Raw genomic sequence first — 230,686 nt, 5'->3', positions numbered from 1 at the left:
CAGGGTGTATGCTTAATGCAGACTTTCGCAGGGAGACTCCACTGACGTTATGGATATCAATGGTTTGATAGAACAATATGGTTATGCTGCGCTGGTGATAGGCAGCGTGGCTGAAGGCGAAACCATCACCCTTCTTGGCGGTGTGGCGGCGCATCAGGGATTGCTGCGTTTTCCACTGGTTGTAGCCGCCGTTGCCCTGGGCGGCATGATTGGCGATCAGCTGCTCTACCTCCTGGGCTTGCGTTTTGGGCCAACCCTTTTGAAACGTTTTGCGAAACATCAAAAGAAAATTAACCGCGCCCAACGTCTCATCCAGCGCCACCCTTACCTGTTCGTGATAGGAACGCGGTTTATGTACGGCTTTCGCATTATCGGCCCGCTGCTGATTGGGGCGAGCCGACTTTCGCCGAAAATTTTCCTGCCGCTTAATATTGTCGGTGCCATTGCCTGGGCACTGATCTTCACCTCGTTAGGCTATGTTGGCGGCGAGGTGATTGGTCCGTGGCTGCATCATCTCGATCAACATCTTAAGCACTGGGCGTGGCTGATTGTGGTGGTCGTGGCCGTGATTGCGGTGCGACTGTGGCTGAAGCACCGCGAAAAAAATCGGGAGTGACGGGTTATCCTCATGCCGGCTTAAACTGCGGATTTGCCAGCATAAACCCACCGTCGACGATAAACGATTGCCCGGTGGTGTAGCTGGCGTCCGTATCGCATAACCACGCCACGAGGCTGGCAATCTCTTTGGTATGCCCCGGCCTCGCCAGCGGGATTTCTGGCATTGAACCGTCCTCCACTTCGTCGTCGTCCATGTCATTCATTGGCGTGGCGATGGCGCCGGGCGCAACGGCGTTGACCAGGATTTTGTGCTGTACCAGCTCCAGCGCCATGGACTTGGTGAGCCCGCCCAGCGCATGTTTCGCCGCCGTGTAGGCGCTGGCGTCAGGCAGCGGAGTATGTTCATGCACCGACGTAATATTCACTATTCGCCCCCCTTGCCCTTGCTTCACCATCTGCCGGGCGGCAATTTGCGAGCAGAGAAAAGCGCCATCCACATCGACGGTGAAAATTGAACGCCAGTCGTCAAAGTTCATGTCAAGAAACGGCGCTTTTGCCATTGCCCCGGCATTGTTAACCAGCACGTCGAGTCGACCAAAGCGATCAATAAGCGTCGCAATGGCTTTTGCCCCATCAGGAAGATGGCTTAAATCCAGTTGGATAGCTTCAGCGCGACGGCCACGGCGCTCAACTTCGCGACATGTTTCCTGCGCGCCTTGTTCATCAGAATGCCAGGTGACGCCAATATCAAAGCCGCGTTCAGCCAGCATTAACGCCGTGGTTTTGCCAATTCCTGAATCCGATGCGGTGACAATCGCAACACGATGATTCGATTCCATACTCACCTCCTGAAAACCTGCAAAGAGGTAAGTATAGATAACCCTCACGTTTTACCCGTGATGATAGCCGCCACCCAGTGCCGAGGTCAGTTGAAGCGTCGCATCGACATATTGCCCCTTGAGCATTAGCCCGGCAATTTGCTCCTGCAGAGCCGGAATTTTGGCCTCGCTCACGCGCGATCCGGCAATAATTCCGGCGCTTAACCGTGCCTGCGCCAGTCCAACAACCCGTGCCGCATCGGCTTCTACCCGCTGCTGGTGCTGGTTTTTCGCCATCAGCGTTTCCACTTCGCTGGCGGTACGTGCGACTTGATTCACTGCATCAACAACGGCCTTGTTGTAATTTGCGACGCTCAGGTTGCTTTGGGCCTGGGCAATATCAAGATTTGCATTGAGCCGACCGCTGTCAAATATCGGCAAGGTAAACCCTGCGGTCACCCCCATTTGCTGCGCCGAGGAGCGGAACAAATCGCTTAAATGCAGCGCATCCTGTTGCAGGAAGGCCATCAGGTTAACATCGGGATAAAATGCCGCTTTTGCCGCGTCAATCTGGCTGAGCGAGGCCTCGATATACCAGTGTGCTTCCTGAAGATCCGGACGACGGGCCAACAGTTCGTAACCCAAAGTAGAAGGCAGAGAAGCTTCAACCTTAGGCAGCGCATGCGGGGTCAGTTTTATAGATGTGTCATTGGTGAGGGCCTGTAAACGCGCCTCAATGGTCTTCATTTTCCCGCTGACTTCTGCCAGGCGCTCATCGGTTTTGCTGGAATTAATATCCGTTTCAACCCCTTCTACAGAGGAGGTAATACCGTGCTGGTACAGCTCACGATCGGCAGCGATAATATTGTCCTGCTCCTGTTTAATCGCCGTCAGCACGTTGCCAATCGCAGACTGCGTTTGCCACTCCCAATAGAGACGCGCCACGCTGCTCGCGAGCAGTTGACGTGTTTGTTCCATCTCTGCCTTTTGCGCGTTGACCTTACCAATGCGTGCTTCAACCTGCGCGCGGTTTTTACCCCACAGGTCTAAATCCCAACCCGCAGTCAGGCCGAATGTCCCGTTGGTATACCAGGGCCCGGTTGTCCCTGCCGCAGGATCGGTTAACGCAAACGGCCCCATCAGGCCTTCAGCCGACATTTTTTGTCGTTCGGCATCGGCTGAAAAATCAACCTGTGGCCCATCAGCGGCCGCCGCCATTTTCGCCTGCGCCTCGGCCAGGGCAATGCGCTGCCGGGCAATTTGCATATCCGGCGCGTCTGCCTGTGCTTTAGCAATTAACGCATCAAGCCTGGGATCGTGGAAATCTTTCCACCACTCATTTTTCGGCCACTGACCCGTGGTTAACTGAGTGTCTATTTTTGCTAAAGGAGCGTGCTGTTGAAGCGACGCCGTATCGTGGCTGGGCGCGCAGGCAACAAGAAGTAACGACAGAGGCAAACTGCAAGAATAAATAATTGAACGTTTCATGACGCATTCACATAAAAATAAAGTGGCAAATTACGCCTGCTGTTTTTCTTTTTTTTAGTAACCCGTGGCAATCCGTAAAATGTCATACATTCACATATTTGGAAAAATATTCCCCTTGAGAATTAGATAATTGCAATCATTCACGGTGCTTATGATTTTATGCTTCCGTCTGGCTGCTACACTTATTAACTTACGCTCGTTTAGCAAGGGAGAAGGGAATGAAAATATTACTTTGGGCTATCTTAATCATATTCATTATTGGCCTGCTGGTGGTCACTGGCGTATTTAAGATGATTTTCTGATGATGTTGCCCGTCAGGTATTGCACCTGACGGGCACGTCCTACGCTTACTCCGCTTTCAGCGACGCCCCGTTGGTGGCAATCACTTCCTGATACCAGTAGAAACTTTTCTTACGGCTGCGCGCCAGCGTACCGTTACCGCTATCATCGCGATCGACATAGATAAAGCCATAACGCTTAGATAGCTCAGCTTTGGACGCGCTCACCAGATCGATCGGTCCCCAACTGGTGTAGCCCATTACTTCCACGCCGTCGTCGATCGCCTCGCGCACCTGCACCAGATGGTCGTTGAGATAGCTAATGCGATAGTCGTCCTGCACCACGCCGTTAGCGTCTGGCTTATCCTTCGCACCCAAACCATTCTCAACGATAAACAGCGGCTTCTGATAACGATCCCACAGCACGTTCAGCAGCGTACGCAGGCCAATGGGGTCGATTTGCCAGCCCCACTCGGAACTCGCCAGGTGCGGGTTGGGTACCATGCTCAAAATATTGCCGCGCGCCTGCTGGTTTAGCTCCTCGTCGGTGGTCACGCAGCCGGTCATGTAGTAGCTGAAGGAGATAAAATCGACGGTGGCTTTCAGCGCTTCGCGGTCGGCATCGGTGATTTCAAGCGTAATACCATTATCGCGGAAGAATCGCAGCATATAGCCCGGGTACGCCCCGCGACACTGGACGTCGCCAAAGAACTGCCACGCGCGGTTTTCCTGTAAGGCTTCCAGCACGTCTTCTGGCTTACAGGTTAGAGGATAAACCAGGCCGCCGAGCAGCATGTTGCCGATTTTAGCGTCCGGGATAATCTCGTGGCAGGCCTTCACCGCCAGCGCACTCGCCACCAGCTGATGGTGAATCGCCTGATATACTTCCGCTTTGCTGCTGGTTTCCGGCAGGCCGACGCCCGTCATCGGCGCATGCAGGGACATATTGATTTCATTAAACGTGAGCCACAGCTTCACTTTCTCTTTGTATCGGGCAAATACGGTACGCGCATAGCGCTCGAAGAAGCCGATGGTCTGCCGACTGCCCCAACCGCCGTATTGCTTCACCAGCCCCCACGGCATTTCATAATGCGACAGCGTCACCAGCGGCGTGATGTTGTGTGCCGCCAGTTCGTCAAACAGCTTGTCGTAAAATGCCAGTCCAGCTTCGTTCGGCTGCTGCTCGTCGCCATTCGGGAAGATACGCGTCCAGGCAATCGACACGCGCAAGCAGCTAAAGCCCATTTCGGCAAACAGTTTGATATCGTCCGGGTAGCGATGGTAGAAATCGATCGCCACATCTTTAATGCCGCTGTCGCCCTCAACGCGCTCTACCACCTTGCCAAATACCCCCTGCGGCTGTACGTCTGAGGTCGACAGGCCTTTACCCTCCTCCAGATAAGCGCCTTCTACCTGGTTTGCGGCAACCGCGCCGCCCCACAGAAATGTTTCCGGGAAAGTTTTCATCACGTTCTCCTGTTATTGATGGCTTACGTTTAATAGCGGTGCTCCGGCACTGACGGACGTTGCCGCCACGGTCACCACATCACGGTAATCGTCACTATTGCTGATAATAATGGGGGTCGCCAGATCGTATCCGGCGTCGATAATGGCCTGACGATCGAACTCCAACAGCAGGTCGCCGGGCTGAACTTTGTCTCCCACGGTAACATGCGCGGTGAAGGGCTTACCGTCGAGCTTCACGGTGTCGATGCCGACATGGATCAGTACCTCAATACCGCTCTCGCTCAGCAGACCGATGGCATGTTTGGTCTGGAACAACGACGCCACTTCGCCTGCAAACGGGGCTATGACTTTATTGTCGGAAGGAATAATCGCCACGCCTTGTCCCAGCAAGCCGCTGGCAAAGGTGGTGTCGGGCACCTGATCAAGCGCCAGCACGGTTCCGCTCATTGGGGCTAAAACTTCGCCCTCACCCACCGTTATAACCTGCTCATCCTGCGCGGCGCTTTTAGGCATTCCGGCGACCAGCGTCATGACGCAGCTCAAGACCAGCGCCACCAGCGTGCCGATAATGCCGCCCCACAGCGTGGCATTGACGCCACCCGGCGGGATCATCTGCGCCACGGTAAAGATATTGGCAAAGCCAAAGGAGTAAACGTGCGTGTTGCTAAAGCCTACAATCGCGCCGCCCACCGCACCCGCCACGCAGCCGAAGATAAACGGGCGGCGCAGCGGCAGGTTGACGCCATACACAGCCGGTTCGGTGATACCGAAAATCCCCGCGGTAACGGAGGAACCCGCGATCATCTTCTGGCGCGCGTCTCGGGTACGCAGGAAGACACCCAGCGCGGCCCCCACCTGCCCCATCACCGCAGGCAGCAACATTGGCAGCATAGAGTCGTGGCCCAGTACGGCCAGGTTATTGATCATCAACGGCACCAGCCCCCAGTGCAGCCCGAAGATCACGCAGACCTGCCAGAGTGCCCCCATCGCCGCCCCTGCCAGCCACGGTGCCAGAACATAAATCCACTGATAGCCGTTCGCCAGTAGCTGGCTCAGCCAGGTTGCGATGGGACCAATAATCAGGAACGTCAGCGGGACGGTCACCACTAAACAGATGAGCGGCGCGAAGAAGTTTTTCATCGACGACGGTAACAACCTGCTGCTCTGCTTTTCCAGCCAGCAGCTCACCCACGCGGCAAGAATGATGGGAATAACCGAAGAACTGTAGTTAAACCAGGTCACGGGAATACCCATAAATGCCTCTGACACCGCCCCCACCTGCTGGCTGGCTTCAAACGCCTGAATCATCATCGGATGAGTGAGCGCCCCGCCGATGACCATGGTGATAAACGGATTGCCGCCAAACTTTTTACCGGCGGTGTAGCCCAGCACCAGCGGAAAGAAGAAGAACAGCGCATCGCTTGCTGCGAACCAGATTTTGTATGTTCCGCTGTCGGTCGTGAGCCAACCGCAGACCACCGCCAGCGCCAGTAACCCTTTCAGAATACCGGAGGCCGCCAGAATGCCGAGAAACGGTGTAAAAATACCGGAAACGATATCAATCAGACGACCCAGCAGATTGCCTTTATCACCTTTGTCATCAGCCGCAACGGGGGTATCGTCCGTCAGGCCTGCTTCTGCCCGCACCGCCTGCCAGACGTCGTGAACGTGATTACCGATAACCACCTGAAATTGACCGCCGCTTTCGACAACCATAATCACGCCCGGATTTTGCTTCAGCCCTTGCGCATCGGCCTTTTGATTCTCTTTTAATTTGAAACGAAGTCGGGTGGCACAATGAACCAGACTGCCGATATTCTCTTTGCCCCCAACGTGGGCAAGAATATCCTTCGCCAAAGCTTGGTATTCCATCTCGATTTCCTTACATCCAATGCCCGCAGGCACCCGTTGACTGAGTATAAAAATAAAAAAACCCGAGAACGTCTTCCTCTCAGAAGCCGCGCTCAGGTTTTGCCTGCGTTATGCAGTAACAATCCAGTTTTGGGCTTAACGCCCTTCTTTTCTCACCCGTTCAATATGAATGGCGAGGAACATAATTTCTTCGGTCGTCAGCTCACGCTGATAACTCTTCTGCAAATGTTGCCCTATCTTTTCAGCGCACTTCCACGCTTTGGCGTAGTTGTCCTTCACCGCTGTATGCAGCGACACATCGTCGTCCTGCACCACGGTGCGGGTCAGCATGCGTTGGGCAAAGAACTTCAAATGCGTCACAAACCGTTGATAGCTGAGTGACTCTTCGTCGTACTCAAGCTTCAGCTGATACTTCACCAGGTGCAAAATCTCCTGCATCACCCGGGTCACGTGCATCACTTCCGGCATTTCGCTATTGAGTTGCGCGGTCACCAGATGCAGAGCGATAAAACCAGCTTCATCTTCGGCAAGTTCCACACCCAACCGTTTAGCGATAATGGCTCGAGCCTCCTGTCCCAATGCGAATTCTTTCGGATACAGACGTCGAATTTCCCACAACAGCACGTTCTTGATGGCGACCCCTTTCTTTTGCCGCTCGATAGCAAAGTTACAGTGGTCCGTTAATGTGATGTAGAGGCTATCCTGCAATTTCCCGAGTCTCTGCGCCGCCAGCCCAATAATGCGATCGCAGGTGGTCATCACTTCAAGGGGGATTTGACTGAGTAACTCCCCAAGCCGCCCGACCAGTTCATCGCTTTGCAGCGCAAACACTTTCTCTATTTTATCTGTGTCCAGATCTTCACCGACGCGTTTCTGGAAGGCCAGCCCACGGCCCATCACGACCTGCTCACGTCCGTGCTCATCCAGAACAACCACCACATTATTATTAAGAATTTTGGCGATTTTCATTGGAACCCCAGAAACAAAAAAACCTGACTTCCGACAAATGCCAGAAAATCAGGTTTTGCCTGCCGCAGCAGTAACAATCCAGTTTTGCCACTCTACCACTTTGATTCGTGGCCTCAATGCATCACGGGTAAAAACGTGATGCAGATCGTGATTAGTACCGCCGGAAAGAAAGGTTTATCGGTTTTATTTGGACTGGATGACGCGCGCAATATCGGCTGACGTTTGCAGCGTGCGGACTTCCTGGAATAACCCCAACGCTTCGCTGTACTCTTTGCGTAAATAGCTTAGCCACTGCTTAATGCGCGCAACATGATAAAGGCCGGTATCGCCCTGTTTTTCCAGACGTGTGTATTTTTGCAATAGTGTGACAACGTCAACCCAGGCCATACGCGGTTCGTTATACTTCACCATTCGGCTCAGATTCGGCACGTTGAGCGCGCCGCGACCAATCATCACTGCATCGCAGCCCGTCTCTTTGAGACAAGCCTGCGCGCTGTCGTAGTCCCAGATTTCGCCATTAGCGATAACGGGAATAGACAAACGTTGACGAATTTCACCTATCGCCTGCCAGTTGATGCGTTCTGCCTTGTAGCCGTCTTCTTTTGTGCGGCCATGGACAACCAACTCGGTCGCTCCGGCCTGTTGCACCGCATCGGCAATTTCAAACTGCCGGTCGCCGCTGTCCCACCCCAGGCGAATCTTAACCGTCACGGGCAGATGGGCTGGCACCGCTTCACGCATCGCTTTTGCGCCGCGATAAATCAGCTCGGGATCTTTAAGCAACGTCGCACCGCCACCGCTGCCGTTGACCATTTTCGACGGGCAGCCGCAGTTTAGATCGACGCCGTAAGAGCCGAGTTCCACGGCGCGAGCAGCGTTTTCCGCCAGCCATTCAGGGTATTGCCCCAAAAGCTGAACGCGAACTAGCGTGCCGGAAGTCGTGCGGCTCTGGCGATGTAGCTCAGGGCAAAGGCGATAAAACGACTTTACCGGCAACAACATATCGACCACCCGCAAAAATTCGGTGACGCAGAGATCGTAGTCGTTAACCTCGGTCAGCAGCTCGCGCACTAATGAGTCGAGCACGCCTTCCATCGGGGCCAGTAAAACACGCATTATCAGTACCTGTGAAAAAAGACCCGCTATAGTAGCGGGTCTCCCGATAGGTGAAAAGGCCTCTTTCTGCGCCGTTTTTAGCCTGGTACGCTTTCTCCAGGGCGTAGCGTCAGCACCTCGTAGCCGTCTGCCGTTACGGCAATCGTATGTTCCCACTGCGCCGACAGTTTTTTGTCCCGCGTGACCACGGTCCAGCCGTCTTTCTTCGTTTTTATCCGGCTGCCGCCCTGGTTAACCATCGGTTCGATAGTAAAGACCATGCCCTCCTGCAACACCGCGCCCTCGCCCGGCTTACCGTAATGCAGCACCGAGGGTTCTTCATGCATCTCCTTCCCGATGCCATGCCCGCAATATTCCCTCACCACGCTGTAGCCGTTGCTTTCAACGTATGACTGAATCGCATGACCAATGTCGCCAAGCGTCGCGCCAGGCTTGACGGCTTTAATGCCTTTCCACATCGCTTCGTAGGTTTTCTTTACCAGCTGACGGGCGAGCGGCGAGACGTCACCAATCAGGTACATCTTGCTGGAGTCGGCGATCATGCCGTCCTTTTCCAGAGTGATATCCACATTCACGATTGCGCCAGACTTCAAATGTTCTGATTCCTTAGGGATCCCGTGACAAACCACGTCGTTCACGGACGTATTTAACACGTAAGGAAAGTCATACTGCCCTTTGCTGGCAGGGCGGGAATGCAGTTGATTAACAATAAAATCTTCCACGCGATCGTTAATCGCCATGGTCGTAACGCCTGGTACGATAAATCCGTCTAACATAGTAAAGACAGAAGCCAACAGTTCACCGGCGTGGCGCTGTCTGGCTAGTTCGTCTGCGGTTTTAATGATTATTGACGGCATCGTAAATCTCCTGCGGCGTTATACTTAATCGATTGATTCCTATATAAAACAAATACTGGCATGTAAACAGAGCCCTGTCTATTTGTGGAAATGCCCGACGTTCCAAAAAGGAATGTCTGGTATGCTCAAAAATCATGATGTGATCCGTAGCACGTTTTGAGGTTTAATTGTATGATGAATGCGTTTTATTAAGGACTTTAACCATGACCAAATCATTGATTGTTGTCTGGCAGTACCTGCGCGCATTCGTCCTGATTTATGCTTGTCTGTATGCGGGAATATTCATCTCTTCCCTGCTGCCGATTACCATCCCCGGCAGTATCATTGGCATGCTCATTATGTTCCTGTTGCTGGCGCTACAGATCCTGCCTGCTAAATGGGTCAACCCTGGCTGCTTTGTGCTGATCCGCTATATGGCGCTACTGTTTGTGCCGATCGGCGTAGGGGTGATGCAATATTATGATGTGCTCAAAGCCCAGTTTGGTCCGATTGTGGTCTCTTGCGCAATCAGCACGCTGGTTGTGTTCCTGGTCGTCAGCTGGAGTTCACATCTGGTACACGGTGAGCGCAAAGTGGTCGGGCAGAAAGGAGCCAAAAAATGATGGCGAATATCTGGTGGTCGTTGCCCTTAACGCTGATGGTTTTCTTTGCCGCGCGTAAGCTCGCTGCTCGTTTTAAAATGGCCTTGCTGAACCCCTTACTGGTCGCGATGGTGGTGATTATCCCTTTTCTGCTGTTGACCGGCATCTCGTACGATCGTTATTTCGCAGGCAGCAAAGTCCTGAACGATCTGCTGCAACCTGCCGTCGTCGCGCTGGCGTTTCCTCTTTATGAGCAACTTCATCAAATCCGCGCGCGCTGGAAATCCATTATTACGATCTGCCTGGTAGGCAGCGTGGTCGCTATGGTGACCGGTACAAGCGTCGCTCTGTTAATGGGCGCATCGCCGCAAATCGCCGCCTCTATATTGCCAAAATCTGTCACCACGCCGATTGCAATGGCGGTCGGCGGCAGCCTGGGTGGTATCCCGGCCATCAGTGCGATGTGCGTTATCTTTGTGGGTATTCTGGGTGCCGTGTTTGGCCATACTTTGCTGAATTTGATGCGTATTCGGACCAAAGCAGCGCGTGGCCTGGCCATGGGTACGGCTTCGCATGCCCTCGGCACCGCCCGTTGTGCAGAACTGGACTATCAGGAAGGCGCGTTTAGTTCACTGGCGCTGGTGATCTGCGGGATCATGACCTCGCTCATTGCCCCCTTCCTGTTCCCGATTATTTTGGCTGTAGTGGGCTAAAATTTGCGATGCGTCGCGCAATTTTCATTTTGTTTTCATAAGTTGCATAAATAATGAGATTTGGATCACATATAAAGCCCTTTTGGCTCCGTACACTACCGATCCATTAACCTTTATGAGGCATTGCCATGCACCCACGTTTTCAAACTGCATACGCCCAGTTCGCCGAGAATTTGCAATCAGCCCTGGCCCCGGTTCTGGCGGATGCGCATTTCCCCGCCCTGCTGACGGCTGAGCAGGTCGCGACGCTGAAACAGGCTACGGGACTGGACGAAGACGCGCTGGCTTTCGCACTGCTGCCGCTGGCTGCCGCCTGCGCCCGAGCCGATCTGTCCCACTTTAACGTTGGCGCGATTGCTCGCGGCATCAGTGGTATCTGGTACTTTGGCGGGAACATGGAGTTCCTTGGTGCCACCATGCAGCAAACTGTCCATGCGGAACAGAGCGCCATCAGCCACGCCTGGTTGCGCGGTGAAAAAGCGCTGGCCGCCATCACCGTTAACTACACCCCTTGCGGTCATTGCCGCCAGTTTATGAATGAGCTGAATAGCGGTCTGCAACTGCGCATCAACCTGCCAGGACGCGAACCACACACGCTCGGCGACTATCTGCCAGACGCCTTTGGTCCAAAAGATCTTGAGATTGAAACACTGCTGATGGATGAACAGGATCATGGCTACGCGTTAAGCGGCGATGCGCTGGCTCAGGCGGCCATCACTGCTGCGAATAAAAGCCATACGCCGTACAGTAAATCCCCAAGCGGTGTCGCGCTGGAATGCCGTGACGGGCGCATCTTCACCGGCAGCTATGCCGAAAACGCGGCGTTTAACCCAACGCTGCCACCGCTGCAGGGCGCACTGAATTTGCTGAGCCTGAACGGGTATGATTACCCGGATATCCAGCGTGCAATTCTGGCCGAAAGAGCCGATGCGCCATTAATCCAGTGGGACGCTACCGCCGCCACGCTGAAAGCGCTGGGTTGCTCAAATATCGACCGCGTTTTACTTGGGTAATATCTCCTCGCGGGCAGAAATGCCCGCGTATCTGATGAAAATCCCCCCAATCAAACCGCTGTTTCTTGCGATTAGCAGGCGGGTAAAGTAGCCTGAATGAAATTCCACCGTCGGTACGAGTCATCTTCATGTTAAAGCGTGTGTTTTACAGCCTGTCTGTCCTGTTCGGCATACTGCTGTTGACGGCACTCGGCCTCGACCGCTGGATGAGCTGGAAAACCGCACCGTATATCTTTGACGATTTGCAGGATCTGCCCTATCGACAGGTTGGCGTGGTTCTGGGGACAGCCAAATATTATCGTACCGGCGTCATTAACCAGTATTACCGCTACCGCATTCAGGGAGCGTTAAACGCCTACAACAGCGGCAAGGTGAATTATCTGCTGCTCAGTGGTGATAACGCTCAGCAAAGCTATAACGAACCGATGACGATGCGTAAGGATTTGATTGCTGCAGGCGTTGATCCGGCGGATATCGTCCTCGACTACGCGGGATTCCGCACGCTGGACTCTATCGTACGTACGCGTAAAGTTTTTGATACCAACGATTTCATCATCATCACCCAGCGCTTCCACTGTGAACGCGCGCTGTTTATCGCGCTGCATATGGGCATTCAGGCCCAGTGTTATGCCGTTCCTTCTCCAAAAGATATGCTCAGCGTTCGGGTGCGGGAGTTTGGTGCGCGCTTTGGTGCGCTGGCCGACCTGTACCTCTTCAAACGTGAACCACGCTTTTTAGGCCCGCTGGTGCCCATTCCTGAACTGTATGAAGTGCCTGAAGGCGCGCAGGATTACCCGGCGGTGACGCCGGAACAGCTGCTGGAATTAGAGAAGAAAATGAAAAAATAAAAAGCCCGCTCGTAAATGAGCGGGCTTTTTTATCAACAGAAGTATTATTTCTTACGAGCGTACTTCAGTGAATCCAGGGCAACCGCGAAGATAATAATCGCGCCCTTGATAATGTACTGCCAGTAAGGGTTCACGCCGATATAGGTCAGGCCATAGTTGATGACGGTGAAGATGATTACACCGGTCACTACACCCACTACGGTACCCACACCACCGCTGAAGGAAACACCGCCTACGACGCAGGCCGCGATGGCATCCAGTTCGTACATGAAGCCGAGGTTGTTGGTCGCAGAGCCGATACGTCCTGCTTCCAGCAGACCACCGAACGCGTAGAACACACCGGACAATGCGTAGATCATCAGCAGGTTCAGCGCGACGTTAACGCCAGATACTTTCGCGGCTTCTGGGTTGCCCCCGATAGCGAAGATATTTTTACCAAAGCGAGTTTTATTCCACAGGATCCAGACAAACGCCACTGCGATTAATGCATAGAAAGTGATGTAAGAGAGTCTGAAGCTACCCAGCGCAACAAATCCTTGGGCAAACGTCGAGAATCCGCTGTCAAATCCAGAGATTGGCGATGCACCAACAAAGTCGTAATAAAGGGAGTTGATACCGTAAACGATAATCATCGTACCCAGGGTAGTGATGAACGGTGTGACGTTCAGATAAGCGATAATAATACCGTTAATCAGACCAATCACTGCACCAATGACGCAAACAATCAGCACCACCAGGATAATGGGCATGGTCGCCATTTCCGGGAAGACCTTGTTGGCGTTTTCCATTGACTGCAACAGCGTTGCGGCGACAACCGCCGCCAGACCAACCTGACGCCCTGCTGACAGGTCAGTACCTTGAGTAACGATCAGACCCGCAACGCCCAGGGCGATAATAATACGCACTGAGGACTGGGTCAGAATGTTACTCAAGTTCAGTAAACTTAAGAACGTAGGGTCCTGGAAAATAATAATGGCCAGTAATACTAAAAGAACGACGTAAATACCGCCCTCTTTCAGATAAGTGAGAAAGCTTTTTTTATTTAACGCACTCATGAGGAGCCCCTGATCTTAAAGGTGCAAAGACGCAAGACGGAGAATTTCGTTTTGCGTTGTCGTTTTGGTGTCAACAATTCCGGCAACGAGACCATTGCTCATAACCAGAATACGATCTGTGATCCCTAACAATTCCGGCATTTCGGAAGAAATAATAATAATCCCTTTATTCTTTTTGGCTAGCTCAGCTATAAGCTGATAGATTTCAAATTTTGCACCTACATCGATACCGCGCGTGGGTTCATCGAGCATTAAAATTTCTGGCTGTGTTAATAACCAGCGACCAATAATCACTTTCTGCTGATTTCCGCCGGAAAGTGAACCAATTTGCGTCTGGTGGCCTGGTGTTTTAACGCGCATGGAGTCGATTACCCATTGGGTATCGCTTTTCATACGAGACGTATCCAGTAAACCGACCTTATTTTTGTAATTACGAATATTGGAGATCAGCGAGTTAAAACCAATGTCCAGATAAGCATAAATACCGGTTGAGCGGCGCTCTTCCGTCACCAGCGCAAAACCATGATTAATGGCTTCGTTCGCGTTGTGATTATTAATTTTTTTGCCATGCAGCGTAATCGTACCGCCCGATTTCTCACGGATACCAAACAAGGTTTCCACGATATCGGTACGCTTCGCACCGACCAGACCAGCAATACCCAGAATTTCGCCTTTATGCAGGTCGAAAGAGATATCGCGGATAGAAGGCTGACGCAGCGACGTAAGGTTACGCACTTCCAGAATCACTTCGCCAGGTTGGTTTTCTTTATCCGGGAAACGCTGGTTCAGGGAACGGCCCACCATCATGGCAATGATCTTGTCCATGTCCAGCCCTTCAAGAGGCTGAGTGGTGATCCACTGACCGTCACGCAGAATGGTGATTTCATCGCACAGCTGGAAGATCTCTTCCATCTTATGCGAGATATAAACGATGCCGCAGCCACGATCCTTCAACTTACGAATGATGGTGAAAAGGTGATTAACCTCTTTTTCCGTCAATGATGAAGTCGGCTCATCCATAATAACGATTTTGGCGTTATAGGAGAATGCCTTGGCAATTTCGATCATCTGCATTTGTGAAACGGATAAGGTGCCTACGCGCGCGCGCGGGTCAATATCAATATCCAGTTCATCGAATATCGCTTTGGTGTCGCGATACATTTTATCCTGATCGACAAATACGCCTTTGGTTGGATAACGACCCAACCACATATTGTCCATAACAGAACGTTGAAGTACCAGGTTAAGCTCCTGGTGAACCATCGAAATCCCATTTTCCAGCGCTTCTTTGGCTGAATGGAAGTCGATCTCTTTCCCCTGAAATAGAATGCTACCAGTATCTTTTTGATAGATCCCAAAAAGGCATTTTAATAATGTCGATTTACCCGCACCGTTCTCCCCCATCAACGCATGAATAGAGTGAGGACGAACTTTTAAATTAACATTATCGAGAGCCTTAACGCCGGGGAAAGACTTGTCAATACTGCTCATTTCCAACAAGAATTCGCCTGACGACTGACTATTTGTGCTGACCATAATTATACCTTTCGGTCTCGCATATCGCGTTGTAAAAGGGCGCAACGAATTGCGCCCATTGGGAACGTGCTCTATCTAAACTTATTTACCGATAAACTCAGACAGGTTTGCCTGGTCTACGCCCACGTAAGGGATGCGAACGATTTTGTTTTCGATTTTCCAGTTGGTGCCATCAGCAGCACCTTTACCGTCGGCCAGGTTTTTAGCCAGATCGAAGGTCGCTTTCGCCTGGTTGTTGGCATCGTTCAGCACGGTACCGGCCATTGCGCCCGATTTCACCAGAGACAGCGCTTCTGGCAGTGCATCGACGCCGAAGACAGGAATAGAGGATTTGTTGTGCGCTTTCAGCGCTTCAACGGCACCCATCGCCATCGCATCGTTGTTCGCGATAACCACTTCGATTTTGTTCGCGTTAGGACCAGACAGCCATGCGTCCATCTTATCTTTCGCCATCGCGGTGTCCCACATCGCGGTATCTAATGCCAGCTGCTGAGTTTTCAGGCCCTTCTCATTCAGCTCTTTGATAACGTAAGCGGTACGTGCTTCAGCATCCGGGTGGCCCGGTTCGCCTTTCAGCAGAACGAACTGCACCTGGCCGTCTTTGTTCAGATCCCAGTTCGGGTTCGCAGCCCAATGCTTAGCAATCAGGTCGCCCTGAATAATACCGGACTCTTTAGAGTCAGTACCCACGTAGAAGGCTTTGTCGTAGCTATCCAGCGCCTTGCGTGAAGGTTCTTTGTTAAAGAATACGATTGGCACATTCTGGCCACGCGCTTTCTCGATAACAGTACCTGCCGCAGCCGGGTCAACCAGGTTGATGGCCAGTGCTTTCACGCCTTTCGCCAGCAGAACGTCGATCTGGTCGTTCTGTTTGGATTGGTCGTTTTGGGAGTCGTTCATCAGCAGCTGAACGTCTGGCGCTGATTTAGCATCTTTTTCGATTGCTTTACGCACAACAGACATAAAGTTGTCGTCGTATTTATAGATAGTCACGCCAATACGGGTATCCGCAGCGTGCGCTGCTGCGCCAAAAAGCATGCTTGCCATAACAGCAGACAGAGTCAAAACCTTCTTATTCATGGTATCTCCGGTTTTTTTTATGCAGGGTAGTTCTCGTTGTGAATAACGGTCGGCGGGCAAATGTTAAAAAAAAGATAATGACCGCCGAAGTTCACTTATAAAATTCTATCTTCCGTGTTCGGTAACGCTCCAGAATGCGTTTTTTTGGTCGTTTGCGGCACTTTGGCTATAGTGAAAGTGATTAATCACCGTTACATAGCGTTTCAGCTCCTAAAACGCTGACATCATAGTCAGCGCCTTGTTAAGATACTGTGAATTTACTCACAGATTGAAAACGGTTACATCACTCCATGTAATCAGTTAGTGATCGGAGCCACAATTTGCCTTGGGGCGACAGAATGGCGTCGAACTAACGTCGGCATAAAACAGTGTGTTGCACTCGGATCCAGCTGTCCTGCGGCCCCCAGTAACGCCAGCTCAGTGGCCAGCTTAGCCATTGAGGCAATGGGATATCGCACCGTGGTCAACTGCGGATCGGTGTAACGGGCAATGGGAATATCATCGAAGCCAATCAATGAAAGATGCTGTGGCACCGCAATGCCGTTATCTTTGAGCGCCGTCAGCGCTCCGGCAGCCATGCTGTCGTTATAGGCAAACACCGCAGTGAGCTGCAGATTGCGCCCCAGCAGCTCGACCATCGCGGCCTCCCCGCCCTGCATATCTGGCGAACCGGTTCCTATCCAGCTGTCCATAGGCATGATGCCCGCATCTTTCAGCGCGTTTTGCCAACCTTCGCGCCGCATATCATCATCTTCAATGTGATGACTGGACGCCAGATACCCTACGCGCTGATGACCGTTGTTCAGCAGCATACGCGTCGCCATCGTTGCACCGCTGACGTTATCCAATGCCACACAGCGATGGGCATACCCAGGCACAACGCGGTTAACCAACACCATGCCAGGAATATGGTCCATAAACCCGGCGAGTTCTTCATCGCTTAATGCTTTTGAGTGAACAATCAGCGCGTTACAGCGCTGACGTATTAGCACCTCAATGGCATGACGTTCTTTTTCAGCTTCGTGATAGCTGTTGCCGATCAGGACATATTTGTGATGCTGTTGAGCAACGACATCCACCGCTTTGACCAGCGCGCCAAAGAACGCATCTGATACGTCCATCACCACTACGCCAATGGTATCGCTGACCTGCGTGGCGAGCGCCTGGGCGTTCGCGTTGGGTCGATAGTCAAGCTGCGCCACCGCTTTCATCACGGTTTCACGGGTGTCAGGGCTAACCAGTGCGCTGTTATTGAGCACACGCGAAACGGTAGCAACAGATACACCCGCGAGGCGGGCTACGTCACGAATGGTGATCATGTTCACCATCCTTCAAAGGATTGCAGCAACTCACAGACACCCCCTGTGTTTAGCAAGGAGGCTATTTTGGCAGCGACAGCGAGGGGACTACGTGAAGGAGGTCACACTGATGAAAACGGTTACATCCGTTTTGTTAATGATTGTGATCCAGATCGTTATCTGGATGTATTAGTCAATGAGTGACCTGACGCATACGCGGTTAATTGACGCCATAACCATTCCACCGGTCCCTGACGGAAATAACGCAGCCAGATGACCGAAAACAGCAGGTTGAACATCCAGACCGGAATGACAAACGCCAACAGTTGCAGCCGATCGAATTTCATAAACAGATCTAATCGATAGAAAAGCGTCGTACAAATCAGCGTTTGTAGCAGGTAGTTGCTGAGCGCCATTCTGCCCACGCACGCCACGGCCCCCACCAGCTTATAGCGGGATAACTGTGGCCAGAAGCCGTAGATAAGCGCAGCGTAACCGATAGTTTGAAACGGGGCGCTGAGTTCACGGGGAGCCTGTAACAAGAAAGCACACCAGCGATAGTCCCAGCCAAGCATCCACTGGGTAATGATGGCCGGAAGATTGATGGCCATACCGAGGACGATCAGTATCATCCCTGTGCGGCGATAATGCCTGAGGCTAAACTCCCCTTTCAACCAGCCGGTACGCATTAGCGCCGCGCCCATCAGCATCATTCCCGCCAGCTGCCAGCCGTACTGAGCGCCCAGAGCAATCAGATTATCACCGAGCATATCGGAACGATTGCTGATGGCCTCTACACCACCTTTAAGCTTCCAGTATTGTTCATACTGGAGGCTTGCGGCACCCGGGATCCACGAGCGATTTGTCGAGCCGCCCGAAATCAACCCCAGCAGTAACAGCACGCCGATACCGATGATGTACAGCATAACGCCCGTGTTAAAGAGGCTTTTCACGTCTTGCGCATCGCGGATCATCCGCCAGCAGATAAGCCCGACCAGACCATAGGCCAGCAGAATGTCACCATCCCAGAAAAACAGTCCGTGAATAAACCCGAGGATAACCAACAGCGTCAGCCGACACTGAATCCAGCGTTTGCCGCGTTTGAGCAACAGCTGCAATCCTGCGCCGAAAAGCAGTGCAAAGAGGGTGAGGAATTTAACCTGCGCAAAGAGATCTAAGATTGCCCAGGTCCAGGCATCGCTGCGGGTAATGTCGCCATACCAGGCAGGATTAAGATATGCAGCCTTCGGTAAACCAAAGGCGCTGATATTGAGCAGCAGGATCCCCAGAATGGCCACGCCACGAACAAAATCCAGCGTGACATTACGCTCCATTGATCCTGCCTTCTGATTAGTTGTGGTGACGCACGGCGCGCAGGAATTCCTGGCGGGTGTTCTGGCTGGATTTAAACAAACCACCCAGCGACGTGGTGGTGGTTGCGCTGGTAGCATCGCGAACGCCGCGCGCCTTCACGCAATAATGCACTGCATCAATGGATACCGCTACGTTGTTGGTGCCCAGCAGCGTTTGCAACGCGGTCAGAATTTGCTGCGTCAAACGTTCCTGAACCTGCGGACGCTGCGCGAAGAACTGCACGATGCGGTTGATTTTCGACAAGCCAATCACGGTATCTTTTGGGATATACGCGACGGTCGCTTTGCCGTCGATGGTAACAAAATGATGTTCGCAGGTGCTGGTCAGCGTAATGTCACGTACGGTCACCATCTCATCGACTTTCATTTTATTTTCGATGACGGTGATTTTCGGGAAATTGGCATAATCCAGGCCGGAGAAAATCTCGTCGACATACATTTTGGCAATGCGTTGCGGCGTCTCCATCAGGCTGTCATCGCTCAGGTCGAGATTCAGCAACTGCATGATTTCGGTCATGTGTCCGGCAATAAGGCGCTTGCGCGTTTCATTGTCCAGTTCATTCACTGGCGGACGCAATGGAGTTTCAAGACCGCGCGCAACCAGCGCTTCATGGACGAGAGCGGCTTCTTTACTGAGTGATGGCATTATTTTTCTCCTGCAGGTGTGGCTGCCTTTTGCCCTCGTTGAGGCAAAAGTGTGCGCTTATTGTGCGTGAGGTGGCGCACATAATCCAGTATTCACGGTGATAATTATTGCAATTGCTATTGCCTTTCAGCCTGACGATTCCAGACCAGCGCCCCGCCGATAAACAGTGCAAGACCCGCCAGACCTAATGCAGGCTCCAGCCGGTGCGTGAACCATGTCGATATGGCAGAGGTGACGGGGCCTACTAGCTGCCCGATCGCGTAGCCGGTGGTAAGCAGTCCCGCCATGTAACGGGTATGATTAGGTGCCAGTTCACGCCCATAAAGCAGCGAGAGCTGAACGGCGCAGAGAAATCCGCCGCCGACCAATAACGCCCCGGTAATAAGACCGCTAATCCCCGGCATGAGCCAGGCAGCAAAAACGCCTACGCCTTGTAATGCCAGCACAACAGCCAACCGACGATTCGCCGTGGCGATATGACGCAAGGCAATGCTCAGCGCAATCCCAACGACGGCTGCGGCACCAAATACCGGCCAGACAAACTGCGCAAATAAACTGCCGGGAAAACGCAGCGCGGCCATCTGCGATAAAAACGTCGCGGGGAGAATGTAGCCGAACCCCGCCAGGCTGTAGCTCCAGACAAGACGGCGCAAATCTGGCGTCAAAATTAACGGTGCCGGTGCTGTTTCAGGCCGATGGAGCTGACCAACTCGCGGTAGATAGCGCGCAACCAGCGCAATTAACACCAGCGCCAGCACGCCATAAATCTGCCATGCTGCGCCTGCGGATAACCCATGAGCCTGAATATAGACGGCCAGTAATCCGCTTATCGCGATACCCGCGCCCGGCCCCGCAAAGACGGCGGCGCTGAGCCTCGGTTTGCCATAATGCGCCAGTCGTTCGTTGGTCCACGCGGCGATAAGCACCATCGACCAGCCGCTCATGCAACCGATGATAAAACGCAGGACGCCATGCACGATGGCGTTATCCGCAACGGCGGACAACAGCGTTAACACCACCGCACCGGTAATGCCAAGATACAAGCGCCCTTCGACAAAACGGTGCGCGCGCATGGCATCCCATGCCCCGACTAAGTAGCCCAGATAGTTCATGGCGGCCACCAGCCCGGCGCTGGTTAGCGTCAGTTGTCCCGCCGCGATCATCAGCGGAACCTGCGGGGTAAAGGCAAACCGCCCTATTCCCATCACAACGACCAAAACCACAAATCCGCTAAGCGCGATGCGCAGCGCCATGACCGCTCCAATTGTTAAAATTAAGTTAATTCATGATGCAACATATGACCAGTGAGCGGAAGTGAAAGTTGCTCACAGGTGAATGAATAATCTGTATTATGGCTTTAATGAATAACATGACACATCAGGAGCCTTGCATGGAACTGCTCGAAGAGCACCGTTGTTTTGAAGGTCGGCAGCAGCGCTGGCGGCACGACTCCGCCACGCTGAACTGCGCCATGACGTTCAGCATTTTTCTGCCTGACGCTGCGAACGGCGCAAAACCGCCGGTGCTGTATTGGCTTTCCGGTCTCACCTGTAACGACGAGAACTTCACAACCAAAGCAGGCGCTCAGCGCGTGGCAGCAGAACTCGGGATTGTGCTGGTCATGCCGGACACCAGCCCGCGCGGTGATGATGTAGCAGACGATGCGGGATACGATTTAGGCAAAGGCGCCGGGTTCTATCTGAACGCCACGCAGCAGCCGTGGGCAAGTCATTACCGTATGTATGACTACCTTCGTGACGAATTACCGTCACTGATTGCGGCTGAGTTTGCGGTCAGCGATCGCTGCGCGATCAGTGGCCATTCGATGGGCGGCCATGGCGCACTCATTATGGCACTCAAGAATCCTGGCAAATTCACCAGCGTGTCGGCATTTGCGCCCATTGTGAACGCGACTCAGGTCCCGTGGGGGCAAAAAGCGTTTAGCCATTATCTGGGTGACGATGCTGATCAATGGCAGGAGTGGGATAGCTGCGCACTGTTGCAGGCAAGCTTGACCGAGCAGGCCATTCCAATGCTTATCGATCAGGGTGATGCCGATCAGTTCCTGGCAGAACAGTTGCAGCCTGCGGTATTCGCGGAAGTGGCGCGTCAAAAAGACTGGCCTCTGACCCTGCGTATCCAGCCGGGGCATGATCACAGCTACTATTTCATCGCGTCGTTTATTGAAGACCATCTCCGCTTCCATGCGGAGCATCTGTTCAGATAACAGCTCGCCGGGGCTATCTCTTTCTCTGAGAGATAGCCCCGTTAACATCATCAGAACTTGTAATCTACGCCCATAAAGTAACGACGACCGTCTTCAGAGTAGCTGTAATCATCACGGCTGAGATCTTTATCCAACAGGTTCTGTACGCCAGCACGAAGCTTAACGTTTTTGGTTGCCTGCCACGCACCGCCGGTATTCCAGACCACGTAGCCGCCAGGTGTTGCTGCCCCATCGGTGATAGCGCGTTTTTCACCCGTATAATTGCCCTGCACATAGAATGACCATGCCTGAGACGCCTGCCAGTCAACCGTGCCGTTCGCGGTATGGAACGGGAGTTCGGACAGGGGTTTATCGCCGCCGTTGCTGATATCACGACCATCGTTATAGGTGTAATTCAGCGTCATTTTCCAGTCTTCTGCCAGCGGGAACTTGAGCTCCGTTTCAACCCCACGGATGCGCGCCTTGTTGACGTTGTAATAGCGGAAAATAGGTTCGCCATCGGCGTTGAGACCGACATAGTTCGGATAGCTCTGCGCCTGATCGACGTTAGCTGTGCGGCTGATGCTGATGCGGTCATCAACATCATTCTGGAAGGTGGTAATGCTGGCCTGCACGCCCTCTAGCCATCCCTCTTCCCCCGCATAGTAAAGTCCGAGTTCGAAGCTTTCGCTGGTTTCAGGTTTTAAATCCGGGCTACCGACTATTTCGCAAGCTCCACGGCATGAGCCGGTGGTCCAGTCCGGGCTTAGCTGCAGCAGCGAAGGCGCTTTAAAGGCTGTCGCCCAGCCGCCTTTAACGGTGACGGTATCGGTCGCGTTATAGACCAGATAAGCACGCGGGCTCCAGTGATCGCCGTAGGTTTCGTGGTCATCCATACGCACGCCGGTGGTCAGCGCCAGCGGCTCGAAGATGCGCCACTCGTCTTCGATGAACAACGCATACTGGCTCGCGGATGTACTGCTGCTGGAGCCGCCCGTCAGGTTAATCGGATCCTTCAGCTTGTCATGACGCCACTCGCCGCCTAAGGTCAGGAACTGGTTGATGTCACTCAGCGGCAGAACGTATTTGCCGTCTACAGCGTTGCTTTCCGAGGTGATTGGGCTGCTGTTACCCGGATTTTTATTATCGACTTTTTCGCCGTAGAACTTCAGCTCACTGTTGCCGAGATCCCAGCGGCCATTGTGGCTCAGGGAGTAGTTCTGACGCTCAAGGCGGTTTTGATCGAGGGAATCCGAGTCACGATCCTGACGGTCAAAGCCGTAACCTGCGGTGAAGTCATGATTTTCATCCGGCGTCCAGGCAAACTCCACGTTAGCATCACGGCTGGTGAAGCCTTCAATTCCCGGTGTTTCACCGGTTGTGGTGGTTGAGGATTTCTGCTGGTCGTCTTTTTCGCGTTTAGACAGACTTCCGTAGGCTTTCAGGCCCAGCACGCCGTCTACCAGCGGGCCGCTGGTATAGAACTGACTGTTGTAAGTATCACCGCGATCGCGATGTTCCTGAATAGTAGTATCCGCCGACAGCGTACCGGTCCATTTTTGGCCGATCTTTTTGGTAATAATGTTGATTACGCCGCCCAGCGCGTCTGAACCGTAAAGTGACGACATCGGGCCACGCACGACTTCAATACGTTCGATGGCATCAACCGGAACCCAGTTAAGGTCAAAATCGTTATGGCGGAAGACGGCATTGCGGGAACTTACGCGTTTGCCATCAATCAGGATCAGCGTATAGCTACTATCCAGACCACGGATGCTCACGCCTTTGCGATTATCCCCTTCGTTCGTCAACTGCACACCTGGCACGTCCTGTAACACATCTTTCAGGTTCTGCACCGGTTTACGTTTCAGATCTTCCTGAGTGATGACGCTAATACTGGCGGGCGCATCTTTGAGGTTTTGTTCTGTGGCAGACGCCGTGACAACCATTGTATCGCCAGATTCGACCGCGATAGCAGGCAGGGCCAAGGACAGAGCAGACGCACACAGTCCTCCCCTGACGAAGGGATTCAACCTAAACATTCCATATCTCCATGAGGTAAACACAACAATATCAAATAATTATTGCTCACAGCGTAGTGCATTCCGCCCGCGTCTTAGACGGGCTGGTATTTTCCGTAACGATAAAGCAAACGATAACTATTATCAATTTTATTGTTAATAATTATGTCTTTTCTCCATACTATGGACATAAAAAAACCCGCTCGATTGAGCGGGCTTTGAAAGAGGAGTTGCAATTAGTTCTTAAATCGTCCGGGGAAATCCATCTCGCTATAGCTGACGAAGCGTGTGCCTCGGGACAGCTTATAACCAAACCAGATAATCAAGAACAGTGGAATACCGATATACGTCGCCATCACGCCGCCCCAGTCAATGGTGTCAGACAGGAAGGCTTCGTAGTTCTGACCGAGGGTAATAATCAGACACAGAACGAACGCGAAGATTGGTCCCAGCGGGAAGAAACCTGAACGATACGGCAGATCGTTAATATCGTGACCCTGCATAACGTACCCGCGACGGAAGCGATAGTGGCTAATCGCAATCCCTAACCAGGCAATAAAGCCCGTCATACCGGAGGTGTTAAGCAGCCACAGATAAACCGTCTGGTTGCCAAACATTGAGGTCAGGAAGCACAGACCCGCAACAATCGTCGTCGCATACAGCGCGTTACGCGGTACGCCACCGCGAGACAGTTTGGCGAAGATGCGCGGCGCTTTGCCATCGCACGCCAGGGTGTACAGCATACGCGTGGAGGCGTACATGCCGGAGTTACCCGCCGACAGCACAGCCGTCAGAATAACGGCATTCATTACCGCCGCGGCTGACAACAGTCCCGCGTGCTGGAACACCAGCGTGAACGGGCTGACGCTAATGTCTTTTACATCGTTACGCAGCAGGCTCGGATCGGTATACGGAATGATCAGACTGATAATCAGGATAGCAAACACGTAGAACAGCAGGATTCGCCAAAAGACCTGACGCACCGCGCGTGGAATGTTCTTCTCTGGATCTTCAGATTCACCGGCTGCAATACCAATCAGCTCGGTCCCCTGGAAGGAGAAACCAACGATCATCGCCACGCCAATCATCGCGGCAAAACCACCGGCAAACGGCGCGTCGCCTATTTCCCAGTTGCTCCACCCCGCAGGTTCAGCTCCTTTAAAGATACCGAAAATCATCGCCACACCGACGATGATAAAGATAATCACGGTGGTCACTTTGATCAGGGAGAACCAGTACTCCGCTTCACCGAAGCCGCGTACAGAAATATAGTTAAGCAGGAAGATGACCGCGAGGAACATCGCACTCCAGATCCAGCCTGGTGTATCCGGGAACCACCAGGTCATCACCAGCTGTGCCGCCACGAGATCAACGGCGATAGTCACCGCCCAGTTGTACCAGTAGTTCCAGCCCAGCGCGAAGCCAAAGCCTTCTTCAACGTACTTTTGCCCATAGGTAGAAAAGGAACCGGACACCGGCATGTAAGCCGCCAGTTCACCCAGGCTGGTCATCAGGAAGTACACCATCAGGCCAATCAGGATATAGGAAAACAGCGCGCCGCCAGGGCCTGCCGCTGAAATGGTCGCACCGGATGCGACGAAAAGACCTGTACCGATTGAACCGCCAATGGCAATCATCGTCAGGTGACGCGCCTTAAGTGAGCGACGTAGCCCGGGCGCTTCTGTTGTTTTAGTTTCGGAAACCATATGAAAATGCTGTCCATTTTAAAAATGAGGCGCGATTGTAGCAGACGATAAGCCATCCTTCTGGCAGAAATGCGCAGTTATAAGAGACCTTCATGACGTGCGCCAAATTATAAGTAAAGCAGAATCTCGGCTAGAGTTCGCAGTAGCGTAAAAAGCGCTGCAGCGAGTTCGAAAGATGTTTTTGGCGGTGATGAATGCACCATAGCGTGCGCACCAGCTTAGGCAGCGGGACCACAATTTCGACTAAGGATCCACTCTCAAGCTGTTCGGCAATCACCCGGCGAGACAAGCAACTGATCCCCAGCCCATGACGCACCGCATGCTTGATAGCTTCTGAGTTACCCAGCTCCATCCCCAGATGAAACTGCGGTAAATGCGAGAGCAGCAGGTAGTCGACAATTTCGCGCGTGCCGGAACCGTGTTCACGTAAAATCCACGGTGCCTGCGCCAAACGTTCTAGCGTCACCTCGCCCTGCAACAGCGATGAGGCCGGAGAGGCAAACACCACCAGTTCGTCTTCCAGCCACGGCTCGGCGACAATATCCACGTTATGACACGGGCCTTCGATAAGGCCGATATCCACGCGAAAATCAATAATGGCGTTTATCACATCCTGGCTATTGCCAACGCTCATTTCCAGCGGCAGCGTCGGGAAATCGCGGCGATAGCGGGCAATCACTTCCGGCAGGATATAGTTGCCGATAGTGCTGCTGGCGAATACGCGGATTGCACCGTTATCTTCGCGGAACAACTGCTCAATTTCGACAGCTTGTTCCAGCAGCGCCAGCGCGCGCGGATACAGCAAGCGGCCATGCTCATTCACCACCAGACGCTTCCCTACTCGGTCGAAAAGCTGAACGCCAAGCTGACCTTCCAGATCGGTGAGGGCAGCGCTCACCGCAGACTGCGATAAAGCCAGTCGCTGAGAGGCCTGGGTTGTTGACCCACTTTTCAGCACTTCGGCAAAAACTTCCAGCTGACGCAATGTTATGTGCATGGTTGCTTACCACTTATAGAGATTAATTATAAATATATAATCAATTTTATTTTTAAGCCAGAGCGCCGTAATCTTTTAGCCAGACAAAGGAGAAGGTTATGACAGCACTCACCCTACAACATCATCGAACAGTCTGGCATTTCGTGCCGGGCCTTGCGCTCAGCGCAGTCATCACCGGCGTAGCATTATGGGCAGGTAGCTTTCCGACGGTTGCGGGAGCGGGTTTTAGCGCATTAACGCTCGCGATTCTGCTCGGGATGGTGGTTGGGAATACGGTCTACCCGCAGATCACGAAATCCTGCGACGGTGGCGTCATTTTTGCCAAGCAGCACCTGCTACGTCTCGGGATTATTCTTTATGGTTTCCGCCTCACTTTTTCGCAGATTGCGGACGTAGGCGTTAGCGGGATTGCCATCGATGCCCTCACGCTGACCAGCACCTTTTTACTGGCCTGCTTTATCGGACAGAAAGTCTTCGGTCTGGACAAGCAAACCAGCTGGTTGATTGGCGCGGGGAGTAGCATTTGCGGCGCGGCGGCGGTGCTTGCTTCCGAGCCTGTGGTCAAAGCGGAATCCAGTAAAGTCACCGTAGCCGTTGCCACTGTGGTGATATTCGGTACGCTGGCGATTTTCCTGTACCCCGCCATGTATCCGCTGGTGTCACACTGGTTTACCCCTGAAACCTACGGCATCTATATTGGCTCGACGATGCACGAAGTGGCGCAGGTAGTAGCGGCGGGTCATGCCATCAGTCCGGATGCTGAAAACGCGGCGGTGATTGCTAAAATGCTGCGCGTCATGATGCTGGCACCGTTCCTGATTATTCTGGCAGCCCGTGTTAAACAGCTCGCCCCTGCCGGAAAAGGCGAGAAAAGCAAAATTACTATTCCGTGGTTTGCGATTTTGTTTATCGTGGTGGCAGCGTTTAACTCCTTCCACCTGCTGCCAAAAGCAGTGGTTGATATGCTGGTCACGCTGGACACCGTTCTGCTGGCGATGGCGATGGCGGCACTGGGCCTGACAACCCACGTCAGCGCCCTGAAAAAAGCCGGCGCGAAACCGCTGCTGATGGCACTGGTATTGTTCATTTGGCTTATCGTCGGTGGCGGCGCAATTAACCTGGCGGTTCACAGCCTGATGGCATAAACCACTACATCCTTCTCCTGTTAACCCGCTATCATAGGCGTTTCGGGTTAACAGGAGTCCCTTTATGAAATATGTTGGAGCGCACGTTAGCGCTGCAGGTGGCCTTGCGAATGCCGCCATTCGCGCCGCCGAAATCGAGGCGACCGCTTTCGCCCTGTTTACCAAAAACCAGCGTCAGTGGCGCGCCGCGCCGCTCACCCCTGAAATCATCAATGACTTCAAAGCCGCCTGCGAAAAGTATCATTTCGGGCCGGGGCAAATTCTTCCGCACGACAGCTACCTCATTAATCTGGGCCATCCGGTGCAGGAAGCGCTGGATAAATCTCGCGACGCGTTTCTCGATGAACTGCAACGCTGCGAACAGCTTGGCCTGACGCTGCTTAACTTTCATCCGGGCAGCCATCTGATGCAAATCGACGAAGATGCTTGTCTGGCGCGCATCGCAGAATCCATCAACATCGCGCTGGCACAGACCGACGGCGTTACGGCGGTGATTGAAAATACTGCGGGTCAGGGCAGCAACCTTGGATTCAAATTCGAGCACCTGGCCGCGATTATCGACGGCGTGGAGGATAAATCCCGCGTCGGCGTCTGTATTGACACCTGTCATGCCTTTGCTGCCGGTTACGATCTGCGCAGCCAGGAAGAGTGTGAGAAAACGTTTGCTGAGTTTGAACGCATCGTCGGCTTTAAATATCTGCGCGGGATGCACTTAAACGATGCGAAAAGCGCCTTTGGTAGCCGCGTCGATCGCCACCATAGCCTGGGTGAAGGCAATATCGGTCATGACGCCTTCCGCTTTATCATGCAGGACTCCCGCTTTGACGGGATCCCGATGGTGCTTGAGACCGTTAATCCGGATATCTGGGCAGAGGAAATTGCCTGGTTGAAGGCACAGCAAACCGCTGAACAGGCGGCATAAAAAAAGCCGGGTTGCATAAGCACCCGGCTTTTTACTTGGTTCAACTGACTTATGCGACTTTAGCGACCGCCGCCGCGTCTGCTTCCGGGCGCTTCAGCACCGCGTAAGACAGACCTGCAATCAGCGTACCGGCAATAATCGCGAACAGATAACCCAGCACCGGGGTAATCGCCCCAGGGATCAGCAGAACGAACAAGCCACCGTGTGGTGCCATCAGTTTCGCGCCGATTGCCATGGAGATAGCTCCTGTTACCGCACCGCCAACGATACAGCAAGGCAGGACGCGCATCGGGTCACGAGCGGCGAATGGAATCGCACCCTCAGTGATGAAGCACAAACCCAGTACCAGAGCCGCTTTACCGCCTTCCTGCTGCGCTTTATCAAACTTACGACGGGCAATGATAGTGGCCAGACCGAGCGCCAGAGGTGGCACCATACCTGCCGCCATAATCGCTGCCATCGGCGCATACGTCTGAGTACTCAGCAAGCCAACACCAAAGGCGTAAGCCGCTTTGTTCACCGGCCCCCCCATATCGGTACACATCATGCCACCGAGGATTGCACCCAGCAGTACCGCATTCGCGGTGCCCATGGTTTGCAGCCAGTGAGTCAGACCTTCAAGAATCCCCGCAACCGGTTTACCGATCAGGTAGATCATACCCAGGCCAACCACCAGGCTGGAAATCAGTGGGATGATCAGAATCGGTTTCAGCGCTTCCATACTTTGCGGCAGCTTCAGCTTAGAGCTGATGGCTTTCGCCACGTAACCTGCCAGGAAACCGGCGATGATTCCGCCGATAAAGCCAGAACCGGTACTTACCGCCAGCATACCGCCGATAAGACCCGGGGTCAGACCCGGACGGTCAGCGATGGAGAACGCAATGTAACCTGCCAGCACCGGGACCATCAGCGCAAATGCCGAACCGCCACCGATCTGCATTAATGCAGCAGCCAGCGTACCCGGCTCCTTAAACGCCTCAATACCGAATGCAAAAGAAAGCGCGATACACAGACCACCCGCGACCACCATCGGCAGCATGAAGGACACACCGGTCAACAGGTGACGATACGCCCCTGCGGACTGTTTCTTGCCTTCGGTTGCAGACTGGGATTTCGCAGACGCCTGATACGGCTTGGCTTCTGCCAGCGCCTTGTCAAATTCCTGCGACGTTTTCTTCAGCGCCAGACCGGTAGAGGTACGGTACATCGGTTTACCGGCAAATTTCGCCAGATCCACTTCGATATCCGCCGCCACAATCACCAGATCCGCTTCAGCCACTTCTTCTGGAGTGATCGCATTGCCCGCACCCACCGAGCCGCGTGTTTCAACCTTCACCCACCAGCCGCGTTTTTTCGCTTCGGTTTCGATGGCTTCAGCCGCCATGAAGGTATGTGCAACCCCCGTAGGACATGCGGTGATCGCCACGACGCGTTTTGGACCATTCGCCGTCACCGCAGCAGTCGCAACTGGAGCCGTATAAATAGCGGCGTGGCCTTTCGCTTCGCTCAGGAATAATTCTGGATGTGCCACGGCGCGATTAATATCACCCAGCCACACTTTTTTACCGTTCAGCGCACTGTCAGCAGGAATGCTATCGCCCAGAACTATGGCCATTTCAGCGTCGTTCGGGTTATCGACAATCTCGACATGCGCTTTGTGTGCCGCCGCGCTTAGCAGAGTCTTCGCCATATAGGCACGAGCCTGTCCAAGACCGGAATCAATGATCAGCAGCGTTTTCATTATGCCTCTCCTGCTGTTAGTTAAAAGGTTGTAAGTCAACGCGCGCCATCATCGCGGCCAACTGGGTACGTTCGGTAATACCAACATTGCTCTGGCTAACGGCCAGGGCGGCAACAGCGGTAGCAAGACGTAACGTATGCTCACTGGATTCGCGCATCAGCAGGCCATAAATCAGACCGCCAACCATTGAATCTCCTGCACCTACAGTGCTGACAACTTCCACCGACGGTGGTTTGGCAATCCATTCGCCAGACGCGTTAACCCACAGCGCGCCCTCCGCACCCAGAGAAATCACCACATGAGCGATACCCTGCTCACGCAGCGCATGGGCTGCTTCAATCACATCTTTTAATTCTGGCAGCTTACGGCCAGCCCAGATTTCCAGCTCGCGGCGATTTGGCTTAACCAGCCACGGCGCGGCTTTCAGACCGGCAACCAGTGCTTCACGGCTGCTGTCGAAGATAATGCACGGACATTGACTGCGCAGACGCAGCATCCAGTCGGTAAACGCTTCTGGGCTGACGCCGGACGGCAGGCTGCCGCTCACGCAGACCATGTCAAACTGGCCGAGCCAGGTCAGAGAATCGTTAACAAAACGTTCCCAGTCGGCAGGCGTGACTTCAAATCCGGAAAAGTTAAGATCGGTCACTTCACCGTCTTTTTCGGTCAGCTTCACGTTGATGCGGGTACGGCCCTGCACCACCTGGAAACGGTTAGCAATGCCCAGTTCGCTGAACAACTGCTGGAAACCGTCCTGGTTGTCTTTACCGAGGAAACCGCCCACGGTCACATCAATGCCTAAATCTTTAAGCACCTTAGCAACGTTGATCCCTTTACCCGCAGCATGCAGGCCGGTGGTCCGCACCAGGTTCACTTCACCGCGTTCCACTTCAGGTGTAAAGCCGACCAGGTCATAGGCCGGGTTGAGGGTTATCGTAGCAACACGTCTGCTCATTATGCGCCCTCCCCAAGACCTGCCGCGATGGCATCGCCAATCGCTTTCAGCGCCTGTTCAGCATCAGGACCTTGTGCGGAGAAACGCAGGCGATGGCCTTTCTTCACGCCCAATGCAACAACCTTCATCAGGCTGCGACCGTTCGCCGGTTTGCCGGAACCATCAAGGTTAGTCACGGTAATATCGCTTTCGAACTGCTTGATGGTATTCACCAGCATCGTGCCCGGACGGGCATGCAGACCGTGTTCATTACGGACCACATATTCAGCGCTCAGCACGTCGTCAGTTGGCGCGTCATCGCTGGTCAGCAACGCCAGCAGCGTAGCGGCGTCGGCGTTCAGCAAGTGGTCAGCTTTATTGTTCAGCAGCAGGTCACTCAGGCGCTTGAGCACCGCAACCGGCTGATCGTCAGCCATCGCCACGGTCACCAGCAGCGCTGCGTTTTCGCCTTCTGCGTCAAATGCAGTGGCAGCACGGCTTACCGCGATGGCACTGCGCACGTTGCCTTCGGCGCTGTCGTTCAGCCAGATACCCTGGCCTAAATTCAATGGTTTATCGTTGATGGCGCGAACCACAAATGCGGTATCAACCGCGCCTACGGCTTTCAGGCGTCCCGCGTTCAGCGCCTGCAACGTCACCAGGTCGGAGGCGACAACGTCCAGGGCCAGCGTATCGTTATCCAGTTTCAGCGCTTCGCTTTGCTTCTCACCCATCAGCAATGCGCGGAGTTCTTCTGCTGTGGCGGCTGATTTCAGCTGCTCAGCAACAGAATCATCGCTCAGCACGTGCGTCAGCTGACGCAGCAAACCTAAGTGTTCATCGCTGCTGGCGGCAATCCCGATAGCCACATAAGCCACCTGACCTTCACCCCAGAGAATGCCCTGCGGGAACTGATAAACCTGAACGCCGGTTTTCAGCACCTGATCGCGGGTGTCGGTGGTGCCATGCGGAATAGCGATGCCATTACCCAGGAAGGTAGAGGTCTGCTGTTCACGCGCCAGCATGCCGTTAACATAGCCGTCTGCCACATTGCCTGCCTGCACAAGGGCGGCTGCAATCTGGCGGATGGCCTCTTCTTTATTACCGGCCTGCTCGCCCGGATGAATGTCTTGCACTGATAACTGGAACATGGCTCTCCTCTCGTGCTGAAATTGAATCGTTTCAGCTTCTATGAGAAAAAATGCGCTAACTTACTTCGTTAGATAAGGCAAGATAGCGCTGAAACGTTTCAAGAAGTCTTGCGCTTTCTGCTGAACCTTGCAAGAAAAGTTACATTTCTCGTTTCAGAACTTAGATATACAGCACATTTTTCATCCACCCTTCTCTTTTTGCTGATGCTAAAACCATGCAAAACCGCTCACTTCAGCAATGTTCAGCTTGAACATCTAACCTGAAATGCCATTTTGATTTTTCGTGGCGAAATTGACCGCAACATCTGTTTATTTTCTGACAGGCGGCGTAAACTCCGCCCTTCTTCAAATCACTGATACAGAAACATGCACAACTCCCCCGCTGCCGCCTCACCAAAGCCATTTGATTTGACGTCATCGGCGTTTTTGATTGTTGCCTTCCTCACGGGTATTGCCGGTGCGTTACAGACACCAACGCTCAGTTTATTCCTGACTAACGAAGTCCACGCTCGCCCGGCGATGGTTGGCTTCTTTTTCACGGGTAGCGCCATCATCGGCATCCTGGTCAGCCAGTTTCTGGCCGGCCGCTCCGATAGAAAAGGCGATCGTAAAAGTCTGATCGTTTTTTGCTGTCTGCTTGGCGTCTTTGCGTGCCTGCTATTCGCCTGGAACCGTAACTATTTCGTTCTCCTGTTTGTCGGCGTGTTCCTCAGCAGTTTTGGTTCGACCGCTAACCCGCAGATGTTTGCCCTTGCGCGCGAACATGCAGACCATACTGGCCGCGAAGCGGTGATGTTCAGCTCTATTCTGCGCGCCCAGGTTTCTCTGGCGTGGGTCATTGGCCCGCCGCTGGCGTATGCGCTGGCGATGGGTTTCGGCTTTACGGCGATGTATCTCAGCGCTGCTGTTGCCTTTGTGGTGTGCGGCGTGATGGTGTGGTTTTTCCTGCCGACGATGCGTAAAGAACCGAAACTGGCAACGGGGACGCTGGAAGCTCCGCGCCGTAATCGTCGCGATGCCTTGCTTCTGTTTACCATCTGTACGCTGATGTGGGGAACCAACAGCCTCTATATCATCAATATGCCTCTGTTTATTATAGATGAGCTTCATCTACCGGAAAAATTAGCGGGCATAATGATGGGCACGGCGGCTGGTCTGGAAATCCCGACCATGCTGATTGCAGGTTATTACGCTAAACGCTTCGGTAAACGTTTCCTGATGCGCATTGCGGTCGTGGCGGGTCTGCTGTTTTACGTGGGGATGCTAACGGTTCATACGCCAGCCTTGTTGCTTGCTTTACAACTGCTGAACGCCATTTATATCGGCATTCTTGCAGGCATCGGTATGCTCTACTTTCAGGATTTGATGCCGGGTCAGGCAGGAGCAGCAACCACTCTTTATACCAATACTACGCGCGTCGGCTGGATTATTGCGGGGTCGCTTGCGGGTATCGTGGCGGAAATCTGGAGCTATCACACGGTGTTCTGGATTGCGCTGGTCATGTGCATCATTACGGTCGGCTGCCTGACACGCATCAAAGATGTTTAGGGCGCGGTAAGCGCCTCTAATTCAAGAAGATACGTTATCGCCTGTTCACGCGAGTTGCCGCACATATCCTTTGCAGGCTGAAGCCCAGCGCACACTTGCGGACGCAGCGGCGAACCAAAAATATGACACAGGTTATGTTCGGAAAGTTGGATACAACGCGTGTTGGCAGGCTTGCCATCCGGCATCCCCGGAATGGGGCTTGAAATGGACGGCGCAGTACAGCACGCGCCACAGTCTGGACGGCAATCCATAAGCACTCTCTGTCATTAGCTGAAGCCCGTGTAGTCGGGCATCGGGCGCACAGTAACACCTTTTGTGTATTGATAGCAAAAGCCACGAATTCCTCTTGCCTGAAAGGCCGCGCACGAGTAATTTGGCGCGATATTTTTTACCTCTCCGTAAACAGGATTATTGCAATGCCAAGAGCGAACGAAATTAAGAAAGGTATGGTACTGAACTACAACGGCAAACTGCTGATTGTGAAAGATATCGATGTTCAGTCCCCGAGCGCCCGTGGCGCAGCAACGCTGTACAAAATGCGTTTTGCCGATGTCCGTAGCGGGCTGAAGGTTGAAGAGCGTTTTAAAGGCGATGATATTGTTGATACCGTGACCCTGACCCGTCGCTTCGTTGATTTCTCCTACATTGACGGCAACGAATACGTGTTCATGGATAAAGAAGATTACACCCCTTACATCTTCACCAAAGATCAGATTGAAGATGAGTTGCTGTTTATTCCTGAAGGTGGAATGCCGGATATGCAGGTTCTGACCTGGGACGGCCAGCTGCTGGCGCTGGAACTGCCACAGACGGTCGATCTGGAAATCGTCGAAACATCCCCTGGCATTAAAGGGGCATCAGCAAGCGCACGTAACAAACCTGCGACGCTGACCACAGGTCTGGTGGTACAGGTTCCTGAATACCTGTCCGCTGGCGAGAAGATCCGCATCCATATCGAAGAAAAACGTTACATGGGTCGCGCAGACTAAACAAAAAACCCGGCTTACGCCGGGTTTCTTTTTACAACCATTCTGGTTACAACAGTTCTGGATATTTCGTCATCTTCAGCGCCAGTTCAACACCGCGCACTTCCGCCATCCCTTTTAGTCGACCAATCGCCGAATAACCTGGATTCGTTTTCTTGCGAAGATCGTCCAGCATCTGGTGCCCGTGGTCCGGACGGAATGGGATCGGACGCAAATCACCTGCCTGCTTACGACGTTGCTCTTCCCCAAGAATCGCATCAACTACTGCCACCATATTCACATCGCCGCCCAGGTGAGCCGCTTCGTGGAAGGTTTTTGGGTTATCTTCACGACAGGTCGCACGCAGATGGGTGAAGTGAATACGATCGCCAAAGGCTTCGATCATGCGCACCAGATCGTTATCTTCACGCACACCGTACGAACCGGTACACATGGTGAAGCCATTGTTGATGCTATCAACGGTCTCTTTCAGCCACTGCATATCTTCAATCGTTGAAACAATACGCGGCAGGCCCAGGATAGGACGCGGTGGATCGTCCGGGTGGACGGCCAGGCGTAAACCGCAGGCTTCAGCTACCGGAACAATCGCCCGCAGGAAGTAAGCCATATTTTCGCGCAGCTGATTCTTGTCGATGTCGCCATATTCCGCCAGACGCGCGCGGAACTGATCCAGGGTATAACCCTCTTCCGCACCGGGTAAACCGGCAATGATGTTGCGGGTCAGCTTTTCGATATCCGCATCGCTTGCGTCGTTGAACCACTGCTGCGCTTGTTGCTGCTCTTGCGCAGAGTAATCCGCTTCGGCACCCGGACGCTTGAGGATATGCAGTTCGAATGCCGCAAAGGCAATCTGGTCGAAACGCAGCGCTTTTGAACCGTCCGGCATTTGGTACTCAAGATCGGTACGCGTCCAGTCAAGAATCGGCATAAAGTTGTAGCACACCGTATCAATACCACAGGTTCCGAGGTTACGAATGCTCTGCTGATAGTTAGCAATCCAGGTCTCGTACTCACCGGAATGCGTTTTGATATCTTCATGGACGGGAATACTTTCTACGACTGACCAGGTTAAGCCCTTTTCCGCCAGAATAGCCTGACGCTTTTTGATCTCTTCCACCGGCCACATCTGACCGTTTGGAATATGGTGCAATGCTGTCACAACGCCCGTTGCGCCAGCCTGACGCACATCATCAAGAGAAACCGGATCGTTCGGTCCGTACCAACGCCAGGTTTGTTCCATTGCCACACCCTCTCAAGTTGTTATACCAAAATATGTTAACGCAATGACGACTACCATACATGCTTGGTGATGATGGTCAATCCACCGCGCAACATTGATTGTTCGAACTCACAGAATCCGGATATTTACGGCATACCAATTTAATTTGCTGTCATATAACTTTACACTGGCGTTGTTAATTAATGGTTAATCAGGTGTGTATTTCATGAAGACAATCGCTTCCGCCTCACTCCCTTCCCACGTTCAACAGCCGCGTTACGATCGCCAGCAGCTGCGCTCTCGTATTGTCCATCTTGGCTTCGGGGCTTTTCATCGCGCGCATCAGGCGCTGTTAACAAATCGCGTGTTGAACGCTAAAGGCGGCGACTGGGGTATCTGCGAGATCAGTCTGTTCAGCGGTGACGTGCTCATGAGTCAGCTCCGCGCCCAGAACCACCTGTATACGGTGCTGGAAAAAGGAGCAGAAGGTCATCAGCCGATTATCGTCGGGGCGGTGCACGAATGTCTGAATGTAAAACTCGATTCGTTGGCGGCCATCATAGAGAAATTCTGTGAACCGCAGGTGGCGATTGTCTCTTTGACGATTACCGAAAAAGGCTACTGCATTGATCCGGCAACCGGAGCATTGGATACGCAAAATACGCGCATTGTTCACGACCTGGAACATCCGACAGAGCCGCACTCCGCGCCTGGTATTCTTGTTGAGGCCTTGTACCGTCGACGTGAGCGTGGCTTGCCCCCCTTCACGGTGTTGTCGTGCGATAACATTCCGGACAACGGACATGTCGTGAAAAATGCCGTGCTCGGCATGGCTGAAAAGCGCGATCCGCAGTTAGCGGAGTGGATTGCCTCTCACGTGAGCTTCCCCGGTACGATGGTGGACCGGATTGTGCCCGCCGCAACCGAGGCGTCTTTGGCAGAAATCGCCCAGGAGCTGAACGGAATCGACGACCCCTGCGCCATCAGCTGTGAGCCGTTTATCCAGTGGGTCATTGAAGACAATTTTGTTGCTGGTCGCCCGGAGTGGGAAATCGCAGGCGTGCAAATGGTGCAGGACGTCCTGCCGTGGGAGCAGATGAAACTACGGATGCTTAACGGCAGTCACTCGTTTCTGGCCTATCTGGGTTATCTTGCCGGTTACGCCCATATAAATGAATGTATGGAAGATGACGCCTTTCGCGATGCGGCCCGCCGTTTAATGCTCGACGAGCAAGCGCCGACGCTGCGTATCACCGACGTTGATTTGACAGCTTATGCCGATAGCCTGATCGCCCGTTTTGCCAACCCGGCGTTGCAGCATCGCACCTGGCAGATCGCAATGGACGGCAGTCAAAAACTGCCCCAGCGGATGCTGGAAGGCGTACGGGTGCATTTACAGCGTGAAAGTGCCTGGCCGCTTCTGGCGCTCGGCGTTGCGGGATGGATGCGCTACGTGAACGGCGTGGATGATAAGGGCAATGCCATTGATATTCGCGATCCGCTTAGCGATAAAATTCGTGCCAGCGTGGAAACCAGCCACGATAATGAGCGAGTCAATGCGCTGCTGATGCTGTCGGAAATATTCGGCACCGATTTACCTGCCAATCCGCAGTTTGTCGAAGCCGTAAATCATGCTTACCAGCTGATTGCCCAGCGCGGTGCGCGTCAGGCCATTATTGACACTCTGGCGATTTAACGATTTTTGCGTTTAAAGGCGAACAACGTAGCTCCGCGTTCGCCCTCCCCCTTCCCATTGCTGTTCTTTTTCGCCAGGATTACGGATAATTGTCATCGCATTATCCTTTTTCCTGGAGCTCACGTGACCAAAACCAACCTGGTAACCGGATTTCTCGGTAGCGGTAAAACCACCTCAATCCTGCACCTACTCGCAAATAAAGACCCGTCCGAAAAATGGGCTGTGCTGGTGAATGAATTTGGCGAAATCGGTATTGATGGCGCATTGCTTGCCGACAGTGGCGCGCTGGTTAAGGAAATCCCGGGCGGATGTATGTGCTGCGTCAATGGATTACCGATGCAGGTCGGGTTGAATACACTGCTGCGTCAGGGAAAGCCCGACCGTTTGATCATTGAACCCACTGGATTAGGTCACCCTAAGCAGATCCTCGATCTGCTTACCGCACCGGTTTATGAACCGTGGATCGATCTGCGCGCCACGCTGTGTATCCTTGATCCTCGCCAGCTGCTTGATGAAAAAGCGGTGCAGAATGACAATTTCCGCGACCAGCTGGCCTCGGCCGATATTATCGTGGCGAATAAAGCCGACCGTGCCACCCAGGAGAGCCGCGAAGCGTTTGAGCGCTGGTGGCAGCACGCTGGCAACGACCGCCAGTTTGTTCAGACCACGCAGGGTTGCATCGATAATGCTCTGCTTGATCTGCCTCGACTAAATTCTGCGGAACTCCCCGCGAGCGCGGCACATTCCCATCATCATGCTAACAAAAAAGGACTGGCGGCCTTGAGCCTGCCGGAGCATCAGCGATGGCGTCGCAGCCTGAATAGCGGCCAGGGCCATCAGGCCTGCGGCTGGATCTTTGATGCCGATACTCGCTTTGACACAATCGGTATTCTGGAGTGGGCAAGGCTTGCGCCCGTCGAGCGCGTTAAAGGCATCATGCGCACGCCAGATGGACTGGTGCGGATCAACCGTCAAGGGCAGGATTTCTTCATAGAAACGCAAAATGTTGCCCCACCGGACAGTCGAATAGAGTTAATTAGTGCGGTTAACACCGACTGGAACGCACTTCAGGCCAGCTTGTTGACGCTTCGTTTAAGTTCGGGCGATTAACGTTGCCCTCGACTAAACTGCCTTATTTAGATGATGATGATTAAACGAATTCCGCTGATTTTATTGCTTAATGCTGCCGGCCTGGCGCTGTTTTTGTCCTGGTTTTTGCCCGCCAACCATGGCTTCTGGTTGCCACTGGACACCGGCATCTTTCACTTCTTCAACCAACAGTTGGTAAAGAGCCAGGCATTCTTGTGGCTGGTGGCAATCACCAACAATCGTGCCTTTGACGGCTGCTCTCTGCTGGCAATGGGCGGCCTGATGCTCTCGTTCTGGCTCAAAGAAGATGCCACAGGTCGTCGCAGGATAATCATCATCGGCCTGGTGATGCTGCTGACCGCCGTGGTGATTAATCAGCTGGCGCAGGGGCTGATGCCGGTTAAGCGTTCCAGCCCAACGCTCTCTTTCCCCGATGTTTACCGCGTCAGTGAATTACTGCACATCTCCACCAAGGATGCATCGAAAGACAGTTTCCCTGGCGATCATGGAATGATGCTGCTTATTTTTTCAGCATTCATGCTGCGTTATTTCGGCAAAAAAGCCTTCTTTATTGGTCTGATGATTGTTGTAGTTTTCGCCTTCCCGCGCGTAATGATTGGCGCGCACTGGCTGACTGATATTGCCGTCGGCTCTCTTTCTGCCGTATTAATTGGTCTGCCGTGGTGCTTAATGACCCCGTTGTCCGACCGTTTGATTGCCGTTTTCGATCGCTATCTGCCAGGTCGACGCAACAAAATTAAAACAAATAACTAACCAAAATTAACACCATCCATCAGGGATCATTTTCGATCCCTGCCTGGCTTCCCCTCAATTACTCCCTCAGATGTCATCTTCTTGTAATACTATTCATTATATAAATGAATGCGTTGTGCGTTCTTTAACCTAAATTAACACCTTTATGTCCAATCCCGGTTAATCACTTTCACTATCACAATTTCTTATAAAAAAATGGATATTTTTACTCGCAATGACTAAGGCAATCGGTTAATCTCGAACTCGTTTTGCCTCACAGAGATAATTATTCTCAGGGTGAATAAGTTTGTGCGTTAGACCACAGATTTGACCATAAAGAATTGTCTCATTGTGCGCAGATATTTAGTCTCGTCACGTTTGGCATTTTTATAACGAATTTTATCGTTAAGGACTTCAAGGGAAAATAATCAACATGGTCAAATCTCAACCGATTTTGAGATATATCTTGCGGGGAATCCCGGCAATAGCAGTAGCGGTACTGCTGTCTGCATGTAGTTCGACAAATACCGCCAGGAATATGCATCCTGAGACGCGTGTTGTGGGCATGGAAGATGCCTCGTCACTGCAAGCCTCTCAGGATGAATTTGAAAATATGGTGCGTAATCTGGACGTTAAGTCCCGAATTATGGATCAATATGCTGACTGGAAAGGTGTGCGTTACCGCCTTGGCGGCAGCACTAAAAAAGGTATTGATTGTTCCGGTTTCGTACAGCGTACATTCCGTGAGCAATTTGGATTAGACCTTCCGCGTTCAACTTATGAACAGCAGGAAATGGGTAAATCCATTTCGCGTACGAAACTGCGTACTGGCGATTTGGTTCTGTTCCGTGCGGGTTCAACGGGTCGTCACGTTGGGATTTACATCGGCAATGACCAGTTTGTACATGCGTCCACCAGCAGCGGTGTGATGATCTCCAGCATGAACGAGCCTTACTGGAAGAAGCGCTACAACGAAGCGCGTCGCGTTCTGAGCCGCAGTTAGCCTATCGTGTTGTCGGTTATCCCTTGGCTGACAACATGATAAAAAAAGCACTGCTTCGGCGGTGTTTTTTTTCGCCTGCCAATCGTCAGACACCCATTTATTAAATATCACTGGGTACCTTAAACCAGACTATAGTCTTGTAAACACGTAAGTTTAGCCGCCCCGATGGATCTCAGGCCCTTCAGGAACAATGACGTTTATGTTCACCCGCTACTTTTCAAACAGCCGTAAAATTCTGACAGGCAGCATTCTCGCAGGGATATTCATCGCCCTGCTCTGCGGTATGTTGCAATTTTTTTTGAGCTACCATAAGCGGGCAGAGACACTCGACACGCGTATTGTTGACCTGCGCATCTACATGGAAAGCTATTTTGACGAGCTCAAAAGCACCATTGACAGCCTCCAGCCGCTTACTCTCAATAATTGCGAAGACGTTAGCGGAGAGCTGACCTCAAGTGCCGCGTTTAGCGTCAACGTCCGCGCCTTTTTGCTGGTTAGAGATAAAACGGCATTTTGCTCTTCTGCGACGGGCGGAATGTTTGCGCCCATGCAAGAACTCATGCCGCAACTGCATATCGATAAATCGATCGACATGGCGCTTTTATCCGGTACGCCAATGCTACCGAACAAACCCGCAATCGCAATCTGGTATCGCAACCCGCTGGTCAAAGATGGCGGCGTGTTTGCCTCTATCAATATCACTCTGATGCCTTATATACGCCATACCTCGCGGCAGGATGAATTCAGAGGGATGGCGCTGATTATTGGCGATACAGCGCTCTTAACCTCGTCTGGCCAGTTAGTTAGCGTGAGCGATCTGCATGAAACGCCGGTTCGCGCAGCAACCCTCAAAAGCGTACCGTTAACGCTTAAGCTTTACGCAGACCGGTGGACGACTGACGAAATATTGTTTGCCCTTTTCTTCGGCCTGATTTGCGGAATTGCCGCAGGGACGCTTTCTTTTTACATCCTCACCATCCGTCTTCATCCCGGTAAAGAGATTTTGACCGCTATTAAGCGCGGTCAGTTTTATGTGGTTTATCAGCCTGTCGTGGATGCTAAAGAACTGAAGATGACGGGTGTTGAGGTGCTTATGCGCTGGCGGCATCCGGGCGCGGGTGAGATCCCACCGGATGCATTTATCAACTTCGCCGAAGCGCAAAAGCTGATTGTCCCCCTGACACTGCATCTGTTTGAGCTGATTATTCGTGATGCTCCGCTTCTGCAAACCGTACTCCCTGCCGGCGCGAAGTTAGGCATCAACATTGCTCCTGGCCATTTGCATGCAGACAGTTTTAAAGAAGACATGCGCAAACTCGCGGCATCGCTGCCTCCGGACCATTTCCAGCTAGTGCTGGAAATTACCGAGCGCGACATGATTAACCAGTATGAAGCCGTCCCCCTGTTTGAATGGCTCCATCATGAAGGTTTTGAGGTAGCAATAGATGATTTTGGCACCGGACACAGCGCGCTGATTTATCTTGAACGCTTTACGATGGACTATTTAAAGATCGATCGCGGTTTTGTTAACGCTATTGGCACAGAAACCGTGACCTCTCCGGTGCTGGACGCGGTGCTGACGCTTGCCAGAAGGCTGAATATGGCGACCGTTGCCGAAGGCGTAGAAACGCCTGAGCAAGCCGCCTGGCTGCGTGAGCACGGAGTTAACTTTTTACAGGGCTACTGGATTAGCCGTCCCATGCCATTGGCCCACTTTATTAAATGGCAGCCAGATTTCCTAAAGGACAGTGAATAATTTCACAACGGCAGCTTCGTCACTTATGATTCAGCTTAACCAATGTCCCGCTGCCAGTGGGTCAGGATAAAAGAGGGATACGCTGCGAAATGTTAATGCGCTTCGTTTTGATGTTGCTGACGTTCATCAGCCTGACGTGCCAGGCGCAAACCATTAAAGAGAGCTACGCGTTCGCCGTGCTGGGTGAGCCAAAGTATGCGACCAATTTCAGCCACTTTGACTACGTCAATCCCGCAGCCCCGAAAGGGGGAAACGTCACGCTTTCCTCGCTGGGTACTTTTGACAATTTCAATCGTTTCGCCCTTCGCGGTGTAGCCGCTGAGCGAACTGACTCGCTGTATGACACCCTCTTTGTCACCTCAGACGATGAACCCGGCAGCTATTATCCGCTGGTCGCGGAGATGGCACGCTATGCCGATGATTTCTCCTGGGTGGAAGTCACGCTTAACCCCAACGCCCGTTTTCATGATGGCTCTGCAGTTAAAGCCAGCGATGTTGCCTTTACCTTCCATAAATTTATGACCGAAGGTGTGCCGCAGTTTCGTCTGGTGTTTAAAGGCACAACCGTCAAAGCGATCGCCCCGCTCACCGTACGCATTGAACTGGCAGATCCAAGCAAAGAGAGCATGCTGAGCCTGTTCTCGCTGCCGGTCATGCCGGAATCGTTCTGGAAGGATCATAAGCTGAGCGATCCCCTCTCTACGCCTCCGCTGGCGGGTGGTCCCTACCGCATCACCAGCTGGAAAATGGGCCAATACGTGGTTTATTCCCGCGTTAAAGATTATTGGGCGGCAAATCTGCCGGTGAATCGCGGTCGCTGGAATTTCGATACCCTCCGCTACGATTACTATCTCGATGATAACGTCGCCTTTGAGGCCTTTAAGGCTGGGGCGTTCGATTTACGCCAGGAAGTGAGCGCCAAGAATTGGGCGACTCGTTATGTAGGCAAGAACTTTGCCAACCACTACATCGTAAAAGAAGCACAGAAAAATGAGTCGGCTCAGGATACGCGCTGGCTGGCCTTTAATATCCAACGCCCCTTTTTTGCCGACAGGCGTGTGCGTCAGGCGATTACCCTTGCCTTTGATTTTGACTGGATGAACAAAGCGCTGTTTTATGGTGCATACAGCAGGACCAATAGCTACTTTCAAAATACCGAATATGCTGCCCGTCAGTACCCTGATGCGGCGGAACTGACCTTGCTTGCCCCTCTAAAAGCCGAAGTTCCACCCGAAGTTTTTACCAGCATCTTTGAGCCTCCTACCTCGAAAGGTGATGGATACGATCGCGACAATTTGTTAAAAGCCAGCACACTACTGGATGAGGCTGGCTGGGTGTTAAAAAACCAGAAGCGAATCAATACCCAAACCGGGAAACCGCTCAGTTTTGAGCTGTTGCTCTCTTCAGGGGGCAACAATCAGTGGGTCCTTCCGTTCCAGCATAATCTGGCACGTCTGGGGATCACCGTTGATATTCGCCAGATAGATAATGCGCAAATCACCAACCGCATGCGTAATCGCGATTACGACATGATGCCCCGTCTGTGGGAGGCCCAACCGTGGCCAAGCACTCAATTGCGTATATCATGGGCGTCTGAATATATTAACTCGACCTATAACGCACCAGGCGTTGCAAGTCCGGCTATCGATGCGCTGATAACCAAAATCATTGCCGCTCAGGGTGACAAAGACAAACTATTACCTCTCGGACGTGCGCTCGATCGCGTGCTAACCTGGAATTATTACATGCTGCCGATGTGGTATATGGGGGAGGACCGCCTGGCCCGCTGGGATAAATTCTCGCTGCCGTCTATCCGTCCGATCTATTCACTGGGATTCGATAACTGGTGGTATGACGTCAATAAAGCCGCAAAACTGCCCGCAGAACGGCGTTAAGGAATAAACATGGGCGCTTATCTGATTCGACGCTTACTGCTGATTATCCCGACGCTGTGGGCCATTATCACCATTAACTTTTTTATCGTGCAAATCGCGCCCGGTGGCCCGGTGGATCAGGCCATCGCTGCTATTGAATTTGGTCATAGTAACGGCTTGCCAGGCGCAGGCGGCGAAGGTCTGCGCGCCAGCCATGCGCAAACCGGAATCGGCAATATTAGTGAAAGCAACTATCGCGGAGGACGCGGGTTAGATCCCGAGGTGATCGCCGAGATTACCCAGCGATACGGCTTTGATAAACCGATCCATGAGCGTTATTTCAAAATGCTGTGGGATTATATCCGCTTTGATTTCGGTAACAGCCTGTTCCGCAGTGCATCCGTGCTACAGCTCATCAAAGACAGTCTGCCGGTATCCATTACCCTGGGGTTGTGGGGAACGCTCATTATCTACCTGGTGTCGATACCGTTGGGTATTCGTAAGGCGGTATATAATGGCAGCCGATTCGATATCTGGAGCAGTACTTTCATCATCATTGGCTATGCTATACCAGCGTTTCTGTTTGCCGTGTTGCTCATTGTCTTTTTTGCGGGTGGCAGCTATTTCGATATCTTCCCGCTACGCGGGCTGGTGTCGGCCGATTTTAGCTCACTGCCCTGGTATCAAAAAATCACCGACTATCTTTGGCACATAACCCTGCCGGTGCTGGCCACGGTGATTGGCGGATTCGCGGCGCTGACCATGCTCACCAAAAACGCGTTCCTTGACGAGATTCGTAAGCAGTATGTGGTCACCGCACGCGCAAAAGGCGTAAGCGAAAAACAGATTATGTGGAAACACGTTTTTCGTAACGCCATGCTGCTGGTGATTGCCGGTTTCCCTGCGACTTTTATCAGTATGTTCTTTACCGGTTCGCTGCTGATTGAGGTGATGTTCTCCCTTAACGGGCTGGGCCTGCTCGGCTACGAAGCCACGGTGTCGCGCGATTATCCCGTGATGTTCGGCACGCTGTATATTTTCACCCTGATTGGCCTGCTGCTTAATATCATCAGTGATATCAGCTATACGCTGGTCGATCCTCGTATCGATTTTGAGGGCCGCTGATGCCGCGTTTAAGCCCCGTCAACCAGGCCCGCTGGGCTCGTTTTCGCCATAATCGCCGTGGCTACTGGTCGCTGTGGATTTTTGCCGTTTTGTTTGTACTGAGCCTCTTTTCAGAGCTGATCGCCAACGACAAGCCTTTGCTGGTTCATTTCAACGATCGCTGGTACATGCCGGTTATCACCAACTACAGCGAAAGTGATTTTGGCGGGCCGTTTGCAACACCGGCCGACTATCAGGATCCCTGGCTTCGCGATCGGATTGATAACCACGGTTGGGCAATATGGGCTCCCATCAGGTTTGGTGCCAACAGCATTAACTTTGCTACCACGACTCCTTTCCCTTCTGCCCCTTCCGCACAAAACTGGCTTGGAACGGATGCCAACGGTGGAGACGTGCTGGCGCGCATTCTTTACGGTACGCGGATCTCAATTCTGTTTGGACTCATGCTGACGTTGTTTTCCAGCGTCATGGGCGTTGTCGCCGGTGCGATTCAGGGGTATTACGGCGGGAAAGTAGATTTATGGGGACAACGTTTTATTGAAGTCTGGTCCGGGATGCCGACCCTGTTCTTAATCATTTTGCTCTCAAGCGTGGTGCAGCCTAACTTTTGGTGGCTGCTGGGAATAACGGTTCTCTTCGGGTGGATGGCGCTGGTAGGCGTGGTGCGCGCAGAATTCTTGCGAACCCGTAACTTCGACTATATTCGGGCAGCGCAGGCGCTTGGCGTTAGCGACCGTGGCATTATTTTTCGTCATATGTTGCCGAATGCCGTGGTGGCGACGCTGACCTTTTTGCCATTTATTTTGTGTAGTTCCATTACCACCCTCACCTCACTCGATTTTCTCGGCTTTGGTTTACCGCTGGGTTCACCGTCGCTGGGCGAGCTATTACTGCAGGGCAAAAATAATCTTCAGGCGCCATGGTTGGGTATTACGGCGTTTATTTCGGTCGCGATGCTTCTCTCATTACTGATATTTATTGGCGAAGCGGTACGCGATGCCTTCGACCCCAACAAGGCGATATAAGATGACGCAGCCCCTTCTCAGTATCAATAATCTGTCCATCGCCTTTACCCAGCAAGGGGAAACGCGCGAAGTGGTGAGCGATTTATCCCTACAGATTCAGGCGGGTGAGACGCTGGCGCTGGTAGGAGAGTCCGGCTCTGGTAAGAGCGTGTCCGCCCTTTCGGTCCTCCGCCTGCTTCCATCTCCACCTGTGGTGTATCCGCAGGGAGATATTCTTTTTCACGGTCAGTCTTTGCTGCATGCCGACGAGCACACGCTGCGCGGCGTGCGTGGCAATAAAATTGCGATGATTTTCCAGGAGCCAATGGTGTCGCTCAACCCATTGCATACTCTGGAAAAACAGCTGTATGAAGTGCTTTCACTGCATCGCGGCATACGTAAAGAGGCCGCGCGGGGCGAAATACTGGATTGCCTGGAACGTACGGGCATTCGTAACGCCGCCAAAAGGCTGACGGACTTTCCACATCAGCTCTCTGGCGGAGAGCGTCAGCGCGTGATGATCGCCATGGCGCTGCTGACGCGCCCGGAATTACTGATTGCCGACGAGCCAACCACCGCGCTGGACGTCACGGTGCAAGCGCAAATCCTGCAATTACTGCGTGAACTGCGCGATGAGCTCAATATGAGCCTGCTGTTTATCACCCACAACCTGAGCATAGTCAGAAAACTCGCCGACAACGTTGCGGTGATGCAAAACGGCCGCTGCGTCGAGCAGAATACGGCAAGAGCTTTATTCCATGCACCTCAGCATCCCTACACACAACGTTTGCTCGACAGCGAACCGTCTGGCGATCCTGTCCCGTTACCGTCAAATAGCGTGCCGCTGCTAAACGTCGAGAACCTCGCGGTATCTTTCCCGGTCAGGAAAGGTATTTTCCGGCGGGAGGCTAGTCGAAATGTGGTCCTTAAGAACGTCAGCTTTACGTTGCGTCCGGGCGAAACGCTCGGTCTGGTGGGAGAATCGGGTTCGGGTAAAAGTACCACTGGCCTGGCGCTGCTGCGCTTGATCGCGTCGCAAGGCTCCATTTTGTTTGATGGAAAACCGCTGCATGACTGGAATCGCCGTCAAATGCTGCCTGTACGCCACCGTATGCAGGTCGTCTTTCAGGATCCCAACTCGTCGCTCAATCCCCGGCTCAACGTCTTACAAATCGTTGAGGAGGGTTTACGCGTGCATCGGCCTGAGCTTAGTGCCCACCAGCGTGAAGAGGAAGTTATCCGTGTGATGGAAGAAGTGGGGCTGGATCCGCAAACCCGCTTTCGTTATCCCGCCGCATTTTCGGGCGGGCAGCGTCAGCGAATTGCTATCTCCCGGGCGCTTATTTTGAAGCCTGAACTGATTATTCTTGATGAACCGACATCATCGCTCGATAAAACCGTCCAGGCGCAGATCCTGGCCCTGCTGAAGGGGTTACAGCATAAGCACCGGTTAGCGTATATTTTTATCAGCCACGATCTGCAGGTTGTGCGCGCACTTTGCCATCAGGTTATCGTGTTGCGTGAAGGGGAAGTGGTTGAGCAAGGTGAATGTCAGCAGGTTTTTGCCGCACCAACTCAGGACTATACGCGCCAGCTGTTAGCGCTACGCTGACGCTTAGAAAGGGTATTGTCCGGAAAACGGCTCGGCGATAGCGACGCCAAAGTTTTTCAGGCGGCAGGTTGCGGCAAACTCATCCTGGCTGCTAACGAACAAGCAAGGCTCGCCTTCGCACTCCAGCACCGAGCTTACGACCTCGATATCAGTCAGCGCCTGGCTCAGCCGTTCCATTACCGGCCACGCATTCTCATCGTCCGAGCTCAGTAATTTAAGCGCAACAAGGGAATTATCGGAGTTTGGGCCATTTTGCGGAATCGGTTCAACTTTCGAACCTGCAAAACCGACCGACCAGCGATAGCTCTGCGGCAGACGATGGACAATGGAGAGTTGTAATGTATTCACGTTCGTTCCCCGGAAGCTCAATTTACTTCACAATTTATTTACATTTATAGTAACACATCGTTGCAAACCTGCCCTTGTTTTGCTGAAAAACCACACCCCGCCTTATGTTAAGGGCTATAGGGTCTCGTTTTTGAGGGCGTTATTTTGTGAGTTACAGGCTCGCTTTGGCGCTATATGTACCCGTTTCTGCGATCTAACTCAACCTTTTTAACTACAATGATGTGACTTTTTACATAAATAGATTTTACATAAAAGAAACAAACATGGGGTAAACAAACGTCGGTTTGGTTGATACGTATCAAAAAAAGGGGCCTCTTAAGCCCCTTATTGATATTAAGTTGCCGATTTTCTCGGCCGACTGGCGTACAGATAGAAGATTATCGAGCAGGTCGCACAAAATGCAATTGACCAGATCATCGGCCAGGCGGTGTTAAACGTCGCTAAGGATAGCAACGCCCCGACGATGGCCCCGATGCCAAAGCGGAACGTACCCGCCAGCGAGGAAGCGGTGCCAGCCATATGAGGGAACTCATCAAGGATGACCGCCATCGCATTCGAAGAGACCATCGATACGCAGCCAACAAATGCAGCAACGCCCACGACCAGCGCCCAAAAACCGACATCGAAGAAGGCCGTCAACACCATCCATATCGCCATCACAAACTGGATCCACAGACCTGCACGGAACATGTTTATCGCGCCAGCACGTCGCACAAAGCGGCTATTTATGATGGTCATGACGAACAGGAAAACGATATTCAGCGCAAAGTAATAACCAAAATGCTGAGGCAAAACGTGGTTAATCTCGATATAGACAAATGGTCCCGCGCTCAGGAACGAGAACATTCCTGCGAAGCTGAATCCGCTCGCCAGCATATAGCTCAACACACGCTTATGACGAAACAGCGAGGCGAAGTTACCGATCGTGGTACGAATGTGAAACTTCTGCCGACGTTCAACCGGCAAGGTTTCATCAATAAAGAAGAAGATCATCGCTGATGCCAGCAGAGCTGCAATCGCCAGAATCCAGAATATGGCGTGCCAGCTAAACCAGACCAGCACCGCCCCACCTATCATCGGCGCCATCAAAGGCGCAATAGTGGTCACCAGCATGACGAACGACATCATGCGAGAGAACTCTTCTTTCGGGTAGATATCACGCATCAGGGCGTTGATCACCACGCTCGCTGCAGCCGCCGCCAGACCATGGAAAAAGCGCATCACGATCAGTTGGTCGATGGTTTGTGCCAGCGCACAGGCCACTGCCGCTGCGGCAAACACCAGCGTACCGCCAAGAATGACTGGCTTACGTCCAATGCTGTCCGCCATCGGGCCGTACAGCAACTGTCCCACGGCAAAGCCGAGGATATAGGTGCTGAGGGTCATTTGCGCGCTGCCCGCCGGTACGCCAAACTGCGCGGAGATCACCGGCAGCGCGGGCAAGTACATGTCGATAGACAGCGGCATCAGCATGGCCAGAAGGCCAAGGATAAAAACAATGCTGAACGATGAGTGTGGCCTGGTGGTCACATTTAGCTCCTGAAATTAGCGTGTAGGCATGCCAACGCTGGCAATTTCTTCTTCCGTAAGCGGACGATATTCACCCGGGTCGAGATCCAGGTCGAGCGTGATTCCGCCGATACGTTCGCGGTGCAGGCCAATAACACGATTGCCTACCGCAGCGAACATGCGCTTCACCTGATGGTAACGGCCTTCAATAATGGTCAAGCGGACTTCAGTCGGGGTAATGACTTCAAGCACCGCCGGTTTGGTCAGATCTTTTTCATTATGCAACTGAACGCCACGCGTGAATTGCTCCGCCGTGTCATCCGCAACCGGTGATTCAAGCGTCACCAGATAGGTTTTTTCGCAGTGATGGCGCGGGGAAGTAATACGATGCGACCACTGGCCGTCGTCGGTCATCAGCACAAGGCCGGTGGTGTCGATATCCAGACGCCCTGCCGCATGCAGCTTATGCGCCACAGGTACATCGAGGAAATAAAGCACCGTTGGATGATCGGGATCGTCCGTTGAACAGACGTAGCCTTGCGGCTTATTGAGCATAAAATAGCGTGAGCCGATTTGCTGGGTCAGCGTATTACCGTCGAACTCTACCTCGTGCTCAGGCAGAAGTTTGAAAGCACTGTCGCGTACAATATCGCCGTCCACGGTAACGCGGCTGGCGCGAATTTCGCGCCCGGCAATAGCGCGGCTGACGCTGAGTTGCTGAGCGATAAACTTATCAAGTCGCATGAAATCTTTTTAGCCTTAATGGTGCTGGAAGTCGGACAACATGTCCGAAAAAGAAGCAGTCGAGAACTGTCCAGTATAACGGTCTGATTGCGCCACTCAAGGGAAAAAGTTTCGTGGCATACTATGTGCGAGATAACAAAATCGAGACCCCATGACTTTTACACTTCGCCCCTATCAGCAGGAAGCGGTTGACGCCACCCTCGCCTGGTTTCGCAAACACAAAGAACCTGCTGCCATTGTGCTCCCGACTGGAGCCGGGAAAAGCCTGGTGATCGCCGAGCTCGCTCGCCTGGCTCGTGGACGCGTGTTGGTGTTGGCGCATGTGAAAGAACTGGTGGCGCAAAACCACGCGAAATATCTCGCGCTTGGGCTGGAAGCCGATATCTTCGCAGCCGGGCTGAAACGCAAAGAGAGTCATGGGAAAGTGGTATTTGGCAGCGTCCAGTCGGTGGCGCGCAATCTTGAACTTTTTCGCAGTGAATTTTCCCTGCTGATTATCGATGAATGTCATCGCATCAGTGATGACGACGACAGCCAGTATCAGCAGATCCTGACTCACCTGAAGGACGTCAACCCTCATGTCCGACTGTTAGGACTGACTGCCACCCCGTTTCGTCTGGGCAAAGGCTGGATTTATCAGTTTCACTATCACGGGATGGTTCGCGGTGATGAAAAAGCACTGTTTCGCGACTGCATTTATGAACTGCCGCTTCGCTACATGATTAAACACGGGTATTTAACCCCGCCCGAACGCCTGGACATGCCCGTTGTGCAGTATGATTTCAGCCGTTTACAGGCGCAGAGCAATGGGCTGTTTAGCGAAGCAGACGTGAATCTGGAGCTAAAAAAACAGCAACGCATCACGCCGCATATCATCAGCCAGATTGAAGAGTTCGCCCAGACGCGCAAAGGGGTGATGATTTTTGCCGCGACCGTTGAACACGCCCGTGAAATTACCGGCCTGCTGCCGAAAAATGACGCTGCATTGATTACCGGTGAAACGCCAGGTCCGGAACGTGACGCCCTGATCGAAGCCTTCAAGGCCCAGCAGTTCCGTTATCTGGTTAACGTCTCGGTACTCACTACCGGCTTTGACGCCCCGCACGTCGATCTGATTGCCATTTTACGCCCGACGGAATCCGTGAGCCTGTATCAGCAGATTGTCGGACGCGGGTTACGGCTTGCGCCAGGTAAAACGGACTGCCTGATTCTGGACTACGCGGGCAACCCGCACGATCTGTATTCCCCGGAAGTTGGCACCCCGAAAGGGAAAAGCGGTAATGTTCCGGTGCAGGTTTTTTGCCCTGGCTGCGGGTTTGCCAATACGTTTTGGGGCAAAACCACCGCCGAGGGGACGCTTATCGAGCATTTTGGTCGTCGCTGCCAGGGCTGGTTTGAAGACGATGACGGTCATCGTGAACAGTGCGACTACCGTTTTCGCTTTAAAAACTGCCCACAGTGCAATGCCGAAAATGACATTGCCGCTCGTCGTTGCCGGGAATGCGACACCGTACTGGTTGATCCTGATGACATGCTGAAGGCGGCGCTTAAGCTAAAAGACGCGCTGGTGCTGCGCTGTTCAGGCATGGTGCTTCAGCCAGGGGCTGATGACAAAGGCGAGTGGCTGAAGATAACCTATTACGATGAAGATGGCGCGGACGTCAGCGAGCGTTTTCGGCTGCAAACCCCCGCCCAGCGTACCGCGTTTGAGCAACTGTTTATTCGCCCGCATACTCGTACACCTGGCGTACCGCTGCGCTGGATTACCGTGGCGGACATCGTTCATCAGCAGGTCCTCCTTCGCCACCCTGATTTCGTTGTCGCCCGTAAAAAAGGCCAGTTCTGGCAGGTGCGCGAGAAGGTATTCGACTATGAAGGACGTTTTCGCCGGGCCAATGAATTGCGGGGTTAAGGCACTTTTCATTGATGTGAAGTGCGTTTGAGTATAAAATGCCGCCCGCTTCACATCCGTGAGGCAGAACACTCACCTGCTGCTGGGTCGCCTGTTGCAGGACTTATATACAGAGAGAAATCAATGTTCACTATCAATGCAGAAGTTCGTAATGTGCAGGGTAAGGGTGCGAGCCGCCGCCTGCGCGCAGCTAACAAGTTCCCGGCTATCATTTATGGTGGCGATGCCGCTCCAGTTGCTATCGAACTGGACCAGGACAAAGTCTGGAACCAGCAGACTAAAGAAGGGTTCTACACTGAAGTTCTGACTATCGTTTTCGATGGTAAAGAAGAAAAAGTGAAAGTTCAGGCTGTTCAGCGTCACCCGTTCAAGCCAAAACTGTCTCACGTCGACTTCGTTCGCGCTTAATCGCCAACAAGTTGAGAAAAACCCCGCATTGCGGGGTTTTTTTATGTCTGCTATTTGCTGCCGGACGTGCGGCGCTGGAGCTGATCGCGCAGATTCGGTGGCGTACCTTTAATGGTCAGCGTATCAGTGGCCGGATCCCAGAAGATGCGTTCGCCCAACAACATCGCATCAAAATTGACGGTTAAGCCACCGCCGCTGCCGGAAAATTTGGTTAACTGGCGCAGCGTACTACGATCCGCGGGGAAGCTCTCTTCCAGCTCGTAGCCCTTATCTGCGGTAAACGCCTGGAAACTGACTTCGCTGATGCCTGCCAGCTCCTTAGACAGCGATTCCAGCTCGATCTCTTCGCCAGCCTGCAACTGCTCGCTGCAATAGCTGTAAACCTGCTGACGCACGTTCTGACGCTCAGATTTATCAAGTTGTGCCTCAGCGGTGAAGTCATCCAACGCTTGCAGTAAACCTTTATTCTGCGCTTTCGCGTTCAGGCCTTCGCTGGCACCGAGGAAGTCCATAAAGAAGTCCGCGACTTTGCGTCCAACGCGCCCTTTCAGGAAGGTCAGGTAGCGGGTCGAATCAGGATTGGTTTCCCATTCGGTCAGATCGATGCGCGCCACGATATCCGCGTGGTTGATATCCAGATAATGCGTGGAGCTAATGTCGAGCTGCTCATTCACACGCATGCTGCTCAGGTTATTCAGTACTGTGACCAGCAAATATTCTACCGCCAGGTAACGGTACTGGCAGAACAGCACGATGCCGCCATCCGCAAACGGGTATTTTGCCAGTTCGTCACGCAGACGCCCGGTTGCCGCCCGGCTGAATGCGAGAAAATCCTCTTCGCCCTGGCGCTGAAGGCGCAGACTTTGTGCCAGTTCACTCTCTTCGGTGAACATGCCATACGCTTTATTTTTGGCACTATAGACGCGGTGTAATTCCGCCATCATGTCCACGACGGTTGCCGTTGGTTCAAGTAACGAATCGCGCAGCACCAGCTCCAGGGTTTGCTCATCGCGCTTGATAAGCTGGTGCAAGGCAATCTGGTTGATATCCAGACTCATGATAAACTCTCCTTTAAGACCGGGCGGTATTCAACCACCACCAACGGATGTGTGCAACAGAAGATAAAAAAGGGGAAAAAAAGCTACTGCTACGGTAATATGTTGCCCTTTCATCAACAAACTGATTTTGATTTATGCCACAACATTCCCGCTATAGTGATGAACACGTTGAACAACTGCTCAGTGAGCTGGCCAACGTACTGGAAAAACACAAAACACCGACCGATCTTTCCCTGATGGTTTTGGGAAATATGGTTACCAACCTTATCAATACCAGCGTTGCACCCGCTCAACGTCAGGCGATTGTAAAATCTTTCGCTCAGGCTTTGCAGTCCTCGGTTAGCAACGATCGGGCGCATTAAGGGAAACGAACAACAGTTTATGGTAACGAATCGTCAGCGCTACCGCGAAAAAGTCTCCCAGATGGTTAGCTGGGGGCACTGGTTTGCCTTGTTCAACATTTTGTTGGGCATGGTGCTTGGCAGCCGTTATCTGTTCGTGGCCGACTGGCCGACGACGCTAACCGGGCGTATCTACTCCTGGATAAGCGTTGTTGGGCACTTTAGCTTTTTAGTCTTTGCCACGTATCTGCTGATTCTGTTTCCGCTGACATTTATCGTGATGTCGCAGCGGCTGATGCGGTTTTTATCCGCGATCCTTGCCACTGCGGGCATGACGCTGCTGCTTATCGACAGCGAAGTCTTTACCCGTTTCCACCTGCATCTTAATCCTATCGTCTGGGAACTGGTGATTAACCCCGACCAGAACGAAACCGCACGTGACTGGCAGCTGATGTTTATCAGCGTGCCCATTATCCTGCTGATTGAAATGCTGTTTGCCACATGGAGTTGGCAAAAACTCCGTAGCCTGACGCGCCGTCGTCACTACGCAAAACCTGTCGCCGCGCTGTTCTTCGTGGCGTTTATCAGCTCGCACGTGATGTACATTTGGGCGGATGCAAATTTCTATCGCCCGATTACCATGCAGCGAGCCAATTTGCCGCTTTCCTATCCGATGACGGCGCGCCGCTTCCTCGAAAAACACGGTCTGCTGGACGCGCAGGAATATCAGCGTCGGCTGGTCGAGCAAGGCAATCCAGAGGCCGTTTCGGTTCAATATCCGCTGAGCGATTTGCGCTATCGCGATATGGGACAAGGCCAGAACGTTCTGTTAATCACCGTCGATGGTCTGAACTATTCTCGCTACGAGAAGCAAATGCCTGCATTGGCTGAATTTGCTGATAACAATATTAACTTCACGCAGCATATGAGTTCGGGTAACAACACCGACGCTGGCATCTTCGGCCTGTTCTACGGTATCTCGGCAAGCTACATGGATGGTGTTCTGTCTTCACGTACGCCTGCAGCACTGATTACATCACTGAATCAGCAGGGCTATCAGCTGGGTCTTTTCTCATCAGATGGTTTTAGCAGCCCGCTTTATCGTCAGGCTTTATTGTCAGACTTCTCGCTCCCTAGCCCGCAGAGTCAGTCTGACGAAAAAACAGCGGGTCAATGGGTAAACTGGCTTAATCGCTACGCACAGGAAGATAACCGTTGGTTCTCCTGGGTCGCGTTTAACGGCACCACGCTTGATGACAGTAATCAGAAAGGCTTTACCCGCCGTTACAGCCGTGCCGCTGGCGATGTAGACGCACAAATAGCACGCGTTCTGGATGCGTTACGACAGTCAGGCAAACTGGATAATACGGTGGTCATTATTACCGCCGGTCATGGTGTGCCGTTGGGTGACGAAACCAAGAGTATCAGTTGGTCGCGCCCTAACCTGCACGTCCCACTGGTTATCCACTGGCCGGGTACACCTGCCCAGCGCATTAGCATGTTGACCGATCATAAAGATGTGATGACCACGTTGATGCAACGTCTGCTGCACGTGAGCACGCCAGCGAACGAATACTCTCAGGGTCAGGATTTGTTTAGCCCAGTACGTCGTCACAACTGGGTCACCGCGGCGAGTAGCCATACGCTTGCGGTGACGACACCGGTTCTGACGTTAGTCCTGAACAGTAATGGTAATTATCAGACGTACAATCTGCAGGGTGAGAAGATTCACGACCAAAAACCGCAGTTGAGTTTGCTGTTGCAGGTACTGACGGATGAGAAACGCTTCATCGCTAACTGATTAATAATAAATCAATTAGCGCCGTAACCCCTTGCATTCAGAGTGGAAACGGGTAGGATTATTTTACGCGTCGGCACGTAGCGCAGCCTGGTAGCGCACCGTCATGGGGTGTCGGGGGTCGGAGGTTCAAATCCTCTCGTGCCGACCAAAATACTCCATAAAAAAACCAACCTCTTGAGGTTGGTTTTTTTGTATCACCATTAAGCTTACTGCTTATCGCTTCCACCGAGGAAATAAATTCCCAGCGGTATCGCAAGCAGTACGGTAAAGACCAGGCTGTAGACAAAGATCATTGCCGACTGCAGCACAAACATACTGGTGGTCCATGCCGAGAGCGGAATGTTGTATTGCTCAATCACGCCAACAATGGTTGCTCGCCCCACTCCAGCGGCTGCAATCAAAAACACAACGAAAAGCGCCAATAAGAATTTGCGGCCTTCAGGCGTTTTAAGCTTTGCGCGAACCATCATGTCTCTCTTCCCTTTACAGATGAATAACATTATTTGCCGCTAACCCTAACACGATCGCGCCCTGCGTTCCAGAGCAGCATTTACCTCTAAACATGCGCTAAACAAGCAGTTAAATTCACCACGCAAAGTGAAAAAATAGGTAAATCAATCTCCTTCACAAAGTGCGCTATGCTAATCTTGCCCAGAACGTTTGACATAAAAGGAATGACTGTGAAAAACGCACCTAAATTTGCCATTGCCCTTCTCGCCGCTGCCTGCATGAGCACCAGCGCTTTTGCCAGTGAACAACAGAAAGTCCAGCCGCTGGAAAAGATTGCGCCCTATCCGCAGGCTGAAAAGGGAATGAAGCGCCAGGTCATCCAACTGCCGGCTCAGGAAGATGAGTCAGGATTTAAGGTGGAGCTGCTGATTGGTCAGAACCTTGAAGTGGACTGCAACCTGCATCGTCTGGGTGGCAAACTGGAAAGTAAAACGCTGGAAGGCTGGGGTTACGACTATTACGTTTTTGGTAATGTGACCTCCCCGGCCTCTACCATGATGGCTTGTCCGGATGGCCAGAAAACGCAGAAGTTTGTGACGGCTTATCTGGGCGACAACAGCCTGCTTCGCTACAACAGCAAACTGCCGATCGTGGTCTATACGCCTGAGAATATTGACGTGAAATATCGCGTCTGGAAGGCAGAAGAGAAAATCCACAACGCCGTCGTGCGTTAGAAAAAAGGCCGGGTTGCGATAACCCGGCCTTTTTTAAACTCAGAGCGCGATATCCGCGACCGGTTTAGCGTCCGGCTGAGGTTTTGCCTGCGGTTGGGCCTGTGGCGCAACGTCGGCGGCTTGCGGTTTGTCGTATTTCAACTGCAGAACGTGGCTGGTGAACTCCAGCTCTTGTTCCGTCGCTGCGACGTTACCATTTAGCCTGGTGCCATAAGAAGGAATAATCGTTTTCAGCTTTGCCTGCCACTCAGGGCTGGCAACTTTGTCTTTGAACACTTTTTCCATCAAATGCAGCATGATAGGTGCAGCAGTAGATGCGCCCGGTGATGCTCCCAACAGCGCCGCAATTGTGCCGTCTTTGTCACTGACCACTTCGGTACCCAGACGCAGAACACCACCCTCTTTTGGATCGCGTTTGATTATCTGAACACGCTGGCCTGCCTGCCACAAACGCCAGTCCTCTTTCTTCGCCTGCGGATAATACTCTTGTAGAGCCGCAAAACGATCGTCGTCAGACAGCATCACCTGGCTCAGCAGATATTTCACCAAATCAAAGTTATCCAGACCCACGTCAACCATTGGCATAAAGTTTGAGGTTGTGGTTGAGCTCAGCAGATCCCACAGAGAGCCATTTTTCAGGAATTTGGTGGAGAAGGTTGCGAAAGGTCCAAACAGCACCACGCGCTTGCCATCAAGAATACGTGTATCAATGTGCGGCACGGACATCGGTGGCGCACCCACAGAGGCTTGACCGTAAACCTTCGCCAGGTGACGGTTCACAACTTCTGGGTTATCGGACACCAGGAACTGGCCGCCAACCGGGAAGCCCGCATAGTCGTCTGCTTCAGGAATACCGGATTCTTGCAGCAGTTTTAACGCAGCACCACCTGCTCCGATAAAGACAAACTTCGCCTTGATAACATGTTCCGCTTCGTTATTTTTGAGATCGGCAACGGTCACGCTCCAGCTGTTATCCGCGTTGCGCTTAAAACCACGCACTTCGGTGCTGAGTTGCAGATTGAAATCATCTTTTTTCTGCAACGCGCTTACCAGCTGACGGGTGATTTCACCGTAGTTAACGTCAGTACCAATCTCAGTGCGGGTTGCCGCCACTTTCTGATTCGTGTTACGCCCTTCCATGACCAGCGGTGCCCACTCTTTAATCTGGGCATGATCTTCTGAATATTTCATGCCACGGAACAGGCTGCTCTGCTGTAATGCCGCGTAGCGCGCGCGCAGGAAATTGACGTTCTGTTCGCCCCAGACAAAGCTCATGTGCGGCACGGTATTGATGAACGAGTGCGGATCGTGCATGACGCCGCTGTTAACCTGATGGGACCAAAACTGACGCGAAACCTGGAAAGCTTCGTTGATCTCCACGGCCTTCTCGATACTAATGGAACCGTCCTTTTTCTGCGGTGTATAGTTCAGTTCCATAAGTGCCGAGTGACCCGTACCGGCGTTGTTCCAGCCGTTTGAGCTCTCTTTTGCTACGCCATCAAGACGTTCAACCATGGTCATCGACCAGTCTGGTTGTAATTCTTGCAGATACGTACCCAGAGTGGCGCTCATGATGCCGCCGCCGATTAAAAGGACATCCGTTTCCTGCTCTTTCGGCGCATCAGCCATCGCGGTCAAAGAGACGGCGTTTAGCCCCACAGCCATAGAAAAGAGCATGGCAGTCATTTTTTTCATCATTTATGCCTTACTTGTTATCGAATTTTTTGTGGAAATTGCAGGTGAAATAAACTGCGGGGCAACGGTAGCAACTTTTAAATGGTGTTTAAAGGTTACGAAATTATTGTAATTGTGAAATTTAATGATGTGTTGTTTATAAGGATATTATTTTACCGACTGGCAAAGAGCCTCTTTTCTGGCTACTATGCTGCACTTTGTGATCGCGCGCACGGATGCCTGCCCAAACCTGCGAATTTTATGTCATTACCACACTCTTCTCACCTGACGCCTGAAGATAGCCGCGTCGCAAGCGTGCTGCGCTCGCCAAAACTGTTTATGCGTGAAACGCTGGCCGGTGTTATTACTGCGCTGGCGTTGATCCCCGAAGTGATTTCATTTTCTGTTATCGCAGGCGTTGACCCAAAAGTAAGCCTGATTGCGTCGGTGGTGTTGTGCCTGGCGCTTTCCGTTATGGGCGGTCGTCCAGCAATGGTGACTGCCGCTGCGGGGTCTGTCGCACTGGTTATCGGCCCGATGGTGCATCTGCACGGTGTTCAGTACATCCTTCCCGCCGTCTTACTCGCCGGCGTTATCCAGATTCTGTTTGGGGTGCTGGGAATGGCGCGACTGATGCGCTTTATTCCGCAGTCGGTCATGACAGGGTTCGTGAACGCCCTGGGGATTCTTATTTTCTTCGCTCAGGTTCCCCATTTCTGGAGTAAAGAGCCGCTGATTATCGGCCTGTTCGTACTGACATTGCTGATTGTGCTGTGGGCGCCGCGCGTTATCAAAAGCGTGCCGTCCCCGCTCATTGCGATTGTTCTGCTGACTCTGTTCACCGTGTTCAGTGGGCAAATTCTGCCAACCGTTGGTGACGAAGGCTCGATGAGCGGCGGTCTGCCTGGTTTTACGCAACTGTTGGTTCCGTTAAATCTGCACACCTTGAGCATCATCTGGCCCTGTGCGTTAAGCATCGCGTTTGTTGGCCTGATGGAGTCGTTGTTGACGGCAAAACTGGTGGACGAACTCACGGCAACGACGTCCAACAAACGTCGTGAAAGTATTGGGCTGGGTGTCGCTAACATGATGTCCGGGATTTACGGTGGTATCGCCGGTTGCGCAATGATCGGTCAAACTATCGTCAACGTTGAAATGGGCAAAGGTCGCAGCCGCGTTTCGACTATTGCCGCCGGTCTGGTGCTGCTTGTCCTGGTCACCGGGCTAAGCGAAGTGATGGCTAAGATCCCCATGGCAGTGCTGGCCGGGATTATGGCGATTGTGGCGTTCAAAACCTTTAACTGGCACAGCATTCAGCCTGCTACGGTGAAAGGCGCGCCAATAGCCGAAACGGTCGTGATGTTGATCACCGTGGCGGCTACCGTCTCAACCGGTAACCTGGCGATTGGCGTGCTGGGCGGGATCGTCGTGATGGTGATTATTCCCTCCCGCCTCAACCATAAACACGCCGCTACATCAGGAAAATCGTCGCCAGACCAAGAAAAATAAAGAAGCCGCCAGTATCGGTAATGGCGGTAATCATCACGCTCGACCCCACCGCGGGGTCGCGCCCAAGCTTGATCATCGTGAGGGGAATAATGACCCCCATAACCGCGGCCATCAGCAGGTTGAGCACCATCGCCAGAGTCATCACACCACCCAGCGCCATATCGTCATACAGCCACCAGGTCACGCAGCCCATTATCCCGCCCCAGACCAAACCGTTAATCAGCGCCACCCCCATCTCTCTGAAGATCAGGAAAGAGAAGTTGCCCGGCTGAATATGTTGCAGCGCCAGCGCACGCACGATCATGGTGATGGTTTGGTTTCCTGTATTGCCGCCAATTCCTGCGACAATAGGCATCAATGACGCCAGCGCCACCAGCTGAGAAATCGTGTGTTCAAAACCGTCAATCACCCGCGAAGCAATAAACGCGGTGCACAGATTCACGGCGAGCCATGCCCAGCGAGTTTTTACCGCTTTACTCACGGGCGCATAGACGTCCTCTTCAGCACTCAGACCACCCATAGCGCGCATGTCGTTGTCGGTCTCTTCGTAAACGACATCCACAATTTCATCAATGGTGACGCGGCCCATTAATTTGCCAACCGAATCGACCACAGCGGCACTGATCAGGTTCTCACGCTCAAAGGTTCGGGCGGCTTTTTCAGCATCGTCTTCCGGTGAGAAGATCATCGGCTGGGCTTCCATAACCTCGCTAACCCGACGCTGCGCGCTGTTTAGCAGGATCGTTTGCAGCTCAAGTTCACCGAGCAATGTTTTATCACGCGACGTGACAAACAGCTTATCGGTGTTCTGAGGCATCTTGCCTCGGCGCCGTAAATAGCGCTGCACGGTCGCCAGCGTAACGTCGGGACGCACCATGATCACCTCAAACTCCATGATCGCACCGACGCTATTCTTCTCGTAATTCATGACCTGACGAACGCGAGCGCGTTCATCCGCTGGCAGCGATGCCAGCAGGCGACCGGTCAGGTTACGCGGCAGGTGTTGTACCAGATAGATTTGTTCGTCGATATCCAGCGTTTGCACCGCGTCGAGAATATCGCGGTCGCTCATCTCATCAATGAGATCTTCCCAAACGTTTTCGGAGGCCTCGAGCAGTACCTGCCCGCGTTCATGGGCCTGAACCAGGCGCCATAGCGCATGACGCTCTTCCGAAGGCAATGCTTCGAGCGTATCTGCCAAATCGGGTGGTGGCAGGTGAGCAACCAGTGCCCCTACCTCAGCAATATCGTCGGATAACTTACCGACATCATATTGCTCAGCCAGGGTCAATTTGCCTAATAACGTCGAGGTGACGGCTTTGTCAGTGGTGAGCAGCCAGATGAGACGGGCGCGCTCCTGGTCGCGCACCCTTGCGCTGTTTTTAGTGATTACAGACATCAATCATTAATCCATGAAATAAGATGGCATTAAGCATAGCGCGAGGATATGTAAATGATAATAAGCAGAGGAAAGATAGAGGGAAAAAAGCGGCTATTGTGGGAAATGAATGCCGGGTTACCCCGGCATTTACCCATTATGCGGTGCGGGCCACTGCATCACGCGATGCGGCATCGCGTTCATCGCCGATCAGTTCGCTCAGCTGGCCATTACGCATTTCAAGGAGACGATCGGCGTGAATGAAGTAGTGATCGTCATGACTGATAGCAAAAATGGTCTTACCCATTTCCTGCATCAGCGGCAGCAAAATCTGATAAAACTCGCGGCGGAAGTGCGGATCCTGATCGGCGGCCCATTCATCCAGCAAAATGATATCGCGCTCTTCTGCCAATGCCAGCAGTAACGCCACGCGCTTTTTTTGCCCTTTCGACAGCTTGAGATTAAGGATTTGGCCATCCTTCAGCTCAAGCTTGTGCGACATTTGCAGTTGCTCAAGCCACTTCGTGACCAACGCTGGATTAGCCTGTTTGCCTTCTGGTCCCAGCAGCCGATCGAATAGCCAGACGTCAGTAAAGACCGCAGAAAACAGCTTGCGGTAATCTTCCGGCTTGTCGACGGAAACTGGTTTACCGTCCAGCAAAATGGCCCCCGACTGCGGCTGATAAAGGCCGGTCAGCAGCATCGCCAGCGTGGATTTACCGCTCCCGTTCCCCCCAATCAGGAACAACAGTTCACCGCGGTTGATGGTCAGATTAACAGGGCCAACGGCAAAATTATTGTCCTGGTAATGGAACATCGCATCGCGAAGCTCCAGGGTTTTCCAGTCAGGGAATGCCTCAGGACGCGGGAACTCCGGCCTGAACGGAGCCAGTGCAAATTGATTCAGCTTTCTGAAGGCCACTTGCGCACTGAGCAGCGTCGGCAGTGCGCCTACGGCAGACAGCAGCGGCGTACGTAAAAACAGCAGCGTCAATGAGTAGGTTGCCGCCACGTTAGTGTCAGCCCATCCGAGGCTGTTCGCCATCCAGAACACCAGGCCAATCGCACCCAGCATCATGATGTTGGACCAGTTCACCGCGCTCAGATGGAAAGTATCAGCCCGAATAATATGGTGACGATATTCACGCGCGTCCGGAATATAAAGGTTGTTGAAAATGTGTTCGGCGCGTTCGCGGTTGAGCGTCAACTCTTTACGTCCTTCCAGCACCGTCTGGTAGTCGTTGTACAGCTTGTCTTCGGTTTCGCGCAGCACCGCCATATGCTTATAGACTCGCGACACCAGCAGATAGCCACCCCAAATGGTGACGACTATCCACAGTGCGGTGACGGCTAACATTTTGGTTGAAAGCCACGCGAGGTAAGCCGCAGAACCAAAGGTTAAAATGATCCCCTGCACCAGTTCTGGCAGGCGAACAAAAGCAATCGTAATGGCGCGTACATCGCTGGTCAGCCCGGCAAGCAGCGAAGCACTGCCCAGCTGTTCAATGCGTTCAACCTGAGTATCGAGAATACGTTTGATAAACTCACCGCGCAGGCGATAAACAAAATGGTGTCCCAGCGCCGTGAGTGCCAGCTGTGAAGCCAGCGTCACCGCCATCAGCAGCAACAGCAAGCCCAGAAATTCCGGCAAAACCGACAACGTAGAGTCGACCATTTCGATCAGGCGAACATTAATGAAAGCGATAAGGCCAATGCCCAACGCGGCGCTGGCAAGGCTTAACGCCATTACCGCGACAAACGGCCAGCGGTACTGGCGCCAGACAAGAAGAAGTAGCTGCATGCAAAGCGATCCGGACAAGAAAAAACAGCCAGCAGTGTAAACTGCCCGACGGTTACATCAAGAATAATTCTTATTTTTATTCGCTATACGATGCCTGACGGAAGGTCAGATTGAGACGATACTCCCCTGTCAGAAGATGTTGGCCCGTTTTAAGCGGCTGAATGCCGTGATAAAACAGACGCGATTCCCCGCCCCAGACCACGACATCACCATGTTCAAGCATGATACGTTTTAACGGATCATTACGCTGCAAACCGCCAAACTGGAATATGGCTGGCAAGCCCAGTGATACGGAGACAATCGGTGCGCGAAGGTTGGGTTCGTCTTTATCCTGGTGCAGGGACAGTTTCGTCCCTTCTGCATAGCGGTTTACCAGACAAGCATCAGGCTTAAAATCAGCATATCCAGCCGCGACCGCTGCCTCGTGGCATAGGGTGGAGAATGCTTTCGGCATTGTTGGCCACTGGCGGTGAGTCATGGGATCGGTAGGGGAATAGAGATAACCCCGATCGTTGGTCGTCCAGCCTAAATCGCCACAGTTGGTCATGGCTACCGACATCGTATATCCGCCGGGTGTAATCATATGCCGAAACGGAGATACAGCCGCCACTTCCTCGATACCCTGCAACAACGCCTGCGCGCGCGACAGGGCAAAACGGCGCAGCACCACAGCACCAGGGGCCAGTGGTTCTTCCCAGGGTTCTTCTTCTGCAAAAAGATCGAGCATTATTCCTCCTGCGTTTTGACTTCGCGCGCCAGCAGCTGTGCCTTACGCGCAATTCCCCAGCGATAGCCTGACAGCGCCCCATCATTGCGTACCACCCGGTGACAAGGAATAACGATCGCCAGCTTGTTAGCGGCGCAGGCACTCGCTACCGCGCGTACGGCGTTAGGTTTACCAATCGCCTTGGCAACCTGCTGGTAAGTCACCGTTTCGCCGTAAGGAATAGAGCTTAGCGCCTGCCAGACCTGCTGCTGGAAAGCCGTCCCGCGGATATCCAGTGGCAAAGCCTGCGCGGCTTCGCGATTATCCAGGCCGTTAATCACCAGGTGTACCCGCGCCTCGAACTCGCTGTTTGATGTCCCTGGTCTGGCAAAAGGAAAAATGGTTTTTAACTCTTCCAACAGCGTAGGATCGTCATTACCCAGCAAAATGGCGCAAATTCCGCGTTCGCTTTCGGCCACCAGACAACGTCCCAGCGAACAATCGCTCAACGCATAGTGGATAGCAACCTCATCGCCGCCTTTGCGGTATTGCTTTGCAGTCATACCCAGCGCTAAATCCGCTTGTCGATAATAGCTGCTGCTGTCGGGGAATCCCGCAGCCAGCACAGAATCGGTAATGCTTTCACCTTGCGTCAGCGAATGGCGCAAACGGCGCGCACGCGCAGCCTGCTGCCAGGCTTTTGGCGTCATACCGGTGACGGACTTGAAGAGGCGGTGGAAATGCCAACTGCTCATCGCAACCTGCTCCGCCAGAGCGTTCAGCGTGAGGTTTGGTTGCTGCTCCAGCAGACGGCAGGCCTTTTCGACTTTAGCCACCCGCAGCACCTGAGGATCGGATCTGTCCGGTAAGCAGCGTTTGCAAGGACGGAAACCAGCCTGCTCCGCGTGGCGGGCATCGGGATAAAAGTGCACATTTTTGCGCAGCGCATGACGCGCGCGACAGGAGGGGCGGCAAAATATACCGGTGGTCTGCACCGCAAAAACAAACTGATCATCGGCATGACGATCGCGAGCCAGCACGGCCAACCAGCGATCGTCATCAGTGTTAAGCGTCACGTTTTTCATCATGGACTCCTCTTACAAGCATACTCACACAATGCCCGAGCGCCACTGAATAAAAACCCGCAACCTTGCTTTTTAATTCTTATCGTTGACCAGGAAGCTTTGAAACTGCGGCGAGCTCCAGGTTTTAAAGTTCTCGCCCTCTTTGGTGATCATATACACCGCCAGACCTTCCTGGCGTACCACCTCTTTCGCTTTCTCCGGTCCGAGCACCATCAGCCCCGTATCCCATGCATCAGCCTCAAGCGCGGTAGGCGCGATGACGGTGACGGATACCAGATTGTGTTCGATAGGACGACCGGTTTGCGGATCGATAACATGAGAAATACGCTTGCCATCCAGCTCGTAGTAATTGCGATAGCTGCCGGAAGTGCTGATGCCATGGCCATTGATATCAACAATCGCCTGCACCGCGTTTTGTTGATCGGTTGGTTTCTGAATAGCAACGCGCCACGGCTTATCACTGGCGTTCATTCCCCGGCTGACCAGAGCGCCTCCCACCGACACCAGATAACGCGAAATGCCTTCCTGAGCCATCAACGCTGCCAGATGATCCGCTGCGTAACCTTCTCCGACCGTTGAGAGATCGACAAACAGATCGGGGATGTCTTTTTGCAAATACTGCTGACCATATTGGTGTATCACCGTCAGATGCTGCAATCCCGTGCGAGCCCGCGCATCGTCAATCTGGGCGATGTCCGGTGTAGTCACTGGCTGTTTGTTTGGGCCAAATCCCCACAAATTCACCAGCGGTCCGACGGTGATATCCATCGCTCCGTTGGTTTTATACCCGACGTGCAGCGACTCGATAACAATATCCGCCATCGCTTCACTCACCGGCCAGAGCGAAGTGCTGTTCGACAGGTTGAACCGCATCAGCGCCGAATCATTTTTATAGGTTGAAAGCAGCTGATCGTCAGCGTCGAGCTGGGACTGAATTTTACCGCGAAGTTCGTCTTCGCGTTTTTTATCAATATTGATGACGCTCACGCGCCAGGACGTTCCCATAGTCTTACCTTCCAGCACGCTAGCCGCCGCAGCAGTCGTGGTGGGTGCGGAGGAAGAAGAATCGCATGCCGTCAGAAAGAAAAGTGTCGCCAGAAGGCTGGCTCGCAAAAAAGTCATGTCCATTCGTTATTATCCTCATGCCAGGTCGGCAAGGGTACACCAAAAAGCATCGTTTGTAAGACCTTATAAAACGCATGAAAAAAGGGGCCTGCTGGCCCCTTCTGCAATACTGACTGCGTCTTAGAACTGGTAAACCAGACCCAATGCGACGATATCATCAGTACTTACACCAGCCTGTTCGGTAAAGTTGTTTTTATCCAACAGGTTGATTTTGTAATCCACGTAGGTGGACATGTTTTTGTTGAAGTAGTAAGTCGCGCCAACATCCACATATTTCAGCAGATCCTGATCGCCGAAGTTGGTGGTGTTGTTGCTTACGTCCTTGCCTTTTGACTGCAGGTAAGCCACGGAAGGACGCAGACCGAAGTCGAACTGGTACTGAGCAACCACTTCGAAGTTTTGCGCTTTGTTAGCAAAACCGTAGATGTCGCTGCTGCTCTGGGAGTTACCAAAGCGGGTTGCGTTGTAAGTCTGAGAGTACTGTGCTGCCAGATAGATGTTGTTCGCATCATATTTCAGGCCGCCGCTGTAGACTTCAGCGTTGTCGCCTTCACCGTAAACGCCTGCTGCGTTCTGGTCCGCAGTACGTTTAGAAGAAGACATCGCGCCACCCACGCTGAAACCTTCGCCCAGATCGTAAGTCAGAGACGCGCCATAACCGTCGCCATTCTGTTTCAGGGTACTACGACCAGCGTCGTTTTCACCGCTGACGCTGCCGTTTTTACCTTGATACTGCAGAGCAAAGTTCAGGCCATCGACCAGGCCGAAGAAGTCCTGATTACGGTAGGTCGCAACACCGTTTGCGCGGGATTGCAGGAAGTTGTCAGAACCGTAAGTATCGCCGCCGAATTCCGGCAGAACGTCGGTCCAGGAAGTCACGTCATAGATAACGCCGTAGTTACGGCCGTAATCGAAAGAGCCTGCATCAGCAAATTTCAGACCCGCGAACGCCACACGAGTCCAGGACTGGTTGTCGCTTTCAGTGGTGTTACCCTGAACCTGGTATTCCCACTGGCCGTAGCCGGTCAGTTGATCATTGACCTGCGTTTCGCCTTTGAAGCCAATACGCATGTAGGTTTGATCGCCGTCGTTGTCTTTATCGTCGGAGAAATAGTGCAGACCGTCGACTTTACCGAACAGATCTAATTTGTTGCCATCTTTGTTGTAAATTTCAGCCGCATTTGCTGCGCCTGCTACCAGCAGTGCTGGTACCAGGAGGGACAGTACTTTAACTTTCATTTTATTAACCCTCTGTTATATGCCTTATTATGACCACTGCTTACTGGTTAACCCTCTTAACCAATCGGCAACTTCATTCTCCGCAAAAATACAGAATAATCCAATGCGAATATGATACGAAAACTTTGAAGATGTTTCATTCATCGCTAGAGATGTTTCATTTTGTAAATATCACGGAACTTTTACACAGCACAAATAGCTAAAAAATTAAGCACGTATAATCAACAAGCCAACTTTACAGATTAATATCAATAAGTTGCAGTAAAATACCCTTACAGCACTGAATGACAAAACAAAAGGTAACGAGATCACTAAAATATATCTCGCTATCATCATTAACTTTATTTATTACCGTCATTCATTTTTGAATGTCTGTTTATCCCTAATTGAGCCGAGTGCAATGCATTCGGTTTTTTTTTACTCTTCTTTACGCAAATATGAATAATTTGTGCTACCACCACGAAATTATAACGACTATTAATTAATCCTCTACCATCTATCACTCTCGCCAACTAAATTGTTTCAACTCTTAATTTCTTGTTATTTCGTGCTATTTATTTGCGATTTTGGTAATTATGTATACAGCACTGTTCTTTTTGTACACATTTGGCATTGCCACCCAACACGATCCCCTCTGCGTAAAAAGTCTTCTCTCCTCCGTCAACGGCGCTGGAAATTCAATTATTACCCTTTATACTGCCGTATTCCCTAAAGTGCGGCCAACGCGGGTTAATCCTATCAATGAGTCAGTCTGAAACCACAGCATCGAGCAAGTTCTCCCTTCTTCCCGGGAGCATCACCCGTTTCTTTCTTCTATTGATCATTGTGCTGTTGGTGACCATGGGTGTGATGGTGCAAAGCGCGGTCAATGCATGGCTTAAAGACAGAAGTTATCAGATTGTTGATATCACCCACGCCGTACATAAGCGAATCGATACCTGGCGATACGCCACCTGGCAGATTTACGACAATATTGCCGCCGCACCGGGAAACGCATCCGGCGAGGGCTTACAGGAAACACGTCTCAAACAGGACGTCTATTACCTTGAAAAACCGCGTCGTAAAACCGAAGCACTCATTTTTGGCTCGCATGACAGCGCGACGCTTGAGATGACTCAGAGAATGTCGACCTATCTCGATACGCTCTGGGGTGCCGAGACAGTGCCGTGGTCGATGTACTATTTGAATGGTCAGGATAACAGCATGATCCTGATCTCCACCCTGCCGTTAAAAGATCTCTCTTCCGGATTTAAAGAGTCTACGGTGGGTTCGATCGTTGATTCACGCCGCGCCGAAATGCTCCAGCAGGCAAATGCCCTTGATGAGCGTGAAAGCTTCTCTTCTCTGCGCCGCCTCGCATGGCAAAACGGCCACTACTTTACGCTACGCACCACATTTAACCAGCCAGGTCATCTGGCGACCGTCGTTGCATTCGATCTGCCAATCAACGATTTGATTCCGCCCGATATGCCGCTGGACAGTTTCCGCCTTGAGCAGGATACCGCAGTACAGAATATGCGTACCCCGCCCGATAAAGAGGGAGCGGAGAGCGTATCAATCTCCTTTAATGGCACTAAGATCGAGATTGCCTCCTCGCTAAACACCACCGGTATGCGTCTGGTATGGCAGGTTCCCTTTGGCACGCTGCTGCTGGATACGCTACAAAATATCCTGCTGCCGCTTTTATTGAATATTGGGCTGTTGGCACTGGCGCTTTTTGGCTACAGCACTTTCCGATTCCAGCCTGGACGCTCGGGCGAAAACTTGTCGTCTTCAAGTTCTAATAGCGAGTTGCGGATCTTGCGCGCGTTGAATGAGGAGATCGTCTCAGTGCTGCCTCTCGGGCTGTTGGTACACGATCAGGAAGCCAACCGCACCATTATGAGCAATAAGATTGCGGACCATTTGCTGCCGCATCTCAATCTGCAGAACATCACCTCCATGGCCGATCAGCATCAGGGGATTATTCAGGCAACCATCAATAACGAGCTGTACGAAATCCGCCAGTTCCGCAGCCAGGTCGCCTCCCGTACCCAAATCTTCATTATTCGCGACCAGGACAGAGAAGTTCTGGTGAATAAGAAACTGAAGCAGGCTCAGAGGTTGTATGAGAAAAACCAGCAGGGTCGCGCGGCATTTATGCACAATATCAGTGAGGCATTTAAGCGACCGTTGAAAGCCCTGGCCGTTCAGGCTGAAGCGATAAACACACCTGAGAGTAAACAGCTTTTGAGTCAGACGGACACGTTGGTTCGTCTGGTCGATGAAATTCAGCTCGCCAATATGCTGGAAGATGACAGCTGGAAAGGCACTTCATCACTGTTTTCAATCCAGGACTTGATCAACGAAGTGGTACCCGACGTTCTGCCGGTGATTAAGCGCAAAGGTCTTCAGCTCCTGATTAATAACAATTTGCCCGCCAACGACCAACGTCATGGCGATCGTGAAGCATTGCGCCGCATCCTGCTGATGCTTATTCAATATTCCGTTACCACCACGCAAATTGGCAAAATCACGCTGGAAGTCGGCACGGATGAGTCCGCAGAGGACCGCTTAACCTTCCGTATTCTGGACACCGGTGAAGGCGTTACGCTGAGTGAAATCGATAATCTCCACTTCCCGTTCCTGAACGACACGCAAAGTGACGGATACGGTAAAGCCAACGCCCTCACCTTCTGGCTTTGCGACCAGCTGGCGCGTAAGCTCGGCGGGCATTTAAATATCAAAGCTCGCGAATCGCTTGGCACACGCTACTCTCTGCATGTGAAAATGCCGGCCAATCCGCAGGAAGAAATAGATGAAGAACGCCTGCTCGATGATGTCGTGATCATGGTCGATGTGACCTCAAATGAGATCCGCAGCGTAGTGGTTCGTCAGTTAGAAAACTGGGGGGCAGTATGCATAACCCCGGATGAAAGGCTCACGAGTCAAGAATTTGATCTCTTTTTGACAGATAATCCGTCTAATCTTACTGCCTCGGGCTTGCTTTTAAGCGATGATGAGTCAGGCGTGCGGAAAATCGGCCCTGGCCAGCTGCGCGTCAACTTCAATATGAGCAATGCAATGCAGGAAGCTGTACTACAACTAATAGAAGAGCAGCTGGCGCAAGAAGGGATACTGGAGTCGCCGCTGGGCGGCAATGAAAATGCTGAACTCCATGCCAGTGGATATTATTCACTCTTTGTAGATACAGTACCAGATGATGTTAAGCGGTTGTATACTGAGTCCGCAGCGAAAGATTTCGCTGCACTGGCACAGACAGCACACCGACTTAAAGGGGTGTTTGCCATGCTCAATCTGGTTCCGGGCAAGCAGTTATGTGAAACGCTGGAACATCTTATTCGCGAGAAGGATGCTTCTGGCACAGAAAAATACATCAGCGACATTGACGCCTACGTCAAAAGCTTGCTGTAGCAAGGTAGCCTTATACATGAACAATATGAACGTAATTATTGCCGATGACCACCCGATTGTACTGTTCGGTATTCGCAAATCACTTGAACAGATCGAGTGGGTGAATGTTGTCGGTGAATTTGAAGACTCTACAGCACTTATAAATAATCTTCCGAAACTTGATGCACATGTACTCATTACCGATCTCTCCATGCCTGGAGATAAGTACGGCGATGGGATCACCCTGATCAAATACATTAAGCGTCACTTCCCGAGCATCTCGATTATTGTTCTGACGATGAACAACAATCCGGCGATCTTAAGCGCCGTACTGGAACTCGATATTGAAGGGATTGTCCTGAAGCAAGGCGCACCAACCGACCTGCCTAAAGCGCTGGCGGCACTGCAGAAAGGGAAGAAATTTACCCCGGAAAGCGTTGCCCGTCTGCTGGAAAAAATCAGTGCAGGTGGTTACGGCGACAAACGTCTGTCACCGAAAGAGAGTGAAGTGCTACGCCTGTTTGCAGAAGGTTTCCTGGTGACGGAGATCGCTAAGAAACTGAACCGTAGCATCAAGACCATCAGTAGCCAGAAGAAGTCAGCAATGATGAAACTGGGCGTGGAGAACGATATCGCCCTGTTGAACTATCTCTCTTCCGTTACGCTGAGTGCAGTCGATAAAGACTGATTGGTCTTAGCCCTCAAAAAAAGCCCGGTAAAGCTTACGCTTACCGGGCTTTTTTACGCTCTTGTCTTTCTGACTCGTTCTGCGTAAACCGACAACGTCTGCTTCAACACATCCAGAGTGACCGGCTTTGACAGACAACTGTCCATTCCCGATTCCAGGCATCGCTGTTTTTCTTCCGCCAGTGCGTTTGCCGTCACCCCAACAACCGGCAACGTCATGCCTAGCTGGCGTATACGCTGAGTCAGGCGGTAGCCGTCCATGTTCGGCATGTTCACATCGCTCAGTACAATATCGACGTGGTTTTTGCTCAAGACATTCAACGCATCAACGCCATCGTTTGCCGTCAGACATTGATAGCCAAGCGAGCCAAGCTGGTCAGCCAAGAGGCGGCGGTTAATGGGGTGATCGTCCACGACCAGAATCATCATATCGTCATTCATCGACACCGCTGAATCTGGAGACGGTAACGCCGCTGCACCATCGCGTGAGTTGACGTCAACGTGGTAAATATGGGCGAGTAGCGTGAGCAGCTCATGCGGCGTTGCCACACTGTGGACCCACTCCCCAGGCACACGCTCCTGAGGGATGCCAATATGACGGCGACAGAAAACAATCGCCGCTCTCCCCTTCCACGATGCCTCCACCGCATCATCGGTCAGCAATACATCGTCTGCCCCTGCCGTTTGTCCTTCATAGAGCGCAACGCGGATACCGCTACTGGTCAGCAGTGATTCCAGGAAGGTGTGCAGCGAAGCGTTGCGTACTGCCAACCAGCAGGTCTTATCGCTTAGTCCTTCTGCGACTGTTTCTTCTGCATACCGCGCGGCATAAAGCGGGATACGGATGGTAAACTGGCTCCCCATACCGGGTTCAGTATCGACCGAGATATCACCGTCCATCATGCTGATGAGCTTCTCACAAATCGCCAGCCCCAGGCCGGTTCCCTGGAAGTTACGCTGAACGCCCGTCCCCACCTGGAAGAACGGATCAAACAACTTCACGACTTCTTTTGCCGGGATCCCCACCCCGGTATCGCGAACACGAATACTGAGATAATCCCCGGCGCGGCTAACGTGCAGAATAATGCAGCCAATATCGGTAAATTTAATGGAGTTGCTTAGCAGGTTAGAGATGACCTGCTGCAAGCGCATTGGATCGCCATGCAGCGTCAGCGGCACGTCAGGTTCGATAAAGCAGTAAAGTCCAAGCTGTTTACGCACGACCAGCGGCATATAGTTGGCACTAATGTGGTTCATCACCTCGCGAGGAGAAAACTCGCTCGGTTCAATTTTCAGCTGTTCTGACTCAATTTTGGAGAAGTCGAGAATATCGCTGATGATTTTCAGCAGTAGACTCGACGAATTGTTCATTGCCGTCACCAGGCGGTCGACGCCTTTTGGCAACTCCTTGGTTTGCAGCAGATCGAGGTTTCCGATAATCCCATACAACGGGGTGCGCAACTCATGGCTGACGGTTGCCAGGAACATTGATTTCGACTGGCTGGCCTGCTCTGCCGCCTGCGCCATTTCCTGTAGCGACTCTTCCATTTTTACGCGCGACGACACGTCCACCAGCACACAAATCGCCACGTTCTCGTTTCGGTAACGGGAATGGACAAAGCTGATTTGCAGATTGGTGTGGTTACTGGTCAGTACATCGACAAAATTGACCTGCTGGCCGCAGATAATCTGCGTGAGCCGCTGCCGGTCTTCATGCGTCAACATGTTGAGATAATTATGCGCCAGTTCATTGCTGAGGATATTGGTTCCATCCTGAGTGCGTAAAATACAAATCCCGACCGGTGCAGAAGCGACAATTTTACGGTTAAATTGCTCGTGTTCTTCCAGTCGTTGGGCATCAATTTCAGCAGGAATAAATATTTTACGCTCGTACATACGCGCCAGCATAAACAGCGCGATACCCACCAGCACGTTAAGCAAAATGGAGTTCAGGATCAGCATTCGAATTCGTTCCAGTACCATATCGACCGGTACGGAATAAACAATGCTCAGGGAGGACGGCGGAAGGCTCTTCTTGAGAACCAGCTCGCGGAAACCAGAGGTATAACCGAACCAGGAGCGTTCCTGCATCCAGCGCGGATCCACTTTTAACCGGCTTTCCGGTCCGGTCAGCGAGATCAGCGTATGACCGTTTTCATCGAGGATAGTCACACCCATCGGCAGGCTGCCTGGCGTAAAGAAGTTTTCCATCCTGATGGACTGCTCAGTACCCAACAGTGCCTGCAGACGATTGGCCAGGTAGACCGGCGTCAATGCATAGAAATAACCAATGCCCGGACGCGGGCCCTGGCTTATCCAGAAGATGTTATTACCGCGTTCTTCCTGCGGCGCGTTGCGGTATTTTACGATACGTTCATGCAGGCTTTTCAGGGCGTCATCACGCTCGACCGGCAGATCGCGTAGACCGAAATCAGCCATACAGAGGTTATCGCTGCCGATGAGAAAAACGCGATTGAGATCGTAAGCGGCAGAGAAATTGTCCCGCCAGTAGCGCATAAACCAGGCCAGCGATTCCAGCGAACCACGCCAGGTATTTCCCATCGCTGAACAATCGGAATCCGGGAATAGCGGCTCGAAATCCGGCACCTCTGTTTTGTCATCTCGCCCACGGATAGCAAGAATACCGTTTTCTGCCGTCAGACGGTTTTCAGCAATATACTTCAGCTCTTTCATCACATCAGACGTGCGCTGAATATAGCGCTGGGCCTGGTCGGAGCTTAAGTTAAACTCCTGACGAATCTCCGATTCTTTTTGATGCAGTGCGTTAACGATGTAAAACACTGAGAACAAAGCAACCAGTAGCCAAAGCAATAGCGCCAGCGCCCGAAATAGATAGCGAGAGACTTTTAGCGTGGTACGAAAGGAGACGAGGTATTTCAAAGGGGCGAGGCTCCGCCATCGGGGTCAAAAAGAATGTGGTTAAGGTAGCGGTAAACGCGCTTTGTCGCAATGTTCAGTTGTCTGCAATAAAGAAAGGGCCGGAAACCGGCCCTTTTTTCGTCAGAAGACATTACTCGTCGGCATCATCTGCCACATCGTCGTCGGTTTCCGCTTCCGGCGCGATTTCATCATCGCCTTCCGCTACGCTCCCGTCGATGGAGTCCAGTTCTTCATCATCTACTGGCTCAGCAACACGCTGCAGACCCACAACGTTCTCGTCTTCCGCAGTACGGATGAGGATTACGCCCTGAGTGTTACGACCGACCACGCTTATCTCTGATACGCGCGTACGCACCAGCGTACCGGCATCGGTGATCATCATGATCTGGTCGCTATCTGTCACCTGCACAGCGCCGACAACGGAACCGTTGCGCTCGGTCACCTTGATAGAGATAACGCCCTGCGTGCCACGAGATTTAGTTGGATACTCGCCTTCTGCGGTACGTTTACCGTAACCATTCTGCGTCACGGTCAGGATTGCGCCTTCGCCACGTGGAATAATCAGGGAAACAACGCTGTCTTCACCCGCAAGCTTAATGCCGCGAACGCCGGTAGCCGTACGGCCCATCGCGCGTACTGCACCTTCTTTAAAGCGAACGACTTTACCCGCAGCAGAGAACAGCATGACTTCATCGGAACCGGAGGTCAGATCCACACCGATCAGTTCGTCACCTTCGTTCAGGTTCACCGCAATGATGCCGGCTGAACGTGGACGGCTGAACTCAGTCAGCGCGGTTTTCTTCACGGTACCGCTCGCGGTAGCCATAAAGACGTTTACGCCTTCTTCGTACTCGCGTACCGGCAGGATCGCGGTGATACGCTCGTTCTGCTCAAGCGGCAACAGGTTGACGATTGGACGACCACGCGCACCACGGCTCGCTTCTGGCAACTGATAAACCTTCATCCAATACAGGCGACCACGGCTTGAGAAGCACAGGATCGTGTCGTGGGTGTTGGCCACCAGCAGGCGGTCAATAAAGTCTTCTTCTTTAATACGTGCTGCCGATTTGCCTTTACCACCACGACGTTGAGCTTCGTAGTCGGTCAGCGGCTGATACTTCACATAACCCTGATGAGAAAGGGTGACTACAACATCTTCACGGTTGATCAGATCTTCAATGTTGATGTCGGAAGTATTCGCAGTGATTTCAGTACGACGTTCGTCGCCAAACTGATCGCGGACCAGCTCCAGCTCTTCACGGATGACTTCCATCAGACGATCGGCGCTACCGAGAATATGCAGAAGTTCTGCAATCTGCTCCAGCAGCTCTTTGTACTCATCAAGCAGTTTTTCGTGCTCAAGGCCGGTCAGTTTCTGCAGACGCAGATCCAGAATCGCCTGGGCCTGCTGTTCAGTCAGATAATATTGACCGTCACGCACGCCAAACTCAGGTTCCAGCCACTCAGGACGTGCTGCGTCATCGCCCGCGCGTTCCAGCATGGCAGAAACGTTACCCAGCGCCCAAGGCTGAGCGACCAATCCTGCTTTCGCTTCCGCAGGCGTAGGTGCGCGACGAATCAACTCGATAATCGGGTCGATGTTTGCCAGCGCCACGGCCAGAGCTTCGAGGATGTGGGCACGATCGCGCGCTTTGCGCAGTTCGAAAATAGTACGACGCGTCACGACTTCACGACGGTGACGTACGAACGCGCTCAGAATATCTTTCAGGTTCATAATCTTCGGCTGACCATGGTGCAGTGCAACCATGTTGATACCGAAGGAAACCTGTAGCTGAGTCTGGGAATACAGGTTGTTCAGAACAACCTCACCCACCGCGTCACGTTTAATTTCAATTACGATGCGCATACCGTCTTTATCAGACTCGTCACGCAGCGCGCTGATACCTTCAACGCGTTTATCTTTTACCAGCTCGGCAATTTTCTCGATCAGGCGTGCTTTGTTCACCTGATACGGAATTTCATGCACGATGATGGTTTCGCGACCGGTTTTAGCGTCAGCTTCCACTTCTGCACGGGCACGAATATAAATTTTGCCACGACCGGTACGGTACGCTTCTTCAATACCACGGCGGCCATTAATGATAGCGGCGGTAGGGAAGTCCGGACCCGGAATGTGTTCCATCAGCCCTTCAACGGTGATCTCTTCATCATCGATGTAAGCGAGACAACCGTTAATGACTTCGGTGATGTTGTGCGGCGGAATGTTCGTTGCCATACCGACGGCGATACCAGAAGAACCGTTAACTAACAGGTTCGGGATCTTGGTTGGCATAACGTCTGGAATTCTTTCGGTGCCGTCGTAGTTATCGACGAAATCAACCGTATCTTTTTCCAGGTCGGCCATCAGCTCATGGGCGATTTTCGACATACGGATTTCCGTATAACGCATCGCCGCGGCAGAGTCACCATCGACAGAACCAAAGTTACCCTGGCCATCTACCAGCATGTAACGCAAGGAGAATGGCTGCGCCATACGGACGATGGTGTCATAAACGGCAGTATCACCATGTGGGTGATATTTACCGATGACGTCACCCACGACACGGGCAGATTTTTTGTAGGCTTTATTCCAGTCATTGCCCAATACATTCATGGCGTATAGTACGCGACGGTGTACCGGCTTCAGGCCATCTCGGACGTCTGGCAGCGCACGGCCAACAATGACCGACATCGCATAATCCAGATAGGAGCTCTTAAGCTCTTCCTCGATGTTAACCGGTGTAATTTCTCTCGCAAGGTCGCTCATCTAACCGCTATCCCTCTACTGTATCCCGGATTCAAAGGTCGCAAATTATAACACAACCGCGTTGATACAGGTAAACCTGTATGCTTTATTCATACGCCCTGCCTGATATACTCGAAAGTCTTGCTAAATAAGGAGTAAAAGTGCCCATGAATGCCGAAAAATCCCCGGCGGCTCACAACGTCGACCATGCAGAAATCGCCAAATTTGAAGCGGTTGCATCCCGCTGGTGGGATCTTGAAGGTGAGTTTAAACCTCTGCATCGTATTAACCCACTGCGTCTGGGCTATATCGCAGAGCGTTCCGACGGCCTGTTCGGTAAGAAAGTGCTCGATGTTGGCTGCGGTGGCGGCATCCTGGCAGAAAGCATGGCGCGCGAAGGGGCAACGGTCACAGGGCTTGATATGGGCTTTGAGCCATTGCAGGTTGCCCGCTTGCATGCGCTGGAATCCGGGGTTCAGGTCGAATACGTTCAGGAAACCGTTGAAGAACACGCGGCAAAATTTGCACACCAGTATGATGTGGTGACCTGTATGGAAATGCTTGAGCACGTGCCCGACCCGCAGTCGGTGGTCAAAGCCTGCGCGGCGCTGGTTAAACCTGGCGGACAGGTATTCTTCTCCACCATCAACCGTAACGGCAAAGCATGGCTGATGGCCGTTGTTGGCGCGGAATATGTCCTCCGCATGGTGCCTAAGGGTACGCATGACGTGAAGAAATTCATCAAACCCGCCGAGCTACTGGGTTGGGTGGATGGTACCTGGCTCAAAGAGCAGCATATCACCGGCCTGCATTACAATCCGTTAACCGACAAGTTCAAGCTTGGCGCGGGCGTGGATGTTAACTATATGTTGCACACAACCGCTAAAAACGACTAACGTCATCAACTATTCTTATAAAGATTGCGCAGCATCATGTTGCGCAATTCTGACCTCTCGTTGAAGAAATCAGCACTCGATCAAATTTTAGATTTTTTTTCTTATTTATTGACATGACGTCCAGGCCTTACGGTACGAGGACTTAGCCTTTTTTACGCTTTGACAACCTCAATTTAACGTCAAAATCAACTCTTGTACTGAAAAGAATCCTTACTAGAATACTCACCATATAGCGTTCATTTTATCGCAAACCCCCTACATATAGTATTTATCCACAGAGTTAGTCACAAGACGGCGCTGTGGATAAAACTGGGGGGACTATTTTTATTTCACGGACAGGTAAAAAACCCACATGAATCAGAGTCTGCTGGTGACAAAGCGCGACGGTGCAACCGAGCGTATCAATCTGGACAAAATCCATCGCGTTCTTGACTGGGCAGCAGAAGGACTGAACAACGTCTCTATTTCACAGGTTGAACTGCGCTCTCACATTCAGTTTTACGACGGCATCAAGACCTCTGACATCCACGAAACCATTATCAAAGCCGCGGCGGATTTGATCTCCCGCGAAGCGCCGGATTATCAGTATCTCGCTGCGCGCCTGGCCATTTTCCACCTGCGCAAAAAAGCATACGGTCAGTTTGAGCCACCAGCACTGTTAGATCACGTGTCAAAAATGGTTGAACTGGGTAAATACGACGCCCATCTGCTGGAAGACTACACGGAAGAAGAGTTCAAGCAGATGGACGGGTTTATCGACCACTGGCGCGATATGAACTTCTCCTACGCTGCGGTGAAGCAGCTTGAAGGGAAATACCTGGTTCAGAACCGCGTAACCGGCGAAATCTACGAGAGCGCTCAGTTCCTGTATATTCTGGTGGCGGCATGCCTGTTCTCTAACTATCCGCGCGATACCCGTCTGGAATACGTCAAGCGTTTCTATGATGCGGTTTCTACCTTTAAAATTTCTCTGCCTACGCCGATCATGTCTGGCGTGCGCACCCCGACGCGTCAGTTCAGCTCCTGTGTTCTGATCGAGTGCGGCGACAGCCTGGATTCCATCAACGCCACCTCCAGCGCCATTGTGAAGTACGTTTCCCAGCGTGCTGGTATCGGCATCAACGCCGGTCGCATCCGTGCGCTGGGTAGCCCAATTCGCGGCGGTGAAGCGTTCCACACCGGCTGTATCCCGTTCTATAAGCACTTCCAGACCGCAGTAAAATCCTGCTCTCAGGGCGGCGTGCGCGGCGGTGCAGCAACGCTGTTCTACCCGATGTGGCATCTTGAAGTCGAAAGCCTGCTGGTGTTGAAAAACAACCGTGGCGTTGAAGGCAACCGCGTGCGTCACATGGACTACGGTGTACAGATCAATAAGCTGATGTACACCCGTCTGCTGAAAGGCCAGGACATCACGCTGTTCAGCCCGTCCGATGTACCGGGCCTGTATGATGCGTTCTTCGCCGATCAGGATGAATTTGAACGTCTCTATACTCAGTACGAGCAAGACGACAGTATCCGTAAGCAGCGCGTGAAGGCGGTGGATCTGTTCTCTCTGATGATGCAGGAACGTGCTTCTACCGGCCGTATCTACATTCAGAACGTTGACCATTGCAACACCCACAGCCCGTTCGATCCGGCGATTGCGCCAGTGCGTCAGTCTAACCTGTGCCTGGAAATCGCTCTGCCGACCAAGCCGCTGTACGACGTTAACGATGAAAACGGTGAAATCGCGCTGTGTACGCTGTCTGCCTTTAACCTGGGCGCGATCAAGAGCCTGGCTGAACTGGAAGAATTAGCGGATCTGGCGGTTCGTGCGCTGGATGCCCTGCTGGATTATCAGGATTACCCGATTCCGGCGGCAAAACGCGGTGCAATGGGTCGTCGTACCCTGGGCATTGGCGTGATTAACTTTGCCTACTGGCTGGCGAAAAACGGCAAACGCTACTCCGATGGCAGCGCGAATAATCTGACCCACCAGACGTTTGAAGCCATTCAGTACTACCTGATGAAAGCATCGAACGAGCTGGCGAAAGAGCAAGGTGCGTGCCCGTGGTTCAACGAAACCACCTATTCGAAAGGCATCCTGCCGATCGATACCTATAAAAAAGACCTGGATGCGATCGTGAACGAGCCGCTGCATCTCGACTGGGAAGCCCTGCGCGAATCCATCAAAACGCACGGCATGCGTAACTCCACCCTGTCTGCCCTGATGCCGTCTGAAACCTCTTCGCAGATCTCTAACGCCACCAACGGCATCGAGCCGCCGCGCGGCCACGTGAGTATCAAAGCGTCGAAAGACGGCGTGCTGCGTCAAGTTGTTCCAGATTACGAGCTGTTGAAAGACAACTACGAGCTGCTGTGGGAAATGCCGAACAACGACGGTTATCTCCAGTTGGTCGGTATCATGCAGAAGTTCATCGACCAGTCGATCTCTGCGAATACCAACTACGACCCGACGCGCTTCGCGTCCGGTAAAGTGCCGATGCAGCAGTTGCTGAAAGACCTGCTGACCGCCTATAAATTTGGCGTGAAAACGCTGTACTATCACAACACCCGCGATGGTGCTGAAGATGCGCAGGACGATATGGCACCTTCAATCCAGGACGATGGCTGTGAAAGCGGCGCATGTAAGATCTGATTTTGTTGCCGGGTGGCGCGACGCTTACCCGGCCAACCGAGCTGTAGGCCCGGCAAACGAAGTACCGCCGGGCAATGCATTTCCAACAGGACACACTCATGGCATATACCACCTTTTCACAGACGAAAAACGACCAGCTCAAAGAGCCGATGTTCTTCGGTCAGCCGGTCAACGTGGCACGCTACGATCAGCAAAAATATGACATCTTCGAAAAGCTGATTGAAAAGCAACTCTCCTTCTTCTGGCGTCCGGAAGAAGTTGACGTTTCCCGCGATCGTATCGACTTTCATGCTCTGCCAGACCATGAAAAACACATCTTTCTGAGTAACCTGAAGTACCAGACGCTACTGGACTCCATCCAGGGTCGTAGTCCGAACGTCGCGCTGCTGCCACTGATCTCGATTCCAGAGCTGGAAACCTGGGTTGAAACCTGGGCGTTCTCTGAAACGATCCACTCTCGTTCGTATACCCATATTATTCGCAACATTGTTAACGATCCGGCGGTGGTGTTTGACGATATCGTCACCAACGAGCAGATCCAAAAGCGCGCAGAGGGCATTGCCCACTATTACGATGCGCTGATCGAGATGACCAGCTATTGGCATCTGCTGGGCGAAGGCACGCACAACGTCAGCGGTAAAACCGTGACCGTTAACCTGCGCGCGTTGAAGAAACAGCTGTACCTGTGCCTGATGAGTGTTAACGCACTCGAAGCGATTCGTTTCTACGTCAGCTTTGCCTGCTCATTTGCGTTCGCTGAGCGCAAGCTTATGGAAGGTAACGCCAAAATTATTCGTCTGATCGCCCGTGATGAAGCCCTGCATCTGACCGGCACCCAGCATATGCTGAACCTGCTGCGCAGCGGCGTGGACGATCCAGAAATGGCGGAAATTGCCGAAGAGAGCAAACAGGAGTGCTACGACCTGTTTGTGCTGGCCGCTCAACAGGAAAAAGAATGGGCAGATTACCTGTTCCGTGACGGCTCCATGATTGGCCTGAATAAAGATATCTTGTGCCAGTACGTGGAATATATCACCAACATCCGCATGCAGGCCGTTGGCCTGGAGCTGCCGTTCAAGACTCGCTCAAACCCGATTCCATGGATCAACACCTGGCTGGTTTCCGATAACGTGCAGGTCGCGCCGCAGGAAGTCGAAGTGAGCTCTTATCTGGTGGGTCAGATTGACTCTGAAGTGAATACTGACGACCTGAGCAGCTTCGAGCTCTGATGAGCCGCGTGACGCTGAGCCTTTCCGGTACAGAAGTGCTGTGCCGGGAAGAACACCCTTCCCTGCTGGTGGCGCTGGAATCGCATCAGGTTGAAGTGGAATATCAATGCCGTTCAGGATACTGCGGATCCTGTCGATGTCGTTTAGTCGCGGGTCAAGTTGACTGGCTGACCGAACCTCTGGCGTTTATCAACGAAGGGGAAATTTTGCCCTGCTGCTGCAGGGCAAAAGGCGATATTGAAATCGAGATGTAAAAAAGGGCCTTACGGCCCTTTTACTATTTTAAGAAACTCACCGCTTTATCCGGGAAATCCGTAAATAGCCCGTCCACCCCCGCCTGGTTATACAACACGTCGTAAAGCTGATTGACGTCCGTCGCATATTCCGGCAACTGGTCGGCACGCACCGTGTACGGATGCACCTGCATCTGACTAGCATGCGCCTCTTTCACCATTGCCGTGAGTTTCACGTGGCCCGGCGTTGAACCTTCTGCCACCAGCATATGGTAATCCGGCCCGATACCGTCCGCGTATTGTGCAATCTCCTTCATCGCACCCGGCTTAAACATCCAGTCGTAGTTGTAGTTTATCCACTTCCCGTCTGGCTGTTTTTCCTGGGTTTCATTCCAGTCGGTATAGGCGATCAGCTGCACCAGATTGAGGTCCATCCCCATCTTCGGCTCCAGCTCGTTTTTGATGCGTTTCAGTTCAGCAGCATCAAAACACTGCAAGTAAACCTTATCCTTCTTGCTGGCGTAGCCGTACTGTTTGAGTACTTCCAGTGTTTTCGCCGCAATGTCCTTCCCTTCCTGGTGATGGAACCACGGCGCTTTGATTTCTGGATAAATGCCGATATTTTTACCGGTTGAGTGGTTCAGCCCCTGAACAAACTCAATTTCCTCTTCGAAGGTATGAATACGGAAGTCAGATTTACCCATCGGAAAACGCCCCGGATAAACCTGCACCTTCTTGCCGTTTTCAATCTCAAAGCCTTCAGTAAACTTCAGTGAGCGGATCTCCGCCAGCGTAAAGTCAATGGCATAGTAGCGACCATCTTTACGGACGCGACCCGGGAAACGATCCGCCACGTCCGTCACGCGGTCAAGATAGTGGTCATGCAAGACGACCAGATAGTCGTCCTTAGTCATCACCAGATCCTGCTCAAGATAATCGGCACCCTGCGCATACGCCATCGCTTTTGCCGGCAGCGTGTGCTCCGGTAAATAGCCGCTCGCACCACGATGAGCGATCACGATTTTATCGGCTGCCAGCGCAGAGCCTGTCATTAAACTGGCCAGCAGAATGCCAGTTGCTAATTGAGTCAGCTTCATCGTAATCCTCCCTATTGACGACGCGCCTGCATTTCCGCGTGATGGCGTTTTTCGCCAAACATCACCACGATCAGCAGGATCACTGCCATAATGCTACCGCCAATCATGACCATAAATCCGCCGTCCCAGCCGAAGAAATCGACCGTATAGCCAACAATGGCACTGGCTGCAACCGAGCCGCCCAGATAACCAAACAGACCGGTAAAGCCTGCCGCCGTACCAGCCGCTTTTTTCGGTGCCAGCTCTAGCGCATGCAGACCAATCAGCATCACCGGACCGTAAATCAAGAAGCCAATCACGATCATACAGGCCATATCCACGCCCGGATTGCCCGGCGGGTTTAGCCAGTAAACGATGGTCGCAATGGTCACCAGCGTCATGAAGAAGACGCCCGTTGCGCCGCGGTTGCCCCTGAACACTTTGTCCGACATCCAGCCGCATAACAGTGTGCCTGGAATACCCGCGTACTCATACAGGAAGTAGGCCCAGGAAGACTTATCTAGCGCGAAGTGCTTCACCTCTTTCAGATAGGTTGGCGACCAGTCGAGGATGCCATAGCGCAGCAGATAGACAAACACGTTCGCGACGGCGATGTACCACAGCAGTTTGTTCGGCAGCACATACTTCATGAAGATCTGTTTCGCAGTTAGTTCTTCTTCATGCTGCGCGTTGTAATCGTCCGGATAGTCATTTTTGTACTCTTCAATCGGTGGAAGACCACAGGATTGCGGCGTATCGCGCATTAAAGCAAAGGCGATGAGCGCAATCACGATGGCACCAAACGCTGGCATATACAGCGCCGCTTTCCAGTCGTTAAACCAGGCCATCCCTAGCAGGAACAGCAGCGGTGGAATACCACCACCCACGTTGTGCGCGCAGTTCCACACTGACACGACGCCACCGCGTTCTTTCTGCGACCACCAGTGCACCATGGTACGTCCACACGGCGGCCATCCCATGCCCTGGAACCAACCGCACAGGAACAGCAGCACAAACATAATCGCAATGCTGGAGGTCGCCCATGGCACAAAGCCCATAAACAACATCACTGACGCCGCCAGGATCAACCCGGCGGGCAAGAACACGCGCGGATTCGAACGATCCGACACCGAACCCATGATGAATTTTGAAAAACCGTAGGCAATAGAAATGCCCGACAGCGCAAAGCCCAGATCGCCGCGCGAAAAGCCCTGTTCAACCAAATAAGGCATCGCCAGCGCGAAGTTTTTACGCACCAGATAATAGGCAGCATAGCCGAAGAATATTCCCAGGAAGATTTGCCAGCGCATACGGCGATATAGCGGATCGACCTCTGCTTCTGAGACGCGCGCTCGATGCGGCGCAGGTTTGAAGATACTGAGCATAATAGCCTCCGTGGCCTTGTAATAAATAACCGGGGAGTTTGCTAACCCCAGCTCCAGAGGCGGCGATGTTAAAAAATCACAGCGATTGTTACTGTGAATCAACGCACAGAATGTTACAGAAATATGACAACGTGCGCAAAAAGGCGCACGAAATCACGTTTCATTTTCGTATTGCGCTCGATTATGTTCGAAATCAAACAAACCACACTATTTATGTGGCTGAATGATAAAAAAACGAACATGAGGGAAGATAATGACAACCCGCGATCCCCGTTATGGCGATGTGATTATCATTGGTGGAGGCGCAACCGGCGCAGGCATCGCACGAGACTGCGCGCTGCGCGGTTTACGCGTGACGCTACTGGAGCGCCATGACATCGCAACCGGTGCTACTGGACGAAACCATGGTCTGCTGCACAGCGGTGCACGATACGCCGTGACCGACAACGAATCCGCCCGCGAGTGCATTGCTGAAAACCAGATTCTGAAACGTATTGCCCGTCACTGCATTGAGCCTACCGATGGCCTGTTTATCACCCTTCCTGAAGACGACCTCATGTTCCAGCAAACCTTTGTAAGCGCATGCACTGAGGCTGGCATAAATGCTCAGATACTGGACCCCGACCAGGCGCGGCGCATTGAGCCTTCGGTTAACCCAGCGCTGATTGGCGCGGTAAAAGTGCCTGACGGTACCGTCGATCCTTTCCGACTTACGGCTGCCAATATGCTTGATGCTCGGGAACATGGCGCAACCATCCTGACCGCACATGAGGTGACAGGGCTCATCCGCGAAGGCGATACCGTGCGCGGTGTGCGGGTCTACGACACGCTTTACGGGGAACACAGCGAGCTGTATGCGGGGGTAGTGGTTAACGCGGCGGGGATCTGGGGACAACGTATTGCGGAATATGCCGACCTCTCTATCCGTATGTTCCCGGCAAAAGGCTCGCTGCTTATCCTTGATCACCGAATCAATAACCACGTTATTAACCGCTGCCGTAAACCCTCTGATGCCGATATCCTGGTGCCCGGCGATACCATTTCGCTGATTGGCACCACCTCCACGCACATCGACTATCAGGATATCGACCGCAACCGCGTCACCGCTGAAGAGGTGGATACCCTGCTGCGCGAAGGAGAAAAGCTGGCACCAATCATGGCGCAAACCCGCATTCTTCGCGCTTATTCAGGTGTGCGCCCTTTGGTGGCCTGCGATAACGATCCAAGTGGACGCAACGTCAGTCGTGGCATCGTTCTTTTCGATCATGCTAAGCGCGACGGAATGGAAGGTTTTATCACCATTACCGGCGGCAAACTGATGACTTATCGATTAATGGCGCAATGGGCGACCGATGCGGTCTGCCGCAAACTGGGCAACAGTCAGCCCTGCGTCACCGCAGACCGACCTCTGCCCGGTTCGCAGGAACCCACAGAAAAGACGCTGCAAAAAATCATCTCGTTGCCAGCCCCGCTGCGAGGTTCGGCTATCTATCGTCATGGCGACCGAACGCCCAGCTGGTTAGGCGAAGGCCGCCTTAACCGTAGTCTGGTATGCGAATGCGAAGCCGTGACTGCGGGTGAAGTGCAGTATGCGGTCGAAAATCTGACGGTCAATAATCTGCTCGATTTACGTCGGCGTACTCGGGTAGGCATGGGCACCTGCCAGGGGGAACTGTGCGCCTGTCGCGCTGCCGGATTGCTACAAAGATTCAATGTCACTACCTCGGCACAATCATTAACTCAGCTCAGCGAGTTCCTCAACGAGCGCTGGAAAGGGGTGCAGCCTGTCGCCTGGGGTGACGCGCTACGCGAAAGCGAGTTTACACGCTGGGTATACCAGGGGTTATGCGGCCTGGAAAAGGAGCACCACGATGAAATTTGATACGGTGATTATCGGTGGGGGTCTGGCTGGTTTGGTCTGCGGACTCAAGCTGACGCAACGTGGGCTGCGCTGCGCGATAGTCAGTCGCGGTCAGAGCGCGTTACATTTCTCGTCAGGTTCGCTGGATCTGCTCGGTGCGCTACCCGACGGGACGACGGTCCAAAACCCGCTTTCTGTCCTGCATGCTTTGCCGCCAGAGCACCCTTATAGTCTGATAGGTTCCGGGCATATTGCGCGCCTTGCCGCCGAAACCGAAACCTTGCTGGCAACCTGCAATACCCGCCTGAAGGGGAGTTCGCAACGAAACCATCAGCGCGTAACGCCGCTTGGTACGTTGCGCCAGGCATGGTTAAGCCCTGAAGAAGTCCCCGTTGCACCTTTTCACGCACAGCGTGTTTGCGTGGTGGGCATCAGCGGTTTTCTTGATTTTCAGGCGCATCTTGCTGCGGCATCACTACGTCAGCAAGGAATGAACGCGGATACGGCAGAAATTGAATTGCCTGAACTGGATGTGCTGCGCGATAACGCCAGTGAATTCAGGGCGGTTAATATTGCCCGTTATTTGGACGGCGATGACAAATGGCCCTTGCTGTTCAGTGCGCTTGAGCCGCTTTGCAAAGGCTATGACACCCTGTATATGCCCGCCTGCTTTGGCCTGGCAGATAACCGACTGTGGCGCTGGCTCTCAGATAGACTCCCCTGCGCACTCTATTTACTTCCCACCCTTCCCCCTTCAGTACCGGGTATTCGCCTGCATAATCAACTACAGCGCCAGTTCATCGCCCAGGGTGGCGTGTGGATGGCGGGTGATGAAGTCAGAGAAGTGACGTTGACGGACGGTGCCGTCAGCGCGGTCTGGACGCGTAATCACGAGGATATCTCCCTGCGCACGCGGTTTGCCGTGCTGGCCAGCGGCAGCTTTTTCAGCAACGGATTATTGAGCAGTCGTGAAGGTGTGCGCGAAGCCGTGCTGGATCTGGACGTGCGCCAATGCGCCTCGCGTGCAGACTGGTATCAAAGCGATTTCTTCGCGCCTCAGCCATGGCAGCAATTTGGCGTTATCACCGATGCCAGTTTGCGTCCCCAGCTATCCGGTTCGCCTGTCGATAATCTTTATGCCATTGGATCGGTTTTGGGCGGATTCGATCCTATCGCCCAGGGCTGTGGCGGCGGCGTTTGCGCGATTACCGCGCTGCATGTCGCGGAGCAAATTTGCCAACGTGCGGAAGGTGAATAATGAACGATACCCGTTTTGAAAGTTGTATTAAATGCACGGTCTGCACGACCGCCTGCCCGGTCAGTAGCGTCAACCCTCGCTATCCTGGCCCTAAACAGGCCGGACCGGACGGCGAACGCCTGCGCCTGAAAGATGGCGCACTGTACGACGATGCGCTGAAATATTGCATCAACTGCAAACGCTGCGAAGTGGCATGCCCGTCCGATGTCAAAATTGGCGACATCATTCAGCGCGCCCGCGCCCGTTACAGCCAGCAAAAGCCAACGCTGCGCGATGCCATATTAAGCCACACGGATTTGATGGGTAGCTTGTCGACCCCGTTTGCTCCACTGGTCAACGCCGCGACGTCCCTTAAGCCCGTTCGGCAACTGCTTGATGTCGCTCTTAAAATCGACCATCACCGGAGCCTGCCAAAATATTCCCACGGCACATTTCGTCGCTGGTACAAATCCGTAGCAGCAGAACAAGCGCAATATGCCGACCAGACAGCGTTCTTTCACGGTTGCTACGTGAACTATAACCACCCGCAGTTAGGTAAGGATCTGATCAAAGTATTGAATGCCATGGGCACTGGCGTGCAATTGCTCAACAAAGAGAAGTGCTGCGGCGTACCGCTGATTGCCAACGGCTTTACCGAAAAGGCGCGTAAACAGGCTCAAAGCAACGTGACCTCACTGCGCGAGGCCATCAATGATAAAGGCATTCCAGTACTTGCCACGTCGTCTACCTGTACCTTCACGTTACGCGATGAGTATCCGCACCTGCTGGATGTAGATAATAGCGGCTTGCGCGAGCATATCGAACTGGCGACACGTTTTCTCTGGCGCAAGCTGGAGGGTGGCAAAACGTTGGCGTTAAATCCATTGCCGCTGAAAGTGGTGTATCACACACCCTGCCACATGGAGAAAATGGGCTGGTCGCTGTATACGCTTGAGCTATTGCGCTTGATTCCAGGGCTGGAGCTGACGGTGCTGGATTCCCGTTGCTGCGGAATTGCGGGGACCTACGGATTTAAGCGTGAAAACTATCCGACATCTCAGGCTATTGGCGCGCCGCTGTTCCAACAGATTGAAGAAAGCGGTGCAGACCTGGTGGTGACCGACTGCGAAACCTGTAAATGGCAGATTGAGATGTCCACCAGCAAACGCTGCGAACATCCCATCACTCTGTTGGCAAAATCACTGGGCTAAAACAAACCGGGGCTTTTCGGCCCCGGTTGTTATGATTCAATAAACAGTGAATCTACCACGTTAATCCAGCCGTGCTCGCTGGCCACGTCTTTGCCATTCAGCCAGCGACGCAGCATATTCAAGGCCATCATCGCGCAGACTTCCTGACGCACCTGTAAACTATGGCGCGTCACGCTCATTTTGACCCGCAACGCATGGGTCCCCTGAGGCGTGGCCAAAGCAAAGTTGAGATGCTCATCCTCAAGCCCTGTCACTGCCATCGCCAGTCCGGCAAAATGCTTCACCCGACGGTCGGCCGCCCAATGCGCGGTTTGCGCGAGGGTCTCTTCCTGCGATGGTACCACTTCGCTGGCCAGCAAGGCCGCATGTTGACGCGACAGTTGCAACGCCAGCAGGCCTCCCGTGAACTGCTCACTTAACGTCAGACTCAGCTGTCGTTCCTGTAAATGACGGGCAATTTGCGCAGGCAGGCCTTCCGTTCCTTCGAAGATCAGGCTTTCACCCGCCACACGCTGTACCTCTGGCCACAGCGCCAGCATAGCGGCCTTCTGGGTGGCAGGACCGGTAAGTTTCAGCTCGATGATAGGCATCGAGGAGCGATATCCCATCGATACCCCTTCAGGCAGCGGGAGAGGGTCGAGACTTTGCGCCAGATCGCTTTCAGAACGGCCAAACGTCGTCAGACGCAGGCAAATAGGTGGTTCAGGCAGCGTGAAGCGCTCACGTAGCCGCGGCAGAATTTCATGTTCCACCATCACTTTAAATTCAGAGGGGACGCCCGGCGTGAAGAACATCAGACAGCGATTAAGCGTAACCGCAAATCCGCATGCCGTGCCAACTGGATTATCGACCAGCTCAGCGCTGGCTGGGATTTCCGCTTGCTTACGATTGCTGGGGGCCATCACCCTGCCACGCTCGGTAAAGAAGCGTTCCATTTGCACCAGCCACTCGTTGTGCAGAACCAGCCCCTCCCCTTTTGCGGTCGCGGCGGCCAGCGCGCTAAGATCGTCACTGGTGGGGCCTAGCCCGCCGTTAACAATCAGCACATCCGCATGCTCACTGCGCTCACGAAGAATACTCACCAACGAATCGAGGTTGTCACCGACGGTATTACGTCGTGTTAAAGGTAATCCCTGCTCAAAGAAAAAATTGGCCAGCCAGGCGGCATTGGTATCAGTAATCTGTCCATGCAGCACTTCGTCGCCGGTGGATAACATCTCCACGTTTATCATTGTGTTCTCCCGCTTATATGGTGAAAACACTATAGCGCAATCAGATGGGGTGGGAAGAGGGAAACAGGCGCGGCAGAACACCGCGCCGGAAAATCAGAAACCTGCGCTCACACCAACGTACGGACCGTCGGCCAGGGCGTTGTCGCGATTGCCGTCTTTACCTGCCAGGTTCAGATAGCGATAACCTGCTTCGATAGTGATCGGACGCATGATGGTCCAGCGCGCGCCAGCGTTGGCTTCTTCATAGCTCTCGATACCGCTGGAGAGCGAATCCGGGGAGTAATAGTACTCACCAAACAGACCGAAGCTGTCGCCAATTTTCCACTGCAGACCGCCACCCACTGCCGCCGCGTAACCTTCATCACCGTCGTTAGGGTTGGTGTAGATACCTTTACCGCCGACGGTTGCCAGGAATGGCCCCAATGGCACGTTTAGCCCGAGCCCCAGGCTTGCCGCGTCGCCGTCGTCATCGTTATGCGTCCAGTTACCGCTCATCGCCAGACCTGAGGTATCAGTCCCGAGGCCAAATCCGAGGTTGGTGTAATCCTTACCCGCCTGACCGCTGATGCTAATAGCGTTAGCCGCCGCAGATACAAACATCAGGCCGCCAAGGCCTAACAATGCCACTTTTTTCATTGTAGTGATCCCGCACAAATTAATCGTAGAAAGTCCCAAACCGCGAGAGTGTAACGCGAGACCGTCAGGGATCAATGCTCTATGCGTGCGCAAGGTCTTTTGTTTGTAACGATTTGAAACTACCGCGGCTTTAGACGGATTAGTGCCCCGCAGATTGTCCACGATCAATATAAGGATATCGGAAGTTACCTAAATTAAATTGTGCTTAATACGGAAGAGTAACGAATTGATATATATAGCCCAGGGAGGCAAAAATGAGCAAAAAAGGTTTAACGACTGCGTCTGGCGCACCCGTCGCGCATAATAACAATGTTGAAACAGCGGGTCCGCGCGGTCCGATGCTACTGCAGGATGTCTGGTTTCTCGAAAAGCTGGCCCATTTTGACCGCGAGGTGATCCCCGAGCGTCGAATGCATGCGAAGGGTTCCGGTGCATACGGTTCATTCACTGTCACAAAGGATATTTCGTCGTTTACTCGGGCAAAGATTTTTTCCAGCGTTGGGAAAAAAACCGATCTCTTTCTTCGCTTTTCGACCGTAGCCGGCGAGCGCGGCGCGGCAGATGCCGAGCGCGATATTCGCGGCTTTTCGATCAAGTTTTACACCGAAGAGGGCAACTGGGATTTAGTCGGTAACAACACGCCGGTCTTTTATTTGCGCGATCCGCTTAAATTCCCTGACCTCAACCATGTGGTGAAACGTGATCCACGCACCAACCTGCGCAACGCCACCTACAAATGGGATTTCTTCTCGCAGCTACCAGAAGCGCTCCATCAGTTGACTATCGACTTTAGCGATCGCGGTCTGCCTCAATCCTATCGCACCATGCACGGCTTCGGCAGTCACGCCTTCAGCTTCATTAACAGCAAGAATGAACGTTTCTGGGTCAAATTCCACCTCAAATCTCAGCAGGGCATCCATAACCTGATGGACGATGAAGCCAGGAAAATCATTGCGGAAGACCGTGAAAGCTCGCAGCGTGATTTGTTTGGATCCATTGAAAAAGGTGATTTCCCGCGTTGGACTTTTTACGTGCAAATTATGCCGGAAGCCGACGCGTCTAAGGTGCCGTATAACCCGTTTGATTTAACCAAAGTTTGGCCGCACGGTGATTATCCACTGATTGAAGTGGGTGAGCTGGAGCTAAACCGTAACCCGGATAACTACTTCGCTGAAGTTGAGCAGGTGGCAATGTCACCGGCAAACATCGTGCCTGGCATTGGCTTCTCACCGGATAGGATGTTGCAAGGCCGGTTGTTCTCTTATGGTGATGCTCACCGTTATCGCCTGGGCGTTAATCATCATCAGATCCCAGTGAACACGCCGCGTTGCCCGTTCCATAACTATCACCGCGACGGTGCAATGCGCGTCGATGGCAACAGCGGCAACGGCGCTACTTACGAGCCAAACAGCTATAACGTTTTCCAGGAACAGCCTGATTTCAGCGAGCCACCGCTGTCACTGGAGGGTGCTGCGGATAACTGGAATCATCGTGAGGATAATGACTACTTTAGCCAGCCGCGTAAGCTGTATGAATTGCTGAGTGCGGATGAGCATCAGCGGATGTTCGAACGTATCGCAGGTGATATGCAGGACGTACCTGAATTTATCCAGCAACGTCAGATTGCGCTGTTTAGCGAAGTCCATCCAGAATATGGTGCTGGCGTAGCAAGAGCGCTGAAAATGCGTAAGTAAGCGAGATACCATTTAGCCTAACGGGAGCGTTGGCTCCCGTTTTCATAGATCAATGTCTGGCCTGCTCGACAATATCTGGTGCAAGTCCAGTCAGCCTGCTTACCGTTACTGGATCCATTCCATTTTCCAGCATGGTTTTAGCAATTCGCAAAGCTTCCTGCTGAATGCCCTCCGTTCGCCCCTGAGTCAATCCCTGAGACAGCCCCTGAGATAGACCCTTTGCCATGCCTTCTTCCCGGAGAAACTGCGCAATATTCATTAACGTTTCCTTTTGCTGCCGATCGCTGGTTCTGTTGGCTAATACGTATAAAAACGCTGCGGGATCCGCAGTATTACCGGCCTGTAGCAGATAATTTAACAACGTTTTCAGTTGCGTATCGTTAGTGTATCCCAGCGCCAGTAAACTCACCAGTTGCTCCTGAAGCTCAAGCATATCCCTGTGTCGAACATGCTTTTGCAGTAACTCAAGCATTGCGACGCGGCGATGCTGCATAATGGATTCATCAGGTAGCACAGTGATGTCAATTATCGGGAAAGCTTCTGTGTACAACGCTTTTGCTTCCTGGGGAAGCTGAAAGGCGTCTAGCCAGCGAGTCGACCAAGGGTAAGGCGAGGCTTTACCATGGTAAAAAAGCAGCGGTATCACAAGCGGAAGCTCGCGATGGCCTTTATCAAGATGGCGCTGCATGGCCGCTATCGCATAACGCATCAAGCGAAAAGCCATGTTCTTGTCCGGCGAGCTTTGATGTTCAATCAATGCGTAAACGTACCCTTGGCCCGAGGACGTTTTCAATGAATAAAGGATATCCGAGTAACAGAGCCGAAGATCCTCTTCGACAAAACTCCCCGACTCAAGACGTAAAGTAGATAAATCACAGAGCGAAAGTAATCGCTCATTTAAATGTATCGTTAAAAAATCTCGTGCCGTATCACTATGCGATAGCACTTTTCGAAAGACTGCGTCATGCGGTGTTGGAGATGATGAGTTATGCATAATTTTCCCTACCCAATCCTTTGGGCGGAAACTATCACAACACACATCACGGGTATTTTTCGCTGTTCAGTTTACCGAGGAGGTTCGCAAGTCAGCCCTTCAGCACCGCGTTCACCCATTGTTGAAGCGCTTTACGCGAAACTTTAATCCCACCATGTTTAAGTTCAGCGGGCATGATCAACCAATGCAACGGCTGCTGAAAACGGGCCAGCTTTTCGCGTACCCATTCAGGGAAGCCGGCGATATTCGCATTTTCTTCACACTCAACCACAGCCACCGGGCGTTGACCAAATTCGGCATCATCCAGAGGCACCACGAAAACCTGGCTTATCTGCGGATGCGCAACGATAACCCGCTCCAGCTCTTCTGGCTGTATCCCTTCGCCGCCGCTGAAGAATAGATTATCCAGACGCCCAATTATTGTCAGACGCCCTTCATTCAGCTCACCGCGATCGCGAGTGGCAAACCAGCCTTGTTCGTTGGTGAGCGGGATAAGCGTCTCATCACGCCAGTACCCGCTGGCTATACTTGCTGACTTTAGCCACACTTCACCATCCACAATCCTGACCTCACGGCCGGGCAGTGCCACGCCGACATCGGGTTTACCGTCGGCTTCTTTTGCGCAGACCGTTGAAGCAAATTCGGTCAGACCGTAACCGCACCAGCAGCGAATCTCCTCTTCCTGCGCCTTAACCGTTAAGTCCACGGGGATTGCCGCGCCCCCCAACAACACAGCGTTGAGTGAGAGAGGAGTCTGAGTATTCAAAAGCCGCCAGAGCTGTGTCGGTACCAAAGACGCGTGAGTACATCCCTGAAGCATCAGCTCCAGCGGTTGTTTTTCACGCACGGTTAACCGTGCCCCAGCCAGTAGCCAGCGCCACATAATGCCCTGCCCCGACACGTGGAATAGCGGTAGCGACAGTAACCAGTCATCTTCACCACCGTAGGGCATCAGCGCCACTACCCCATTGGCACTGGCAAGATGAGCGGAGCAAGTATGTACGGCGGCTTTAGGAAGTCCTGTAGAACCTGAGGTCAGCGTCATGGAGGCCAGGCGATCCGGTTGCCAGTGTGTCGCAAAGCTTCCCGTTTGTTCAAACAAGGCAAGCGGTGTTACACCGTGATATTCCCCCTCCAGCACGAGCGCAAAACGCAGCGTCATTTGCGGGATTAGCACGTCGAGCAATGGGCGGGGTAATTGAGGGTTCACCGGTAAAATACGTGCACCACATTGCAACAAGGAAAGCCAGGCCAGCAGCGTGCCCGGATGATTTTGCGCCAAGAGCATTACCCCATCACCTTCGCGTACGCCCTGATGATGAAAGCCACTGGCCAGCGCGTCAATGCGTTGGCAAAGCTGTTGCCAGCTCAGGATGTCGTCATTCAGGCGCAGTGCAGGTTTATCCGCATGCTGTTTGCACCAGTGTCGCCACGGCCAGTCGGTAAAACTCATAGCAGCGGCTCCAGCGCCTCAACGTTCAGGCATGGAAGCGAGCTTTGCGGCCACTGACGGATAAGCTGCGACTGCATCAGATTCAACGTATCAAGCCCCGGAACGGTTTGCGGCGTTAACCATGCCGCAATACGCGCCAGCTGTGTCAAGCCAAGACTCGATTCAATGGATGAACTGATCACCGCAGTGAGCCCTAACGCATGGGCTTTTTCGACCTGCTCACGTACGATCGAAAGGCTACCCGTTAGCGTCGGTTTGATCACCACAGCACTTACGCCCGGCTCAGTGATGAACTGGAAATCTGCCTCACGCAGACTTTCATCCCAGGCGATAGCAATCCCGGTTTCCTGTGCAAATGCCCGCGAATCGTCGCGGGTTTTACACGGCTCTTCCAGAAAAGCGATCCGGTCGCGATACGCCGGATTGACGTATTTCGCAAACTGCTGCGCCTTGAGCGGCGTCCAGGCACGGTTGGCGTCCAGGCGCAGGCGCAAATCCGGAATGGCTTCCAGCAGCAGGTTTACCACCATGCCGTCACGCACCGCTTCATAAAGACCCACTTTCACTTTTGCCACTTTCTCACCCGGCATAGCGGAAAGCACGGCGAACAGCTCATCGGGGTCGCCTGTACATAACGGAGCCGCACGGTAATTTGCCTCGTCGGGCAGACTGCCATCCAGCTCAGCCAACGCGCAGCTGATCCCGAAGGCAGCAGAAGGAACGCCCGGTAGTACCGGTGAGTTGCCTTCACGCCAGGCAACAGCCCACGTGAGCAGAGCCACCTGAGCCTCCTCCAGCGATTCCTGGCTAAACCCCGGTAGCGGCGAGATCTCACCCCAGCCTTCCTGTTCATCGTCTTGCAAATGAACAAAAAGGCCGTCACGGGTTTTTAACCGCCGTTCACGCAGCACCACGCCCGCGTCCATAGGTATCTGCCAGCGGTAAACCTGCGCGCGACGCATTACGGGTTACGCTTGTATTTACTGAAATCAGGCTGGCGCTTTTCGTTAAACGCGTTGCGGCCTTCCTGACCCTCTTCAGTCATGTAGAACAGCATAGTGGCGTTACCCGCAAGCTCCTGCAGACCCGCCTGACCGTCGCAGTCGGCGTTCAGTGCGGCTTTCAGACAGCGCAGCGCCATCGGGCTATTTTGCAGCATTTCGCGACACCAGCGCACGGTCTCTTTTTCCAGATCGGCGATCGGAACCACGGTGTTGACCAGGCCCATGTCCAGCGCCTCTTTCGCATCGTACTGACGGCACAGGAACCAGATTTCACGCGCTTTTTTCTGACCAACAATCCGCGCCATGTAGGACGCCCCCCAGCCACCATCGAAGGAACCGACCTTCGGGCCAGTCTGCCCAAAGACGGCATTTTCTGCGGCAATTGTCAGGTCACACATCATGTGCAGCACATGGCCACCACCGATAGAGTAGCCAGCAACCATCGCTACCACCGGTTTCGGACAGGTACGAATTTGACGCTGGAAGTCGAGCACGTTCAGGTGATGTACGCCTGAATCGTCCTGATATCCGCCGTAGTCACCGCGCACTTTCTGATCGCCGCCCGCGCAAAAGGCTTTATCACCTTCTCCGGTCAACACGATCGCGCCGATATTGTCGTCGTAGCGCGCATCGGCCATCGCCAGCATCATCTCTTTAACGGTCAGCGGACGAAAGGCGTTACGCACCTGCGGACGGTTGATGGTGATTTTAGCGATACCATCGGCAGATTTGTGATAGCGAATGTCGGTGTAACCTTCGGAGCAGTCTTGCCATTCAACCGGTGCATATAACATGTGTTCATCAGGATAGATCATGGAGTGTCCTTTGTTCGAAGACGCAGTATCTGCGCCAGACTCGCGGCAACCGCTGCGGGATTGTCCCGATGGGCGTTGTGTCCGGCATTAGGAATCGCATGGCGTTCGGCACACAGCTTTGCAGCAATCGCTGCAAATTTGTCATCCCGCTCGCCGTATAAATAATGAAAGGGGTATGAAAGGATACTCAATGCCGCGCGGAGATCGGGCTGTTCTGCAAGCGAAGTCGCCTGAAGCATCTCCGCCAGCGCCAGGCCGCTGTTTTGGCGGCGTAATGTCACCAGATCCTGTCGCTGCATATCAGTTAAAGACGCAAACACGGGCTGTTGATACCAGTCAGAAAACACAGAATCCAGGGGCTCATCAGCAAAACGTGTCGCCCAGCGCCTGTCCACAAGACGCCTGTTTTCGCGCGCCTGCGCGCAGTCCAGCCCAGGATGCCCACCTTCGACAATCAATCCGCATAGCCCCGTTGGCTGCTGACACGCGTGATACATGGCGATACGACCGCCAAGCGAATACCCCACCAGCCAATATTTAAGTATGTTGTAACTAACAAAGGTGTCGTTAAGCAATTTGCTGACACCGCTGAACCCAGACACGCTCATTTGACTGGAAGCACCGTGCCCGGGCAAATCAAGATGCAGCTGTGGATAGTCGGGCAGATGCTTACCGACCTCTTGCCACTCGCGACAATCCCCGGAAAAACCGTGCAGAAAGATCAGCCAGGGATACCCCGACTTTCCTGCACGCGTTTCACCGGCAAGATTCATAGATGGCTCACCTGCGCCAACAGGTTCTGCAATTTCTGCGCCCCGTCCGAATCATTGACCACCAGTTCAATCAACGTGGCTCCGGGCCGTCGCCAGGCACGGCTAAGCGCGTCATCTAAATCCGACCAGCTTTCCGGGCAATGGTATTTGAGGCTGAACATGGCCGCCGCGTGCTCAAACTGAACGTTTTGCGGCATCAGGTAGAAGCGCTCGCGCTCGCTTTGCGGCGTTGGCAACAGGGAAAATATCTGTCCGCCGTTGTTATTCACCACGATCAGCACAAACGGTGCCGATACCTGGCGCAGTAATGCCAGCGCGTTAAGATCGTAAAGCGCGGATAAATCCCCAACGATGGCTAGCGTCGATTTTGCACTGGCACGCTGCACGCCAGCCGCGGTAGCAATCAGGCCATCAATGCCGCTGGCACCACGGTTGCTATAAACCGGATAGCCTGCCGGCAGTTGAGAAAGCGCATCAATTAGGCGCACCACCAGGCTATTGCCGACGAAGAGCTGTCCTTGTTCTGGCAAATAGCGACGAATACGGTGTGCCAGTTCAGCTTCACCAAAACCTTCGCATTGCTGCGCCGTCAGTTGCCATGCCTGCTGTGAAAGCACCGGTGTCTCAGTGGCCCAGGGTTGCCGTTTTTCCGCCGGATGCTGCTCAAGCCAATCGCCGATGTCATTCACCAGACGGCGGCCACGATGATGCGCAGGATCCAATCGCCCTTCAAGCGGATCGACAAGCCAATACTCTTGTGGCTCGCAGGTGGTCTGCCACTGTAGCAGACGCTTGCCGGTCAGACTCGTACCAAGCTGAATAACGATTTGTGCCCTGGACAACTCGGTGACAGCCCTGGCATTGCCCAACCATAAATCCGCACAAGGCAAGGGTTGTCCCGTCTGCGAAAGCACATCACCGATCAGCGGCCAGCCGAGCGTTTGTGCCCATTCTGCTGCCAGTTTGCCCTCAGCTGCGCTCATACGCCCGGCGAGAATGACGCCGCGTTTCTGCCGCCAGAAGAACCAGTCACGCTGCTTCGCGCTTTGCAGATGCGTTTGCGCCTGCAACCAGGGTTTATCACTTTGCCACCAGTTACCGAGCGATTGTTGCCAGTCGAGACCGGTATCGTCCATTTCGCCATACAGCGGCTCGGCAAACGGACAGTTAATATGCAACGCGCCGCTGCGCAGTGAGCCAAGCGCATCGTCCAGCGTCGACACCAGCCAGCTTGCCGGAATGTCCTGCGTGGGGCGCGGTAAAGAGAGAGCCTGCGAGGGATGCGAGGCAAAAATCCCCGGCTGGCGAATCGCCTGATTTGCGCCACAGTCAATCAACTCTGGCGGCCTATCGGCCGTGAGCAAGATCAGTTTTTCACCCGTCAGTCCGGCTTCGATAAGCGCCGGATAGAGATTGGCGACAGCGGTACCGGACGTCACAATCACCGCGACGGGCGCTTGACTGACTTTTGCCAAACCCAGCGCCAGATGGCCAAGGCCACGCTCGTCAAAATGGGTGTGATGAATGAATGCGCGATTTTCTGCCGCCGCGAGCGTCAGCGGCGTAGAGCGGGAACCTGGCGCAATGCACACATGCCTGACGCCATGGCGCGTCAGGGCTTCGAGAATGACCGCCGCCCAGCGTCGGTTAAAAGAACTTACTGACATGAAATTGTCCGGTATCAATATTACGACGTAGTATAAATAATAGTGAGATATGGAATTTTGATGTGAATCGGGAATGCGCGACTCTGTGTTAATCCATAAGGAGCAATGTTCTCAGCCCTGCGGCTTTATTTTCTATCTCCTGCCACTCTTCTTCCGGTTCGGAACCACTGACGATCCCAGCTCCAGCGTATAAACGTACCGAAGAATGACTCACGCGAGCCGAACGCAGCGCGACGCAGAATTCACTTTGCTCTGAGGAAAGATACCCGGCGGAACCGGCATACCATTCCCGATCAAAGGGTTCAACCTTCTGAATAAACGCCCGTGCAGGCTGACGAGGCAACCCCGCCACGGCGGCCGTCGGCTGTAAAAGTTGCAGACATTGAACATCATCCGCATTTTTTAATTCCGTCCAGATGCAGCGACGCAGATGCTGCACTTTTCGCAGACGAACAATTTGCGCAGGTAATACCTCAAGCGCGTGAGTATGATGCTGTAATCGCTGGCAAATGTCTTCGACGACCAGCATGTTTTCACGCTGATTCTTATCGTCGTTCATCAGCCATTCGCCAAAACGTCGGGCGAGCTTGTCATCACCGTGGCTGGCAACCGTTCCTGCCAGTGCTTCAGTACGCAAATGATGGCCGCGACGCCGCCATAAACGCTCCGGCGAGGATCCCAAAAAAGCGTCGTGCGCATTAAACACCATGCAGAAGTGATAGCAATTGAGATTAAGGCGTCGACTGGCGGCCATCAGCGCTATCGCCTTGACCGGCAGATCAAATTGCAAATCCGTCGCCCTTGCTAACACCACTTTTTCGAATTCGGCTTGAGCGATGGCATGTGTCGCTGTAGCAATCAATTTCAGCCATTCATGCTTTGCGGGCAGATGCGTTTCACTTTCGATTTGCGCGGCAATGGCCGTTATCGGTTTTGCATCACAAAGAGATTGCAGGAAGTCTCGCGCAGACTGCGCATCCTCCAGAAGCGAATGTTCGCTCGACAGGTTCAGGCGCAACGTTGCCGTGCCGCCGATGCGCAGCCACAGTAATCGTGGAAGAAATAACTGACTCAACTCAGGATTGAAGGCGTTCAAACCACAAATGCGGGTATCACAGGAGGCCGCTCGGTCTTGCAGGAATCGTTGCGCGGCAGATAAAGAGGTAAAATGAGCAACCGCCCCAAAAGCCGCGAGTTCTTCATCGCCGTTACGCTGTTGCCAGTAAAACTGAGGATAAGAGACTTGCGCCCCCAGCCAGGCCAGCGGGTCGAAGGCATCATTTAACGGGAAAGGGACGTCAACGTGACGCAAACCAGGCGACGCGGGAAAGTCTTGCGCAAGAAAGTGGCGAAGACTTTCCATGGCGATTGAAATCGAATGCACGCGGACCTCTCCCTGTAAAACCTCATATTATACGGGGTACTTGCCGTAAAAAGCAGTACCCACGTTTAGGGAGGGGTCACCGTTTATGCATGATGCTTAACGACGGGCGAGCAACAGACCTAATACCAAACCCACCGCCGCGCCGACACCGATGCCTTGCCACGGTTTTTCATGCACGTAGTCATCAGCACGGTAAACCGCTTTTTTGGCGCGGTAATAATAATTGTCAGAGGCGTGACTCACGCGATTTTTCACCTCTTCCAGTGCCTGCTCGGCACGCGCTTTAAGCTCAATGTATTTTTGATCGGCAGGATCGCCTGATGAACGCAGCACTTCTTCCAGCGTTTCGCTCAGCAGAGCCAGATCGTCGTCGATACGGGTTTCCCAAGATTGAAATGACATAGTTTTCTCCATGTGAGTGCATCAGTCCGGTAACTATAGACAACGACTACCGATTACGCCTGTTTCACTTCCCGCGCCATGCCAATGTGCGCAATGCCGTCTTCGTCGTAAATATCGGTCACGGGGGCAAAACCAAAGTGAGCATAAAATGGCTGGAGATGCGCCTGCGCCCCTAAGTATAACGCCTTGTCTGGCCACTGTTTTTCACAGGAGGCTAGCGTTTTTTCCATTAACGTGAATCCCAATTTTTCGCCTCGCGCTGCGCGGCTTACGATTACCCGGCCAATCACCACGGGGTCGAAATCGTCTTCACTTTTCAGAATCCTCGCATACGCTACCAGCGCGTCATCTTTCCAGCCGAGGATATGGCGATTTTCGCCCACCAGGTCGTCGCCATCGATGTCCTGATAGGGGCAGGTTTGTTCGACAACGAACACTTCGCAACGCAGTTTGAGCAGTGCATACAGCGCAGAAACGCTGAGTTCACTATGGTGTAAATCTTGCCACTGAATCATGTCAGACTCCTTATGAGTTATCATCCCGTTATACTAAACACTTTTACGTTCGGCAAAGAGTCTGATTAAGTTATGGAACTGATTTTTCTGGGCACTTCTGCTGGTGTGCCAACCCGCTCGCGAAACGTAACGGCCATGCTGTTGGATCTGCAGCACCCCACTCGCGCAGGATATTGGCTGTTTGACTGCGGCGAAGGCACGCAGCACCAGCTGTTACGCACCGCGTACCATCCTGGCAAGCTTGATAAATCTTTATCACTCATCTGCATGGCGACCATCTCTTTGGCCTGCCGGGCCTGCTGTGTAGCCGCTCGATGGCGGGGAATATGAATGCGTTAACCATTTACGGTCCTGCCGGGATTGGTGAATTTGTTGAGACGACCCTGCGCCTGAGCGGCTCATGGACCGATTACCCGCTTGAGGTTGTTGAAATATCTGAAGGCGTGGTATTTGAGGATGATCTCTATATTGTCACCGCGCACCTGCTGAATCATCCCGTCGAATGCTACGGCTATCGAGTTGAAGAGCACGATAAGCCCGGCACCCTGGATGCCGCGGCCTTAATTGCCGATGGTGTTAAGCCGGGACCGTTATTCCAGTTGCTCAAGCAAGGCGAAACGGTAACCCTGCAGGATGGACGCATCGTTAATGGCCGAGACTATCTTTCTGCGCCGCAGCCGGGCAAAAAGATAGCGCTCTTTGGCGATACGGCCCCCTGCCCTGCAGCGCTGATACTGGCGCAAAACGTCGATATCATGGTTCACGAAGCGACGCTCGAATCGGCCATGGAAGAGAAAGCTAACAGCCGCGGCCACAGCTCTACACGCCAGGCAGCTCAGCTTGCTCACGAGGCAAACGTGGGGAGATTGATCGTCACGCATGTGAGCTCACGTTACGACGCCGAAGGGTGCGCAATGCTACTGGCAGAATGTCGTAACGTCTTCCCGGCCTGCGAGCTGGCGGAAGATTTCACTCAAGTCAGCGTTTAACCCTTCATTTTTCCCTCAGTGTGCCGATAACGATTAAAAGGCAAGCATCTCACTTGAGGGTAAAATGGATAATTTCCAGAAAGATATTGATGACAGGGCAAATTTGACCCTATCAAACCGATTTGAACTCCTGTTGTTCCGTCTCGGCACCTCGATGGATGAAAGCAAATCCGAGCTGTTTGGCATTAACGTTTTTAAGCTTCGCGAAATTGTACCTATGCCCTCATTCACTAAGCCTGCGGGGATGAAATCCCCGCTGATGGGAATGGTGAACATTCGTGACCAGGTGATTCCGGTTATCGATCTGGCCGCAGTGGCAGGCTGTAAGCCAACCACCGGTTTGAATATCCTGTTGATTACCGAATATGCTCGCAGCGTGCAGGCCTTTGCCGTTGAGTCCGTCGAGAACATTATGCGTCTTGACTGGAAGCAGGTACATGCAGCAGAAACCGCCGTCAGCGGACGTTACATCACCAGCATTGCGTGTCTGGATGAAAAGACCGATACCAACGATCTGGCGATGGTGCTGGACGTTGAGCAGATTCTTTATGACATCACGCCTGCCAACCACGATCTGCACGCGACCAATCTGAAAACCAACAAATTCAATATTAAGCCAGGTGCTGTCGCGATCGTGGCTGAAGATTCTAAAGTCGCGCGCTCAATGCTGGAAAAAGGTCTGGAGGCAATGAACATCCCGGCCCAGCTGCATATTACCGGCAAAGAAGCCTGGGAAAAAATCGGCGTCCTTGCCGCACAGGCGCAGGCTGAAGGGGTACCGATTACCGATAAGATTGCGCTGGTTCTGACTGACCTTGAGATGCCAGAGATGGACGGTTTTACGCTAACGCGCAAAATCAAGACCGATGAATTCCTGAAACATATCCCGGTGGTGATCCACTCATCCCTTTCCGGCAACGCTAACGAAGATCATATTCGCAAGGTGAAGGCCGATGGCTATGTGGCGAAGTTTGAACTGAATGAACTGTCGTCGGTGATAGAAGAAGTGCTGGATCGGTCGATGAAGAAAATTGACGGGCCGTTGATTAGTCGTAAGCAGCTGGCTTAATCGCTGCTGGGCAAAAAAAACCCGCCGAGGCGGGTTTTTTATTTTTACCTTGCTTACATCAGCGGCATCGCGTGCTGTACCAGAGTAATCAGCGGCTGCGGATAGATACCGAAGATAAGCACCAGCAGCGCGGAAATCAGCACCACAATCCCACCAGCACTGTATTGCCAGTTGGTCGGCGCATCACGGGTGAGCTGCTGAGGTGCATTCAGATACAGGCTCACGGCAACACGCAGGTAGTAATACAAACCAATCGCGGAGCCGATAACGACCGCCGCAGTGAGCCACCACAGACCCGTCTGCACACCGACGGCCAGTACGTAGAACTTACCAATGAAGCCCAGCGTCATTGGGATACCAGCCAGAGACAGCATCATCACGGTCATGACCGCCGACAGAATCGGACGGTGCCAGAACAGACCACGATAAGAGAACAGCGAGTCTGCATCCGGGCCACGATACGGGCTGGACATCAGGCTCACAACGCCAAACGCACCGAGGCTGCTAAACAGATAACCCGCCAGGTAAACGCCAACCGCTTCCATTGACATAGAGCCGCTTTGCAGCGCGATCAATGCCACCATCAGGTAGCCCAGATGGGAAATGGAGGAGTAACCGAGCAGACGTTTGATATTGGTCTGGCTCAGCGCCATCAGGTTGCCGAAGATGATAGAAACGAACGCGATAATGCCCAGCACCACGCGGACCGCTTCACTATCTCCCACTGGAGCGTACAGGAACAGACGCATTACCACACCGAAGATAGCGATTTTACTCGCCGTCGCCAGGAAGGTAGAAACCGGAGCCGGAGCGCCCTGATAGACGTCTGGCGTCCACAGGTGGAACGGAACCAGAGACAGCTTGAAGCCCAGGCCAACAATCATCATACCCAGACCCGCTAACAGCAGCGGTTCGTGCAGCATGCCATCGCCGAGACTCTTACCGAGTGCCACGAAAGAAAGGTTACCGGACTGTGCGTACAGCAGCGCAATACCAAACAGCAGGAAAGACGAAGCAGCAGCAGACAGAATCGTGTACTTGATACTCGCTTCCAGAGAGCGTTTCTGACGGAAGGCATAACCAATCAGACCGAACAGCGGCAGAGAGATAAGCTCAATTCCGAGGAACAGCGCCGCCAGATGGTTGGCATTAGCCAGCAGAATCCCGCCCAACGAGGCAATAAGTACCAACAGGTAGAACTCTTCTTTGTTGTCGGTATAGCCTTCGAGCCACGGATACGCAAAAGTACAGGTCGCCAGACTCGCCAGCAGAACCAGTCCGGTGTAGAGCATGGCAAAGCCGTCAACGCGCATCAGCGGCGTGACATCCATCGCGCCCGCCTGGCCAACAAACCAGAGGGAGACTAACGCAGCGTTCAGACCCAGAACCGCCAGCGTGGCATTCAGGAAGTGATTGCGTCGCCACGCAATGGAGAGCATCACAACCACCACCGTCAATCCGACGATCAGCAGCGGTAGCAGCGCAATCAGTTGTTGTGGAGTTATTGTCATGGCGATTTACGGCCTTGTAGTAGAAGCAGAATTAACAAACCACTGCTGGATGTTACTCATCGCTGAATGCGAGGTATCCAGAATCGGCTGCGGGAAGAAGCCCAACAGCACCAGCAGTACGACCAGCAGCAGAACGATGGACAGCTCACGCAGCGACATTCCCGGCAATTCTTGCTCAGCAATTTGGCTTTTCGCTTTACCGAAGTAAGCGCGATGCAGCATCGCCAGCGAGTAAACGGACGCAAAGACCAGGCCGAAAGTGGAGATCACGGTAATGACCGGAACCACTTTGAAGCTGCCGAACAGAATCATAAATTCGCCGACGAAGTTACCGGTACCCGGCATCCCCAGCGTCGCCACCGCGAAGAACATTGAAAGTGCAGGTAACCATTTAATTTTGCTCCACAAACCGCCCATCATGCGCATGTCGCGCGTGTGCAGACGCTCGTAAAGCTGACCACAGAGAATGAACAGACCTGCCGCAGACAAACCGTGCGCAATCATCTGGATGACCGCCCCCTGGTACGCCAGCTGGCTGCCGGTATAAATGGCAATCAGGACGAAGCCCATATGGGATACGGAGGTATATGCAATCAGACGCTTGATGTCGTACTGCGTGAAGGCCATCCACGCGCCGTAGAAGATACCGATAACGCCCAACCACATGGCAATCGGTGCAAACTCAGCGGAAGCATTCGGGAACAGCGGCAGCGCAAAGCGCAGCAGACCGTAGGCCGCGGTTTTCAGCAAAATCCCCGCCAGGTCGACGGAACCCGCCGTTGGCGCCTGGGAGTGTGCATCTGGCAGCCAACCGTGCAGCGGCACTACCGGCATTTTCACCGCAAACGCAATGAAGAAGCCCAGCATCAGCAGGTATTCAACGCCGTGCGACATAGGGGTTTTCAGCAGCGCTTCGTAGTTGAAGGTCCAGACGCCGGTCGCATTGTAATGCACAAAGACCAGGCCCAGGATCGCAATCAACATTACCAGACCACTCGCCTGGGTGTAGATGAAGAACTTGGTTGCCGCCGTGATACGCGTTTTACCGTCGGATGCCTTATGGCCCCACAGCGCGATCAGGAAGTACATCGGCACCAGCATCATCTCCCAGAAGAAGAAGAACAGGAACATGTCGATGGCCAGGAACACGCCAATGACGCCGCCGAGGATCCACATCAGGTTCAGGTGGAAGAAGCCCTGGTATTTTTGAATTTCTTGCCAGGAGCACAGTACCGCCAGAACGCCGAGCAGACCGGTCAGCACCACCATCAGCAATGACAAACCGTCCAGCGCCAGGTGGATAGTAATCCCGAAACGCGGGATCCACGGCAGGATAAACTCAGATTGCCACTGCGGCAGGCCCGCAGACTGGGTCAATGAATAGCCGCCCTGCATCCACAGTTGCAGCGACAGTGCCAGCGTCAATCCCATGGTGATCAGCGCGATCCAGCGCGGCATCTTCACGCCAAAGCGTTCGGTCTGCCAGCACAGGAACCCACCAATGAAGGGAATTAATATTAGCCAGGGTAATAACATGGCGATTTTTATTCCTTTTTAAGGCCCCACCAGGAGGCCTGATTTTCAACGAATTCGAGAAAAATTCACGCTACGATCAACGTAAGAACATCAGCAGTGACAGCACAACGACCGCACCGATGCTCATGGATGCCACATACCAGCGCAGATAGCCGTTCTCGCTCAACAGCAGGCCTTTACCTGCAAAGCGGGAAAGTATCGCCGGGATGTTCATCATTGAGTTCATCGGGTCGCGTTTCACCAGCCACGCAATGCCCAGGAACGGTTTCACGAAGATCTTATCGTACAGCCAGTCGAAGCCCCACGCGTTGAACCACAGCGTACTGAGCAAACGGCCCGGCGCGCTGTTGGCAATAGACGTGACCAGCGTGCGTTTGCCCAACCACAGCCATGCTGCAATCAGGATGCCCGCGATAGCGACCACACCAGAGGTGATTTCAAGCGTCAGAACGCGACCGTGCTCAAGCTCGGTGGTATCTGGCAATACGCCCTGCAACGGCGGCACAATCATTGCGCCAACGAAGGTAGACAGTATCAGCAAGACAATCAGCGGCAGATGATGGGTAATCCCCTTCCCTGCGTGAGCGTGAATTTGTTCTTTACCGTGGAACACGATGAAAATCATACGGAAGGTATACAGGGAGGTCATGAACGCACCGACCAGACCTGCCACCATCAGATTGATATGACCATTCGCCATGGCTCCCGCAAGGATTTCATCCTTACTGAAGAAGCCTGCGGTAATCATCGGCAAGGCTGACAGCGCCGCACCGCCCACCAGGAAGCAGGCGTAAACCAGTGGAATAGATTTACGCAGACCACCCATCTTGAAGATGTTTTGCTCGTGGTGGCAGGCCAGAATCACGGAACCCGACGAGAGGAACAGCAGCGCTTTAAAGAACGCATGCGTCATCAGGTGGAAGATCGCCGCGTCCCATGCCTGCACGCCCAGCGCCAGGAACATGTAACCAATCTGGCTCATAGTGGAGTAAGCCAGAACGCGTTTGATGTCGGTCTGAACCAACGCGGCAAAGCCCGCCATCACCAACGTGACCGCACCGACGATACCGACCAGATGCAGAACTTCTGGCGTCATCAGGAACAGGCCATGGGTACGTGCAATCAGGTAGACACCCGCGGTAACCATCGTCGCGGCGTGGATCAGCGCGGAGACAGGCGTAGGGCCGGCCATCGCGTCAGCAAGCCATGTCTGCAACGGCAGCTGCGCGGATTTACCCACGGCACCACCCAGCAGCATCAGCGTCGCCCACGTCAGCATGTTGTTGCCTGCTTCGAAGTGAGCCGGAGCCAGTTCCACCATTTCGCGGAAGTTCAGCGTACCCAATTCGTTGTAAAGAATGAACAGCGCGAAGGCGAGGAAGACGTCACCCACACGGGTCACGACAAACGCTTTCATTGCCGCTGCGCCATTCTTCGGATCGGTGTAGTAGAAACCGATCAGCAGGTAAGAGCACAGACCCACGCCTTCCCAGCCGAGATACATCAGCAGCAGGTTATCGCCCAGCACTAATACGACCATGCTGGCGATAAAGAGGTTGGTGTAGGCGAAGAAGCGGGAGTATCCCTCTTCACCGCGCATATACCAGGAGGCGAACATGTGGATCAGGAAGCCCACACCGGTAACAACCGACAGCATGGTCAGAGAAAGACCATCCAGCACCAGGTTGAAACCGATGTTGAAATCACCGACCGACATCCAGGTCCACAGCGGAACGCTGAAGGCCTGCTTGCCGTTGTTAAAGAAGTCGACACCTACGTACGCTGTTACCAGGGCAGCCAGGCCGATTGAACCCATGCCCACGGTCGCGGACAGGTTTTCCGACCAGCGGCCGCGGGAAAATGCCAGCAGCACAAAGCCAATCAACGGAAAAATAATGGTTAAGGCAAGCATGTTCATCCACGCAACTCACTTACTGAATCGATGTTCAGGTTCTGGCGGCGACGATGGAGCTGCAACAACAGCGCCAGGCCAATACTCGCTTCGGCAGCCGCAAGGCTGATGGCGAGAATGTACATCACCTGACCATCCGGTTGGCCCCAGTAGCTACCGGCGACCACAAAGGCCAGCGCAGAAGCGTTAATCATGATTTCCAGACCGATCAGCATAAACAGCAGATTGCGGCGGATAACCAGACCCGTCAGCCCGAGAACGAAAAGAATCGCGGCGAGGATCAGTCCATGTGTTAAAGGAATCATGCGCGCTCCTCCGTTTTTCTTTTCGCGCGATCGTCGGAACGGTTGCTCAGCACTTCACCAGCACGCTCTTCGCGGCCAACGTGGAATGCAACAACCAGACCCGCCAACAGCAGCATCGACGCCAGTTCAACCGCCAGAACGTACGGCCCAAACAGCGCAATACCCACTTCTTTAGCGCTAATTGGCGTTCCGTCAATACCCTGGTCGTTCACACCGAGAATGGCATAAACAATAACCACCAGCATGATGGCCGACAAAATGGCCGGACCAATCCACACCTGCGGTTTCAACCACTGACGTTCCTGCTCGATTTCAGCGCCGCCCAGGTTCAGCATCATCACCACAAACACGAACAGCACCATGATGGCACCCGCGTAAACGATGATTTCAAGCGCACCTGCGAAGTGTGCGCCAAGCGCAAAAAACACCCCGGAAATAGCCAACAGCGAAATGATTAAGTAAAGCAGCGCATGCACCGGATTGGTGTGCGTGATCACTCGCAGCGTGGCCAGGGTGGCGATGAGGCCACAGATATAAAAAGCGAATTCCATTGCCCTTCTCCTTACGGTAACAGGCTCTTGACGTCGATAGGCTTGGCTTCGTTCTCTGCTTCGCCCTTATCTTTGCCGTCGATTGCCATACCCGCCATCCGGTAGAAGTTATATTCCGGGTATTTGCCCGGACCGGAAATCAGCAGATCCTCTTTCTCGTACACCAGGTCCTGGCGCTTGTACTCACCCATTTCGAAATCGGGGGTAAGCTGAATCGCCGTGGTTGGGCACGCTTCTTCACACAGACCGCAGAAAATGCAGCGTGAGAAGTTGATGCGGAAAAACTCCGGGTACCAGCGGCCGTCTTTCGTCTCTGCTTTCTGCAAAGAGATACAGCCTACCGGACACGCTACCGCACACAGGTTACAGGCAACGCAGCGCTCTTCGCCGTCCGGATCACGCGACAGCACGATACGGCCACGATAGCGCGGCGGCAGATATACCGGCTCTTCCGGATACATCTGGGTTTCGCGTTTAGCAAACGCGTGCAGCCCAATCATCCAGATACTGCGAAGCTGGGTGCCGGCGCCTACAAGTAATTCTTTTAAGGTCATGGTCTTTTAGCCCCTTATTGCGCCTGCCAGAGAATGACAGCCGCCGTTCCCAACAAGTTGATTAACGTCAGCGGCAGGCACACTTTCCAGCCGAAGGACATTACCTGGTCATAACGCGGACGCGGTAATGAAGCGCGAATCAAAATGAACATCATCATAAAGAACGCGGTTTTCAGCGCGAACCAGATGAACGGCGGTAAGAACGGGCCATGCCAGCCACCAAAGAACAGCGTTACCATCAACGCGGAAATGGTGACGATACCGATGTACTCGCCCACAAAGAACAGACCGAATTTCATACCGGAATATTCAATGTGGTAACCGTCTGCAAGTTCCTGCTCGGCTTCTGGCTGGTCAAATGGGTGACGGTGACACACCGCCACGCCTGCGATGGCAAAGGTGACAAAACCAAAGAACTGCGGGATGACGTTCCAGATATCAGCCTGGTTGTTGACGATGTCGGTCATGTTAAATGAACCGGCCTGCGCCACCACGCCCATCAGGGAAAGTCCCAGGAACACTTCGTAGCTCAGCGTCTGCGCAGAAGCACGCATTGCACCCAGCAGCGAGTATTTGTTGTTACTGGACCAGCCAGCGAACAGCACCGCGTACACCGCAAGACCCGCCATCATCAGGAAGAACAAAATCCCGATGTTCAGGTCAGCCACAACCCAGGTCGGGCTCACCGGAACGATAGCGAAGGCCAGCAGCAGCGAGGTGAAGGCGATCATTGGTGCCAGGGTAAAGATGACGCGATCCGAGAATTTCGGGATCCAGTCTTCTTTAAAGAACATCTTGATCATGTCCGCAACCAGCTGGAGTGAACCACCCCAGCCCACGCGGTTTGGTCCGTAACGGTTCTGGAACAGACCGAGCAGACGGCGTTCACCAAAGCTCATGAACGCACCGCAGGTGACGACCACCAGCAGAATGACCACGGCCTTGAGAATGCTTAACAGAATGTCGATGAGATCCGGCGTTAACCAACTCATGCTTGTGCCTCCTGCAGATTATCAAGACGCGCGCCTGCCAGCACCGGGGCGATGCCCGGCATACCCATCGGCAAACCGACCTGCCCTGCCGTCAGACCTTCGGAGATAATCAGCGGTAAGCTGATCGTCTGGCCTTCGTAGCTAAAGGAGATATGGCTGCCCGCGTTCACGCCAAGCTTCGCGGCGTCAGCCGGGTTAAGCTTGATATACGGCAGTGGCATGCGCGTCTGGAACACAGGAGAACGCTGGGACATCTCGTCGCTACCGAACAGATGGTAGTAAGGCGCGATACGCCAGTTGCCTTCCTGAGCCTCAAAGCTTGCCGGAACCGTCGTGAAGTAATCCAGACCGTTTTCGCTTGCTTCAATCAGACGTACGCCCGGATCGCCGTGACGCAGAGAACCGCCCACTTCGGCCTGGAATTTGTTCCATGCCTGCGGGGAGTTCCAGCCTGGTGCCCATGCGAACGGGATCTGAGAGCGCGGAGCAGACGGCTGGTTGTTCCCTTCCATCGAGAAGGCGAACATGGTGTCTTTATCCTGCGGCTGACGCGGTTCGTGTACGCTGATGTTGGCACGCATCGCGGTACGACCACTGTAGCGGTGTGGTTCACGCGCCAGTTTCTGACCGCGAATGCGGAAGCTTGCATCCGGAGCCGCATCTTTGATGCCTGCCAGCTGAGGCAGTTTTGCCACGGCCGCGTCGATAACATCATCGAGTTGAGTCCAGTCGACCTCACGGCTTTCCACCGTGCTGTGCAGGGAGTGCAGCCAGCGCCAGCTTTCCAGCATCACAATGTTGCTGTCGTAGTAGGACGGGTCATAGACCTGGAAGAAACGCTGTGCGCGACCTTCGTTATTAATAACCGTACCGTCGCTTTCGGCGAAGCTTGCCGCAGAGAGCACCAGGTGGGCTTTGTCCATAATCGCCGTACGCTGATGGTCAATAACCATCACCAGCGGCGCTTTAGACAGCGCAGCATCAACTCGTGCAGCAGAAGCATGACGATGCAGGTCGTTCTCCAGCACAATAACGCCGTCAGCGGCACCCGTTTCGAGTTCGCTGAGCGCTTCTTCAAGAGAACCGCCGCCAATCATACCCAAACCAACGCTGTTCACCGCGCGGGCAATCATGGTGACGCCAACGTCAGCTCCACGGCCTTTCAGCGCTTTAGCGACGTTAGCCGCGGCCTGAATGACGTCCGGGCTTCCGGCATTAGTTCCGGAAATAATCAGCGGTTTTCTCGCACCGGCCAGCGCCTGCACGATCACGTCGATCTTGTTCTGCAGGTCACGATCCAAACCTTCAACAGCTGGCGCGTTGTTATCCAGCGCGTGCGCAATGGCAAAACCAAGGCGCGCCTGATCTTCTACCGGTGCGCGATAGGTCCACGCGGCGATATCGTCCAGACGGGTGTTGTCGACGTTGGTGACAAACAGTGGATGCTTGGCACGCTGTCCGATGTTCAGGATCGCCGCAATCTGCCAGTCAGCCACTTTCTGGGCTGCTGCCATTTCACGTGCTTTACCTTTCACTGCCTGGCGAACCGCCAGTGCAACGCGTGCGCCGGTTTGGGTCAGATCTTCGCCCAGCACCAGTACCGCGTCGTAAGATTCGATTTCGCGCAGCGCCGGGGTACGAATACCGCCTTCACGCAGCACTTTCAGTACCAGTTGCAGACGTTCCTGCTCGCCGTTAGCGATACCGGTATAGAAGTTATCAGCCCCTACCAGCTCACGCAGCGCGAAGTTACTTTCAACGCTGGCGCGCGGGGAACCGATACCGATCACTTTCTTCGATTGACGCAGAATATCTGCCGCGCCCTGCATTGCTTGTTCAGCGTTCAGGGTGATCAGGTCATCGCCACGACGCTGAACTGGCTGACGCGGACGGTCTTTTAGGTTCACATAGCCATAGCCGAAACGACCGCGGTCACACAGGAAGTAGTGGTTAACCGTACCGTTGTAGCGGTTTTCGATACGACGCAGCTCGCCGTAGCGCTCACCCGGGCTGGTATTACAGCCAAGAGAACATTGTTGACAGATGCTTGGCGCAAACTGCATGTCCCACTTACGGTTGTAACGCTCAGAGTGCGTTTTATCGGTGAAGACGCCGGTCGGACAGATTTCTACCAGGTTACCTGAGAACTCGCTTTCCAGCGTGCCGTCTTCAGGACGACCAAAGTAGACATTGTCATGCGCGCCATACACGCCCAGATCCTGACCGTCTGCGTAATCTTTGTAATAACGTACGCAACGGTAGCAGGCGATGCAGCGGTTCATTTCGTGAGAGATGAACGGCCCCAGATCCTGATTACGGTGGGTACGTTTGGTAAAGCGATAGCGACGGAAGCTATGACCCGTCATCACGGTCATATCCTGAAGGTGGCAGTTACCGCCCTCTTCGCAGACCGGACAGTCGTGCGGGTGGTTGGTCATTAACCACTCCACCACGCTTTCACGGAACTGTTTCGCTTCTGCGTCGTCGATAGAAATAAAGGTACCTTCGGTGGCTGGCGTCATACAGGACATCACCAGGCGACCACGCGTGTCTTCCGCGTTTTGATATTGCTTCACCGCACACTGGCGGCAAGCACCGACGCTCCCCAGCGCCGGATGCCAGCAAAAATACGGAATATCAAGGCCAAGGGACAGACAGGCCTGTAGCAGGTTGTCCGCACCGTTGACTTCGTATTCTTTGCCGTCTACATGAATCGTAGCCATTAGCATGCTTCCAGTTGGCTCAGTCGAAACTGAGCGTTAATCAAAATTCAATATCGCTACCAGCGCGCTTTAAGCAGGTTCGGCTGAATACCGTTTATCGCATGGGTATTGCTGAACTGCTGCTTGATGCCTGCTTCGAATTCGTCGCGGAAATATTTAATCGCGCTTTGCAGTGGCTCAACGGCACCCGGTGCGTGGGCACAGAAGGTTTTACCCGGCCCCAGGAATCGACACAGTTGCTCAAGTGTCTCGATATCGCCAGGCTGGCCTTCACCACGCTCGATAGCACGTAGGATCTTGACGCTCCACGGCAATCCATCGCGGCATGGCGTACACCATCCGCAGGATTCACGGGCGAAGAACTCTTCCAGGTTACGCACCAGCGATACCATGCCAATCTCATGATCGACCGCCATTGCCAGCGCAGTACCTAAACGGCTACCTGCTTTACCAATGCTTTCGAATTCCATAGGCAGGTCAAGGTGGGCTTCGGTCAGGAAATCGGTTCCTGCACCGCCCGGCTGCCAGGCTTTGAACTTCAGGCCATCACGCATGCCGCCAGCGTAGTCTTCGAGAATTTCACGCGCGGTAGTCCCGAACGGAAGCTCCCACAGACCTGGATTCTTCACGCGACCGGAGAAGCCCATCAGCTTGGTGCCAGCATCTTTACTGGTAGAAATGTTCTGATACCACTCCACGCCGTTGGCGAGGATAGCCGGAACGTTGCACAGGGTTTCGACGTTATTGACGCAGGTCGGTTTCCCCCACACGCCAGAGCTTGCCGGGAACGGCGGCTTAGAACGTGGGTTGGCGCGACGACCTTCGAGGGAGTTAATCAGCGCGGTTTCTTCACCACAGATATAACGCCCTGCGCCGGTATGCACGAACAGCTCAAAGTCAAAACCAGTGCCAAGAATATTTTTGCCCAGCAGGCCGGCTTCGGTGGCTTCTGCAATCGCGCGACGCAAATTCTCTGCCGCTTCGATGTACTCTCCGCGCAGGAAGATGTAGCCACGATAGGCTTTCAGCGCAAACGCAGAAATCAGCATGCCTTCCACCAGCAGGTGCGGCAGTTGTTCCATCAGTAGACGGTCTTTATAGGTGCCCGGCTCCATTTCATCGGCGTTACACAGCAGGTAACGGATGTTCATGGATTCGTCTTTCGGCATCAGGCTCCACTTCAAACCGGTGGAAAAGCCTGCGCCGCCGCGCCCTTTCAGGCCACTGTCTTTAACGGCATTGACGATTTCATCCGGAGCCATACCAGCAAGCGCTTTACGCGCTCCGGCATAACCGTCTTTACTTTCGTATTCTTCAAGCCATACCGGCTGTTTGTCATCGCGCAGACGCCAGGTCAGCGGATGTGTCTCAGCAGTACGAATTACCGTTTTCATTTGTACTGCTCCAGCAGGTCAGGAATCGCTTCCGGAGTCAGATGGCTGTGAGTGTCCTCATCAATCATCATGCTCGGCCCCTTGTCGCAGTTACCCAGGCAGCAGGTCGGCAGCAGGGTAAAACGACCGTCGAACGTCGTTTGTCCTGGCTTAATATCGAGTTTTTTCTCGAGCGCGGCCTGAATTCCCTGATAACCCGTAATATGGCAGACCACGCTGTCGCAGTAGCGGATCACGTGACGGCCAACCGGCTGGCGGAAAATCTGGCTATAGAACGTAGCCACACCTTCCACGTCGCTTGCCGGAATACCCAGCACGTCAGCGATCGCATAAATTGCGCCATCTGGCACCCAACCGCGCTGTTTCTGAACGATTTTCAGCGCTTCAATGGACGCCGCACGCGGGTCTTCGTAGTGATGCATCTCGTGCTCGATCGCCGCACGTTCTGCCGCACTCAGCTCAAAAGCCTCGGTTTGTGGTTGTTGATTCTCGTGCATAATTAGCGGTCCACATCTGACATAACAAAATCGATACTACCCAGATGGACGATCAGGTCGGACACCAGGCTGCCGCGAACCGCCACCGGAATCTGCTGCAAGTGCGCATAGCTCGGGGTACGGATACGTGTACGGTAGCTCATGGTGCTGCCATCGCTGGTCAGGTAGTAACTGTTAATACCCTTGGTCGCTTCCACCATCTGGAAGGACTCGTTCGCCGGCATAACCGGGCCCCACGAAACCTGCAGGAAGTGGGTGATCAGGGTTTCGATATGTTGCAGCGTGCGCTCTTTCGGTGGCGGCGTCGTCAGCGGGTGATCGGCTTTGAACGGGCCTTCCGGCATGTTATTGAGACACTGCTCAAGAATGCGCAAGCTCTGGCGCAGCTCTTCAACTTTGAGCATCACGCGGGTATAGCAGTCGGAAACACCACCGCCAACCGGGACTTCAAAGTCAAAGTTTTCATAGCCTGAGTAAGGACGCGATTTACGCACGTCGAAATCAATACCTGTCGCGCGCAATGCAGCACCTGTACAACCCCAGTCCAGTGCTTCTTTCGCACCGTATGCGGCCACGCCCTTAGAACGGGCAATCAGGATGGTATTGCGCAGTGCGGCTTTCTCGTAGGAATCCAGACGCTTCGGCATCCAGTCGAGGAAATCACGCAGTAGTTTGTCCCAGCCACGCGGCAGGTCGTGTGCAACACCGCCGATACGGAACCAGGCCGGGTGCATACGGAAGCCGGTAATGGCTTCGACAACGTCATAGATTTTCTGACGGTCGGTGAAGGCGAAGAAGACCGGAGTCATCGCGCCAACGTCCTGAATGAACGTCGAGATATACAGCAGATGGCTGTTGATGCGGAACAGTTCGGAGAGCATCACGCGAATCACGTTAACGCGATCCGGAACCGTAATACCGGCCAGTTTTTCCACGGCCAGCACGTACGGCATTTCGTTCACGCAGCCGCCGAGATACTCGATACGGTCGGTGTACGGAATGTAGCTGTGCCAGGACTGACGCTCGCCCATTTTCTCAGCACCACGGTGGTGGTAGCCGATATCAGGTACGCAATCGACAATCTCTTCGCCATCAAGCTGAAGAATAATACGGAATGCACCGTGTGAAGACGGGTGGTTTGGACCGAGGTTGAGGAACATGAAGTCCTCGTTTTCAGTGCCACGCTTCATGCCCCAGTCTTCAGGTTTGAAGGTTAGCGCTTCCATTTCCAGATCCTGCTTGGCTTTGGTCAGCTCAAACGGATCGAATTCGGTCGCACGTGCCGGATAGTCTTTACGCAGCGGGTGGCCGGTCCACGTTGGCGGCATCAGAAGACGCGTCAGGTGCGGGTGGCCGTCGAAGGTCATGCCAAACATTTCCCAGGTTTCACGCTCATACCAGTTAGCGTTAGGGAAAATTTTGGTGAACGTCGGCAGATGCATGTCGTTTTCAGACAATGCCACCTTGAGCATGATATCCCGATTGCGGTCTATTGAGATCAGGTGGTAGAAAACGGAAAAATCCGCCGCGGGTAGACCTTGGCGGTGAGTGCGCAGACGTTCATCCATGCCGTGTAAGTCAAACAGCATGACGTAAGGTTTTGGCAGTTTCTTTAAGAAATCACCCACTTCCAGTAACTGCTCACGCTTCACCCAAACAACGGGTACCCCGGTGCGGGTGGCTTGAACAGTAAAGGCATCCGGCCCAAAACGGTTGCACAGTTCGCCGATGACCGGGTCATCGAGATGATCCCGGGTTTGCCATGCGGCGTCTTGCGCGGTTAAGTCGGTCATATTGTTCACCATTGCAAATGGTCCGTGGTGACTGTCGGGCATGGCTTCGCGCTATTTGTATAGTGATATGCGAAGGTTTTCTCCACTGCCCGCAGGCGCAAATTAAATTTCGTCAGGCGTACGCAGGTTGGTGACTGCAATACGTTCACCGCGTTTACGCTCGCGTTCAGACTGCATATTGGCGCGGTACACGCCCTGGTCGCCAACAACCCAGGAAAGCGGACGGCGCTCTTTGCCGATCGAATCCTGTAGCAGCATTAATGCCTGCATGTAAGCTTCTGGACGAGGCGGACAGCCTGGGATGTAAACATCCACTGGGATAAACTTATCTACGCCCTGCACTACGGAATAAATGTCGTACATACCACCTGAGTTTGCACATGCTCCCATGGAAATAACCCATTTCGGCTCGAGCATCTGGTCGTAAAGACGCTGAATGACGGGTGCCATTTTGGTGAAGCAGGTTCCTGCCACAACCATCAGGTCAGCCTGACGTGGTGAAGCGCGCAGTACCTCGGCACCAAAACGCGCAACGTCATGCACCGCAGTGAATGACGTCACCATTTCAACGTAGCAGCAAGAAAGACCAAAGTTGTATGGCCAGATTGAGTTCTTACGACCCCAGTTGACCATATCGTGCATGGCATGTTCGAGCTTGCCCATATACACGCTTTTGTTGATTTCTTGCTCCAGGGGGTCGGTTACGATCTCCTGTTTTTGCAGGGGGTAACGGTCATTCTCACCGTTAGGATCTATGCGGGTGAGCGTATAATCCATCTTATTGCCTCGCTGTTACTGCTGACGATTAGAGATACTGTTGTCCGGATTGGCTTGTTCACGGCGTGAACGCGCAGGTGTCCAGTCCAGTGCACCGATGCGCACCAGATAAACCAGACCGGCCAGTAACACTAAAATGAAAATTGCGGCTTCGACAAAGCCGACCCAACCGCTCTCGCGAATTGAAGTTGACCATGCGAAAAGGTAAAGCGCTTCAACGTCGAAGATGACGAAGAACATGGCCACCAGATAGAACTTAGCGGACAGGCGTAAGCGTGCAGTACCTACCGAATCGATACCCGATTCAAATGGGGTGTTTTTGTGCCTTGCGCGGGCGCGACCGCCCAGGAACCAGCCGCCGATTAACATCAGGCAGCACAGACCTATGGCAACAATAAGAAAGATTGCGAATGCCCAGTGATGAGCGACGACTTCAGTGGATGTTGACATACTCATTGCTTACTCATCAAAAGTGATATCTTCAGCTCTGCTCTTACTGGCAGATGGACATCACATCGATTCATGGGGAGGAATGAAAAACCTTACACCGACTGTCAGAAATGAGACATAGACAGCAAAATGATGTGGTTTTTTACTCCTTTCTATAACCTTTTGTCAACTTTAACAAAGGTTTCTTCACATTAAATCACATGGAGCGATTCTCATTAACATTTCATGTCCTTAAACCCTGGTTGGTTTGGGACTTTACGTCAATGACCTGCTGTTGAATCGTGTCCGTTAGGAAGTAAAAGTAATATTACCCCCCTATTTTGACAGGATTTGCCGCTGATTCCTCCCCCCAAATAGGAGTATTTTCTTGATCTGTGACACGCTTTTGTTAATTCAATCAAAAAAACGGCAACATTTTTGCTGGTTTTTTAACATGGACGCACTACGCGCTACGGAAAAATGGGCGATGGACAGGATTTAAGCAATTGCATATATCACACTGATAATTAATAAATATTTATTACCATTACTTATTTCATGGTCAAAATTCTGTAAAAAAAAACCACTCCGCGAAAAATACGCTCGAGTGGTTCTTTTTTTACACTTACAAATTGTTACGAGAATTATAGGATCGGGATCACTCAAAATCACCTTCAACCACCAGTGAGTCATCCCCCACTTCCGGAGTAACCGCTTCGTATTGCCACGGATTATGATAGCTCACCATCGCTTCGAAAACGATTTTTGCCAATTCATTATTGCTGGCCGGATTGTGGCACAGCACGTACTCCGTTTCTGGCAACGTAGGCAATCCGTCAGATTTACCCAACACTCGCAAATCCGGGCTCATCATCTCAACAGGACGCGCCGTGACGCCGAGACCGGCTTTTACCGCTGCACGTACCGCAGGCAGCGTGGAAGCGACATAAGCCAACCGCCAGGGGATATTGGCTTCATTCAGCGCCGTCAGGACCATATCGCGGAACGGGCTGGGATCATCCAGTAATACCAACGGGATGGCTTCGCCTTTTTGCAGCACGTATTCCGCCGCGCAATACCAGTGCGTCGGTGAATTGCGTAATGTCAGGCAATCAAATTGCCCAGGACGATGCGTGGTAACAACCAGATCGACCTCATGGTCTTTAAGCATATCGACCATAAACGCATTTCGTTTAACGCTGACATCTAACGCAAGCTTCGGATAAACCGAGCTAATTCGATTAAGTAAAAACGGCAATATCGTATCAGCTGATTCATCAGAAGCGCCTAATGTTAAAACACCCTGAAGGTTGCTAAACATTAATGACATACATGCTTCATCATTGAAGCGAAGAATTTTTCTGGCGTAACCCAAAAGCTGAATTCCATGCTCAGTTAAGAGTTTATTACGCCCGTGGCGAGCAAAAAGTTCTTTGCCCACCAGTTGTTCAAGTCGCTGCATTTGTTGACTCACAGCAGACTGGGTACGACAAACGGCAGCAGCAGCGGCTGCAAAAGTATTGAGATCGGCGACCGCAACAAACGTTCTAAGCAGATCGAGATCGAGATTCATTATCGGACGATTTGCATTTATCATATCTTTTCACTTACATGGTTGCTCGTGTGGCGCTGCCCAATGGGCAGACTACCTGACAGATAGTTATTGGCTGGTGTATAGCAGAAGTCAGAAACAACGTTTCATGACAATAATTTTATTCTCTTAAATCTTAGGATATTTAGATGTTTTGCAGATTTAGGTAAATTCCTTTAAAGGAGTTACTAAAATCGCCATCCTTCTTTACGCAACACGGGTACAGCAGCATAAGTGTTGCCTATCCACTTTAACAGAGATAAATCTAACAATAACAATCAACTAATTCAGAAAAGAGTAGTGGAGATACTAACAAAAGTATACTTCGCACTGTTTTTCAGAACGAACATCTTAACCCAAATCCGCTTTATTTATAAGTATTATTACACCATATGTGCTTAAACCTGTCTGATTAGACGGTAAACTTATTTTATTAAAATTAACGAAAGTTAAGATTATAGGGTTAATAATAAATAAACATTAATTTAGATTAGGGGTATACATTAATAACGCTTAACATAATTTTCACACGCGTAACCTTTCAAAGAATAGCGCAATTGCCAAAGATATTTATAAGCATTCAGATTTTACGAAAGGTCAGGTAAAGAAAGTATCGAATTCCCCTGTTCAGCCCTCACCCATCGTCTCTTCGACATTTCTACAAAATCTTCTTCTGAACACCCTTCAAAACGTAGCGCGGGGGGAGTACATTATTCCATGCTGACTTCCACGGCAGGGAGTGGCAATAACAGCTAAAAGGTTAAAGATTGATGTCCCCTATCGAAAAATCCAGCAAATTAGACAACGTCTGTTACGACATCCGTGGCCCGGTTCTGAAAGAGGCCAAACGCCTTGAAGAAGAAGGCAATAAAGTTCTGAAGCTCAACATCGGTAACCCTGCGCCATTTGGTTTTGATGCGCCGGATGAAATCCTGGTTGATGTGATTCGCAACCTGCCTACCGCTCAAGGCTACTGCGATTCAAAAGGGCTCTATTCTGCGCGTAAAGCGATCATGCAGCACTATCAAGCACGCGGTATGCGTGAGGTTACCGTTGAAGACATTTACATTGGCAACGGGGTTTCAGAGCTGATCGTTCAGGCGATGCAGGCGCTGCTTAACAGCGGCGACGAAATGCTGGTTCCGGCACCGGACTACCCACTGTGGACGGCGGCGGTGTCACTTTCCGGGGGTAACGCGGTACACTATTTATGTGACGAGTCTGCTGGCTGGTTCCCCGATCTGGACGACATTCGCGCTAAAATTACGCCCCGCACACGCGGCATCGTGATCATTAACCCGAACAACCCAACGGGTGCAGTCTATTCCAAAGAGCTGTTGATGGAGATCGTCGAGCTCGCCCGTCAGCACAACCTGATCATCTTTGCCGATGAGATTTACGACAAGATCCTCTATGACGCAGCTCAGCATCACTCAATTGCGGCCTTGGCTCCGGATCTGCTAACGGTGACGTTCAACGGTCTGTCTAAAACGTATCGCGTCGCAGGTTTCCGTCAGGGCTGGATGGTACTGAACGGCCCGAAAAAACACGCTAAAGGCTATATTGAAGGCCTGGAAATGCTTGCCTCGATGCGTCTTTGCGCCAACGTCCCTGCCCAACATGCGATTCAAACCGCACTTGGCGGATACCAGAGTATCAGCGAATTTATCGTCCCTGGTGGTCGCTTGTATGAACAGCGTAATCGCGCATGGGAGCTGATTAATGAGATTCCCGGCGTCTCCTGCGTGAAGCCGAGCGGCGCGCTCTATATGTTCCCAAAAATTGACGCCAAACGCTTCAACATCCACGACGACCAGAAAATGGTGCTCGACTTCCTGTTACAGGAAAAAGTGTTGTTGGTGCAGGGTACCGCGTTTAACTGGCCGTGGCCGGATCACGTTCGTATTGTCACCCTGCCGCGCGAGGATGAGCTGGAAATGGCCATCGGCCGATTTGGACGTTTCCTCTCCGGTTATCATCAGCTGTAATCGTTTTAGTCTTCCATCAGGCTGCCGCTGGCGGCCTGATTTGCATCTTGCCTCCCCTCCCCGCACAATGAAACCTGTCGCAGTGAAGACAAAAGGTAACCTATGAGTCAGAGCCATTTCTTTGCCCATCTCTCCCGCTTAAAGCTAATTAACCGCTGGCCATTAATGCGTAACGTTCGCACCGAGAACGTCTCCGAGCACAGTTTGCAGGTGGCGATGGTCGCCCACGCGCTTGCCGCGATTAAAAATCGCAAATTCAACGGACAGGTGAACGCCGAGCGAATCGCCCTGCTCGCGATGTACCACGATGCTTCTGAAGTGTTAACCGGTGACTTGCCGACGCCTGTCAAATATTTCAACACCCAAATCGCTCAGGAATACAAAGCGATTGAAAAGATTGCTCAGCAAAAGCTGGTCGATATGGTGCCGGAAGAACTTCGTGATATTTTTGCACCGCTGATCGATGAACATCAGTGCAGCGAAGAGGAAAGGCTGTTGGTCAAACAGGCTGATGCGTTATGCGCGTATCTTAAATGTCTGGAAGAACTTTCCGCCGGCAATAATGAGTTCTCATTGGCAAAAACGCGTCTGGAAAAAACGCTAGAGTCTCGCCGTAGCGAAGAGATGGATTATTTTATGCAGGTTTTTGTGCCGAGCTTTCAGCTATCGCTCGATGAGATAAGCCAGGATTCACCGCTATAAGCATGGTGCCCGGCGTTGGTCGGGCACAGAAACTCAAAACGGGAATAGCACTGGGATCAGCACCACGCACACCATCATCACCAAAAGGGTAAACGGCACGCCGAGCTTCACGAAATCACTGAATTTGTAATTCCCTGGCCCCAGAACCAGCGTGTTGACCGGTGAAGAGACGGGCGTCATAAAGGCAGCAGATGCCGCCATCGCCACCATCATGGCAAAAGGATACGGTGAGACGTCCATCGATTTTGCCATCGCCAGCGCGATGGGTGCCATCAGTACCGCCGTTGCCGTATTGGAGATAAAAAGACCTATCGTTGCGCACATGACGAACAGACACACCAGCATCAGGTATGGGCCATACCCGCCTCCGACATCCATGAGTCCTTTGACGATCAAATCCACGCCACCCGTTTTTTGCAGCGCTAATGCAAACGGCATCATCCCCACGATGAGAATAATGCTTGGCCAGTGTATGGCCTTATAGGCGCTTTCCGCGTCGATGCAGCGGAATTTCCCCATCAGTAAACACGCGATAATGGCTGCCACCGGGTTAGGAATTTCATCGGTCAACATTAAGGCGACCATTAGCACCAAACAAAAAATCGCGTGCGGTGCCTGGCTATGCGCGGGCGAGGCGTCACTTTCTTCGACAGGAACATTGAGCACCACGAAATCGCGGCCTCTTTGCCCTAGCTGGCTGATAAGCTTCCAGTTACCCACCACCAGGAAAATATCCCCTAGCTCGATGGGCTCATCAACGACGGCACCGTCCATCGCCACACCTCCGCGCTTCAAACCGACGACATTCAGGCCGTAGCGGGTGCGAAAGCCCATTTCCCTTACGGTTTTACCCAACAGTTCTGAATCGGGAATTAATGACACTTCTGCCATCCCCACATCAAGCGCCTGGTCTGAGAAGTATTCGCCGCGCAGAACCATGGGTTCCAGCAGTTGTTCGCTACAAAATTCGCGCAGATCGACTTCGGCTGTCGACATATCGATAAGCAATACATCCCTGGCGCGAAATTCAGACACGCCGTTAACGTTGACAATCACCCGCCGAAACCGCCGCCAGCGCTCTACACCGATGATGTTGGCACCATAGCGTTCACGCAGTTTAAGATCGTCCAGACGCTGCCCAATTAACGGCGAACCCGGACGAATTGCCAGGCGGCGAGCGCGCCCCGTCAGGCGATACTCTTTAATCAAATCGCGGAAGGTGCGTCGACGCCAGCCGTCACGGTGGTTATTTTTGTCTTCGCCTTTCAGCGCGAAGCGGGTCAGCAACATGTAAAACACCCCGAGGACCAGAACCACCAGCCCAATCGGCGTCACGCTAAAAAAGCTAAATCCGGCGTATCCTTCCCGCAGCAGCTCGCTGTTCACCACCAGGTTAGGTGGCGTCGCAACCAGCGTCATCATCCCGCTGATAAGCCCCGCAAAGCTGAGCGGCATCATCAGACGCGAAGGTGAAGTTTGCATCCGCATTGACACACTAAGAACGACGGGAATAAAAATGGCAACCACCCCGGTTGAGCTCATAAAAGCGCCAAGCCCTGCCACCGTTAGCATCAGGTAAATCAGCATTTTGGTTTCGCTGCTGCCTGCCACCTTGATAAGCCATGCGCCCATCACCGTCGCCACACCGGTCCTGACCAAACCATCGCCGATAATAAACAGCGCGGCAATCAGGATGACGTTAGGATCGCTAAATCCCGAAAAGGCTTCTGAAAGGGTTAATGTGCCGCTCAGAACAAAGGCGACAATAACCAGCAACGCAACGGCATCCATGCGCACTTTGCCGGTTGCAAAAAGAATGATGGCGATAGCAAGCAGGCTCAACACCCAAATCAGTTCACCGTTCACAACGTTTCCTTGTCAGGGAGAGGGGGTGGAATTTTGCCACAAAAAAGCCCCAACAATGTGGGGCTTAATCAAGGGATTACATTTTCAGGGAAACGGTTACATTCCCATCAGATAGCTTGTGTACCGAGAGCGCCTGTAGCGAGGTGAGAACAAAATCGACCTCATCGAGTCGCGGTGAATCAGCGGGAACATTCACGGCAATGACGTGGCACCCGGCGTTAAGCCCGGCTAGCACACCAGCAGAAGCATCTTCGACAACCACACACTCCGCAGGCTGGAGTCCGAGCAATTCGGCTCCCAGCAAAAACGCATCAGGTTCAGGTTTACCACGCTTAACACGCTCGGCAGTAACAAACACTTCTGGCATTGGCAAACCCGCCGCTTTGTGGCGCGCATGCGCAACGGGGATGGAACCAGAGGTCACGATAGCCCACGGAATTGACGCTTCGTTCAAATGCTGTAGTAGCTCAAGGGCCCCCGGCAGCGCAACGATACCTTGGGTATCTGTGGCCTCGATTTGTTCAAGCCAGGTGAACTCCGACTGAATTTCTTCTTCGGTTCTTCCCGCCAGGAAGTGTCGCAAAGAGGTAATGGCCTGTTTGCCATGGATGAAATTCAGCACGTCCTGATGGTCAATGCCATGCCTGTCGGCCCAGTGGCACCACGAACGCTCCACAACCGGCAGCGAATCCACCAGCGTACCGTCCAAATCAAACAGAAAACCTTTACACTGCACACTCACCTCCCTCAGGCATTAATGATTTGTTGGATCTCGTTATTACTCAAATGGTATTGACGCGGGCAAGCGTGCCACACGCTTAACATGCGTTGATATTTTTCCCACATCGGCGTTTGCGAGTTAAAGCCGTGGGTACCGGCATCGAAATGGGTGTAACGACCTTCAGTATTGACCATAAAGCGGACATAGCTCAGATACCGGGATTCTGTCGCCACATCAAAACCGAGGAACGTGACGCGACGCTCGTCAATGGTCTGCGAATCTTTAAGGTTCGTCCAGGACACATGCAGAGCGTGGTACATCTCCATAATATCAATAACGGTGCGGCAGATTTCTTCCGTCATCTCACCGTACTCACGGTCCAGTTCGCGCATTTGTAAACCAAAGCCACGTTCCACGATGGTCTGCAAGCGGCTGTAGCGCTCAGCGTTATCGGGATCAAGCATAGTCATCATCTTGTACTGATTAGACAAAATCAGACGTTGAGCATGGGTCATTTCCATCTTTCGACTCCTGTGGCGCATGGCACTTAAAAAAAAGACACGGTAACTGTTTGTTACTGTGCCTTCTTTTTCAGATCGTTTCGATGATCAATCACAAGTCATCAAGGAATGTTTTATCAAGTTGTTTAAATGCGCGTTTGAGCGTATCCGCCAGCGCCTGGTAATCAGGCTTTCCTTCTACTGGGGCAAGCGTCTGGCCCGCGTCCTGAAGTTTACCGCGCACTTCATAAAACCAGTGTAAAATAGTAGGGGGTAGCGGCGTGACTGAACGCTTGCCCAGCCACCAGAGTCCTTGCATCGGCAAGCTAAGCGCAAATAGCGCCGTAGCGACCGCGGGACCGAGTTGGCCACCTAATGCAATTTGCCAGCACAGCGTAAACACGGCGACGGGCGGCATAAAGCGGATCGCATAGCGCGTCATCCGGATGGCGCGGTTATCAACAAACACTGGCGCGAGGCGCTTTTCCAGCGGCCACGTCTTGGCATAAAGTTGCCCGCGGCGAAACAGGCCAAAGAAGCTCACGGAGGGGTTTTCAGGTGTTGACATGGCTGTACCTCAACTTCACATATAAAAATTAAAATTTTTGTGCAAAACCACAACAGGCTATGACAACGTTCAAAATATTTTGTCATCACTACCCAGTATCGGGTATTCTGTGCCAGCCTCAAAGGGCCTTAGACGAGAATCGTTAACTCGTCAAATTATCGCATATTATGCCATTGTCTGAAAAATGTTCAAAATGGCATAAAATCATATGGATTTCTTTCGTCATGCCAGAAACGTCGTTTGGCATGATGTTAATCATAAATGTTGGCATCCTCTTGCGCTACGCTACGGGATTCACTGACATTTTTTAGCCACGTATCAATAATAGGTACTTCCATGTCGAGTAAGTTAGTACTGGTTCTGAACTGCGGTAGCTCCTCCCTGAAATTCGCCATCATCGATGCGCTCAACGGTGAAGAGTACCTCTCTGGTTTGTCCGAATGTTTCCACCTTCCTGAAGCACGTATCAAATGGAAAATGGACGGCAGCAAACAAGAAGCGGCTTTAGGTGCAGGCGCCGCTCACAGTGAAGCGCTGAACTTTATCGTTAACACTATTCTGGCACAAAAACCAGAACTGTCTGCTCAGTTGACGTCGATCGGTCACCGTATCGTCCACGGTGGTGAAAAATACACCAGCTCCGTCGTCATTGATGAAACCGTCATTCAGGGTATCAAAGATTCCGCTTCTTTTGCACCGCTGCACAACCCAGCGCATTTGATCGGTATCTACGAAGCACTGAAATCCTTCCCGCAGCTGAAAGACAAAAACGTGGCCGTATTTGACACCGCGTTCCATCAGACTATGCCGGAAGAATCTTACCTCTACGCCCTGCCGTACAAACTGTACAAAGAGCATGGTGTACGTCGCTACGGCGCGCACGGTACCAGCCACTTCTACGTGACTCAAGAAGCGGCAAAAATGCTGAACAAACCAGTGGAAGAAGTGAATATCATCACCTGCCACCTGGGCAACGGCGGTTCTGTTTCTGCCATCCGTAACGGCAAGTGTGTTGATACTTCTATGGGTCTAACCCCGCTGGAAGGCCTGGTGATGGGTACGCGTTCTGGCGATATCGATCCGGCTATTATCTTCCACCTGCACGACACCCTGGGCATGAGCGTTGACGAGATCAACAAAATGCTGACCAAAGAGTCTGGCCTGCTGGGTCTGACCGAAGTCACCAGCGACTGCCGTTACGTTGAAGATAACTACGCAGATAAAGAAGACGCAAAACGTGCAATGGACGTTTACTGCCACCGTCTGGCGAAATACATCGGTTCCTACACCGCACTGATGGATGGTCGTCTGGACGCTGTTGTCTTCACTGGTGGCATCGGTGAAAACGCAGCAATGGTTCGCGAACTGTCTCTGGGCAAACTGGGCGTTCTGGGCTTCGATGTTGATCACGAACGTAACCTGGCTGCCCGTTTCGGCAAATCTGGCTACATCAACAAAGAAGGCACAACGCTTGCGATGGTTATCCCAACCAACGAAGAGTTGGTCATCGCACAAGACGCCAACCGTCTGACTGCCTGATACCACACCGCCAGCCATGCTGGCGGTGCTGTTTTGTACCCCGCCCAATGCGGCGGTAACCAAAAGAGGATAAACCGTGTCCCGTACTATTATGCTGATCCCTACCGGAACCAGCGTCGGCCTGACTAGCGTCAGCCTTGGCGTAATCCGTGCTATGGAACGTAAAGGCGTTCGCCTGAGCGTCTTTAAGCCTATCGCTCAACCGCGTGCTGGTGGCGATGCGCCAGACCAGACCACCGCCATTGTGCGTAAAAATTCCAATCTGCCAGCGGCTGAACCGCTGAAGATGAGCCACGTTGAATCTCTGCTGTCCAGCAATCAGAATGATGTGCTGATGGAAGAGATCATCGCCAACTACCACGCAAACGTGCAAGATGCGGAAGTGGTACTGGTAGAAGGCCTGGTTCCGACACGTAAACATCAGTTTGCGCAGTCTCTGAACTATGAAATCGCGAAAACCCTGAATGCAGAAATCGTATTCGTGATGTCTCAGGGTACCGATACGCAAGAGCAGTTGAAAGAACGTATCGAGCTGACTCGCAGCAGCTTCGGCGGCATGAAAAATGCCAACATCACCGGCGTTATCGTTAACAAATTGAACGCACCGGTTGATGAGCAAGGCCGCACACGCCCTGACCTGTCAGAAATTTTCGACGACTCTTCCAAAGCGAAAGTCGTGAAAGTTGATCCAGCTCAGCTGAGCGAAAGCAGCCCGCTGCCAATTCTGGGCGCGGTACCGTGGAGCTTCGACCTGATTGCTACCCGTGCAATCGACATGGCGCGTCACCTGAACGCAACCGTGGTTAACGAAGGCGATATCAACACCCGCCGCGTGAAATCTGTGACCTTCTGTGCGCGTAGTATTCCGCACATGCTGGAACATTTCCGCGCAGGTTCTCTGCTGGTGACTTCCGCCGATCGTCCTGACGTGCTGGTTGCAGCGTGTCTGGCTGCGATGAACGGCGTTGAAATCGGTGCCATCCTGCTGACCGGCGCGTATGAAATGGACGCTCGCGTAAGCAAGTTGTGCGAACGTGCCTTCGCGACTGGCCTGCCGGTATTCATGGTGAATACCAACACCTGGCAGACCTCCCTGAGCCTGCAGAGCTTCAATCTGGAAGTTCCGGTTGACGATCACGAGCGTATCGAGAAAGTTCAGGAATACGTGGCAAGCTTCATCAATGCAGACTGGATCGAATCCCTGACTGCAACGTCCGAGCGTAGCCGTCGTCTGTCTCCACCAGCATTCCGCTACCAGCTGACTGAGCTTGCACGTAAAGCCGGTAAGCGCGTTGTTCTGCCAGAAGGCGACGAACCACGTACGGTAAAAGCAGCAGCAATTTGTGCAGAGCGCGGCATCGCGACCTGTGTGCTGCTGGGTAACCCGGATGAAATCACCCGCGTTGCAGCGTCTCAGGGCGTTGAGCTGGGTTCCGGTATTGAAATCGTCGATCCTGAAGTGGTCCGAGAAAGCTACGTTGCACGTCTGGTTGAGCTGCGTAAGAGCAAAGGCATGACCGAAGCCGTTGCCCGCGAACAGCTGGAAGATAACGTGGTTCTCGGCACGCTGATGCTGGAACAAGACGAAGTTGACGGCCTGGTTTCTGGCGCGGTTCACACCACGGCTAACACCATCCGTCCACCGTTGCAGCTGATCAAAACCGCTCCGGGCAGCTCGCTGGTCTCTTCCGTGTTCTTCATGCTGCTGCCAGAACAGGTTTACGTTTACGGTGACTGTGCGATCAACCCGGATCCAACCGCTGAACAGCTGGCAGAAATTGCTATCCAGTCTGCGGATTCCGCGATTGCCTTCGGTATCGAACCACGCGTTGCAATGCTCTCTTACTCCACCGGTAATTCTGGTGCAGGTAGCGACGTTGAGAAAGTGCGTGAAGCGACCCGTCTGGCGCAGGAAAAACGCCCGGATCTGGTTATCGATGGTCCGTTGCAGTATGACGCCGCCGTTATGGCTGACGTTGCGAAATCCAAAGCACCGAACTCTCCGGTTGCAGGTCGCGCAACCGTGTTCATCTTCCCTGATTTGAACACCGGTAACACCACCTACAAAGCGGTACAACGTTCTGCCGACCTGATCTCCATCGGGCCGATGCTGCAAGGTATGCGCAAGCCGGTGAACGACCTGTCTCGTGGCGCACTGGTTGACGATATCGTCTACACCATCGCTCTGACCGCGATTCAGTCTTCACAGCAACAGCAGTAATATTGTTGTAAATAAAAAGGCGACCACGGTCGCCTTTTTTATTACAGCAGCTCCCGAGCTGCCGACACAATGTCGTGTGCCGTCAGGCCGTACTCCTTCTGCAGGAAATCCTGCGTCCCTACCTGGCCATACCGCTCCTTCACGCCAACGCGACGCATTGGCACCGGACAGGTTTCGACCAACACTTCCGCCACCGCCGATCCCAGCCCGTTATGGATGCTGTGGTTCTCGCAGGTCACGATGCGCCCGGTCTTCTCGGCGTAGTTTTTTACCAGCATCCTGTCGATGGGTTTCAGGGTAAACATATCGATAACAGCGGCGCTGACGCCCTCTTGCTCAAGTTGACGAGCCGCTTCCAGCGCTTCTGCTACCATAATACCGTTAGCAATCAGGGTAATATCGCTGCCTTCGCGCAGGACATTGCCTTTACCAATGGTAAAAGTTGAACCTGGGGCATACACGCTTGGGGCTTGCTTGCGAATCGTCCTGACCCAGTAGAAGCCTTCAAGATCGATAAGCTGGCGCAGAATATCTTCAAACATCACTGCATCGGTCACTTCAAGCACTACCGAGTGGGCAAGACCGCGCACGATCCCCATATCCTCAAATGACATATGCGTTCCGCCGTTGTGACAGGCGGTCACCCCTGCATCGGAGGCAATGACTTTGACATTATTTCGCTGATAATCCAGCGCCATAAACAGCTGGTCGAAGCAGCGGCGGCTGGCAAACGCGGTAAAGGTATGCACAAAAGGTTTACGCCCGGTCAGCGATAACCCAGCTGCAGTGCCGATGACGTTGGCTTCCATGATCCCGCAGTTAATGACGTGCTGCGGGTAATCTCGCGCCACACTGTCCATCGCCATTGAGCTCATCAAATCTGCTTCAAGGGCGATAATCGTGCTTCCGGCCTCAACCTGATTTGCAATAAACCCGGCATACACTTTGCGCATCTCAATCGCGTCTTTTTGTCCTACAGATGCAACCTTAATCATGTGCGGCCTCCAGTTGGCGAATCGTCTCATTAAGCGCGTCTTTAATTTCATCCGTCAGCCGCAGATGGTGGGAGTTGCTCAGCTGTTCAAGATATGGCACTCCCTGCCCTTTGATGCTGTCGAGGATAACGACCAGCGGGCGCGCTTCCGTGGCAGGAGGCAGCGATACCACCTCCAGTAACCCAGGAACGTCATCGCCTTTCACCGTCACCACATCGAAACCAAAGGCGCGGAATTTTCCTTCCAGATCGAACGCACTGATTATCTCGTCCAGCTCACCGTCAAGCTGCTGTTTGTTCCAGTCGACGAATACGGTCAGATTAGTGAGACGGTGATGGGCGATAAACTGGAACGCTTCCCAGCACTGCCCTTCGTTGAGTTCGCCATCGCCGACGATGCAGAAAACACGGTTCACACGGCCCGCCAGCTTGTGCGATAGCGCCATCCCGCCAGCGATAGAAATCCCCTGCCCCAGCGATCCCGTCGTGGCGTCAACACCGCGCGTTTTTAATCGATCCGGGTGACTCGGCAAGCGTGTTCCGTTCTGGTTTAACGTGCTCAACTCTTCCACCGGGAAATAGCCTTTAATCGCCAGAGTGCTGTAGAGCGCCGGGCCTGCATGGCCTTTTGATAACACAAAATAATCGCGCTCAGGCCAGTCAGGATCGGCGGGGTCAATTTTCATCACCGCGCCATATAACACGGCCAGCGTTTCCACCACCGACATACTGCCGCCGTAATGGCCGAACCCAAGTTGGGTCAATGATTTGAGTGTTGCCACGCGAATATCACGGGCCAGTTGCGTTACTTCTTTCACATTCATGATTTAGCTCCGGTGTTTTCCTGAGTCTTACCGCCTGCCGTTTTATTTTTCGCAAACACGTTGTACGCCACCAGCAGCGCGAACAGCGCAACCACCAGCCCTGTAATGGCCATCGGTGACAGGAAGCGCGCCAGATTGCCAAGCACAATCCCGACGGCACCAAAGTCGGCATCCGAGAACGTGGTGTTCGCAAAGCCAATCGCGCCCAGCACAGGCAGCAGCAGAACCGGCAGGAAGGTTATCAGCAGGCCATTAGCAAAGGCGCCTATCATCGCGCCACGACGTCCCCCCGTCGCATTACCGAACACGCCCGCTGTCGCCCCGGTAAAGAAGTGCGGCACGACGCCTGGCAGAATTAATACCCAATTAAGCTGACCACAAATGAACATCCCGACCAGACCACCCAGGAAGCTAAACAGGAAGCCAATCAGCACGGCATTCGGTGCGTAGGGATAGACCACCGGGCAGTCGAGTGCAGGACGCGCATTTGGTACCAGTTTTTCGGAGAAGCCGGTAAAGGCCGGTACGATTTCTGCCAGAATCAGGCGAACACCCTGTAGGATGATGAACACGCCCGCCGCAAAGGTAATGGCCATAATGATGGCGTAGACCAGGTAGTTTTGGCCGCCGCTGAAGGTCGCCTCAACGTATTCACGCCCGGCGCTGACCGCCATGATCAGATAGATGATCATCATGGTCAGGGAGATAGAGATGGAACTGTCGCGCAGGAAGCTTAAGATTTTAGGCAGGTTCATCTCTTCAGTAGATCGAGAGCCTTTTCCGCACTTGCTGCCAATCCAGCCCGAGAGCACATACCCCAACGTTCCGAAGTGACCAAATGCGATGTCATCGTTACCAGTGATGCGCTTCATATAGCGCTGCGCTATCGCCGGGAAGAAGGCCATCACCAGACCGAGAATTAACGAACCGGTAAAGACCAGGCCGATCCCCTCAAAGCCCGCTACCGTCAGGATCACGCCGATCATGCACGCCATATAGAAGGTGTGATGTCCGGTCAGGAAGATGTACTTAAGGCGCGTAAAGCGGGCGACAATAATATTGGCGACCATACCAAACGCCATTATTAGCGCGGTTGATGCACCATATTTCTCCAGCGCAATAGATACGATGGCTTCATTGTTTGGAATAATGCCCTGAATGTTGAAGGCGTGTTCAAACATACCGCCTAATGGATTTAATGACCCGACGAGTACGGTCGCACCGCCGCCCACACAATAAAACCGAGAATCGTTTTAATTGTGCCTTTTACCACATCGGAAAACGGTTTCTTCTGCGCAACCAGTCCGATTAACGCAATTAAGCCAACCAGTACCGATGGGACTTTTAATATATCAACAACGAAGTTCAGCGTTTCGAGGATAAACATATCCACCTCACTATAGTTATTGTTTGTCGAACCAGGCGCAAAGTTGCGTTTCGAGTTCGTTGATATCGATGATGTTGTTGATCACCACCAACTGGTTCTCCGGCACGCTCGCGCTGGCAGCGATATCCTTTGCCATCACGAACAGGTCGGCGGCACCTGGCGTCGCAGATGACAGATCGGAGTGTTCAACTTCCGCTTCAATATTCAGCTTTTTGAGTACTTTTTTAATATTCATTTCGACCATAAAACTACTGCCCAGGCCGGAGCCGCATATCGCCATGATTTTCATTGTTATGCCCTTTTTGAGTAGAGTACGTCCGCATCACGCGTCAGCGTAATGTGTTATGCAATCGGAACAGGTTATAAAACTAGAAGCGTTCGATAATCGCTTTTATTTCCTCCAGGGTCTGTGCGTTATGTAATTCAGCCAAATCGTTATCGCTGGAAAATAATTCAGCCAATGCGGATATCATTTCGATATGGCTATGTTTATCCGGGGCTGCCAGCATAATGATGACATCGACAGGATCAAACTCCCCGGCACCAAATGAAACGCCCTGTTTAAGTTTTAATAATGAGAGGCCCAATCCTTTTGCCCCTTCTTCTGGCCGCGCATGCGGCATTGCTAGCCCCGGTGCCAGCACATAATAGGGTCCTAACGCGTGATGTTGTTCGACGATTGCCGTGACATACTCCGGTGTTATTACATTCATCTCCAGCAGAGGTCTGGCACACTGTTCCAGCGCCTGCGGCCAATTTTCCACGCTGTCTTGTAACGTGATGGTTGCATCATGTATCCAGGTTTTGAGCAATTTATTCTCCTCCCCCCTGCGCCAACAATGAGCAAACTTTATGCAAGCCTCACGCGGATAGCTGCGATCAAGATCACAAAGATAGCGCTACCAATTTCTAACATTCAAAATTGTGATAGCGCTATCAAATTATCATCCTGCGAGGAAATCACAGTAAAAAAAGGGATTTAAGGCGTATACTCAGTTTCACGTGAAGCGAAGGATGATAAGAAAAACGCGTGGTCACCAGGAATTTGTATGTCTCTAACCCGTAAACGACGTAGTACCGGTAAAGTGACGATCTCCGACGTCGCGCAGCTTGCCGGTGTGGGTACTATGACGGTGTCCCGTGCATTGCGCACGCCCGAGCAAGTTTCCGATAAACTACGAGAAAAAATCGAAGCTGCGGTGCATGAACTCGGCTACATGCCCAATCTTGCCGCCAGTGCGCTGGCGTCAGCGTCGTCGAGGACCATTGCGATGGTCGTACCAAATCTTGCTGAAGATGGTTGTTCCGAAATGTTCGCCGGGCTACAGCAGGTGCTGCAACCTGCCGGATATCAGATAATGCTGGCAGAGTCCCAACATCGCCTTGAGCAAGAGGAAAAACTCCTTGAAACGCTGCTGGCATCTAACATTGCTGCCGCAATTTTACTCAGCGTTGAACATACCGACACCGTTCGTCATTGGCTGAAAAATGCCTCTATTCCCGTAATGGAAATGGGCGCTATGCGTGCCGATCCCATTGATATGAATATCGGCATCGATAACGTTGCCGCGATGTACGAAATCACAGAACTGGTCATTCAACGTGGGTATCAGAATATTGGTTTGCTGTGCGCCAACCAGGAGCAGTGGATTTTCCAGCAGCATCTACAAGGCTGGTATAAAGCCATGTTGCGCCATCATATGTCACCAAATCGAGTGATTAACGCAGCGCTTCCACCGAGTTTCTCCACCGGCGCGTCGCAACTGCCAGAGTTTTTGCTGGCGTGGCCGGAACTGGATGCACTGGTCTGTGTTTCAGATGAGCTGGCGTGCGGCGTGTTATATGAGTGCCAGCGCAGGCGTATTAAAGTCCCTGACGATCTGGCAGTGGTAGGTTTTGGTGATAGTGACGTCAGTCGCGTTTGCCAACCACCGCTGACCACGATGGCGGTGCCGCATCGAAAAATTGGCATTGAAGCCGGTCGCGCGTTGCTGGAACGCCTGGGTGATGGAGACTGGAGCGATCAGAAAACTATCGCCTCCAGCCTGTGCTTACGGGAGAGTTGCTGAATTTTATTCAGCTTCTTCCTGTTTCTCTGGTCTGGTCGATTCGTTCCTGGCATTGCGGGTCATCCACAGTGCCAGCGCTTTCAATGAATCCGGCGTGAACTCATCGCAACGCGCCGTGATCTCTTCCGGCGTCATCCAGCTTACTTCACTGACCTCTTCTTCCTGAAGTGCAAACGGGCCGTGGGATACGCAGCTGAACAGCCCGCCCCAGACGCGGCAGTTTTTGTCTTCAAAATAGAATTGACCGTGTTCGGCAAAAGGGACACCGGCAATACCGAGTTCTTCTTCTGCTTCGCGGCGCGCGGAATCCAGCAGGATTTCATCAGCCTGGACTACACCACCCGCTGTGGCATCCAGCATACCCGGCAGAAAATCTTTCGTATCAGTACGTCGCTGTACCAGGATCTTACCCATACCATCGTGCACAACGATGTAAGTTGCGCGATGACGCAGACGCTCTGCGCGCATTTGCTCGCGGCTGGCCTGTGCAATCACCTCATTGTCTTCGCTGACAATATCAACCCACTCTGTACTTGCCAATTGACTCTGCTCCACCATCGGGAACCCTTCTCGATTAAGCGCTCTTTCGGCGCGTTTGACGTTTGAGGTGTAACTTACGGATTAATGCTGACCTGCGCAATAACTTGCTGATCATTAAGTGCGATAACACGCAGTTGATTATCTTCGAGCATGCCATAGCTCGGCGCGTACCCGCCTTTCGGGATACTGACTGAGCCTGGGTTGAAATGCACAATGCTGCCCTGCTTCTCCGCCACCGGAATATGAGTATGGCCGTAAACCAGCACATCGCCAGTCGCCAGAACGGGCAGGTTATCCGGGCCAAACAGATGACCGTGAGTCAAAAACAAACGGCATTTTTCCAGCAGTACCTGTTGCCAGGGCGCGGTTATGGGGAATTGAAGTAACATTTGGTCAACTTCGCTATCGCAATTCCCGCGCACGGCAATAATCTGGCTGGCGTACAGGTTCAGCTTTTCGGCGACCTGTGCCGGGGCATAACCTTCTGGCAACGCATTGCGCGGACCATGATTAAGCACGTCCCCCAGGATAACCAACCACTGCGCACCGCTTTGCTCAAACAGCGATAACACACGTTCTGTGGCGGGCAGCGATCCGTGGATATCCGATGCAAACATCAGTTTCATCAGTCACTCCTTGCAAAATACACGCTCTATTATACCTCAACCCGCCAGGCTAATCAGCCTGGACGCTTAGCCGAAAGCGCCACAAACCGCTGTACTGAGGCCCGCTGCCATTGAAACGTTGCATAATCCGCCAGCGCTGGCGGCACGTCGTCACCGTTGAGCACCAGGCGGTTGAGCATCAGGGCCAGATCGGCATCGGCGATGCACCATTCACCAAACAAATTTGGGTTACCGTGTGAAAGCAATTGCGTAGCCATGTCGAAGAGTTTATTCGCACAGGCTAAACCTGCTTGTGTTAACGCTGGCTTTTTTACGCCGCCAAAAATAACGTCAGTGGAGCGTTGCTCACGGATCGGTACCAAATCGCTACGCAGCCACGCCTGGATCTGACGTGCGCGAGCGCGCTTTTGCATATCGTGTGGATAAATACGCTCCCATTCCGGCGGGGCAAAACGATCTTCGAGATACTCGGCGATCGCCGATGATTCGCTCAGCTCAAATCCGTCAATCTCCAGAACCGGGACGCGACGCGTTAAGGCGTAACCCTGCCAGTCCGGATTAAGATGGTCACCGCGATCGAGATCGACGGATTTGAGGGTAAATGACAGCCCTTTTTCCGCCAGCGCGACGTACACGCTCATGACGTAAGGTGAGTAAAAATTGGCATCGGACCACAGGGTAATCGCAGGTTGGCTCATAACATCCTCATCAGCTGATCGGTTTACATCCAACATATAATCTCTTCTCTTCCCTGTCACTTGATGAAAACTCACGATTTCAACAAGCACCTATACTCGTTTTATGCCTTGAAAAAATCACGACAGGAGTTGAGATGATTGACCTCTATTATGCCCCTACGCCAAACGGCCATAAGATCACCCTTTTTCTGGAAGAGACACAGCTGGATTACCGCCTCATTAAGGTGAATATCAGCAAAGGCGATCAGTTTCGTGCCGATTTTCTCGCCATTTCGCCGAATAACAAAATACCCGCCATCGTCGATAACGAACCCGTGGATGGCGGCAGGCCGATAAGCTTGTTTGAATCCGGCGAAATCTTGCTTTATCTGGCAGAAAAAACAAACAAACTTCTGAGTGGTGAACTGCGAGAGCGTCACCACACGTTGCAATGGCTTTTCTGGCAGGCGAGCGGTCTTGGACCAATGCTCGGACAGAATCATCATTTCAATCATTTTGCCCCGCAAACCCTGCCCTATGCTATCGAACGCTATCAGGTTGAAACGCAGAGACTTTACGGCGTTATGAACAAGCGGCTGGAGGCATCGCCGTGGCTTGGAGGCGACCATTATAGTATTGCCGATATCGCCTGTTGGCCGTGGATTAACGCCCATGAACGCCAGCGAATCGACCTGAACATGTATCCAGCGGTCAATAACTGGTTCGAGCGGATTCGTCATCGCCCGGCAACAGAACGCGCGATGTTGAAAGCACAGCAAATATAAGCGCGAGCCCCGTTGAGCGAGTCTGATTTCCTCATGTATCATGGCAAAAATAATGAATGGAGAAAGCCTGCAATGTCACAGCATGACGCTATTATTCGTATAAAAAACTTACGCTTACGTACATTTATTGGAATTAAACCCGAAGAGATAGAGAACCGTCAGGATATCCTTATCAACGTGGTGATTCACTATCCTGCGGATAAGGCGCGAGCCAGCGAGGATATCAACGACGCACTGAACTACCGCACCATCACTAAAAACATTATCAATTACGTAGAAAACAACCGTTTCTCGTTGCTTGAAAAATTAACTCAGGATGTGCTCGACCTCGCACGCGAACATCACTGGGTCACTTATGCTGAGGTAGAGATCGATAAACTTCACGCGCTGCGCTATGCCGACTCCGTCTCCATGACGTTGAGCTGGCGGCGGTAGGCGCAACTCAGGAGGTGGTATGAAGATTCTGATGACGGGTGGAACCGGGCTGATTGGCCGCCATCTCATTTCGCGCCTGCAGGTGCTTAGCCACGATATCACCGTGGTGACGCGCAGCCCGGATAAAGCACGCCAGGTGCTGGGCAACCAGGTTGGCATCTGGAAAGGGCTGGCGGAACATCAGAATCTCGACGGCTTTGACGCGGTCATCAACCTTGCCGGAGAACCTATCGCAGATAAACGCTGGACGGCGGAACAAAAGCAACGCTTATGCGACAGCCGGTGGAACATAACGCAAAAACTTGTAGACCTGTTTCACGCCAGCGACAACCCGCCCTCAGTGTTGATTTCCGGCTCGGCGGCAGGTTATTACGGTGACCTCGGCGAAGTGGTCGTCACTGAAGAAGAACCCCCGCATAACGAATTTACCCACAAACTTTGCGCCCGCTGGGAGCAAATCGCCTGCGGTGCGCAAAGCGATAACACGCGCGTTTGCCTGTTGCGTACCGGCGTGGTGCTCGCGCCGAAAGGCGGCATTCTGGCAAAAATGCTCCCGGTCTTTAAGCTTGGGCTTGGCGGCCCGATGGGTACCGGACGGCAATATCTGGCGTGGATACATATCGACGACATGGTGAATGGCATACTTTGGCTGCTGGATAACGACCTGCGCGGACCGTTCAACATGGTCTCGCCGTATCCGGTACGTAACGAGCAGTTTGCCCATGCGCTGGGTCATGCCCTTAAGCGCCCTGCCGTATTGCGCGCGCCCGCCACGGCAATCCGCCTGATGATGGGCGAATCATCGGTGCTGGTATTAGGCGGGCAGCGTGCGCTGCCCAAACGCCTGGAAGCAGCCGGATTTGCCTTTAGATGGTATGACTTAGAAGAAGCACTTGAGGATGTGGTGGGTTAAAGCCGCCGCGTTGCTATGTTACTGTTATCAGCCTGACTCATCGGAAAGGCGCGATTATGGCAACGATTACCACTCCTCGGCTTCGCCTTACACCGTTCGAACCTTTTGACTGGGCGTTTTTTCGCAGGCTGCGCGAAGACCGCACTATCATGCGCTATATGGCCACTATCTCTCCTGAAAAAGAGACCCGGCGCGTATTCGCCGCACGTCTGACAGCGCCGCATACTTTTATTATTCGCGCTCATAACGACGACACACCCCTGGGCGATATTGGGTTGCAAATCAGCACACAGAATCGCGAAGAAGCCGATATTGGTTATACGGTCGTGCCTGCTGCGCAGGGGAAAGGCATCGCCAGCGAAGCGCTGCGTGCGGTGTGTGAGTACGCGTTTAATCAAACGGGCGTAAAAGCGATTAACGCTTACGTGCTGGCCGATAATAGCGGGTCGGTGCGGGTATTAGAGAAAGCGGGATTTGTGCGCACGCAGGTGCTGGTAAAAGCCTATGAGATTGACGGCGTGCGCTACGACGACTGGGCTTATCGGTTGGAGTGCGGTTAGGGTAAGAGGGAACATGTGGCTCAGTTGGCCGTTCCGTTCACTTCAAGTTTCGCGCTTCTCTTTGATGGCGGGACCGGTGGACGTGCCATGGCGACTCAATCGCCGCCATGGCAACCCTGGCTCCCGGCAAGAAAAAACCAGCCTACTTCAGCGATCCTTTCAGGAACTGTTGCAGGCGCGGGCTTTTCGGATTCGCTAATACCTCATCCGGATGCCCCTGCTCTTCAATTTTCCCCTGATGCAGGAAGATAACGTGGTTAGAGACGTTACGCGCAAAGCCCATTTCGTGCGTCACTACCACCATCGTTTTCCCCTCTTCGGCAAGCTGCTGCATAATGCGCAGCACCTCTCCCACCAGTTCAGGATCGAGTGCCGAAGTCGGTTCATCGAACAGCAGCACTTCGGGCTCCATCGCCAACGCGCGAGCGATGGACACGCGCTGCTGTTGACCGCCAGACAAATGCACCGGATATTTAATTTGCTGGCGCTCGTCGATACCCACCTTTGCCAGATACTTTTCTGCGCGCGCCCGGGCCTCCTGTTTGCTCAAGCCCAAAACCTGAATGGGCGCTTCCATGACGTTCTCCAGCACCGTCATGTGGCTCCAGAGGTTAAAATGCTGGAACACCATCGTCAGGCGGGTACGTAACAGACGTAGCTGATGTTTATCAGCCACTTTTAGCTGCCCGTCTTTGTCGCGCACCAGATTGATGGTCTGTCCGCTGACCACAATCGAGCCTTCACTCGGTTTTTCGAGGAAGTTAATACAGCGCAGGAAGGTACTCTTTCCCGAGCCGGATGAGCCAATAATACTGATGACATCGCCCGCGTTTGCCTGCAACGACACCCCTTTCAGCACTTCATGTTCGCCGTAGCGCTTGTGCAAGTCGATAACGTTTAGTTTGTTCTCAGCCATCATATTCTCAGTGCGTCGAAGGTTTTACATGCTGCAGCCAGCGTTTTTCCGCTTTGCGGAACAGGCTAATCAGGACGTATGAAATGATTAAATACAACACCGCAGCAATACCGAATGCGGTAAAGGGCTGATAAGTCGCCGAGTTAATATCACGGGCGATTTTCAGCAAATCCGGTACGGTAGCAGTAAACGCCAGCGCGGTGGAATGCAGCATTAAAATCACTTCATTGCTGTAGGCAGGCAGCGCAATACGCAGCGCCGACGGCAGAATGATACAGCGATAAAGCTTCACCGAAGAGAATCCATAGGCGCGACCAGCTTCAATCTCACCGTAAGGCACAGAGCGGATCGCTCCGGCAAAAATCTCGGTGGTATACGCACAGGTATTCAGCGTCAGCGCCAGCACGGTACAGTTCAGCCCACTGCGAAAGAAGGCATTGAGCATCTCGGTGCCTTTCACAATTTCCAGCGTGTACATTCCGGAATAAAACACCAGGAGCTGAACGTACAGCGGCGTACCGCGAAAGATATAGGTGAATAACCAGATGGGGAAGCGTATATATTTGTTATTCGATACCCGTCCGATGGCGAGAAATATCGCCAGAATGCCGCCGACAACCACAGAAGAAATCAGCAGCCACAGCGTGATTGCTACGCCAGTGAAGCGATAGCCATCGGTCCACAGCAGCGATTTCCAGTATTCCTGAATAATCTCAATCACAGGTCAGCCCTCTTCACACCCACGGAGTAGCGACGTTCGAGCAGCAGCAGCACACCATTGGAAACGGTCGTAAAGACCAGATAGATAACGCCACACACGACGGCAAAGTAGAAGGGTTCCCAGGTACTTTTACCGGCAAGTTGAGTGGCCTTAACAACGTCTTCCAGCCCTAACAGAGAAACCAGCGCCGTTGCTTTCAGAATTACCTGCCAGTTGTTGCCAATGCCTGGTAAGGCAAAGCGCATCATGGCCGGGAACATAATCCGGCGGAAAATTTGCGACGAGGTAAAACCAAAGGCGGTAGCCGCCTCGATATGTCCTTTAGGAACCGCCAGAAATGCGCCACGGAAGGTTTCTGTAAAATAGGCACCGTAGATAAAGCCCAGGGTGATAATACCGGCCACCATCGGGTCAATATCCAACTGCGCGACGCCAAGTGCATCCGTCACGCTATTCACCGCGATTTGCAGGCCGTAAAAAATGAGCAGCATCAGCACCAGATCCGGAACACCGCGAATCAGCGTGGTATAACCTTCGAAGATCAGTGCGGACATGCGATTGCTCGAGAGCTTCGCTCCCGCACCCACCAGACCTATTAGCACTGCCAGCACCACGGAACTGAGGGCCAGTTCGAGAGTGACAAGCGCGCCTTGTAAAATAACGCCAGAAAATCCGTACAGCATACCGCCTGCCCTGTCGTGTCGTGAGTGGTCAAACCGTGTCTTTTCCCCTCTCTTATCGAGAGGGGCCGCACGTTATTAAACGGGGTGATTAACCGCCGTAGACATCAAAGTCGAAGTACTTTTTCGCCAGTTTTTCGTAAGTGCCATCAGCGCGCATTTCAGCGAACGCTTTATTCAGCGCTTCACGCAGTTCGTTATCTTCTTTACGCAGGCCCATACCGGTGCCGACGCCAAAGAGTTTTTCATCCTTAATAGACGGGCCGCCAAATTTGTAATCTTTACCGGCAGGCTGCTTCAGGAATCCTTCGCTTGCGGCAACTTCGTCCTGGAACGCGGCGTCAATACGCCCCGCAGTCAGGTCGGCGTAAATGTTTTCCTGACCCTGATAAGAGACGATTTCAATCCCTTTCGGAGCCCAGTGTTCATTGCCATAGGTTTCTTGAGTTGTGCCCTGCAATACGCCGACGCGTTTGCCTTTCAGGGACTCAAGCGTTGGCTGAATATCAGACGCGTTGGCCACCACCAGACGGGAATCCGCAGCATAAAGCTTGTCGGTGAAGGCAATCTCCTGCTGACGTTTTTCGGTGATTGAGAGAGAAGACATAATCACGTCGATTTTCCTGGCTTTCAGCGAAGGGATAAGCGCGTCCAGCGGGTTTTCAACGTAGGTACATTGCGTTTTAATACGCTTACACAACTCATTTGCCAAATCGATATCAAAACCAACCAGCTCTCCCTTCGCATTCTTAGATTCGAACGGAGCATAAGTTGGATCGGTACCAATACGAACTTTTTGCGGAATGGCTGCGAATGCCGCGGTAGCGCTGGAAAAAGCCAACGCCAGTGAAAGTGACAACACCAGTTTTTTCATATTTATCCTCAACAAACTGTCTTCATACGGGATTTTACGACGCGGGGTTGTCATTAATGTGCCATTAATTCCCTCGGCAAGGCAAAGTAAAATCCCCGTCGAGTGGTAATTATTGCATGATTAATGCTTAACTATGCAATCAGCGATCCAATATGGTGCACCATCTGCACCATATTGGAACATTCACACCTTCATTGCACCGCGCTGGTGAATCACTATGGCGCGCGTCACATCAAAGATGATTAATCACCGTATACGTTGAAGTCGAAATATTTTTTCGCCAGTTTGTCATAAGTACCGTCTTTGCGCAGTTCGGCAAAGGCTTTATCGAACGCGGCTTTCAGCTCGGCATCATCTTTACGCAAGCCAATCCCGGTACCGTCGCCAAAGTATTTTTTATCTTTCACGGACGGGCCAGCAAAGGCGAATTCTTTCCCTGCTGGCTGCTTGAGGAAGCCTTCGCTCGCTGCAACTTCATCCTGGAATGCGGCATCCAGACGCCCCGCTGCCAGATCGGAATAAATCAGATCCTGATTCTGGTAAGCAACAACATCAACCCCTTTTTCACGCCAGTCGGCGTTGGCAAAACTTTCCTGGGTCGAGCCCTGGAGCACGCCCACGTGTTTGCCTTTCAGCGATTCAATGGTCGGTTTAATCACAGAGCCTTTCGCAGCAATCAGACGAGAGTCAGCTGCATAGAGCTTGTCAGAGAAAGCAATTTCCTGCTGACGCTTCTCGGTGATGGAAAGTGAGGAGATGATGGCATCGATTTTCTTGGCTTTCAGAGACGGGATTAACGCATCAAAGTCACTGCCTACCCATGTGCATTTCACCTGCATGCGTTTGCACATCTCATTTCCCAGATCGATATCAAAGCCAACAAAATCGCCTTTCGCATCTTTAGAAGAGAATGGCGCGTAGGTGGCGTCAGTACCGATACGCACTGTCTGAGGGAGTGCTGCATAGCTGCCTGCAGCAGCACTTAACCCCACCAGCAAAGAGAGAGCCAGAACCGTCTTCTTCATACATTTACCCTCAAGTATCGTGATTTTATTATGGTTTGTGTTGTGTGTTGTAGTGCAGGCGTTCTCTTGCAGGTCTTATGCCACATTCTCATCGGGTCGAAAATTCGACGTTAAATATGTTAATAAAACGTTGCGATATTGCCTTAATGGTGAAAGATAGCAGGTCTGCCGAACGAACCGCAGAGGGAAAAAGGGAAAAAACGAATTAAATGTTGAGGATATGATCGCTGTTGCATATTTGCCCTGAAACAGGGCAAGTTGGCTTTTCATGCACTCATGTTGTGCGGGGTGCTAAGCGCCTTGCCAGCGGGTAAACAGATCTTCGGGCAGGTCGATATCAAACTGATCAAGCACGCGGTTAACGGTCTGATTAATCACGTCATCCAGCGTTTGTGGGCGATGATAAAAAGCCGGAACCGGAGGCATGATCACCGCACCCAGTTCAGAAGCCTGCGTCATCAAGCGCAAATGTCCCAGATGCAGAGGGGTTTCGCGCACGCAGAGCACGAGCGGACGTCGCTCTTTAAGCACGACATCAGCAGCCCGGGTCACCAGCGTATCGGTATAGCTGTTCACGATGCCGGACAGCGTTTTAATCGAACAGGGCAGGATAACCATTCCGGCAGTTTTATAAGAGCCGGAAGAGATGCTGGCAGCGATATCACGGGCATCATGAACCACGTTTGCCAGTGACTGGACATCGCGCAAGGAAAAATCGGTTTCGAGCGTGAGGGTCTGACGCGCAGCCTGACTCATGACCAGATGGGTTTCGACCTCAGCCACGTCGCGCAATACTTGTAGCAACCGTACGCCGTAAATAGCGCCACTGGCACCTGAGATCCCTACGATGAGTCGTTTCATGATTTCGCCCTTTCTTGTATCAGGGCAGACTTTGCAGGATTTTGCGGGGAGTTGCAAGTGAGGGCTCGCACCCTCACTTGCTAAGGCTTTAGCCTTCGTTGTGCATCTCTAAACTTTCAAGATCGTTCTGCATCTGTACGGCTTTGACGTCGTCGTTACGCAGCGAATCAAGATAGTCGAGGTATTGCTGATCAACATCTTTCGTCACGTAGATACCGTTGAACACCGAACATTCGAACTGCTGAATATCCGGGTTCTCTGCGCGTACCGCGTCAATCAGATCGCTGAGATCCTGGAAAATCAATCCGTCGGCACCGATGATCTGGCGAATCTCATCCACTTCGCGGCCATGTGCAATCAGCTCGTTCGCAGTAGGCATATCAATACCATAAACGTTCGGGAAGCGAATTTCTGGTGCCGCAGACGCCAGATAGACCTTCTTCGCGCCCGCTTCACGTGCCATCTCGATGATCTGCTCGGAAGTGGTACCCCGCACGATGGAATCATCCACCAGCAGTACGTTCTTATCGCGGAACTCAGCACGGTTAGCGTTTAGCTTACGGCGCACCGATTTACGGCGCAGCTGCTGGCCCGGCATGATAAAGGTACGGCCAACGTAGCGGTTCTTAACGAAACCCTGACGATACGGTTTATCCAGAATACGTGCGATTTCCAGCGCGATATCGCAGGAGGTTTCCGGAATCGGAATGACTACGTCGATATCAAGATCGTCCCACTCGCGGGCAATTTTTTCACCGAGTTTGGTTCCCATATTAACGCGAGCGCTGTACACGGAAATTTTATCGATGAAGGAATCCGGGCGGGCAAAGTACACGTACTCGAACAGGCACGGATTGCTCACCGGGTTTTCCGCACACTGACGAGTAAACAGCTGGCCTTTTTCGGTGATATACACCGCTTCACCCGGCGCAACATCACGCAGGAACTCAAAGCCCAGCGTATCAAGCGCCACGCTCTCAGAGGCCACCATGTATTCGGTACGGCCATCGCCTAAATCGCGTTTGCCCAGTACCAGCGGACGGATACCGTTCGGGTCGCGGAAGGCAACCATACCGTGACCGATGATCATCGCGACGCAGGCGTACGCACCGCGGATTAAGCGATTCGTCGCGGCTACGGCGGCAAAAACGTTATCGGCTTCCAGTGGATAATGACGGAAGTTATCCAGCTCACTCGCAAAGATGTTGAGCAGAATTTCAGAATCAGAAGTGGTGTTAATGTGACGACGCTTCTCTTCGAACAGCTTTTTACGCAGTTCGTGGGCGTTGGTCAGGTTACCGTTGTGGGCAAGAGTGATGCCATACGGAGAGTTCACGTAGAATGGCTGAGCCTCAGAGGCGCTGGAACTGCCAGCGGTCGGGTAACGAACGTGGCCGATACCCATATTGCCCTGAAGACGCTGCATATGACGGGCTTCAAACACATCGTTGACCAGGCCATTCGCTTTGCGTAAACGGAAGCAGTTGTTTGCATCAATCGTGATGATACCCGCAGCATCCTGCCCACGGTGCTGGAGCACCGATAACGCGTCATAAATAGACTGGTTTACCGGCATGAAACCGGCGATACCGACAATCCCGCACATACGTCTTTTCCTCGTTAAGCTACATCTCAGGGTTTAGACCCTGGGCAAGAAACTCGACGAGCTTTGCAGATAGTCAAAGAACCATCTGATGATGAAACTGAACTGTGGAATCAGCTGCGATTTCTGCCAGTCTTCACTTTTTGAAAACCCGGTAAAGGTATCGAGGAAGAACAGTATCGCGGCCACAATCAGCGCGCCTCGCAACGCACCAAAACAGACCCCGAGTACCCTGTCCGTTCCTGACAGACCGGTTTTCTCGACCAGCTGACCTATCACAAAATTGACGATAGCGCCGACGATCAGTGTCGCGATAAACAGCACCGCGATGGCGATTCCATTTCGGACCAGCTCATCTTCAAAGCCCGTGAACCAGACGGACAGGTAAGTGTAGTAATGACTGGCAACAAAGAAAGCACAACCCCATGTCACCAGCGATAACGCTTCACGAACAAAGCCACGGATCAGGCTTACCAGACAGGAAAAACCAATCACCGCAATGATGGCGTAATCAATCCAGACCATATATGTCCCACGATTAAACGCCCTGTCATCCAGTTCGGGGCGAATTCTAACAGAAAAAGAAAACGTTTGCGTAGGGATTTCCTTCCCGCGCGTAAATAAAAAAGGCGCTGAAAAAATGTTCAACGCCGTAGGTTTTATCCCCTCCCCTTGAAGGGATCGGGGCGGGTGAGAGTCAATCAGTTCGCACTGTAATTCATCACCACACCGCTCAAACCGGAGATCTGTTTCAGCTCACCAAGTGAACCTTTCAGCTTATCTTTTGAGGCATCCGGTCCGACGAGAATACGCGTGATTTTACCCTGCACAGGCGTCGTTGGCGACGTGTAAACGCGATAACCCGCACCGCGTAATTTACCGACGACCTCATTCACCTTATCCGCGTTTTTCAGCGCACCCAGCTGTACAACATACGCCTTGCCGGTCGGCGCAGGTTTCTCTTCTTGCACCGGTTTTTCTGGCGCAGCTTCGGTAGCGGCGGCCAGTTGCTCGTTGGTTTTATCGCGTTGCGGTTTTGGCTGCGGTTTTTCAACCGGCTTAGCTTTTTCTACAGGCTTAGGCTGAACCACCGGTTCCGGTACGGGATCGATATCGTTGTTAGCGGTAAAACGAGAAGGATCGAGCGACGGAGCCGCCGCATTACCTGCGCGAACTTCTTCCGCAGCGCCTTCTGGCGGTTGTGCAGGCAGCGCCTGTGTTGCCACAGGTAACATGTCGGGCTCATCGCGATCGCCGGGCTTTGGCACCAGCGGGATTGCCGCGAACTCATCCTGATAATGTTTTTTTTGCCCGTCGAGCAGTCCTGGAAGGATAATCACCCCCAGCGCAACCAGCACAATGGTACCTGTTAAACGATTCTGAAACTTACTCGCCACTGGTTCTCCCCGCGTCCATCACTTCCATGACATGTGCTACGGTATGGAACGATCCACATACCAGCACGGTATCTTCAGGTTTAGCATCGGCCACTGCCGCATGCCATGCCTGCGCCACGTTTTCATAGGCTTTGCCTTCGCCGAGATGTTCCATCAGCTGTTCAGCAGTCGCGCCACGCGGCCCTTCCAGAGGAGCACAATACCAGTAATCGACCACACTCTCCATGCAGGCCAGCGTGCCGCCAATATCTTTATCATGAAGCATACCGATAACCGCCAGAACGCGCCCGGTTTTTGGTAGTGATTTGAGGCGACCCGCTAGATAAGCTGCGGCGTGAGGATTATGCGCTACATCCAGAATCACGCGCGGTGATTCACTGACGGTCTGAAAACGCCCTGGCAGAATCGCATGCTGAATGCCATCACGTATTGCCCGTTCGCTCACCGTCAAACCGCTGGCCCGCAACGCCGCCAGCGCGGTCGCGGCGTTTGGCTGCGGTACCTGTGGCAACGGCAGATTGGCTAATTCGCCCTGCGCGTCGCTAAAACGCCAGCCGTTCTCCTGAACCTCGTACTGCCAGTCAACGCCGCGGCGCATGAGTTTTGCACCCTTCTCGTACGCCACATCAGCGATGGTCTGCGGCATATCCGGTTCACCCACGATAGCCGGTTTGTTCGCACGGAAAATACCGGCTTTCTCGCGACCAATGCTTTCTCGATCCGGCCCCAGCCAGTCGATGTGATCGAGTGCGATACTGGTCACAACAGACACATCGGCGTCCACCATATTGGTGGCATCAAGACGGCCACCCAGGCCGACTTCCAGGATAACGACGTCCAGTTGCGCCTGCTTAAACAACCATAATGCTGAGAGGGTTCCGTACTCAAAATAGGTTAATGAAACCTCACCACGTGCGGCTTCAATTTCGGCAAAAGAAGCAGTGTGAGCGGATTCCGGCAGTTCGCTATTTTGCACACGCACGCGCTCCGTGTAACGCACCAGGTGCGGGGAACTGTACACGCCCACCTTATAACCTGCGGCCATCAGCACGGCTTCCAGCGTCCGGCAGGTCGTTCCTTTACCGTTGGTCCCGGCCACGGTAAACACGAACGGAGCCGGTTTGAGTACGCCAAGGCGCGCCGCAACCTGGCTGACGCGCTCAAGTCCCATATCGATGGTTTTACTGTGCAGGTTTTCCAGATAAGAAAGCCACGTGACCAGGGGCGACGTGGCTAGGGGAATATTGGTATTTTCCATGATACGCACTTTTCAGTTACGGAGTGAAAGCAAAAGGGCAGCGCCGTTTGGCCCTGCCCTTTTGAGTTATCAGGCCTCGGGTTCCTGATGCGGCACCACCACGGCTTCGCGCGGTTCGTCCGGATTTGGTGCTGGCAGATTCATCAGCTTCGCCAGAACGCTTGCCAGTTTCAGGCGCAATTCCGGGCGACGAACGATCATGTCGATAGCGCCTTTTTCAATCAGGAATTCACTGCGCTGGAAGCCCGGCGGCAGTTTCTCACGTACGGTTTGCTCGATAACGCGCGGGCCAGCAAAGCCGATCAGTGCTTTTGGTTCAGCAATGTTCAGATCGCCCAGCATCGCAAAGCTCGCCGAAACGCCGCCCATCGTCGGGTCGGTCAGTACGGAGATATACGGCAGACCACGTTCCTGCATTTTGCCCAGCGCAGCAGAGGTTTTAGCCATCTGCATCAGCGACATCAGCGCTTCCTGCATACGTGCGCCACCGGAGGCGGAGAAGCAGATCAGCGGACAGTTGTCTTCCAGCGCCTGCTCAACGGCACGGATGAAACGCGCGCCCACGACAGAACCCATTGAGCCCCCCATAAAGGAGAACTCAAAGGCCGCAGCAACGATCGGCATCTGATGAAGAGTACCTTTCATTACCACCAGGGCGTCTTTCTCACCGGTCTCTTTCTGAGCGGAAGCCAGACGATCTTTATACTTCTTGGAGTCACGGAACTTCAGCAGATCTTTTGGCTCAAGTTCGCTGCCCAGTTCTACCAGCGTTCCTTCATCGAACAGGCTATGCAGGCGATTACGCGCCGACATACGCATGTGATGATCACACTTAGGACAAACCTCAAGATTGCGCTCTAGCTCGGCGCGGTACAGAACCTGACCGCAGCTATCACACTTGGTCCACACCCCTTCAGGGATACTCGCTTTACGGGTGGGCGCGATGTTGCTTTTAATTCGTTCAATCCAGCTCATTGATAACCTTTCTGCCTGAACCTGGTCGTATGCCAGTTTTGCTGTAAGCGGCGCATAATGCCATTTTTGCCACAAACAGACCATGAATGTTGCACATTAAAACATAACAGCCCGAAACTTTGGATAAAAAAGTGGTCGAACCGCAAATGCGTTATCACTTCGTTTGTTTTGCTGCTGCGCGCCGGTGTCGAATAATTTCGATCACGCCCGGCAGCACCGAAAGCACAATAATAGCGACAATCAATAACTTAAGGTTTTCCTGAACTATCGGCAAATCACCAAAGATGTAGCCCGCATAGGTAAACAGCAGGACCCACACCAGAGCACCGATCACGTTATACGCAGCAAAATGACGATAGGACATGTGCCCCATACCTGCCACAAACGGTGCGAAGGTACGAACGATCGGCACGAAACGCGCCAGAATAATGGTTTTGCCACCGTGACGTTCATAGAACGCATGGGTTTTGTCTAAATAGCTACGGCGGAAAATCTTCGAGTTCGGATGACTAAATAGCTTTTCACCGAACAGTCGCCCAATAGTGTAGTTCACCGCATCGCCAACAATAGCCGCCACGATCATCAATACCACCATCAGGTGCACGTTCAGATCGTTGGTTGGCAGTGCAGAAAGCGCACCCGCAACAAACAGCAGCGAATCTCCCGGTAAAAATGGCGTGACCACAAGCCCGGTTTCACAGAACAAGATCAGGAACAAAATGGCATAGACCCAGACGCCATACTGCGCGACCAGCTCTGCCAGATGAACATCGATATGCAGGATGAAATCGATGATAAAACGTATTACGTCCATATTCGCTAAGCCTTAATTGCAACTGCGTTAGTCCGCTAAAAACAGCGGGCCCATTGGCGGCTTTGGAAGGCCAAAACGTTCTGGATAATCAACCGATACCAGATACAAACCTTCCGCTTTCGCCGTTGCTGCCGCAAGCGTTCTGTCCTTCGCTGCCAGCAGTTCTGCAATCCAGCTCTCCGGCTGGTGTCCGGCACCTACTTCCATCAGGCTGCCAACGATATTCCTGACCATATGATGTACAAAGGCATTCGCTTTGATATCCACCACCACATACGCGCCATAACGACTGACGGTAATGTGCATTACGTTTCGCCACGGCGTGCGCGACTGACACTGCACCGCACGAAACGAGGTAAAATCATTTTCGCCGAGCAAGCTCTGCGCCGCGCGCTGCATACGCTCGGTATCCAGCGGCTCATAACAGTGCGTGACGCCCTGGCCCAACACGGCCGGACGCAGGCGGTGATTGTAAATGATGTAACGGTAACGGCGCGCGGTGGCGCTAAAACGCGCGTGAAAATCGTCCGGCACATTTTTTACCCAACGCACCGCGATGTCACCAGGTAGATTCGCATTTACCCCTAGCGTCCACGCCGCATCTTTACGCACTGCCGTGGTTTCAAAATGCACAACCTGACCGGTGCCGTGAACGCCCGAATCCGTACGACCCGCACAGTTCACGCTAATGGGTTCGTTCGCCACCTGAGAGAGCGCTTTTTCCAGCTTTTCCTGGACGCTGCGCACGTCATTCTGACGCTGCCAGCCATAGTATTTACTGCCATCGTACTCGATACCGAGAGCAATTCTATGAACCGGCTGTAGTTCCACTTCGGACATCAGTACAGATACTCCTGCACCAGTTTTTCAGCGATCTTCACTGCCATCAACGCGCCACCAAAGCGAACGTTATCCGCAACAGACCAGAACTGGACCTGCTCAGGCAGGCCGTAATCATTACGCACGCAGCCGATGGATAAGTGTGCGCTGCCTGTGGCATCGCCTACCTGAGTCGGGAAGTCTGTTTCCTCGCTCAGTGAGATATCCGCAACGCGTTCAAAAGCCTCGCGCGCCTCTTCCGCTGACAGCGGACGCAGTGCTTCAAAGCTCACCATCTGCGCATGACCGTAAAAGACCGATGACTGTACGCAGCTTGCCGAAATCATCAGCCCGTCGTCCTGCAACACTTTGCGCGTTTCATCGACGATACGACGCTCTTCACGCACGTTACCTTCACGATCCGGCAAAATCGGCATCATGTTGAACGCCAGCTGGCGCCCGAAGAAATCGTCTTCATCTACCGGGATACCGTTCAGCAACTTCGCGCTCTGTCCTGCCAGCGCGTCTACCGCTTTTTTACCACGAGCAGAAACGGAGAGCAGGCTGGTCACCGTAATGCGCGACAAACCGCCATCGTCGATCAATGGCTTAAGTGCTGTCAAAAGCTGGCTAGTCAGGCTATCCGGTACCGCAATGATATTGCGGTTACGGTAGTCTGCCAGAACGGAGGGGTTAACGTCCGGTACAACCAGCGGCACATCAGGCTCCAGGGCATACAGGCCGCTTAAATCAATTACCAGGCAACCTGCGTTGGCCGCTTCTTCAGCGTAGGCCGCCGAGGCTTCAACGCCTGCGGCAAAAAAGGCCAGCTGCGCCTGCGACCAGTCAAACTCGGCAACGTCCTGAGCACGAACCGTTTTCCCTTCATAGCGCAGCGCTTCGCCTGCACTCTCGGTACGGGTCAGTGCAAAGATTTCACCCACCGGGAACTGACGCTCAGCAAGTGTTTCGAGCAGGGCTTGGCCCACAGCGCCAGTGGCACCCAGTACGGCAATATTCCAGCCTTCAGACATGGTGGTTTACTCCAGAAATAAATAAGCGTCCCCGCCAGATTATCCAGCAGGGAGCATTAAGAAGACATTAACGCGCCGGGTTGTGTACGGCGTTAAACCCTATTTTATTGAGTAACGTAGCCGCACTGGCATCGTCACAAATGATATACAGGGAAGACCATTCGCGGCGCTCAAGATAATGTTTACGCAGCTTGTCAAATTCACCCGGAATACCCGCCACTTTACGCAGCAGCGCGTCGTCGCGGCGCACATCATACACTAAATGCACCAGCCTTTTTAGCGAAGACTCGTCGAGTGTGCCGTGCAAGGTGATGCGCCCAAATTCCGGGGCAGGCAGGAGCGTATCAAGCGACACCTGCTGTGAGTGGCCAATAAAGGTGCTATAAGCCTCAAAGACTTGCGTCGTCCCCCGGGCTTTGCCTTCCAGCGTGTAGCCCGCGATATGCGCGGTGGCAACGTCCACTCGATTCAATAAAGCGACGTTTAGATCCGGCTCGGGTTCCCAGACATCCAGCACTACGCTGAGATCTTGCCCCTCTTGCAAACATGTGAGCAGCGCGGCGTTATCGACTACCGGGCCTCGGCAAGCATTTATCAGAATAGTGCCAGGCTTCAGGCGACGAATCAGTGCCTCATCGGCCAGATGGAAAGATTGATAAGGACCGTCCTTGAAAAGCGGCGTATGGAAAGTCAGCACATCGGCCTGTTCAACCAGCTCGTCAAGCGAACGGAAATCGCCCATCTCACCTTTGTCCGCACGAGGGGGATCGCACAGCAACGTGCGAATGCCCAGCGCTTCAAGGCGTTTTTGCAAACGTCCACCAACGTTACCCACACCCACGATGCCGACCGTACGGTCTTTTAGCGCAAAACCATCTCGCTCACCAAGCATCAACAGAGAGGAGAAAACATACTCCACAACCGCAATGGCGTTGCAGCCGGGTGCGGCAGAGAATCCGATGCCCGCCTGTTCAAGCCACGCGTCATCAACATGGTCGGTTCCTGCCGTTGCCGTTCCGACAAACTTAACGGCTTTACCGGACAGCAGAGCTTCGTTGACTTTGGTAACAGAGCGCACCATGAGGGCGTCGGCATCAGCCAACTCCTCAACCGGAATAGGACGACCAGGAATAGCCTTGACGTCACCCAGGCGGCTAAATAGCTCGCGGGCGTAAGGCATATTTTCATCAACGAGGATTTTCACGTCTGGGTACCTGTTTGAGAGGAAGTTAACCGGGCAAGTGTGCCATAATCTCGCCGCCAGGCATATACGCATGCGTGAGCCCGGTTTACGGTGAGTGATGACTTAAAGGATCGATAACGATGCAGCCCATTTCAGGTACGCCGCCGCGCCCTCCAGGCGAAGGCCCCATTGCACCTTCAGCTATTGGTGAACAGCCTCTTTCAACACAGCAGCGTACCGTGCTGGAGCGTCTGATTACGCGCCTTGTTGCGCTGACTTCGCAGCAGAACGCCGAAGTGTGGGCTGGCATGAAACATGATTTGGGGCTGAAGAACGAAACGGCGTTGTTATCACGCCATTTCCCCGCAGCCGAGCAAAACCTGAACCAGCGTCTGAATACGGCGCAGCAAAATCATGCTACTCGTCAGATCGTTTCCCAACTGACCGAGCTGCTGGGCCAGGGGAACAACCGCCAGGCCGTGAGCGATTTTATCCGCCAACAGTTTGGTCAAACCGCGCTTAGCCAGCTCACGCCTGATCAACTCAAAACCGTGCTGACGCTTTTACAAAACAACCAGCTTTCTATTCCTCAGCCGCAGCAGCGGCCAGCAACCGAGCGACCACTGCTGCCTGCCGAACACAATACGCTCAAGCAGATGGTCACAAAGCTTGCGGCAGCGACCGGCGAATCGAACAAGCTTATCTGGCAATCCATGCTGGAGCTTTCTGGCGTAAAAACGGGTGAACTGATCCCCGCGAAGCAGTTTACGCATCTGGTGACATGGCTACAGGCTCGTCAAACGCTCAGCACCCAAAGCGCACCAACGCTGCATACCCTGCAAGCCGCATTGAAACAACCGCTTGAGCCGCGGGAGTTTGATGTCTTTCGGGATTACGCACAGCAAAACTGGCAGGCCACTCCGCAGACGGCGCTGACCACAGCGCAGGTTCAGGATTTGCTGAATCAGATCTTTGTGCGCCGCGCCGATCGCGAGCCAGGCGTACCTGAAGCCCGCCATATTCAGCCAATTTATAGCCCACTTTTCGCTCCGGTCGTCGAAACGCTGAAATCGATCTCTGCTCGTCCGGGACTGATGTTCGTCGCACTGTTAATTGCGCTAGCCATCTTCTGGATTGTGGCTTAACGCTTTCTGAACGCGATTTGCGTCACAGCCGTTCCGCCTGGCTTCTGATAAAGGCATAAAAAAAGGGAGCCATCAGGCTCCCCTCTCGAATATATAAACGTATAACTTACGCTTTCAGTTTACGCATCACCAGCGTGGCGTTAGTACCGCCAAAACCGAAGCTGTTAGACATCACGGTCGTCAGCGTTTGCTCGGTCGGTTTGGTCACGATGTTCAGACCAGCCGCCTTCTCGTCCAGATCTTCAACGTTGATGCTTGGCGCGATAAAACCATGTTCCAGCATCAGCAGAGAGTAGATAGCTTCCTGCACACCAGCCGCTCCCAGAGAGTGACCGGTCATCGCTTTGGTCGCAGAGATTGCCGGGCTGTTGTCGCCGAAGACTTCACAGATGGCACCCAGCTCTTTCAAGTCACCTACCGGAGTAGACGTTCCGTGGGAGTTCAGGTAATCAATTGGAGTATCAACGCCGTGCATTGCCATCTTCATGCAGCGTACTGCGCCTTCACCGGATGGAGCTACCATGTCAGCGCCATCGGACGTTGCGCCGTAGCCAACGATCTCAGCATAAATGTGTGCGCCACGTGCCAGAGCGTGTTCCAGCTCTTCAACCACGACCATACCGCCACCGCCAGCGATAACAAAACCGTCACGGTGTGCATCATAAGTACGGGAGGCTTTTTCTGGTGTGTCGTTGTATTTGGTGGACAGTGCGCCCATCGCGTCAAACTCACAGGCCATTTCCCAGCCCAGCTCTTCGCCGCCGCCAGCAAATACGATGTCCTGTTTACCTAACTGGATCTGCTCAACCGCGTTACCGATACAGTGTGCAGACGTCGCACAAGCGGAGCTGATGGAGTAGTTTACGCCGTGGATTTTGAACGGCGTCGCGAGGCAAGCGGAAACCGCTGAACCCATCGCTTTGGTCACAACGTACGGACCTACTGCTTTCAGACCACGCGGGCTACGCATAGCGTCAGCGCCGAATACCTGCGCTTTTGACGAACCACCGGAGCCAGCGATCAGACCAACACGCGGGTTGTTCTGATAAACTTCGTCGCTCAGGCCAGCATCTGCAATGGCTTCCTGCATGGAGAGATAAGCATAAATAGAGGCATCGTTCATGAAACGAACCACTTTGCGGTCAATCAAACCGGTGGTGTCCAGTTTGACGTTACCCCATACGTGGCTACGCATACCTGAATCTTTAAACTCTTCAGAGAAAGTGATCCCGGAGCGTCCTTCACGCAGAGATGCCAGGACTTCCTGCTGGTTGTTACCGATGCTGGAAACGATGCCCAAGCCAGTAATCACTGCACGTTTCATTCAATACCTCTGTAAGTCGCACTATAATAAGTTTCGAGTGGCACAATAGCGTACACTTGTACGCCGAACAAGTCCGATCAGCCAATTTCTGAGGAAATTTGCACCGACGGACTCACATCGTTAAGATCGCACCACTGCCTGTCAGACGAGTAACTTACGTGAAACAAAACGCCATACAACCCGCCAACCTTGAGTTCAACGCTGAGGGTACACCTGTTTCCCGAGATTTCGACGATGTCTATTTCTCTAATGATAATGGACTGGAAGAGACCCGTTATGTTTTCCTTGAAGGTAACCACCTGGGCGACCGTTTTCCGCATCATCCACGCAGTCTGTTTGTGGTCGCAGAGAGCGGTTTTGGCACCGGGTTAAACTTTCTTACCCTCTGGCAGGCGTTTGAGCAGTTTCGGGCGGCTCACCCTGACGCTACGCTTCAAAGATTACATTTCATCAGTTTTGAGAAGTTTCCGTTAACCGCCCATGATTTGGCGCTGGCGCATCAGCACTGGCCGGAGCTCGCACCCTGGGCTGAACAACTCCAGGCCCAGTGGCCGTTACCGATCGGTGGATGCCATCGCCTGCTATTAGACGGTGGACGCGTGACGCTGGATTTATGGCTCGGCGATATTAACGACCTGACCGACCAACTCGACGATTCTCTGAATCAACAAGTCGATGCCTGGTTTTTAGATGGTTTTGCCCCAGCCAAAAATCCGGATATGTGGAGCGAACATTTGTTCGCGGCTATGGCGCGTCTTGCCCGCCCTGGCGCGACGCTGGCGACCTTTACCTGCGCCGGATTTGTGCGCAGAGGTTTGCAGGAAGCCGGTTTCGCCATGCAAAAAGTGAAAGGGTTCGGACGTAAACGCGAAATGCTGATTGGCTCAATGGGGCAGGAAAGGCCTCAGCTAAAAGCAGCCCCCTGGTTTGCCCGCACCGGCAGCGAATCCCGCGAGACCGCGATTATCGGTGGCGGTATCGCCAGCGCCCTGCTTTCGCTTGCCTTACTTCAGCGCGGCTGGAAGGTTACGCTCTATTGTGCCAATTCCGCCCCTGCCGGAGGCGCGTCCGGAAATCGTCAGGGCGCGTTATATCCCCTGCTGACCGCCCACGACCCGTCGCTCAGACAGTTTTTCCCGGCAGCGTATACCTTCGCACGTCGTCTGTATGACACCCTGCCGGTCACGTTCGATCACGACTGGTGTGGCGTGACGCAACTCGGTTGGGATGAAAAAAGCCAGCAGAAGATTACGCAGATGCTCTCCCTCGGACTACCAGCTGAAATCGCGACAGCGGTAAATGCACAGCAAGTGAAGGAGAAGACAGGTCTGCAAACAGACTGCGGTGGGATCCATTATCCGGCAGGCGGCTGGCTGTGTCCGGCGGATCTCACGACAGCAGCGATAAATCTTGCCCAAACTCGCGGATTAAACGTCTGTTATGACCATCAGGTGACGTCACTGGAAAGCCGAGAAACGGGCTGGCATGTACGTTTTCTCAACGGCGAAGAAGCTCTGCATGCCAGTCTGGTGCTGGCAAACGGTCACCGTATCGGCGACTTCCCGCAAACCGAGAAACTGCCGGTTTACCCGGTAGGCGGCCAGGTCAGCCATATTCCAACGACTCCACATCTGCGTAATCTTCGCCAGGTCTTATGTTATGACGGCTATCTGACACCGCAAAACCCGACTAACGCCCATCACTGCATCGGTGCCAGCTACCACCGGGGGCAGAAAGAAATCGCATACAGTGAGGCAGATCAGCAGCAAAACCGTCAGCGTTTGCTTGACTGTTTCCCGCAGGCTGAATGGGCAAAAGAGGTCGATGTTAGCGGAGCCGATGCACGCTGCGGTGTGCGCTGTGCAACCCGCGATCATCTGCCAATGGTCGGCAACGTGCCGGACTACGATGCCACGCTCGAAGCGTATGAAGATCTTTCTGAACGCCGTGAGTCTGCTCTCTCCGCCCCCGTGTATCCCAACCTGTTTATGATCGGTGCGCTGGGATCGCGTGGGTTATGCACTGCGCCACTGGCGGCGGAAATACTGGCCTCGCAAATGAGCGACGAGCCGATCCCTATGGATGGCGTAACGCTGGCGGGACTGAGCCCCAATCGACTGTGGGTGCGGAAACTATTGAAAGGAAAAATGATTAAGTAGGCTGACGCCTGACGCCCTCTCCGCCTGGAGAGGGCAAAGAACAGGATTACTTCAATTTTGCCTGCTGGAACAGATTGTCCCACATCGCTAAAACTAAAGACTGGTCACGCGGAGAGAGTTCGCCCGCCTGAATGGCTTTTTCAAGTCCGCGCCCCACTTCAGCGTGAACCGCTTCTGGCGAGTGGTCGTCGCCCGCTTCCAGCTCGGCGACGGCAAGCGTCAGGTGACCACGCAGATAACCGCTGGCAAACAGTTCATCGTCACTGGCGTGTTCTACCATGTCATCAATTAACGCCAGAATGCGTGATTCAAATTCTGCGATCATCTTCTTTCCTCAGTTAAGATCTTCCGGCCACGGGAAGTGTTCCGCCTTTAATTCCGGCGTGTGGTAATAATTCTGTAGTGCTTTAATAAAGCGCGCTGGACGTTCCGGTATCCCTTTCTCAAGATATTCCATTACCTGTGCGTGAACGCGACGCTGGAACGTAATTCTGTCCGGCTCGCAGTCCCCTTCCAGGTTGTCACAGCTGACGTTGAATGGATAACCTGCCGCGACGCAAAACAGCCAGTCGAAGGCCTGCGGTTTAACCTCCACGTCTTCAAACTGCCCTTGCGTGGCAGCGTCGCGTCCGTCCGGGCAATACCAGTAACCAAAATCAACCTGTTCACGGCGCGCTTTCCCGGCGATGCACCAGTGGGAAATTTCATGCAAACCGCTGGCGTAAAAGCCGTGCGCAAACACAATTCGGTTGTACGGTACGTCGGCATCAGCAGGAAGATAGATCGGTTCGTCGTCGCCTTTAATCAGACGGGTATTAAAATCATCAGCAAAACAGCCGTTGAAGACCTCAATCAGCTGCTCATAATTATGTGTACTGTTCATTAGTTCATCCCCAACCAGTTGAGGATCTCCTGTCCGTGGCTGTCATAAAGAAGTTTGGCACTCATCACCGCCGATACCACAACAATCATTGGACGAATGAGCTTCTGGCCTTTGCTTAATACCAGACGCGAGCCTACGCGCGCGCCTAAAAACTGCCCCACCATCATGACAAAACCGGTCGCCCAGATAACTTTGCCGCCGATAATAAACAGCAGCAGGCCGCCGACGTTCGACGTGGCGTTAAGCACCTTGGCATGCGCGGTGGATTTGGCAAGGTTAAAACCGGCCAGCGTGACGAAAGCCAGTGCATAAAACGATCCCGCACCCGGCCCGAAAAATCCATCGTAGAACCCGACGCAACCACCGGCTATCAGCGCAAACGGCAAACCGTAAAGACGGCGCTGACGGTCTTCTTCGCCAAGCTTTGGCATCAGTAAAAAATAGAGGCCAATACAGATGACCAAAATCGGTAAAATCTGACGCAGGATGTCTGACTGAACGTGCTGCACCAGCAACGCACCGGTCGTTGAGCCAATAAAGGTCATCAGAATATTCAGCTTCTGATCGGCGACGTTAACGACCTTACGACGAATAAAATAGATTGAAGCCGACAGCGATCCGCCGCACGCCTGTAGCTTATTGGTGGCCAGCGCCTGCGCAGGGCTCATGCCCACCGCCAGCAGCGCGGGAACGGTTAAAAGCCCGCCACCGCCAGCCAGGGCATCAATGAATCCCGCCAGCATCGCGATAAAAAAAAGCACCGCCAGCAATAGCGGTGACACCATAAACAGATCGACGAAATTATCCATTACAGTACATGCTCATCCAGTAGCGCCTGACAGGAAGGCGGCAACGGAGGCGGTGTCTTCTTCTCAGGTTTTGTTGTTCCAGGTTTGGCAGGCTCAAACCAGCTTTGTAGTTCAGCGCCGCATCCGTCGCCCGGTGGCGGTAATGGCTGATCTTCACATTCGAGGCTATTTGCCGGACAACGTAGACGCACGTGCATATGTGCGCGGTGCTGGAACCAAGGACGAACCTTGCTCAGCCAATCACGATCCGTTCCCGCATCCTGACAGAGCCGCTGCTTGATAGCCGGGTTAACGAAGATACGCGTTACCTCGTCATCTTGCGCCGCCACTTTGATCAGGCTGAAGACATCGGGCGTCCACAGCGACGGCACCACGTTTTTACCATCCCGCGCGACCAAATCGAGCGCCTGCGGTTTGAGTAACTGCGCTGAGCTCCAGCGCGCTTTTGGTAATTGCAGGAAGATATCCACATCCAGCCCTGACTGATGGCTGGCGTGCCCGCCGTTGAAGCGACCACCTGCCGGCATGCCCATATCACCGATAAGCATCGTACCCAGCCCCAGGTTATTCACCCGAGTCCCCAGACGCTGGATAAACATCACCAGATCCGGATGTCCAAAGTAACGACGCTGGTCGGTACGCATCACTTGATAAGTATTGGACTGGAGCGGAAGCTCCTGCGCACCCACGATACATCCGTTAGAAAATGCACCAATCGACTGCGCGCTACCGGCAACCGGATGGGTGATTTTTTGCCACGGCGTTGCTGCCAGACTGGCTCCGCTAGCCAGCAAGGCCAGCAGAGCAATTGCGGTTTTTTTCATTTTTACCAGCGTGGAATGGTGGTCGTCACATCCGCATTCTGCGCACGCTGGCGCAGGAAGTGATCCATTAACACGATTGCCAGCATGGCTTCAGCAATCGGCACTGCGCGGATCCCAACGCAAGGATCGTGACGCCCTTTGGTGATCATCTCGACTTCTTCGCCAGAGCGATTAATCGTATGCCCAGGAACGGTAATGCTGGAAGTCGGTTTCAATGCAATATTCGCTACGATTTGCTGGCCGCTGCTGATGCCGCCCAGAATGCCGCCCGCGTGGTTGCTCTGAAAACCTTGTGCCGTAATTTCATCGCGGTTCTGGCTGCCACGTAGTGCGACCACACCAAATCCGTCACCAATTTCCACGCCTTTTACCGCGTTGATGCTCATCATCGCGTGAGCAATGTCGGCATCAAGGCGATCAAATACGGGCTCACCTAATCCTGGCGGTACGCCGTCAGCGACGACCGTCACTTTGGCACCGATAGAATCACCTTCTTTTTTCAGGCCGCGCATCAGCTCATCCAGCGCGTCGATTTTATCCGCATCGGCGCAGAAGAACGGGTTCTGTTCAACCAGATCCCAGTCTTTAATTGCCAGTGGAATATCGCCCATCTGAGTCAGGCAACCGCGAATAACAATGCCGAATTTCTGTGCCAGATATTTTTTAGCAATTGCACCTGCCGCGACGCGCATGGCCGTTTCGCGAGCAGAGGAACGCCCACCGCCACGATAGTCACGGAAGCCATATTTCTGTTCATAGGTGTAATCAGCGTGGCCTGGGCGGAAGACGTCTTTAATCGCGCCGTAATCCTGGGAACGCTGGTCGGTGTTTTCAATCAGCAGGCCAATGCTGGTGCCGGTGGTGCGACCTTCGAAAACGCCGGAGAGAATTTTGACCTGGTCCGGTTCGCGACGCTGCGTGGTGTAACGCGAGGTGCCAGGGCGACGACGGTCAAGATCGTGCTGTAAATCCGCTTCGGTCAGTTCGATGCCTGGCGGAACGCCATCAACGATGCAACCCAGCGCCAGTCCGTGCGACTCACCAAAGGTGGTCACGCGGAATAATTGTCCAATACTGTTTCCTGCCATCACGGCTCCGTTGTCGTTGTTCTGTTTTGAGCGTTGTGAAACGGGCCGTAGCCCGCTGCATTAATCTTTATAGATGCTGAAGTGTTCGCGCGCGGCGATGAGCTGCGCTTTGGTCAGCATGAAGACGCCTTCACCACCGTTGTCGAACTCGAGCCAGGTGAACGGGACGTCCGGGTACTGCTCCATCAGATGTACCATGCTGTTACCGACTTCACAAATCAGAATACCGTCGTCGGTCAGATAATCCGGCGCGCATGCCAGAATGCGACGCGTCAGTTTCAGGCCATCTGTACCCGATGCCAGACCCAGCTCCGGCTCGTGGCGATATTCATTCGGCAGGTCGGACATATCCTCCGCGTCTACGTACGGCGGATTGGTCACGATAAGATCGTATTGCAGCGCAGGCAGGTCGCGGAACAGATCGGAGCGAATCGGCGTGACGTGATGAATCAGACCGTGCTCTTCAATGTTGTGCTCGGTGACGGCCAGCGCGTCAGACGAGATATCTACGGCATCAACTTCCGCTTCCGGGTAGGCATAAGCGCAGGCAATCGCAATGCAGCCGCTGCCGGTACACATATCCAGAATATGCTCTGGCTGATGGTCAATAAGCCCTGCGAAATGGTTGTTGATCAGCTCACCAATCGGCGAGCGAGGCACCAGCACACGCTCATCCACGAAAAACTCGTGCCCACAGAACCAGGCTTTGTTGGTCAAATACGCTACTGGGATACGTTCGTTGACGCGGCGAATCACGCGCTCAACGATGCGGTGTTTCTCACTGGAGGTCAGGCGCGCCGTGCGCATATCTTCAGGAATATCCAGCGGCAGATAAAGTGATGGCAGGACCAGTTGAACCGCCTCATCCCACGGGTTATCGGTGCCATGGCCATACCAGATATTCGCCGCGCTGAAGCGGCTGACCGACCAGCGCAACATGTCCTGAATGGTGTGTAGCTCGTTTACGGCTTCATCGACAAAAATTTTATCCACTTTTTTCTCCAGGGCATGCTTGCTTAATTTTCGGCGGCTAGTTTGCCATGAAGACGCCGATAAATCAGCATTGTCGCGACCTGGATAGCGTGAAAAAATGCGTTTTGCTTGCGCCTGCCTCAGGTAGACTATGGGAAATAAGAGATGAGACTGACTAATGAAAAAGAAAACACCGCTTAGCGAGGGGGATCAGACGCTGTTCCGCCAGCTGATGAGTGGGACACGTCAAATCAAGCAGGACACTATCGTCCATCGCCCGATGCGCAAAAAAATAACCGACGTTCCGGTTAAGCGTTTGTTGCAGGAACAAGCTGACAACAGCCACTATTTTTCAGACGAATTTCAGCCGCTGCTCAACACGGAAGGTGCGGTGAAGTACGTACGCGAAGACGTCAGCCATTTTGAGCTGAAGAAGTTACGTCGTGGAGATTATTCGCCGGAGCTGTTTCTCGATTTGCACGGCTTAACGCAGATGCAGGCTAAACAGGAACTGGGGGCACTCATTGCCGCCTGTCGCCGTGAGCATATATTTTGTACCTGCGTGATGCACGGCCACGGAAAACATATTCTCAAACAGCAAACGCCCCTATGGCTGGCTCAGCATCCACATGTCATGGCCTTTCATCAGGCACCAAAGGAATATGGCGGAGACGCCGCGCTGCTGGTATTGATAGAGATAGAAGAGTGGCAGCTGTCGGAACTGCCCTGACAGACTGGCGGGAGGCTCTCGCTCCCCGCCGTATCGCGCGTCACATTAAATCGCTTTCGCCATTTTTAAATTGCACGGACTCATTTGCCAGTTGAAGACCCCTTTGCCTTCGTCATCAATCGTGACGTTAGCAATCGCTGAGGTAGTAAACATTGGCGGTGTTTCGCCAGGGCACAGTTCAGATACCAGATAACCGACCAGCGGCAAATGGGAAATAACCAGTGCAGAAGCGACACCTTCACTGCTGAGCGCCTGGAGATACTCGCTTACCGAGCCGACATCACCACATGGCGTAAGCTCAGGAAGCACATCCACGCTGTCCGGCAGGTTCATACATTCCCCCACCACACCCAGCGTCTGCTCAGCGCGCAGGAATGGACTAACCAGAACACGTTCGATATCCACTTTTTGGCCCTTGAGCCACGTAGCCATCAGACGAGATTCATCGCAGCCACAGGTTGTCAAAGGTCGAACAGAATCACTGGCGGCATCGAGTGCCGCGTCGCCGTGACGCATGATAAAAACTTGCATATTGCACCGCTTTTGTTAACCAGAATCACCAGCGTCGACTACCCGCGACAACATCAGAAGGTAGAAAACCCGATGGCCGGGCATTGTGCCTGATCCATTCGATGAATGAAACGCTGTTTTTTACCTTAATGGCGTAAGTATAATCAATAACTGTTTACAAAATCGCCAAAACAGGTTCATTCAACTCAGGATTTACGCTTCTTTAACCCTGGCTTTCAGGGTCAATTTTCTTTGCGGGCCAAAATGTCTGCCCCTGTTCCGCCATATGTAATAACGCTTCACATGGTGTAAACCGCGCACCATAAAGTGATGCCAGACGCTGCAATATTGCCACCACTTCACCTGCCCCCAGTTTGTCCATATAGCGGAAAGGACCACCGAGGAAAGGCGGAAAACCAATACCAAACACCGCGCCGATATCGCCATCGCGCGCGTTTTTAACGACCTGCTCATCATGACAACGCGCGGCTTCATTGAGCATCATCATCACGCAGCGTTCAGCGCACTGTTGCGCGGAAAGTTTACCCGCCCCGGTTGTCTGAATGAGCCCATAAACTGCGGGGTCAACCTGTTTCTTGCTTTTACGCCCTTTCACAGCGTAAAGATAGAAACCACGACCATTTTTTCTGCCTTTGCGATCGTCATTCAAGATCGCAGAAACAATGTTTGCAGGAGGGCTAAAACGTTCGCCGTAAGCCGCCTCCAGCACAGGTATAATTTTAGTACCGGTATCAATTCCAACCTCATCCAAAAGTTGGATTGGACCCACCGGGAAGCCAAAATTAACGAGCGCATTGTCGACGTGCTCGATTTTCTCGCCTTCCACCAGCAGCCGCATTGCTTCGTTTATATAGGGGGCAAGGATGCGATTCACGTAAAAACCGGCTTTATCGGCTACCACAACGGGCGTTTTACCCTGCATCTTTGCAAGCTTAACGATCGTTGCCACCGTTTGCGGGCTAGTTTCTGCATGGGGAATGACCTCAACCAGCGGCATTTTTTCAACCGGACTGAAGTAATGCAGGCCGATGACCTGCTCGGGCCGTGTCGCCCTGGCCGCAATGTCACCTATCGGCAACGATGAGGTGTTTGAGGCGAAAATAGTGTGCGGTGCGCCGTTTTGCTCCACCTCAGCCACCATTTGCTGCTTGAGAGCTAAATCCTCAAATACTGCTTCGATCACCACGTCACGATGTTGAAAACCGCTGTAATCCGTGGTTCCAGAAATCATTGCCAGTTCGCGGTCACGTTCTCCTGCTTTGATATGGCGGCGTTTGACCTTTTGATCAAGCAATTGCCAGCTATATTGCAGTGCGTGATTGATGCCTTTTGTGTTGATGTCTTTTATTCGGACCGGAATTTTACCCTTGCTGGCGGTCACAAATGCGATGCCACCGCCCATCAATCCCCCGCCCAGTACGCCAACGGCGTTTATTTGCGCAGGCGTCGCCTCGCTGCCGGGATCCTTTTTCACTTCAGTACTGGCAAAAAATACGCTACGCAGAGCCTGTGATTCAGGCGTCATCGCCAGTTCACCAAAGGCTTTAGCTTCAGCGGCATAACCACTGCTGCTCCCCTGCGACAGGCCCGTTTCGATCACCTCAAGAATGCGTTTCGTCGCCGGATAATTGCCCTTGGTTTTCTGTTCGGTCTTCTTGCCAACCCTATTAAAGAGCAACGCCCGCCCCAGCGGCCCGGCAAGAATGCGCTCGCGTACTGGCAGACGTCGGCCTGTTTGACGTCCTTTCAGCGCCAGCTCCACAGCGGCTTGCAGAAGAATGGAATGCGGAACCACTTCATCCACTAACCCGGCCTTTAATGCCTGGCGTGGACGAAGCTGTTTACCGGTCAGAATCATCTCCAGAGCGGTGCTCACGCCAATCAGTCGAGGTAAACGCTGCGTCCCGCCCGATCCGGGTAACAGTCCTAACTGTACTTCCGGTAGCCCTAGCACCGTTTTAGGATCGTCGGTACAAATGCGACCATGACAGGCCAGCGCAAGTTCCAGCCCGCCACCCAGGCAGGCGCCGTGAATGGCAGCGATCGCCGGGATCGGTAAACTGTGGATCTCCGCCATGATCTGCTGCCCTTGACGAGCCAACTGTTCAGCATCCTGAGCACTGTTAGCGCGGGCGATCATGTTGATATCCGCACCGGCAATAAAGTTGTCGGGTTTCGCTGAGATAAAGACCAGGCCACGTATCTCTTTGTTCTCACGAACTTGCTTGAGGATGGCGCGCACCTGAGCGCCAAATTCGGCCTTCAGGGTATTCATTTTCTCGCCTGGCACATCGATAGTCACAATGGCTACGTTGTCCAGGCGCACCTGTAAGGTAAAAGCGGAAGTCATATCCATCACTCAGCCTCCAGAACCATCGCCGCGCCCAGACCACCCGCCGCGCAGGCGGTGACCAGACCAAAGCCTCCGCCTCGACGGCGTAGCTCGTGCAGCGTTTGCGTAATCATTCGCGCACCGGTTGCCGCAAACGGGTGCCCATAGGCAATTGATCCGCCCAGCACGTTGAATTTGCTTTCATCAACTTCTCCTGTTGCATGCGCGCGCCCCAGCACGTCGCGAGCAAAACGTTCGCTATTCAACAGTTGCAAGTTCGCCAGCGTTTGTGCAGCAAAGGCTTCATGCATATCGATAAGCGTTAAATCGGAAAGCGTTAATCCCGCCCGCTCGAGCGCTAAAGGAGTAGACCACGCAGGTCCCAGCAGCATGTCCTGCCAGACATCAATAGCGGTAAAGGCGTAACTGCGTAAATAACCCAGCGGTTTGAGGCCAAGCTCTCTGGCGCGTGATTCAGTCATCAGGATCACAGCCGCTGCGCCGTCGGTCAAAGGCGTGCTGTTAGCCGCGGTGACGGTACCGTGCTTACGGTCAAACGCCGGACGCAGTTTTGCGTAATCGGCAAGCGTCGATGCGCCGCGAATATTGTTATCTTCAACCAGCGGTTCGCGGAAAGGCGGGATATATGCGGTCATCACTTCTTCCGTGAGCTTGCCTTCAGACCATGCGAGAGCAGCACGCTGATGTGAGCGGTGAGCCAGTGCGTCCTGCTGTTCACGGGTGATCCCGTAGGTTTTTGCCATTTGCTCAGCGGTATCGCCCATCCGCAGGCCGGTTGAGTATTCCGCGACAGCAGGCGGAACGGGGGCAAGATCCCGCAAACGCAGTTGGGAAAAGAGTTTGATTTTTTGACTCATCGTACGGGCTTTATTGACGTCCACCAGCACGCGTCCAAGTTTTTTACTGACGCCAATGGGCAGAACGGAAGATGAATCGGCACCGCCCGCAATACCCGCGCGGATAGTTCCCGTTATCAGGCTTTCGGCCACGTTCGCCACGGCCTGGAAGCTGGTGGCGCAGGCACGGCTGACGCTGTAGGCATCGGTGTGTACACTCATACCGGTGCCCAGTACGATTTCACGCGCAATGTTTGGCGCTTCGGGCATCTGAACCACTTGACCAAAGACCAGTTGTTCAATGATTTCTGGCGGTATCTCGCTGCGAGCCAGCATCTCTCCGACGACCATTTTCCCCAGATCGACAGCCGGTATTCCATGATAAGCCGTCGCCTGACGCGCGAACGGAGTACGCAATCCGCTGACAATAGCTATGCGATCGCCCTGGCGGGTGACTAGCGGTAATGCCTGACTCATAACGCTCCCCTGTAAATAACAAATGCGCAAAGTGGTCTGACCTGATAATAGTCTTAACCATTTTTTTACATTCAGCCAATCAGGGAAACAAAAAAGTGCGAGCTAAAACACAGAGAAGAAAAAGAAAACGCCTCCGCGGGACAGAGGCGCTGTAGACCGGATTAACGCAGGCCGAGCTGGAAAATCAGTGTTTCTGCTTCGCAAGCAAAGACGAAGTCGATATCAAGCTGTACACCACCTTCGACTTCAGTGAAGGTTGATTTGATTTCGCATGGCTCAGATTCAACATCGCGCGCGCGTTGGGTCAGCGCAGACAGCGTCTCTTCGGCCTCTGCACGATTCGTGAATACGCGGCTGTAAGACGCGGTGCAATCGGTGTTGTCCATGATGGTACCAACATCAATACAGCAGCAAACCGGGGTTTCATCAGCACTGCATTTACTCATAGCTCAATTTCCTCTGTATTCGCGCACAGCGCGAGATAAACACGATGCTAGTATTTTACGCCCCTGCATGGAGTCGCTCCAGTCGTTAATGGCGCAAAATGAGACAAGTGACCAATATCACACTAAAAAATGATCTAACTCAAAAATCACCCTTTTCGGTGAGTGCCAGTAGTCGCATTTTTGCCACGCAGATCCCGTTTCATGAAACATGTTTGAAAAATTTAACAAACAAACTTGCAACATTCCATCTGGTCGGACCTATACTCTCGCCACTGGTCTGATTTCTAAGTGTTACCACAGACCCTACACTTCGCGCTCCTGTTACTACGTGTAACAATTATTGAATAAAAATAACTCGATGAGGTTATGGTCATGAGCCAGAAAACCCTGTTCAAAAAGACTGCGCTGGCAGTCGCAGTGGCAATCGTATCAACGTCCGCCTGGTCAGCGGGCTTCCAGCTTAACGAATTTTCTTCCTCTGGCCTTGGCCGCGCCTATTCTGGCGAAGGCGCTATCGCAGATGATGCGGGCAACGTGAGCCGTAACCCGGCGCTGATCACCATGTTTGATCGCCCTACTTTCTCTGCCGGTGCCGTTTTCATCGACCCCGATGTGAATGTGTCAGGTCGTTCCCCATACACTGGAGCCAGCCTGAAAGCTGACAATATTGCTCCAACTGCATGGGTACCAAATCTACACTTCGTTGCACCAATCAACGATCAATTCGGTTGGGGTGCATCGGTTACCTCCAACTACGGTCTGGCAACCGAGTTCAATACCAATTATCCCGCTGGCGAGTACGCCGGTAAAACCGATCTGACCACCGTTAACCTGAACCTGAGTGGTGCCTATCGTCTTAATGATAGCTGGAGCTTCGGTCTGGGCTTTAACGCCGTCTACGCTGATGCGAAAATCGAACGTTATTCCGGTGAACAAACTGCGGCATTGCCAAAAAACAGCAACAAAATTGCCAGCCTTAAAGGCGATGAATGGGGCTACGGCTGGAATGCAGGTATTCTTTATGAGCTGGACAAAAACAACCGTTGGGGCTTGACCTATCGTTCAGAAGTAAAAATTGACTTCGATGGTGATTACAAAAGCGGAATCCTGACGCCTGTGAATGGCATGGTTCCGGGCGCAGGCACCACTATCCCGTGGGGAACGTCTGGCCAAACTATACCGGGTTCACTCTCGCTAAATCTGCCTGAGATGTGGGAAGTTTCAGGCTATAACCGAGTAGCACCTCAGTGGGCAGTTCACTACAGCCTGGCTTATACCAGTTGGAGCCAGTTCCAGGAGCTGAAAGCGACCGGCAGCAATGGTCAGACGCTGTTCTACAAAGACGAAAGTTTCCATGATGCCTACCGTATCGCCCTTGGTACCACCTATTATATGGATGATAGCTGGACGTTCCGTACCGGTATCGCCTTTGATGATAGCCCGGTTCCGGCTGACAAGCGTTCTATCTCTATCCCGGATCAGGACCGCTTCTGGCTGAGCGCAGGCGCAACCTACGCATTCAACAAAGATGCGTCTATCGATGCGGGTGTGTCTTATATGCACGGTCAGAAAGTCACCTTCCAGGAAGGCCCGTACGAGTTCACATCTGAAGGGAAAGCCTGGCTGTACGGTATGAACTTCAACTACGCCTTCTAATCACGACAGCATTAAAAAAGGTGAGCATCAGATGCTCACCTTTTTCATTTATTGCGCATCAATCTCGGACAGTTCATTCTCAATCGCTTTCGCGTTCGGATTATCTTCCGGCTTCAGCTTGCCGCCATTGGCAATAAAGTCGTGATTCTGGAAGTAAGCTTCGCGCACCATAATGTATGGGTCGGAAGACTGACGCAGCAGGCCGTCGGAATCCAGCAGTTGAGCACGCGTTTCGATTCCTTCCACCGTCCATTTACCAATCGACAGCGGCCAGGTCAGCCATGACAGCACCGGATAGAGGGTATCGACCATGTCGCCACCATCATCACGCACGGTAAAGCTGCCATAGAACGGAAGGTGAACATACGGACCGTAACCCACGCCATAATGCCCCATCGTGCTACCAAAGCGGTGCGGCTGCTCACGCTGAAGTTTCGGGTTTGCCATGCCGGCAACATCGATCAAGCCACCCATACCCAAAAGGGTGTTCAGGAAGAAGCGAGTGAAATGCACCATCCCCTGATAGGGATTACCCTGCAGGAAGAAGTTCGCCATTACCGCCGGCTCTTCCAGGTTACTGGTGAAATTGCTGAGCCCATTGCGCGCAGGCTGCGGTACGTAATCACGCCAGGCCACTGCGACTGGGCGAACCACATACGGGTCCAGCACATTGTAGTTAAAGCTATACATACTGCGGTTGAACCCTTCTAACGGATCGGAGCGCCCCGTTTGCTCGCCCGAGCTGGCACAGCCCACGAGCAACGTAGAGCCCAGCGCAAGCGCCGACAGCCGTAGTTTCATAGTTTTCTCCCTGTTAAGTATGGCTATCGTTGATTGCCATCCGTCACGGTGCGTCAGACGCACCGCCAATAAACATGCAAGTGATTGTAACAGCACGTTTCTGGATGTCCACGCACGCAATGAAGAGCAAAAATAGCCCTCATTCTTCTCTCAGCATAGCCTGGCTTTATTGATTCGGTTTCCGGTCAAGTTTACCGATTGTTTAAAAAGGATGTATCGCGTTTTTTGCCATTGCACAGAAAATAAGAGTATACCGCCTGGAAACTCTGTCAGAACCGCTACGCTTAACAGGATGATTATGGCGTGGAGAACCTCTATGGACGATTTGAAAGAAGAGAAAATTGGTCAGCATACTGACGAAATCGAAGTGGATAGCGAAGAAAAGCAAAGCGGTAAGAAGATAGAAGTGGATGAGGATCGGCTACCTTCACGCGCCATGGCTATCCACGAACACATTCGTCAGGATGGTGAAAAAGAGCTTGAGCGCGACGCCATGGCGCTGCTGTGGTCTGCGATTGCAGCCGGGCTGTCTATGGGGGCGTCGCTGCTGGCAAAAGGGATTTTCCACGTGCAGCTTGAAGGTATCCCCGGCGGGTTTCTGCTTGAAAACCTCGGCTATACGTTTGGCTTTATTATTGTCATTATGGCCCGGCAGCAGCTGTTTACAGAAAACACCGTGACTGCCGTGCTCCCCGTGATGCAAAGCCCTACGTGGGGCAACTTCGGCTTGCTGATGCGCTTGTGGGGCGTGGTGCTTCTCGGCAATATCATCGGTACCGGGGTAGCCGCGTGGGCGTTCGAATACATGCCGATATTTGATGAACCCACGCGCGACGCGTTCGTGAAAATCGGCATGGATGTGATGAAAAATACGCCTCTTGAGATGTTCTCAAACGCCATCATTTCCGGCTGGATTATCGCCACTATGGTCTGGATGTTCCCCTCTGCGGGAGCCGCCAAAATTGTGGTGATCATTTTGATGACCTGGCTGATTGCGCTTGGCGATACCACGCACATCGTCGTGGGCTCCGTTGAAATTTTGTATCTGATATTTAACGGCACGCAGCACTGGACTGATTTTTTCTGGCCATTTGCCTTACCCACTCTCGCGGGTAATATCTGCGGAGGCACCTTTATTTTCGCCCTGCTAAGCCATGCGCAAATCCGTAATGACATGTCCAACAAACGTAAAGCTGAATTAAAGGAAAAGGAAAGCGAGAGGCAAAACAAAGCGGAAAAGCAAAATAAATCATCCTAAATGGCGACTCTTTAAGCAGTCGGGCGGCAAGGCGCTTAACGCAACGAGCGAATAACGCTATACTCTTGCCGCTTCGTCCCCTTAGTTAAATGGATATAACGAGCCCCTCCTAAGGGCTAGTTGCAGGTTCGATTCCTGCAGGGGACACCATCACCTTGTCTACGAACGTCTACTAAAACCCACTTTAATCAGTAAATTCATTAAGTTAACTTACTCACGCCGTCTACTACCATCTACTAAGATATTTCAATATCCAGCTTGTTTTGTTGGTATTTATGTTGGTATGGTAAGTTCGATAATGCAGATACCATCACTGCAAGAGGTTTTCAATGGCACTTACTGAGATTAAAGTCAGAAACACAAAACCTACTGAAAAACCCGTCAAGCTGACAGATGGATACGGTATGCACCTCCTGATTCAGCCTAACGGCTCTAAATACTGGCGTCTGCAATACCGTTTTTCCGGTAAACAAAAAATGCTGGCCTTGGGTGTCTATCCAGAGGTGTCATTATCTGAAGCTCGTCGTAGAAGGGATGAAGCAAGACAACTCATTGCCAACAACATTGACCCAGGTGAAAAGAGAAAAGCGGGAAAAATAGAAGAGAAAGGGTTGCTCACTTTTGAAACCGTCGCCCGGAATTGGCATTCAAGTAACAGAACATGGTCTGTCAGCCACAGGACAACAGTCCTAAACAGCTTAATTTCACACTTGTTTCCTGTGATAGGCAAACGGAACATCACTGAACTCAAAACCCGCGATTTACTACTTCCACTAAAAAAAGCCGAGGCAGCAGGACACCTTGAACTTGCAGCTCGACTGCAACAAAGAATTACCGCAATCATGCGATATGCTGTCCACAATGCATTGATCGACCAAAATCCTGCCTATGATCTTGCTGGTGCTGTTACCACAGCCAAGAGCAATCATCGCCCTGCACTTCCTCTAGAACAACTACCAGACCTTCTTAAACGGATTAAAGCTTATAAAGGCAAAGGCATCACTCAAATTGCAGTTCAACTGACTTTGCTGACTTTCATACGTTCAAGCGAGCTGAGATTTGCTCGTTGGTCAGAAGTGAATTTAAACAATTCGTTATGGACGATCCCTGGCGAACGGCAAGAGCTGATAGGGGTAAAGTATTCTGGTAGAGGCTCTAAAATGAAATCGCCTCACCTAGTGCCATTGAGTCAACAGGCCAAGACTCAACTTCAAGAACTTCAGAAAATCAGTGGTGAGAAAGAACTCATGTTTATCGGCTTTAGTCGGGACGATAAACCGATAAGTGAGAACACCGTAAACAAAGCGCTTCGCGCTATGGGTTATGACACAAAAACTGACGTTTGTGGGCATGGTTTTAGAACAATGGCTTGTAGCGCATTAATCGAATCAGGGTTATGGTCGAGAGATGCCGTAGAGCGCCAGATGAGCCATCAGGAACGAAACTCGGTTCGAGCAGCTTATATTCACAAAGCAGAACATCTGGAAGAAAGAAGGCTGATGCTTCAATGGTGGGCTGACTATCTTGATTCTTGTAATGTTAAAGCTCTTACACCTTATGAATTTTCAAGGTGATTATATGGTTTAACAGCGTTAAACATCACAAAAGAAATACAAAATGAAAAAAATACAGCACAATACAATATATAAAAACCTATGAATTAAGGTGAAATATGACTTACATAATAACAAGCGAAGAGGCTACAAGTCTTTTTTCTATATCTCTTCCATGTAACTTCATCTGCATAGAAGGCCATACCGCCTCGGGTAAAACAAAAGCAGGTAATTTATTAGCTCAACATTTGAATGCACATTTTATAGATACAGATAGTTTTATTGATGATACTAAAGATAAAAATCTAAACTATGTTGATCAATTAAAATTAGAAGAATTACTAACGGAAATAAGAAAAAATACAGGAAAAAAAATCATAGTTGGCATCTGCTTACGTGATACACTGAGTCGGCTTAAATTAAATGAAGAAATGTTCTATATATATATAAAAGCAATATCAAAAACATCAAAAATCTGGATGGAAGAATATAACTTAGTTGATTTTAAAGAAGGGAGCATGGACACATCCAATATCCCTAAAGCTCATTTAGATAGCTATGGATACACATTAAAATACGAGCCACAAAACAAAGCAGATGTTATTTTTGAGAGATTGTCATAATAAAGTAATTTATATAAATAACTCACCACCAAAACAAAATAAATTAACTTCGCACTCTCACTTAATTTATTTATTTATTTATTTATTTATTTATAATAGATTAGAGAATTAAATTCAAAACTTATGCGTTATTGCCTAATATTTTGGTAATAACGCATTTTATATGATTCAATCCATTGCATAAATTAAATGCATAGTTTGTGCTTTATGAATTCCGCTACAAACCTCGCAGATAATACGCATGCAGGACCATGAAATGCGTCATCTTTAAGCGTATCGCCTAAATCAACCACAGATTTAACCCCAAAATAAATTGGTCTAGAAAGCGATTGGTTTGCAGCCTCATATAAGGCGTACATTTCCATTTCAATAGCTTTGAGTTTACGATGTTGAAGCCCTATTTCTTCCATCTTCTTTTCATCAGCTATAACAGCCGACCCAGAGGATAATGGTCCTAATACGACACCAGACACTGATAATTCACTGCAGTATAAGCCTTCCTTGAATTTACTAATAATCTGTTCATTGCTTATGAAATGACTAAGCTCAGTTTTAATACTACTATCTAAAGATACTTGATATGGTTCTTGCACAAATCGTTTATTTTTGTACTTTCCCGTCTGATACTCCCAACATGTATCGCCAATAATCAAATCTAAGTAATTAGATTCACCTTTGACACCGGCACAAATTCCACTCATAGCAACTAATTTCGGTTGAAAATATTCAATCGCTTTTGAAGCTGTGATTGCCATATTTACAAGCCCCATCCTTGCTGGTTGGATACATAATCCTTTCCGTCCCTCAATAGTTACTTCCTGACAATCTAAACCTTTAATAATCTTTTTTTCACCAACTTCAGCAATGCTTTTCTCATACGCATCTCTTTCTTTACTTAGTGCACAAAAGATTAAGAAATCAAAGCTAGCTTTATCACTTAATTTTGCAATCTTTTGCTTTAAGCTATCTTTCCAGGTATCGCTATTTTCATTGTAATGGACTACGGTAATACCCAACTCATTGAATGATTCGATATTTTCAATATCAACAATTTCGTATTTTGTTATTGCAATCGACTCTGTTTGATAATTTATACTATGGTTAAAGTCGCTTAATATATCTTCAGAAACATCAACAGAATGTTCATTACCATCTTTTAGTGGCAAGTATATATCGAAAATTATTAAATCAAATTTCTCTGATAATATCTTCCTACGAGCGCTGGCTAAACTCTTAACATAATCAATTTTTTTCTCATCGTTTGTTTCAACACTATTTATTAGTGCAATTAAACTATCTTTTTTAACACTTTCATCTTCAATTAATAAAATATTCATAATCCCTCTATAAATTCTTTAATATTCACATGCCAATCAGTAATGTCATTATCATATAATGACACACTTATATTTTCAAACCCATAAAGCTTTTGCAGCTCTTTGCCGGCGTCATCAATTGAGAAGTAATCATCTTCTATCTCTATTTCCTCATACTGAGTTAATATTAAGACAGGAATATACTCTTTTTTTCTATAGCTTAGCTCCAACAAAATTTCAACACCCCCAGCAGGCATTGGTATAGGGCTTCCTTCCCCTATTCTCGCAGCATGACTCGGAAGAGACATATCTAAAATTATTTTGTCTGGAGTATTATTTTTAACAAATTTAATAGCTGCATGAACATTATCACACCTACAAATCTCTACTTCACTCATAAAAACACTAATTGATTCAATAATTTTTGAATACTTGAAAAAATCATCTTCAACAATTAAAATTTTCATAATTAATAATCCATAATAAAGTCGAAAGATATGGTCATATTTTCATCATTTAATTCATAATCCAAATTCTTTATTAGATTATCATCCTCCATCCTTGTAAGCTTTTTCAATCCACTATTTTCATCAATGTCATTTGCATCGTCATTATTTTCAATGAATTTTCTTTCAATCTCAATTTTTCTTTTAATACCATCGTTTTGAGATTTGAATTCGGACATGACAGATATCTTTAACGCTTTAGAACTTGAGTTAAATTCAATCTTTAAATTTAAATTCCCATCAGACTTACCGTGTCTAGCAGCATTATGTATTATAAGATAAAGAGCATCGTAAATAGCAAAATACTTTCCGCCACTAATCTCATATTTTTCATCGCAAACACTTACTATCGGTTCAAAACCGTTTTCAAGACCTTTTACCTCAGATACAACGGCCTTGAAAAGCAAAACAATGTCAGTGGTAGGAGAAACTATTGAGGGTTTATTAAACCATGAAGATATCGTTCTAAATTTTTCAGCTGAAATGGAGTTTATATTAGATGTAAACTCTTGATATTCTCTTTTCAACGTTCCCTTGAAATTGTGCCCGATGATGTTAAACACTCCATACTTCGATTTGTATTCCATCAACAACTTTCTAATTTCTGATAAATCCTCTTCAATAAACCTCCAACAATATTCAACTATGATAAAAGGCAAATGGGCTCCACTAGAATCTTTAAGATATGAATTAAGTATATCTTTAAGCAAGTGGTCTGCGATAACTATTTTAGATTTAGTAGTTAAGTCTGTTTTTAGGAATCCATTTGGTTTAGATTTACTAAATATGTGTAAATATCCATTTTTCAACTCATCCAGCATCTGAGTATAATTTTTCAACCATGCTGAAAAATGCTCATTGAAAATTTTATTTGCCTTTAAATTTGTATATTTAGCAGAATTTTGTATATCAGTTATATCTTTTAAACCAGTGCCTTTAAATGTTCCATGTCTGATACGTCGACCTAAGTAAGATGCTACACCAAATAATTTATTTGCACAAAACTCCTCATAATAACTCAATATCTCTGCGGCTATACTATCGACGACCGTTAACCCTGACTTTGCTTTCACCCAATTAGCTTTAACATTTGAGATTTCAATAGCATTATTTATATTAAGCATTTCTAAAAGATTAATGAATTTATTTATTTTATTATCATTTATCCATTGAATATATTTGGTTGTATCAACATATATACGCGAATCATCTATCGTGCCTTTTTCTTTACTTATTTTTATATCAGTTCTTAAGTTTTTAGATCGCTCTACATAGTGAAGATCTTGAGTGGTCTCACCAAACCATTCAAGAATGTTAGCTCGATTATTAATTGCATCAATTGGCCGATCGGTAAGGTCAAACATCATGCTTAAAAAATTCTCATCGCATAAGTTTATTAAATGTTCAGTGACTGCTGGTGATATGTTGTAAAAATGCCTAACCATTTTTATGATATCTGACTCAAACCTATCAACAATAACCTCTTGGAGATTTGCTCTTAAAACATGTTCAGCTTTTCTTGTTTTATATTTAATGAACATTAAACAAGATATTATCAATGCAACATCGGAATTCTCACTCGTTGCAAGAATTCTAGAAAGAATTCTCTCTGGGCAAATCTCTCCTATGTCATGAGTGTAAGTCATTAATTTGATAAATGCATCATCATTCCCAGATATATCACCTTCTAGATTTTCTAATATATACATCAGCGCAGTGGTATTTTCTAATTGCCCAGACGTTTCTGAATTGTATTCTTCAAAATTAATTAAATATCCACCTTCACTACTTACCCTCAAATCCATAAAACCATTTAGATCATGAAAATATTCATTCAAACTATTTATTTGAATTGGAGGTCTTGCAAAATACCCGCTCTCATCCTTCCTGTAAAATGCGTCGTGAATCAGTCTATACTTGAAGACCCAATCAAGCTCTCCTAATAAAAATGACTCTCTAAAAAAGAACTGATCCACATATTCTTCGTCACTTGGCTCATTAATCTCCATCACAGGGTAACATTTAGAAAAGCTATTATATTTCTCTCTAAGTTCATTAAAATGACCGTTGAAGATATCTGCAAAAGGAAGTTGAATTCTTTCACTGTTAAATATATATATAACTGCATCAAGTAATGAAAATGAATAGTATGCATTTAAAGTCTTACTGTAAACACTTTCACTCTCAGGAAATGGTTCTAAAAAACTCCTTACCATTAAATTAATATACTTATCACTTTTATTATCTTTGATTTTACCATACAAATTAAAATAATCATCCTTCGATATTGAAATCCATTTTATTGCATTCTCCAAATGTTTTATTCGTGAAATTTGTATCTTGCCTAATATTTCATCCAGAATTACTTTAACATTAGAGCCTGTGCTAACTTCATCATTTTGAGAGACTTTGTTCCTTAAAAAGTGAATAATTCTTATTAATAGAATAGACAACCCTTGCGCATCAATTATTTCATTGATTTTCTCAATAGCTTTTTCATACTTGCTTTTATTAATATTTATATATAGAGAATCATACAGCATGAAAATATCATTTAACTTATCAAGGTTTTTTTCTATATTCAATCCTATCTCATCAATTGTCCCTAATTCTTCTTCACCATGTATAAGCATACATTTGTCAACGAAATATCTTGAATAGTTGTTAGCCCTAAACAACTCATTCCCTCTAACAACATTTACACATTCTTTATATTCTTTGTTATTACAAGATTCTTTTATTTTTTCTAAAGCTTTAAGAACGTCACCTTTACTATCATTGTTAAGAATACCTCGAATAATATTTCTTGCTTTTATGTTTGAAATGCTTGAAACGGGATAATAAGCATCATTTTTTCTGTTAAAAGATAGTTTTTTGTTTATCATGAGTTTTGCTCAACAGTATAATTATGAATGCACGAGATTAAACATTATACCAAATTTTCAATTGTAGTAAAGCAAGGGCTAACTCATCGAAGCTCCGCTTCTCTAAGTTGCCTTGTTTTTCGCTCTTCGGTTGAAAAAGAAAAACCAGGTTAAACCCTTGCAATTGACATACATGGCATTTCGAATAAACTTTATTAAGTATTTTAAAGGAATGACTCAGCGTGCAAGAAATATCAATATGCACATTTGAAAAGGAATTTATATGAATAAAAAAACAACTCTATCAGACATAAAAAAACAAAACCCATCGGGAAAATCTCATTCCCTAAAACTCCCGTTGAATTACTGCGAATACATTGTATTAGCATCAGATTGAATAAAGAAGAATTAGCGCTTATCAATACCCGACGAGGTGATAAAAGTAAGGGGGAATGGCTTCGCATGGCATCCCTGAATCAACTCCCTCCTGTCGTGCCTGCAATAAACGTCGAGACATGGAAACTGTTAGGTGAAATTTCCCAGCAATTTAATCGTGTTCTTTCGCATTTAAATAATAAAAATACAGACAGTGATCTGACAAAAACAGAAATTTTCTATGTGAATAAACTCATTAAAGATCTTCGAATAAATTTACTCAATATCGATAGACAGGGAAAAGGAGTGTCTGATGAAGGGAATGCAAAAAATCAAAAGAGGTAAGGCATTCTCTGGAGTCGTTCTCTATGTATTGAAACCGAGTTCGCATCACAAGCAAGACCCTATCGTCATCGGTGGAAATTTGCTTGGATATAAAGCAACAGACCTTATTGAAGAATTTAATCTGTCAAAACAGCGACGCCCGGACGTTGCTAAACCTGTATGGCACAACTCGCTACGCTTACCCACGGGCGAATCACTCTCACCGACCCAATGGGTGGCGTTCGCTGACGATTACATGATGAGGATTGGGTTTAGTGAGACTCACCTGCGTTGTTACGTTTTGCATGATGACGAAGCCGGCCAACATATACACATTATTGCCAGTCGCATTGATATGAACAGTAGCAAGCTTTATCTCGGCAAGAACGAGAATCTCATCAGCACGCGTATAATCAGTGAACTCGAAATGACTCACCATCTGACAGTGACAAAATCCGCAGCTTCCATAGACCCGCAGCAAGCGAAGCGGAAGAGGATCTCTCGCAACGAACAAATGCTTTCCGCAAGAATCAGTAGCCCATCACCTAAACAGGCTCTTCAGGAGATCCTTGATAAAAGTTTGGCTGACAGACCTGAACTTCCCACTTTTATCAAGCGACTCGAAGTTGCAGAAGTCACCTGGACAGCGAATGTCGCCAGCACAGGAAAAATGAACGGGTTCTCGTTCTCATATCGTGATATAGCCTTCAAAGCTTCGCAGCTCGGTAAAAAATATTCTTGGGCGAATCTTCAGAAATGCATAAACTACGAGCCAGACCGCGATAACCCACTTCTATTAAATGCCATGCCAGTTGCTCCTGCTCCTGCTCCTGCTCCTGCTCCTGCTCCTGCAAAAAAGCTAATCAATGCAACGAAGGGATCACTCACTATTTCTGAGAAAATAGCGTCTCTTTCTTCTTCCATAGCGTTCCCCCCTCCCGTAACGGTTTCTCTTGCCCCTGCACCCTCTTTAACGCCCGATATTGTTGCTATAGAAGATAAACGTCAACGCATAATCGATGCTGTCCTCGATTTACAAAATGCCAAGAGCAGGAAAGAAGCAAAGTTCACTCGCTTCAACCTTTGGTTGATTTACATTAACCAATTGAAAATGTTTGGTTTTTACTTGATAAATTCTTTCCGAAAATTCAAGAGAGTCCTGACCGTCCACGCATTAACCCCATACATACGAACAAAGCTTACTGAAAATATTAAAAACCTTAAATAACAGTAAATTACAACCATTCCAACATTAGCCATTAAAGCATAATGCGCTAATTTATTGATTTTTATTGATAATTATTGATCGGTTTCACAGATCAATAATGTACTCATGATAGCTACGGCCTATCAACATCATTGCATCGATCGGTACAAGTGATTTTACTTTAGCGAGCTATCCATCGAGAATCGAAACAGGAAATTGCATTATCAAAAAAATTCTGTAAACGTAATTTTTACATGGGAAATAAAATGAAAAAATATACATTTGTTGCCATAATACTTTCTTCTTTCATTCTGTCTGGTTGCGATAGTGAACCCTCAGATCAAGATATATTTAATGTTTTAAATACATCTATAGAACACGGCAATTCTGAAATTAAATCTATTAATCCAAACGCTCCCCAAGAAATGCTTAGAACGCTAAATTCTGTTAAGAAAATTGATTGTATAAAAGAATCAGATAAGAGTTATAAATGTAACACCGAAATAGTAATTAACGATAAAAACAGAATCACCTCTCTTAAATTATTAAAAACTGATGACGGATGGAAAATAATCGGAAACTAAATATTTATTTTTCAAAAAAGTTCCCATACGGGAGCTTTTTGATAGAAGCATCACAACCTTGATCTTTTTTGCTTACATACAGTTGTGACGCGACTACTAATCTCTTTAAATTCATACTGTGCTTTTAATTCCACATAGATCTGTTCTAATCTGCCCTGATTTTCTTCGATATAATTGACGAGAGCATTGAACTGGAATAACAAAATATCTTTATGATGTAAGCTTTTTATGAAGTCACCTTTCAAATTTTTAAATACCGCAAAAAACATCTGCATAATATTATCGACATTATTAGTAGAACGGCAATACTGAGATGTCGGATAGAAGTATTTCAAGTGATAACCGACAAAAATCAAATATAACTTATGAGTATACATAGTATCTTCAGGGTTGTATGCTTTGGTAATATACTGATCAATAATGACTATTAATTTCTCTTCTCTGGTTAGTGTTTCAATATAATTATCCATGTAATTGCATCCTTGCATAAAATCATCCCTTGCCTTATTTAATAACTAACATAACAACGGATAATGTCAATATATAAAATCCATTAATTATTTACAGCCTTTGCAAATATTGCTTAAAATTTCCTTTTATATTCATCCGGCCCATTTAAATGTTTTAAAGAAACCATGATTAAAACTCTTTATTTTAAAAAACATATTTACTTAAAAAAATTTTTAAGTTTGTTATTTGTTAACATCTTTTTCTTTTTTCTTTTTTCTTTTTTCTTTAAAATATTTTCTTGCTTTATCTTCGTAATATCATGTCTTGGGGTGTTTCGAATTGCTTCAACCCAGGCTTCGCCTCTCCTAAAAATTCTTAAAAGAAAGAATATTTTAGGAGTGGCACTAACCCGAATCTATGGTTCTTCAACCCAGACCACTAACGGCCGTCTCGTCATAGAGCTACATATCGTTTCCAATATGCGACACCCTACAGCCCCCACGAGATCCGCTCATATCGAAATTGCTTCAGTCTATCCCCGTTTAATGGCCGGGCTTTCACATAGCCTACCTGACTGATAACCAACGACTTAGAGCAGTGCTTCGGGGTGAGTAATATGCTGCACTCCCCGTCTTTACTCACAATAATCAAACAAATCGGACAAACACACTATTTCCACAATTCGCTCACCAATACATAGGGCTAATATTATTGTTTAGTGAGCATTAAGCATTAATTACATCGTTTTTTTCACAACTCTTAATTATAAGTAATAACACTTTGCCCACAGGTGAAATATAAACAATCACCTTGTATATATATTTTAAATAACAGTTATAAGTTTAATGTCAATGCGGAAATAAAAATAAAACCTCACGATACCAAAGTAATATTTCTCTATCGGCAATTAATTTTAATCAGTCGTAATAAAAAGGCTTTAAAATTTAAAATCTATCAATTGCGGAAAATTTAATTTCTCTTAAGTTATTTCAAAAAGATCACTGTGGGAGTGGAAAGAATATAGGAACAGCGGATTTCGTTATAAGGGAACACCAGCTCCCTTACAAGAAAGTCAAAATAGATTTTAATGCTAATCAGAAGTGGGGATTTTTATCACATCCGAAACTTTCATGTTTTTCAAATGGCTGTTTTTATTGATAAAAAGATTAAATTGGACTAAAAACGCATTCGTCATTGCTTTTAATGCCAGAGGTCTGTCAGTGTCCTTAATCTGATAATGATGTCTTGTAGCGCTTTCATAGTCAGCATCTGTGTAAAGCAGTCCTGAGAGACGATCATCGGACACTCGTACTTTGTTTATATTTGCCCACAATAGAATATCCAGCAATGGAATTAGCCGATAGTTGACAATTTTTTTAATGGTGCCATGACCAAAGCGTATAGAATCGATTGGATTAGGATCAATTCCCTTTATGCTTCTCCAATGTGGTAGCACTGCTCTAAGCGCTTCTGTTATCGCTTCATCAGTTCCACTTGCCAGATCAATCTCTAACATCACTGTTTGGGGAAACTGATCTGGCATAAGCTCAGCTACAGGATGCCCGTAGCTTTCTTTATTAATCCCATGCTCACCCTCTTCTTCCAAAGAAAACAGACTTCGTTGAATTGAGACAGAGCACAGTTGGGCAATCCTTTCAGTGGTTGTGAGCAAGAGATGTGATGGTAGATAAAGCTCATTTGTTGTAATGCAGCCGGATTGTTCTTCCCTTACTAAAAACGGTTCTCCACTGAAAATTTTTTGGCAATAGCTCACCATGGCTTCATTTTCATGATTATCCCGATTTGATTTAAAGAAAAGAGCTCTCGCGCACAGTTCCAGATAAAGACGATACAATGAAAACTCTTCAAATTTTCGGTAGGTATCTATATTGAGCCAAGTCTTAACAGCTTTGGTCTCTTCAAATGACCAGTTTTTCATCTCCACACTCCACTGTGAGTAGCGATTGTCTGGTAGTATACTAACAGTTAGATTTTGGTCATTAACTTGCTGTTTTTTATGCAGTCACATGACACAAAAAACTATAATTCAACCGTTGGTATTATTGTTGGAATGAATATGACCATTTATAAAAATTCTCTTTTAAATCATGAAAATGTTTATACGTTCGATTCCTGCAGGGGACACCATGTCACGTCGAATCAGTCCCACCTCTCATTATCCTACAATTAACCCCAGCCATTTCTCAGTCTTTACCCCCGTAAACTGGCACAGCCTCGTCGATTAACGGTATAATCCGGCATAACATTTGATGGATTTCAGAAACGAACATGACAAAACTAACGTTACAAGAGCAGATGCTCAAAGCGGGATTAGTCAGCAACAAGAAGCTGGCAAAAGTGCAAAGAACGGCAAAAAAATCACGCGTTCAGGCTCGTGAGGCAAGAGAGGCGGTTGAGGTCAATAAGCAGGCGCAGCAGGAACGTGACAAGCAGTTAAACGAACAGCAAAAACAAGCGTCGTTATCTAAAGAGTATAAAGCTCAGATTAAGCAGCTGATTGAAATGAACCGGATCGTCGTTTCAAAAGGCGATATTGGCTACAACTTCACTGACGGCAATCTGATCAAAAAAGTGTATGTCGACAAGCTGGTGCAGTCGCAGTTGATTAATGGTCGTCTCGCCATTGCTCGTCTGGTGACCAATGACAGCAGCGAAAACGAATACGCGATTATCCCCGCCAATGTCGCCAATAAAATTGCCCAGCGTGACGCGAGTTATATTGTCGTTAGTAGCGAACTGAGCCAGGAAGCGCAGGACGAAGAAGATCCGTATGCCGATTTTATCGTGCCAGATGATTTGATGTGGTAGGTAAAATGTCCCGGTGCCGGCCGGGTTCTTGCCACAACACCGATGGAGATGTTCATGAAAATTGTATTACTGATTAGCCTAATCACGTTATTCAGCTCCCCTTCTTTTGCCGCAACAGCGATTAAGCTCTCCTGTTCACTGCGCAAGAATATGACCATCTCCAGTTTTAAATACCAGCTCAGCACCATGAAATGGGGCGATCGTTTTCAGATTGCGTCGGGGGTGAAAAAGGCTCACACCAAAGATAATACGCCGTTTCTGGTTACCCGATTTAAAAATGGCGATAACCTTGTCGAGTTTGAAGAGACTCAGGAATATTTTATGATTTATGCAGACAGCGATACGCCTGACCGCTGTTATTTGAAAGACACGTTTACCTACGAGATTATCGATTTACCGCGTTTTCATAAAGCCCAAACGGCTTCATAGACACGACGCAATTCCCCAGTAAAGACGCCGTTTAACGTCTCGTTTTTTATCAGAAAACTAGTCATAGCAGAGCGTGTGCAACAGTGCTACATTACGCATCCCACCTTACTTCGGCAGGGGTTATTTACGCCGTAAAAATCGGTAAGGTCTGAAACCAACGTCCTGAAATTCGGTCTACATTAGCATGCTGTAACGCGAAGTAAGCGCTACCTTCTCAGGCTTTACATAGGTTCACTATTTTGTCTCAATGCAAATTCCAACGTGCATTTCTTCATCCACGTTACTGGTTAACGTGGTTTGGTCTTGGCCTGCTCTGGGTACTGGTTCAATTGCCTTATCCGGCAATTCGCGTTCTGGGTTCGAGTTTAGGTAGTGCATCACGCCGCTTCCTCAAGCGCCGTGAATCCATCGCTCGCAGAAACCTTGAGCTGTGTTTCCCTCATTACGATTCAGCGCAGCGCGAAAAAATCATTGCTGATAATTTTAAATCCATCGGCATGGCGCTGCTGGAAACCGGCATAGCCTGGTTTTGGCCCGACGAGCGGGTTCGTAAATGGTTTGATGTCGAAGGTCTGGACAATCTAAAGCACGTCCAGGCAAAAAATCGCGGCGTCATGGTTATCGGCGTTCATTTTATGTCGCTGGAACTGGGGGGGCGTGTGATGGGGTTATGTCAGCCCATGATGGCTACCTACCGTCCGCACAATAACCAGTTGATGGAATGGGTACAAACGCGCGGGCGTCTGCGTTCAAACAAAGAGATGATCAGCCGGAACAACCTGCGCGGTTTGGTTAGCGCCCTGAAAAAGGGTGAGGCGGTCTGGTTCGCGCCCGATCAGGATTACGGGCGTAAAGGCAGCAGCTTTGCCCCGTTCTTCGCGGTTAAAGATGTCGCCACCACCAACGGCACGTTCGTCATTTCGCGGCTGTCCGGCTCACCGATGCTCACCGTCACGATGATTCGAAAGGCAGACAACTCAGGTTATCGCCTATTCATCTCGCCAGAACTGCAAAATTATCCGCAGGATGAAACCGAGGCCGCAGCCTACATTAACAAAGTGATTGAAAACGAAATCATGCGCGCGCCTGAGCAGTATTTGTGGGTTCACCGCCGGTTTAAAACACGCCCTGACGGCGAATCCTCTCTCTATAATTAGCCCTCCAATAAGGTTAGTTTCGCCAAGAAACTAACCTTTTCAATCACCTGTCATTCATCACATTTATTGATTATTTTTCTCGTCGCCCAATACGAATTTATTGCTCCGCGAAATCAATCTGTCGCCGTTCCACGACACTCCTAAGTGTCGGAAAGTATTTAAAAAAATGCCGCTTGTCACCCCTTATAATTAGGCGTACATTAGCGCCGTCTGGCAACAGGAAGGCACAGAATTCTGAGCTGGAGTCACTGGCATCGCGGGATAATTCTTATTTCCGATTTAGCCTGATTTCAACTCTCTATACTCAGTTGGACTCTGTTATTCAAGGCGTATCCAAAGATGCGCGGAGCGACGAAACGTGAAATATTTCTTTATGGGCATTTCGGTGATTGTTTTTGTCTGGGCCGGAACCTTTGCCCTGATGATCTGAGCAAAGAAATGCATTCAAAAAAACAGGAGCCATCAGGCTCCTGTTTTTTTATGTCGATAACCGCGCGATAGCTAGTCGCTATGGGTTTTGCCAGATGGCAGCAGCCCATCGGCGCGGAACATCCCTTTGATGCCCCTCACCGCCTGGCGAATACGATCGCTGTTTTCAATCAACGCAAACCGTACGTGAGTATCGCCATAATCACCAAAACCTATGCCTGGCGAGACGCACACCTTCGCATCCTGCAGGAGTTTTTTAGCGAACTCCAGTGAGCCCATCGCGGCATATTGTTCAGGGATTTTGGCCCAGACGTACATTGATGCCTTTGGTATTTCAACCATCCAGCCCGCCTCATGCAGGCCTTTTACCAGTACGTCACGACGACGTTTGTACTGTGCAGCAATGTCATGCACGCACTGCTGATCGCCTTCCAGCGCGGCAATAGCAGCCACCTGTAGCGGCGTGAAAGTACCGTAATCGTGATAGCTCTTAATACGCGCCAGCGCGTTAACCAGAGTTTTGTTACCGACCATAAACCCGATACGCCAGCCTGCCATGTTATAGCTTTTAGACAGTGTGAAGAACTCGACGGCCACGTCGCGCGCACCAGGCACCTGCATGATTGATGGTGCCTTCCAGCCATCATAAACAATATCGGCGTACGCGAGATCGTGTACCACCAGGATATCGTATTGCTTTGCCAGAGCGACGACCTTCTCGAAGAATTCCAGTTCAACGCACTGCGCGGTCGGATTCGACGGGAAGCCGAGAATCATCATTTTCGGCTTCGGGTAGCTCTCACGGATCGCGCGTTCAAGTTCGTTAAAGAAATCGACGCCTTCCACCAGCGGCACGGAACGCACCTGCGCCCCGGCGATGACCGCACCATAGATATGAATCGGATAGCTGGGATTTGGCACCAGCACGGTATCACCGTGATCCAGCGTAGCCAGCATCAGGTGCGCCAGCCCTTCTTTCGAGCCGATGGTGACGATCGCTTCGCTTTCGGGATCGATGTCAATCTGGTAACGATCCTGATACCAGCGAGAAATGGCACGGCGCAGTCGCGGAATACCGCGCGACGTGGAATAACCGTGGGTATCCGGGCGTTGAGCAACGGTACACAATTTTTCGACGATATGCGGCGGCGTAGGGCCGTCGGGGTTACCCATGCTGAAATCGATAATGTCTTCGCCGCGCCGACGCGCAGCCATTTTCAGTTCAGCAGTGATATTAAAAACATAAGGGGGGAGACGATCGATACGCGTAAAACGGCGTTCAGGACTGTTATCAGCCATAGATTCCTCAGAGTCACGTTAGCGCCCGGACCGTCCGAGCGACGCTGCCACGATAGTGGCGTGTTTAGAAAATAACCTGAATAAAATCGTGCTGTCGAGAGCCATACGCAAAAATAATTTTCGCCGTAAAACGGGAACGCATTTTCCTATAAAAGCGGAAGTAAGATCCTTAATAGCGAGTTTAATGATACACAGGGATAACGTATTGATATCACCTGATTTACACAACTGAACTCACTGTAAGATAAAGGCAATATCGATAAGTCATTCGACGCCAATCCCCTTTGAAGATTATGGTTTTTCCTCATTTGATAAAAAAGAGTGATGTCTGGTCATTAGGCGTCAGGTTTTCTATCATAGTTTTTTCCCGTTTTCCCAGGTTTACTCGTGCACGAAATATTCACTATGCTGTTGGCGGTATTTGATCGCGCGGCGCTCATGCTGATTTGTCTGTTTTTCCTGATACGCATCCGGCTTTTTCGCGAGCTATTACACAAATCTGCACACTCGCCAAAAGAGCTGCTGGCCGTTACCGCCATCTTTTCGATGTTTGCCTTGTTCAGCACCTGGTCCGGCGTGCCGGTCGAAGGCTCACTGGTCAACGTGCGTATTATCGCGGTGATGGCGGGCGGTATTTTATTTGGCCCATGGGTGGGGATCATTACCGGTATTATTGCCGGAACGCATCGTTATTTGATTGATATTGGTGGCGTAACGGCTATCCCCTGCTTTATCACCAGCATCATTGCCGGTGTACTTTCTGGGTGGATTAACCGCAAGTTCCCTAAAAAACAGCACTGGAAAGCAGGCATTGCGGCGGGCATGTTGTGCGAAACGCTAACGATGATTCTCGTGGTGGCCTGGGCACCTACCACCGACCTCGGGCTGGATATTGTCTCTAAAATTGGCATCCCGATGATTTTGGGTAGCGTCTGTATCGGGTTTATCGTGCTGCTGGTGCAAAGCGTTGAAGGTGAAAAAGAGGCCAGCGCTGCGCGACAGGCTAAGCTGGCGCTGGATATTGCCAACAAAACGTTGCCGTTGTTTCGTCAGGTCAACGCTGAATCACTGCGTCAGGTCTGCGATATTATTTGCCGCGATATTCACGCCGACGCCGTCGCTATCACCAACATCGATCACGTACTGGCCTATGTCGGTGTGGGTGAACATAACTATCGCGATAACGACGACGCCGTTAGCCCTACTACCCGTCAGGCAATCAACTACGGCAAAATTATCATTAAGAACAACGATGAGGCGCATCGTACCCCGGAGATCCACTCCATGCTGGTGATCCCATTATGGGAAAAAGGGATTGTCACCGGTACGCTCAAAATTTATTACTGTCATGCGCACCAGATAACCTCGTCGCTGCAGGAGATGGCGATTGGGCTCTCGCAGATTATCTCCACCCAGCTCGAAGTATCGCGCGCCGAGCAGTTGCGTGAGATGGCAAATAAGGCTGAGCTGCGGGCATTGCAAAGTAAGATCAATCCCCATTTTCTCTTCAATGCCCTGAATGCCATTTCTTCCTCTATCCGAATGAATCCAGACACCGCCAGGCAGTTGATTTACAACCTGTCGCGTTATCTACGCTACAACATCGAGCTGAAAGACGACGAGCAGATCGATATCAAAAAAGAGCTGTATCAGATTAAAGACTATATCGCTATTGAGCAGGCCCGCTTTGGCGACAAGCTAACGGTCATCTACGATATTGATGAAGAGGTCCACTGCGCGATCCCCAGTCTGTTGATTCAGCCGTTGGTTGAAAACGCGATCGTGCATGGAATTCAGCCCTGCAAGGGCAAAGGCGTGGTCACGATTAGCATTACAGAAAGCGGTAATCGCGTGCACATCGCCGTACGAGATACCGGCCACGGTATCGATCCAAACGTGATTGCCCGTGTTGAAGCAAACGAAATGCCCGGCAATAAGATTGGCCTATTGAATGTACATCATCGCGTGAAGCTGCTGTATGGCGAAGGGCTGCATATCCGCCGCCTGGAACCTGGGACAGAAATCGCATTTTACGTCCCACATGAACGTTTACCCGTTCATACCAAGACGCTGTTGTGGCCATGATTTGGAGTAATGCATGAAAGTCATCATTGTGGAAGATGAGATACTCGCTCAGCAGGAGCTAAGCTGGCTTATCAAAGAACATAGCCAGATGGAGATCGTGGGGACGTTTGAGGACGGGCTCGACGTGCTGAAGTTTTTACAGCACAACAAAGTCGACGCTATTTTTCTGGATATCAACATTCCGTCGCTGGACGGCGTCCTGCTGGCCCAGAATATCAATCAGTTTGCCCACAAGCCGTTTATTGTCTTTGTCACCGCGTGGAAAGAGCACGCGGTTGAAGCGTTTGAGCTGGAAGCCTTCGACTACATTCTCAAGCCCTATCAGGAATCACGCATTGTCAGCATGCTGCAAAAACTGGAGCTGGCCTGGCAACAGCAAAGCCCTCCCGGTGTAACCCCCGCTCCCGTCGCCATCCGCGAAAACGACACCATCAATCTCATCAAAGATGAACGCATTATCGTGACGCCAATGGATGATATTTATTACGCCGAGGCGCACGAAAAAATGACGTTCGTCTATACCCGCCGCGAATCTTTTGTGATGCCGATGAATATCACCGAGTTTTGCAGCAAATTGCCAGCGTCGCACTTTTTCCGCTGCCATCGCTCGTTTTGCGTCAATCTGAATAAGATTCGTGAGATCGAACCCTGGTTTAACAACACCTACATTTTACGTCTGAAGGATCTTGAGTTTCAGGTGCCGGTGAGTCGTAGCAAGGTGAAAGAATTCAGGCAGTTGATGCATCTTTAGCAGAGTTCCCCTCTCGGTTGAGAGGGGAACATCAGTTTACAGGAATTGGCCCAGCGTCTGGCGCAGATGCGCGCCCGATCCCAGCAGTCCAGGGTTATCGTGCACGATCAGATAGACAGGAATATCCTGCACGTAGGCTTTAAAACGGCCTTTATCTTCAAAGCCGCCGCGAAAACCGGACGCCTTAAAGAACTCCAGAAAACGTGGCACAATCCCGCCCGCAATAAACACGCCGCCAAACGTGCCAAGATTTAGCGCCAGGTTGCCACCGAAACGCCCCATGATGACGCAGAACAGTGAAAGTGCACGACGACAGTCAGTGCAGCTGTCCGCCAGCGCACGTTCGGTGACGTCTTTAGGTTGCAGATTTTCCGGCAGGCGACCGTCTGATTTCACGATCGCACGGTAAAGATAGACCAGGCCCGGGCCAGACAGCACGCGCTCGGCAGAGACATGGCCGAGTTCTTTGCGCAGCTCATGGAGAATAATGCCTTCTTCTTCGCTATTTGGCGCAAAATCGACGTGGCCGCCCTCTCCCGGCAAACTGACCCAACGTTTATCAACGTGGACCAGATGCGAGACTCCAAGCCCGGTGCCCGCACCGTATACGGCGATAGGTTTGCCTTCTACCGGCTCAGCGCCACCGAACTGGATCAGATGCTCAGGTTTGAGCATGGGGATGGCCATTGAAACCGCAGTGAAATCATTGATGATTTCAAGATGCGCAAAACCGAGGCTCTTTTTCATTTCGGCAATCGAGAACGCCCAGGTGTGGTTGGTCATTGCCACCCAGTCGCCGGTAATCGGGCAGGCAATGGCGATACAGCCATCTTCTACGCTGACCTTATGCTCGTCCAGATACACGCGAACCACCGCTTCAAGACTGGGAAAATCCAGCCCTGAATAGGCCTTCGCCTGGGAGATTTCGCCGGTATCAATATCACATAATGCGAGTCGCGCGTTCGTGCCGCCAACATCGCCTACCAAAGCATACTTTGTCATTCTTCTACTGCTCCGCTAAAGTCAGAATAAATCTTTGGGACACTGTAAATTCAAGGCGACATAACAACAACGACCTGAATGCGGGTGGCCCAGGATTATCGATCTTCGTCACAGAATAACTTTACCGTTTCAGCACCTTTTGCACTATTGCCGCCTGGCTGAATGTGCAAAGTAACGTTAGACCGTTTTGTACAAGGAAATCATCATGCTCCATCCGCGAGCCAGAACCATGCTGCTTTTAGCGCCACCGGCATTAATGATTGGCGTTGCATCGAGCCTGGTGTTAATCGCCGTGATGAAAATCGCGTCGGTGCTGCAATCCCTCCTGTGGACGTCGCTTCCGTCGCAGCTCGGCATTCCCTTTGATTCACCAGCGTGGATTATCCTGATGCTGACGTTCACCGGAGTCGCAGTGGGACTGGTGATTCGCTTTAGCCCTGGACATGCTGGCCCCGATCCGGCACTGGAACCGCTGATTGGCGCGCCCGTAAACCCAATGGCATTGCCTGGTCTTATTCTCGCTCTGATTATCGCCCTGGCGGGTGGCGTGAGTCTCGGTCCTGAGCATCCTATAATGGCGGTTAATATAGCCCTCGCCGTGTATCTCGGCTCACGAATTTTACCGCGCGTCAGTGCGCTGGACTGGACCATTCTGGCTTCTGCCGGCACTATCGGTGCACTGTTCGGCACGCCGGTTGCTGCCGCCCTGATATTTTCTCAAACGCTGAGCGGTGATAATGATGTGCCGCTGTGGGATCGCCTTTTCGCCCCGCTGATGGCCGCTGCTGCCGGCTCCTTAACCACCAGCCTGTTTTTCCATCCCCACTTTTCGCTGCCTATTGACCACTACGGTCAGATGCATCTGGCCGATATCTTTAGCGGCGCGATTGTCGCCGCTATTGCCATCGCTTTAGGGATGGTTGCCGTCTGGTGCCTGCCGCGTATGCATCGCCTGATGCATAAACTAAAGCACCCGGTACTGATTCTCGGCGCGGGTGGTTTTGTATTGGGTATTCTGGGGGCTATCGGCGGATCGATAACCTTATTTAAAGGCCTGGACGAGATGCAGCAGATGGCCTTTAGTCAGGTGTTTACCGTCTCAGACTATTTGCTTTTCGCCGTTGTCAAACTGGCGGCAGTTGTGGTCGCGGCGGCGTGCGGTTTTCGCGGCGGACGCATTTTCCCTGCGGTGTTTATTGGCGTGGCGTTAGGATTAATGCTGCACGAGCACGTTAATGCGGTTCCGGCAGCGATCACTATTTCCTGTTCGATTTTGGGGCTGGTGCTTGTGGTGACGCGCGACGCATGGCTGAGCCTGTTTATGGCGGCAGTGGTTGTGCCCGACACTAATCTGCTCCCGCTGCTGTGCATCGTCATGCTGCCCGCCTGGCTCCTGCTGGCGGGCAAACCGATGCTGATGGCCTGGCGAAACGATAAGTGATTAAAGGCTGTTTCGCGCTTCCAGGGCTTTGGTGATGGCGCTCAACAGAGGAGGGATATCATCTCTGGGCAACATCACCTCAATCAGCGATAGCCGTTCACTGTGGGCGACTTTCTCCAGCACCTCAGCAAGCTGTACCGTTTCACTAACCCGCCAGCATTCCGCCTGCGCGTTCTGGCTGAGCGCATGCGGGATCTGGGTCCAGTTCCACAGAGCAATGTCGTTGTAGCGTTGTGTTGCCCCGTGAATAGCCCGCTCGACGGTATAGCCCTCATTGTTCAGTACCAGAATAACGGGATGCTGATTATCCCGCAGCATCGACCCCATCTCCTGAATCGTCAGTTGCGCCGCACCGTCGCCGGTTAGCACAATCACCCGACGGTCTGGACACGCCGTTTGCGCACCGAATGCGGCTGCCAGCGTGAAGCCAATCGAGCCCCACAGCGGCTGGACAATAAAATTCACCTCCGCAGGCAAACGCAGCGCGCTGGCACCAAACGCAGCGGTTCCCTGATCGGCAAGAATGATATCGCCCGGTCGAATAAACGTTTGCAGCGTTTGCCAGAAGTTATCCTGAGTCAAGGCACCTTCGTGAGTCTCATGTGAAAGCGCAGCCTGACGCACGGGTAGTGCTTGTGCCGCACTTTGGCGCTGACACAGCGCGGCGAGAACGTCTACTGCCTGAGCCATCGGGATATCGGTAAACCAACGTTCGCCTACACGCGCGGCATGAGGCTGGATTTCAATGGTTTGTGCTGCCGTTAACTGATGGGTAAAGCCGGCGGTGAGCGTATCGGTAAAACGCGTGCCTACACAAATCACCACATCAGCGTCTTCAATAGCACTTCTGACACGCTCATCGCTTGCTGCACCATGGTACGTACCGTAGAAACCCGGAAGTCGCTCATCAAAAATGCCTTTGCCCATGAGCATGGTCGCATGCGCCATCGGTGACGCTTCTACCCACTTTTGTAACGCATCTTTCAGCCCATAGCGCAGCACCAAAAAATCAGCGAGCAACGCCATCCGCTGGCTGCCAGTGAGGCGCGTTTCGACTGCCTCGCGAAAAGCAGTCAGACAGGCGTTATCCGCTGGGTCAGCGGTTGTGATGAGAGCGTTTACAGGGGGAGTTGCTGGTTTTTTTGCCACATCAGCGGGCAGCATCAAGTAGCAAGGACGGCGCTCACGCATCATCACCAACAAAACGCGATCGATTTCATGGCAGGCATTTTGCTCGGTAAGAATGGCCTGCGCCGAGGTTATTGGTTTGCTCATATGATAGAAATGGTGAAACTCACCATCGCCCAGCGTGTGATGAAGCAGCTCACCTTTACGCTGTGAGACGCTGGACGGTGCGCCTACGATATGAAGCACGGGAAGGTACTCCGCGAAACTCCCCGCGATACCGTTCATGGCACTCAGTTCCCCTACCCCAAAGGTCGTCAATAGCGCGGCAACCCCCTTGCAACGGGCATAGCCATCGGCGGCATAGGCCGCATTTAATTCATTGGCGCACCCAACCCAACGAATATCCGGGCTATCAATAACATGGTCGAGAAATTGCAGGTTGTAATCGCCCGGTACACCAAACAGATGTTCCGCGCCACACTGCGAGAGACGCTCAAGCAGGTAATCGGCGACACAATACGGGGTTCGCATAGCAGGTATCCTTCTGGCATTGACCTCACCTTGAGTATTGAAGAAGCGTGATGACTGTCCAGGAATAGCGGCAAGAAGGCTATGGAAAGAATGCTTTACAAAATATGGCGTAGTAATCTGATTTTCTGAGCCGTAGTGTAAGCGTATACATGGGTGGCATCTTTTTTCGTCAGAGGGTAAAAACATGGTTTTTCAGGCGGACAAAACGCGTTATGAGTCAATGCAGTATCGCCGTTGCGGCAGGAGCGGACTCAAACTGCCCGCGATTTCGCTCGGGCTGTGGCATAACTTTGGTGACACCACGCTCGTTGACAACAGTCGTCAGCTTTTACAGCACGCGTTTGAGCTCGGTATTACGCACTTCGATCTCGCTAACAACTATGGCCCACCTCCGGGTTCTGCTGAGAGTCATTTTGGGCGCATTTTCCAGGAAGATTTTAAGCCTTATCGCGATGAACTGATCATCTCGACCAAAGCGGGCTACACCATGTGGGACGGCCCTTACGGGGACTGGGGATCGCGTAAATATCTGATTGCCAGCCTTGATCAGAGCCTTAAACGTATGGGGCTTGAATATGTGGATATCTTCTACCACCACCGTCCCGATCCGGAAACGCCGCTAAGAGAGACAATGAAAGCCCTCGACCACGTTGTGCGTCAGGGGAAGGCCTTGTATGTGGGCCTGTCAAATTATCCGGCCGAGCTGGCACGCCAGGCGATCGACATCCTCGAGGAGCTCGGTACACCATGCCTTATCCACCAGCCAAAATATTCCATGTTCGAACGCGCCCCAGAAGAGGGATTACTGTCAGTGCTACAGGAGAAAGGTGTGGGCTGTATTCCCTTCTCGCCGCTGGCTGGGGGACAACTCACCGATCGTTATTTGAACGGCATTCCCGCTGACTCCCGTGCGGCCAGTGGAAGCCGCTTCCTGAATGCTGACCAGGTCAGCGACGAGAAGCTGGTGAAAGTGCGACAGTTAAACGCACTCGCCGAGAGCAGAGGCCAAAAGTTGTCACAAATGGCGCTGGCCTGGATATTACGTCATCAGACCGTGACCTCGGTTCTGATCGGCGCGAGCAAGACCGCGCAAATTGAGGATGCCGTAGGAATGCTGGCGAATTGCCATTTTACTGCCGACGAACTCAGCAGCATCGAATCAATACTGAACAGCTCAAAATAAAATCATTTTTAGCAAAACGTGCTCCCCTTCATGAATTAGGAGTTGAGGCGATTATACGGGGCTTTACGGCCCCGTAATATTGCGTTAACAGGCCAGATAAGGCCCCGATCGTGAAGGAGAGTAACAATGTTCAGGTCACTGATTCTTGCAGCAGTATTACTGGCTACCGCTCCGCTGGTCGCTAATGCGGGCGAAATCACCCTGTTGCCATCAGTAAAATTACATATTGGCGATCGTGATAATTCAGGCAACTACTGGGACGGCGGCGGCTGGCGCGACCGCGGCTATTGGCATCGTAACTATGAATGGCGAAATGACCGCTGGTCGAGACATGAAAATGGTCGCCATCGTGGATGGGATAACCGCAAAGCGTATGAACGAGGCTATCGCGAAGGCTGGAGCGATCGTGACGACCGCCGTGGTCCACCTCGGGGTCACGGACGTGGGCATGGACACGGGCACCACCATTAATAATAAGAAAGGAGCCAACAGGCTCCTTTCTTCCGTTACGGCTTTATAACCCTAATATCGTCCCGATCAATAACCAAAGATTCAGTGCTACCACCAGGACCACGATCAGCCATCCGATACGTTTCACAAGCGTGGTATTCACCAAATCGCCCATCAAGGCGTGGTTGCTGGTAAAGATCAGTAGCGGTACCAGAGCCAGCGCAATACCAAAGCTCAGCAGCACCTGACTCATCACCAGAATACGAGTGGGATCAAGACCCATCAGAATCACAATAAACGATGGAAGCATCGTGACGGCGCGGCGCACCCACAGCGGAATGTGGAAGCGCACGAATCCTTGCATCACCACCTGCCCTGCCAGCGTACCGACTACGGTAGAAGACAGTCCGGCCGCCACCAGACTCAGACCAAAGATGGTCGCCGCCGCATGGCTAAGTAAAGGTTCTAACGTCAGGTAGGCCTGGTCAAGATCGGCAACACCGGTATGGCCGTTAAAATGAAAGGCCGCCGCCGCAGTCGCCATCATTGTCAGGTTTACGAATCCTGCGATGGTCATCGCAATCCCAACGTCCCATTTTGTCGCGGAATAACGCTCCTGCCGGGAACCTTCATGCGCGTGCTGCGTCAGGGACGAGTGAAGATAAATAACATGTGGCATGATCGTTGCGCCCAGTACACCCGCGGCAAGAAATACCGCTTCTGACGTCGGCAGGCTGGGGATGACCATGCCTTTACTGAGTTGCACTAAGTTTGGCTGCGAGAAAATCAGTTCAACAATATAAGCCGCCGCGACGAACAGCAGCAGACCGCCAATCACCAGCTCCAGCGGTTTTTGTCCGCGACGTTGCAACATTAATATCAGGAAGGTGGCAATCCCGGTTAGCACTGCGCCCTGTAGCAGGGATACGCCCAGAATCAGTTTGAAGCCAATGGCGGCGCCAATGAATTCTGCCAAATCGGTCGCCATTGCGATGATCTCGGCCTGTACCCAGTAAAACCAGACGACCGGGCGCGGGTAATGATCGCGGATTTGCTCTGCCAGGTTTTTCCCGGTGGCGATTCCGAGCTTTGCAGAAAGGACCTGTATGAGCATCGCCATCATGTTTGCCCACACCACTACCCACAGCAGTTTATAGCCGAAGCTGGCTCCGGCCTGAATATTGGTCGCAAAATTACCCGGGTCGATATAGCCAATGGCAGCAATGAACGCAGGTCCCATTAATGCAAACCTCAGCTTGCGCGCTGCTTTACCACTGCTACTCTCTACGCGACTGTTTGTCATCTCTGCCTCTGGAAATATAGCCTTTGCTATGTTTTATGCTATCAAAATGAGAATGATTATCAAGATCATTTAGATGGTTTAAAGTGATTTCTCTGATAGCAAAGAACGATTGAAGGGCGAACGATGTGAACGGGCTGTGACGGGCGAGGAAATCGCGCAGTCTTTTGTGAAGCGTAGCACACAAACGTAACTTTTCACTCATTTACACAACATAACAAAAATGTATTACCGATCACTATTTTTGAGATTCGTCACAGGATGTAACTATAGTGTGTTCTTGATCTCGTTTTCTTTGTGCCTGTTGCATAGAATGTGCATGAAAATTAAACCTGCCTCATATTTGGAGCAAATATGGACCGCGTCCTTCATTTTATACTGGCACTTGTTGTCGTTACTATACTTGCACTGCTGGTCAGCACTGACCGCAAAAACATTCGCATTCGCTACGTTATACAGCTGCTTGTTATTGAAGTTTTACTCGCGTGGTTCTTCCTTAACTCCAACGTGGGCCTGGGCTTTGTAAAAGGCTTTTCCGAGATGTTCGAAAAACTGCTCGGATTCGCTAATGAAGGGACCAACTTTGTCTTTGGTAATATGAACGATCAAGGTCTGGCATTCTTCTTCCTGAAAGTGCTTTGCCCAATCGTCTTTATCTCTGCGCTGATCGGTATTTTGCAGCACATCCGCGTTCTGCCAGTGGTTATCCGCGCTATCGGCTTCCTGTTATCTAAAGTCAACGGCATGGGTAAACTGGAATCCTTCAACGCAGTCAGCTCCCTGATTCTGGGCCAGTCTGAGAACTTTATCGCGTATAAAGATATCCTCGGCAAAATGTCACGCAACCGCATGTACACCATGGCGGCTACCGCAATGTCTACCGTTTCCATGTCAATCGTGGGCGCGTACATGACTATGCTGGAACCAAAATACGTGGTCGCCGCGCTGGTACTGAACATGTTCAGCACCTTTATTGTTCTGTCGCTGATCAACCCGTACCGCGTTGACGCTGACGAAGAAAACATCCAGATGTCTAACCTGCACGAAGGACAAAGTTTCTTCGAAATGCTGGGTGAATACATTCTGGCAGGCTTCAAAGTTGCCGTTATCGTTGCCGCCATGCTGATTGGTTTCATCGCGCTGATTGCTGCATTGAACGCCTTGTTCGCTGCCGTTCTGGGTATCTCCTTCCAGGGCATTCTGGGCTACATCTTCTATCCGATTGCATGGGTAATGGGTGTTCCGGCTCACGAAGCGTTGCAGGTTGGCAGCATCATGGCGACCAAACTGGTTTCTAACGAATTTGTTGCAATGATGGATCTGCAGAAAATTGCCAGCACGCTCTCTCCGCGCGCTGAAGGTATTATTTCCGTCTTCCTGGTGTCATTCGCCAACTTCTCTTCCATCGGCATCATCGCTGGTGCGATTAAAGGTCTGAACGAAGAACAGGGTAACGTGGTTTCACGTTTCGGCCTGAAACTGGTTTACGGTTCGACTCTGGTGAGCGTGCTGTCCGCGTCTATCGCCGCACTGGTACTGTAATCAAAGAAAAACCGAGAGCGAGGTTCTGCTCTCGGTTTTTTTATGCCTGAATATCGTCCAGAGGACGTGGTTTTCCAATCAAATAACCCTGCAGATAATTAACGCCTGATGCCAGCAGCATCCGCCGTTGTTCTTCGGTTTCCACAAACTCTGCCACCACACACAGTGATTTGGTTTTCGCCAGATTACAAATTGACTGCACGATCATCGCATCCATACTATCAGTACAAATATCCTTAACAAAGCAGCCGTCAATCTTGATGATATCGGCCTGCAGACGCTTAAGCCGCTCGTAATTGGCATAGCCCGTACCAAAATCATCGATCGCAATTTTGAAGCCATATTCGCGCAGCTGCTGAATATTATGAATACTGGTTTCCGAATTAGAAAATGCCTGCTCTTCCGTGACCTCAATAATCACCGTTCGAGAGGATATTCCATATGCTTCAAAGAGATGAATAATTTCGGTGCCAACCTCTTTTTGCATCAGTGTTAGCGGCATCAGGTTCACCGAAAATCGGGCTTGTTCCTGAAGCACGTCATTCTCAGCCATCCATTTCACCAGGGCTTCTACCACGCTCAGGTCAAAACGTCTGCTCAGGTTAAATTGCGCGATAAGCGGGATGAATCGATCGGGAGTAATGATTTCGCCGTCGCTTTCCAGCCGCGTCAGGATCTCGTGATAGCCGATTCCTGCTGCATTCAGGATAGGTTGGGCGTACAACCGTATCCCGCCCTCCTGTAGTGCTCTCTTTACCCGACTCAGCATGAACACGCGTTCCGACGTGTGTCCGGAGACGGTAGCAAGGCTGTTTGTCAGCGCGAGTACGGTTTGCGTGGTGCAGGACTGTTCGGAAAGCCAGCTCAATTGGCCCAGCGTATGATGCAAATTTTCACCGTTATTACGGTCGAGATGTCCCCACGAGGCACCAAACTCAATATCCAGCGGCGTATTGTTCCAGTAAATCTTGCGGTTGTTCAGGAGATCAATTAAATGCTGCAAGCGCGCTTCAATTTCTGTGCCGTTCAGCACAAGGACCAGTTCACTGCCCGGCAGTTGGAAGAGTTTTTCATTGGTCAGCAAAAAAGGTTTGAGCGCGGTAGTGATTTCGCGTTTGCAATGCACTCGCATCATCATCCCGTAATGACGACTCAGAAATTCCAGATTGTTCATGCGCAGGCAGCAAATATGCGTCTCAGGGTACTTTTCCAGATAAGCCTCGAGTGCTCGCATGTTCGGTAAGCCAGTGAGCGGATCGGTTAGCGCCCTCTCCTGCCAGCCTTGTTTTAACCATTCACTATGCTGATAAATCCGCGACATATACATCAAGCAAATAGCAAACGAGATCAAAACTGAGAGGACAATCGCGAGAGAATACCCCGTCTGAACACCATTCAGGAAGTTGACGTTATAGGTCAGTAGCAGGAATACCGAGACTGCCCAGCACAATGAAACCAGCGCATAGCTCAACCGGCTAATACCCATCGTGAAAAGAATGAAGATCACCGGCACCAGATAGCCCGCAATATAATCAGAGTCAAAAGGCGCGCACAGTCCCAGCAAAATGATGGCAAGACACATCACCCAGCCAAAGGTAAATACGGCGTTCCCCTTAGCCAGACAAGGTTTGAGCCACTGTTGCCAAAAGCGTCGGGCATAACGTGGGTTGACGATCATTCGGAAGGGATAATAGAACATCATGGTGAAGATCAACGCCGCGCAAATCAGGCTTTGAATATCAATCACATTATAAATCGCGCTGCCTTCACCAAAGAAGTTGGAAAGCGAGACCGGGTAATGCACTAAGTGTCCTACCAGGTACATCGAAAATTTGATACCCAGTGGCAGAACAAAGCCTAACCAGAAAAGGCGTATTCCAATGTATTTGTTAGGAAGACCATGTCTCCAACGCCTTCCAAGCTGCCATCGCACAACGCCACAACTGGCAAAAACGGAAAAGACCTGGCAAAACAAGAGGGCTAAAGCCTGAACAAAGGTCAGTTCTAAACTCAACGCATTGGTAAGTGCAAAGCCGAGAATAACCGGCGCAATAGCTCGACGACCAAAGAGTAAGATGACCGCCAGCATGACACTAAGCGGCAGCCAGGCGAGATAAACATCATGACCATCGACGATAGCGCGAGGCGAAAAAAATCGAGAAATGGGAATAGCCAACAGACAAAGAATCAGTGCCAGCAAAAATATTCGCAAGTTTTTTAAGTGGTTATCTCTCATTATGGTTAGCAACCTAATTTTCTGGCCAAATAATAAGCCACATGAATAATAAGTTTATTAATTGCGCGAATCAAGTTGCGGTCTATAAATAGACGACTTTCTCACTACAGGTTTAGTGTCAGTATAGGAAATGAACTTTTTTGCAACGAGTCATAGGGAAAGGTTTAACAGAGGCATAAAAAAACCCCCGCTTTTCAGCGAGGGTCTTAAATTTGGTGGAGCTAAGCGGGATCGAACCGCTGACCTCTTGCATGCCATGCAAGCGCTCTCCCAGCTGAGCTATAGCCCCACAGTGTTTTACGTTCCAAATTCTCCTGGATAAGAATTTGGTGGAGCTAAGCGGGATCGAACCGCTGACCTCTTGCATGCCATGCAAGCGCTCTCCCAGCTGAGCTATAGCCCCAACGTAAAGCTGTCGTGTTGACGGGCGGCATAATATGAATTCCACCGCACAGTGTCAACGGCAAAATCAATCCCTCTCGATTAATCGCCGAAAATTCAGGCAAATGAATCACATTGCGAAGCTGCTCGCAGACAGGAGTTAAGCCTGTCACGTTTTCGCGTAAAAGGGTGCTATAAGATGAACCACTAATTAACCCTACTGATTCTCAGGTAATTGCATGATCAAGGAACGAATGACGCCAGAGGAGCTATCCCGACTCACTGGCTATAGCCGCCAGACCATCAATAAATGGGTACGTAAAGAGGGTTGGATAACATCACCAAGGCCGGGAGTTCAGGGTGGTAAAGCGCGGCTGGTGCATGTGAACGAAAAAGTGCGGGATTTTATTCGCAGCGCATGCCGGGAACCCGAGGTAGCGGAGACGCCTCTTAGCATTGACAGCGACAGCTCGTTACCTCTTTTACTCCTGACACTGGCAAATGAAATGACACCGGATGAGCAAAAGCAGCTGACCTCTTTGTTGCTGCGAGAAGGGATTACCGGATTACTGCAACGTTTAGGAATTCGCGACCAGAACTAATATGAAAAGACTACGGAGCAAAATGACCACGGAAGAGCTAGCCGATAGCTTAGGTGTTGCCAGGCAAACCGTTAACCGCTGGATCCGTGAGAAAGGCTGGAAAACGGAAAAGATCAACGGCGTGAAAGGCGGTCGAGCCCGCTTAATCCATTTAGATGTTCGTGTTCGCGATCATATTATGAGTATCCCTGCTGTTCGCAGCCGTCAGGCGATTTATCAGCTTGCCGAAGCGCCTACCCCCTACGGCGAAATGAAGATTCCCGTACTGCTGAAACAGGTTACCGATGCACTGGAAAATATGAGCCTTGTTGAGCAAGAGCGCTTAGCCGTGCTTTTGGCACGTGAAGGTATTCAGGGCTTCCTTCTCCGCCTTGGTATTGCTGAAACGCACGCATAAAAAAAGCGGCAGGTTTCCCTGCCGCTCTGCTCGTTCTGAAATGCGATTATTGCTGGCTTTCGCGCGCCGCAATGAAGTCCAGCGCTTTGTTGATACGCGCTACGCTGCGCGTCTTACCAATCGCATGAACCGTCACATCCAGACCTGGTGATTGACCGGCACCCGTTACCGCGACGCGCAGTGGCATGCCGACTTTACCCATGCCTACTTCCAACTCATCTGCCGAAGCCTGAATCGCATGGTGAACATTTTCTGCGGTCCAGTCAGCCAGTGCAGCCAGTTTATCGCGCACCACTTCCAGCGGCTGTCGCGCAACCGGACGCAGGTGTTTTTTCGCGGCGTCGGCGTCGAATTCCTCAAAGTCTTCATAGAAATAGCGGCAGCTTTCAGCAATCTCTTTGAGCGTTTTGCAGCGCTCACCCAACAGCTTGACCAGATCCGCCAGCTCAGGGCCTGTACGGGTGTCAATGTTAGCCTGCTCAATATGCCATTGCAGATAAGTTGCAACATATTCCGCTGGCATGGTGTTGATGTAATGGTGGTTCAGCCACAGCAGTTTTTCGGTGTTAAACGCACTGGCTGACTTGCTGACGGCATCAAGAGAAAACAGTTTAATCATCTCTTCACGGCTGAAGATCTCCTGATCGCCGCTGGACCAGCCCAGACGGACCAGGTAATTCAGAAGTGCTTCTGGCAGGAAACCATCATCGCGATACTGCATTACGCTCACCGCACCATGACGTTTAGACAGTTTTTTGCCATCGTCACCGTTGATCATGGACACATGCGCATAAACCGGCACAGGGGCATTCAACGCTTTCAGGATGTTTATCTGACGCGGAGTATTATTGATATGGTCTTCTCCACGGATAACGTGTGAGATCTCCATATCCCAGTCATCAACAACAACACAGAAGTTATAGGTTGGTGAACCATCGGTACGACGGATGATGAGATCGTCCAGTTCCTGGTTGCTGAATTCAATCGGACCACGAATCTGATCGTCAAAAATAACCGACCCTTCCTGCGGGTTTGCAAAACGTACAACACACGGCTCATCATCAGCATGATGTTCGTGGCTGTGACGGCAACGCCCGTCGTAGCGAGGTTTATCACCGTTCGCCATCTGCTCTTCGCGCAGTGCATCCAGGCGCTCTTTAGAGCAATAGCATTTGTAGGCCGTGCCCGCGACGATCATGTCATCGATAACGGCGTTGTAACGATCAAAACGCTTAGTCTGGAAATAAGGGCCTTCATCCCACTCCAGATTGAGCCAGTTCATGCCATCCATAATGGCTTCGATAGCTTCTGGCGTAGAGCGCTCAAGGTCGGTGTCTTCAATACGCAGCACGAACTCACCGCCGTGGTTACGTGCAAAGAGCCAGGAATAGAGAGCAGTACGTGCTCCACCGACGTGCAAATAACCTGTCGGGCTAGGCGCGAAGCGAGTTTTGATTTTCATGAAATGGCCTTACGTTATTAAAGATGCCGACGACCGGCAAATGCTGGGATAAAAACAATGGGCAATATTCTATCACTGTGGGGCGAATCCTCAATGATGTTGCCTGTTTGAGGTGCAGGTTTGCTAATTTTGTTTAGAAATCATGCCGCGCCGAATGTTTCGCGATCCATTTGTTTAATTTTACGACGAACGAACGAAAACTTTAGAAAAGGCGTTGACTCATTTTCAACTCTCCCTATAATGCGACTCCACACAGCGGGGGTGATTAGCTCAGTTGGTAGAGCACCTCCTTTACACGGAGGGGGTCGGCGGTTCGAGCCCGTCATCACCCACCATCTACTTTATGTAGACTCCGCCGTGTAGATAAGAATTTGAGATTGGGTGATTAGCTCAGTTGGTAGAGCACCTCCTTTACACGGAGGGGGTCGGCGGTTCGAGCCCGTCATCACCCACCATTCTCAACAATGATTCTGATCAAATGCAGTACCGAAGTTAGGGTGATTAGCTCAGTTGGTAGAGCACCTCCTTTACACGGAGGGGGTCGGCGGTTCGAGCCCGTCATCACCCACCATTCGGGTCGTTAGCTCAGTTGGTAGAGCAGTTGACTTTTAATCAATTGGTCGCAGGTTCGAATCCTGCACGACCCACCAATGTAAAAAAGCGCCCTAAAGGCGCTTTTTTGCTATCTGCGATTTGAAAAATTCGCCCCCTTCCCTACTCATTCGTCATCATTACGAGATACCCGCGCCTGACCCGCTAAATCTGGCAGGTTCTCTCAAGCTATTCCTCTTCGTGCCGATACCCTTGTTTTATGGCGGGAGGAACCCACGATGACAACTATTCAGGCTTCAGCACCTTCAGTACAGAGCAGCGGTGGCGGCGACGCCGGATCCGGTGGAAACGACATTGCGTCTCAGATAAGTCGACTCACCGTTCAGATAACCAAAATTACCTCGCAGTTGAAAGACATCGCAGGTGGTAGCGGTTCTGCGGAAGAAAAACAGAAGCAGCAAGAACTGTTGCAGTCGCAGCTGACAATGCTGCAGGCTCAGTTGGCGCAATTACAGCATCGTCAGGCTGAAGAATCTCAGGATAAACAGGAGCAAAGCCAGGTAAAGGCAGAAGGGATCAACAACCCGTCGGCAGAACATCAGATTGATATCTACATTTGATCTTCGGCAGTAGTAAATAGCGGGTCGTGTGTGCGGGCCTCCATTAATCGTTGTGCCTGCATACCAACTACTTCCCATAACGCGTGAGCCGCTCCAGAAAGGGAGCGATTTTTACGCCGAACCAACATGAGTTTACGTTCAATACAGGGCATAAAACGCCTGACGGTTAAGCAGCTTCCCTGTGGTAAAGGCAGTGCCAGCGCAGGTAACACGCTTATCCCGATCCCCGCCTCTACCATAGGAAACAGGGTCGCCGGATGACCAATCTCCTGCACAATAGTGGCGTTGATTCGTTGAGAAGCCAGGGCCGCGTCAATCAACGGACGACTACCCGATGCATAATCCTGAAGGACCAGGTTTGCCCCTTCTAATGCTTGCCAGGTGACCTGTGGCAACGAGGCGAGAGGATCGTCTTCACGGCATAGCAGCAGAAATGGCTCCGAGAGCACGACTTCGCACTCCAGATCGGTCACCGGGCCGGGATCAATAACAATACCGAAGTCCACATCACCCTGGCGGATGCTTTCAAGCACCCACTGCTGCGGCCGATCGTGTAGGACAAAATTGATCTCGGGATAGCGATGGTTACTTTCGGCGATGCACTGCGGAATCAAGTGCGCGGAGATGGTCTGGCTGGCCGCGACGCGTACCGTCCCGGAAAGCTGCTGCCCCACTCGCCCCACGTCGCGCAGTATCCCGTTAAGTTCATCAAGCACTCTTTCCAGCCGTGAAGCGAGCTGCTGCCCCGCTTCGGTAAGCACAACCTCCCGCGTGGTTCGATCAAGTAACCGCATGCCGGTTTGTCGCTCCAGCTCTTTCACACTGTGACTCACGGCCGACTGGCTCAGGCCAATCACGTCCCCTGCACGGCTAAAGCTTTTGGTCTGCGCAACGGTGACAAAAACACGAAGCTGACGGAGAGAATAATTCATCTATTTTATTCATGAATGGATGCAATAAATCGATTTTATTTCTCAAACGGAACAAAGCACAATAGCCAAATCTGCTTTCAGGAGTATTTATGAAACTTTTCCGTATTCTCGATCCCTTTACCCTCACGCTCATCGTGACCGTCATGCTCGCGTCGTTCTTCCCTGCGCGCGGAGGCTTTGTGCCTTTCTTTGAAGGACTGACGACGGCCGCGATTGCCCTGCTGTTCTTTATGCATGGCGCCAAACTGTCTCGTGAAGCCATCATTGCAGGCGGTAGCCACTGGCGGCTGCATCTGTGGGTCATGTGCAGCACTTTCGTCATTTTCCCCATACTCGGAGTCCTGTTTGCGTGGTGGGCACCGGTGAATGTCGATCCGGCGCTTTACACAGGTTTCCTGTATCTGTGTATTTTGCCTGCAACCGTTCAGTCCGCTATTGCGTTTACCTCACTGGCGGGCGGGAACGTCGCCGCTGCGGTGTGCTCGGCGTCGGCGTCAAGCTTGCTGGGGATTTTTGTTTCGCCGCTGCTGGTTGGGCTGCTGATGAATATGCACGGCGCGGAAGGTAATCTGGAACAGGTTGGCAAAATCTGTCTGCAATTGCTGCTGCCATTCGTCCTCGGACATCTTTCGCGCCCGTGGATTGGTGATTTTGTCGCAAGAAATAAAAAGTGGATCGGTAAAACGGATCAGACGTCGATTCTACTGGTGGTTTATTCTGCCTTTGGTGAAGCGGTCGTGAACGGTATCTGGCACAAAGTCGGTGTCGGTTCGTTACTGTTTATCGCGTTGGTGAGTTGCGTGCTGCTGGCCATTGTCATTGCGGTGAACATCTTTGCCGCACGCAGATTCGGATTTAATAAAGCCGATGAGATAACCATCGTTTTCTGCGGTTCGAAGAAAAGCCTGGCGAACGGTATTCCGATGGCGAATATCCTGTTCCCTACGTCAGTGATTGGCATGATGGTGCTACCGCTGATGATTTTCCATCAGATTCAGCTTATGGTCTGTGCGGTAATGGCGCGGCGCTACAAGCGTCAGGCAGAAAAGCTGGCGCAGGAAGAAACCCGCGCCGCGAAGGCTTAACGACGCTTAAGGGGTTGAACCAGATGGCTCAGCCCCTCAGATTTGATCAACAACGTAATAGCCATTAATTCGCCAAGACGCCCGGGAGGAAATTCATCCTTACGGGCAAACCACAGAAAATACTCTTCCGGCACATCTATTAGCCTACGGCCTTTATATTTACCGAACGGCATCTCGGTGTTAGCGATTTCGATGAGTTGTTCTTTCTCCACCTTACTCTCCTAACAAACGCAGCATTTCGTCTTCATCAATCACTGCGATCCCCAGTTCCTGAGCTTTAGCGAGCTTGGAGCCTGCCGCTTCACCGGCGATCACCAGATCGGTTTTCTTCGACACGCTGCCCGCCACTTTTGCACCAAGAGCAATCAGACGCGCTTTGGCATCGTCACGGGACAATCGGCTCAGACTCCCCGTTAGCACCACGGTTTTACCGGCGAAGGGACTGTCAATTTCTTCAGCGTTAACCACGATCGGCGCGGGCCAGTGAATACCCTCTTCCAGTAATTTGCCGATAACGTCGCGGTTGCTCTCTTCGGCAAAGAAATTGAACACATGCGTCGCCACAACGATCCCGACGTCCTGCACTTTTTGCAGATCCTCGATGCTCGCCTTTTCAAGCGCTTCCAGCGTACCGAAATGGGCCGCCAGACCGGCCGCTGTGGCCTCACCGACTTCACGGATGCCCAGCGCATAAAGGAAGCGGGCAAAGGTCGTTTTCTTTGCTTTTTCTAAGGCATTAACCACGTTTTGCGCCGATTTCGGCCCCATGCGGTCAAGGCCCGTCAGCTTACCCGCCGTCAGGCGGAACAGATCGGCAGGAGTATGCACGTACTCTTTTTCGACCAGTTGATCGATAATTTTGTCGCCCATCCCATCTACGTCTAACGCCCGACGAGAAACAAAGTGCTTAAGCGCCTCTTTACGCTGGGCACCGCAAATGAGACCGCCGGTGCAGCGCGTCACCACCTCACCTTCCACGCGTTCGACGTCCGATCCGCAAACCGGGCAATGGGTTGGGAAGACTATCTCACGCGCGTCATCCGGGCGCTCAGACTCGACAACGTTAACGACCTGTGGGATGACATCGCCGGCACGACGGACAACGACCTTATCGCCAATACGCAGCCCCAGGCGTGCGATCTCATCGGCGTTGTGCAGCGTTGCGTTACTTACCAGCACGCCAGCCACCTGCACCGGCTCAAGGCGGGCAACGGGAGTAATTGCCCCCGTTCGCCCCACCTGGAACTCCACATCGCGCACAAACGTCATTTGCTCCTGCGCGGCGAACTTAAAGGCGACAGCCCAGCGCGGCGCACGAGCCACGAAGCCCAGTTGCTCCTGGAGCGCAAGCGAATTCACTTTGATCACTACGCCGTCAATATCAAAACCAAGCGCAGGACGGTCCTCTTCAACTTTGTGATAAAACGCAAGCACTGCTTCAGGGGAGTCGCACAGCTGTACGCGATTGCTCACCGGTAAGCCCCACTCTTTGAACTGCAGCAAACGCCCCAGATGGGTATCAGGCAGTTCACCGCCCTCCAGAATGCCTACACCGTAGCAGAAGAACGTTAAAGGTCGTTTGGCAGTAATGCGCGGGTCGAGCTGGCGGAGTGAACCTGCCGCTGCGTTACGCGGGTTAGCAAACACTTTCCCGCCGGTACGACGCGCATCATCGTTGATTTTTTCAAAGCCAGCCTGTGGCAGGAAGACTTCGCCGCGCACTTCGAGCCGCGCGGGAATGTTATCCCCACGCAGGGTCAACGGGATCGCGCGAATCGTTCGCACGTTCGTCGTAATATCTTCACCCGTGGTCCCATCACCACGCGTGGCGGCACGCACCAGTAGGCCATTTTCGTACAGAATGCTGACGGCAAGTCCATCAAGCTTAAGCTCACAGCACCAGGTCAGGGTATCGGCACTTTTCAGTCGATCCTGCACACGCTTGTTAAAGGCCAGAAAACTCTCTTCATCAAAGACGTTATCCAGCGACAGCATCGGGACTTCATGACGAACCTGACTAAAAGAGGCCAACGGTGTGGCACCAACGCGCTGAGTGGGTGAGTCAGGCGTAATCAATTCAGGATACTGCGCTTCAAGTTCGCGCAGTTCGCGCATCAGTCGGTCATACTCCGCATCCGTAACCTGTGGCGCGTCCATGACATGATAAAGATATTCATGATGGCGAAGCGTGGTTCGTAGCTGTGTGAGTTGTTGTTCGATTGAGTCCATATCGCACCATCAATGAGAAAAACCCCCGACAGGCGGGGGTTGATTAGGAGTGAAGTAAACGCAGACGTTACGCGTTGGCTTCCTTAACTTCGCGGATGCGATCCTGATATTCGCGCAATTTTTGCGGCGTCATCATACGACGTTGATCGTCGAGCACCACACCACCGACTTCATCGGCGATATGCTGGGCGGATTGCAACATCAGCTTAAAGTTTTGCAGTTCGTCACCGTAGGACGGCACTTGCATAAAGATAGTAATGCCAGGCGTTGTGAAATCACCGGTCATCTCAGGATCAAATGTACCTGGATTAACCATGTTCGCCAGGCTAAACAGCGACGGGCCGCTGCCATCGGGGCTGAGATGACGATGGAAAATATTCATATCGCCAAATTTGAAACCGGCCTGTTGGATACTGTTTAACAGCACATCACCATTGAGCTGAGTACCATGATGGGCAGCCACGTTCATGATGATAACCGTTTCTTTACGCTGCGGCTTTTCAGCCGCCGGCGCTTCTTCAACCACAACCGGCTCTGGTTCAACGTGCGGCGCAGGCTGAGGCGTGGGTTGCGTATTGACGACAGGCTGCGGCGGTACAGGCTGCTGAACAGGCTGAGGCTGCTGCACGCCAGGTTGAGCAGGTACGGGCTGCGGTTGCGGCTGACGTACAGGTTCTTCTACGGGTACGGGCTGCGGCGCCGACTGACGCGGCTGTGCCGATGCATACGGCGGCTGATACTGGTGCTGCGGAGACTGGCGAGGCGCTTCATGCTCCCCATGGCCTACGCCGGGGACAGTATTGACCCGATGAACACGCACTTCACCCACACCTTCGTCGTCGAGCTCTTCGATGTCGTCATCGACGTCATCGTGGTCACGACTGGACTTCATACGCTTCAGTGGGCGATCGCGAAACATTGAGGAGCGCTCTTTACGGCTGGTCCAGAAACCATGTACCAGTAAAGCGATTATGGCGATCGCGCCAACAATGATTAATATCAGACGCAAATCCTGCATCATTATATTCTCTGTTGTTCTAACACCTTGCCACCACGGCAAACATTTACTCACTAAGAGTATTTGCCGATTACCTCAAGTGCAAGTGCGTGCGGAGCATTCACAGCATAAAGATGGATGAAAATGTGCTTTTTGCTGTTTTTTCGAACATTTCCGAACTGGTCATTGGTCCGTAACTGGATAATATAGGCGGGCAATGACACCGGTTGTGTAAAAAGGAGTACGACTTGGCTATGGTTTCAACATCTTCAACCACCCCGCGCAGCGGTATCTGGTATTTCTCTCAGGGCTGGAAACTGGTCTCACTACCCGGTATCCGACGCTTTGTGATCCTGCCTCTTCTCATCAACATCGTGCTAATGGGTGGCGCGTTCTGGTGGCTCTTCACCCAGCTTGAAAGTTGGGTACCTTCGATAATGAGTCATGTTCCGGACTGGCTGCAATGGTTGAGCTATTTGCTTTGGCCCATCGTCGTCATTTCTGTCCTGCTGGTGTTTGGTTATTTCTTCTCGACCCTTGCGAACTGGATAGCGGCCCCGTTTAATGGCCTGCTTGCCGAACAGCTTGAAGCTCGTCTAACGGGCGCGACCCCGCCGGACACAGGCATTTTGGGCATCATGAAAGACCTCCCGCGCATCATGAAGCGTGAATGGCAAAAATTTGCATGGTATCTGCCCCGCGCGATTATGTTGTTAATCCTCTACTTCATTCCGGGCATAGGACAGACCGTCGCTCCAGTGCTGTGGTTCTTGTTTAGCGCCTGGATGCTGGCAATCCAGTATTGCGACTATCCGTTTGATAACCACAAAGTCCCGTTTAAAGAGATGCGCATTGCCCTGCGCGGACAAAAAACGATCAATATGCAGTTTGGGGCGCTGACCAGCCTGTTCACGATGATTCCGGTACTGAATCTGTTCATCATGCCCGTCGCGGTCTGCGGTGCGACGGCGATGTGGGTTGACTGCTATCGTGCTAAAAATGCGTTATGGAAGTAATGCAAAAATGTGTAAACAAGGGGTGGCTTATGCCACCCCTTATTCCATACTGGAACGCATTATTTCTCATCAGCATATAGATATGCGAATTCCTTACTTCCCCATACTTTCTCAACAGGTATGCTGAAGCGGTATCCCAATTTCATACAGTTAAGGACAGGCCATGAGTAAGATTTACGAAGACAACTCGCTGACTATCGGTCATACGCCACTGGTTCGTCTGAACCGTATCGGTAATGGACGCATCCTGGCGAAGGTAGAATCACGCAACCCGAGCTTCAGCGTAAAATGCCGTATCGGTGCCAATATGATTTGGGATGCCGAAAAACGTGGCGTGCTCAAGCCAGGCGTTGAACTGGTTGAACCGACCAGCGGTAACACCGGTATTGCTCTGGCCTATGTCGCCGCCGCGCGTGGCTATAAACTAACGTTGACCATGCCAGAAACCATGAGCATCGAACGTCGCAAGCTGCTGAAAGCGCTCGGCGCAAACCTGGTGCTGACTGAAGGCGCTAAAGGGATGAAAGGTGCTATTCAGAAAGCTGAAGAAATTGTTGCCAGCGATCCGGCTAAATACCTGCTGCTACAGCAGTTCAGCAATCCGGCAAACCCAGAAATCCATGAAAAGACCACCGGCCCAGAAATTTGGGAGGATACCGACGGCCAGATTGATGTATTTATCTCCGGCGTGGGTACGGGTGGAACGCTAACTGGCGTTACCCGCTATATAAAAGGCACAAAAGGCAAAAAAGATCTGATTACCGTGGCCGTTGAACCAACTGACTCTCCGGTTATCGCTCAGGCTTTGGCGGGTGAAGAGATCAAACCGGGCCCCCACAAAATTCAGGGTATTGGCGCAGGCTTCATTCCAGGCAACCTGGATCTGAAGCTGATTGATAAAGTTGTGTCCATTACGAACGAAGAAGCCATCTCTACCGCACGCCGCCTGATGGATGAAGAAGGCATCCTGGCAGGGATCTCCTCCGGTGCTGCCGTCGCTGCTGCGCTTAAACTCCAGGAAGATGAAACCTTTACCAATAAGAACATAGTGGTTATCCTACCGTCCTCGGGTGAGCGTTATTTAAGCACTGCACTGTTTGCCGATCTTTTCACAGAGAAAGAGCTGCAACAGTAGTGCCAGCATGTTAAAAACGCGTAAAAAAGCACCCTTTCGGGTGCTTTTTTGTGGCCTGGCTCAAACTTTTACTCCCTCTGGCATTGATTCACCCCGTCGGGTCTGGTATTTAACCTGACAATTATTTTGAAGCGCGAAATTAATCATTATGAGAAATTCCGACTGCTGAATCGATTTAATGATTTGGTTCAAGTCTTGCTTTCACTGCATAATGTTTAATGACGAGTGAAACGTCAGCGCTAACAATACAGGCTAAAGTTCAACCGCCAGGCTAGACTTTAGTTCCACAACACAAAACCTATAAGTTGGGGAAATACAATGTTCCAGCAAGAAGTTACCATTACCGCTCCAAACGGTCTGCATACCCGCCCTGCTGCTCAGTTTGTTAAAGAAGCGAAAGGCTTCACTTCTGAGATCACTGTGACCTCCAATGGCAAAAGCGCTAGCGCCAAAAGCCTGTTCAAACTGCAGACTCTGGGCCTGACTCAGGGTACCGTTGTCACCCTCTCTGCAGAAGGTGAAGATGAGCAGAAAGCAGTTGAGCATCTGGTTAAACTGATGGCTGAGCTCGAGTAAGTTCCGGGTTCTTTTTAATATCAGTCACAAGTAAGGTAGGGTTATGATTTCAGGCATTTTAGCATCCCCGGGTATCGCTTTCGGCAAAGCACTTCTGCTGAAAGAAGACGAGATCGTCATCGACCGGAAAAAAATTTCTGCCGACAAGGTTGATCAGGAAGTTGAACGTTTTCTGAGCGGTCGTGCCAAGGCATCTGCGCAACTGGAAGCAATTAAAACTAAAGCTGGTGAAACTTTCGGCGAAGAAAAAGAAGCCATCTTCGAAGGGCATATCATGCTGCTTGAAGATGAGGAGCTGGAGCAGGAAATCATAGCCCTGATTAAAGATAAGGGCATGACGGCCGACGCGGCTGCACATGAAATTATCGAAGGTCAGGCAACTGCCCTCGAAGAACTGGATGATGAATACCTGAAGGAACGTGCGGCTGACGTACGTGATATCGGTAAGCGCCTGCTGCGCAACATCCTGGGTCTGGCGATTATTGATTTAAGCTCCATTCAGAACGAAGTTATTCTGGTTGCAGCAGACCTGACCCCGTCAGAAACCGCACAGCTGAACCTCGACAAAGTATTAGGTTTCATCACTGATGCTGGTGGCCGTACCTCCCATACCTCTATCATGGCGCGTTCCCTTGAACTGCCTGCCATCGTGGGTACGGGCAGCGTGACTGCCCAGGTTAAAAATGACGATTATCTGATTCTGGATGCCGTAAACAATCTGGTTTACGTCAATCCGACTAACGAAGAAATCGAGCAACTGCGTGCCGTTCAGGAGCAGGTTGCTACCGAGAAAACCGAACTCGCTAAACTGAAAGATCTGCCAGCCATTACGCTGGATGGTCATCAGGTAGAAGTTTGCGCGAACATCGGTACCGTACGCGACGTTGATGGCGCTGAGCGCAACGGCGCTGAAGGTGTTGGTCTGTACCGTACTGAATTCCTGTTCATGGATCGTGATGCCCTGCCAACCGAAGAAGAGCAATTTGCTGCTTATAAAGCGGTTGCTGAAGCTTGCGGCTCTCAGGCGGTTATCGTGCGTACCATGGACATTGGCGGCGATAAAGAACTGCCGTACATGAACTTCCCGAAAGAAGAGAACCCGTTCCTGGGCTGGCGTGCAGTGCGTATCGCCATGGATCGTAAAGAGATCCTGCGTGACCAGGTGCGCGCGATTCTGCGAGCGTCCTCTTTCGGTAAACTGCGCATTATGTTCCCGATGATTATCTCTGTTGAAGAAGTGCGTGCACTGAAGAAAGAGATCGAAATCTACAAACAGGAACTGCGTGACGAAGGTAAGTCATTTGATGAGTCAATCGAAGTCGGCGTGATGGTAGAAACCCCTGCTGCAGCCGTCATTGCTCGTCATTTAGCCAAAGAAGTGGATTTCTTTAGTATCGGCACCAATGATTTAACGCAGTACACCCTGGCAGTTGACCGTGGTAATGATATGATTTCACATCTCTACCAGCCAATGTCTCCATCCGTACTCAACCTGATCAAGCAAGTTATTGATGCTTCTCATGCTGAAGGCAAATGGACTGGCATGTGTGGTGAGCTTGCAGGCGACGAACGTGCTACACTTCTGTTGCTGGGTATGGGTCTGGACGAGTTCTCTATGAGCGCCATTTCCATCCCGCGCATTAAGAAGATTATCCGTAACACGAACTTCGAAGATGCGAAGGTGTTAGCAGAGCAGGCTCTTGCTCAACCGACAACGGACGAGTTAATGACGCTGGTTAACAAGTTCATTGAAGAAAAAACAATCTGCTAATCCACGAGATGCGGCCCAAATTACTGCTTAGGAGAAGATCATGGGTTTGTTCGATAAATTGAAATCTCTGGTTTCTGATGATAAGAAAGACACCGGAACTATTGAGATTATTGCTCCGTTGTCTGGCGAAATCGTTAATATCGAAGACGTGCCGGATGTAGTATTTGCCGAAAAAATCGTTGGTGATGGCATCGCTATCAAACCAACTGGCAACAAAATGGTTGCTCCAGTTGATGGCACCATCGGTAAAATTTTTGAAACCAACCATGCGTTCTCTATCGAATCAGATAGCGGTATCGAACTGTTCGTTCACTTCGGTATCGACACTGTTGAACTGAAAGGCGAAGGCTTCAAACGCATCGCGGAAGAAGGTCAACGTGTGAAAGTTGGCGATACAGTGATTGAATTCGATCTGGCCCTGCTGGAAGAGAAAGCCAAGTCTACCCTGACTCCGGTTGTTATCTCCAACATGGACGAAATCAAAGAACTGATCAAACTGTCTGGCAGCGTAACCGTGGGTGAAACTCCGGTAATCCGCATCAAGAAGTAGTTCTTGCCGCACAGAAAAATGGCGCCTTCGGGCGCCATTTTTGTTTATGCGGGCAAAATCAGCTCGTCATATCCTTTTTCCTGCGTGTACTTCATCACTTGAGTGACACGTTCGCCGGCACAGTGTATGGCGTCGGCCACGTCTTTGCCCTGCACAATCGTGCTCACCAGCTCTGAACAGAACAAATCGCCGGTACCTTTTAAATCCTTCGCCACGCGCGGATGCGCGCTAACGGTGACACTCTCTTTTGTCACCAGCACCACATGAATGCTGTCTGGCTGTTCGGCAACGGGCGCACTGGTAATCGCTACCCACTTCAGGGTGTCAGACAGAAGCCCTTGTGCGGCAGCAATGGCACTCTCAGGAGAACGACACGGCTTACCGCTCAGGACTTCAAGCTCGAACACGTTCGGTGTAATCCCTTGCGCCAGCGGCAACAGGTGCTGACGATAAGCATCAGGAATATCGGGTTTGACGTAGATACCGCTGTCGATATCACCAATAACCGGATCGACCAACACCAGCAGCTCGGGATTTCTGGCTTTAATGACCGTGAGCCACTGCGCCAGAATCTCTATCTGGCTGGCGCTTCCCATATAACCCGTTGTCACCGCTTTCAGTTCGCGCAGCACGTCACGCTCTTCCAGCGCCTTAAGATAGCCGCTGAACCACTCATCGGGGATCACGCCACCATAAAAGGTATCGTAATGCGGTGTATTGCTGAACAGCACCGTCGGCACGGCTGTCACGTTAAGCTGGTGCTGTCGAATGTTTGGCACCGCAATACTGTTGCCCACGCTGCCGTAAACCACCTGCGACTGCACGGCGACGATATCCGTCTGCTGCGCTCGGGTGTTATCCCGAAATAAAATCATCTCCATGACGCTTAAATCCCCGCCCCCTGCGTATAACTCTCTTCACCAAAGACGCCGGTAGAAAGATAACGATCGCCGCGATCGCAAATAATCGCGACCACTACCGCTCCGGGATTTGCCTGCGCAACCCGCAATGCTCCGGCTACCGCGCCGCCTGAACTGACGCCGCAGAATATGCCTTCACGCACCGCCAGTTCACGCATGGTATTTTCCGCCTCGCGCTGGTGAATATCCAGTACCTGATCCACAAGCTGCGCATTAAAAATCCCCGGCATATATTCCGCTGGCCAGCGGCGAATGCCCGGAATGCTGCTGCCCTCTTCCGGCTGCAAGCCAACGATCGTCACGGTTTTTTCCTGCTCGCGCAGAAAACGAGAAACGCCGGTAATAGTGCCGGTGGTGCCCATGCTGGAAACAAAGTGGGTGATTTGCCCCTCAGTCTGGCTCCAGATCTCAGGGCCCGTAGTGGTGTAATGCGCGTAGGGGTTATCGGGATTATTAAACTGATCCAGCAGCGTCCCTTCCCCGCGTTGCGCCATCTCAAGCGCCAGATCGCGCGCCCCTTCCATGCCCTGCTCTTTGGTCACCAGAATCAGTTCGGCACCATAAGCACGCATCGCCGCACGGCGCTCCTGACTCATGTTGTCCGGCATCAGCAATTTCATGTGATAGCCTTTCAGCGCGGCAATCATCGCCAGCGCAATACCCGTGTTGCCACTGGTGGCTTCAATCAGCACATCGCCGGGTTTAATGTCCCCGCGCTTTTCCGCCTGCACAATCATCGACAACGCCGCACGATCCTTAACAGAACCCGCAGGATTGTTGCCTTCCAGTTTGACCCAGATTTCGCTGCCGTTCGTCGGCCCCATACGCTGTAGTTTGACCAGCGGGGTATTGCCGATGGTGTGTTCGAGTGTCTTCACGATTTTTGCTCAATAAAAAGCCCGGTAAGCATTACGCCACCGGGCGATAAACATACTTAATAACCTATCAGGCTGACTCAGCCAGAGCAATATCCTCGCGCGTCTCAATACGCTCATTACCGTGATAAATACGCGCGTGCTGCAACCCAACAAACAGTCGCTCTCCACGGTACGGCGGCTCATCATCGCGCATGACCACCGTCAGTGGGTCGGTATACCAGCCGAGCGGCTGAACCACCAGATGGGTGTAGTGCCCTTTAGGGCTGGCTTCCAGCACCTGAACCGGCAGCGGTGAATCGAGGCTGGTACGACGGCTTACGTCGATTTCCCACGGGCGCAGGAACAGGTCGACCGGCCCCTGATGGGCTGGCGTGTAGCCCAGCGGCCAGCGGTGTGCGCCAACGTGGAACTGCCCGCCGCGAATCGTGCCTTGTAAACGGTTCACTTCGCCCATGAATTCCAGCACAAAGCGGGTCGCCGGTTCACGCCAGAGATGATCCGGCTCGTCAACCTGCTCAATATTCCCCTGGCTCATGACGACGACGCGATCGGCCACTTCCATCGCCTCTTCCTGGTCGTGAGTCACGAAGACGCTGGTAAATTTCAGCTCTTCATGCAGTTGACGCAGCCAGCGACGAAGCTCTTTACGTACCTGCGCATCCAGCGCCCCAAACGGTTCATCAAGGAGCAAAATTTGTGGTTCAACTGCCAGCGCACGCGCCAGTGCGACGCGCTGTTTCTGCCCGCCAGAAAGCTGCGCCGGGTAACGATCCGCCAGATGCGCCAGTTGCACCATTTCCAGCAGTTTGGTGACTTTCGCCTTGATCGCGGCAGCATTTGGGCGCTCGCGGCGCGGCAGCACGCTCAGGCCAAAGGCGATATTGTCGAACACCGTCATGTGACGGAACAGCGCATAGTGCTGGAACACAAACCCGACCTTGCGATCGCGGGCATGCAGGCGGCTGACGTCGGTGCCGTGGAACCGGATATGCCCGCTAGTCTGGTGTTCAAGACCGGCGATAATGCGCAGCAGCGTGGTTTTACCAGAACCCGACGGTCCCAGCAGGGCCACCATTTGTCCGGAAGGGATATCCAGCGAGATATCGTTCAGCACCTGGGTGCGACCAAAAGACTTCTTAATATTGGCAATCTCAATGCTCATGATTTCCCTCCTGCTGCAGACGTTTTTCCTGATTCTCCAAACGCCACTGCACCACACTCTTCAAAAACAGGGTCAAAATAGCCATCAGCGTCAACAGCGCTGCGGCGGTAAAGGAGCCGACGGTATTGTAGTCTTGCTCCAGTAATTCAATTTGTAACGGTAACGACAGCGTTTCGCCGCGAATCGAACCGGATACGACCGATACCGCACCAAACTCACCAATCGCACGGGCGTTGGTCAGCACTACGCCATAAAGCAATGCCCAGCGAATATTTGGCAACGTCACGCGCCTGAACATCTGCCAGCCCGATGCGCCCAGCAGGATCGCGGCTTCATCTTCATGGCTGCCCTGGCTCAACATCACCGGCACCAGTTCGCGCACCACAAACGGACAGGTGACGAAAATCGTCACCAGCACCATGCCCGGCCATGCGAACATGATTTGCAGGTTGTGCTCATCAAGCCACTCGCCCAGCGGACCGTTTGAGCCGTAGAACAGCAGATACACTAAACCCGCCACCACCGGCGATACCGCAAACGGAATATCCAGCAGCGTGAGCAGCAGCTGGCGGCCCGGGAAGTTAAAGCGCGTCACCAGCCACGCCAGCAAAATGCCGAACACCAGATTCACCGGCACGGTGATAAGCGCAATCATTACCGTAAGCCAAATGGCGTGCAGCATGTCCGGGTCGGCCAGGTTTTGCAGCGCGGGCATAATCCCCTTGCTGAAGGCCTGCACGAAGATATACACCATCGGCACGACGAGAATGAACGCTGACACCAGCATGCCGGTGCCAATCAGAAACCATTTTCCCCAGTTAACACGGGGTGCGTCATAGCGCTTCAATTGAGTCACTTCCGCCATTAATGACCTACCACACGTCGACCAAAGCGACTTTGCAGAGTGTTAATCGAGAACAGCAGCATCAGAGAGGCAGCTAAAATCACTGAGGCAATCGCGCTTGCCGCCGGATAGTCAAATTCCTGCAAACGAACAAAAATCATCAGCGAGGTGACTTCGGTTTTCCACGCGATATTACCCGCGATGAAAATGACCGCGCCGAACTCGCCCAGGCTGCGGGTAAATGACAACGCCACGCCGGCCAACAGCGCGGGAGACAGCTCCGGCAGTACCACTTTGCAGAAGCTCTGAATCCGCGTTGCGCCCAGCGTTTCCGCCGCTTCTTCGTATTCTGGCCCTAACTCTTCCAGCACCGGCTGCACGGTACGCACCACGAACGGGATGCTGGTAAAGGCCATGGCCACCGCAATACCGAGCCAGGTATAGGTCACTTTGATATCAAACTTCGCCAGCCATTCGCCGTAAAAGCCGTTGACGGAAAACAGAGACGCCAGCGTCAGGCCCGCGACCGCCGTGGGCAGCGCGAAAGGGAGATCCATCAGCGCATCCAGCAACGTGCGGCCCGGAAAGCGATAGCGGGTTAAGATCCACGCCATCAGCAGGCCAAACACGCCGTTGAAAATGGAAGCCACAAACGCCGATAGCAGCGTCACTTTATAGGCCGCCACCACCTGCGGATTGGTAATCACTTCCCAGTACTGCGCCCAGCTCATCTGCGCGAGCTGCATCACCAGCGCGCTTAACGGCAACAGCAAAATCAGACAGACGAACAGCAGGCTGGTCCCGAGGCTTAAGGTAAACCCCGGCAGCACGCGTCTGGAGGAAACAGCAAACATTACTTACGCCCCGCCGCCAGCAGTTTGTCTAACTCACCGCCGGTGACAAAATGCGTTTTCATCACGTCCGGCCACGAGCCGAACTGGTCTTCCACGCGGAACAGATTGGTTTCCGGGAATTTGTCCTTCAGCTTGTTCATCACCTCAGGGTTGTTCACGCGATAGTAGTAATCGGTGATGATAGTCTGCGCCTGTGGGCTGTAGAGGAAGTTCAGGTAATCCTTCGCCGCTTTCTCGGTGCCGTTCGCCTTGACGTTTTTATCGACCCACGCCACCGGGAACTCCGCCAGGATATTGGTTTTAGGAATAACAACCTCAAAGCCCTGCGCTTCGTACTGCTTGCGGATGTTGTTCACTTCCGATTCAAAGCTAATCAGCACGTCACCCAAGCCGCGTTCCGCGAAGGTCGTGGTTGCCCCGCGACCGCCGGTATCGAACACTTCGACGTTTTTCAGGAACTGAGTCATGAACTGCTCGGTTTTGGCTTTGTCGCCGCCGTCCGCTTTATCCGCCGCGCCCCACGCCGCCAGATAGGTATAGCGCGCGTTACCGGAGGTTTTTGGATTAGGGAAAATCAGCTTCACGTCAGAACGAACCAGATCGCTCCAGTCGTGGATATTTTTTGGATTACCCTTGCGCACCAAAAAGCCCATAGTCGAGTAAAACGGCGAGCTGTTATTTGGCAAACGGCTCTGCCAGTCCGCTGGGATCAACTTGCCTTTGTCGTGCAGGATTTGCACGTCAGTAATCTGGTTGTAGGTCACCACGTCGGCCTTCAGACCCTGCAAAATCGCCAGCGCCTGTTTGGAAGAACCCGCATGGGATTGCTTGATGGTCAGCTTGTCGCCGTTGTTCTCTTTCGCCCACTGCTGCTCGAACGGGGGATTCAGGGCGGCAAACAGCTCGCGAGAAACATCATAGGAACTGTTGAGCAGTTCAGTGGCCTGCGCCTGACCTACCAGCAGCAAACCGGCCAGTGCCAGCGTTCCTTTTTTCAGTACGGTAACGACCATTGCGCGCCCTTATAAGTGTGATGACTATCTTATGTTCATCATATTTATAACGAGTACGAAAGGAGTAACGGTTTTATATACCGTTTGGTGATTTGGAAGCAGAAAAGGGAATAAGGGTGAGGGGGAACATGGGACTCAGGAGGTTATTCCGTTCACTTCCAGTTTCGCGCTTCTCTTTGATAGCGGGACCGGTGAACGTGCCATGGCGGCTCAATCGCCGCCGCCCTGGCGACCCGGGCTCCCGGCAAGAAAATCGTCGCTTCGCGACTCCCTCGTCTTATTCCCTCCGGCTATCGGGGACGGGCGCTGCAACGTCCCTGTAAATGCGCCCTCGCCGCGCATCCATGCGCGTCGCCCCGGCCTTCAGTCAACGACTCGGCGATTTACAGCCGGACCAGGTCATCGCGGTAAGTCTTTTATTCAAAATAAGCCATTTTTATGGCTATAAAACAAATTTACCGGGGATTCCTCACCCCACCGGGATAGGAAGAAAGGCAGTTACAGCGCCAGCAAACGCTCAATCGATGGGGCAAAGTAATACCCGCCGGTCACCGGCTTCGTAAAGCGCAGCATCGCGTCGCGCTTGCCGTCGGTGTCGCCAAACATGCTCAGCAGTTGCTGCTCAATGTTGTACAGGCGCGCGCAGTATGCGCAGAAGTACAAACCGTGCGTACCGCTTGCCGTACCGTACGGCAGACTCTGGCGAACAATCTTCAAACCTTTGCCGTCTTCTTTCAAATCGACGCGCGTCAGGTGAGACGTCACCGGGCGCTCGTCGCCGTCGATCTCTTCATTGGCTTCTTTGGTTCGGCCAATCATCATTTCCTGATCGTGTACGCTCATGCGGTTTAGCTGTTTGAGATTATGCTCCCAGCGCTGCACGAACACATAACTGCCACCAGCATCAACGCCATCTTTGATAACCGCCACGTCGCGGCGCGTTTCATCACCTGCCGGGTTTTCGGTACCGTCAACAAAGCCGCTCAGATCGCGGTCTTCAACCCAACGGAAACCGTGGACCTCTTCCTGCACCTCAATGCTATCGCCAAACGCCTCAACCGCAGCCTGAGCGACCGAGAAGTTCACGTCATGACGCAAAGAGAGAATATGAATCAGCACGTCATATTGGGTGGCAGGCGCCAGGCCTTTGCCGTAAGGGATAAAATCTTTTAGCTCTTCTGCGCCCTCGCTGCCGCTCAGCTGACGCCAGACGTTGTTGCCAAAAGCAACGACCGCACCAAGTTGAGCATCAGGGAATTTGGCTTCGAAGGTAGCCAGTTTATCGATAAATACTTTACTGGCCGCACGCAGGGCATCCACATCCCCTTTAACATTGGCTTCAATCCAAATCGCCGCGCGGCAATGTTCTGGCAAAATGCCACTCTGAACCTGAGACATCGCTCCTCCTGAAAAAAAGATGCCACGACGTCGTGGCATTGATGGCGGCTATTATACCTGGATTTCAGCGAGGCGGTTTGTTCAGGCGCAAATTACTGCTTCCAGATAATCTTGCTGATTTTCCAGTTCTTGAGCGTGTCGTCAGCAGGCATTAAACCTTCTGGCCCACTCCACTCGCCGGTAAAGAGATAGCTAATATGCTGGCTGCCTTCGGCTTTACACTCAACGGCAACGTTATCATCGGCAATGGCACTGGTGCAGTTGCCAAACGCTTTTTGGTACAGCTCGCTAAACGGTGTTCCCACCTTTACACCGCTGGCGGTTTCGATACCGCTATCCATGACGTCGATACGATTCACCACGCCTTTATCGCCATTGACGATCAGCGCCAGCTTGTCGTCTTTTAGCGCTTCGAAATAACGCACGATAGTGCCGTTTTCGGTTTTCATACCGCTGCGCAGGCGGTAGTCACTGCTTAATGCCGACTGGATAGCATCCTGGTCTAACGCCGTTGCACCCGTAATGTTGCCGACGCCCTGCTCTGTCACTTCGATTGAGTTTCCAAACCAGTTCCACGGATAAGCCGCCGACCAGTTAATGGATGATATTGAAGAGAGCGTCGAGCACCCGGTTAACACCAGCGGCAGAGCGCATAAAAGTAAACGCAGCGATTTCATTAAAACGTCCTTTCTTGTTAATTCAACGCTTGTTGGAGTGCAACATCAGTAAAAAGTGCCGTTTAATCTTTTTCGAGGGCCACGCTTGCGCGCACGCGAGGATTGGTCAGCAACCACAACAGCGCCACAATATCCGCGATCACCAGCGCAATCCCGATGCCGCTCAGCGGTTCACCTTCAAACCACAGCAGCGGTTGCCAGCACAATAAAACACACTGTGCGAGGATAAGTAACCCCCTCAGACCGTGCCAAATCCGTGGGAAAAGGTGCCGACGCCCGCTAAGCAAAAAGGCAAGAACGGCGGGTACGCCAGGCAATAACCCGATCCAGAAATTATCATGGTCCGGATAGAACAAATTGAGCAGCGTGTTTCCCTGATCGCGTGAAGCGCCCGCCACCACAAACAGCACCCAGGTTCGGGCCTGCAGCAACAACACGCACCAGAATAAAAACGGCAGTCTGACGCGCCCCTGCGCATCGTAGTCACCCGGATGGAACTCAGTACTCTTCATCTTCGATCAGGCGTTTGCCCAGGGTTAATACATCGGCATGCTCATAACCCAGGCGTTCATACATCCCCAGCACTACGTCGTTATCTTCGCGCACCATGATTTGAATTTTTGGACAGCCACGCGCAATCAGCTTTTTTTCCAGACGGTTAAGCAGCGCATTAGCGATACCACGCCCCCGATATTCCGGGTGTACGCCAAGATAGTAGGCAGAGCCGCGATGCCCATCGTAGCCACCCATCACGGTACCCACGACTTCGCCGTTCACTTCGGCAACCAGGAACAGACTGACGTCGTGATTCATCTTACGTTCGATATCCATTTCCGGATCGTTCCACGGACGCAGCAGATCGCAGCGTTCCCAAAGGGTAACCACCTCTTCGAAATCTTCCTGGCGAAAAACGCGTATCTCCATGGTATTAACCGCCTTTTTGGGTTTAAAAACAGTGATTATGACGCGAACGCCGCCTTTAGCCAATAACCGGCGAAAATCGTGCAAAAATTTGGCATAATGTCACTCTGTCACGTATTGAAATGAAAAGTAAAACAATTCTCAACAAGGACTGTCGTAACGTAAAACGCGATACGATATAACACCAGGATTCCAATTTTTTACAATTCAGGCCGCATGAGCACATTCAAACCTTTAAAAGCACTCACATCGCGTCGTCAGGTTCTCAAAGCGGGGCTGGCGGCCTTAACGTTAACAGGCATAGCGCAGGCTCAGGCAAAAGAAGAGAGCACGCTGAAAACCAGTAATGGTCACAGCAAACCCAAGGCCAAAAAAGCGGGCGCTAAACGGGTGGTCATGCTCGACCCGGGTCACGGCGGTATTGATACCGGTGCGATTGGTCGCAACGGCTCTAAAGAAAAACACGTGGTGCTAGCGATTGCAAAAAATGTGCGGTCAATTTTACGCAGCAACGGCATTGACGCGCGCCTCACCCGTACCGGCGACACGTTTATTCCGCTGTATGACCGCGTGGAAATTGCGCACAAACACGGCGCGGATCTGTTTATGTCGATCCATGCTGACGGCTTTACCAACCCAAGCGCGGCGGGCGCCTCGGTATTTGCGTTGTCTAACCGTGGAGCAAGTAGCGCCATGGCAAAATACCTCTCCGATCGCGAAAACCGCGCGGATGAAGTGGCCGGTAAAAAAACCACCGATAAAGACCATCTTCTCCAGCAGGTACTTTTCGATCTGGTCCAGACCGATACCATCAAAAATAGCCTGACGCTCGGCTCGCACATTCTGAAAAGAATTAAGCCCGTGCATCGCCTGCACAGTAAGGGCACAGAGCAAGCCGCGTTTGTGGTGTTGAAATCACCTTCCATCCCATCGGTGCTGGTGGAAACGTCGTTTATCACCAACCCGGAAGAAGAACGACTGCTGGGCACTACGGCATTCCGACAGAAGATAGCTAACGCGATTGCCTCCGGCGTCATCAGCTACTTCAACTGGTTTGATAATCAAAAAGCCCACTCGACGAGACGTAAATGAAACCTAATGCCGAGCGCGTAAAAACCTTTCTGCTACAGCTACAGGATGAGATTTGCCAAAAGCTTTCCGCTGCTGATGGCGGTGATTTCCAGGAAGATAGCTGGCTGCGCGAAGCTGGCGGCGGCGGTCGCAGCCGGGTGCTGCGTAACGGCGGCGTGTTCGAACAGGCTGGCGTCAATTTCTCGCACGTTCACGGCGATACGATGCCTGCATCGGCCACCGCCCATCGTCCGGAGCTTGCCGGGCGCAGCTTTGAAGCGATGGGCGTGTCGCTGGTGGTGCATCCGCATAACCCATTTGTGCCCACCAGCCACGCCAACGTGCGCTTTTTCATTGCTGAAAAACCCGATGCCGATCCGGTGTGGTGGTTTGGCGGCGGTTTCGACCTGACGCCTTTTTACGGTTTCGAAGAAGACGCCGTACACTGGCACAGCACCGCGCGCGATATCTGCCAGCCGTTTGGTGAAGACGTCTATCCGAAGTACAAAAAATGGTGCGACGACTATTTCTATCTTAAACATCGCGATGAACAACGCGGCATCGGCGGCCTGTTCTTTGACGATTTGAATACCCCCGATTTTGATACTGCGTTTAGCTTTATGCAGGCGGTTGGCGAGGGTTATACCGATGCTTATCTGCCGATTCTTGAACGTCGTAAAAATACCGATTACGGCGTACGCGAACGCGAGTTTCAGCTCTATCGTCGCGGGCGCTACGTGGAGTTCAATCTGGTATGGGATCGCGGTACGCTGTTTGGCCTGCAAACCGGCGGGCGCACTGAGTCGATTCTGATGTCCATGCCACCGCTGGTGCGCTGGGAATACAGTTTTGAGCCAAAAAAAGGCAGCCCGGAGGCGGCCTTGAGTGAGTTTATTAAGGTTCGGGACTGGGTTTAAAAAACTTCGCCCCTCACCCTAACCCTCTCCCCAAAGGGGCGAGGGTTAGGGTGAACTAAAGCGGCTGCGTCTGCGCTTCAACCACCGCCAGCGCCACCATATTCACAATGCGACGCACGGACGCAATCGGTGTTAACACATGCACCGGCTTCGAGACGCCCATCAGTACAGGGCCAACCGTTACCCCTTCAGAACTGGACACCCGCAGCAGGTTATAGCTGATACGCGCCGCCTCAACATTTGGCATGATCAGCACGTTTGCTGAGCCTTTCAGCGGGCTGTCCGGCATGCGTTCGTTACGAATGCTCTCCACCAGTGCCGCATCGCCATGCATTTCACCGTCGATCATCAGCTCAGGCGCGCGCTCGCGCACCAGATCCAACGTCTGGCGCATTTTGCAGGCCGCAGCCGATTTCGATGAGCCAAAGTTAGAGTGCGACAGTAGCGCCACCTTCGGTTCAATACCGAAGCGTCGCACGGTCTCAGCCGCCATCACGGTGATTTCTGCCAGTTGCTCCGGCGTGGGATCGTCATTGACGTAGGTATCGGCGATAAAGGTGTTGCCACTTGGCAGCAGCAGCGCGTTCATGGCCCCGGCGGTATGGACACCTTCGCGATAACCAAATATCTCCTGCACCACGCTAAAGTGTTCATGGTAATCGCCAATGGTGCCGCAGATCAGCGCATCCGCTTCACCACGGTTAACCATGATCGCCCCGATCACCGTGGTATTGCCGATCACCGCGCGCTGCGCCTGTTCCTGAGTGATCCCCCGGCGCTTCATGATGCTGTAGTACTCGCTCCAGTACTCCTTAAAGCGCGGATCGGATTCGTTGTTAACGATCTCAAAATCCACGCCCGGTTTAATCTGCAAGCCAAGCTTCTGGATACGCATTTCGATTACGCTCGGGCGACCAATCAGGATCGGTTTCGCCAGCCCTAAGGTGATCAGCTCCTGCGTCGCGTGCAAGACGCGCTCTTCTTCACCTTCGGCCAGTACCACGCGTTTTGCATCTTTGCGCGCCTGGGAGAAGATTGGCTTCATGAACAGGTTGGTTTTGTAGACGAATTCGGTGAGCTTATCGATATAAGCATCGAAGTCTTCAATCGGACGCGTCGCCACACCCGACTCCATCGCCGCCTTCGCCACCGCTGGAGCGATCTTGACGATCAGACGCGGGTCGAACGGTTTAGGGATAATGTAATCCGGGCCAAAGCTCAGGTCCTGATCGCCATACGCCGACGCCACGACTTCGCTTTGCTCGGCGTGTGCCAGTTCCGCAATGGCATGTACCGCCGCCAGCTTCATCTCTTCGTTAATCGCCGTTGCACCCACGTCCAGTGCGCCACGGAAGATGAACGGGAAGCACAGCACGTTGTTCACCTGGTTCGGATAATCCGAGCGTCCGGTACAGATAATTGCGTCTTCACGTACAGCCTTCGCCAGCGGCGGCAGGATTTCCGGTTCCGGGTTTGCCAGCGCGAGAATCAGCGGCGCGCGCGCCATTTTTTTAACCATTTCCGGGGTCAGCACTTTCGGGCCTGAGCAGCCAAGGAAAATGTCTGCACCGTCGATCACGTCATCCAGGGTGCGTTTACCATCGTCTTCTACCGCGTAGGCCGCTTTGGTTTCGGCCATATTCGGCTCACGATCTTTGTAGATAACGCCTTTGGAGTCGCAGACCACGATGTTGTGCTTCTGCATGCCCAGCGCCACCAGCAGGTTCATACACGCGATCGCCGCCGCGCCCGCACCGGACACCACCATGCGCACATCGGACAGGGTTTTCTCCACCACGCGCAGGCCGTTCAGAATGGCGGCGGTACTGATAATCGCCGTGCCGTGCTGATCGTCGTGGAAGACCGGAATGTTCATGCGCTCACGCAGTTTCTGCTCAATGTAGAAACATTCTGGCGCTTTAATATCTTCAAGGTTGATACCGCCGAAGGTCGGTTCCAGCGCGGCAACCACGTTGATAAATTTGTCAGGATCAAGCTCGTCAACTTCGATATCGAATACGTCGATACCGGCAAATTTCTTGAACAGTACCCCCTTACCTTCCATCACCGGCTTGCCAGCCAACGCGCCGATATTGCCCAGCCCCAGCACCGCCGTGCCGTTAGAGACTACCGCCACCAGGTTGCCACGCGCGGTGTATTTGTAGGCGGCCAGCGGATCTTTTGCAATCTCAAGGCACGGCGCGGCAACGCCCGGCGAATAGGCCAGGGCCAGATCGCGCTGAGTGGCTAACGGCTTAGTCGGGGAGACCTGAATTTTGCCCGGTACAGGGAATTGATGAAAATCGAGGGCACTCTGTTTTAACTGATCATCCATCTTATTGTTCCTTTCACGTATCGATCAAAAAGGGCGGCGCTTTACGTTCCTGATGCTCGCCCTGGAGTGGCGCTTAGTATCGCCCCTGAGGGCGGCGTAAACTTTGAAGGCTGCCAAACTCTCGCGAATGCAGAGCAAAATTTGTTATCAATTTATAACAGTCATGTTACCCACTCCCAGAACCAATGCCGCCCCTATCTGCTATGCTTTTTTGTTAAGTACGTCATGTATTTCGCAGAAGTGTGAGCTAACGCACTCGCCAAACTCTTTTGTTTTCAAGGAGTCATTGTTCATGAACCAACTAGACGGCATCAAACAATTCACCACCGTGGTCGCCGACAGCGGTGATATCGAGTCCATCCGCCACTATCAGCCGGAAGATGCGACCACCAACCCTTCCCTGCTCCTGAAGGCCGCGGGACTGGCACATTTTAGCCACCTTATCGACGACGCTATTGCCTACGGTAAGCAACGCGGCAAAACCCAGGAACAGCAGGTTGCCGAGGCCAGCGACAAACTGGCGGTCAATATCGGTGCGGAAATTCTGAAAAGCATCCCGGGACGCGTTTCAACAGAAGTGGATGCACGACTCTCTTTCGATACCGAAAAAAGCGTCGCCAAAGCGCATCGCCTGGTTGAGCTGTATCAGGATCAGGGCATTGATAAATCGCGGATCCTGATTAAGCTCGCCTCCACGTGGGAAGGCATTCGCGCCGCAGAAGTACTGGAAAAAGAAGGCATCAATTGCAACCTGACGCTGCTGTTCTCCTTTGCGCAGGCACGCGCCTGTGCTGAGGCCGGCGTGTTCCTGGTGTCACCGTTTGTCGGGCGCATTTACGACTGGTATCAGGCCAAACAGCCGCTGGAAC

The 230,686-nt window shown here is 51.8% G+C and carries 205 protein-coding genes, 8 tRNA genes and 2 pseudogenes (1 of these 215 only partly in view); 85 read left to right on the top strand and 130 right to left on the bottom strand.

Annotated features, from left to right (window positions below):
• Positions 1-49: 49 nt before the first annotated feature.
• Positions 50-616 carry a DedA family protein gene (locus AC6EMZ_RS07735; RefSeq protein WP_498401887.1) on the top strand — a complete coding sequence of 189 codons (567 nt, stop codon included), beginning with the start codon at positions 50-52 and terminating at the stop codon, positions 614-616.
• 10 nt (positions 617-626) lie between these two features.
• Here the strand turns inward: AC6EMZ_RS07735 and AC6EMZ_RS07730 are convergent, their stop codons facing one another.
• Positions 627-1,397: an SDR family oxidoreductase gene (locus AC6EMZ_RS07730; protein WP_498401886.1), complete on the bottom strand. Its 771-nt coding sequence runs from the start codon at positions 1,395-1,397 to the stop codon at positions 627-629.
• A gap of 51 nt (positions 1,398-1,448) precedes the next feature.
• Positions 1,449-2,864 carry a multidrug resistance outer membrane protein MdtQ gene (mdtQ, locus tag AC6EMZ_RS07725; protein WP_498401884.1) on the bottom strand — a complete coding sequence of 472 codons (1,416 nt, stop codon included), beginning with the start codon at positions 2,862-2,864 and terminating at the stop codon, positions 1,449-1,451.
• 218 nt (positions 2,865-3,082) lie between these two features.
• On the opposite strand from mdtQ, the gene yohP reads away from it, so the two are divergent.
• The gene (gene yohP / locus AC6EMZ_RS07720; RefSeq protein ID WP_124023456.1) at positions 3,083-3,166 is read left to right on the top strand and encodes a small membrane protein YohP; all 84 of its coding nucleotides are present in this window, start codon (positions 3,083-3,085) and stop codon (positions 3,164-3,166) included.
• Between the two features lie 45 nt (positions 3,167-3,211).
• Here the strand turns inward: yohP and AC6EMZ_RS07715 are convergent, their stop codons facing one another.
• From AC6EMZ_RS07715 to map, 5 genes are all read right to left on the bottom strand, one after another.
• The gene (locus AC6EMZ_RS07715; RefSeq protein ID WP_498401883.1) at positions 3,212-4,609 is read right to left on the bottom strand and encodes a glycoside hydrolase family 1 protein; all 1,398 of its coding nucleotides are present in this window, start codon (positions 4,607-4,609) and stop codon (positions 3,212-3,214) included.
• A 12-nt stretch (positions 4,610-4,621) separates the two neighbouring features.
• Positions 4,622-6,481, bottom strand: coding sequence for a PTS beta-glucoside transporter subunit IIABC (gene bglF, locus AC6EMZ_RS07710; protein ID WP_498401882.1), 1,860 nt, complete (start codon positions 6,479-6,481; stop codon positions 4,622-4,624).
• 135 nt (positions 6,482-6,616) lie between these two features.
• The gene (gene bglG / locus AC6EMZ_RS07705; RefSeq protein WP_498401880.1) at positions 6,617-7,450 is read right to left on the bottom strand and encodes a transcriptional antiterminator BglG; all 834 of its coding nucleotides are present in this window, start codon (positions 7,448-7,450) and stop codon (positions 6,617-6,619) included.
• Positions 7,451-7,633: 183 nt separating this feature from the next.
• Positions 7,634-8,566, bottom strand: coding sequence for a tRNA dihydrouridine(16) synthase DusC (dusC, locus tag AC6EMZ_RS07700; protein ID WP_498401879.1), 933 nt, complete (start codon positions 8,564-8,566; stop codon positions 7,634-7,636).
• A gap of 77 nt (positions 8,567-8,643) precedes the next feature.
• Positions 8,644-9,423, bottom strand: a complete 780-nt coding sequence (gene map / locus AC6EMZ_RS07695) for a type I methionyl aminopeptidase (protein ID WP_498401877.1) — start codon at positions 9,421-9,423, stop codon at positions 8,644-8,646.
• A 203-nt stretch (positions 9,424-9,626) separates the two neighbouring features.
• Between map and AC6EMZ_RS07690 the strand changes: the two genes are divergently transcribed.
• From AC6EMZ_RS07690 to sanA, 4 genes are all read left to right on the top strand, one after another.
• Positions 9,627-10,025, top strand: coding sequence for a CidA/LrgA family protein (locus AC6EMZ_RS07690; protein WP_498401875.1), 399 nt, complete (start codon positions 9,627-9,629; stop codon positions 10,023-10,025).
• Positions 10,022-10,717, top strand: coding sequence for a CidB/LrgB family autolysis modulator (locus tag AC6EMZ_RS07685; protein ID WP_498401874.1), 696 nt, complete (start codon positions 10,022-10,024; stop codon positions 10,715-10,717). The genes AC6EMZ_RS07690 and AC6EMZ_RS07685 overlap by 4 nt, the downstream gene beginning before the upstream one ends.
• Positions 10,718-10,845: 128 nt before the next feature.
• Positions 10,846-11,730: a cytidine deaminase gene (gene cdd, locus AC6EMZ_RS07680; protein ID WP_498401873.1), complete on the top strand. Its 885-nt coding sequence runs from the start codon at positions 10,846-10,848 to the stop codon at positions 11,728-11,730.
• Between the two features lie 128 nt (positions 11,731-11,858).
• Positions 11,859-12,578, top strand: coding sequence for an outer membrane permeability protein SanA (gene sanA / locus AC6EMZ_RS07675; protein WP_498401871.1), 720 nt, complete (start codon positions 11,859-11,861; stop codon positions 12,576-12,578).
• A gap of 44 nt (positions 12,579-12,622) precedes the next feature.
• Here the strand turns inward: sanA and mglC are convergent, their stop codons facing one another.
• The 7 genes from mglC to AC6EMZ_RS07640 all read right to left on the bottom strand — a co-directional run bounded on the left by mglC (position 12,623) and on the right by AC6EMZ_RS07640 (position 20,819).
• On the bottom strand, positions 12,623-13,633 hold the full coding sequence (mglC, locus tag AC6EMZ_RS07670) for a galactose/methyl galactoside ABC transporter permease MglC (RefSeq protein ID WP_498401870.1): 1,011 nt from the start codon (positions 13,631-13,633) through the stop codon (positions 12,623-12,625).
• Between the two features lie 15 nt (positions 13,634-13,648).
• The gene (gene mglA, locus AC6EMZ_RS07665) at positions 13,649-15,169 is read right to left on the bottom strand and encodes a galactose/methyl galactoside ABC transporter ATP-binding protein MglA (RefSeq protein ID WP_498401869.1); all 1,521 of its coding nucleotides are present in this window, start codon (positions 15,167-15,169) and stop codon (positions 13,649-13,651) included.
• 81 nt (positions 15,170-15,250) lie between these two features.
• Positions 15,251-16,249, bottom strand: coding sequence for a galactose/glucose ABC transporter substrate-binding protein MglB (gene mglB, locus AC6EMZ_RS07660; protein ID WP_498401868.1), 999 nt, complete (start codon positions 16,247-16,249; stop codon positions 15,251-15,253).
• Positions 16,250-16,545: 296 nt separating this feature from the next.
• A complete protein-coding gene (galS, locus tag AC6EMZ_RS07655; RefSeq protein WP_498401867.1) occupies positions 16,546-17,568 on the bottom strand; it encodes an HTH-type transcriptional regulator GalS in 1,023 nt (340 codons plus the stop codon).
• Positions 17,569-17,723: 155 nt separating this feature from the next.
• Complete coding sequence (gene yeiB / locus AC6EMZ_RS07650) at positions 17,724-18,881, bottom strand: DUF418 domain-containing protein YeiB (protein WP_498401866.1); 1,158 nt, start codon at positions 18,879-18,881, stop codon at positions 17,724-17,726.
• A gap of 16 nt (positions 18,882-18,897) precedes the next feature.
• A complete protein-coding gene (gene folE / locus AC6EMZ_RS07645; protein WP_131488834.1) occupies positions 18,898-19,566 on the bottom strand; it encodes a GTP cyclohydrolase I FolE in 669 nt (222 codons plus the stop codon).
• Positions 19,567-19,682: 116 nt separating this feature from the next.
• Positions 19,683-20,819, bottom strand: a complete 1,137-nt coding sequence (locus AC6EMZ_RS07640; RefSeq protein ID WP_498401865.1) for a YbfB/YjiJ family MFS transporter — start codon at positions 20,817-20,819, stop codon at positions 19,683-19,685.
• Positions 20,820-20,956: 137 nt separating this feature from the next.
• Here AC6EMZ_RS07640 and fghA point away from each other — a divergent pair, with 137 nt between their 5' ends.
• Positions 20,957-21,793: an S-formylglutathione hydrolase gene (gene fghA, locus AC6EMZ_RS07635; RefSeq protein WP_498401864.1), complete on the top strand. Its 837-nt coding sequence runs from the start codon at positions 20,957-20,959 to the stop codon at positions 21,791-21,793.
• Between the two features lie 50 nt (positions 21,794-21,843).
• Here the strand turns inward: fghA and cirA are convergent, their stop codons facing one another.
• From cirA to yieE, 3 genes are all read right to left on the bottom strand, one after another.
• Positions 21,844-23,814, bottom strand: coding sequence for a catecholate siderophore receptor CirA (cirA, locus tag AC6EMZ_RS07630; RefSeq protein ID WP_498401863.1), 1,971 nt, complete (start codon positions 23,812-23,814; stop codon positions 21,844-21,846).
• 215 nt (positions 23,815-24,029) lie between these two features.
• Positions 24,030-25,499, bottom strand: coding sequence for a lysine-specific permease (gene lysP, locus AC6EMZ_RS07625; RefSeq protein ID WP_498401862.1), 1,470 nt, complete (start codon positions 25,497-25,499; stop codon positions 24,030-24,032).
• A 130-nt stretch (positions 25,500-25,629) separates the two neighbouring features.
• A complete protein-coding gene (gene yieE, locus AC6EMZ_RS07620) occupies positions 25,630-26,496 on the bottom strand; it encodes a DNA-binding transcriptional regulator YeiE (protein WP_498401861.1) in 867 nt (288 codons plus the stop codon).
• A gap of 98 nt (positions 26,497-26,594) precedes the next feature.
• Between yieE and AC6EMZ_RS07615 the strand changes: the two genes are divergently transcribed.
• Entirely contained in the window at positions 26,595-27,641 is a 1,047-nt protein-coding gene (locus AC6EMZ_RS07615) for a YeiH family protein (protein ID WP_498401860.1), read from the top strand.
• Between the two features lie 64 nt (positions 27,642-27,705).
• Positions 27,706-28,563 (top strand): deoxyribonuclease IV, encoded by an 858-nt coding sequence (gene nfo, locus AC6EMZ_RS07610; protein ID WP_498401859.1) that lies wholly within the window; start codon positions 27,706-27,708, stop codon positions 28,561-28,563.
• A 49-nt stretch (positions 28,564-28,612) separates the two neighbouring features.
• On the opposite strand, the gene fruA is transcribed toward nfo, so the two are convergent.
• From fruA to fruB, 3 genes are read right to left on the bottom strand one after another with little or no spacing between them, the layout of a single operon-like run.
• Positions 28,613-30,304: a PTS fructose transporter subunit IIBC gene (gene fruA, locus AC6EMZ_RS07605; protein WP_498401858.1), complete on the bottom strand. Its 1,692-nt coding sequence runs from the start codon at positions 30,302-30,304 to the stop codon at positions 28,613-28,615.
• A 16-nt stretch (positions 30,305-30,320) separates the two neighbouring features.
• Positions 30,321-31,259 carry a 1-phosphofructokinase gene (gene fruK, locus AC6EMZ_RS07600; RefSeq protein ID WP_498401857.1) on the bottom strand — a complete coding sequence of 313 codons (939 nt, stop codon included), beginning with the start codon at positions 31,257-31,259 and terminating at the stop codon, positions 30,321-30,323.
• Complete coding sequence (fruB, locus tag AC6EMZ_RS07595; protein WP_498401856.1) at positions 31,259-32,389, bottom strand: fused PTS fructose transporter subunit IIA/HPr protein; 1,131 nt, start codon at positions 32,387-32,389, stop codon at positions 31,259-31,261. The genes fruK and fruB overlap by 1 nt, the downstream gene beginning before the upstream one ends.
• Before the next feature lie 366 nt (positions 32,390-32,755).
• On the opposite strand from fruB, the gene setB reads away from it, so the two are divergent.
• Positions 32,756-33,937: a sugar efflux transporter SetB gene (gene setB / locus AC6EMZ_RS07590; RefSeq protein ID WP_498401855.1), complete on the top strand. Its 1,182-nt coding sequence runs from the start codon at positions 32,756-32,758 to the stop codon at positions 33,935-33,937.
• Here setB and AC6EMZ_RS07585 read toward each other — a convergent pair.
• Positions 33,934-34,188: a YkgJ family cysteine cluster protein gene (locus tag AC6EMZ_RS07585; RefSeq protein WP_498401854.1), complete on the bottom strand. Its 255-nt coding sequence runs from the start codon at positions 34,186-34,188 to the stop codon at positions 33,934-33,936. The two genes, setB and AC6EMZ_RS07585, sit on opposite strands and share 4 nt — an antisense overlap.
• A 165-nt stretch (positions 34,189-34,353) precedes the next feature.
• Here AC6EMZ_RS07585 and yeiP point away from each other — a divergent pair, with 165 nt between their 5' ends.
• Positions 34,354-34,926, top strand: coding sequence for an elongation factor P-like protein YeiP (gene yeiP, locus AC6EMZ_RS07580; RefSeq protein ID WP_498401853.1), 573 nt, complete (start codon positions 34,354-34,356; stop codon positions 34,924-34,926).
• Positions 34,927-34,972: 46 nt separating this feature from the next.
• Here the strand turns inward: yeiP and uxuA are convergent, their stop codons facing one another.
• Entirely contained in the window at positions 34,973-36,163 is a 1,191-nt protein-coding gene (gene uxuA / locus AC6EMZ_RS07575) for a mannonate dehydratase (RefSeq protein ID WP_498401852.1), read from the bottom strand.
• A 205-nt stretch (positions 36,164-36,368) separates the two neighbouring features.
• Here uxuA and AC6EMZ_RS07570 point away from each other — a divergent pair, with 205 nt between their 5' ends.
• The 9 genes from AC6EMZ_RS07570 to yejF all read left to right on the top strand — a co-directional run bounded on the left by AC6EMZ_RS07570 (position 36,369) and on the right by yejF (position 48,054).
• Positions 36,369-37,838 (top strand): mannitol dehydrogenase family protein, encoded by a 1,470-nt coding sequence (locus AC6EMZ_RS07570; protein WP_498401850.1) that lies wholly within the window; start codon positions 36,369-36,371, stop codon positions 37,836-37,838.
• A 123-nt stretch (positions 37,839-37,961) separates the two neighbouring features.
• On the top strand, positions 37,962-38,948 hold the full coding sequence (locus tag AC6EMZ_RS07565; protein ID WP_498401849.1) for a CobW family GTP-binding protein: 987 nt from the start codon (positions 37,962-37,964) through the stop codon (positions 38,946-38,948).
• Positions 38,949-38,984: 36 nt separating this feature from the next.
• On the top strand, positions 38,985-39,701 hold the full coding sequence (locus AC6EMZ_RS07560) for a phosphatase PAP2 family protein (RefSeq protein ID WP_498402297.1): 717 nt from the start codon (positions 38,985-38,987) through the stop codon (positions 39,699-39,701).
• Positions 39,702-40,113: 412 nt separating this feature from the next.
• A complete protein-coding gene (mepS, locus tag AC6EMZ_RS07555) occupies positions 40,114-40,683 on the top strand; it encodes a bifunctional murein DD-endopeptidase/murein LD-carboxypeptidase (RefSeq protein ID WP_498401847.1) in 570 nt (189 codons plus the stop codon).
• A gap of 199 nt (positions 40,684-40,882) precedes the next feature.
• Positions 40,883-42,439, top strand: coding sequence for a cyclic di-3',5'-guanosine monophosphate phosphodiesterase PdeN (gene pdeN, locus AC6EMZ_RS07550; RefSeq protein WP_498402296.1), 1,557 nt, complete (start codon positions 40,883-40,885; stop codon positions 42,437-42,439).
• An 89-nt stretch (positions 42,440-42,528) separates the two neighbouring features.
• Positions 42,529-44,334, top strand: coding sequence for an extracellular solute-binding protein (locus AC6EMZ_RS07545; RefSeq protein WP_498401846.1), 1,806 nt, complete (start codon positions 42,529-42,531; stop codon positions 44,332-44,334).
• A gap of 9 nt (positions 44,335-44,343) precedes the next feature.
• A complete protein-coding gene (locus tag AC6EMZ_RS07540; protein ID WP_498401845.1) occupies positions 44,344-45,438 on the top strand; it encodes a microcin C ABC transporter permease YejB in 1,095 nt (364 codons plus the stop codon).
• A complete protein-coding gene (locus AC6EMZ_RS07535; protein WP_498401844.1) occupies positions 45,438-46,463 on the top strand; it encodes an ABC transporter permease in 1,026 nt (341 codons plus the stop codon). Before AC6EMZ_RS07540 ends, AC6EMZ_RS07535 begins: the two co-directional genes overlap by 1 nt.
• Before the next feature lies 1 nt (position 46,464).
• On the top strand, positions 46,465-48,054 hold the full coding sequence (gene yejF / locus AC6EMZ_RS07530) for a microcin C ABC transporter ATP-binding protein YejF (RefSeq protein ID WP_498401843.1): 1,590 nt from the start codon (positions 46,465-46,467) through the stop codon (positions 48,052-48,054).
• 3 nt (positions 48,055-48,057) lie between these two features.
• On the opposite strand, the gene AC6EMZ_RS07525 is transcribed toward yejF, so the two are convergent.
• The 3 genes from AC6EMZ_RS07525 to rsuA all read right to left on the bottom strand — a co-directional run bounded on the left by AC6EMZ_RS07525 (position 48,058) and on the right by rsuA (position 50,655).
• Entirely contained in the window at positions 48,058-48,402 is a 345-nt protein-coding gene (locus AC6EMZ_RS07525; protein WP_498401842.1) for a YejG family protein, read from the bottom strand.
• A 333-nt stretch (positions 48,403-48,735) separates the two neighbouring features.
• A complete protein-coding gene (locus AC6EMZ_RS07520) occupies positions 48,736-49,932 on the bottom strand; it encodes a Bcr/CflA family multidrug efflux MFS transporter (RefSeq protein WP_498401841.1) in 1,197 nt (398 codons plus the stop codon).
• 15 nt (positions 49,933-49,947) lie between these two features.
• The gene (rsuA, locus tag AC6EMZ_RS07515; protein WP_498401840.1) at positions 49,948-50,655 is read right to left on the bottom strand and encodes a 16S rRNA pseudouridine(516) synthase RsuA; all 708 of its coding nucleotides are present in this window, start codon (positions 50,653-50,655) and stop codon (positions 49,948-49,950) included.
• A 151-nt stretch (positions 50,656-50,806) separates the two neighbouring features.
• On the opposite strand from rsuA, the gene radD reads away from it, so the two are divergent.
• Positions 50,807-52,567, top strand: coding sequence for a DNA repair helicase RadD (gene radD, locus AC6EMZ_RS07510; RefSeq protein ID WP_498401839.1), 1,761 nt, complete (start codon positions 50,807-50,809; stop codon positions 52,565-52,567).
• A gap of 123 nt (positions 52,568-52,690) precedes the next feature.
• Entirely contained in the window at positions 52,691-52,975 is a 285-nt protein-coding gene (gene rplY, locus AC6EMZ_RS07505; RefSeq protein WP_498401838.1) for a 50S ribosomal protein L25, read from the top strand.
• A 50-nt stretch (positions 52,976-53,025) separates the two neighbouring features.
• On the opposite strand, the gene yejK is transcribed toward rplY, so the two are convergent.
• Positions 53,026-54,033, bottom strand: coding sequence for a nucleoid-associated protein YejK (gene yejK, locus AC6EMZ_RS07500; RefSeq protein WP_498401837.1), 1,008 nt, complete (start codon positions 54,031-54,033; stop codon positions 53,026-53,028).
• A gap of 134 nt (positions 54,034-54,167) precedes the next feature.
• On the opposite strand from yejK, the gene AC6EMZ_RS07495 reads away from it, so the two are divergent.
• The 3 genes from AC6EMZ_RS07495 to AC6EMZ_RS07485 all read left to right on the top strand — a co-directional run bounded on the left by AC6EMZ_RS07495 (position 54,168) and on the right by AC6EMZ_RS07485 (position 56,323).
• Positions 54,168-54,395 (top strand): YejL family protein, encoded by a 228-nt coding sequence (locus AC6EMZ_RS07495; RefSeq protein ID WP_498401836.1) that lies wholly within the window; start codon positions 54,168-54,170, stop codon positions 54,393-54,395.
• A 19-nt stretch (positions 54,396-54,414) separates the two neighbouring features.
• On the top strand, positions 54,415-56,175 hold the full coding sequence (gene yejM, locus AC6EMZ_RS07490; protein WP_498401835.1) for an LPS biosynthesis-modulating metalloenzyme YejM: 1,761 nt from the start codon (positions 54,415-54,417) through the stop codon (positions 56,173-56,175).
• 71 nt (positions 56,176-56,246) lie between these two features.
• A tRNA-Pro gene (locus AC6EMZ_RS07485) sits at positions 56,247-56,323 on the top strand.
• A 58-nt stretch (positions 56,324-56,381) separates the two neighbouring features.
• Here AC6EMZ_RS07485 and AC6EMZ_RS07480 read toward each other — a convergent pair.
• Positions 56,382-56,642, bottom strand: a complete 261-nt coding sequence (locus tag AC6EMZ_RS07480; RefSeq protein WP_498402295.1) for a DUF2534 family protein — start codon at positions 56,640-56,642, stop codon at positions 56,382-56,384.
• A gap of 207 nt (positions 56,643-56,849) precedes the next feature.
• On the opposite strand from AC6EMZ_RS07480, the gene eco reads away from it, so the two are divergent.
• Complete coding sequence (gene eco / locus AC6EMZ_RS07475) at positions 56,850-57,359, top strand: serine protease inhibitor ecotin (protein ID WP_498401834.1); 510 nt, start codon at positions 56,850-56,852, stop codon at positions 57,357-57,359.
• Between the two features lie 39 nt (positions 57,360-57,398).
• Here the strand turns inward: eco and mqo are convergent, their stop codons facing one another.
• Entirely contained in the window at positions 57,399-59,054 is a 1,656-nt protein-coding gene (mqo, locus tag AC6EMZ_RS07470; RefSeq protein WP_498401833.1) for a malate dehydrogenase (quinone), read from the bottom strand.
• Positions 59,055-59,294: 240 nt separating this feature from the next.
• On the opposite strand from mqo, the gene AC6EMZ_RS07465 reads away from it, so the two are divergent.
• The gene (locus AC6EMZ_RS07465; protein WP_498401831.1) at positions 59,295-60,542 is read left to right on the top strand and encodes a SulP family inorganic anion transporter; all 1,248 of its coding nucleotides are present in this window, start codon (positions 59,295-59,297) and stop codon (positions 60,540-60,542) included.
• On the opposite strand, the gene mgtE is transcribed toward AC6EMZ_RS07465, so the two are convergent.
• From mgtE to AC6EMZ_RS07435, 6 genes are all read right to left on the bottom strand, one after another.
• Positions 60,505-61,941, bottom strand: a complete 1,437-nt coding sequence (gene mgtE, locus AC6EMZ_RS07460; protein WP_498401830.1) for a magnesium transporter — start codon at positions 61,939-61,941, stop codon at positions 60,505-60,507. The two genes, AC6EMZ_RS07465 and mgtE, sit on opposite strands and share 38 nt — an antisense overlap.
• 136 nt (positions 61,942-62,077) lie before the next feature.
• On the bottom strand, positions 62,078-63,721 hold the full coding sequence (locus tag AC6EMZ_RS07455; RefSeq protein ID WP_498401829.1) for a multidrug ABC transporter permease/ATP-binding protein: 1,644 nt from the start codon (positions 63,719-63,721) through the stop codon (positions 62,078-62,080).
• A 76-nt stretch (positions 63,722-63,797) separates the two neighbouring features.
• Positions 63,798-64,448, bottom strand: a complete 651-nt coding sequence (alkB, locus tag AC6EMZ_RS07450) for a DNA oxidative demethylase AlkB (RefSeq protein ID WP_498401827.1) — start codon at positions 64,446-64,448, stop codon at positions 63,798-63,800.
• A complete protein-coding gene (gene ada, locus AC6EMZ_RS07445) occupies positions 64,448-65,512 on the bottom strand; it encodes a bifunctional DNA-binding transcriptional regulator/O6-methylguanine-DNA methyltransferase Ada (protein ID WP_498402294.1) in 1,065 nt (354 codons plus the stop codon). Before ada ends, alkB begins: the two co-directional genes overlap by 1 nt.
• Before the next feature lie 72 nt (positions 65,513-65,584).
• A complete protein-coding gene (apbE, locus tag AC6EMZ_RS07440; protein ID WP_498401826.1) occupies positions 65,585-66,640 on the bottom strand; it encodes an FAD:protein FMN transferase ApbE in 1,056 nt (351 codons plus the stop codon).
• A 117-nt stretch (positions 66,641-66,757) separates the two neighbouring features.
• Positions 66,758-67,876, bottom strand: a complete 1,119-nt coding sequence (locus AC6EMZ_RS07435; RefSeq protein ID WP_498401825.1) for a porin OmpC — start codon at positions 67,874-67,876, stop codon at positions 66,758-66,760.
• A gap of 741 nt (positions 67,877-68,617) precedes the next feature.
• Here AC6EMZ_RS07435 and rcsD point away from each other — a divergent pair.
• On the top strand, positions 68,618-71,290 hold the full coding sequence (gene rcsD / locus AC6EMZ_RS07430) for a phosphotransferase RcsD (protein ID WP_498401824.1): 2,673 nt from the start codon (positions 68,618-68,620) through the stop codon (positions 71,288-71,290).
• Positions 71,291-71,306: 16 nt separating this feature from the next.
• Positions 71,307-71,957 (top strand): response regulator transcription factor RcsB, encoded by a 651-nt coding sequence (gene rcsB / locus AC6EMZ_RS07425; RefSeq protein WP_498401823.1) that lies wholly within the window; start codon positions 71,307-71,309, stop codon positions 71,955-71,957.
• 53 nt (positions 71,958-72,010) lie between these two features.
• Here rcsB and rcsC read toward each other — a convergent pair whose 3' ends face one another.
• The gene (rcsC, locus tag AC6EMZ_RS07420; RefSeq protein WP_498401822.1) at positions 72,011-74,857 is read right to left on the bottom strand and encodes a two-component system sensor histidine kinase RcsC; all 2,847 of its coding nucleotides are present in this window, start codon (positions 74,855-74,857) and stop codon (positions 72,011-72,013) included.
• A 130-nt stretch (positions 74,858-74,987) separates the two neighbouring features.
• The gene (gene gyrA / locus AC6EMZ_RS07415; protein WP_498401820.1) at positions 74,988-77,624 is read right to left on the bottom strand and encodes a DNA topoisomerase (ATP-hydrolyzing) subunit A; all 2,637 of its coding nucleotides are present in this window, start codon (positions 77,622-77,624) and stop codon (positions 74,988-74,990) included.
• 146 nt (positions 77,625-77,770) lie between these two features.
• Between gyrA and ubiG the strand changes: the two genes are divergently transcribed.
• The 4 genes from ubiG (at position 77,771) to yfaE (ending at position 82,620) form a co-directional block, all read left to right on the top strand.
• A complete protein-coding gene (gene ubiG / locus AC6EMZ_RS07410; protein WP_498401819.1) occupies positions 77,771-78,499 on the top strand; it encodes a bifunctional 2-polyprenyl-6-hydroxyphenol methylase/3-demethylubiquinol 3-O-methyltransferase UbiG in 729 nt (242 codons plus the stop codon).
• Between the two features lie 352 nt (positions 78,500-78,851).
• Complete coding sequence (nrdA, locus tag AC6EMZ_RS07405) at positions 78,852-81,137, top strand: class 1a ribonucleoside-diphosphate reductase subunit alpha (RefSeq protein ID WP_498401818.1); 2,286 nt, start codon at positions 78,852-78,854, stop codon at positions 81,135-81,137.
• Between the two features lie 98 nt (positions 81,138-81,235).
• Positions 81,236-82,366: a class Ia ribonucleoside-diphosphate reductase subunit beta gene (gene nrdB, locus AC6EMZ_RS07400; protein WP_498401817.1), complete on the top strand. Its 1,131-nt coding sequence runs from the start codon at positions 81,236-81,238 to the stop codon at positions 82,364-82,366.
• On the top strand, positions 82,366-82,620 hold the full coding sequence (yfaE, locus tag AC6EMZ_RS07395) for a class I ribonucleotide reductase maintenance protein YfaE (protein WP_498401816.1): 255 nt from the start codon (positions 82,366-82,368) through the stop codon (positions 82,618-82,620). The genes nrdB and yfaE overlap by 1 nt, the downstream gene beginning before the upstream one ends.
• Before the next feature lie 23 nt (positions 82,621-82,643).
• Here yfaE and glpQ read toward each other — a convergent pair whose 3' ends face one another.
• Positions 82,644-83,696 (bottom strand): glycerophosphodiester phosphodiesterase, encoded by a 1,053-nt coding sequence (glpQ, locus tag AC6EMZ_RS07390; RefSeq protein WP_498401815.1) that lies wholly within the window; start codon positions 83,694-83,696, stop codon positions 82,644-82,646.
• 11 nt (positions 83,697-83,707) lie between these two features.
• Positions 83,708-85,060 (bottom strand): glycerol-3-phosphate transporter, encoded by a 1,353-nt coding sequence (gene glpT / locus AC6EMZ_RS07385; protein ID WP_498401814.1) that lies wholly within the window; start codon positions 85,058-85,060, stop codon positions 83,708-83,710.
• Between the two features lie 253 nt (positions 85,061-85,313).
• Between glpT and glpA the strand changes: the two genes are divergently transcribed.
• The 3 genes from glpA to glpC are packed head-to-tail and all read left to right on the top strand — an operon-like array spanning position 85,314 to position 89,369.
• Positions 85,314-86,942: an anaerobic glycerol-3-phosphate dehydrogenase subunit A gene (glpA, locus tag AC6EMZ_RS07380; protein ID WP_498401813.1), complete on the top strand. Its 1,629-nt coding sequence runs from the start codon at positions 85,314-85,316 to the stop codon at positions 86,940-86,942.
• Positions 86,932-88,179, top strand: coding sequence for a glycerol-3-phosphate dehydrogenase subunit GlpB (glpB, locus tag AC6EMZ_RS07375; protein WP_498401812.1), 1,248 nt, complete (start codon positions 86,932-86,934; stop codon positions 88,177-88,179). Before glpA ends, glpB begins: the two co-directional genes overlap by 11 nt.
• Positions 88,179-89,369, top strand: coding sequence for an anaerobic glycerol-3-phosphate dehydrogenase subunit GlpC (glpC, locus tag AC6EMZ_RS07370; protein ID WP_498401811.1), 1,191 nt, complete (start codon positions 88,179-88,181; stop codon positions 89,367-89,369). Before glpB ends, glpC begins: the two co-directional genes overlap by 1 nt.
• A gap of 29 nt (positions 89,370-89,398) precedes the next feature.
• Here the strand turns inward: glpC and AC6EMZ_RS07365 are convergent, their stop codons facing one another.
• Together AC6EMZ_RS07365 and AC6EMZ_RS07360 are read right to left on the bottom strand one after the other, a co-directional pair.
• Complete coding sequence (locus AC6EMZ_RS07365) at positions 89,399-90,601, bottom strand: nicotinamide mononucleotide deamidase-related protein YfaY (protein ID WP_498401810.1); 1,203 nt, start codon at positions 90,599-90,601, stop codon at positions 89,399-89,401.
• A 93-nt stretch (positions 90,602-90,694) separates the two neighbouring features.
• Entirely contained in the window at positions 90,695-91,237 is a 543-nt protein-coding gene (locus AC6EMZ_RS07360) for a YfaZ family outer membrane protein (RefSeq protein WP_498401809.1), read from the bottom strand.
• Positions 91,238-91,491: 254 nt separating this feature from the next.
• On the opposite strand from AC6EMZ_RS07360, the gene AC6EMZ_RS07355 reads away from it, so the two are divergent.
• Positions 91,492-92,931, top strand: a complete 1,440-nt coding sequence (locus AC6EMZ_RS07355) for a catalase (RefSeq protein WP_498401808.1) — start codon at positions 91,492-91,494, stop codon at positions 92,929-92,931.
• Between the two features lie 49 nt (positions 92,932-92,980).
• Here AC6EMZ_RS07355 and AC6EMZ_RS07350 read toward each other — a convergent pair whose 3' ends face one another.
• The 9 genes from AC6EMZ_RS07350 to AC6EMZ_RS07310 all read right to left on the bottom strand — a co-directional run bounded on the left by AC6EMZ_RS07350 (position 92,981) and on the right by AC6EMZ_RS07310 (position 101,938).
• Complete coding sequence (locus AC6EMZ_RS07350) at positions 92,981-93,925, bottom strand: Rpn family recombination-promoting nuclease/putative transposase (RefSeq protein ID WP_498401807.1); 945 nt, start codon at positions 93,923-93,925, stop codon at positions 92,981-92,983.
• Positions 93,926-94,016: 91 nt separating this feature from the next.
• Positions 94,017-95,378: an o-succinylbenzoate--CoA ligase gene (menE, locus tag AC6EMZ_RS07345; protein WP_498401806.1), complete on the bottom strand. Its 1,362-nt coding sequence runs from the start codon at positions 95,376-95,378 to the stop codon at positions 94,017-94,019.
• A complete protein-coding gene (gene menC / locus AC6EMZ_RS07340) occupies positions 95,375-96,340 on the bottom strand; it encodes an o-succinylbenzoate synthase (protein WP_498401805.1) in 966 nt (321 codons plus the stop codon). Before menC ends, menE begins: the two co-directional genes overlap by 4 nt.
• Complete coding sequence (menB, locus tag AC6EMZ_RS07335; protein ID WP_498401804.1) at positions 96,340-97,197, bottom strand: 1,4-dihydroxy-2-naphthoyl-CoA synthase; 858 nt, start codon at positions 97,195-97,197, stop codon at positions 96,340-96,342. The genes menC and menB overlap by 1 nt, the downstream gene beginning before the upstream one ends.
• Entirely contained in the window at positions 97,194-97,970 is a 777-nt protein-coding gene (gene menH, locus AC6EMZ_RS07330; RefSeq protein WP_498401803.1) for a 2-succinyl-6-hydroxy-2,4-cyclohexadiene-1-carboxylate synthase, read from the bottom strand. Before menH ends, menB begins: the two co-directional genes overlap by 4 nt.
• Positions 97,967-99,637: a 2-succinyl-5-enolpyruvyl-6-hydroxy-3-cyclohexene-1-carboxylic-acid synthase gene (gene menD / locus AC6EMZ_RS07325; protein WP_498401802.1), complete on the bottom strand. Its 1,671-nt coding sequence runs from the start codon at positions 99,635-99,637 to the stop codon at positions 97,967-97,969. Before menD ends, menH begins: the two co-directional genes overlap by 4 nt.
• Before the next feature lie 88 nt (positions 99,638-99,725).
• The gene (menF, locus tag AC6EMZ_RS07320) at positions 99,726-101,021 is read right to left on the bottom strand and encodes an isochorismate synthase MenF (RefSeq protein WP_498401801.1); all 1,296 of its coding nucleotides are present in this window, start codon (positions 101,019-101,021) and stop codon (positions 99,726-99,728) included.
• A gap of 96 nt (positions 101,022-101,117) precedes the next feature.
• On the bottom strand, positions 101,118-101,423 hold the full coding sequence (gene elaB / locus AC6EMZ_RS07315) for a stress response protein ElaB (RefSeq protein ID WP_498401800.1): 306 nt from the start codon (positions 101,421-101,423) through the stop codon (positions 101,118-101,120).
• A gap of 53 nt (positions 101,424-101,476) precedes the next feature.
• Positions 101,477-101,938, bottom strand: coding sequence for a GNAT family N-acetyltransferase (locus tag AC6EMZ_RS07310; RefSeq protein WP_498401799.1), 462 nt, complete (start codon positions 101,936-101,938; stop codon positions 101,477-101,479).
• A 72-nt stretch (positions 101,939-102,010) separates the two neighbouring features.
• On the opposite strand from AC6EMZ_RS07310, the pseudogene rnz reads away from it, so the two are divergent.
• Both rnz and AC6EMZ_RS07300 read left to right on the top strand, forming a co-directional pair.
• Positions 102,011-102,927 (top strand): annotated as a pseudogene (gene rnz, locus AC6EMZ_RS07305) (ribonuclease Z).
• A 64-nt stretch (positions 102,928-102,991) separates the two neighbouring features.
• Positions 102,992-103,996 carry a chemotaxis protein gene (locus AC6EMZ_RS07300; RefSeq protein ID WP_498401798.1) on the top strand — a complete coding sequence of 335 codons (1,005 nt, stop codon included), beginning with the start codon at positions 102,992-102,994 and terminating at the stop codon, positions 103,994-103,996.
• Positions 103,997-104,049: 53 nt separating this feature from the next.
• Here the strand turns inward: AC6EMZ_RS07300 and nuoN are convergent, their stop codons facing one another.
• The 14 genes from nuoN to lrhA all read right to left on the bottom strand — a co-directional run bounded on the left by nuoN (position 104,050) and on the right by lrhA (position 120,567).
• Entirely contained in the window at positions 104,050-105,507 is a 1,458-nt protein-coding gene (nuoN, locus tag AC6EMZ_RS07295) for an NADH-quinone oxidoreductase subunit NuoN (RefSeq protein WP_498401797.1), read from the bottom strand.
• Positions 105,508-105,513: 6 nt separating this feature from the next.
• Positions 105,514-107,043 (bottom strand): NADH-quinone oxidoreductase subunit M, encoded by a 1,530-nt coding sequence (nuoM, locus tag AC6EMZ_RS07290; protein ID WP_498401796.1) that lies wholly within the window; start codon positions 107,041-107,043, stop codon positions 105,514-105,516.
• A gap of 76 nt (positions 107,044-107,119) precedes the next feature.
• Entirely contained in the window at positions 107,120-108,961 is a 1,842-nt protein-coding gene (gene nuoL / locus AC6EMZ_RS07285; protein ID WP_498401795.1) for an NADH-quinone oxidoreductase subunit L, read from the bottom strand.
• A complete protein-coding gene (gene nuoK / locus AC6EMZ_RS07280) occupies positions 108,958-109,260 on the bottom strand; it encodes an NADH-quinone oxidoreductase subunit NuoK (RefSeq protein ID WP_015959821.1) in 303 nt (100 codons plus the stop codon). The genes nuoL and nuoK overlap by 4 nt, the downstream gene beginning before the upstream one ends.
• Positions 109,257-109,811 (bottom strand): NADH-quinone oxidoreductase subunit J, encoded by a 555-nt coding sequence (gene nuoJ, locus AC6EMZ_RS07275; RefSeq protein WP_498401794.1) that lies wholly within the window; start codon positions 109,809-109,811, stop codon positions 109,257-109,259. Before nuoJ ends, nuoK begins: the two co-directional genes overlap by 4 nt.
• Positions 109,812-109,822: 11 nt before the next feature.
• Positions 109,823-110,365: an NADH-quinone oxidoreductase subunit NuoI gene (gene nuoI, locus AC6EMZ_RS07270; RefSeq protein WP_498401793.1), complete on the bottom strand. Its 543-nt coding sequence runs from the start codon at positions 110,363-110,365 to the stop codon at positions 109,823-109,825.
• Positions 110,366-110,379: 14 nt separating this feature from the next.
• Positions 110,380-111,357, bottom strand: coding sequence for an NADH-quinone oxidoreductase subunit NuoH (gene nuoH / locus AC6EMZ_RS07265; RefSeq protein ID WP_498401792.1), 978 nt, complete (start codon positions 111,355-111,357; stop codon positions 110,380-110,382).
• Positions 111,354-114,080 carry an NADH-quinone oxidoreductase subunit NuoG gene (gene nuoG, locus AC6EMZ_RS07260; RefSeq protein ID WP_498401791.1) on the bottom strand — a complete coding sequence of 909 codons (2,727 nt, stop codon included), beginning with the start codon at positions 114,078-114,080 and terminating at the stop codon, positions 111,354-111,356. Before nuoG ends, nuoH begins: the two co-directional genes overlap by 4 nt.
• A gap of 56 nt (positions 114,081-114,136) precedes the next feature.
• Entirely contained in the window at positions 114,137-115,474 is a 1,338-nt protein-coding gene (gene nuoF / locus AC6EMZ_RS07255) for an NADH-quinone oxidoreductase subunit NuoF (protein ID WP_498401790.1), read from the bottom strand.
• Positions 115,471-115,971 carry an NADH-quinone oxidoreductase subunit NuoE gene (gene nuoE / locus AC6EMZ_RS07250; RefSeq protein WP_498401789.1) on the bottom strand — a complete coding sequence of 167 codons (501 nt, stop codon included), beginning with the start codon at positions 115,969-115,971 and terminating at the stop codon, positions 115,471-115,473. Before nuoE ends, nuoF begins: the two co-directional genes overlap by 4 nt.
• Positions 115,972-115,973: 2 nt before the next feature.
• Positions 115,974-117,776 (bottom strand): NADH-quinone oxidoreductase subunit C/D, encoded by a 1,803-nt coding sequence (gene nuoC, locus AC6EMZ_RS07245; RefSeq protein ID WP_498401788.1) that lies wholly within the window; start codon positions 117,774-117,776, stop codon positions 115,974-115,976.
• A gap of 90 nt (positions 117,777-117,866) precedes the next feature.
• A complete protein-coding gene (nuoB, locus tag AC6EMZ_RS07240; RefSeq protein ID WP_015959829.1) occupies positions 117,867-118,541 on the bottom strand; it encodes an NADH-quinone oxidoreductase subunit NuoB in 675 nt (224 codons plus the stop codon).
• 15 nt (positions 118,542-118,556) lie between these two features.
• Positions 118,557-118,997, bottom strand: a complete 441-nt coding sequence (gene nuoA, locus AC6EMZ_RS07235; RefSeq protein ID WP_498401787.1) for an NADH-quinone oxidoreductase subunit NuoA — start codon at positions 118,995-118,997, stop codon at positions 118,557-118,559.
• Between the two features lie 631 nt (positions 118,998-119,628).
• Entirely contained in the window at positions 119,629-120,567 is a 939-nt protein-coding gene (lrhA, locus tag AC6EMZ_RS07230; protein ID WP_498401786.1) for a transcriptional regulator LrhA, read from the bottom strand.
• Positions 120,568-121,331: 764 nt separating this feature from the next.
• Here lrhA and alaA point away from each other — a divergent pair.
• The gene (gene alaA / locus AC6EMZ_RS07225) at positions 121,332-122,549 is read left to right on the top strand and encodes an alanine transaminase AlaA (protein WP_498401785.1); all 1,218 of its coding nucleotides are present in this window, start codon (positions 121,332-121,334) and stop codon (positions 122,547-122,549) included.
• Positions 122,550-122,651: 102 nt separating this feature from the next.
• Positions 122,652-123,251, top strand: coding sequence for a 5'-deoxynucleotidase (yfbR, locus tag AC6EMZ_RS07220; protein WP_498401783.1), 600 nt, complete (start codon positions 122,652-122,654; stop codon positions 123,249-123,251).
• A gap of 33 nt (positions 123,252-123,284) precedes the next feature.
• Here yfbR and AC6EMZ_RS07215 read toward each other — a convergent pair whose 3' ends face one another.
• The 4 genes from AC6EMZ_RS07215 to yfbV all read right to left on the bottom strand — a co-directional run bounded on the left by AC6EMZ_RS07215 (position 123,285) and on the right by yfbV (position 126,906).
• Positions 123,285-125,117: an SLC13 family permease gene (locus AC6EMZ_RS07215; protein WP_498401782.1), complete on the bottom strand. Its 1,833-nt coding sequence runs from the start codon at positions 125,115-125,117 to the stop codon at positions 123,285-123,287.
• Between the two features lie 76 nt (positions 125,118-125,193).
• A complete protein-coding gene (locus AC6EMZ_RS07210; RefSeq protein ID WP_498401781.1) occupies positions 125,194-125,853 on the bottom strand; it encodes a sugar phosphatase in 660 nt (219 codons plus the stop codon).
• 11 nt (positions 125,854-125,864) lie between these two features.
• A complete protein-coding gene (locus tag AC6EMZ_RS07205) occupies positions 125,865-126,359 on the bottom strand; it encodes a YfbU family protein (protein ID WP_498401780.1) in 495 nt (164 codons plus the stop codon).
• A gap of 91 nt (positions 126,360-126,450) precedes the next feature.
• Positions 126,451-126,906: a terminus macrodomain insulation protein YfbV gene (yfbV, locus tag AC6EMZ_RS07200; RefSeq protein ID WP_498401778.1), complete on the bottom strand. Its 456-nt coding sequence runs from the start codon at positions 126,904-126,906 to the stop codon at positions 126,451-126,453.
• Positions 126,907-127,242: 336 nt separating this feature from the next.
• On the opposite strand from yfbV, the gene ackA reads away from it, so the two are divergent.
• Both ackA and pta read left to right on the top strand, forming a co-directional pair.
• Positions 127,243-128,445 (top strand): acetate kinase, encoded by a 1,203-nt coding sequence (gene ackA / locus AC6EMZ_RS07195; RefSeq protein ID WP_498401777.1) that lies wholly within the window; start codon positions 127,243-127,245, stop codon positions 128,443-128,445.
• Positions 128,446-128,521: 76 nt separating this feature from the next.
• Positions 128,522-130,666 (top strand): phosphate acetyltransferase, encoded by a 2,145-nt coding sequence (gene pta, locus AC6EMZ_RS07190; RefSeq protein WP_498401776.1) that lies wholly within the window; start codon positions 128,522-128,524, stop codon positions 130,664-130,666.
• A 41-nt stretch (positions 130,667-130,707) separates the two neighbouring features.
• On the opposite strand, the gene AC6EMZ_RS07185 is transcribed toward pta, so the two are convergent.
• The 5 genes and pseudogenes from AC6EMZ_RS07185 to AC6EMZ_RS07165 all read right to left on the bottom strand — a co-directional run bounded on the left by AC6EMZ_RS07185 (position 130,708) and on the right by AC6EMZ_RS07165 (position 134,683).
• Positions 130,708-131,661 (bottom strand): transketolase family protein, encoded by a 954-nt coding sequence (locus AC6EMZ_RS07185; RefSeq protein WP_498401775.1) that lies wholly within the window; start codon positions 131,659-131,661, stop codon positions 130,708-130,710.
• Positions 131,654-132,484, bottom strand: a complete 831-nt coding sequence (locus AC6EMZ_RS07180; protein WP_498401774.1) for a transketolase — start codon at positions 132,482-132,484, stop codon at positions 131,654-131,656. Before AC6EMZ_RS07180 ends, AC6EMZ_RS07185 begins: the two co-directional genes overlap by 8 nt.
• A pseudogene (locus tag AC6EMZ_RS07175) lies at positions 132,481-133,871 on the bottom strand (PTS ascorbate transporter subunit IIC). Before AC6EMZ_RS07175 ends, AC6EMZ_RS07180 begins: the two are co-directional and overlap by 4 nt.
• Positions 133,872-133,887: 16 nt before the next feature.
• Positions 133,888-134,160 carry a PTS sugar transporter subunit IIB gene (locus AC6EMZ_RS07170; protein ID WP_498401773.1) on the bottom strand — a complete coding sequence of 91 codons (273 nt, stop codon included), beginning with the start codon at positions 134,158-134,160 and terminating at the stop codon, positions 133,888-133,890.
• Between the two features lie 79 nt (positions 134,161-134,239).
• On the bottom strand, positions 134,240-134,683 hold the full coding sequence (locus AC6EMZ_RS07165; protein WP_498401772.1) for a PTS sugar transporter subunit IIA: 444 nt from the start codon (positions 134,681-134,683) through the stop codon (positions 134,240-134,242).
• Between the two features lie 237 nt (positions 134,684-134,920).
• Here AC6EMZ_RS07165 and AC6EMZ_RS07160 point away from each other — a divergent pair, with 237 nt between their 5' ends.
• Entirely contained in the window at positions 134,921-135,940 is a 1,020-nt protein-coding gene (locus tag AC6EMZ_RS07160; protein ID WP_498401771.1) for a LacI family DNA-binding transcriptional regulator, read from the top strand.
• A 3-nt stretch (positions 135,941-135,943) separates the two neighbouring features.
• On the opposite strand, the gene yfcD is transcribed toward AC6EMZ_RS07160, so the two are convergent.
• Genes yfcD through yfcF form a run of 3 tightly spaced genes read right to left on the bottom strand, consistent with a single transcriptional unit; the run spans position 135,944 to position 137,804 of the window.
• Positions 135,944-136,498, bottom strand: a complete 555-nt coding sequence (yfcD, locus tag AC6EMZ_RS07155) for an NUDIX hydrolase YfcD (RefSeq protein WP_498401770.1) — start codon at positions 136,496-136,498, stop codon at positions 135,944-135,946.
• 56 nt (positions 136,499-136,554) lie between these two features.
• Positions 136,555-137,106, bottom strand: coding sequence for a phosphodiesterase (gene yfcE, locus AC6EMZ_RS07150; RefSeq protein ID WP_498401769.1), 552 nt, complete (start codon positions 137,104-137,106; stop codon positions 136,555-136,557).
• 53 nt (positions 137,107-137,159) lie between these two features.
• A complete protein-coding gene (gene yfcF, locus AC6EMZ_RS07145; RefSeq protein ID WP_498401768.1) occupies positions 137,160-137,804 on the bottom strand; it encodes a glutathione transferase in 645 nt (214 codons plus the stop codon).
• 134 nt (positions 137,805-137,938) lie between these two features.
• Here yfcF and yfcG point away from each other — a divergent pair, with 134 nt between their 5' ends.
• The 4 genes from yfcG to AC6EMZ_RS07125 all read left to right on the top strand — a co-directional run bounded on the left by yfcG (position 137,939) and on the right by AC6EMZ_RS07125 (position 140,476).
• The gene (gene yfcG / locus AC6EMZ_RS07140; RefSeq protein WP_498401767.1) at positions 137,939-138,568 is read left to right on the top strand and encodes a GSH-dependent disulfide bond oxidoreductase; all 630 of its coding nucleotides are present in this window, start codon (positions 137,939-137,941) and stop codon (positions 138,566-138,568) included.
• Between the two features lie 72 nt (positions 138,569-138,640).
• Entirely contained in the window at positions 138,641-139,003 is a 363-nt protein-coding gene (gene folX, locus AC6EMZ_RS07135) for a dihydroneopterin triphosphate 2'-epimerase (protein WP_498401766.1), read from the top strand.
• Between the two features lie 19 nt (positions 139,004-139,022).
• On the top strand, positions 139,023-139,916 hold the full coding sequence (locus AC6EMZ_RS07130; RefSeq protein WP_498401765.1) for a TIGR01777 family oxidoreductase: 894 nt from the start codon (positions 139,023-139,025) through the stop codon (positions 139,914-139,916).
• Between the two features lie 56 nt (positions 139,917-139,972).
• Entirely contained in the window at positions 139,973-140,476 is a 504-nt protein-coding gene (locus AC6EMZ_RS07125) for a GNAT family N-acetyltransferase (protein ID WP_498401764.1), read from the top strand.
• Positions 140,477-140,618: 142 nt separating this feature from the next.
• On the opposite strand, the gene hisP is transcribed toward AC6EMZ_RS07125, so the two are convergent.
• The 15 genes from hisP to pdxB form a co-directional block, all read right to left on the bottom strand.
• Positions 140,619-141,392: a histidine ABC transporter ATP-binding protein HisP gene (hisP, locus tag AC6EMZ_RS07120; RefSeq protein ID WP_498401763.1), complete on the bottom strand. Its 774-nt coding sequence runs from the start codon at positions 141,390-141,392 to the stop codon at positions 140,619-140,621.
• Between the two features lie 7 nt (positions 141,393-141,399).
• The gene (locus AC6EMZ_RS07115; RefSeq protein WP_498401762.1) at positions 141,400-142,113 is read right to left on the bottom strand and encodes an ABC transporter permease; all 714 of its coding nucleotides are present in this window, start codon (positions 142,111-142,113) and stop codon (positions 141,400-141,402) included.
• The gene (locus AC6EMZ_RS07110) at positions 142,110-142,796 is read right to left on the bottom strand and encodes a histidine ABC transporter permease HisQ (RefSeq protein WP_498401760.1); all 687 of its coding nucleotides are present in this window, start codon (positions 142,794-142,796) and stop codon (positions 142,110-142,112) included. Before AC6EMZ_RS07110 ends, AC6EMZ_RS07115 begins: the two co-directional genes overlap by 4 nt.
• An 88-nt stretch (positions 142,797-142,884) precedes the next feature.
• The gene (gene hisJ, locus AC6EMZ_RS07105; protein WP_498401758.1) at positions 142,885-143,667 is read right to left on the bottom strand and encodes a histidine ABC transporter substrate-binding protein HisJ; all 783 of its coding nucleotides are present in this window, start codon (positions 143,665-143,667) and stop codon (positions 142,885-142,887) included.
• Between the two features lie 242 nt (positions 143,668-143,909).
• Entirely contained in the window at positions 143,910-144,692 is a 783-nt protein-coding gene (argT, locus tag AC6EMZ_RS07100; RefSeq protein ID WP_498401757.1) for a lysine/arginine/ornithine ABC transporter substrate-binding protein ArgT, read from the bottom strand.
• Positions 144,693-144,983: 291 nt separating this feature from the next.
• Positions 144,984-145,553, bottom strand: coding sequence for a UbiX family flavin prenyltransferase (locus AC6EMZ_RS07095; RefSeq protein ID WP_498401756.1), 570 nt, complete (start codon positions 145,551-145,553; stop codon positions 144,984-144,986).
• 88 nt (positions 145,554-145,641) lie between these two features.
• The gene (gene purF / locus AC6EMZ_RS07090) at positions 145,642-147,159 is read right to left on the bottom strand and encodes an amidophosphoribosyltransferase (protein WP_498401755.1); all 1,518 of its coding nucleotides are present in this window, start codon (positions 147,157-147,159) and stop codon (positions 145,642-145,644) included.
• Between the two features lie 33 nt (positions 147,160-147,192).
• Complete coding sequence (cvpA, locus tag AC6EMZ_RS07085) at positions 147,193-147,681, bottom strand: colicin V production protein (RefSeq protein ID WP_498401754.1); 489 nt, start codon at positions 147,679-147,681, stop codon at positions 147,193-147,195.
• A 176-nt stretch (positions 147,682-147,857) separates the two neighbouring features.
• Positions 147,858-148,553 carry a cell division protein DedD gene (dedD, locus tag AC6EMZ_RS07080; RefSeq protein WP_498401753.1) on the bottom strand — a complete coding sequence of 232 codons (696 nt, stop codon included), beginning with the start codon at positions 148,551-148,553 and terminating at the stop codon, positions 147,858-147,860.
• The gene (folC, locus tag AC6EMZ_RS07075; RefSeq protein WP_498401752.1) at positions 148,543-149,811 is read right to left on the bottom strand and encodes a bifunctional tetrahydrofolate synthase/dihydrofolate synthase; all 1,269 of its coding nucleotides are present in this window, start codon (positions 149,809-149,811) and stop codon (positions 148,543-148,545) included. The genes dedD and folC overlap by 11 nt, the downstream gene beginning before the upstream one ends.
• Before the next feature lie 69 nt (positions 149,812-149,880).
• Positions 149,881-150,786 carry an acetyl-CoA carboxylase, carboxyltransferase subunit beta gene (gene accD / locus AC6EMZ_RS07070; RefSeq protein ID WP_498401751.1) on the bottom strand — a complete coding sequence of 302 codons (906 nt, stop codon included), beginning with the start codon at positions 150,784-150,786 and terminating at the stop codon, positions 149,881-149,883.
• 154 nt (positions 150,787-150,940) lie between these two features.
• On the bottom strand, positions 150,941-151,600 hold the full coding sequence (locus AC6EMZ_RS07065; protein WP_498401750.1) for a DedA family protein: 660 nt from the start codon (positions 151,598-151,600) through the stop codon (positions 150,941-150,943).
• 27 nt (positions 151,601-151,627) lie between these two features.
• On the bottom strand, positions 151,628-152,440 hold the full coding sequence (truA, locus tag AC6EMZ_RS07060) for a tRNA pseudouridine(38-40) synthase TruA (protein ID WP_498401749.1): 813 nt from the start codon (positions 152,438-152,440) through the stop codon (positions 151,628-151,630).
• On the bottom strand, positions 152,440-153,453 hold the full coding sequence (locus tag AC6EMZ_RS07055) for an aspartate-semialdehyde dehydrogenase (protein ID WP_498401748.1): 1,014 nt from the start codon (positions 153,451-153,453) through the stop codon (positions 152,440-152,442). The genes truA and AC6EMZ_RS07055 overlap by 1 nt, the downstream gene beginning before the upstream one ends.
• Positions 153,454-153,520: 67 nt before the next feature.
• Positions 153,521-154,657 (bottom strand): 4-phosphoerythronate dehydrogenase PdxB, encoded by a 1,137-nt coding sequence (pdxB, locus tag AC6EMZ_RS07050; RefSeq protein ID WP_498401747.1) that lies wholly within the window; start codon positions 154,655-154,657, stop codon positions 153,521-153,523.
• A 119-nt stretch (positions 154,658-154,776) separates the two neighbouring features.
• On the opposite strand from pdxB, the gene flk reads away from it, so the two are divergent.
• A complete protein-coding gene (gene flk, locus AC6EMZ_RS07045) occupies positions 154,777-155,781 on the top strand; it encodes a flagella biosynthesis regulator Flk (RefSeq protein WP_498401746.1) in 1,005 nt (334 codons plus the stop codon).
• Positions 155,782-155,887: 106 nt separating this feature from the next.
• On the opposite strand, the gene fabB is transcribed toward flk, so the two are convergent.
• Positions 155,888-157,105 (bottom strand): beta-ketoacyl-ACP synthase I, encoded by a 1,218-nt coding sequence (fabB, locus tag AC6EMZ_RS07040; RefSeq protein ID WP_498401745.1) that lies wholly within the window; start codon positions 157,103-157,105, stop codon positions 155,888-155,890.
• A 158-nt stretch (positions 157,106-157,263) separates the two neighbouring features.
• Between fabB and mnmC the strand changes: the two genes are divergently transcribed.
• Complete coding sequence (mnmC, locus tag AC6EMZ_RS07035) at positions 157,264-159,264, top strand: bifunctional tRNA (5-methylaminomethyl-2-thiouridine)(34)-methyltransferase MnmC2/FAD-dependent 5-carboxymethylaminomethyl-2-thiouridine(34) oxidoreductase MnmC1 (protein WP_498401744.1); 2,001 nt, start codon at positions 157,264-157,266, stop codon at positions 159,262-159,264.
• Between the two features lie 46 nt (positions 159,265-159,310).
• On the opposite strand, the gene AC6EMZ_RS07030 is transcribed toward mnmC, so the two are convergent.
• The 6 genes from AC6EMZ_RS07030 to prmB are packed head-to-tail and all read right to left on the bottom strand — an operon-like array spanning position 159,311 to position 163,861.
• On the bottom strand, positions 159,311-159,589 hold the full coding sequence (locus AC6EMZ_RS07030) for a YfcL family protein (RefSeq protein WP_498401743.1): 279 nt from the start codon (positions 159,587-159,589) through the stop codon (positions 159,311-159,313).
• 9 nt (positions 159,590-159,598) lie between these two features.
• Positions 159,599-160,147 (bottom strand): elongation factor P hydroxylase, encoded by a 549-nt coding sequence (locus AC6EMZ_RS07025; RefSeq protein WP_498401742.1) that lies wholly within the window; start codon positions 160,145-160,147, stop codon positions 159,599-159,601.
• On the bottom strand, positions 160,147-160,956 hold the full coding sequence (locus AC6EMZ_RS07020; protein ID WP_498401741.1) for a sulfite exporter TauE/SafE family protein: 810 nt from the start codon (positions 160,954-160,956) through the stop codon (positions 160,147-160,149). Before AC6EMZ_RS07020 ends, AC6EMZ_RS07025 begins: the two co-directional genes overlap by 1 nt.
• Positions 160,956-161,780, bottom strand: coding sequence for a penicillin-insensitive murein endopeptidase (mepA, locus tag AC6EMZ_RS07015; RefSeq protein ID WP_498401740.1), 825 nt, complete (start codon positions 161,778-161,780; stop codon positions 160,956-160,958). The genes AC6EMZ_RS07020 and mepA overlap by 1 nt, the downstream gene beginning before the upstream one ends.
• A gap of 2 nt (positions 161,781-161,782) precedes the next feature.
• On the bottom strand, positions 161,783-162,868 hold the full coding sequence (gene aroC / locus AC6EMZ_RS07010; protein ID WP_498401739.1) for a chorismate synthase: 1,086 nt from the start codon (positions 162,866-162,868) through the stop codon (positions 161,783-161,785).
• A gap of 60 nt (positions 162,869-162,928) precedes the next feature.
• Entirely contained in the window at positions 162,929-163,861 is a 933-nt protein-coding gene (gene prmB, locus AC6EMZ_RS07005) for a 50S ribosomal protein L3 N(5)-glutamine methyltransferase (RefSeq protein ID WP_498401738.1), read from the bottom strand.
• A 157-nt stretch (positions 163,862-164,018) separates the two neighbouring features.
• On the opposite strand from prmB, the gene smrB reads away from it, so the two are divergent.
• Positions 164,019-164,570, top strand: coding sequence for an endonuclease SmrB (smrB, locus tag AC6EMZ_RS07000; RefSeq protein WP_498401737.1), 552 nt, complete (start codon positions 164,019-164,021; stop codon positions 164,568-164,570).
• Positions 164,571-164,615: 45 nt separating this feature from the next.
• Here smrB and sixA read toward each other — a convergent pair whose 3' ends face one another.
• The 4 genes from sixA to AC6EMZ_RS06980 form a co-directional block, all read right to left on the bottom strand.
• The gene (gene sixA / locus AC6EMZ_RS06995; RefSeq protein ID WP_498401736.1) at positions 164,616-165,101 is read right to left on the bottom strand and encodes a phosphohistidine phosphatase SixA; all 486 of its coding nucleotides are present in this window, start codon (positions 165,099-165,101) and stop codon (positions 164,616-164,618) included.
• Positions 165,102-165,303: 202 nt separating this feature from the next.
• A complete protein-coding gene (fadJ, locus tag AC6EMZ_RS06990) occupies positions 165,304-167,457 on the bottom strand; it encodes a fatty acid oxidation complex subunit alpha FadJ (RefSeq protein WP_498401735.1) in 2,154 nt (717 codons plus the stop codon).
• Positions 167,457-168,767, bottom strand: a complete 1,311-nt coding sequence (gene fadI / locus AC6EMZ_RS06985) for an acetyl-CoA C-acyltransferase FadI (protein WP_498401733.1) — start codon at positions 168,765-168,767, stop codon at positions 167,457-167,459. Before fadI ends, fadJ begins: the two co-directional genes overlap by 1 nt.
• Positions 168,768-168,928: 161 nt before the next feature.
• Positions 168,929-169,213, bottom strand: a complete 285-nt coding sequence (locus tag AC6EMZ_RS06980; protein ID WP_498401732.1) for a YfcZ/YiiS family protein — start codon at positions 169,211-169,213, stop codon at positions 168,929-168,931.
• Between the two features lie 372 nt (positions 169,214-169,585).
• Between AC6EMZ_RS06980 and fadL the strand changes: the two genes are divergently transcribed.
• Positions 169,586-170,869 (top strand): long-chain fatty acid transporter FadL, encoded by a 1,284-nt coding sequence (gene fadL, locus AC6EMZ_RS06975; protein ID WP_498401730.1) that lies wholly within the window; start codon positions 169,586-169,588, stop codon positions 170,867-170,869.
• Between the two features lie 48 nt (positions 170,870-170,917).
• Here fadL and mlaA read toward each other — a convergent pair whose 3' ends face one another.
• Entirely contained in the window at positions 170,918-171,670 is a 753-nt protein-coding gene (gene mlaA, locus AC6EMZ_RS06970) for a phospholipid-binding lipoprotein MlaA (RefSeq protein ID WP_498401728.1), read from the bottom strand.
• 316 nt (positions 171,671-171,986) lie between these two features.
• On the opposite strand from mlaA, the gene AC6EMZ_RS06965 reads away from it, so the two are divergent.
• The 4 genes from AC6EMZ_RS06965 (at position 171,987) to AC6EMZ_RS06950 (ending at position 175,104) form a co-directional block, all read left to right on the top strand.
• Positions 171,987-172,928, top strand: a complete 942-nt coding sequence (locus AC6EMZ_RS06965; protein WP_498401726.1) for a formate/nitrite transporter family protein — start codon at positions 171,987-171,989, stop codon at positions 172,926-172,928.
• Between the two features lie 75 nt (positions 172,929-173,003).
• Positions 173,004-173,078 (top strand) — tRNA-Arg (locus AC6EMZ_RS06960).
• A gap of 179 nt (positions 173,079-173,257) precedes the next feature.
• Complete coding sequence (locus AC6EMZ_RS06955; RefSeq protein WP_498401724.1) at positions 173,258-174,502, top strand: tyrosine-type recombinase/integrase; 1,245 nt, start codon at positions 173,258-173,260, stop codon at positions 174,500-174,502.
• 98 nt (positions 174,503-174,600) lie between these two features.
• Positions 174,601-175,104 (top strand): shikimate kinase, encoded by a 504-nt coding sequence (locus AC6EMZ_RS06950; protein WP_498401723.1) that lies wholly within the window; start codon positions 174,601-174,603, stop codon positions 175,102-175,104.
• A 185-nt stretch (positions 175,105-175,289) separates the two neighbouring features.
• Here AC6EMZ_RS06950 and AC6EMZ_RS06945 read toward each other — a convergent pair whose 3' ends face one another.
• From AC6EMZ_RS06945 to AC6EMZ_RS06935, 3 genes are read right to left on the bottom strand one after another with little or no spacing between them, the layout of a single operon-like run.
• Entirely contained in the window at positions 175,290-176,441 is a 1,152-nt protein-coding gene (locus tag AC6EMZ_RS06945) for a phosphorylase family protein (RefSeq protein WP_498401721.1), read from the bottom strand.
• Positions 176,438-176,887, bottom strand: a complete 450-nt coding sequence (locus tag AC6EMZ_RS06940) for a response regulator (RefSeq protein ID WP_498401719.1) — start codon at positions 176,885-176,887, stop codon at positions 176,438-176,440. Before AC6EMZ_RS06940 ends, AC6EMZ_RS06945 begins: the two co-directional genes overlap by 4 nt.
• Positions 176,888-176,889: 2 nt before the next feature.
• Positions 176,890-179,811, bottom strand: a complete 2,922-nt coding sequence (locus AC6EMZ_RS06935) for a hypothetical protein (RefSeq protein ID WP_498401718.1) — start codon at positions 179,809-179,811, stop codon at positions 176,890-176,892.
• 372 nt (positions 179,812-180,183) lie between these two features.
• On the opposite strand from AC6EMZ_RS06935, the gene AC6EMZ_RS06930 reads away from it, so the two are divergent.
• The 3 genes from AC6EMZ_RS06930 (at position 180,184) to AC6EMZ_RS06920 (ending at position 182,280) form a co-directional block, all read left to right on the top strand.
• Positions 180,184-180,510 (top strand): hypothetical protein, encoded by a 327-nt coding sequence (locus AC6EMZ_RS06930; protein ID WP_498401716.1) that lies wholly within the window; start codon positions 180,184-180,186, stop codon positions 180,508-180,510.
• Positions 180,479-181,717, top strand: a complete 1,239-nt coding sequence (locus tag AC6EMZ_RS06925; RefSeq protein ID WP_498401715.1) for a relaxase/mobilization nuclease domain-containing protein — start codon at positions 180,479-180,481, stop codon at positions 181,715-181,717. Before AC6EMZ_RS06930 ends, AC6EMZ_RS06925 begins: the two co-directional genes overlap by 32 nt.
• 245 nt (positions 181,718-181,962) lie before the next feature.
• Positions 181,963-182,280, top strand: a complete 318-nt coding sequence (locus AC6EMZ_RS06920; RefSeq protein WP_349077954.1) for a cell wall-binding protein — start codon at positions 181,963-181,965, stop codon at positions 182,278-182,280.
• A 50-nt stretch (positions 182,281-182,330) separates the two neighbouring features.
• Here the strand turns inward: AC6EMZ_RS06920 and AC6EMZ_RS06915 are convergent, their stop codons facing one another.
• The gene (locus AC6EMZ_RS06915; protein ID WP_498401712.1) at positions 182,331-182,750 is read right to left on the bottom strand and encodes a hypothetical protein; all 420 of its coding nucleotides are present in this window, start codon (positions 182,748-182,750) and stop codon (positions 182,331-182,333) included.
• Positions 182,751-183,820: 1,070 nt separating this feature from the next.
• Complete coding sequence (locus tag AC6EMZ_RS06910; protein ID WP_498401711.1) at positions 183,821-184,669, bottom strand: DUF6387 family protein; 849 nt, start codon at positions 184,667-184,669, stop codon at positions 183,821-183,823.
• Positions 184,670-185,019: 350 nt separating this feature from the next.
• Here AC6EMZ_RS06910 and AC6EMZ_RS06905 point away from each other — a divergent pair, with 350 nt between their 5' ends.
• From AC6EMZ_RS06905 to ypdK, 4 genes are all read left to right on the top strand, one after another.
• Positions 185,020-185,559, top strand: a complete 540-nt coding sequence (locus tag AC6EMZ_RS06905) for a DUF2058 domain-containing protein (RefSeq protein WP_498401709.1) — start codon at positions 185,020-185,022, stop codon at positions 185,557-185,559.
• A 54-nt stretch (positions 185,560-185,613) separates the two neighbouring features.
• On the top strand, positions 185,614-185,988 hold the full coding sequence (locus tag AC6EMZ_RS06900; RefSeq protein WP_498401707.1) for a hypothetical protein: 375 nt from the start codon (positions 185,614-185,616) through the stop codon (positions 185,986-185,988).
• Positions 185,989-186,224: 236 nt separating this feature from the next.
• Positions 186,225-187,145: a kdo(2)-lipid IV(A) palmitoleoyltransferase gene (gene lpxP / locus AC6EMZ_RS06895; RefSeq protein WP_498402293.1), complete on the top strand. Its 921-nt coding sequence runs from the start codon at positions 186,225-186,227 to the stop codon at positions 187,143-187,145.
• Positions 187,146-187,503: 358 nt separating this feature from the next.
• Complete coding sequence (gene ypdK, locus AC6EMZ_RS06890) at positions 187,504-187,575, top strand: membrane protein YpdK (protein WP_106379800.1); 72 nt, start codon at positions 187,504-187,506, stop codon at positions 187,573-187,575.
• Between the two features lie 71 nt (positions 187,576-187,646).
• Here ypdK and alaC read toward each other — a convergent pair whose 3' ends face one another.
• On the bottom strand, positions 187,647-188,873 hold the full coding sequence (gene alaC, locus AC6EMZ_RS06885; RefSeq protein ID WP_498401706.1) for an alanine transaminase: 1,227 nt from the start codon (positions 188,871-188,873) through the stop codon (positions 187,647-187,649).
• A gap of 387 nt (positions 188,874-189,260) precedes the next feature.
• On the opposite strand from alaC, the gene AC6EMZ_RS06880 reads away from it, so the two are divergent.
• Together AC6EMZ_RS06880 and AC6EMZ_RS06875 are read left to right on the top strand one after the other, a co-directional pair.
• Positions 189,261-190,958 (top strand): LytS/YhcK type 5TM receptor domain-containing protein, encoded by a 1,698-nt coding sequence (locus AC6EMZ_RS06880; protein ID WP_498401705.1) that lies wholly within the window; start codon positions 189,261-189,263, stop codon positions 190,956-190,958.
• 13 nt (positions 190,959-190,971) lie between these two features.
• Entirely contained in the window at positions 190,972-191,709 is a 738-nt protein-coding gene (locus AC6EMZ_RS06875; protein ID WP_498401703.1) for a LytR/AlgR family response regulator transcription factor, read from the top strand.
• 36 nt (positions 191,710-191,745) lie between these two features.
• Here AC6EMZ_RS06875 and glk read toward each other — a convergent pair whose 3' ends face one another.
• Positions 191,746-192,711: a glucokinase gene (gene glk, locus AC6EMZ_RS06870; RefSeq protein ID WP_498401702.1), complete on the bottom strand. Its 966-nt coding sequence runs from the start codon at positions 192,709-192,711 to the stop codon at positions 191,746-191,748.
• 205 nt (positions 192,712-192,916) lie between these two features.
• On the opposite strand from glk, the gene AC6EMZ_RS06865 reads away from it, so the two are divergent.
• Positions 192,917-194,152, top strand: a complete 1,236-nt coding sequence (locus AC6EMZ_RS06865; RefSeq protein ID WP_498401700.1) for an ion channel protein — start codon at positions 192,917-192,919, stop codon at positions 194,150-194,152.
• On the opposite strand, the gene ipdC is transcribed toward AC6EMZ_RS06865, so the two are convergent.
• The gene (gene ipdC, locus AC6EMZ_RS06860) at positions 194,153-195,811 is read right to left on the bottom strand and encodes an indolepyruvate decarboxylase (protein ID WP_498401698.1); all 1,659 of its coding nucleotides are present in this window, start codon (positions 195,809-195,811) and stop codon (positions 194,153-194,155) included.
• A gap of 184 nt (positions 195,812-195,995) precedes the next feature.
• Between ipdC and mgrA the strand changes: the two genes are divergently transcribed.
• Both mgrA and AC6EMZ_RS06850 read left to right on the top strand, forming a co-directional pair.
• Positions 195,996-196,994, top strand: coding sequence for an L-glyceraldehyde 3-phosphate reductase (gene mgrA / locus AC6EMZ_RS06855; protein WP_498401696.1), 999 nt, complete (start codon positions 195,996-195,998; stop codon positions 196,992-196,994).
• A 126-nt stretch (positions 196,995-197,120) separates the two neighbouring features.
• Positions 197,121-197,465: a DUF2502 domain-containing protein gene (locus tag AC6EMZ_RS06850; protein ID WP_498401694.1), complete on the top strand. Its 345-nt coding sequence runs from the start codon at positions 197,121-197,123 to the stop codon at positions 197,463-197,465.
• Positions 197,466-197,508: 43 nt separating this feature from the next.
• Here the strand turns inward: AC6EMZ_RS06850 and AC6EMZ_RS06845 are convergent, their stop codons facing one another.
• Positions 197,509-198,747 (bottom strand): Nramp family divalent metal transporter, encoded by a 1,239-nt coding sequence (locus AC6EMZ_RS06845; RefSeq protein WP_498401692.1) that lies wholly within the window; start codon positions 198,745-198,747, stop codon positions 197,509-197,511.
• Positions 198,748-199,098: 351 nt separating this feature from the next.
• Here AC6EMZ_RS06845 and nupC point away from each other — a divergent pair, with 351 nt between their 5' ends.
• A complete protein-coding gene (gene nupC, locus AC6EMZ_RS06840) occupies positions 199,099-200,286 on the top strand; it encodes a nucleoside permease NupC (RefSeq protein ID WP_498401691.1) in 1,188 nt (395 codons plus the stop codon).
• 40 nt (positions 200,287-200,326) lie between these two features.
• Here the strand turns inward: nupC and AC6EMZ_RS06835 are convergent, their stop codons facing one another.
• From AC6EMZ_RS06835 to AC6EMZ_RS06825, 3 genes are all read right to left on the bottom strand, one after another.
• Positions 200,327-202,522 (bottom strand): sensor domain-containing phosphodiesterase, encoded by a 2,196-nt coding sequence (locus AC6EMZ_RS06835; protein WP_498401689.1) that lies wholly within the window; start codon positions 202,520-202,522, stop codon positions 200,327-200,329.
• Between the two features lie 213 nt (positions 202,523-202,735).
• A tRNA-Ala gene (locus AC6EMZ_RS06830) sits at positions 202,736-202,811 on the bottom strand.
• A gap of 38 nt (positions 202,812-202,849) precedes the next feature.
• Positions 202,850-202,925: transfer RNA gene (locus tag AC6EMZ_RS06825), tRNA-Ala, on the bottom strand.
• 217 nt (positions 202,926-203,142) lie between these two features.
• Here AC6EMZ_RS06825 and AC6EMZ_RS06820 point away from each other — a divergent pair.
• Positions 203,143-203,505, top strand: a complete 363-nt coding sequence (locus AC6EMZ_RS06820) for a YfeC-like transcriptional regulator (protein WP_498401687.1) — start codon at positions 203,143-203,145, stop codon at positions 203,503-203,505.
• A 1-nt stretch (position 203,506) separates the two neighbouring features.
• Positions 203,507-203,902 (top strand): YfeC-like transcriptional regulator, encoded by a 396-nt coding sequence (locus tag AC6EMZ_RS06815; RefSeq protein ID WP_498401685.1) that lies wholly within the window; start codon positions 203,507-203,509, stop codon positions 203,900-203,902.
• A 46-nt stretch (positions 203,903-203,948) separates the two neighbouring features.
• Here the strand turns inward: AC6EMZ_RS06815 and gltX are convergent, their stop codons facing one another.
• A complete protein-coding gene (gltX, locus tag AC6EMZ_RS06810; protein WP_498401683.1) occupies positions 203,949-205,364 on the bottom strand; it encodes a glutamate--tRNA ligase in 1,416 nt (471 codons plus the stop codon).
• Positions 205,365-205,623: 259 nt separating this feature from the next.
• On the opposite strand from gltX, the gene AC6EMZ_RS06805 reads away from it, so the two are divergent.
• The 5 genes from AC6EMZ_RS06805 (at position 205,624) to AC6EMZ_RS06785 (ending at position 206,536) form a co-directional block, all read left to right on the top strand.
• A tRNA-Val gene (locus AC6EMZ_RS06805) sits at positions 205,624-205,699 on the top strand.
• Positions 205,700-205,743: 44 nt separating this feature from the next.
• Positions 205,744-205,819, top strand: a tRNA-Val gene (locus tag AC6EMZ_RS06800).
• 40 nt (positions 205,820-205,859) lie between these two features.
• Positions 205,860-205,935, top strand: a tRNA-Val gene (locus tag AC6EMZ_RS06795).
• 3 nt (positions 205,936-205,938) lie between these two features.
• A tRNA-Lys gene (locus AC6EMZ_RS06790) sits at positions 205,939-206,014 on the top strand.
• A gap of 180 nt (positions 206,015-206,194) precedes the next feature.
• Positions 206,195-206,536 (top strand): FlxA-like family protein, encoded by a 342-nt coding sequence (locus AC6EMZ_RS06785; RefSeq protein WP_498401681.1) that lies wholly within the window; start codon positions 206,195-206,197, stop codon positions 206,534-206,536.
• On the opposite strand, the gene AC6EMZ_RS06780 is transcribed toward AC6EMZ_RS06785, so the two are convergent.
• Positions 206,527-207,468 carry a LysR family transcriptional regulator gene (locus tag AC6EMZ_RS06780; protein WP_498401679.1) on the bottom strand — a complete coding sequence of 314 codons (942 nt, stop codon included), beginning with the start codon at positions 207,466-207,468 and terminating at the stop codon, positions 206,527-206,529. The two genes, AC6EMZ_RS06785 and AC6EMZ_RS06780, sit on opposite strands and share 10 nt — an antisense overlap.
• Positions 207,469-207,557: 89 nt before the next feature.
• On the opposite strand from AC6EMZ_RS06780, the gene AC6EMZ_RS06775 reads away from it, so the two are divergent.
• Positions 207,558-208,553, top strand: a complete 996-nt coding sequence (locus AC6EMZ_RS06775) for a bile acid:sodium symporter family protein (protein ID WP_498401678.1) — start codon at positions 207,558-207,560, stop codon at positions 208,551-208,553.
• Here AC6EMZ_RS06775 and AC6EMZ_RS06770 read toward each other — a convergent pair.
• The 3 genes from AC6EMZ_RS06770 to zipA all read right to left on the bottom strand — a co-directional run bounded on the left by AC6EMZ_RS06770 (position 208,550) and on the right by zipA (position 211,803).
• Positions 208,550-208,765 carry a DUF3820 family protein gene (locus AC6EMZ_RS06770; protein ID WP_498401677.1) on the bottom strand — a complete coding sequence of 72 codons (216 nt, stop codon included), beginning with the start codon at positions 208,763-208,765 and terminating at the stop codon, positions 208,550-208,552. The two genes, AC6EMZ_RS06775 and AC6EMZ_RS06770, sit on opposite strands and share 4 nt — an antisense overlap.
• Position 208,766: 1 nt before the next feature.
• Entirely contained in the window at positions 208,767-210,782 is a 2,016-nt protein-coding gene (gene ligA / locus AC6EMZ_RS06765) for an NAD-dependent DNA ligase LigA (protein WP_498401675.1), read from the bottom strand.
• A gap of 67 nt (positions 210,783-210,849) precedes the next feature.
• On the bottom strand, positions 210,850-211,803 hold the full coding sequence (zipA, locus tag AC6EMZ_RS06760) for a cell division protein ZipA (RefSeq protein WP_498401673.1): 954 nt from the start codon (positions 211,801-211,803) through the stop codon (positions 210,850-210,852).
• Positions 211,804-212,033: 230 nt separating this feature from the next.
• Between zipA and cysZ the strand changes: the two genes are divergently transcribed.
• From cysZ to crr, 5 genes are all read left to right on the top strand, one after another.
• A complete protein-coding gene (gene cysZ / locus AC6EMZ_RS06755) occupies positions 212,034-212,795 on the top strand; it encodes a sulfate transporter CysZ (protein ID WP_498402292.1) in 762 nt (253 codons plus the stop codon).
• A gap of 163 nt (positions 212,796-212,958) precedes the next feature.
• Positions 212,959-213,930, top strand: coding sequence for a cysteine synthase A (gene cysK, locus AC6EMZ_RS06750; RefSeq protein ID WP_498401672.1), 972 nt, complete (start codon positions 212,959-212,961; stop codon positions 213,928-213,930).
• A gap of 318 nt (positions 213,931-214,248) precedes the next feature.
• Positions 214,249-214,506: a phosphocarrier protein Hpr gene (gene ptsH / locus AC6EMZ_RS06745; protein WP_002913505.1), complete on the top strand. Its 258-nt coding sequence runs from the start codon at positions 214,249-214,251 to the stop codon at positions 214,504-214,506.
• A 43-nt stretch (positions 214,507-214,549) separates the two neighbouring features.
• Positions 214,550-216,277, top strand: a complete 1,728-nt coding sequence (gene ptsI / locus AC6EMZ_RS06740; RefSeq protein WP_498401668.1) for a phosphoenolpyruvate-protein phosphotransferase PtsI — start codon at positions 214,550-214,552, stop codon at positions 216,275-216,277.
• A 40-nt stretch (positions 216,278-216,317) separates the two neighbouring features.
• Positions 216,318-216,827, top strand: a complete 510-nt coding sequence (gene crr / locus AC6EMZ_RS06735; RefSeq protein ID WP_015959941.1) for a PTS glucose transporter subunit IIA — start codon at positions 216,318-216,320, stop codon at positions 216,825-216,827.
• A 44-nt stretch (positions 216,828-216,871) separates the two neighbouring features.
• Here the strand turns inward: crr and pdxK are convergent, their stop codons facing one another.
• From pdxK to AC6EMZ_RS06685, 10 genes are all read right to left on the bottom strand, one after another.
• Positions 216,872-217,708, bottom strand: coding sequence for a pyridoxine/pyridoxal/pyridoxamine kinase (pdxK, locus tag AC6EMZ_RS06730; RefSeq protein ID WP_498401667.1), 837 nt, complete (start codon positions 217,706-217,708; stop codon positions 216,872-216,874).
• Positions 217,709-217,713: 5 nt separating this feature from the next.
• On the bottom strand, positions 217,714-218,625 hold the full coding sequence (gene cysM / locus AC6EMZ_RS06725; protein ID WP_498401666.1) for a cysteine synthase CysM: 912 nt from the start codon (positions 218,623-218,625) through the stop codon (positions 217,714-217,716).
• Between the two features lie 67 nt (positions 218,626-218,692).
• Positions 218,693-219,787 (bottom strand): sulfate/thiosulfate ABC transporter ATP-binding protein CysA, encoded by a 1,095-nt coding sequence (gene cysA, locus AC6EMZ_RS06720; RefSeq protein WP_498401665.1) that lies wholly within the window; start codon positions 219,785-219,787, stop codon positions 218,693-218,695.
• Entirely contained in the window at positions 219,777-220,652 is an 876-nt protein-coding gene (gene cysW, locus AC6EMZ_RS06715; protein WP_498401664.1) for a sulfate/thiosulfate ABC transporter permease CysW, read from the bottom strand. The genes cysA and cysW overlap by 11 nt, the downstream gene beginning before the upstream one ends.
• Positions 220,652-221,485 carry a sulfate/thiosulfate ABC transporter permease CysT gene (gene cysT / locus AC6EMZ_RS06710; protein WP_498401663.1) on the bottom strand — a complete coding sequence of 278 codons (834 nt, stop codon included), beginning with the start codon at positions 221,483-221,485 and terminating at the stop codon, positions 220,652-220,654. The genes cysW and cysT overlap by 1 nt, the downstream gene beginning before the upstream one ends.
• Positions 221,485-222,498 (bottom strand): sulfate ABC transporter substrate-binding protein, encoded by a 1,014-nt coding sequence (locus AC6EMZ_RS06705; protein WP_498401661.1) that lies wholly within the window; start codon positions 222,496-222,498, stop codon positions 221,485-221,487. The genes cysT and AC6EMZ_RS06705 overlap by 1 nt, the downstream gene beginning before the upstream one ends.
• A 498-nt stretch (positions 222,499-222,996) precedes the next feature.
• Positions 222,997-223,896: a Dyp-type peroxidase gene (locus AC6EMZ_RS06700; RefSeq protein WP_498401660.1), complete on the bottom strand. Its 900-nt coding sequence runs from the start codon at positions 223,894-223,896 to the stop codon at positions 222,997-222,999.
• Positions 223,897-223,988: 92 nt separating this feature from the next.
• Positions 223,989-224,573, bottom strand: a complete 585-nt coding sequence (locus AC6EMZ_RS06695) for an RpoE-regulated lipoprotein (protein ID WP_498401659.1) — start codon at positions 224,571-224,573, stop codon at positions 223,989-223,991.
• A 62-nt stretch (positions 224,574-224,635) separates the two neighbouring features.
• A complete protein-coding gene (locus AC6EMZ_RS06690) occupies positions 224,636-225,085 on the bottom strand; it encodes a DUF2919 domain-containing protein (RefSeq protein WP_498401657.1) in 450 nt (149 codons plus the stop codon).
• Positions 225,072-225,497, bottom strand: a complete 426-nt coding sequence (locus AC6EMZ_RS06685) for a GNAT family acetyltransferase (protein ID WP_498401656.1) — start codon at positions 225,495-225,497, stop codon at positions 225,072-225,074. The genes AC6EMZ_RS06690 and AC6EMZ_RS06685 overlap by 14 nt, the downstream gene beginning before the upstream one ends.
• Positions 225,498-225,710: 213 nt before the next feature.
• Here AC6EMZ_RS06685 and amiA point away from each other — a divergent pair, with 213 nt between their 5' ends.
• Together amiA and hemF are read left to right on the top strand one after the other, a co-directional pair.
• Positions 225,711-226,586: an N-acetylmuramoyl-L-alanine amidase AmiA gene (gene amiA / locus AC6EMZ_RS06680; protein WP_498401654.1), complete on the top strand. Its 876-nt coding sequence runs from the start codon at positions 225,711-225,713 to the stop codon at positions 226,584-226,586.
• Positions 226,583-227,482: an oxygen-dependent coproporphyrinogen oxidase gene (gene hemF / locus AC6EMZ_RS06675; RefSeq protein WP_498401653.1), complete on the top strand. Its 900-nt coding sequence runs from the start codon at positions 226,583-226,585 to the stop codon at positions 227,480-227,482. Before amiA ends, hemF begins: the two co-directional genes overlap by 4 nt.
• A 55-nt stretch (positions 227,483-227,537) precedes the next feature.
• Here the strand turns inward: hemF and maeB are convergent, their stop codons facing one another.
• On the bottom strand, positions 227,538-229,817 hold the full coding sequence (gene maeB / locus AC6EMZ_RS06670) for an NADP-dependent oxaloacetate-decarboxylating malate dehydrogenase (RefSeq protein ID WP_498401652.1): 2,280 nt from the start codon (positions 229,815-229,817) through the stop codon (positions 227,538-227,540).
• 292 nt (positions 229,818-230,109) lie between these two features.
• Between maeB and tal the strand changes: the two genes are divergently transcribed.
• A protein-coding gene (tal, locus tag AC6EMZ_RS06665) for a transaldolase (protein WP_498401651.1) crosses the window boundary here: on the top strand, positions 230,110-230,686 show its 5' portion. It continues 374 nt past the right edge of the window; 577 of the gene's 951 nt are visible here — the first part of the coding sequence; it begins with the start codon at positions 230,110-230,112; its stop codon lies beyond the right edge, outside the window.

The sequence above is a fragment of the Enterobacter sp. SCRI0065 genome (genome assembly GCF_059766475.1).
The sequence above is the reverse complement of the archived record's forward strand: the minus strand, read 5'-3'. Positions and strand labels throughout refer to the sequence as shown.

Excerpts from the sequence above, each read along its gene's own strand:
- AC6EMZ_RS07110 (WP_498401760.1), bottom strand. The coding sequence starts at position 142,796 with ATGCTGTACGGATTTTCTGGCGTTATTTTACAAGGCGCGCTTGTCACT.
- mgtE (WP_498401830.1), bottom strand. The coding sequence starts at position 61,941 with ATGTCTGTAATCACTAAAAACAGCGCAAGGGTGCGCGACCAGGAGCGC.
- rcsB (WP_498401823.1), top strand. The coding sequence starts at position 71,307 with ATGAACAATATGAACGTAATTATTGCCGATGACCACCCGATTGTACTG.
- dusC (WP_498401879.1), bottom strand. The coding sequence starts at position 8,566 with ATGCGTGTTTTACTGGCCCCGATGGAAGGCGTGCTCGACTCATTAGTG.
- purF (WP_498401755.1), bottom strand. The coding sequence starts at position 147,159 with ATGTGCGGGATTGTCGGTATCGCCGGTTTCATGCCGGTAAACCAGTCT.
- AC6EMZ_RS07065 (WP_498401750.1), bottom strand. The coding sequence starts at position 151,600 with ATGGACGTAATACGTTTTATCATCGATTTCATCCTGCATATCGATGTT.
- flk (WP_498401746.1), top strand. The coding sequence starts at position 154,777 with ATGCAGCCCATTTCAGGTACGCCGCCGCGCCCTCCAGGCGAAGGCCCC.
- nrdA (WP_498401818.1), top strand. The coding sequence starts at position 78,852 with ATGAATCAGAGTCTGCTGGTGACAAAGCGCGACGGTGCAACCGAGCGT.
- fadI (WP_498401733.1), bottom strand. The coding sequence starts at position 168,767 with ATGAGTCAGGCATTACCGCTAGTCACCCGCCAGGGCGATCGCATAGCT.
- ubiG (WP_498401819.1), top strand. The coding sequence starts at position 77,771 with ATGAATGCCGAAAAATCCCCGGCGGCTCACAACGTCGACCATGCAGAA.
- fruA (WP_498401858.1), bottom strand. The coding sequence starts at position 30,304 with ATGAAAACGCTGCTGATCATTGATTCCGGTCTTGGACAGGCTCGTGCC.
- AC6EMZ_RS07310 (WP_498401799.1), bottom strand. The coding sequence starts at position 101,938 with ATGATTCAGTGGCAAGATTTACACCATAGTGAACTCAGCGTTTCTGCG.
- AC6EMZ_RS06925 (WP_498401715.1), top strand. The coding sequence starts at position 180,479 with ATGAAGGGAATGCAAAAAATCAAAAGAGGTAAGGCATTCTCTGGAGTC.
- AC6EMZ_RS07480 (WP_498402295.1), bottom strand. The coding sequence starts at position 56,642 with ATGGTTCGCGCAAAGCTTAAAACGCCTGAAGGCCGCAAATTCTTATTG.
- yohP (WP_124023456.1), top strand. The coding sequence starts at position 3,083 with ATGAAAATATTACTTTGGGCTATCTTAATCATATTCATTATTGGCCTG.
- setB (WP_498401855.1), top strand. The coding sequence starts at position 32,756 with ATGCACAACTCCCCCGCTGCCGCCTCACCAAAGCCATTTGATTTGACG.
- glpQ (WP_498401815.1), bottom strand. The coding sequence starts at position 83,696 with ATGAAGCTGACTCAATTAGCAACTGGCATTCTGCTGGCCAGTTTAATG.
- AC6EMZ_RS07025 (WP_498401742.1), bottom strand. The coding sequence starts at position 160,147 with ATGAACAGTACACATAATTATGAGCAGCTGATTGAGGTCTTCAACGGC.
- nupC (WP_498401691.1), top strand. The coding sequence starts at position 199,099 with ATGGACCGCGTCCTTCATTTTATACTGGCACTTGTTGTCGTTACTATA.
- AC6EMZ_RS07360 (WP_498401809.1), bottom strand. The coding sequence starts at position 91,237 with ATGAAAAAAGTGGCATTGTTAGGCCTTGGCGGCCTGATGTTTGTATCT.
- fadJ (WP_498401735.1), bottom strand. The coding sequence starts at position 167,457 with ATGGATATGACTTCCGCTTTTACCTTACAGGTGCGCCTGGACAACGTA.
- fadL (WP_498401730.1), top strand. The coding sequence starts at position 169,586 with ATGAGCCAGAAAACCCTGTTCAAAAAGACTGCGCTGGCAGTCGCAGTG.
- AC6EMZ_RS07535 (WP_498401844.1), top strand. The coding sequence starts at position 45,438 with ATGCCGCGTTTAAGCCCCGTCAACCAGGCCCGCTGGGCTCGTTTTCGC.
- AC6EMZ_RS06685 (WP_498401656.1), bottom strand. The coding sequence starts at position 225,497 with ATGGAGATACGCGTTTTTCGCCAGGAAGATTTCGAAGAGGTGGTTACC.
- bglF (WP_498401882.1), bottom strand. The coding sequence starts at position 6,481 with ATGGAATACCAAGCTTTGGCGAAGGATATTCTTGCCCACGTTGGGGGC.
- alaC (WP_498401706.1), bottom strand. The coding sequence starts at position 188,873 with ATGGCTGATAACAGTCCTGAACGCCGTTTTACGCGTATCGATCGTCTC.
- AC6EMZ_RS07730 (WP_498401886.1), bottom strand. The coding sequence starts at position 1,397 with ATGGAATCGAATCATCGTGTTGCGATTGTCACCGCATCGGATTCAGGA.
- nfo (WP_498401859.1), top strand. The coding sequence starts at position 27,706 with ATGAAATATGTTGGAGCGCACGTTAGCGCTGCAGGTGGCCTTGCGAAT.
- AC6EMZ_RS07585 (WP_498401854.1), bottom strand. The coding sequence starts at position 34,188 with ATGGATTGCCGTCCAGACTGTGGCGCGTGCTGTACTGCGCCGTCCATT.
- AC6EMZ_RS06915 (WP_498401712.1), bottom strand. The coding sequence starts at position 182,750 with ATGGATAATTATATTGAAACACTAACCAGAGAAGAGAAATTAATAGTC.
- amiA (WP_498401654.1), top strand. The coding sequence starts at position 225,711 with ATGAGCACATTCAAACCTTTAAAAGCACTCACATCGCGTCGTCAGGTT.
- AC6EMZ_RS07350 (WP_498401807.1), bottom strand. The coding sequence starts at position 93,925 with ATGCATAACTCATCATCTCCAACACCGCATGACGCAGTCTTTCGAAAA.
- folX (WP_498401766.1), top strand. The coding sequence starts at position 138,641 with ATGTCACAGCATGACGCTATTATTCGTATAAAAAACTTACGCTTACGT.
- mdtQ (WP_498401884.1), bottom strand. The coding sequence starts at position 2,864 with ATGAAACGTTCAATTATTTATTCTTGCAGTTTGCCTCTGTCGTTACTT.
- menE (WP_498401806.1), bottom strand. The coding sequence starts at position 95,378 with ATGAGTTTTACCGACTGGCCGTGGCGACACTGGTGCAAACAGCATGCG.
- nuoH (WP_498401792.1), bottom strand. The coding sequence starts at position 111,357 with ATGAGTTGGTTAACGCCGGATCTCATCGACATTCTGTTAAGCATTCTC.
- AC6EMZ_RS06835 (WP_498401689.1), bottom strand. The coding sequence starts at position 202,522 with ATGAGAGATAACCACTTAAAAAACTTGCGAATATTTTTGCTGGCACTG.
- menB (WP_498401804.1), bottom strand. The coding sequence starts at position 97,197 with ATGATCTATCCTGATGAACACATGTTATATGCACCGGTTGAATGGCAA.
- yfcD (WP_498401770.1), bottom strand. The coding sequence starts at position 136,498 with ATGGTGGAGCAGAGTCAATTGGCAAGTACAGAGTGGGTTGATATTGTC.
- glk (WP_498401702.1), bottom strand. The coding sequence starts at position 192,711 with ATGACAAAGTATGCTTTGGTAGGCGATGTTGGCGGCACGAACGCGCGA.
- fabB (WP_498401745.1), bottom strand. The coding sequence starts at position 157,105 with ATGAAACGTGCAGTGATTACTGGCTTGGGCATCGTTTCCAGCATCGGT.
- folE (WP_131488834.1), bottom strand. The coding sequence starts at position 19,566 with ATGCCATCACTCAGTAAAGAAGCCGCTCTCGTCCATGAAGCGCTGGTT.
- AC6EMZ_RS07365 (WP_498401810.1), bottom strand. The coding sequence starts at position 90,601 with ATGATAAACGTGGAGATGTTATCCACCGGCGACGAAGTGCTGCATGGA.
- nuoJ (WP_498401794.1), bottom strand. The coding sequence starts at position 109,811 with ATGGAATTCGCTTTTTATATCTGTGGCCTCATCGCCACCCTGGCCACG.
- gltX (WP_498401683.1), bottom strand. The coding sequence starts at position 205,364 with ATGAAAATCAAAACTCGCTTCGCGCCTAGCCCGACAGGTTATTTGCAC.
- AC6EMZ_RS07615 (WP_498401860.1), top strand. The coding sequence starts at position 26,595 with ATGACAGCACTCACCCTACAACATCATCGAACAGTCTGGCATTTCGTG.
- nuoB (WP_015959829.1), bottom strand. The coding sequence starts at position 118,541 with ATGGATTATACGCTCACCCGCATAGATCCTAACGGTGAGAATGACCGT.
- pdxK (WP_498401667.1), bottom strand. The coding sequence starts at position 217,708 with ATGGAGATGATTTTATTTCGGGATAACACCCGAGCGCAGCAGACGGAT.
- AC6EMZ_RS07560 (WP_498402297.1), top strand. The coding sequence starts at position 38,985 with ATGATTAAACGAATTCCGCTGATTTTATTGCTTAATGCTGCCGGCCTG.
- AC6EMZ_RS06875 (WP_498401703.1), top strand. The coding sequence starts at position 190,972 with ATGAAAGTCATCATTGTGGAAGATGAGATACTCGCTCAGCAGGAGCTA.
- AC6EMZ_RS07170 (WP_498401773.1), bottom strand. The coding sequence starts at position 134,160 with ATGAAAATCATGGCGATATGCGGCTCCGGCCTGGGCAGTAGTTTTATG.
- mgrA (WP_498401696.1), top strand. The coding sequence starts at position 195,996 with ATGGTTTTTCAGGCGGACAAAACGCGTTATGAGTCAATGCAGTATCGC.
- hisP (WP_498401763.1), bottom strand. The coding sequence starts at position 141,392 with ATGGCTGAGAACAAACTAAACGTTATCGACTTGCACAAGCGCTACGGC.
- yfbV (WP_498401778.1), bottom strand. The coding sequence starts at position 126,906 with ATGTCAACACCTGAAAACCCCTCCGTGAGCTTCTTTGGCCTGTTTCGC.
- mglA (WP_498401869.1), bottom strand. The coding sequence starts at position 15,169 with ATGGTCAGCACAAATAGTCAGTCGTCAGGCGAATTCTTGTTGGAAATG.
- AC6EMZ_RS07095 (WP_498401756.1), bottom strand. The coding sequence starts at position 145,553 with ATGAAACGACTCATCGTAGGGATCTCAGGTGCCAGTGGCGCTATTTAC.
- nuoI (WP_498401793.1), bottom strand. The coding sequence starts at position 110,365 with ATGACCTTAAAAGAATTACTTGTAGGCGCCGGCACCCAGCTTCGCAGT.
- lrhA (WP_498401786.1), bottom strand. The coding sequence starts at position 120,567 with ATGATAAATGCAAATCGTCCGATAATGAATCTCGATCTCGATCTGCTT.
- menD (WP_498401802.1), bottom strand. The coding sequence starts at position 99,637 with ATGTCAGTAAGTTCTTTTAACCGACGCTGGGCGGCGGTCATTCTCGAA.
- glpB (WP_498401812.1), top strand. The coding sequence starts at position 86,932 with ATGAAATTTGATACGGTGATTATCGGTGGGGGTCTGGCTGGTTTGGTC.
- cirA (WP_498401863.1), bottom strand. The coding sequence starts at position 23,814 with ATGTTTAGGTTGAATCCCTTCGTCAGGGGAGGACTGTGTGCGTCTGCT.
- cdd (WP_498401873.1), top strand. The coding sequence starts at position 10,846 with ATGCACCCACGTTTTCAAACTGCATACGCCCAGTTCGCCGAGAATTTG.
- nuoL (WP_498401795.1), bottom strand. The coding sequence starts at position 108,961 with ATGAACATGCTTGCCTTAACCATTATTTTTCCGTTGATTGGCTTTGTG.
- AC6EMZ_RS06815 (WP_498401685.1), top strand. The coding sequence starts at position 203,507 with ATGAAAAGACTACGGAGCAAAATGACCACGGAAGAGCTAGCCGATAGC.
- AC6EMZ_RS07715 (WP_498401883.1), bottom strand. The coding sequence starts at position 4,609 with ATGAAAACTTTCCCGGAAACATTTCTGTGGGGCGGCGCGGTTGCCGCA.
- AC6EMZ_RS07455 (WP_498401829.1), bottom strand. The coding sequence starts at position 63,721 with ATGCAGCTACTTCTTCTTGTCTGGCGCCAGTACCGCTGGCCGTTTGTC.
- zipA (WP_498401673.1), bottom strand. The coding sequence starts at position 211,803 with ATGATGCAGGATTTGCGTCTGATATTAATCATTGTTGGCGCGATCGCC.
- AC6EMZ_RS07355 (WP_498401808.1), top strand. The coding sequence starts at position 91,492 with ATGAGCAAAAAAGGTTTAACGACTGCGTCTGGCGCACCCGTCGCGCAT.
- rplY (WP_498401838.1), top strand. The coding sequence starts at position 52,691 with ATGTTCACTATCAATGCAGAAGTTCGTAATGTGCAGGGTAAGGGTGCG.
- menH (WP_498401803.1), bottom strand. The coding sequence starts at position 97,970 with ATGAATCTTGCCGGTGAAACGCGTGCAGGAAAGTCGGGGTATCCCTGG.
- nuoF (WP_498401790.1), bottom strand. The coding sequence starts at position 115,474 with ATGAAAACGGTAATTCGTACTGCTGAGACACATCCGCTGACCTGGCGT.
- AC6EMZ_RS07185 (WP_498401775.1), bottom strand. The coding sequence starts at position 131,661 with ATGATTAAGGTTGCATCTGTAGGACAAAAAGACGCGATTGAGATGCGC.
- yfcG (WP_498401767.1), top strand. The coding sequence starts at position 137,939 with ATGATTGACCTCTATTATGCCCCTACGCCAAACGGCCATAAGATCACC.
- AC6EMZ_RS06945 (WP_498401721.1), bottom strand. The coding sequence starts at position 176,441 with ATGAATATTTTATTAATTGAAGATGAAAGTGTTAAAAAAGATAGTTTA.
- AC6EMZ_RS06920 (WP_349077954.1), top strand. The coding sequence starts at position 181,963 with ATGAAAAAATATACATTTGTTGCCATAATACTTTCTTCTTTCATTCTG.
- argT (WP_498401757.1), bottom strand. The coding sequence starts at position 144,692 with ATGAAGAAGACGGTTCTGGCTCTCTCTTTGCTGGTGGGGTTAAGTGCT.
- AC6EMZ_RS07570 (WP_498401850.1), top strand. The coding sequence starts at position 36,369 with ATGAAGACAATCGCTTCCGCCTCACTCCCTTCCCACGTTCAACAGCCG.
- menC (WP_498401805.1), bottom strand. The coding sequence starts at position 96,340 with ATGCGTCGCGCGCAGGTTTACCGCTGGCAGATACCTATGGACGCGGGC.
- mglC (WP_498401870.1), bottom strand. The coding sequence starts at position 13,633 with ATGAGTGCGTTAAATAAAAAAAGCTTTCTCACTTATCTGAAAGAGGGC.
- AC6EMZ_RS07160 (WP_498401771.1), top strand. The coding sequence starts at position 134,921 with ATGTCTCTAACCCGTAAACGACGTAGTACCGGTAAAGTGACGATCTCC.
- mepA (WP_498401740.1), bottom strand. The coding sequence starts at position 161,780 with ATGAAAAAAACCGCAATTGCTCTGCTGGCCTTGCTGGCTAGCGGAGCC.
- pdeN (WP_498402296.1), top strand. The coding sequence starts at position 40,883 with ATGTTCACCCGCTACTTTTCAAACAGCCGTAAAATTCTGACAGGCAGC.
- mepS (WP_498401847.1), top strand. The coding sequence starts at position 40,114 with ATGGTCAAATCTCAACCGATTTTGAGATATATCTTGCGGGGAATCCCG.
- AC6EMZ_RS07180 (WP_498401774.1), bottom strand. The coding sequence starts at position 132,484 with ATGAATGTGAAAGAAGTAACGCAACTGGCCCGTGATATTCGCGTGGCA.
- eco (WP_498401834.1), top strand. The coding sequence starts at position 56,850 with ATGACTGTGAAAAACGCACCTAAATTTGCCATTGCCCTTCTCGCCGCT.
- AC6EMZ_RS07435 (WP_498401825.1), bottom strand. The coding sequence starts at position 67,876 with ATGAAAGTTAAAGTACTGTCCCTCCTGGTACCAGCACTGCTGGTAGCA.
- AC6EMZ_RS06780 (WP_498401679.1), bottom strand. The coding sequence starts at position 207,468 with ATGAATTATTCTCTCCGTCAGCTTCGTGTTTTTGTCACCGTTGCGCAG.
- crr (WP_015959941.1), top strand. The coding sequence starts at position 216,318 with ATGGGTTTGTTCGATAAATTGAAATCTCTGGTTTCTGATGATAAGAAA.
- ipdC (WP_498401698.1), bottom strand. The coding sequence starts at position 195,811 with ATGCGAACCCCGTATTGTGTCGCCGATTACCTGCTTGAGCGTCTCTCG.
- AC6EMZ_RS06785 (WP_498401681.1), top strand. The coding sequence starts at position 206,195 with ATGACAACTATTCAGGCTTCAGCACCTTCAGTACAGAGCAGCGGTGGC.
- rcsD (WP_498401824.1), top strand. The coding sequence starts at position 68,618 with ATGAGTCAGTCTGAAACCACAGCATCGAGCAAGTTCTCCCTTCTTCCC.
- accD (WP_498401751.1), bottom strand. The coding sequence starts at position 150,786 with ATGAGCTGGATTGAACGAATTAAAAGCAACATCGCGCCCACCCGTAAA.
- smrB (WP_498401737.1), top strand. The coding sequence starts at position 164,019 with ATGAAAAAGAAAACACCGCTTAGCGAGGGGGATCAGACGCTGTTCCGC.
- nuoN (WP_498401797.1), bottom strand. The coding sequence starts at position 105,507 with ATGACAATAACTCCACAACAACTGATTGCGCTGCTACCGCTGCTGATC.
- cysA (WP_498401665.1), bottom strand. The coding sequence starts at position 219,787 with ATGAGCATTGAGATTGCCAATATTAAGAAGTCTTTTGGTCGCACCCAG.
- nuoM (WP_498401796.1), bottom strand. The coding sequence starts at position 107,043 with ATGTTATTACCCTGGCTAATATTAATTCCCTTCATTGGTGGGTTCCTG.
- AC6EMZ_RS06775 (WP_498401678.1), top strand. The coding sequence starts at position 207,558 with ATGAAACTTTTCCGTATTCTCGATCCCTTTACCCTCACGCTCATCGTG.
- yieE (WP_498401861.1), bottom strand. The coding sequence starts at position 26,496 with ATGCACATAACATTGCGTCAGCTGGAAGTTTTTGCCGAAGTGCTGAAA.
- yejM (WP_498401835.1), top strand. The coding sequence starts at position 54,415 with ATGGTAACGAATCGTCAGCGCTACCGCGAAAAAGTCTCCCAGATGGTT.
- truA (WP_498401749.1), bottom strand. The coding sequence starts at position 152,440 with ATGTCCGAAGTGGAACTACAGCCGGTTCATAGAATTGCTCTCGGTATC.
- AC6EMZ_RS06850 (WP_498401694.1), top strand. The coding sequence starts at position 197,121 with ATGTTCAGGTCACTGATTCTTGCAGCAGTATTACTGGCTACCGCTCCG.
- sanA (WP_498401871.1), top strand. The coding sequence starts at position 11,859 with ATGTTAAAGCGTGTGTTTTACAGCCTGTCTGTCCTGTTCGGCATACTG.
- AC6EMZ_RS06940 (WP_498401719.1), bottom strand. The coding sequence starts at position 176,887 with ATGAAAATTTTAATTGTTGAAGATGATTTTTTCAAGTATTCAAAAATT.
- fghA (WP_498401864.1), top strand. The coding sequence starts at position 20,957 with ATGGAACTGCTCGAAGAGCACCGTTGTTTTGAAGGTCGGCAGCAGCGC.
- ligA (WP_498401675.1), bottom strand. The coding sequence starts at position 210,782 with ATGGACTCAATCGAACAACAACTCACACAGCTACGAACCACGCTTCGC.
- apbE (WP_498401826.1), bottom strand. The coding sequence starts at position 66,640 with ATGGACATGACTTTTTTGCGAGCCAGCCTTCTGGCGACACTTTTCTTT.
- fruB (WP_498401856.1), bottom strand. The coding sequence starts at position 32,389 with ATGTTCCAGTTATCAGTGCAAGACATTCATCCGGGCGAGCAGGCCGGT.
- AC6EMZ_RS07690 (WP_498401875.1), top strand. The coding sequence starts at position 9,627 with ATGACCAAATCATTGATTGTTGTCTGGCAGTACCTGCGCGCATTCGTC.
- uxuA (WP_498401852.1), bottom strand. The coding sequence starts at position 36,163 with ATGGAACAAACCTGGCGTTGGTACGGACCGAACGATCCGGTTTCTCTT.
- aroC (WP_498401739.1), bottom strand. The coding sequence starts at position 162,868 with ATGGCAGGAAACAGTATTGGACAATTATTCCGCGTGACCACCTTTGGT.
- fruK (WP_498401857.1), bottom strand. The coding sequence starts at position 31,259 with ATGAGCAGACGTGTTGCTACGATAACCCTCAACCCGGCCTATGACCTG.
- AC6EMZ_RS06935 (WP_498401718.1), bottom strand. The coding sequence starts at position 179,811 with ATGATAAACAAAAAACTATCTTTTAACAGAAAAAATGATGCTTATTAT.
- ackA (WP_498401777.1), top strand. The coding sequence starts at position 127,243 with ATGTCGAGTAAGTTAGTACTGGTTCTGAACTGCGGTAGCTCCTCCCTG.
- glpT (WP_498401814.1), bottom strand. The coding sequence starts at position 85,060 with ATGCTCAGTATCTTCAAACCTGCGCCGCATCGAGCGCGCGTCTCAGAA.
- AC6EMZ_RS07020 (WP_498401741.1), bottom strand. The coding sequence starts at position 160,956 with ATGGATAATTTCGTCGATCTGTTTATGGTGTCACCGCTATTGCTGGCG.
- AC6EMZ_RS07640 (WP_498401865.1), bottom strand. The coding sequence starts at position 20,819 with ATGGCGCTGCGCATCGCGCTTAGCGGATTTGTGGTTTTGGTCGTTGTG.
- yfcF (WP_498401768.1), bottom strand. The coding sequence starts at position 137,804 with ATGAGCCAACCTGCGATTACCCTGTGGTCCGATGCCAATTTTTACTCA.
- nuoK (WP_015959821.1), bottom strand. The coding sequence starts at position 109,260 with ATGATTCCTTTAACACATGGACTGATCCTCGCCGCGATTCTTTTCGTT.
- AC6EMZ_RS06980 (WP_498401732.1), bottom strand. The coding sequence starts at position 169,213 with ATGAGTAAATGCAGTGCTGATGAAACCCCGGTTTGCTGCTGTATTGAT.
- AC6EMZ_RS06820 (WP_498401687.1), top strand. The coding sequence starts at position 203,143 with ATGATCAAGGAACGAATGACGCCAGAGGAGCTATCCCGACTCACTGGC.
- ptsH (WP_002913505.1), top strand. The coding sequence starts at position 214,249 with ATGTTCCAGCAAGAAGTTACCATTACCGCTCCAAACGGTCTGCATACC.
- AC6EMZ_RS07465 (WP_498401831.1), top strand. The coding sequence starts at position 59,295 with ATGTCATTACCACACTCTTCTCACCTGACGCCTGAAGATAGCCGCGTC.
- AC6EMZ_RS07300 (WP_498401798.1), top strand. The coding sequence starts at position 102,992 with ATGGATAATTTCCAGAAAGATATTGATGACAGGGCAAATTTGACCCTA.
- cysW (WP_498401664.1), bottom strand. The coding sequence starts at position 220,652 with ATGGCGGAAGTGACTCAATTGAAGCGCTATGACGCACCCCGTGTTAAC.
- nuoC (WP_498401788.1), bottom strand. The coding sequence starts at position 117,776 with ATGGTGAACAATATGACCGACTTAACCGCGCAAGACGCCGCATGGCAA.
- AC6EMZ_RS06955 (WP_498401724.1), top strand. The coding sequence starts at position 173,258 with ATGGCACTTACTGAGATTAAAGTCAGAAACACAAAACCTACTGAAAAA.
- nuoE (WP_498401789.1), bottom strand. The coding sequence starts at position 115,971 with ATGCACGAGAATCAACAACCACAAACCGAGGCTTTTGAGCTGAGTGCG.
- galS (WP_498401867.1), bottom strand. The coding sequence starts at position 17,568 with ATGATCACCATTCGTGACGTAGCCCGCCTCGCGGGTGTATCTGTTGCT.
- lysP (WP_498401862.1), bottom strand. The coding sequence starts at position 25,499 with ATGGTTTCCGAAACTAAAACAACAGAAGCGCCCGGGCTACGTCGCTCA.
- mlaA (WP_498401728.1), bottom strand. The coding sequence starts at position 171,670 with ATGAAACTACGGCTGTCGGCGCTTGCGCTGGGCTCTACGTTGCTCGTG.
- AC6EMZ_RS07205 (WP_498401780.1), bottom strand. The coding sequence starts at position 126,359 with ATGGAAATGACCCATGCTCAACGTCTGATTTTGTCTAATCAGTACAAG.
- AC6EMZ_RS07540 (WP_498401845.1), top strand. The coding sequence starts at position 44,344 with ATGGGCGCTTATCTGATTCGACGCTTACTGCTGATTATCCCGACGCTG.
- yejK (WP_498401837.1), bottom strand. The coding sequence starts at position 54,033 with ATGAGTCTGGATATCAACCAGATTGCCTTGCACCAGCTTATCAAGCGC.
- AC6EMZ_RS06905 (WP_498401709.1), top strand. The coding sequence starts at position 185,020 with ATGACAAAACTAACGTTACAAGAGCAGATGCTCAAAGCGGGATTAGTC.
- AC6EMZ_RS06695 (WP_498401659.1), bottom strand. The coding sequence starts at position 224,573 with ATGAAATCGCTGCGTTTACTTTTATGCGCTCTGCCGCTGGTGTTAACC.
- AC6EMZ_RS07055 (WP_498401748.1), bottom strand. The coding sequence starts at position 153,453 with ATGTCTGAAGGCTGGAATATTGCCGTACTGGGTGCCACTGGCGCTGTG.
- yfcE (WP_498401769.1), bottom strand. The coding sequence starts at position 137,106 with ATGAAACTGATGTTTGCATCGGATATCCACGGATCGCTGCCCGCCACA.
- nuoG (WP_498401791.1), bottom strand. The coding sequence starts at position 114,080 with ATGGCTACGATTCATGTAGACGGCAAAGAATACGAAGTCAACGGTGCG.
- gyrA (WP_498401820.1), bottom strand. The coding sequence starts at position 77,624 with ATGAGCGACCTTGCGAGAGAAATTACACCGGTTAACATCGAGGAAGAG.
- yfbR (WP_498401783.1), top strand. The coding sequence starts at position 122,652 with ATGAGTCAGAGCCATTTCTTTGCCCATCTCTCCCGCTTAAAGCTAATT.
- glpA (WP_498401813.1), top strand. The coding sequence starts at position 85,314 with ATGACAACCCGCGATCCCCGTTATGGCGATGTGATTATCATTGGTGGA.
- yfaE (WP_498401816.1), top strand. The coding sequence starts at position 82,366 with ATGAGCCGCGTGACGCTGAGCCTTTCCGGTACAGAAGTGCTGTGCCGG.
- map (WP_498401877.1), bottom strand. The coding sequence starts at position 9,423 with ATGCCGTCAATAATCATTAAAACCGCAGACGAACTAGCCAGACAGCGC.
- maeB (WP_498401652.1), bottom strand. The coding sequence starts at position 229,817 with ATGGATGATCAGTTAAAACAGAGTGCCCTCGATTTTCATCAATTCCCT.
- ptsI (WP_498401668.1), top strand. The coding sequence starts at position 214,550 with ATGATTTCAGGCATTTTAGCATCCCCGGGTATCGCTTTCGGCAAAGCA.
- yeiB (WP_498401866.1), bottom strand. The coding sequence starts at position 18,881 with ATGGAGCGTAATGTCACGCTGGATTTTGTTCGTGGCGTGGCCATTCTG.
- AC6EMZ_RS06910 (WP_498401711.1), bottom strand. The coding sequence starts at position 184,669 with ATGAAAAACTGGTCATTTGAAGAGACCAAAGCTGTTAAGACTTGGCTC.
- bglG (WP_498401880.1), bottom strand. The coding sequence starts at position 7,450 with ATGAAAATCGCCAAAATTCTTAATAATAATGTGGTGGTTGTTCTGGAT.
- radD (WP_498401839.1), top strand. The coding sequence starts at position 50,807 with ATGACTTTTACACTTCGCCCCTATCAGCAGGAAGCGGTTGACGCCACC.
- rsuA (WP_498401840.1), bottom strand. The coding sequence starts at position 50,655 with ATGCGACTTGATAAGTTTATCGCTCAGCAACTCAGCGTCAGCCGCGCT.
- mglB (WP_498401868.1), bottom strand. The coding sequence starts at position 16,249 with ATGAATAAGAAGGTTTTGACTCTGTCTGCTGTTATGGCAAGCATGCTT.
- nuoA (WP_498401787.1), bottom strand. The coding sequence starts at position 118,997 with ATGAGTATGTCAACATCCACTGAAGTCGTCGCTCATCACTGGGCATTC.
- hisJ (WP_498401758.1), bottom strand. The coding sequence starts at position 143,667 with ATGAAAAAACTGGTGTTGTCACTTTCACTGGCGTTGGCTTTTTCCAGC.
- cysT (WP_498401663.1), bottom strand. The coding sequence starts at position 221,485 with ATGTTTGCTGTTTCCTCCAGACGCGTGCTGCCGGGGTTTACCTTAAGC.
- alkB (WP_498401827.1), bottom strand. The coding sequence starts at position 64,448 with ATGCTCGATCTTTTTGCAGAAGAAGAACCCTGGGAAGAACCACTGGCC.
- AC6EMZ_RS06865 (WP_498401700.1), top strand. The coding sequence starts at position 192,917 with ATGCTCCATCCGCGAGCCAGAACCATGCTGCTTTTAGCGCCACCGGCA.
- AC6EMZ_RS06705 (WP_498401661.1), bottom strand. The coding sequence starts at position 222,498 with ATGGTCGTTACCGTACTGAAAAAAGGAACGCTGGCACTGGCCGGTTTG.
- AC6EMZ_RS07735 (WP_498401887.1), top strand. The coding sequence starts at position 50 with ATGGATATCAATGGTTTGATAGAACAATATGGTTATGCTGCGCTGGTG.
- yejF (WP_498401843.1), top strand. The coding sequence starts at position 46,465 with ATGACGCAGCCCCTTCTCAGTATCAATAATCTGTCCATCGCCTTTACC.
- AC6EMZ_RS06690 (WP_498401657.1), bottom strand. The coding sequence starts at position 225,085 with ATGAAGAGTACTGAGTTCCATCCGGGTGACTACGATGCGCAGGGGCGC.
- AC6EMZ_RS07030 (WP_498401743.1), bottom strand. The coding sequence starts at position 159,589 with ATGATCGCAGAATTTGAATCACGCATTCTGGCGTTAATTGATGACATG.
- elaB (WP_498401800.1), bottom strand. The coding sequence starts at position 101,423 with ATGTCATTTCAATCTTGGGAAACCCGTATCGACGACGATCTGGCTCTG.
- AC6EMZ_RS07685 (WP_498401874.1), top strand. The coding sequence starts at position 10,022 with ATGATGGCGAATATCTGGTGGTCGTTGCCCTTAACGCTGATGGTTTTC.
- yeiP (WP_498401853.1), top strand. The coding sequence starts at position 34,354 with ATGCCAAGAGCGAACGAAATTAAGAAAGGTATGGTACTGAACTACAAC.
- nrdB (WP_498401817.1), top strand. The coding sequence starts at position 81,236 with ATGGCATATACCACCTTTTCACAGACGAAAAACGACCAGCTCAAAGAG.
- glpC (WP_498401811.1), top strand. The coding sequence starts at position 88,179 with ATGAACGATACCCGTTTTGAAAGTTGTATTAAATGCACGGTCTGCACG.
- folC (WP_498401752.1), bottom strand. The coding sequence starts at position 149,811 with ATGGAAAATACCAATATTCCCCTAGCCACGTCGCCCCTGGTCACGTGG.
- cysK (WP_498401672.1), top strand. The coding sequence starts at position 212,959 with ATGAGTAAGATTTACGAAGACAACTCGCTGACTATCGGTCATACGCCA.
- AC6EMZ_RS06965 (WP_498401726.1), top strand. The coding sequence starts at position 171,987 with ATGGACGATTTGAAAGAAGAGAAAATTGGTCAGCATACTGACGAAATC.
- mqo (WP_498401833.1), bottom strand. The coding sequence starts at position 59,054 with ATGAAAAAAATGACTGCCATGCTCTTTTCTATGGCTGTGGGGCTAAAC.
- AC6EMZ_RS06900 (WP_498401707.1), top strand. The coding sequence starts at position 185,614 with ATGAAAATTGTATTACTGATTAGCCTAATCACGTTATTCAGCTCCCCT.
- sixA (WP_498401736.1), bottom strand. The coding sequence starts at position 165,101 with ATGCAAGTTTTTATCATGCGTCACGGCGACGCGGCACTCGATGCCGCC.
- AC6EMZ_RS06845 (WP_498401692.1), bottom strand. The coding sequence starts at position 198,747 with ATGACAAACAGTCGCGTAGAGAGTAGCAGTGGTAAAGCAGCGCGCAAG.
- alaA (WP_498401785.1), top strand. The coding sequence starts at position 121,332 with ATGTCCCCTATCGAAAAATCCAGCAAATTAGACAACGTCTGTTACGAC.
- AC6EMZ_RS07545 (WP_498401846.1), top strand. The coding sequence starts at position 42,529 with ATGTTAATGCGCTTCGTTTTGATGTTGCTGACGTTCATCAGCCTGACG.
- hemF (WP_498401653.1), top strand. The coding sequence starts at position 226,583 with ATGAAACCTAATGCCGAGCGCGTAAAAACCTTTCTGCTACAGCTACAG.
- AC6EMZ_RS07125 (WP_498401764.1), top strand. The coding sequence starts at position 139,973 with ATGGCAACGATTACCACTCCTCGGCTTCGCCTTACACCGTTCGAACCT.
- AC6EMZ_RS07495 (WP_498401836.1), top strand. The coding sequence starts at position 54,168 with ATGCCACAACATTCCCGCTATAGTGATGAACACGTTGAACAACTGCTC.
- cvpA (WP_498401754.1), bottom strand. The coding sequence starts at position 147,681 with ATGGTCTGGATTGATTACGCCATCATTGCGGTGATTGGTTTTTCCTGT.
- AC6EMZ_RS07130 (WP_498401765.1), top strand. The coding sequence starts at position 139,023 with ATGAAGATTCTGATGACGGGTGGAACCGGGCTGATTGGCCGCCATCTC.
- AC6EMZ_RS06950 (WP_498401723.1), top strand. The coding sequence starts at position 174,601 with ATGACTTACATAATAACAAGCGAAGAGGCTACAAGTCTTTTTTCTATA.
- cysZ (WP_498402292.1), top strand. The coding sequence starts at position 212,034 with ATGGTTTCAACATCTTCAACCACCCCGCGCAGCGGTATCTGGTATTTC.
- ada (WP_498402294.1), bottom strand. The coding sequence starts at position 65,512 with ATGAAAAACGTGACGCTTAACACTGATGACGATCGCTGGTTGGCCGTG.
- AC6EMZ_RS06700 (WP_498401660.1), bottom strand. The coding sequence starts at position 223,896 with ATGTCTCAGGTTCAGAGTGGCATTTTGCCAGAACATTGCCGCGCGGCG.